General features: G+C 53.1%; 203 protein-coding genes, 2 tRNA genes, 7 other RNA genes, 4 pseudogenes and 1 other annotated feature (2 of these 217 running past the window's edge). Of the genes and pseudogenes, 94 read left to right on the forward strand and 122 right to left on the reverse strand.

Going from position 1 to position 230,686, the window contains the following annotated elements:
- Nucleotides 1–1,308, reverse strand: partial view of a urocanate hydratase gene (gene hutU, locus FN037_RS24490; RefSeq protein ID WP_138358713.1) — the 5' portion only. It extends 369 nt beyond the left edge of the window; only the first 1,308 of its 1,677 coding nucleotides appear in the window; it begins with the start codon at nt 1,306–1,308; its stop codon lies off the left edge, out of view.
- A 495-nt stretch (nt 1,309–1,803) separates the two neighbouring features.
- On the opposite strand from hutU, the gene FN037_RS01490 reads away from it, so the two are divergent.
- Genes FN037_RS01490 through FN037_RS01525 form a run of 8 tightly spaced genes read left to right on the forward strand, consistent with a single transcriptional unit; the run spans nt 1,804 to nt 9,586 of the window.
- The gene (locus FN037_RS01490; protein ID WP_142501414.1) at nt 1,804–2,901 is read left to right on the forward strand and encodes an ABC transporter ATP-binding protein; all 1,098 of its coding nucleotides are present in this window, start codon (nt 1,804–1,806) and stop codon (nt 2,899–2,901) included.
- On the forward strand, nt 2,898–3,542 hold the full coding sequence (locus tag FN037_RS01495; RefSeq protein ID WP_138358709.1) for an ABC transporter permease: 645 nt from the start codon (nt 2,898–2,900) through the stop codon (nt 3,540–3,542). Before FN037_RS01490 ends, FN037_RS01495 begins: the two co-directional genes overlap by 4 nt.
- A gap of 3 nt (nt 3,543–3,545) precedes the next feature.
- Nucleotides 3,546–4,226 (forward strand): ABC transporter permease, encoded by a 681-nt coding sequence (locus FN037_RS01500; RefSeq protein ID WP_142501415.1) that lies wholly within the window; start codon nt 3,546–3,548, stop codon nt 4,224–4,226.
- A gap of 33 nt (nt 4,227–4,259) precedes the next feature.
- Nucleotides 4,260–5,147, forward strand: a complete 888-nt coding sequence (locus FN037_RS01505; protein ID WP_142501416.1) for an ABC transporter substrate-binding protein — start codon at nt 4,260–4,262, stop codon at nt 5,145–5,147.
- Between the two features lie 18 nt (nt 5,148–5,165).
- A complete protein-coding gene (gene hutH, locus FN037_RS01510) occupies nt 5,166–6,725 on the forward strand; it encodes a histidine ammonia-lyase (protein WP_138358703.1) in 1,560 nt (519 codons plus the stop codon).
- Nucleotides 6,718–7,914 (forward strand): CaiB/BaiF CoA transferase family protein, encoded by a 1,197-nt coding sequence (locus FN037_RS01515; RefSeq protein WP_138358701.1) that lies wholly within the window; start codon nt 6,718–6,720, stop codon nt 7,912–7,914. The genes hutH and FN037_RS01515 overlap by 8 nt, the downstream gene beginning before the upstream one ends.
- Before the next feature lie 15 nt (nt 7,915–7,929).
- Nucleotides 7,930–8,826, forward strand: coding sequence for a 3-hydroxyacyl-CoA dehydrogenase family protein (locus FN037_RS01520; protein WP_142501417.1), 897 nt, complete (start codon nt 7,930–7,932; stop codon nt 8,824–8,826).
- A complete protein-coding gene (locus FN037_RS01525) occupies nt 8,819–9,586 on the forward strand; it encodes an enoyl-CoA hydratase/isomerase family protein (protein WP_138358697.1) in 768 nt (255 codons plus the stop codon). The genes FN037_RS01520 and FN037_RS01525 overlap by 8 nt, the downstream gene beginning before the upstream one ends.
- On the opposite strand, the gene FN037_RS01530 is transcribed toward FN037_RS01525, so the two are convergent.
- Both FN037_RS01530 and hutC read right to left on the reverse strand, forming a co-directional pair.
- The gene (locus FN037_RS01530) at nt 9,583–10,152 is read right to left on the reverse strand and encodes a HutD family protein (RefSeq protein WP_138358695.1); all 570 of its coding nucleotides are present in this window, start codon (nt 10,150–10,152) and stop codon (nt 9,583–9,585) included. The two genes, FN037_RS01525 and FN037_RS01530, sit on opposite strands and share 4 nt — an antisense overlap.
- Nucleotides 10,149–10,910: a histidine utilization repressor gene (hutC, locus tag FN037_RS01535; protein ID WP_142501418.1), complete on the reverse strand. Its 762-nt coding sequence runs from the start codon at nt 10,908–10,910 to the stop codon at nt 10,149–10,151. Before hutC ends, FN037_RS01530 begins: the two co-directional genes overlap by 4 nt.
- A gap of 106 nt (nt 10,911–11,016) precedes the next feature.
- Between hutC and FN037_RS01540 the strand changes: the two genes are divergently transcribed.
- Entirely contained in the window at nt 11,017–12,399 is a 1,383-nt protein-coding gene (locus tag FN037_RS01540) for a formimidoylglutamate deiminase (RefSeq protein ID WP_142501419.1), read from the forward strand.
- Nucleotides 12,400–12,949: 550 nt separating this feature from the next.
- Nucleotides 12,950–13,267: a hypothetical protein gene (locus tag FN037_RS01545; protein WP_138358689.1), complete on the forward strand. Its 318-nt coding sequence runs from the start codon at nt 12,950–12,952 to the stop codon at nt 13,265–13,267.
- A 124-nt stretch (nt 13,268–13,391) separates the two neighbouring features.
- Here FN037_RS01545 and FN037_RS01550 read toward each other — a convergent pair whose 3' ends face one another.
- The 3 genes from FN037_RS01550 to FN037_RS01560 all read right to left on the reverse strand — a co-directional run bounded on the left by FN037_RS01550 (nt 13,392) and on the right by FN037_RS01560 (nt 17,601).
- Nucleotides 13,392–13,640 (reverse strand): GlsB/YeaQ/YmgE family stress response membrane protein, encoded by a 249-nt coding sequence (locus FN037_RS01550; RefSeq protein ID WP_138358687.1) that lies wholly within the window; start codon nt 13,638–13,640, stop codon nt 13,392–13,394.
- Nucleotides 13,641–14,137: 497 nt separating this feature from the next.
- Nucleotides 14,138–14,548, reverse strand: a complete 411-nt coding sequence (menI, locus tag FN037_RS01555) for a 1,4-dihydroxy-2-naphthoyl-CoA hydrolase (protein ID WP_142501420.1) — start codon at nt 14,546–14,548, stop codon at nt 14,138–14,140.
- The gene (locus FN037_RS01560; protein WP_142501421.1) at nt 14,545–17,601 is read right to left on the reverse strand and encodes an FAD-binding and (Fe-S)-binding domain-containing protein; all 3,057 of its coding nucleotides are present in this window, start codon (nt 17,599–17,601) and stop codon (nt 14,545–14,547) included. The genes menI and FN037_RS01560 overlap by 4 nt, the downstream gene beginning before the upstream one ends.
- A gap of 203 nt (nt 17,602–17,804) precedes the next feature.
- Here FN037_RS01560 and ydiK point away from each other — a divergent pair, with 203 nt between their 5' ends.
- Both ydiK and rprA read left to right on the forward strand, forming a co-directional pair.
- Entirely contained in the window at nt 17,805–18,926 is a 1,122-nt protein-coding gene (ydiK, locus tag FN037_RS01565) for an AI-2E family transporter YdiK (RefSeq protein ID WP_138358681.1), read from the forward strand.
- A gap of 324 nt (nt 18,927–19,250) precedes the next feature.
- An RNA gene (rprA, locus tag FN037_RS01570) (antisense sRNA RprA) lies at nt 19,251–19,358 on the forward strand.
- Here rprA and FN037_RS01575 read toward each other — a convergent pair.
- The 3 genes from FN037_RS01575 to ppsA all read right to left on the reverse strand — a co-directional run bounded on the left by FN037_RS01575 (nt 19,358) and on the right by ppsA (nt 26,179).
- Entirely contained in the window at nt 19,358–21,727 is a 2,370-nt protein-coding gene (locus tag FN037_RS01575; RefSeq protein WP_142501422.1) for a glycoside hydrolase family 3 N-terminal domain-containing protein, read from the reverse strand. The two genes, rprA and FN037_RS01575, sit on opposite strands and share 1 nt — an antisense overlap.
- Before the next feature lies 1 nt (nt 21,728).
- A complete protein-coding gene (locus FN037_RS01580) occupies nt 21,729–23,129 on the reverse strand; it encodes an MFS transporter (protein WP_142501423.1) in 1,401 nt (466 codons plus the stop codon).
- Between the two features lie 671 nt (nt 23,130–23,800).
- Nucleotides 23,801–26,179 (reverse strand): phosphoenolpyruvate synthase, encoded by a 2,379-nt coding sequence (gene ppsA / locus FN037_RS01585; RefSeq protein ID WP_138360384.1) that lies wholly within the window; start codon nt 26,177–26,179, stop codon nt 23,801–23,803.
- Between the two features lie 464 nt (nt 26,180–26,643).
- On the opposite strand from ppsA, the gene FN037_RS01590 reads away from it, so the two are divergent.
- From FN037_RS01590 to hemP, 3 genes are all read left to right on the forward strand, one after another.
- Nucleotides 26,644–27,477 (forward strand): pyruvate, water dikinase regulatory protein, encoded by an 834-nt coding sequence (locus FN037_RS01590; protein WP_138360383.1) that lies wholly within the window; start codon nt 26,644–26,646, stop codon nt 27,475–27,477.
- Between the two features lie 156 nt (nt 27,478–27,633).
- Entirely contained in the window at nt 27,634–28,680 is a 1,047-nt protein-coding gene (locus FN037_RS01595; RefSeq protein ID WP_138360382.1) for a 3-deoxy-7-phosphoheptulonate synthase, read from the forward strand.
- 159 nt (nt 28,681–28,839) lie between these two features.
- A complete protein-coding gene (hemP, locus tag FN037_RS01600; RefSeq protein ID WP_138360403.1) occupies nt 28,840–29,019 on the forward strand; it encodes a hemin uptake protein HemP in 180 nt (59 codons plus the stop codon).
- Nucleotides 29,020–29,055: 36 nt separating this feature from the next.
- Here hemP and selO read toward each other — a convergent pair whose 3' ends face one another.
- From selO to FN037_RS01620, 4 genes are all read right to left on the reverse strand, one after another.
- Nucleotides 29,056–30,498, reverse strand: coding sequence for a protein adenylyltransferase SelO (selO, locus tag FN037_RS01605; protein ID WP_142501424.1), 1,443 nt, complete (start codon nt 30,496–30,498; stop codon nt 29,056–29,058).
- A 113-nt stretch (nt 30,499–30,611) separates the two neighbouring features.
- The gene (locus FN037_RS01610; protein WP_138360380.1) at nt 30,612–31,076 is read right to left on the reverse strand and encodes an NlpC/P60 family protein; all 465 of its coding nucleotides are present in this window, start codon (nt 31,074–31,076) and stop codon (nt 30,612–30,614) included.
- 81 nt (nt 31,077–31,157) lie between these two features.
- The gene (btuD, locus tag FN037_RS01615) at nt 31,158–31,907 is read right to left on the reverse strand and encodes a vitamin B12 ABC transporter ATP-binding protein BtuD (protein ID WP_142501425.1); all 750 of its coding nucleotides are present in this window, start codon (nt 31,905–31,907) and stop codon (nt 31,158–31,160) included.
- On the reverse strand, nt 31,907–32,458 hold the full coding sequence (locus FN037_RS01620) for a glutathione peroxidase (RefSeq protein ID WP_142501426.1): 552 nt from the start codon (nt 32,456–32,458) through the stop codon (nt 31,907–31,909). The genes btuD and FN037_RS01620 overlap by 1 nt, the downstream gene beginning before the upstream one ends.
- A gap of 347 nt (nt 32,459–32,805) precedes the next feature.
- Here FN037_RS01620 and FN037_RS01625 point away from each other — a divergent pair, with 347 nt between their 5' ends.
- Nucleotides 32,806–33,606, forward strand: coding sequence for a MetQ/NlpA family ABC transporter substrate-binding protein (locus tag FN037_RS01625; RefSeq protein WP_138360377.1), 801 nt, complete (start codon nt 32,806–32,808; stop codon nt 33,604–33,606).
- A gap of 49 nt (nt 33,607–33,655) precedes the next feature.
- Here the strand turns inward: FN037_RS01625 and btuC are convergent, their stop codons facing one another.
- From btuC to FN037_RS01685, 11 genes are all read right to left on the reverse strand, one after another.
- Nucleotides 33,656–34,642: a vitamin B12 ABC transporter permease BtuC gene (btuC, locus tag FN037_RS01630; protein ID WP_138360376.1), complete on the reverse strand. Its 987-nt coding sequence runs from the start codon at nt 34,640–34,642 to the stop codon at nt 33,656–33,658.
- Between the two features lie 96 nt (nt 34,643–34,738).
- Nucleotides 34,739–35,038, reverse strand: coding sequence for an integration host factor subunit alpha (ihfA, locus tag FN037_RS01635; RefSeq protein ID WP_004102960.1), 300 nt, complete (start codon nt 35,036–35,038; stop codon nt 34,739–34,741).
- 4 nt (nt 35,039–35,042) lie between these two features.
- Complete coding sequence (gene pheT, locus FN037_RS01640; RefSeq protein ID WP_142501427.1) at nt 35,043–37,430, reverse strand: phenylalanine--tRNA ligase subunit beta; 2,388 nt, start codon at nt 37,428–37,430, stop codon at nt 35,043–35,045.
- Between the two features lie 15 nt (nt 37,431–37,445).
- Nucleotides 37,446–38,429, reverse strand: a complete 984-nt coding sequence (pheS, locus tag FN037_RS01645) for a phenylalanine--tRNA ligase subunit alpha (RefSeq protein WP_138360374.1) — start codon at nt 38,427–38,429, stop codon at nt 37,446–37,448.
- A gap of 189 nt (nt 38,430–38,618) precedes the next feature.
- Nucleotides 38,619–38,743, reverse strand: a sequence feature (Phe leader region).
- Nucleotides 38,694–38,738 carry a pheST operon leader peptide PheM gene (pheM, locus tag FN037_RS24320; RefSeq protein ID WP_164081233.1) on the reverse strand — a complete coding sequence of 15 codons (45 nt, stop codon included), beginning with the start codon at nt 38,736–38,738 and terminating at the stop codon, nt 38,694–38,696. It overlaps the preceding feature by 45 nt.
- 117 nt (nt 38,744–38,860) lie before the next feature.
- Complete coding sequence (rplT, locus tag FN037_RS01660; protein ID WP_138360372.1) at nt 38,861–39,217, reverse strand: 50S ribosomal protein L20; 357 nt, start codon at nt 39,215–39,217, stop codon at nt 38,861–38,863.
- 50 nt (nt 39,218–39,267) lie between these two features.
- Complete coding sequence (gene rpmI, locus FN037_RS01665) at nt 39,268–39,465, reverse strand: 50S ribosomal protein L35 (RefSeq protein WP_001124225.1); 198 nt, start codon at nt 39,463–39,465, stop codon at nt 39,268–39,270.
- Between the two features lie 99 nt (nt 39,466–39,564).
- Nucleotides 39,565–40,107 (reverse strand): translation initiation factor IF-3, encoded by a 543-nt coding sequence (gene infC / locus FN037_RS01670; RefSeq protein WP_071845866.1) that lies wholly within the window; start codon nt 40,105–40,107, stop codon nt 39,565–39,567.
- A 3-nt stretch (nt 40,108–40,110) separates the two neighbouring features.
- Complete coding sequence (thrS, locus tag FN037_RS01675; RefSeq protein ID WP_138360371.1) at nt 40,111–42,039, reverse strand: threonine--tRNA ligase; 1,929 nt, start codon at nt 42,037–42,039, stop codon at nt 40,111–40,113.
- 565 nt (nt 42,040–42,604) lie between these two features.
- The gene (locus FN037_RS01680) at nt 42,605–42,838 is read right to left on the reverse strand and encodes a hypothetical protein (RefSeq protein WP_138360370.1); all 234 of its coding nucleotides are present in this window, start codon (nt 42,836–42,838) and stop codon (nt 42,605–42,607) included.
- A gap of 270 nt (nt 42,839–43,108) precedes the next feature.
- Entirely contained in the window at nt 43,109–43,867 is a 759-nt protein-coding gene (locus FN037_RS01685; RefSeq protein WP_138360369.1) for a YdiY family protein, read from the reverse strand.
- A gap of 290 nt (nt 43,868–44,157) precedes the next feature.
- On the opposite strand from FN037_RS01685, the gene pfkB reads away from it, so the two are divergent.
- Both pfkB and FN037_RS01695 read left to right on the forward strand, forming a co-directional pair.
- Complete coding sequence (gene pfkB / locus FN037_RS01690; protein WP_138360368.1) at nt 44,158–45,090, forward strand: 6-phosphofructokinase II; 933 nt, start codon at nt 44,158–44,160, stop codon at nt 45,088–45,090.
- A 386-nt stretch (nt 45,091–45,476) separates the two neighbouring features.
- Nucleotides 45,477–46,349: a fructosamine kinase family protein gene (locus FN037_RS01695; RefSeq protein WP_138360367.1), complete on the forward strand. Its 873-nt coding sequence runs from the start codon at nt 45,477–45,479 to the stop codon at nt 46,347–46,349.
- A gap of 202 nt (nt 46,350–46,551) precedes the next feature.
- Here the strand turns inward: FN037_RS01695 and tonB are convergent, their stop codons facing one another.
- Nucleotides 46,552–47,295: a TonB system transport protein TonB gene (gene tonB / locus FN037_RS01700; protein ID WP_142501428.1), complete on the reverse strand. Its 744-nt coding sequence runs from the start codon at nt 47,293–47,295 to the stop codon at nt 46,552–46,554.
- A 209-nt stretch (nt 47,296–47,504) separates the two neighbouring features.
- Here tonB and FN037_RS01705 point away from each other — a divergent pair, with 209 nt between their 5' ends.
- Nucleotides 47,505–47,801 carry a YciI family protein gene (locus tag FN037_RS01705; RefSeq protein ID WP_004103089.1) on the forward strand — a complete coding sequence of 99 codons (297 nt, stop codon included), beginning with the start codon at nt 47,505–47,507 and terminating at the stop codon, nt 47,799–47,801.
- 661 nt (nt 47,802–48,462) lie between these two features.
- Here FN037_RS01705 and FN037_RS01710 read toward each other — a convergent pair.
- Entirely contained in the window at nt 48,463–48,636 is a 174-nt protein-coding gene (locus tag FN037_RS01710; protein WP_138360365.1) for a YciY family protein, read from the reverse strand.
- A gap of 144 nt (nt 48,637–48,780) precedes the next feature.
- On the opposite strand from FN037_RS01710, the gene cls reads away from it, so the two are divergent.
- The gene (cls, locus tag FN037_RS01715) at nt 48,781–50,241 is read left to right on the forward strand and encodes a cardiolipin synthase (RefSeq protein WP_138360364.1); all 1,461 of its coding nucleotides are present in this window, start codon (nt 48,781–48,783) and stop codon (nt 50,239–50,241) included.
- Nucleotides 50,242–50,275: 34 nt separating this feature from the next.
- Nucleotides 50,276–50,605 carry an HI1450 family dsDNA-mimic protein gene (locus FN037_RS01720; RefSeq protein WP_142501429.1) on the forward strand — a complete coding sequence of 110 codons (330 nt, stop codon included), beginning with the start codon at nt 50,276–50,278 and terminating at the stop codon, nt 50,603–50,605.
- A 121-nt stretch (nt 50,606–50,726) separates the two neighbouring features.
- Here the strand turns inward: FN037_RS01720 and FN037_RS01725 are convergent, their stop codons facing one another.
- From FN037_RS01725 to FN037_RS01755, 7 genes are all read right to left on the reverse strand, one after another.
- The gene (locus FN037_RS01725) at nt 50,727–51,551 is read right to left on the reverse strand and encodes an ion transporter (RefSeq protein ID WP_395034199.1); all 825 of its coding nucleotides are present in this window, start codon (nt 51,549–51,551) and stop codon (nt 50,727–50,729) included.
- Nucleotides 51,552–51,609: 58 nt separating this feature from the next.
- Nucleotides 51,610–52,614: a murein tripeptide/oligopeptide ABC transporter ATP-binding protein OppF gene (gene oppF / locus FN037_RS01730; protein ID WP_138360361.1), complete on the reverse strand. Its 1,005-nt coding sequence runs from the start codon at nt 52,612–52,614 to the stop codon at nt 51,610–51,612.
- Entirely contained in the window at nt 52,611–53,624 is a 1,014-nt protein-coding gene (locus FN037_RS01735) for an ABC transporter ATP-binding protein (protein ID WP_138360360.1), read from the reverse strand. The genes oppF and FN037_RS01735 overlap by 4 nt, the downstream gene beginning before the upstream one ends.
- Before the next feature lie 11 nt (nt 53,625–53,635).
- Nucleotides 53,636–54,544 (reverse strand): oligopeptide ABC transporter permease OppC, encoded by a 909-nt coding sequence (gene oppC / locus FN037_RS01740; protein ID WP_138360359.1) that lies wholly within the window; start codon nt 54,542–54,544, stop codon nt 53,636–53,638.
- Between the two features lie 14 nt (nt 54,545–54,558).
- Nucleotides 54,559–55,479 carry an oligopeptide ABC transporter permease OppB gene (gene oppB, locus FN037_RS01745; RefSeq protein ID WP_138360358.1) on the reverse strand — a complete coding sequence of 307 codons (921 nt, stop codon included), beginning with the start codon at nt 55,477–55,479 and terminating at the stop codon, nt 54,559–54,561.
- 90 nt (nt 55,480–55,569) lie between these two features.
- Complete coding sequence (gene oppA / locus FN037_RS01750; RefSeq protein WP_138360357.1) at nt 55,570–57,201, reverse strand: oligopeptide ABC transporter substrate-binding protein OppA; 1,632 nt, start codon at nt 57,199–57,201, stop codon at nt 55,570–55,572.
- 742 nt (nt 57,202–57,943) lie between these two features.
- Nucleotides 57,944–58,591, reverse strand: coding sequence for a YchE family NAAT transporter (locus FN037_RS01755; RefSeq protein ID WP_138360355.1), 648 nt, complete (start codon nt 58,589–58,591; stop codon nt 57,944–57,946).
- Nucleotides 58,592–59,219: 628 nt separating this feature from the next.
- On the opposite strand from FN037_RS01755, the gene adhE reads away from it, so the two are divergent.
- On the forward strand, nt 59,220–61,895 hold the full coding sequence (gene adhE / locus FN037_RS01760; protein WP_138360354.1) for a bifunctional acetaldehyde-CoA/alcohol dehydrogenase: 2,676 nt from the start codon (nt 59,220–59,222) through the stop codon (nt 61,893–61,895).
- A gap of 180 nt (nt 61,896–62,075) precedes the next feature.
- Here the strand turns inward: adhE and tdk are convergent, their stop codons facing one another.
- Complete coding sequence (tdk, locus tag FN037_RS01765; RefSeq protein ID WP_138360353.1) at nt 62,076–62,693, reverse strand: thymidine kinase; 618 nt, start codon at nt 62,691–62,693, stop codon at nt 62,076–62,078.
- Between the two features lie 712 nt (nt 62,694–63,405).
- Between tdk and hns the strand changes: the two genes are divergently transcribed.
- Nucleotides 63,406–63,813: a histone-like nucleoid-structuring protein H-NS gene (gene hns / locus FN037_RS01775; protein ID WP_138360352.1), complete on the forward strand. Its 408-nt coding sequence runs from the start codon at nt 63,406–63,408 to the stop codon at nt 63,811–63,813.
- A gap of 277 nt (nt 63,814–64,090) precedes the next feature.
- Here hns and galU read toward each other — a convergent pair whose 3' ends face one another.
- The 3 genes from galU to rssA form a co-directional block, all read right to left on the reverse strand.
- Nucleotides 64,091–64,993: a UTP--glucose-1-phosphate uridylyltransferase GalU gene (gene galU, locus FN037_RS01780; RefSeq protein ID WP_138360351.1), complete on the reverse strand. Its 903-nt coding sequence runs from the start codon at nt 64,991–64,993 to the stop codon at nt 64,091–64,093.
- Nucleotides 64,994–65,191: 198 nt separating this feature from the next.
- Nucleotides 65,192–66,205, reverse strand: coding sequence for a two-component system response regulator RssB (gene rssB, locus FN037_RS01785; RefSeq protein ID WP_142501430.1), 1,014 nt, complete (start codon nt 66,203–66,205; stop codon nt 65,192–65,194).
- 90 nt (nt 66,206–66,295) lie between these two features.
- Nucleotides 66,296–67,195, reverse strand: coding sequence for a patatin-like phospholipase RssA (rssA, locus tag FN037_RS01790; protein WP_138360349.1), 900 nt, complete (start codon nt 67,193–67,195; stop codon nt 66,296–66,298).
- Between the two features lie 113 nt (nt 67,196–67,308).
- On the opposite strand from rssA, the gene FN037_RS01795 reads away from it, so the two are divergent.
- The 10 genes from FN037_RS01795 (at nt 67,309) to FN037_RS01840 (ending at nt 70,082) form a co-directional block, all read left to right on the forward strand.
- Complete coding sequence (locus tag FN037_RS01795; protein WP_138360402.1) at nt 67,309–67,767, forward strand: YchJ family protein; 459 nt, start codon at nt 67,309–67,311, stop codon at nt 67,765–67,767.
- 42 nt (nt 67,768–67,809) lie between these two features.
- The gene (gene purU / locus FN037_RS01800) at nt 67,810–68,652 is read left to right on the forward strand and encodes a formyltetrahydrofolate deformylase (RefSeq protein WP_138360348.1); all 843 of its coding nucleotides are present in this window, start codon (nt 67,810–67,812) and stop codon (nt 68,650–68,652) included.
- A 170-nt stretch (nt 68,653–68,822) separates the two neighbouring features.
- Nucleotides 68,823–68,964, forward strand: a non-coding RNA gene (locus FN037_RS01805) — RtT sRNA.
- A 28-nt stretch (nt 68,965–68,992) separates the two neighbouring features.
- Nucleotides 68,993–69,077 (forward strand) — tRNA-Tyr (locus FN037_RS01810).
- Nucleotides 69,078–69,123: 46 nt separating this feature from the next.
- Nucleotides 69,124–69,256: non-coding RNA, RtT sRNA (locus FN037_RS01815), on the forward strand.
- 27 nt (nt 69,257–69,283) lie between these two features.
- Nucleotides 69,284–69,368 (forward strand) — tRNA-Tyr (locus FN037_RS01820).
- 46 nt (nt 69,369–69,414) lie between these two features.
- Nucleotides 69,415–69,546, forward strand: a non-coding RNA gene (locus FN037_RS01825) — RtT sRNA.
- Between the two features lie 47 nt (nt 69,547–69,593).
- Nucleotides 69,594–69,725: non-coding RNA, RtT sRNA (locus tag FN037_RS01830), on the forward strand.
- A gap of 47 nt (nt 69,726–69,772) precedes the next feature.
- Nucleotides 69,773–69,903, forward strand: a non-coding RNA gene (locus FN037_RS01835) — RtT sRNA.
- Between the two features lie 47 nt (nt 69,904–69,950).
- Nucleotides 69,951–70,082: non-coding RNA, RtT sRNA (locus FN037_RS01840), on the forward strand.
- Nucleotides 70,083–70,282: 200 nt separating this feature from the next.
- Here FN037_RS01840 and narI read toward each other — a convergent pair.
- The 5 genes from narI to FN037_RS01865 form a co-directional block, all read right to left on the reverse strand.
- A complete protein-coding gene (narI, locus tag FN037_RS01845; protein WP_138360347.1) occupies nt 70,283–70,960 on the reverse strand; it encodes a respiratory nitrate reductase subunit gamma in 678 nt (225 codons plus the stop codon).
- Nucleotides 70,960–71,670 (reverse strand): nitrate reductase molybdenum cofactor assembly chaperone, encoded by a 711-nt coding sequence (gene narJ / locus FN037_RS01850; protein ID WP_138360346.1) that lies wholly within the window; start codon nt 71,668–71,670, stop codon nt 70,960–70,962. Before narJ ends, narI begins: the two co-directional genes overlap by 1 nt.
- A complete protein-coding gene (gene narH / locus FN037_RS01855) occupies nt 71,667–73,202 on the reverse strand; it encodes a nitrate reductase subunit beta (RefSeq protein ID WP_012132185.1) in 1,536 nt (511 codons plus the stop codon). The genes narJ and narH overlap by 4 nt, the downstream gene beginning before the upstream one ends.
- Nucleotides 73,199–76,942, reverse strand: coding sequence for a nitrate reductase subunit alpha (locus FN037_RS01860; RefSeq protein ID WP_142501431.1), 3,744 nt, complete (start codon nt 76,940–76,942; stop codon nt 73,199–73,201). Before FN037_RS01860 ends, narH begins: the two co-directional genes overlap by 4 nt.
- 393 nt (nt 76,943–77,335) lie before the next feature.
- The gene (locus FN037_RS01865; protein WP_142501432.1) at nt 77,336–78,724 is read right to left on the reverse strand and encodes a NarK family nitrate/nitrite MFS transporter; all 1,389 of its coding nucleotides are present in this window, start codon (nt 78,722–78,724) and stop codon (nt 77,336–77,338) included.
- A gap of 310 nt (nt 78,725–79,034) precedes the next feature.
- Here FN037_RS01865 and narX point away from each other — a divergent pair, with 310 nt between their 5' ends.
- On the forward strand, nt 79,035–80,813 hold the full coding sequence (gene narX / locus FN037_RS01870) for a nitrate/nitrite two-component system sensor histidine kinase NarX (RefSeq protein WP_138360343.1): 1,779 nt from the start codon (nt 79,035–79,037) through the stop codon (nt 80,811–80,813).
- 10 nt (nt 80,814–80,823) lie between these two features.
- On the forward strand, nt 80,824–81,474 hold the full coding sequence (gene narL, locus FN037_RS01875; RefSeq protein ID WP_138360342.1) for a two-component system response regulator NarL: 651 nt from the start codon (nt 80,824–80,826) through the stop codon (nt 81,472–81,474).
- On the opposite strand, the gene FN037_RS01880 is transcribed toward narL, so the two are convergent.
- The 7 genes from FN037_RS01880 to nasR form a co-directional block, all read right to left on the reverse strand.
- Nucleotides 81,471–82,850, reverse strand: a complete 1,380-nt coding sequence (locus FN037_RS01880; RefSeq protein WP_185929214.1) for a YchO/YchP family invasin — start codon at nt 82,848–82,850, stop codon at nt 81,471–81,473. The two genes, narL and FN037_RS01880, sit on opposite strands and share 4 nt — an antisense overlap.
- A gap of 187 nt (nt 82,851–83,037) precedes the next feature.
- Nucleotides 83,038–85,638 carry a nitrate reductase gene (locus tag FN037_RS01885; RefSeq protein WP_142501433.1) on the reverse strand — a complete coding sequence of 867 codons (2,601 nt, stop codon included), beginning with the start codon at nt 85,636–85,638 and terminating at the stop codon, nt 83,038–83,040.
- Nucleotides 85,638–89,708 (reverse strand): nitrite reductase large subunit NirB, encoded by a 4,071-nt coding sequence (gene nirB, locus FN037_RS01890; protein ID WP_142501434.1) that lies wholly within the window; start codon nt 89,706–89,708, stop codon nt 85,638–85,640. Before nirB ends, FN037_RS01885 begins: the two co-directional genes overlap by 1 nt.
- A 10-nt stretch (nt 89,709–89,718) precedes the next feature.
- A complete protein-coding gene (locus FN037_RS01895) occupies nt 89,719–90,507 on the reverse strand; it encodes an ABC transporter ATP-binding protein (protein ID WP_138360339.1) in 789 nt (262 codons plus the stop codon).
- A gap of 10 nt (nt 90,508–90,517) precedes the next feature.
- Nucleotides 90,518–91,402 carry a nitrate ABC transporter permease gene (gene ntrB / locus FN037_RS01900; protein WP_138360338.1) on the reverse strand — a complete coding sequence of 295 codons (885 nt, stop codon included), beginning with the start codon at nt 91,400–91,402 and terminating at the stop codon, nt 90,518–90,520.
- A gap of 1 nt (nt 91,403) precedes the next feature.
- Nucleotides 91,404–92,660 (reverse strand): CmpA/NrtA family ABC transporter substrate-binding protein, encoded by a 1,257-nt coding sequence (locus FN037_RS01905; protein ID WP_138360337.1) that lies wholly within the window; start codon nt 92,658–92,660, stop codon nt 91,404–91,406.
- Nucleotides 92,661–92,905: 245 nt separating this feature from the next.
- Nucleotides 92,906–94,102 carry a nitrate regulatory protein NasR gene (nasR, locus tag FN037_RS01910; RefSeq protein ID WP_138360336.1) on the reverse strand — a complete coding sequence of 399 codons (1,197 nt, stop codon included), beginning with the start codon at nt 94,100–94,102 and terminating at the stop codon, nt 92,906–92,908.
- Between the two features lie 67 nt (nt 94,103–94,169).
- Here nasR and FN037_RS01915 point away from each other — a divergent pair, with 67 nt between their 5' ends.
- Both FN037_RS01915 and FN037_RS01920 read left to right on the forward strand, forming a co-directional pair.
- Entirely contained in the window at nt 94,170–94,523 is a 354-nt protein-coding gene (locus tag FN037_RS01915; RefSeq protein ID WP_138360335.1) for a DsrE/DsrF/TusD sulfur relay family protein, read from the forward strand.
- A gap of 238 nt (nt 94,524–94,761) precedes the next feature.
- Nucleotides 94,762–95,004, forward strand: coding sequence for a DUF1883 domain-containing protein (locus tag FN037_RS01920; protein WP_002910387.1), 243 nt, complete (start codon nt 94,762–94,764; stop codon nt 95,002–95,004).
- Between the two features lie 35 nt (nt 95,005–95,039).
- Here the strand turns inward: FN037_RS01920 and FN037_RS01925 are convergent, their stop codons facing one another.
- Together FN037_RS01925 and chaB are read right to left on the reverse strand one after the other, a co-directional pair.
- Nucleotides 95,040–95,720: a gamma-glutamylcyclotransferase gene (locus FN037_RS01925; RefSeq protein ID WP_138360334.1), complete on the reverse strand. Its 681-nt coding sequence runs from the start codon at nt 95,718–95,720 to the stop codon at nt 95,040–95,042.
- Nucleotides 95,721–95,869: 149 nt separating this feature from the next.
- Nucleotides 95,870–96,103, reverse strand: coding sequence for a putative cation transport regulator ChaB (chaB, locus tag FN037_RS01930; RefSeq protein ID WP_142501435.1), 234 nt, complete (start codon nt 96,101–96,103; stop codon nt 95,870–95,872).
- A 265-nt stretch (nt 96,104–96,368) separates the two neighbouring features.
- Between chaB and chaA the strand changes: the two genes are divergently transcribed.
- The gene (gene chaA, locus FN037_RS01935; protein WP_142501436.1) at nt 96,369–97,469 is read left to right on the forward strand and encodes a sodium-potassium/proton antiporter ChaA; all 1,101 of its coding nucleotides are present in this window, start codon (nt 96,369–96,371) and stop codon (nt 97,467–97,469) included.
- Between the two features lie 74 nt (nt 97,470–97,543).
- Here the strand turns inward: chaA and kdsA are convergent, their stop codons facing one another.
- The 6 genes from kdsA to hemA are packed head-to-tail and all read right to left on the reverse strand — an operon-like array spanning nt 97,544 to nt 102,864.
- The gene (kdsA, locus tag FN037_RS01940) at nt 97,544–98,398 is read right to left on the reverse strand and encodes a 3-deoxy-8-phosphooctulonate synthase (protein ID WP_138360331.1); all 855 of its coding nucleotides are present in this window, start codon (nt 98,396–98,398) and stop codon (nt 97,544–97,546) included.
- A 39-nt stretch (nt 98,399–98,437) separates the two neighbouring features.
- Nucleotides 98,438–99,250, reverse strand: a complete 813-nt coding sequence (gene sirB1, locus FN037_RS01945) for an invasion regulator SirB1 (protein ID WP_142501437.1) — start codon at nt 99,248–99,250, stop codon at nt 98,438–98,440.
- A 3-nt stretch (nt 99,251–99,253) separates the two neighbouring features.
- A complete protein-coding gene (gene sirB2, locus FN037_RS01950) occupies nt 99,254–99,646 on the reverse strand; it encodes an invasion regulator SirB2 (protein ID WP_142501438.1) in 393 nt (130 codons plus the stop codon).
- A complete protein-coding gene (gene prmC, locus FN037_RS01955; protein ID WP_142501862.1) occupies nt 99,633–100,481 on the reverse strand; it encodes a peptide chain release factor N(5)-glutamine methyltransferase in 849 nt (282 codons plus the stop codon). Before prmC ends, sirB2 begins: the two co-directional genes overlap by 14 nt.
- Nucleotides 100,481–101,563, reverse strand: a complete 1,083-nt coding sequence (prfA, locus tag FN037_RS01960) for a peptide chain release factor 1 (RefSeq protein ID WP_142501439.1) — start codon at nt 101,561–101,563, stop codon at nt 100,481–100,483. Before prfA ends, prmC begins: the two co-directional genes overlap by 1 nt.
- A 44-nt stretch (nt 101,564–101,607) precedes the next feature.
- On the reverse strand, nt 101,608–102,864 hold the full coding sequence (gene hemA, locus FN037_RS01965; RefSeq protein ID WP_138360327.1) for a glutamyl-tRNA reductase: 1,257 nt from the start codon (nt 102,862–102,864) through the stop codon (nt 101,608–101,610).
- Nucleotides 102,865–103,123: 259 nt separating this feature from the next.
- Between hemA and lolB the strand changes: the two genes are divergently transcribed.
- From lolB to dauA, 4 genes are all read left to right on the forward strand, one after another.
- A complete protein-coding gene (lolB, locus tag FN037_RS01970; RefSeq protein WP_138360326.1) occupies nt 103,124–103,735 on the forward strand; it encodes a lipoprotein insertase outer membrane protein LolB in 612 nt (203 codons plus the stop codon).
- Nucleotides 103,735–104,592: a 4-(cytidine 5'-diphospho)-2-C-methyl-D-erythritol kinase gene (ispE, locus tag FN037_RS01975; protein ID WP_185929227.1), complete on the forward strand. Its 858-nt coding sequence runs from the start codon at nt 103,735–103,737 to the stop codon at nt 104,590–104,592. Before lolB ends, ispE begins: the two co-directional genes overlap by 1 nt.
- Nucleotides 104,593–104,765: 173 nt before the next feature.
- Nucleotides 104,766–105,713: a ribose-phosphate diphosphokinase gene (gene prs / locus FN037_RS01980; RefSeq protein WP_015367113.1), complete on the forward strand. Its 948-nt coding sequence runs from the start codon at nt 104,766–104,768 to the stop codon at nt 105,711–105,713.
- Between the two features lie 277 nt (nt 105,714–105,990).
- Nucleotides 105,991–107,670: a C4-dicarboxylic acid transporter DauA gene (gene dauA / locus FN037_RS01985; protein ID WP_142501441.1), complete on the forward strand. Its 1,680-nt coding sequence runs from the start codon at nt 105,991–105,993 to the stop codon at nt 107,668–107,670.
- 361 nt (nt 107,671–108,031) lie between these two features.
- Here dauA and ychH read toward each other — a convergent pair whose 3' ends face one another.
- Nucleotides 108,032–108,307 (reverse strand): stress-induced protein YchH, encoded by a 276-nt coding sequence (gene ychH, locus FN037_RS01990; protein WP_138360323.1) that lies wholly within the window; start codon nt 108,305–108,307, stop codon nt 108,032–108,034.
- A gap of 272 nt (nt 108,308–108,579) precedes the next feature.
- Between ychH and pth the strand changes: the two genes are divergently transcribed.
- The 4 genes from pth to FN037_RS02010 all read left to right on the forward strand — a co-directional run bounded on the left by pth (nt 108,580) and on the right by FN037_RS02010 (nt 112,261).
- A complete protein-coding gene (pth, locus tag FN037_RS01995; RefSeq protein WP_138360322.1) occupies nt 108,580–109,164 on the forward strand; it encodes an aminoacyl-tRNA hydrolase in 585 nt (194 codons plus the stop codon).
- A gap of 117 nt (nt 109,165–109,281) precedes the next feature.
- Nucleotides 109,282–110,376: a redox-regulated ATPase YchF gene (ychF, locus tag FN037_RS02000; RefSeq protein ID WP_138360321.1), complete on the forward strand. Its 1,095-nt coding sequence runs from the start codon at nt 109,282–109,284 to the stop codon at nt 110,374–110,376.
- Between the two features lie 816 nt (nt 110,377–111,192).
- Complete coding sequence (locus FN037_RS02005; protein WP_138360399.1) at nt 111,193–111,315, forward strand: small membrane protein; 123 nt, start codon at nt 111,193–111,195, stop codon at nt 111,313–111,315.
- Between the two features lie 301 nt (nt 111,316–111,616).
- Nucleotides 111,617–112,261 carry a hypothetical protein gene (locus FN037_RS02010; RefSeq protein ID WP_142501442.1) on the forward strand — a complete coding sequence of 215 codons (645 nt, stop codon included), beginning with the start codon at nt 111,617–111,619 and terminating at the stop codon, nt 112,259–112,261.
- A gap of 831 nt (nt 112,262–113,092) precedes the next feature.
- Here the strand turns inward: FN037_RS02010 and FN037_RS02015 are convergent.
- From FN037_RS02015 to FN037_RS02040, 6 genes are all read right to left on the reverse strand, one after another.
- Nucleotides 113,093–113,719 (reverse strand): transporter, encoded by a 627-nt coding sequence (locus FN037_RS02015; RefSeq protein ID WP_138360319.1) that lies wholly within the window; start codon nt 113,717–113,719, stop codon nt 113,093–113,095.
- A gap of 542 nt (nt 113,720–114,261) precedes the next feature.
- Nucleotides 114,262–115,119 (reverse strand): helix-turn-helix domain-containing protein, encoded by an 858-nt coding sequence (locus FN037_RS02020; RefSeq protein WP_185929215.1) that lies wholly within the window; start codon nt 115,117–115,119, stop codon nt 114,262–114,264.
- A gap of 99 nt (nt 115,120–115,218) precedes the next feature.
- Nucleotides 115,219–116,628 (reverse strand): efflux transporter outer membrane subunit, encoded by a 1,410-nt coding sequence (locus tag FN037_RS02025; protein ID WP_138360317.1) that lies wholly within the window; start codon nt 116,626–116,628, stop codon nt 115,219–115,221.
- A gap of 10 nt (nt 116,629–116,638) precedes the next feature.
- The gene (locus FN037_RS02030; protein ID WP_142501444.1) at nt 116,639–119,749 is read right to left on the reverse strand and encodes an efflux RND transporter permease subunit; all 3,111 of its coding nucleotides are present in this window, start codon (nt 119,747–119,749) and stop codon (nt 116,639–116,641) included.
- A gap of 13 nt (nt 119,750–119,762) precedes the next feature.
- On the reverse strand, nt 119,763–120,920 hold the full coding sequence (locus FN037_RS02035; protein ID WP_142501445.1) for an efflux RND transporter periplasmic adaptor subunit: 1,158 nt from the start codon (nt 120,918–120,920) through the stop codon (nt 119,763–119,765).
- Nucleotides 120,921–121,056: 136 nt separating this feature from the next.
- Nucleotides 121,057–122,031 carry an NmrA family NAD(P)-binding protein gene (locus tag FN037_RS02040; RefSeq protein WP_142501446.1) on the reverse strand — a complete coding sequence of 325 codons (975 nt, stop codon included), beginning with the start codon at nt 122,029–122,031 and terminating at the stop codon, nt 121,057–121,059.
- A 111-nt stretch (nt 122,032–122,142) separates the two neighbouring features.
- On the opposite strand from FN037_RS02040, the gene FN037_RS02045 reads away from it, so the two are divergent.
- Nucleotides 122,143–123,036 (forward strand): LysR family transcriptional regulator, encoded by an 894-nt coding sequence (locus FN037_RS02045; RefSeq protein WP_142501447.1) that lies wholly within the window; start codon nt 122,143–122,145, stop codon nt 123,034–123,036.
- 228 nt (nt 123,037–123,264) lie between these two features.
- Here FN037_RS02045 and ade read toward each other — a convergent pair whose 3' ends face one another.
- The 3 genes from ade to FN037_RS02060 form a co-directional block, all read right to left on the reverse strand.
- Nucleotides 123,265–125,004 (reverse strand): adenine deaminase, encoded by a 1,740-nt coding sequence (gene ade / locus FN037_RS02050; RefSeq protein WP_142501448.1) that lies wholly within the window; start codon nt 125,002–125,004, stop codon nt 123,265–123,267.
- Between the two features lie 67 nt (nt 125,005–125,071).
- On the reverse strand, nt 125,072–126,850 hold the full coding sequence (locus FN037_RS02055; protein ID WP_138360311.1) for an adenine deaminase: 1,779 nt from the start codon (nt 126,848–126,850) through the stop codon (nt 125,072–125,074).
- 14 nt (nt 126,851–126,864) lie between these two features.
- Nucleotides 126,865–128,193 carry an NCS2 family permease gene (locus FN037_RS02060; RefSeq protein ID WP_138360398.1) on the reverse strand — a complete coding sequence of 443 codons (1,329 nt, stop codon included), beginning with the start codon at nt 128,191–128,193 and terminating at the stop codon, nt 126,865–126,867.
- Between the two features lie 692 nt (nt 128,194–128,885).
- On the opposite strand from FN037_RS02060, the gene FN037_RS02065 reads away from it, so the two are divergent.
- From FN037_RS02065 to FN037_RS02075, 3 genes and pseudogenes are all read left to right on the forward strand, one after another.
- Nucleotides 128,886–129,338: a MarR family winged helix-turn-helix transcriptional regulator gene (locus FN037_RS02065; protein WP_171034842.1), complete on the forward strand. Its 453-nt coding sequence runs from the start codon at nt 128,886–128,888 to the stop codon at nt 129,336–129,338.
- Between the two features lie 1,077 nt (nt 129,339–130,415).
- Nucleotides 130,416–131,862 (forward strand): annotated as a pseudogene (locus FN037_RS02070) (sugar porter family MFS transporter).
- Nucleotides 131,852–132,283 (forward strand): PTS sugar transporter subunit IIA, encoded by a 432-nt coding sequence (locus tag FN037_RS02075; protein ID WP_138360309.1) that lies wholly within the window; start codon nt 131,852–131,854, stop codon nt 132,281–132,283. The pseudogene FN037_RS02070 and the gene FN037_RS02075 overlap by 11 nt, the downstream one beginning before the upstream one ends.
- A 172-nt stretch (nt 132,284–132,455) precedes the next feature.
- On the opposite strand, the gene pckA is transcribed toward FN037_RS02075, so the two are convergent.
- The gene (gene pckA / locus FN037_RS02080) at nt 132,456–134,096 is read right to left on the reverse strand and encodes a phosphoenolpyruvate carboxykinase (ATP) (RefSeq protein ID WP_138360308.1); all 1,641 of its coding nucleotides are present in this window, start codon (nt 134,094–134,096) and stop codon (nt 132,456–132,458) included.
- 306 nt (nt 134,097–134,402) lie between these two features.
- Between pckA and FN037_RS02085 the strand changes: the two genes are divergently transcribed.
- Nucleotides 134,403–135,296: a LysR substrate-binding domain-containing protein gene (locus tag FN037_RS02085; protein ID WP_138360307.1), complete on the forward strand. Its 894-nt coding sequence runs from the start codon at nt 134,403–134,405 to the stop codon at nt 135,294–135,296.
- Between the two features lie 86 nt (nt 135,297–135,382).
- Here the strand turns inward: FN037_RS02085 and FN037_RS02090 are convergent, their stop codons facing one another.
- The 11 genes from FN037_RS02090 to hpxU form a co-directional block, all read right to left on the reverse strand.
- Nucleotides 135,383–136,120 (reverse strand): proteasome-type protease, encoded by a 738-nt coding sequence (locus tag FN037_RS02090; RefSeq protein ID WP_138360306.1) that lies wholly within the window; start codon nt 136,118–136,120, stop codon nt 135,383–135,385.
- Nucleotides 136,121–136,138: 18 nt separating this feature from the next.
- Entirely contained in the window at nt 136,139–136,954 is an 816-nt protein-coding gene (locus FN037_RS02095) for a transglutaminase family protein (RefSeq protein WP_138360305.1), read from the reverse strand.
- The gene (locus tag FN037_RS02100; protein ID WP_138360304.1) at nt 136,951–137,880 is read right to left on the reverse strand and encodes an alpha-E domain-containing protein; all 930 of its coding nucleotides are present in this window, start codon (nt 137,878–137,880) and stop codon (nt 136,951–136,953) included. Before FN037_RS02100 ends, FN037_RS02095 begins: the two co-directional genes overlap by 4 nt.
- Nucleotides 137,874–139,313 carry a circularly permuted type 2 ATP-grasp protein gene (locus FN037_RS02105; RefSeq protein WP_138360303.1) on the reverse strand — a complete coding sequence of 480 codons (1,440 nt, stop codon included), beginning with the start codon at nt 139,311–139,313 and terminating at the stop codon, nt 137,874–137,876. The genes FN037_RS02100 and FN037_RS02105 overlap by 7 nt, the downstream gene beginning before the upstream one ends.
- Before the next feature lie 315 nt (nt 139,314–139,628).
- Nucleotides 139,629–140,888: an allantoate amidohydrolase gene (gene hpxK, locus FN037_RS02110; RefSeq protein WP_142501449.1), complete on the reverse strand. Its 1,260-nt coding sequence runs from the start codon at nt 140,886–140,888 to the stop codon at nt 139,629–139,631.
- Nucleotides 140,885–142,126, reverse strand: a complete 1,242-nt coding sequence (locus FN037_RS02115) for a pyridoxal-phosphate-dependent aminotransferase family protein (protein WP_138360301.1) — start codon at nt 142,124–142,126, stop codon at nt 140,885–140,887. The genes hpxK and FN037_RS02115 overlap by 4 nt, the downstream gene beginning before the upstream one ends.
- A 15-nt stretch (nt 142,127–142,141) precedes the next feature.
- Nucleotides 142,142–142,879 carry an amino acid ABC transporter ATP-binding protein gene (locus FN037_RS02120; RefSeq protein ID WP_138360300.1) on the reverse strand — a complete coding sequence of 246 codons (738 nt, stop codon included), beginning with the start codon at nt 142,877–142,879 and terminating at the stop codon, nt 142,142–142,144.
- Nucleotides 142,860–143,516 carry an amino acid ABC transporter permease gene (locus FN037_RS02125; protein ID WP_171034849.1) on the reverse strand — a complete coding sequence of 219 codons (657 nt, stop codon included), beginning with the start codon at nt 143,514–143,516 and terminating at the stop codon, nt 142,860–142,862. The genes FN037_RS02120 and FN037_RS02125 overlap by 20 nt, the downstream gene beginning before the upstream one ends.
- Nucleotides 143,516–144,181, reverse strand: a complete 666-nt coding sequence (locus tag FN037_RS02130; protein WP_138360298.1) for an amino acid ABC transporter permease — start codon at nt 144,179–144,181, stop codon at nt 143,516–143,518. The genes FN037_RS02125 and FN037_RS02130 overlap by 1 nt, the downstream gene beginning before the upstream one ends.
- Before the next feature lie 9 nt (nt 144,182–144,190).
- Nucleotides 144,191–144,976 carry a transporter substrate-binding domain-containing protein gene (locus FN037_RS02135; protein WP_138360297.1) on the reverse strand — a complete coding sequence of 262 codons (786 nt, stop codon included), beginning with the start codon at nt 144,974–144,976 and terminating at the stop codon, nt 144,191–144,193.
- A 215-nt stretch (nt 144,977–145,191) separates the two neighbouring features.
- The gene (gene hpxU / locus FN037_RS02140; RefSeq protein WP_138360296.1) at nt 145,192–146,031 is read right to left on the reverse strand and encodes a MurR/RpiR family transcriptional regulator HpxU; all 840 of its coding nucleotides are present in this window, start codon (nt 146,029–146,031) and stop codon (nt 145,192–145,194) included.
- Between the two features lie 169 nt (nt 146,032–146,200).
- On the opposite strand from hpxU, the gene hpxW reads away from it, so the two are divergent.
- From hpxW to hpxZ, 4 genes are read left to right on the forward strand one after another with little or no spacing between them, the layout of a single operon-like run.
- On the forward strand, nt 146,201–147,784 hold the full coding sequence (gene hpxW / locus FN037_RS02145) for an oxamate amidohydrolase (RefSeq protein ID WP_142501450.1): 1,584 nt from the start codon (nt 146,201–146,203) through the stop codon (nt 147,782–147,784).
- 9 nt (nt 147,785–147,793) lie between these two features.
- The gene (hpxX, locus tag FN037_RS02150; protein WP_138360294.1) at nt 147,794–147,982 is read left to right on the forward strand and encodes an oxalurate catabolism protein HpxX; all 189 of its coding nucleotides are present in this window, start codon (nt 147,794–147,796) and stop codon (nt 147,980–147,982) included.
- Complete coding sequence (locus FN037_RS02155) at nt 147,979–149,376, forward strand: AtzE family amidohydrolase (protein WP_138360293.1); 1,398 nt, start codon at nt 147,979–147,981, stop codon at nt 149,374–149,376. Before hpxX ends, FN037_RS02155 begins: the two co-directional genes overlap by 4 nt.
- The gene (gene hpxZ / locus FN037_RS02160; RefSeq protein WP_171034841.1) at nt 149,373–149,759 is read left to right on the forward strand and encodes an oxalurate catabolism protein HpxZ; all 387 of its coding nucleotides are present in this window, start codon (nt 149,373–149,375) and stop codon (nt 149,757–149,759) included. The genes FN037_RS02155 and hpxZ overlap by 4 nt, the downstream gene beginning before the upstream one ends.
- A 161-nt stretch (nt 149,760–149,920) precedes the next feature.
- Here hpxZ and puuE read toward each other — a convergent pair whose 3' ends face one another.
- The 3 genes and pseudogenes from puuE to FN037_RS02175 form a co-directional block, all read right to left on the reverse strand.
- A complete protein-coding gene (gene puuE / locus FN037_RS02165; RefSeq protein WP_241675621.1) occupies nt 149,921–150,820 on the reverse strand; it encodes an allantoinase PuuE in 900 nt (299 codons plus the stop codon).
- Nucleotides 150,738–151,613 (reverse strand): annotated as a pseudogene (hpxA, locus tag FN037_RS02170) (allantoin racemase). Before hpxA ends, puuE begins: the two are co-directional and overlap by 83 nt.
- The gene (locus FN037_RS02175; RefSeq protein ID WP_142501452.1) at nt 151,613–152,329 is read right to left on the reverse strand and encodes a GntR family transcriptional regulator; all 717 of its coding nucleotides are present in this window, start codon (nt 152,327–152,329) and stop codon (nt 151,613–151,615) included. The pseudogene hpxA and the gene FN037_RS02175 overlap by 1 nt, the downstream one beginning before the upstream one ends.
- A 145-nt stretch (nt 152,330–152,474) precedes the next feature.
- Here FN037_RS02175 and FN037_RS02180 point away from each other — a divergent pair, with 145 nt between their 5' ends.
- Nucleotides 152,475–153,962, forward strand: coding sequence for an NCS1 family nucleobase:cation symporter-1 (locus FN037_RS02180; RefSeq protein WP_142501453.1), 1,488 nt, complete (start codon nt 152,475–152,477; stop codon nt 153,960–153,962).
- 108 nt (nt 153,963–154,070) lie between these two features.
- Entirely contained in the window at nt 154,071–155,390 is a 1,320-nt protein-coding gene (gene guaD / locus FN037_RS02185) for a guanine deaminase (RefSeq protein ID WP_142501864.1), read from the forward strand.
- Between the two features lie 669 nt (nt 155,391–156,059).
- Here the strand turns inward: guaD and uraH are convergent.
- From uraH to FN037_RS02205, 3 genes are read right to left on the reverse strand one after another with little or no spacing between them, the layout of a single operon-like run.
- Nucleotides 156,060–156,386 carry a hydroxyisourate hydrolase gene (uraH, locus tag FN037_RS02195; RefSeq protein ID WP_138360287.1) on the reverse strand — a complete coding sequence of 109 codons (327 nt, stop codon included), beginning with the start codon at nt 156,384–156,386 and terminating at the stop codon, nt 156,060–156,062.
- On the reverse strand, nt 156,383–156,883 hold the full coding sequence (gene uraD, locus FN037_RS02200) for a 2-oxo-4-hydroxy-4-carboxy-5-ureidoimidazoline decarboxylase (protein WP_138360286.1): 501 nt from the start codon (nt 156,881–156,883) through the stop codon (nt 156,383–156,385). The genes uraH and uraD overlap by 4 nt, the downstream gene beginning before the upstream one ends.
- On the reverse strand, nt 156,861–158,243 hold the full coding sequence (locus FN037_RS02205) for a nucleobase:cation symporter-2 family protein (protein ID WP_138360285.1): 1,383 nt from the start codon (nt 158,241–158,243) through the stop codon (nt 156,861–156,863). Before FN037_RS02205 ends, uraD begins: the two co-directional genes overlap by 23 nt.
- A gap of 348 nt (nt 158,244–158,591) precedes the next feature.
- Here FN037_RS02205 and hpxO point away from each other — a divergent pair, with 348 nt between their 5' ends.
- Entirely contained in the window at nt 158,592–159,746 is a 1,155-nt protein-coding gene (gene hpxO / locus FN037_RS02210) for an FAD-dependent urate hydroxylase HpxO (protein WP_138360284.1), read from the forward strand.
- Nucleotides 159,747–159,782: 36 nt separating this feature from the next.
- Here the strand turns inward: hpxO and hpxR are convergent, their stop codons facing one another.
- Nucleotides 159,783–160,706, reverse strand: a complete 924-nt coding sequence (gene hpxR / locus FN037_RS02215; RefSeq protein ID WP_138360283.1) for a LysR family hpxDE operon transcriptional regulator HpxR — start codon at nt 160,704–160,706, stop codon at nt 159,783–159,785.
- A 125-nt stretch (nt 160,707–160,831) separates the two neighbouring features.
- Between hpxR and hpxD the strand changes: the two genes are divergently transcribed.
- Nucleotides 160,832–161,869, forward strand: a complete 1,038-nt coding sequence (gene hpxD, locus FN037_RS02220; RefSeq protein WP_142501455.1) for a molybdenum cofactor-independent xanthine hydroxylase subunit HpxD — start codon at nt 160,832–160,834, stop codon at nt 161,867–161,869.
- A gap of 12 nt (nt 161,870–161,881) precedes the next feature.
- Nucleotides 161,882–162,850 (forward strand): PDR/VanB family oxidoreductase, encoded by a 969-nt coding sequence (locus FN037_RS02225; protein ID WP_142501456.1) that lies wholly within the window; start codon nt 161,882–161,884, stop codon nt 162,848–162,850.
- 265 nt (nt 162,851–163,115) lie between these two features.
- Here FN037_RS02225 and leuO read toward each other — a convergent pair whose 3' ends face one another.
- Together leuO and FN037_RS02240 are read right to left on the reverse strand one after the other, a co-directional pair.
- Complete coding sequence (gene leuO / locus FN037_RS02230; protein WP_142501457.1) at nt 163,116–164,099, reverse strand: transcriptional regulator LeuO; 984 nt, start codon at nt 164,097–164,099, stop codon at nt 163,116–163,118.
- 259 nt (nt 164,100–164,358) lie between these two features.
- Nucleotides 164,359–164,646 (reverse strand): hypothetical protein, encoded by a 288-nt coding sequence (locus tag FN037_RS02240; RefSeq protein ID WP_138360278.1) that lies wholly within the window; start codon nt 164,644–164,646, stop codon nt 164,359–164,361.
- 46 nt (nt 164,647–164,692) lie between these two features.
- Here FN037_RS02240 and FN037_RS02245 point away from each other — a divergent pair, with 46 nt between their 5' ends.
- Nucleotides 164,693–165,028 carry a gamma-glutamylcyclotransferase family protein gene (locus FN037_RS02245; RefSeq protein WP_138360277.1) on the forward strand — a complete coding sequence of 112 codons (336 nt, stop codon included), beginning with the start codon at nt 164,693–164,695 and terminating at the stop codon, nt 165,026–165,028.
- 51 nt (nt 165,029–165,079) lie between these two features.
- Here the strand turns inward: FN037_RS02245 and FN037_RS02250 are convergent, their stop codons facing one another.
- On the reverse strand, nt 165,080–166,108 hold the full coding sequence (locus tag FN037_RS02250; RefSeq protein WP_142501458.1) for an LLM class flavin-dependent oxidoreductase: 1,029 nt from the start codon (nt 166,106–166,108) through the stop codon (nt 165,080–165,082).
- Between the two features lie 570 nt (nt 166,109–166,678).
- Here FN037_RS02250 and FN037_RS02255 point away from each other — a divergent pair.
- Genes FN037_RS02255 through cmoB form a run of 3 tightly spaced genes read left to right on the forward strand, consistent with a single transcriptional unit; the run spans nt 166,679 to nt 168,864 of the window.
- The gene (locus FN037_RS02255; protein ID WP_138360275.1) at nt 166,679–167,074 is read left to right on the forward strand and encodes an MAPEG family protein; all 396 of its coding nucleotides are present in this window, start codon (nt 166,679–166,681) and stop codon (nt 167,072–167,074) included.
- Nucleotides 167,075–167,113: 39 nt separating this feature from the next.
- Nucleotides 167,114–167,857, forward strand: coding sequence for a carboxy-S-adenosyl-L-methionine synthase CmoA (gene cmoA, locus FN037_RS02260; RefSeq protein ID WP_138360274.1), 744 nt, complete (start codon nt 167,114–167,116; stop codon nt 167,855–167,857).
- Nucleotides 167,854–168,864, forward strand: coding sequence for a tRNA 5-methoxyuridine(34)/uridine 5-oxyacetic acid(34) synthase CmoB (gene cmoB, locus FN037_RS02265; protein ID WP_138360273.1), 1,011 nt, complete (start codon nt 167,854–167,856; stop codon nt 168,862–168,864). Before cmoA ends, cmoB begins: the two co-directional genes overlap by 4 nt.
- Before the next feature lie 114 nt (nt 168,865–168,978).
- Here cmoB and cutC read toward each other — a convergent pair whose 3' ends face one another.
- Together cutC and FN037_RS02275 are read right to left on the reverse strand one after the other, a co-directional pair.
- Nucleotides 168,979–169,722 (reverse strand): copper homeostasis protein CutC, encoded by a 744-nt coding sequence (gene cutC / locus FN037_RS02270; protein WP_142501459.1) that lies wholly within the window; start codon nt 169,720–169,722, stop codon nt 168,979–168,981.
- A 76-nt stretch (nt 169,723–169,798) separates the two neighbouring features.
- The gene (locus tag FN037_RS02275; protein ID WP_142501460.1) at nt 169,799–170,368 is read right to left on the reverse strand and encodes a VOC family protein; all 570 of its coding nucleotides are present in this window, start codon (nt 170,366–170,368) and stop codon (nt 169,799–169,801) included.
- A gap of 293 nt (nt 170,369–170,661) precedes the next feature.
- Between FN037_RS02275 and argS the strand changes: the two genes are divergently transcribed.
- Nucleotides 170,662–172,395, forward strand: a complete 1,734-nt coding sequence (argS, locus tag FN037_RS02280; RefSeq protein WP_142501461.1) for an arginine--tRNA ligase — start codon at nt 170,662–170,664, stop codon at nt 172,393–172,395.
- A gap of 254 nt (nt 172,396–172,649) precedes the next feature.
- Nucleotides 172,650–173,078: a universal stress protein UspC gene (uspC, locus tag FN037_RS02285; RefSeq protein ID WP_138360269.1), complete on the forward strand. Its 429-nt coding sequence runs from the start codon at nt 172,650–172,652 to the stop codon at nt 173,076–173,078.
- Nucleotides 173,079–173,105: 27 nt separating this feature from the next.
- Here the strand turns inward: uspC and otsA are convergent, their stop codons facing one another.
- The 5 genes from otsA to FN037_RS02310 all read right to left on the reverse strand — a co-directional run bounded on the left by otsA (nt 173,106) and on the right by FN037_RS02310 (nt 179,020).
- Entirely contained in the window at nt 173,106–174,530 is a 1,425-nt protein-coding gene (otsA, locus tag FN037_RS02290; protein WP_138360268.1) for an alpha,alpha-trehalose-phosphate synthase, read from the reverse strand.
- Complete coding sequence (gene otsB / locus FN037_RS02295; RefSeq protein ID WP_142501462.1) at nt 174,505–175,308, reverse strand: trehalose-phosphatase; 804 nt, start codon at nt 175,306–175,308, stop codon at nt 174,505–174,507. The genes otsA and otsB overlap by 26 nt, the downstream gene beginning before the upstream one ends.
- Nucleotides 175,309–175,467: 159 nt before the next feature.
- Nucleotides 175,468–176,448 (reverse strand): L-arabinose ABC transporter permease AraH, encoded by a 981-nt coding sequence (araH, locus tag FN037_RS02300; protein WP_138360394.1) that lies wholly within the window; start codon nt 176,446–176,448, stop codon nt 175,468–175,470.
- 14 nt (nt 176,449–176,462) lie between these two features.
- Nucleotides 176,463–177,977, reverse strand: a complete 1,515-nt coding sequence (araG, locus tag FN037_RS02305; protein ID WP_138360266.1) for an L-arabinose ABC transporter ATP-binding protein AraG — start codon at nt 177,975–177,977, stop codon at nt 176,463–176,465.
- 62 nt (nt 177,978–178,039) lie between these two features.
- Complete coding sequence (locus FN037_RS02310; RefSeq protein WP_138360265.1) at nt 178,040–179,020, reverse strand: arabinose ABC transporter substrate-binding protein; 981 nt, start codon at nt 179,018–179,020, stop codon at nt 178,040–178,042.
- 735 nt (nt 179,021–179,755) lie between these two features.
- Here FN037_RS02310 and FN037_RS02315 point away from each other — a divergent pair.
- A complete protein-coding gene (locus tag FN037_RS02315; RefSeq protein ID WP_185929228.1) occupies nt 179,756–181,267 on the forward strand; it encodes an MFS transporter in 1,512 nt (503 codons plus the stop codon).
- A gap of 49 nt (nt 181,268–181,316) precedes the next feature.
- Here the strand turns inward: FN037_RS02315 and FN037_RS02320 are convergent, their stop codons facing one another.
- Nucleotides 181,317–181,568, reverse strand: a complete 252-nt coding sequence (locus FN037_RS02320; protein WP_138360263.1) for a DUF2766 family protein — start codon at nt 181,566–181,568, stop codon at nt 181,317–181,319.
- A 78-nt stretch (nt 181,569–181,646) separates the two neighbouring features.
- Complete coding sequence (gene azuC, locus FN037_RS02325) at nt 181,647–181,730, reverse strand: stress response protein AzuC (RefSeq protein ID WP_138360393.1); 84 nt, start codon at nt 181,728–181,730, stop codon at nt 181,647–181,649.
- Between the two features lie 205 nt (nt 181,731–181,935).
- Here azuC and FN037_RS02330 point away from each other — a divergent pair, with 205 nt between their 5' ends.
- A complete protein-coding gene (locus FN037_RS02330) occupies nt 181,936–183,357 on the forward strand; it encodes an MFS transporter (protein WP_138360262.1) in 1,422 nt (473 codons plus the stop codon).
- A gap of 40 nt (nt 183,358–183,397) precedes the next feature.
- Here FN037_RS02330 and FN037_RS02335 read toward each other — a convergent pair whose 3' ends face one another.
- Nucleotides 183,398–184,036, reverse strand: coding sequence for an RpiB/LacA/LacB family sugar-phosphate isomerase (locus FN037_RS02335; RefSeq protein ID WP_142501464.1), 639 nt, complete (start codon nt 184,034–184,036; stop codon nt 183,398–183,400).
- A 417-nt stretch (nt 184,037–184,453) separates the two neighbouring features.
- Between FN037_RS02335 and ftnA the strand changes: the two genes are divergently transcribed.
- A complete protein-coding gene (gene ftnA / locus FN037_RS02345) occupies nt 184,454–184,951 on the forward strand; it encodes a non-heme ferritin (protein WP_138360392.1) in 498 nt (165 codons plus the stop codon).
- 36 nt (nt 184,952–184,987) lie between these two features.
- Here the strand turns inward: ftnA and FN037_RS02350 are convergent, their stop codons facing one another.
- Nucleotides 184,988–185,227, reverse strand: coding sequence for a YecH family metal-binding protein (locus FN037_RS02350; protein ID WP_138360260.1), 240 nt, complete (start codon nt 185,225–185,227; stop codon nt 184,988–184,990).
- 195 nt (nt 185,228–185,422) lie between these two features.
- Here FN037_RS02350 and tyrP point away from each other — a divergent pair, with 195 nt between their 5' ends.
- Entirely contained in the window at nt 185,423–186,634 is a 1,212-nt protein-coding gene (gene tyrP, locus FN037_RS02355) for a tyrosine transporter TyrP (protein ID WP_142501465.1), read from the forward strand.
- Between the two features lie 28 nt (nt 186,635–186,662).
- On the opposite strand, the gene FN037_RS02360 is transcribed toward tyrP, so the two are convergent.
- Entirely contained in the window at nt 186,663–187,331 is a 669-nt protein-coding gene (locus FN037_RS02360) for a YecA family protein (protein WP_142501466.1), read from the reverse strand.
- Nucleotides 187,332–187,522: 191 nt separating this feature from the next.
- Entirely contained in the window at nt 187,523–188,134 is a 612-nt protein-coding gene (gene emtA, locus FN037_RS02365) for a membrane-bound lytic murein transglycosylase EmtA (protein WP_138360257.1), read from the reverse strand.
- A gap of 95 nt (nt 188,135–188,229) precedes the next feature.
- Here emtA and ldcA point away from each other — a divergent pair, with 95 nt between their 5' ends.
- Complete coding sequence (ldcA, locus tag FN037_RS02370) at nt 188,230–189,144, forward strand: muramoyltetrapeptide carboxypeptidase (protein ID WP_142501467.1); 915 nt, start codon at nt 188,230–188,232, stop codon at nt 189,142–189,144.
- Nucleotides 189,145–189,236: 92 nt separating this feature from the next.
- Nucleotides 189,237–190,970: a potassium/proton antiporter gene (locus tag FN037_RS02375; RefSeq protein ID WP_138360255.1), complete on the forward strand. Its 1,734-nt coding sequence runs from the start codon at nt 189,237–189,239 to the stop codon at nt 190,968–190,970.
- 16 nt (nt 190,971–190,986) lie between these two features.
- Here FN037_RS02375 and dadX read toward each other — a convergent pair whose 3' ends face one another.
- Nucleotides 190,987–192,057 carry a catabolic alanine racemase DadX gene (dadX, locus tag FN037_RS02380; RefSeq protein WP_138360254.1) on the reverse strand — a complete coding sequence of 357 codons (1,071 nt, stop codon included), beginning with the start codon at nt 192,055–192,057 and terminating at the stop codon, nt 190,987–190,989.
- A 12-nt stretch (nt 192,058–192,069) separates the two neighbouring features.
- Nucleotides 192,070–193,368 (reverse strand): D-amino acid dehydrogenase, encoded by a 1,299-nt coding sequence (locus FN037_RS02385; RefSeq protein ID WP_138360253.1) that lies wholly within the window; start codon nt 193,366–193,368, stop codon nt 192,070–192,072.
- 321 nt (nt 193,369–193,689) lie between these two features.
- Here FN037_RS02385 and FN037_RS02390 point away from each other — a divergent pair, with 321 nt between their 5' ends.
- Nucleotides 193,690–195,222, forward strand: coding sequence for a SpoVR family protein (locus FN037_RS02390; RefSeq protein WP_138360252.1), 1,533 nt, complete (start codon nt 193,690–193,692; stop codon nt 195,220–195,222).
- Between the two features lie 57 nt (nt 195,223–195,279).
- Here the strand turns inward: FN037_RS02390 and fadR are convergent, their stop codons facing one another.
- Entirely contained in the window at nt 195,280–195,999 is a 720-nt protein-coding gene (gene fadR / locus FN037_RS02395; RefSeq protein WP_142501865.1) for a fatty acid metabolism transcriptional regulator FadR, read from the reverse strand.
- A gap of 243 nt (nt 196,000–196,242) precedes the next feature.
- Between fadR and nhaB the strand changes: the two genes are divergently transcribed.
- From nhaB to FN037_RS02420, 5 genes and pseudogenes are all read left to right on the forward strand, one after another.
- Complete coding sequence (nhaB, locus tag FN037_RS02400) at nt 196,243–197,790, forward strand: sodium/proton antiporter NhaB (protein ID WP_142501866.1); 1,548 nt, start codon at nt 196,243–196,245, stop codon at nt 197,788–197,790.
- A 135-nt stretch (nt 197,791–197,925) separates the two neighbouring features.
- On the forward strand, nt 197,926–198,456 hold the full coding sequence (gene dsbB, locus FN037_RS02405) for a disulfide bond formation protein DsbB (protein ID WP_138360251.1): 531 nt from the start codon (nt 197,926–197,928) through the stop codon (nt 198,454–198,456).
- Nucleotides 198,457–198,568: 112 nt separating this feature from the next.
- A complete protein-coding gene (locus tag FN037_RS02410; RefSeq protein WP_142501468.1) occupies nt 198,569–198,913 on the forward strand; it encodes a DUF1971 domain-containing protein in 345 nt (114 codons plus the stop codon).
- A gap of 130 nt (nt 198,914–199,043) precedes the next feature.
- A pseudogene (locus FN037_RS02415) lies at nt 199,044–199,385 on the forward strand (SOS response-associated peptidase family protein); the annotation flags it as partial.
- 753 nt (nt 199,386–200,138) lie between these two features.
- Entirely contained in the window at nt 200,139–200,519 is a 381-nt protein-coding gene (locus FN037_RS02420; protein ID WP_138360248.1) for an RND transporter, read from the forward strand.
- A gap of 153 nt (nt 200,520–200,672) precedes the next feature.
- Here the strand turns inward: FN037_RS02420 and FN037_RS02425 are convergent, their stop codons facing one another.
- From FN037_RS02425 to FN037_RS02435, 3 genes are all read right to left on the reverse strand, one after another.
- A complete protein-coding gene (locus FN037_RS02425; protein WP_138360247.1) occupies nt 200,673–201,119 on the reverse strand; it encodes a YcgN family cysteine cluster protein in 447 nt (148 codons plus the stop codon).
- Between the two features lie 94 nt (nt 201,120–201,213).
- On the reverse strand, nt 201,214–201,873 hold the full coding sequence (locus FN037_RS02430; protein ID WP_138360246.1) for a fumarylacetoacetate hydrolase family protein: 660 nt from the start codon (nt 201,871–201,873) through the stop codon (nt 201,214–201,216).
- Nucleotides 201,874–201,894: 21 nt separating this feature from the next.
- Nucleotides 201,895–202,176: a YcgL domain-containing protein gene (locus FN037_RS02435; protein WP_138360388.1), complete on the reverse strand. Its 282-nt coding sequence runs from the start codon at nt 202,174–202,176 to the stop codon at nt 201,895–201,897.
- A gap of 126 nt (nt 202,177–202,302) precedes the next feature.
- Between FN037_RS02435 and minC the strand changes: the two genes are divergently transcribed.
- From minC to minE, 3 genes are read left to right on the forward strand one after another with little or no spacing between them, the layout of a single operon-like run.
- Complete coding sequence (minC, locus tag FN037_RS02440; protein WP_138360387.1) at nt 202,303–203,001, forward strand: septum site-determining protein MinC; 699 nt, start codon at nt 202,303–202,305, stop codon at nt 202,999–203,001.
- Between the two features lie 22 nt (nt 203,002–203,023).
- Nucleotides 203,024–203,836: a septum site-determining protein MinD gene (gene minD / locus FN037_RS02445; protein WP_138360245.1), complete on the forward strand. Its 813-nt coding sequence runs from the start codon at nt 203,024–203,026 to the stop codon at nt 203,834–203,836.
- Between the two features lie 3 nt (nt 203,837–203,839).
- The gene (gene minE, locus FN037_RS02450) at nt 203,840–204,109 is read left to right on the forward strand and encodes a cell division topological specificity factor MinE (protein WP_138360244.1); all 270 of its coding nucleotides are present in this window, start codon (nt 203,840–203,842) and stop codon (nt 204,107–204,109) included.
- 72 nt (nt 204,110–204,181) lie between these two features.
- Here the strand turns inward: minE and rnd are convergent, their stop codons facing one another.
- From rnd to FN037_RS02475, 5 genes are all read right to left on the reverse strand, one after another.
- Nucleotides 204,182–205,306: a ribonuclease D gene (rnd, locus tag FN037_RS02455; protein WP_185929229.1), complete on the reverse strand. Its 1,125-nt coding sequence runs from the start codon at nt 205,304–205,306 to the stop codon at nt 204,182–204,184.
- An 81-nt stretch (nt 205,307–205,387) separates the two neighbouring features.
- Entirely contained in the window at nt 205,388–207,073 is a 1,686-nt protein-coding gene (gene fadD / locus FN037_RS02460) for a long-chain-fatty-acid--CoA ligase FadD (protein WP_142501470.1), read from the reverse strand.
- A gap of 207 nt (nt 207,074–207,280) precedes the next feature.
- Nucleotides 207,281–207,868 carry a Slp family lipoprotein gene (locus FN037_RS02465; RefSeq protein ID WP_142501471.1) on the reverse strand — a complete coding sequence of 196 codons (588 nt, stop codon included), beginning with the start codon at nt 207,866–207,868 and terminating at the stop codon, nt 207,281–207,283.
- A 39-nt stretch (nt 207,869–207,907) separates the two neighbouring features.
- Nucleotides 207,908–208,603 carry a tRNA (adenosine(37)-N6)-threonylcarbamoyltransferase complex dimerization subunit type 1 TsaB gene (gene tsaB / locus FN037_RS02470; protein ID WP_138360240.1) on the reverse strand — a complete coding sequence of 232 codons (696 nt, stop codon included), beginning with the start codon at nt 208,601–208,603 and terminating at the stop codon, nt 207,908–207,910.
- Between the two features lie 192 nt (nt 208,604–208,795).
- Entirely contained in the window at nt 208,796–210,706 is a 1,911-nt protein-coding gene (locus tag FN037_RS02475) for an ATP-dependent DNA helicase (protein ID WP_142501472.1), read from the reverse strand.
- 132 nt (nt 210,707–210,838) lie between these two features.
- On the opposite strand from FN037_RS02475, the gene FN037_RS02480 reads away from it, so the two are divergent.
- A complete protein-coding gene (locus FN037_RS02480) occupies nt 210,839–211,183 on the forward strand; it encodes a RidA family protein (protein ID WP_142501473.1) in 345 nt (114 codons plus the stop codon).
- A 117-nt stretch (nt 211,184–211,300) separates the two neighbouring features.
- The gene (locus FN037_RS02485; protein ID WP_142501474.1) at nt 211,301–212,536 is read left to right on the forward strand and encodes an alginate lyase family protein; all 1,236 of its coding nucleotides are present in this window, start codon (nt 211,301–211,303) and stop codon (nt 212,534–212,536) included.
- 20 nt (nt 212,537–212,556) lie between these two features.
- Here the strand turns inward: FN037_RS02485 and FN037_RS02490 are convergent, their stop codons facing one another.
- Nucleotides 212,557–212,736: a YoaH family protein gene (locus FN037_RS02490; RefSeq protein WP_004103292.1), complete on the reverse strand. Its 180-nt coding sequence runs from the start codon at nt 212,734–212,736 to the stop codon at nt 212,557–212,559.
- A gap of 91 nt (nt 212,737–212,827) precedes the next feature.
- Here FN037_RS02490 and pabB point away from each other — a divergent pair, with 91 nt between their 5' ends.
- The 4 genes from pabB (at nt 212,828) to FN037_RS02510 (ending at nt 218,009) form a co-directional block, all read left to right on the forward strand.
- Complete coding sequence (gene pabB / locus FN037_RS02495; RefSeq protein WP_142501475.1) at nt 212,828–214,183, forward strand: aminodeoxychorismate synthase component 1; 1,356 nt, start codon at nt 212,828–212,830, stop codon at nt 214,181–214,183.
- Nucleotides 214,184–214,186: 3 nt separating this feature from the next.
- On the forward strand, nt 214,187–214,765 hold the full coding sequence (locus tag FN037_RS02500; RefSeq protein WP_142501476.1) for a CoA pyrophosphatase: 579 nt from the start codon (nt 214,187–214,189) through the stop codon (nt 214,763–214,765).
- Nucleotides 214,766–214,927: 162 nt separating this feature from the next.
- The gene (gene sdaA / locus FN037_RS02505) at nt 214,928–216,292 is read left to right on the forward strand and encodes an L-serine ammonia-lyase (protein ID WP_142501477.1); all 1,365 of its coding nucleotides are present in this window, start codon (nt 214,928–214,930) and stop codon (nt 216,290–216,292) included.
- A 151-nt stretch (nt 216,293–216,443) separates the two neighbouring features.
- Nucleotides 216,444–218,009 carry an EAL domain-containing protein gene (locus FN037_RS02510; RefSeq protein ID WP_142501478.1) on the forward strand — a complete coding sequence of 522 codons (1,566 nt, stop codon included), beginning with the start codon at nt 216,444–216,446 and terminating at the stop codon, nt 218,007–218,009.
- A 41-nt stretch (nt 218,010–218,050) separates the two neighbouring features.
- Here FN037_RS02510 and yoaE read toward each other — a convergent pair whose 3' ends face one another.
- The gene (yoaE, locus tag FN037_RS02515) at nt 218,051–219,610 is read right to left on the reverse strand and encodes a CNNM family cation transport protein YoaE (RefSeq protein WP_138360227.1); all 1,560 of its coding nucleotides are present in this window, start codon (nt 219,608–219,610) and stop codon (nt 218,051–218,053) included.
- A 446-nt stretch (nt 219,611–220,056) separates the two neighbouring features.
- On the opposite strand from yoaE, the gene manX reads away from it, so the two are divergent.
- From manX to mntP, 5 genes are all read left to right on the forward strand, one after another.
- A complete protein-coding gene (gene manX, locus FN037_RS02520) occupies nt 220,057–221,019 on the forward strand; it encodes a PTS mannose transporter subunit IIAB (RefSeq protein WP_138360226.1) in 963 nt (320 codons plus the stop codon).
- 60 nt (nt 221,020–221,079) lie between these two features.
- Nucleotides 221,080–221,880 (forward strand): PTS mannose transporter subunit IIC, encoded by an 801-nt coding sequence (manY, locus tag FN037_RS02525; protein WP_138360225.1) that lies wholly within the window; start codon nt 221,080–221,082, stop codon nt 221,878–221,880.
- 12 nt (nt 221,881–221,892) lie between these two features.
- A complete protein-coding gene (locus FN037_RS02530; protein ID WP_138360224.1) occupies nt 221,893–222,744 on the forward strand; it encodes a PTS mannose transporter subunit IID in 852 nt (283 codons plus the stop codon).
- Nucleotides 222,745–222,796: 52 nt separating this feature from the next.
- Nucleotides 222,797–223,255 carry a DUF986 family protein gene (locus tag FN037_RS02535; protein ID WP_142501479.1) on the forward strand — a complete coding sequence of 153 codons (459 nt, stop codon included), beginning with the start codon at nt 222,797–222,799 and terminating at the stop codon, nt 223,253–223,255.
- A gap of 421 nt (nt 223,256–223,676) precedes the next feature.
- On the forward strand, nt 223,677–224,243 hold the full coding sequence (mntP, locus tag FN037_RS02540; RefSeq protein ID WP_138360223.1) for a manganese efflux pump MntP: 567 nt from the start codon (nt 223,677–223,679) through the stop codon (nt 224,241–224,243).
- 4 nt (nt 224,244–224,247) lie between these two features.
- Here the strand turns inward: mntP and rlmA are convergent, their stop codons facing one another.
- The 6 genes and pseudogenes from rlmA to mgrB form a co-directional block, all read right to left on the reverse strand.
- Nucleotides 224,248–225,042: a 23S rRNA (guanine(745)-N(1))-methyltransferase gene (gene rlmA / locus FN037_RS02545; protein WP_142501480.1), complete on the reverse strand. Its 795-nt coding sequence runs from the start codon at nt 225,040–225,042 to the stop codon at nt 224,248–224,250.
- Between the two features lie 61 nt (nt 225,043–225,103).
- A complete protein-coding gene (gene ftsI, locus FN037_RS02550; protein ID WP_142501481.1) occupies nt 225,104–226,849 on the reverse strand; it encodes a peptidoglycan glycosyltransferase FtsI in 1,746 nt (581 codons plus the stop codon).
- Between the two features lie 190 nt (nt 226,850–227,039).
- The gene (gene cspE, locus FN037_RS02555) at nt 227,040–227,249 is read right to left on the reverse strand and encodes a transcription antiterminator/RNA stability regulator CspE (protein WP_001062678.1); all 210 of its coding nucleotides are present in this window, start codon (nt 227,247–227,249) and stop codon (nt 227,040–227,042) included.
- A gap of 12 nt (nt 227,250–227,261) precedes the next feature.
- A pseudogene (locus FN037_RS24495) lies at nt 227,262–227,407 on the reverse strand (DUF2627 domain-containing protein).
- 634 nt (nt 227,408–228,041) lie between these two features.
- Nucleotides 228,042–228,332, reverse strand: a complete 291-nt coding sequence (locus FN037_RS02565; protein WP_138360220.1) for a YebO family protein — start codon at nt 228,330–228,332, stop codon at nt 228,042–228,044.
- 74 nt (nt 228,333–228,406) lie between these two features.
- A complete protein-coding gene (mgrB, locus tag FN037_RS02570) occupies nt 228,407–228,550 on the reverse strand; it encodes a PhoP/PhoQ regulator MgrB (protein ID WP_138360219.1) in 144 nt (47 codons plus the stop codon).
- A 159-nt stretch (nt 228,551–228,709) separates the two neighbouring features.
- Here mgrB and FN037_RS02575 point away from each other — a divergent pair, with 159 nt between their 5' ends.
- Nucleotides 228,710–228,949, forward strand: coding sequence for a YobH family protein (locus FN037_RS02575; protein WP_138360218.1), 240 nt, complete (start codon nt 228,710–228,712; stop codon nt 228,947–228,949).
- Between the two features lie 46 nt (nt 228,950–228,995).
- Here the strand turns inward: FN037_RS02575 and kdgR are convergent, their stop codons facing one another.
- On the reverse strand, nt 228,996–229,787 hold the full coding sequence (kdgR, locus tag FN037_RS02580) for a DNA-binding transcriptional regulator KdgR (RefSeq protein WP_138360217.1): 792 nt from the start codon (nt 229,785–229,787) through the stop codon (nt 228,996–228,998).
- A 177-nt stretch (nt 229,788–229,964) separates the two neighbouring features.
- On the opposite strand from kdgR, the gene FN037_RS02585 reads away from it, so the two are divergent.
- A protein-coding gene (locus tag FN037_RS02585) for an MFS transporter (RefSeq protein WP_138360216.1) crosses the window boundary here: on the forward strand, nt 229,965–230,686 show its 5' portion. Its footprint extends 652 nt past the window's final position; 722 of the gene's 1,374 nt are visible here — the first part of the coding sequence; its start codon is at nt 229,965–229,967; its stop codon lies beyond the right edge, outside the window.

Raw genomic sequence — 230,686 nt, forward strand, 5'->3', positions numbered from 1 at the left:
GGAAACGTCACCATTGCGTACCATTTCGTTAAACGCCAGCCCCAGACGGGCGCGCTGTCCCAGACCAACCCAGCAAATACGCGCCGGTAACCCCTGGAAACTGATGCGTTCTTTCGCCATATCCAGCCAGCGATGCAGATGGCTATCATCGGCAATCAGCTCTTTGACTTTTTCATCCGTGCGATAAATATCTTGCGGGTCGCCAGAGAGCGCCACCCAGCGGAACGGGCCGATGCCCCGGCAGAATAAAGGCCGAATATAAGCAGGTACAAAGCCCGGAAAATCAAAAGCATTGCTCACGCCCATCTCTTTCGCCATCTGGCGAATATTATTCCCATAATCGAAAACAGGAATGCCTTGCTGCTGGAAGGCGAGCATCGCTTTAACATGTTCAGCCATCGAGGCTTTTGCCGCCTGAATGACCACAGCCGGTTCAGTGACTGCACGCTCGCGATAGGTTTCCCAGCGCCAGCCTGCGGGCAGATAGCCATTCAGCGGATCGTGGGCGCTGGTCTGGTCAGTGACAATATCCGGACGCACGCCGCGTTTCACCAGTTCGGGTAACACTTCCGCCGCATTGCCATGCAGGGCGACAGAGATCGCCTTCCCGGCAGCGGTATAACGTTTGATGCGATCCAGAGCATCATCAATATCACTGGCTTGTTCATCCACATAGCCAGTACGCAAACGAAAATCGATACGTGACTGCTGGCACTCAATATTCAGCGAGCAGGCTCCCGCGAGGGTTGCCGCCAGCGGCTGTGCGCCGCCCATCCCGCCGAGTCCGGCGGTCAGTACCCAGCGGCCACTCAACGAGCCGTTGTAGTGCTGACGTCCCGCTTCAACAAAGGTTTCATACGTCCCCTGAACGATGCCCTGACTGCCGATATAAATCCACGACCCTGCCGTCATTTGCCCGTACATCGCCAGGCCTTTAGCGTCCAGTTCGTTGAAGTGCTCCCAGTTTGCCCAGTGCGGCACCAGATTTGAGTTGGCGATCAGCACCCGCGGTGCGTTGGTGTGAGTTCTGAAAACGCCTGCAGGCTTACCGGACTGAATCAACAGCGTTTCATCATCATTGAGCTGTTTCAACGTCTCAATGATCTTGTCATAACACTCCCAATTGCGGGCAGCCCGCCCGATACCACCGTACACCACCAGTTCTTTGGGATTTTCCGCGACTTCGGGATCCAGGTTGTTCATCAACATCCGCAATGGCGCCTCGGTCAACCAACTTTTGGCATTCAATGTGGTACCGCGTGGTGCTCTGATTTCAACATCACGATAACGGGAAAATTCACTGCTCATGCGCTTCACCTTTTGTCTTCATTGAATCAGGAAAGATGTCCACTGAAAAACGCGAATGCCTTTTTCAATACTCTTGTATATACATGATAAGCACATATGATGCCAAAGTGGGATTTATTTTTTTATTGATTAAAAACAATTAGATAAACAAATAAAGAATGAGAGGGATAATATAACACCGTAATAATCCGCCATTAAAGCATCAATATAGTGCAAATAAATCAATAATTCGCACCATATAAGTGCAATAAAACAGAAATTTAACATCGCAATACAGCTATAGCGCGCATTTCATACCGCTTATGGTAGAGGATTCATTCTCTATTTTTATAAAAAAATAAAAAAAATTATTGTTATTCAACAAATTAATTAATTAACAAAATGATAACCGAGTGAATGGCACAGGGTTTGCTAGTTGTACATACAAGGATATACATAAATGACTTTACACTGCCGTTTTTACCTGTCGGCAGGAAGAAACCATAAGGCGTGACGATGATTACTTTTAATAATGTGACCAAGCATTACGACGATGGCACGGTAGTGGTGGACGGTCTGAGTCTGGTTGCGCCAGGCGGTAAAATTACTGTCCTGGTGGGACCATCCGGGTGCGGGAAAACCACGTCGCTACGGATGATCAACCGGCTGGTTGAACCCTCTTCCGGCACCATCCTGCTCAATGGTGAAACCACCGCTCAGATGGATGTTGTGCACCTGCGTCGGCGAATTGGTTATGTGATTCAAAACGCCGGGCTGTTCCCGCATAAAAATATCATCGATAACATTGCCACTACCGCGATTCTTAACGGCATGACGAAAAGTAAGGCCAGAGCCAGAGCCGCGGAACTACTGGAAGTGGTGGGTCTGGCGCCGCAACTGGCGAAAAGATACCCGTGGCAATTATCCGGCGGCCAGCAGCAACGTGTCGGCGTGGCGCGAGCGCTGGCTTCTGATCCCGAGTTTATGTTAATGGACGAGCCTTTCAGCGCCGTCGATCCGGTAGTCCGTGAGCAATTACAGGAAGAATTCCTGCGCATCCAGAAAGAAGTGAGTAAGACCATTATCATGGTCACTCACGATATTGATGAAGCCATGAAGCTGGGCGATCGGGTCGCGGTTCTCAAGCCCGGCGGTAAACTGGCACAGCTGGCAACCCCAGGGGAATTACTCAACGCGCCACAAAGTGAATTTGTCGCTGACTTTATTGGCCGCGACCGCGGCTATCGCAAACTGAGCTTCCACAGCTCTGGCCCGCTGTCCGGTATCCGCCCGGAACCTACCGTGGAAATGGGCGCCTCCCATGCTCAGGCGTGCAATATCGCCCCTCAGCGCTGGCTGCTGGTGACCCATAATGGCAAAGCCTGCGGCTGGTTTGACACCTATCAGCCGGTTGGGGCAATTACCCCGGAAACCATCAACCTTGGCGCCACCTTCTTCCCGCAAGGGGGAACGCTGCGTCAATTGCTCGATTCGGCTTTGAGCTCGCCCTGTCATCGCGCCGTTGTGGTTGACGCCCGGCACGCGCCGGTCGGAACACTGGCGCTGGAGCATGTTCTGGATGCCTGTAAGTCAATGACCCAGGAGGCATCATGAGATTTGACTGGTTGTGGGGGCAAAGAGAAAATATTCTTAATTTGTTGATCTGGCACAGCTATTTATCCATTACGCCGATTGTGATTGGCCTGTTGTTGGCCATTCCCGCAGGCTGGGCGGTATATAGCGTGCCAAAAGCAAAAAGCGTTATTCTCAATCTCTTTGGCTTACTTTATACCATTCCGTCCCTGGCCCTGTTTGTGCTGCTACCGGCCATATTAAACACACAAATCCTCGACCCGATAAACGTGGTGGTGGCGCTGACTATTTATAGCTTCGCCCTCCTGGTGCGCACGGTCTGTGACGGTCTGGATTCCGTCTCCACCGACACCCGGCAATCGGCATGCGCTTTGGGTTACAAACCGATACAGCAGTTTTTCCAGATCGATCTGCCGCTGGCCGTACCGGTTATTGGTTCAGGAATGCGCGTTGCGGTCGTGTCCAACGTCAGTATTGTCTCCGTCGCCGCGCTGATTGGCACCCCACAGCTCGGTTCACTGTTCACCCAGGGATTCCAGCTGCAGTTTCTTACCCCAATCATCGCGGGCATCGTGCTGTGTATTGTGCTGGCGTTTGTACTGGATTGCCTGGTGGTCGCGGGCACCCGCGCGTTAAGCCGTTGGCAACCGAAAAGAGGATGATGTATGTCTGAATGGTTTTTCAATCTCAGCCACTGGTACGGCGATGACGGCATCATCCCTTTACTGTTACAGCATATCGCCTATAGCGCAGTGGCGCTGGTTATTGCCATAGCTATCGCTTTCCCGGTTGGTTGTTACACCGGCCACACAGGCAAAGGCGAAGCACTGCTTATCGGCGCCACAAACGCGTTACGTTCCCTGCCCTCGTTTGGCCTGATTATTTTACTGGTGATCCTGATGTCGAGCTGGTTCGAATCGGATATGGCTTTCGTGCTGCCCTGCATTGTCGTGCTGGTGGTGCTGGCGCTGCCGCCAGTGGCATTGGGGGTACATGCCGGGATTCGTTCTGTTGATCCCAGCGTCCACGATGCGGCCAGCGGGATCGGCCTGACGCCATTGCAGGTGTTAATGCAGGTGGAACTGCCCTGCGCCACGCCGCTGATTATTTCAGGTATTCGTAGCGCCACCCTGCAAATCATCTCAACCGCCACAATTGCCGCTTATGTTTCGCTGGGCGGGCTGGGACGGTTGATTATTGATGGCCGGGCGGCAAACGATTTTGCCCAGATGACCGCAGGCGCCGTGCTTGTCGCGCTGCTGGCTCTGCTCATTGATTTTATTTTCTCGCTTTCCGAGAAAATGATCGTCTCGCCGGGACTTTCCCGACGCACCAAAAACATGTGATGTCCTGCCCTTTAACTCCAGAAGGTTAATACGATGAATATCAAAAAACGCTATTTGACGCTGTTCAGTGCCGCCATCTTATCTGTCGCCTCTTCTGTCTGGGCAGCGCCCACGACGAGCACAAAAGTGATTATCGGATCGGCCGATTTCCCTGAGAGCCAACTGCTGGCAACGATTTACGCTGGCGCGCTGGAAGCGAAACATATTCCGGTCGAGAAAAAACTCAATATCGGTAGCCGTGAAGTTTATATCCCGGCATTGCTGGATGGTTCGATCAACGTTATCCCGGAATATAGCGGCGCGCTGCTGAGCTACCTGGATGCCAGCAACCAGGCCCACAGCCCAGAAGATGTGGCAACAGCGCTGGCGGGCAAACTGCCGAAGAACGTGAAGATGCTTAATATCTCAATGGCGCAAGACAGCGATGTGTTGGTCGTAACCCGGAAAACAGCGGACAAATACAACCTGAAAACGATTGATGACCTGAAACCGATCGCTGGCAAACTGGTGCTCGGCGGCCCCGCGGAGTGGAAAACACGTCATGAAGGCGTTCCGGGTCTGCGTGATGTGTACGGGCTGAATTTCAAAAGCTTTAAAGTGCTGGATGTCGCGGGACCGCTGACAATCAACGCGCTGAAAAACAACCAGATTCAGGTGGCTGATTTAACCTCCACCGCGCCAGAAATCCAGAAAGATCACTTTGTTGCGCTGGGCGATCCGAAAAACTTATTTGCCGCGCAGAATATCGTACCGATTGTCGCCAGCAACACGCTGACCCCGGAAATCGAAAGTACGTTGAATAAGATTTCGGCGCAACTGACCACCAAAGACCTGATCGCCATGAATGAACAGCTCGCGGAATTCACCAACATTGATGACGTTGCGCATCAGTGGCTGGTGAAACACGGCCTTAACAAGTAAGTAAGGAATGGTTTGCTGATGACGACACATCTCTCTTCTCCCGCACAACCACGGGATGCCGTGATATTAGGCAGAACCCGTACCACCATCGAAGAGCTGGTACGCATCGCCGACGGAGCACCAGTTATACTGGAGCCTGACGCGCTGGCCCATATGGATAATGTGAGCCGTTTTATCCACAAAGCGATTGCCGATGGTAAGGTGATTTACGGTCTGACGACAGGTGTGGGAGACCTGGTGACCGAACGTCTATCCGCAGATCAAATTGGTCAGATGCAAATGAACATGCTGCGCAGCCATGCCTGCGGCATGGGACCGGATCTTTCAGCGCGAGAGGTCCGCGCCCTGATGGCGGTGATGCTGAAATCCCTGTTACAGGGATATAGCGGCGTCAGCGCCGAGCTGGCGCGCCGCATGTGCCAGATGCTAAACCAGCATGTTACCCCGTGGTCGCCCGCAGGCGGCTCGGTGGGTTATCTGATCGCCACAGCCCATATCGGACTGTCGGTGTTCGGTGAAGGAAAATGCTGGTATCAGGGACAACTGTTGCCGTCCAGTCAGGCTCTGGACAGAGCGGGGATCGCTGCGTATACCCCGGGCCCTCGTGAAGGTCATGCGTTAATCAGCGGAACCTATGAAATTACCGCCCTGGGTTGTCTGGCCATCGGTGATTTTGAACAACTGCTGCCGGTGGCTGATATGGCTGGCGGGATGTGTCTGGAAGCCATGAAAGGCAATACCCGCGGCTATGATGCCCGATTGCACGCCCTGCGCCCGCATGATGGACAACAGGAAACCGCGCGTATTTTGCGTTGTCTGCTGCGTGACAGCGAAATCCTTACGCACTATCGCGATCACAGAGTACAGGATGCGCTTAGTCTGCGCTGCATTCCCCAAATCCACGGCGCGGTGCGCGATCAACTGGCCCACTGCCGACAAATTGTGACCACCGAACTCAACGCCGTGACCGACAACCCGGTATTTTTAATTGAAAACAATGAATTAGTTGTTCTCCCGGGGGGCAATGGCCATGGCGCCCCCCTGGCGCTCGCCCTGGATGCGCTGGCCGTCTCCATTGCTCAAATCAGCACCGCTTCACAGGCACGTTCCGACCGTATTACGAACGTGCATCTCAGCGGTCTGCCCGCTTTCCTGATCGGCGCGAGCGGCCCGAATTCCGGCATGATGATCCCACCCTATGTCGCCGCCGCGCTGGCCGGGGATAACCGCAGTCTTGCCGCGCCTGCCAGCGTACATACCGTCTCTACCTGCGCCGGACAAGAGGATCATATCAGTATGGGCGTCTCATCCGCCCGTAAGGCCGTAAAAGCTGTCGAAAACGCGCGGGATATAGTGGCCATTGAATTGCTGTGCGCCTGCCAGGCCATTGAATTTCATCGGCCGTTACGTGCCTCGGTCGGGACAGAACTGACGCTGTCACAGGTTCGCCAGATAGTGGAATTTCGCCAACGTGATACCGCGCTCTATCCGGATATGCACGCAGTGCGCGATCTGATTGCCAGCGGTGTACTGAGCCACCAGTTACGCGCCCTGTTTGAGGAGAAACACGATGACTGAAGCATTACAAGCGCTGCATGGTATACGGGTGCTCGATTTATCCCGCGTGCTGGCCGGACCGTGGTGCGCTTCACTGCTCAACGATCTCGGCGCGGAAGTGATCAAGATTGAGATGCCTGGCAGTGGTGATGATTCCCGCCACTTCACACCGCATATTGGCGGCGAAAGCAGCTACTTTATGCAACTCAATCATGGCAAAAAAAGCGTCACGCTAAATCTGAAAAACCCACAGGGGCTGGCGATCCTGAAACAACTGGTGGCCAGCGCCGACGTGCTGGTCGAGAACTTTCGCCCCGGCGTTACCGCGCGCCTTGGCATTGATTACCCGACGCTGCAGGCGATAAACCCGCGGCTGGTGTACGTCAGTATTTCCGGTTTTGGCCAACAAGGGCCGCTTGCGCACAAACCCGCCTATGATCATATTATTCAGGCAATTGGCGGCATCATGCAGGTTACCGGCTGGGCGGATGGCGAGCCGACACGCGTAGGCGATGCCATCGGCGATGTGGTCGCCGGTTTGTACGGCAGTTGGGCAGTGCTGGCGGCATTATTGCAGCGCGGTATCAACGGTAAAGGCCAGCACCTGGATGTATCGATGCTTGACACCATGGTTACATTACAAATGGTGTCATTAATCCAGTGGATTGGCGGGCAACCCGCTGCTGGCAGGCTGGGTAACGCTCATCCGATCAGCGCGCCAATGGACAGCTATCGCGCACAGGATGGATATATTGTGATTGCCGTCGCCAACGATAAACTCTTTCGCCAGCTTGCTGAAGCGATGGAATACCCCGCATTAATGGACGATACCCGCTTCGCCAGCGATCCTCAGCGCCTGGCTCATCAGCAGGAATTACGGGAAGTCATCGAATGCTGGCTGGCGACGAAAACCATCAGCCAGGCGCAGGCCATACTGGATATCGCCGGAGTACCGGCTTCCCCGGTACTCCGGCTGGATCAGATCCTCGCCAGCGACTATGCCCGGCAACGCCAACTGGTCAAACAGGTTGAACACCCCCAGGCCGGAAATATTGCGATTGTCCCGCAACCGGTCAAGATGAGCGGCGCCAGCGGGGAACCCGCGTTACTGCCTCCCCTGCTCGGGGAACATACGCATGCCGTTTTGCGCGACATTCTCGGTATGGATGACGCAACCTTAGCGCAACTGCACACGCAGGGCGTAATTTAACCAGCGGAGAGAAATATGCCAGTCATTAAAAACGTGGCGGTCATTGGCGCGGGAACCATGGGGGCGCGTATCGCCGCGGTCATGGCGCGCGCAGGGTATCATGTCCATCTGTGGTCACGCTCGGCGCACACGCTGCAAACGGCGCGCTCGCTAATTGAGTCTCTGGGCGTGACGACCTCGATTCACTACAGTAGCCAGCTGGAAACCTGCCTTGCGGAGGCCGATATCGTTTCAGAAAACATCGCCGAAGATACGTCGCTGAAACAAAGCTTGCTGCAAACCATTGAACAACAGATTTCCGCAGATTGCCTGTTGACCACAAATACGTCCAGCATCTCTATTACCTTGCTGGCATCCGCGCTACGCGACCCTTCGCGGCTGATTGGCATGCACTGGTTTAACCCTGCGGATATTATGCCAATGATTGAGATTGTGCGGGGCGAAAAAACCAGCGAACACATTTGTCAGCGGATACGGGAAATTTGTCAGCATCTTGGCAAAGAGACCATCACCGTCAATCAGGATATTCCTGGGTTTATTATCAACCGATTACAGTACGCCATGCTGCGTGAAGCACTGTATCTGGTTAGCGCGGGTATCGGTTCGATTGAAGATGTAGACCGGGCGGTACAACGCACGCTGGCCCCCCGCTGGGCGGCAATGGGGCCCATGAAGCTCATGGATTTCGCTGGGCTGGATACGGTAGAGAAAGTTGCCGCGCTGCTGTTGCCTGCGCTGGATAACAGCAGCACGCTACCGGACTGGCTAAACGAAACGATCTCCGCCGGTAAGCTGGGCGTCAAAAGCGGCGCGGGGTTTTATTCATGGCCCGGAGAGAGTGCGATGGACGCCATGCGGCAGCGTGATGCGCTGGTGAATAGCCTCGCGTCAAGGAGCGTGGAAAATGAGTGAAATTCTCTGTCGCTATGAAGAGGCGGTTGCTATTGTGACCCTGAACCGCGCGGAAAAATATAACGCCCTCACCGCCGGGATGCTCGACGCCCTGCTGAGCACGCTAAAAACACTCGATCAGCAACCTGAAGTAAGGGCGATAGTGCTATCAGGCGCGCCGCGCGCGTTTTCTGCTGGCGCGGATATCGGCACCCTGGCGGCTGCATCGGCCACCACGCTATGGCGCAGCGGTTTTAGTGAAAAATGGGACCAGATCGCCTGCATCGAAAAACCCCTTATTGCCGCCGTATCCGGCTATGTGCTCGGTGGTGGTCTGGAACTGGCGTTGCTGTGCGATATTATCATTGCCGATGACACCGCGAAATTTGCTTTACCGGAGAGCCAGATCGGCATTATTCCTGGCGCTGGCGGAACTCAGCGGCTGGTTCGCGCGGTAGGAAAATCGCTGGCGATGGAGATGCTGCTGACCGGCAGACGTATTAGCGCAGAAGAGGCGCACCAGGCTGGCTTAATCAGCCAACGGGTCAACGCCGGAGAGTCGGAAATCCACGCGCTGACGGTGGCAAAACAGATTGCCCGCGCAGCGCCGCTGGCGGTGCAGATGATTAAGAAAGCGGTCAATGCCAGCTATGAAATGCCCCTTAGCGCCGGGGTCGCATATGAGCGGGCGCTCTCGGCGTTGATCGCGGATAGCGACGATCGGGCCATCGGGATGACGGCGTTTAAAAACAAGCAAACGCCGCAATTTACCGGGCGCTAAGCGCTTACTGGCAAAGGGCTAAGCGTGACACTCGCCACGCGATTTTTGGCGCTCCTCGCCAGAATCACCGTTGCGGGTGCGTCAATCAGCAGGCTGTCGTAATGGTGCAGACAATGACAGTGTTCGCCGACCCGAATATCCAGCGTATCGCCAGCATTAAACAGCAGCAATGTCCCTGTATGATGTGCCCATTCTCCGCCATCGACCCAACGCACCGCCGCCCGTACCGTGGCGGCATCATAGATAACGTTAAAATCGAGCAACGGGCCACCGCTGATCTGACAGGAAACATCGCTATCGCCACGAAAATCGGTCGCCTGAAATGGCGGAATAAACGCGCTTTGCTGACCGTCGATCGTCAGATACATCCCGCCCCCTTCCAGCACGCTGATATTTCTCAAATAACCGGGAAAGCGGGAAAAAGGCCCATCATTACGGATCGTGGCGAGAGATATTCGCCAGGCATACTGTTCGCAGGAAGGGTAACGCAACACTTCACGGGTGATCCCCTGCCCGTTTTTCCATCGCATCTCAGTATATTGCGCATGGGGCAGATGGCGGATCATTTACGCATACTCCCTTCCAGACGGTAGCGCGATCCTGGGTAGACCAGACGTACGCTGGTAACGATTTTTTTATCCTGCCGTCCGGTCCAGGTACGGCGGTTAACCTGCAGGCACGGCGTGTGCTCATTAATTTCCAGGTAGGCACACTCAACCCGACTGACATTTACCGCTTCAATGATATGCTCCCCTTCCACGATAGGTGCAATCGAGGAAAGATAGGCATTTGGCGTGATACGGGTAAAGTCCTGTTGCAGATAGTCCGGGGCGATCAACGCATTGACCAACCGATCTTCCAGCATGATCGGCACGCCATTTTCGTAATGGCAAATCAAGGAGTGAAACAAACGACTGCCCATGGGGAGATTAAGCAGCAGCGTTTGCTGAGTATCGGCCTGTAACTGGGTCAACTCCAGGACGCGTGCGTGATGGCGATGGCCGCGGCTGGCTATCTCATCGGCGATATTATTTATATCCAGCAGCGCCGACTGCCCGCGCACCTCCGCCACAAACGTTCCGACGCCCTGCATACGGACCAGTAACCCTTCAGCGGTCAATTCCCGCAGCGCCCGGTTGATGGTCATGCGACTGTAGCCGAACTGGCTAACCAGTTCACTCTCGGAAGGCACCCGGTAGTTCACCGGCCAGACACCACTATGGATATTGGTTTTGATCATATTTTTTACCCTTTCATAGAAAGGGGCTGGTTGATCCAGGCATTCCTCACCCACGACAACTTTACACACATCGTTTTGTGCCATAACTGTTTCCTCCCCTGATGACTATTAAAGTTTACTCTATGCACTATTGGATGTATATATATAAACATGTATATACATTTAATCATCATCAAACCGGAGTGGAAATATGGCGGTATATTTTGCGGCGAAAGCGCTTCTGCCGCAGGGCTGGGAAAACAATGTCAAAATAAGCGTCTCCGCCCAGGGCATCATTACCTCAGTGGAGAGCAACACTGTCGCGGATGAGCATAGCATCAGGCTTAACGGCTTGCTCGTGCCGGGTATGCCTAATCTCCACTCTCACGCGTTTCAACGCGCGATGGCCGGCCTTACTGAAGTGGTCGGCAATCCCGCCGATAGCTTCTGGACCTGGCGAGAATTGATGTATCGGCTGGTTGATAAAATCACCCCCCAACAACTCGAAACGATCGCCAGCTATCTGTACATCGAAATGCTAAAAGCAGGTTATACCTCAGTGGCGGAGTTCCACTATCTGCACCATGATCGGGGGGGTAAACCTTACGCGCAGCCAGCGGAACTGGCATTACGCATTTCGCAGGCGGCAAAAACGGCGGGTATCGGTCTGACCCTACTGCCGGTACTCTACTCTTACTCCGGCTTTGGCGACCAACCTGCCTCCGCCGGACAGGCACGCTTTATCAACACTACCGATCGCTATCTGGCGATCTACGATGCCATTACCGCGCAACTTGCCGACGAACCGATGCAGCGCAGCGGCCTGTGCTTTCATTCCCTGCGTGCGGTTACCGAGGAGCAGATGCGTATTGTACTTGCCGCCAGATCGCATAAGCAGCCCGTCCACATTCATATTGCCGAGCAGCAAAAAGAGGTGGACGATTGCGTCGCATGGTCTGGTCTGCGCCCGGTGGAGTGGCTCTACCGCCATATGCCGGTAGATGAGCGCTGGTGTCTTATCCATGCCACCCATCTGACAACCGAGGAAACCCGACAGATTGCGCACTCCGGCGCTGTCGCGGGCCTGTGTCTGACCACGGAAGCCAACCTGGGCGACGGTATTTTCCCGGGGCAGGATTATTTAGCGCATCAAGGCAACTGGGGAATAGGTTCCGACAGCCATATCTCGGTCAATGTCGCTGAGGATTTACGCTGGTTTGAATACGGCCAACGACTGAACCACCGGCGGCGCAATCTTCTTCATACCGCAAACGAACCCTATATCGCCAATGTACTGTATCAGGAGGCGTTAAATGGCGGACGCCAGGCTCTTGGGCAACCCGTCGGACTGATTGCCGCAGGTGAGCGCGCAGATATGCTGGAACTTAACGGTCACGACCCGTTTCTCGCCACCGCCAGCGATCGCGAAATTCTGAATCGCTGGATATTTGCCTGTGCTACCAATCCAATTAAAAATGTCATGACCGGGGGTCGCTGGGTTATTGAAGATGGTCGACATGCTCATGAAGATAAAATTACCGCAGAGTTTATCGCGGTTATGAAACAGCTGACTGGCGTGGCACCCTCCCGGTAGATATTTTCACGCCTTGCGACGAAACCCGTTGTTCGCTTCGCGGAGTGACGCCGCACAGACTGCGGCGTCGACCCGGCTGGATAAATCGCCGATATGCCTGCCCACGATGTTGCCGCGCAGCCCAATAGACGACGGCGGCACACACGATGGCGCGGCACTGCCTGAGATATTCGGCCTGTGGATCTCGCTAACCTTCGTGAGAAAAAAATGCAGAAAGATTTCTATACTGCCATCCGACTCGTGTACAATATTTCGTCAACTTTTTTTCATTTTTGAATGCAATGTCGCAATGCAAATTATCAGGAAGGTATGTAGTACTGGATTATGGATATTGAAACAGACGTTATGTCGATGTGTATGGCTATATTGTTAATTATAAGCGTTTTGCTCGATTAACCTCTTCCTCGCCAAAATTGTGAGCCTCGTCGTCGTCGGCCAGGCCTTCACATTCGTGATAAAATATGAAGATTCATAGGATTCACCCGCCCGGGGATTGCTTGCCAAAAGCCAGGCCTCTAAGCTTCATTCACAAACTTACGAGGTACCTGAAATGAATAAAACGCTTATTGCACTGTTCACCCTTGTTTCGATCACCGCCGCCAGCGCGTTTGCTGCAGATAAAACCGAAGCCCCGACACCGGCAGACGTCAATGCAGGGCATCCGCCATTTGAACTGGCTCAGGGACACGGCCCAATGCCATTTCCCCCTTTTCCACCGAAAAAGCCGGTAATATTCTCCGCAACGGTAGCAACGGATAATCCGGTGGAAACGATCAATAAACTCACGCCGCTTATTCCGGCAAACAAAGCCAAACATTACGAAGTCCGCGTGGAAGTGGTTCCCGTGCCTGATATCCCGGGTGCATAAGCCCATATTTTCGCTGTGGATTTACCTGTGTCGAATAGGCCATCGGTTATCTACAGATATTAAAAAAGCTGCCAGCAAAACTGGCAGCTTTTTATTTTATAGCACACGTTGCGCGCAGGCAGAATTAGCTCTTAATTTTCCGGTAGATAAACAGCACAACCAGTGCGCCGATCACCGCCACGACAAAGCTGCCGAAATTAAAGCCATCGACCTTACCAAATCCGAAGAAGGTACTAATCCAGCCCCCGACAACCGCACCGATGACGCCGAGAATTACAGTAACGATAAATCCGCCGCCGTCTTTCCCCGGCATAATCCACTTGGCCAAAATACCGGCGATAAGACCAAAAATGATCCATGAAATGATACCCATAGCTAACTCCGTCCTCTTGTTACCTTGTAAATCTCTCGTATTTAAGAGCTTAGCATAAATATGAAGAGGGATTAATAAATTTATATTTCACCGACAACACCTTGTCATCTGGAAGATAATGGTCTAAAGACAGCAGAACGAGCGAAATCAAATAAACCGCAAAGGACAAATTATCTACTGATTAATTCCTGATAAGAACATGGGTATATCCGCTGAATAATTCGAGTCGCCGCACAACACGGTTAACCGTTTGAACAGGCAGGCCCGGGAAGGGGAAACGATCGGGGGGAAATTCCCCCTCAGATGGCTGACAAAGTGCGTTTTTCAGCCATTGCCCGGCAGCACTTGCGCGGGCCGACGAAAAAACCAGAACATACGGATATTATTAATTTTGTAGGCCGGATAAGGCGCAGACGCCATCCGGCGGAAATGCAGGCACACTATCTAAACCGGTTTGCCATCAGCCTCAGGGGGAAAGATCCCCCTTCTCAGTCACTTTATATCACCGCCGTTGTCAGTCGCGATGAACAACAGAGGCGCCCCTGCGCATCAGAAATATCGATTTGCCAGACCTGGTGACGGGAGCCAATATGCAGCGCCCGGCACACGCCGCGAACCCTGCCGCTGCGCACCGCGCGAATGTGGTTGGCATTCACCTCCAGACCCACGACTTTCTGTTCACCTTCACAGCACAAATAGCCAGCGACTGAGCCTAGCGTTTCAGCTAATACCACCGATGCGCCGCCGTGCAATAAGCCAAAGGGCTGATGAGTACGCTCATCGACCGGCATGCTGGCCTCAAGGGTATTCTCAGTCAGCGTCTCAAAGCGAATATCCAGCAAGCCGAGCATGTTCCCGTCCCTCATCGCATTCAGCTGTTCCAGGCTGCTCTGACGCCGCCAGATCATCCGATGATCTCCAGCAGCGCCTGCAGCGGATGACGAACGCCACTGCCTTCAATACGCTTCACCTGACTACGACAGGAGTAGCCGGTGGCCAGGCAACGGTTGCGCGGTAATCGCTGCATCGCCTGCTGCCAGGAGAGCGCGTAGATGGCCAGCGAATTAGCATGATTCTTCACTTCATGGCCGTAAGTCCCGGCCATGCCGCAACAGCCGACATTCACGTTCTCCAGCTTCGCGCCGAAACGCGCGAAAATATCCGCCCACTGTTTCGTCGATGCGGGCAGCGCCGTCACTTCGGTACAGTGACCAAACAGATACCACGCCTCGCCGCCTTTATCCTGCGCGATGGTTTCCGTTAACGCCTGCGGCAACCATTCGTGTACCAGCATCACGCGGAAATCGCCTCGCTTATCACCCAGTACCTGGTTGTATTCATCGCGATAGCAGAGCACCAGTGCCGGATCGACGCCCACCATCGGCATACCGAGACGGGCCACACGGTTGAGGAAATCGGCGGTTTTCTGCGCGGTGCGCGCGAATCGCGTCAGGAAGCCTTTAATATGCTGCGCCTTGCCATTCGGAGAAAACGGCAACAACACCGGCTGATAGCCGACCTTTTCGACCAGACGCATGAAATCAGCCACCACCTGCGCATCATAGTAGCTGGTAAACGGATCCTGGACCACCAGCACCCTTTTCGCTTTCTGCTCAGGACTCAGCGCTTCCAGCTGTTCCAGGGTGGTGTTCGCCGAGCGGTGGCCGACCATTTGCTGTTTCAGCGAAGGCGTGGAGAGCAGCGGTAGATCCACCATACCAATATGCTTTTCCGACAGCTTACGCATCCACGGCTGATTAATAAAAAAGTTAAACGTCTTCGGCGCATGCGCCATCAGCGGGGCGTAGGATTCAACCGTCGCCACCAGATGGTCGCGAACCGGGCGCAGATAGCGGCTATGGTAGAGCTGCAGGAAGCGCGAGCGAAACTCCGGCACGTCAATTTTGATCGGGCACTGGGTCGAGCAGGCTTTACAGGCCAGGCAGCCGGACATCGCTTCTTTGACTTCATGGGAGAAATCATACTCCCCTTTACGCGCATGCCAGCTATTGCGGGTACGCGCCACCAGAGTACGCAAACTCGCGCGTTTTTCCGGCAGATCTTTTTCCAGCTGATTAGGGTCGATGCCCCGATCCGCCAGCAGGCGCAGCCACTCGCGCACCAACGTTGCACGGCCTTTCGGCGAATGGATACGATGGTTACTCACCTTCATCGAAGGACACATGGGGCTTTTTGCGTCAAAGTTAAAGCACAGGCCGTTGCCGTTACACTCCATCGCGCCGCGCCATGCACTACGCACCGCAATCGGGATCTGGCGATCGAAAGTCCCGCGTTTAACCGCATCCACTTTCATCATCGGCGCATCAACGCCTTCGGGAGGGCAAATTTTCCCCGGATTCAGCCGGTTATCCGGGTCAAACGCGGCTTTAATTTTACGCAGTTCGCCAAACAGCGCTTCACCAAAGAACGCCGAACTATACTCGGCGCGGAACCCTTTGCCGTGTTCGCCCCACAACAGACCGCCATATTTTGCGGTTAACGCCACGACATCATCGGAGATCCGCTTCATTAGCATCTCTTGCTGCGGGTCGCACATATCCAGCGCCGGGCGCACATGCAGCACCCCGGCATCAACATGACCGAACATACCGTAGCTCAGACCATGTCCGTCCAGCAGCGCGCGAAATTCCACAATATAATCGGCCAGATGTTCCGGCGGCACGCAGGTATCTTCCGCAAAAGGTATCGGTTTAGCGGCCCCTTTGGCATTACCGAGCAGCCCGACCGCTTTTTTACGCATTGCGTAGATACGCTCAATGCCGTCCAGTTCGCTACAAACCTGCCAGCCGATAACGCCAGCCTCGTTACGCGACATCAGTTCATCCAGGCGCTGGCACAGCGTCGCGACTTGATTGTCAATCAGCTCGCCGTCATCACCGGCGAACTCGACAATATTCAGCCCCAGCATCTCTTTATCCGGGACATCGGCGATCAGTTCGCTAACCGAATGCCAGACAATATCCTCCCGCGCCAGATTAAGGACTTTTGAGTCAACGGTTTCCACCGAGAGCGCCTTCGCCTCGACCATAAACGGCGCGTTGCGCAGGGCGGAATTAAATGAATCGTATTTAATATTAACCAGGCGGCGCACCTTCGGCAGGCGCGTAATATCCAGCCGCGCTTCGGTGATAAACGCCAGCGTCCCTTCTGAACCGGTCAAAATGCGCGTCAGGTCAAATTCGCTCATCTCATCATTAAAAACGTGGCGCAGATCGTACCCGGTGAGAAAGCGGTTAAGCTTAGGAAATTTGTCGATAACCAACTGCCGCTGCGTTTTGCAGCGCTGATAGACCGTGCGGTAAATACGCCCGATCGCCGACTGTTCTTCGCCCAGCGTTTCTGCCAGCGCCACGGGAATCGGCTGCGTATCGAGAATGTCGCCGCCCATCAGCACCGAACGCACGCCCAGTACATGGTCGGACGTTTTACCGTAGACCAGCGAACCCTGCCCGGAGGCGTCGGTATTAATCATTCCACCAAGGGTGGCGCGATTACTGGTGGACAACTCCGGGGCGAAAAAGTAGCCATACGGCTTGAGATATTGATTAAGCTGGTCTTTAATAACCCCGGCTTCCACCCGCACCCATCCCTCTTCCGGGTTGATTTCGATAATGCGGTTCATATAGCGGGACATATCGACAATAATGCCGGCATTCAGCGACTGACCGTTAGTCCCGGTCCCGCCGCCTCGCGGGGTAAAAACCAGCGTTTTAAAACGCTCTTCCGCCGCCAGCCTTGCCAGCAGAGCCACATCTGCTGTGGAACGGGGAAATAAAATCGCATCCGGCAACAGTTGATATACACTGTTATCCGTCGCCATCGTCAGCCTGTCGGCGTAACTGGTGGCGGTATCACCGGTAAAACCTTGTTGCTCCAGTACCTGCAAAAAATTCAGCACCAGTTGAACGACACCTGGCGCCTGAGAAATTTGTGGGATCATGACGCTCGACCCTGCCCGACTATGTTGTGTTGTAAGTAATTAAACGTTTGCGTTATGCACTCAACTTTTTATCACATTTTTTTCATATGCGCCCGCCAGAATTAAATGCAAAATCAGGCGCGCAAACTTATTGATATTATTATCAGTACATGGAATTACGCTGCGTCAGCATCCTGACGCGACTGCAAAGGTAAAATTTCACCATGATTAACCCCCATCAGCCCCGCGACATACCGCAAATTCTGTTATCGGTGCTGTTTTTATCCCTGATTATCATTTCCTGCCTGTGGATTGTGCAGCCATTTATCCTGTCGTTTGCCTGGGCCGGTACGGTGGTTATCGCCACCTGGCCGTTGCTCCTGCGCCTGCAACGCCTGCTTTTAGGCAAACGCTCCTTGGCCGTACTGGGGATGACGCTGCTGCTGTTTTTGCTGTTCGTCATCCCCATCGCGTTGCTGGTCAACAGCCTGGTGGATAACAGCACGCCATTAATAAAAGTGATTACCAGCGGCAACTTTACCCCGCCGGATTTGGCATGGTTGAACACTATTCCGCTGGTCGGCGATAAGTTGTATCTCGGCTGGCATAGTCTGCTGGAAATGGGGGGCGCGACGATTATGAGCAAAATTCGTCCCTATATCGGCACCACCACCACCTGGTTTGTCGGGCAGGCGGCGCATATCGGTAAACTCCTGGTTCACTGCGGACTGATGCTGCTATTTAGCGCATTGCTCTACTGGCGCGGCGAACAGGTAGCCTATGGTTTCCGCCACTTTGCCACGCGTCTGGCAGCAAAACGCGGCGATGCGGCGGTGATCCTCGCAGGTCAGGCTATCCGCGCCGTAGCGCTGGGGGTGGTAGTAACCGCGCTGGTCCAGGCGGTCATGGGCGGTATTGGTCTCGCCGTCAGCGGCGTTCCCTACGCCGCGCTGCTCACCGTGGTGATGATTTTCAGTTGCCTGGTGCAACTGGGGCCATTGCTGGTTCTGGTGCCGTCAATTATCTGGCTGTACTGGACGGGCGACACCACCTGGGGAACCGTACTGCTGATATGGAGTTGTGTGGTGGGCACCATGGATAGCTTTATCCGCCCGTTACTGATTCGTATGGGCGCCGATCTGCCGATGATCCTTATTCTTTCCGGCGTTATCGGCGGTCTGGTCGCCTTTGGCATGATAGGCCTGTTTATCGGCCCGGTGCTGCTGGCCGTCTCCTGGCGGCTATACGATGCGTGGGTTAACGAAGCGCCGCCTCCGTCGAAAGATCCCGACCAGGTACTGGAGGAACTCAGCGAACTGAATAACCGCGCATCACTGGATAAGTAAGTGAAAAGGCTGTCGGGAGCGATCACCCATCCCGCGGTTCAGCGCAATGTCAGGAATTCAGGGGGACGAGCGAAACGTCCCCCGACTGTTTATACGCCGGGCATGAGACATCGTCGCGACATATTGCACATGGCACATGCCTCTGCCCAGCCCGGGTAAACAAACATATTTCGTCTTAACCTTAAGAACAACTGATACATCAGACCTAACCGCCCTCTGGTTTCAGCTCGCAGTCCGCATTGACGGCGCAGATTATTAACCCCGATTTAACTATTGGGAGGAATCCGATCGACGCCAAAAGCCGCATTGCCTACTATTTATCCTACGGTTATAGATCAAGACCTTGATTTATAAGCATGGAAATCCCCTGAGTGAAACAATGAATTGCTGTGTGTAGTCTTTGCCCATCTCCCACGATGGGCTTTTTTTTGTCAACTGACTTCACAGCGGCTGATCATGCGCCAGTCTCGCGGCAGTTCGCGAACCTCTCCCTTCACCGTCACGGTTGCCTTCCCGCGAATATCCGCCGATGAAGCACCAATCTGCAGCTCAAACTCGCCGGGCTCGACAATTCGCTTACCGTCACGACGGGTGAAGTTAAGCATATCCACCGGTAACGTGAAATTCAGCGTCGCCGTTTCGCCAGCGTCGAGCGTCACGCGTCGGAACGCTTTTAGTTCCTGTAGTGGACGCACCATCGAGGCCACGTTGTCACGAACGTAGAGCTGAACTACCTCGCTGCCCCGGCGTTCTCCGCAATTACGGACAGCAACCTGAACGACGATGTCACCTGTCACCGCAACTTCCGGCGTCAGCAGACGCGGCGCGGAATAGTCGAACATCGTCCAGCTTTGCCCATACCCAAACGGATAGCGAGAACCAAAGTGAAACGCAAACGGCGTGCCGCCGCTTTTCAGCTTATGATTATAGTAATAGGGCATTGCGCCTGCGCTTTTCGGCACGCTGACCACTAAGCGGCCCTGCGGTTCGGCGCGCCCGGTTAACACATCGGCAATCGCCCAGCCTCCCTCCTGACCTGGCGCCCAGGCCATTATCAACGCCGCGACGCGCTCCTCCAGCCCCTGCAGATTATAAGGTCGCCCGCCGGTCATCACCACAATCACCGGCTTACCGGTGGCGACCAGCGCTTCAAGGAGTTGCTGCTGAACCCCCGGCAGGTTCAGGCTATCAGTATCCGAACCTTCGCCCACGGTGCCGCTCTGGAACAGACCCGCAAGGTCGCCCACACAGGCCACCACCACATCGCTCTCCAGGGCTGCGCTGACCGCATCGGGGATCAGGCGGGTATCCTGTGATACTGGAGACTGCTGCATCGGCCTACCGCCGCTGTCGCCAGGAAATACCGGCGCGCCAGCCATGCGTTGCTCAATGATATGGCACCCTTTGGCATAGCTAACCCGCCCTTCACCAAGATAGTGACGCAGCGCAGTTAACGGCGTTGTCACCTGCGAGACTTCATCCACCATATCGCTGATGATCAGATGCACCGGGAAGCTGTAGCCGCTGAGCAAAGCCAGCGGATCGTCAGCCGTCGGCCCCACTAGCGCGACTTTTGCTTTGCCCTGCAACGGTATCGCCCCGCGGTTTTCCAGCAGCGTCAATGAGCGCGTCGCCACATCCCGGGCGGCCTGGCGGGCGCTGGCCGATTGCAATGTAATGGCAGAAACATCGGTATAAGGGTGTTCAAATAAGCCAAGACGGAACTTCTCCGTCAACGTGCGGGAGACAATTTCATCAATCTTCGCCATAGTGATTAATCCGCGATCCAAAGCCTCCTGCAGATGCCGCGCGCAATCATCTTTCGGCAGCTCCACATCAAGGCCCGCGTTGAATGCCAGCGCTGCCGATTCCGCCGCATCCTGCGCTACGCCGTGGTGCTGATGAAGCAGGCTGATGCCGCCATAGTCGGCGACCACAATGCCATCAAACCCCCACTGTTCGCGCAAAACAGTGGTCAGCAGGAAACGATCGCTGTGGCCCGGTTGGTTATCGATATCGTGATAGGCTGGCATGACCGAGCCCGCATTAGCCAGCTTTACCGCCATCTCAAACGGCAACAGGAAGGTGTCATTGAGTTCGCAGAAACCAAGATGCACCGGGGCATGGTTGCGCGCCCCTTCACTGAATGAATGCCCGACGTAATGTTTCAGCGTCGCCAGCACATCGCGCTTCTCTCCCTGCAATCCATTGACGTAAGCGCAGGCCATCACCCCTACCAGCCAGGGATCTTCGCCAAAGGTTTCTTCGGTACGCCCCCAGCGTACATCGCGCGAAACGTCCAGCACCGGCGCCAGCCCCTGTTTACAGCCGGTGGAACGGGCCTCGTCGCCAATTTCTCGCGCCGCACGCGCTACCAGTTCGGGATCCCAGGTTGATCCATAGTTTAGCGACGATGGAAACAGCGTCGCGTTCTTGCACAACAGTCCAACCAGACACTCTTCATGAAACAGAGCCGGGATCCCCAGCCGGGTCTCTTCCACCAGCATTTTTTGCAAGCGGTTTGCCGCGCGCACAGCGCTGTGCGCGTCGACAATATGCGTACCCAGCGGACGCGTAATTTGCCCGACGCCAGATTTCAGTTTTTCCGCGAGTGAGGTCTGCTCGCTGGCACCGGAAAATTCATCGCTCAAATCACTGCGTTCTTGATGTTCGCCGTTTTCCGCCAGCACCAGCCAGTAGGCATGCATTTGGGCAAATTTTTCTTCGGTCGTCATTCGCGACAGCAAATCCGCCACGCGTTCCGGGACAGGGCGCCGGGCATCCTTGTAAATTACGGTCATATTATTGCTCCTGTAGTGCAGAATTCAGCGCTCTCTGTCCGGACTCTTGCGCACGGAGTTCGCGTTTGCGTGTCAGTTCACGCGCAATCGTGTCCGCCGTGCGGCTATTGAGTTTGTACAACATCAACAGCAGCGCCATGGCGATAAACAGGCTCGATGGCACCAAAGTGAAAAGCGCATTGATGGTATTTAATACCGTGGAGGATTGGTCAAGCGCATTGGGGGCGTAATCAACCATCCCCAGCACCCAACCAACAACAGCGCCCCCTAGCGCCAGGCCAAATTTAATGGCAAACAGTGCAGTGGAAAACACCAGGCCGTCAAGGCGGCGTCCGCTACGATGTTCTTCGTAATCCACGACATCAGAGAACATGGTCCACTGTAGCGGTGTGGTCAGATTTTGCATAAAACCGAAGATGACGTTAAGGCTAAATATTAACCACAGTTGATTCGCGGGAATAAAGAAAATAGCGGCGGCAAAAATAACGTACGTGATAATCGTCCATTGATAGGCGCGCACGCGGTCAAATTTCCCGAGCAGGCGCTCGGATAATAGCGCCCCAAGCAGCGCGGCAATCATCCCGCTCACAATAAAAGTGAACACCATATCCGGGCGCTGCATAACATATTTTACGTAATACATGGTTGCAGAACCACGCGTGACCACGGCGGTTAATAATAGAATATTGAAGATAAAAACTATCCGCCACTGGCTATTTCCTGCCAGTAATTTGAGATCTTTTAATAACGATCCTGAACTATCTCCCGAAGGAGTATAACGCTCACGAGTCAGGAAAAAGCAGCTAAAGAAAAGCACTATGCCAAGAATACCCATCAGACTCATGGCATAAAAATAGCCTTTTTGCGCGTCCCCGTGCCCTAAATATGATACCAGCGGCAGCGCAATCACCGTGACAATCAGACCACCAATAAACGACAGCGCAAAGCGCCACGACTGGAGCGAATGTCGTTCATGCGGGTCCATCGTCAATGCGCCAGGCATGGCGCAATACGGCACATTAATTGCGGAATAGATAAAGCTCAGAATGGCGTAAGTCAGGCAGGCATAAACAATTTTCGCCGTTTCGCCGACATCGGGAACATAGAAAGTAATAATACAGCTTACACCGAACGGAATAGCAAACCACAGCAGCCAGGGACGAAAACGTCCATGACGGGTATGGGTACGGTCCACCAGCGCGCCAATGCAGGGATCGACCACCGCATCAATAACCCTGACAACTAAAAACATCGTGCCCATGATGGCAGCCGGTAAGCCAAATACATCCGTATAGAAATAGGCCAGAAAAAGCGTGGCGGTTTGCCATACCAGCGCGCTGGCCATATCGCCAAGACCATAACCTATTTTATCTTTAGTAGTGAGTACCGAGGAAAGTGTCATTATTATTATCCTGTACACGATAGAAAAGGCATTTCTGTATTTCGTTATCAAGTGTTTCGATAACGTGGTGTCAGTATTAGTAATGAACAACACGGGAACAATTGTCGAAATTAACTGATGGATTACGGTATTTTGTTTTTTTCGTTTTATGTGACTTACCGCAAATAAGCAGGATGAGGGTGTAAAAAATCCCCGCCATTGGACTAATACCGGTCAGTTAAGCGCGCCATCGGCGTTTTATGCTGTTCTGTTTGCTGCTCTATGCAGTTCAATGGCTGATATATATTGCCTTTTTTTTCATGGCATTCAGCACCCGGACAGCCGCTGACTGAGTGCGGGATCATCGCATGGGGGTTGGGCGCATCAGGGAAACCTGGCGAGAACGCAGGTACGCATCCAGGACTGGCCGTCAGATGAAGTCGGAGTGGAACTGACCGCGTAGCGGCAGGTTTTCAGCGCAATGCCGGGTTATGGGGGCGAGCGAAACGCCCCCATGCCGTTCACAGGCTGTGGAGATGACCCATATCCTCGGATGGACAGTGAACAGAACAGTTCACCGACCCAAACCCGGCGAAAACGAAAAATGCGCCATTTTCGCCAAAGCCACCTCTTTAACTGAAAGCCTCTGACCAGTATTACGCCATTGGACGGGAATAGTGTATATCAACAGCTTACTTATTCAGCTCCGCCAGGCCTAGCCAGGTTTGCACGACGGTATCAGGATTCAGGGAAAGGCTATCAATCCCCTCCTCCATCAGCCAGGCAGCGAAGTCTTCGTGATCGGATGGCCCCTGACCGCAAATACCCACGTATTTACCCTGTTTCTTCGCCGCACGAATAGCCATCGACAGCAGCGCTTTTACCGCATCGTTGCGCTCATCAAACAGCTCAGAAACCACGCCGGAATCACGATCCAGACCCAACGCCAGTTGCGTCATGTCGTTGGAACCGATTGAGAAGCCGTCAAAGTATTCGAGGAACTGCTCCGCCAGTAGCGCATTCGATGGGATTTCACACATCATAATGAGCTTCAGGCCATTCTCGCCACGCTTAAGCCCCTGGCGCGCCAGCTCTTCGACCACAGCTTTTGCCTGTGCGACGGTCCGGACAAACGGCACCATGATTTCGACGTTAGTCAGCCCCATGTCGTTACGCACCCGCTTAACCGCCTCACACTCCAGCGCAAAGCAGTCACGGAAGCTTTCGGAAACATAACGACCGGCACCGCGGAAACCCAGCATCGGGTTCTCTTCTTCCGGCTCGTAACGCTCGCCGCCGACCAGATTCGCGTACTCGTTAGATTTAAAGTCAGAAAGACGCACAATCACCCGTTTCGGGAAGAAAGCCGCACCAAGGGTTGAAATCCCCTCCGTCAGGCGACCGACATAGAACTCTCTGGGTGAATCATAACCCTTCATCAACTCGCGGATTTCGCCCTGCAATGCCGGTTCCTGATCGTCAAACTCCAGCAAGGCGCGGGGGTGTACGCCGATCATGCGGTTGATAATAAACTCCAGACGCGCAAGGCCCACGCCTTCGTTTGGCAGGCAGGCAAAATCAAAGGCGCGATCCGGGTTACCGACGTTCATCATGATCTTCAGCGGCAGATCCGGCATGTCGCCAACGCAGGAGCTCTTCACGCTAAAGTCGAGTATTTCGGCATACACGTAGCCGGTATCGCCTTCGGCGCAGGAGACGGTCACGTTCTGATTTTCCTGGATGCGATCGGTCGCATTGCCGCAGCCAACCACCGCCGGGATCCCCAGTTCGCGAGCGATAATCGCCGCATGACAGGTACGCCCGCCGCGGTTAGTCACAATCGCCGCCGCTTTCTTCATGATCGGTTCCCAGTCCGGGTCGGTCATATCAGTGACCAGCACATCGCCGGGCTCAATGCGGTTCATTTCACTGATATCATGAATAACTTTTACCGGCCCGGCACCGATGCGATGACCGATAGCGCGCCCCTCAGAAATAATCTGCCCTTGCGCATGCAGGGTGTAACGCTCCATCACCTGGCCGCGGGAACGGACCGTTTCCGGACGCGCCTGCACGATGAACAACTCACCGGTATGACCATCTTTCGCCCATTCGATATCCATCGGACGGTTGTAGTGCTTCTCGATTTGCACCGCTTGTTTCGCCAGTGCCTGCACTTCGGCGTCGGTCAGGGAGAAAACATCGCGTTGCGCCTGCGGAACATCTTCGATACGCACCTGTTTCCCATGTTCCTGGGTTGCGGCATAAACCATGCGGATCTTTTTCGACCCCATCGTGCGGCGCACGATAGCCGGGCGACCCGCCGCAAGCGTGGGCTTATGAACGTAAAACTCATCCGGGTTTACCGCCCCCTGCACCACCATCTCGCCGAGCCCCCAGGCGGAAGTGATAAACACCACCTGATCAAAACCGGATTCGGTGTCGATGGAGAACATGACGCCGGACGATGCGAGATCGGAACGCACCATCCTCTGCACCCCGGCGGAGAGCGCCACGCCGCGATGATCGTAGCCCTGATGCACGCGGTAGGAAATTGCGCGATCGTTAAACAACGATGCAAATACGTGCTTAACGGCAACCAGAACTGCATCAAAGCCCTGTACGTTAAGAAATGTCTCTTGCTGCCCGGCGAAGGAGGCGTCCGGCATATCTTCCGCCGTCGCGGAAGAGCGCACAGCAAAGGAGGCCTCAGCATTGTCGGCGGACAATCGGGTATACGCGTCGCGAATCGCGTTTTCCAGCTCGCTCTGGAACGGCGTATCGATGATCCACTGACGGATCTGCGCACCGGCGTTCGCTAATGCGGAAACGTCGTCAATGTCGGTTGCATCCAGCAGTTCATAAATACGCTGGTTTACACCACTTTGGTCCAAAAACTGATTAAACGCATCAGCGGTAGTGGCAAACCCGTTCGGTACGGAAACGCCCATACCTGACAGATTTGTAATCATTTCACCAAGGGAGGCATTTTTGCCCCCAACCCTGTCTACATCATTCATGCCGAGTTGGTTATACCAAAGCACCAGCGGTGACGAGCCATTGTTGGACATTGAGACAATCCTTTTGTGATTTAATACCAGTGATATACACGCCCTTTCAGACTGTTTTCCCGTTAACGGCGCATTGAATCCCTGTCGCCGCGTTATCACCGCGCTCGGGGATTCCATCGCTCGCCGCCAGACGACATTCTGAATGGTGTTGTGTATAAATAATTCACGATCAACTACCGGATTTATCCTGACATATTTATGCGACTGAAAAAAACGGTGAATCGTTCAAGCAAATTATTTTTTCATTTTTAGGATTCTTTGCCGGTTATACATAACTCCATGATTCTTTGGGAATCTGGTGAGATTTAATACCAAAGCCAGACCAATAATAAAAATGAACTCACCTTTTCATTAAAAATAAAAATAGCATTTCATTTTTTAAAATTGAGACAAAGAGTGGCACGATATGCTTAAATTTAATATCAACTTTCAAACAATTAATCGTGTTATACCGGATGGTCAAAATGGAAAGTGTTGTCGATCGCCACGTGTTTTATATTTCCGATGGAACCGCCATTACGGCAGAAGTTTTAGGGCATGCGGTCATGTCGCAATTCCCGGTTACCACCAGCAGCGTGACCCTGCCCTTTGTTGAAAATATCAGCCGTGCACGGGCCGTGAAAGAGCAAATTGACGCCATTTTTGAACAAACCGGTATTCGGCCACTGGTTTTCTATTCCATTGTACTTCCGGAAATCCGCGACATCATCGTGCAAAGCGAAGGCTTTTGTCAGGATATTGTCCAGGCGCTGGTGGCACCGTTACAGCAGGAGCTACGCCTTGACCCGACGCCCATCGCCCATCGCACTCATGGCCTGACGCCGGGCAATCTGAACAAATACGACGCGCGTATCGCAGCGATTGATTACACCCTTGCTCACGATGACGGGATCTCGTTGCGTAATCTTGATCAGGCTCAGGTGATCCTTCTTGGCGTCTCACGCTGTGGAAAGACGCCCACCAGTCTGTATCTGGCGATGCAGTATGGTATCCGCGCCGCTAACTATCCATTTATCGCCGATGATATGGACAATCTGATTCTTCCTGCATCGTTAAAGCCGCTGCAGCACAAACTTTTCGGTTTAACAATCAATGCGGAGCGCCTGGCGGCCATCCGCGAGGAGCGGCGGGAAAATAGTCGCTATGCTTCTTTGCGCCAGTGCCGCATGGAGGTCACCGAAGTCGAAGCGCTGTACCGCAAAAACAAAATTCCTTGCCTGAACAGTACCAATTATTCCGTGGAAGAGATCGCCACCAAAATTATGGACATTATGGGTCTAAGTCGTAAAATGTACTAATAGACTAGTACGATATTATAAATTTGTTTATGCTATCACTTGCACCCTATACAGGATCATGCCCTGCTCTTGCAATAAACAGGGATTGCTTTATCGTGATACGCATCACTTCCTGGTATTTTCGCCGAGGAAGAAACAGATTTTTGAGACCCCCGAATGAATAAAACAGACGAATTGCGTACCGCGCGCCTTGAAGGCCTGGTCACGCCCGCGGAACTGGCGCAACGGCACCCTATATCCGCCGCCGTTGCAGCACATGTTTCCGCAACACGCCGCCGAATCGAGAAAATCCTCACCGGTGAAGATCGCCGCCTGCTGGTGGTGATCGGTCCATGTTCCATTCACGATACAGATGCGGCGATGGAATATGCTCGCCGCCTGCAAGGGATGCGCAGACGCTATCAGCCACAACTGGAAATCGTTATGCGCACCTACTTTGAGAAGCCACGTACGGTAGTCGGCTGGAAGGGGCTCATCTCGGACCCTGACCTGAACGGCAGTTACCGGGTTAATCACGGTATTGAGCTGGCACGGAGCCTGCTGTTACAAGTGAACGAGCTGGGCGTACCGACCGCCACCGAGTTTCTCGATATGGTGACCGGGCAGTTTATTGCCGACCTGATAAGTTGGGGCGCGATTGGCGCACGCACCACTGAGAGCCAAATCCACCGTGAAATGGCCTCCGCGCTCTCCTGTCCGGTAGGTTTTAAGAACGGCACCGATGGTAATACACGTATCGCCATTGATGCCATTCGCGCTTCTCGCGCCAGCCATATGTTCCTGTCGCCGGACAAGCAAGGGCAGATGACTATCTACCAGACCAGCGGCAACCCTTACGGTCATATCATTATGCGCGGTGGTAAAAACCCGAATTATCACGCTGATGATATTGCCGCCGCCGGAAGGGCGCTGGCGGAATTCGACCTCCCGGAACAACTGGTCGTCGATTTCAGCCATGGCAACTGCCAGAAGCAGCACCGCCGCCAACTGGAGGTTTGCGCCGATATTTGCCAGCAGATCCGCGCAGGATCGACCGCCATTGCCGGGATCATGGCCGAAAGTTTCCTGCAAGAAGGGACACAGAAGGTGATTCCCGGCCGGCCGTTGACCTGGGGCCAATCAATCACCGACCCTTGTCTGAGCTGGGAAGATAGCGAACGATTGCTTGATGAATTAGCCGACGCAACCGCCAGCCGCCTGTAGCCCTTCCCCCCACCGACACCGCGGTGGGGAGTCCCTCGCATTGATTTCCGGTCTGTCACCGGCCAACTGGCATCACGGGTTAAATAATCCTTGCGATGAAAAACAACATTATTGATAATGATTATCATTGTTGATTTGATTTTGGGTGCTTTGACGCATATGGATAACGCTGCCACAGCAGAAATAACAAAAGACAATACTCCCTATCCTGTCCCCTCTGACAGAGTGATAAGCAGCCTTGAATTATTAGGCCCTGAAGGGCGAGTGGTCATTGAACACAGCGGTCAGCGTTATTTACTCCGCCAGACCCATGCCGGTAAGCTGATCCTGACTAAATAATGATCCCCGCCATTTGCGCGACGGGGATGGCCAAACCTAACTGGAACAGCTCACTTCAAGACGTTTCCCCCATTCCGGCGGACGATGAGTATAATCGTCCGACCGATCGGCAAAAGGCTGAGATAATGCGTTGTGCAGACGCGCCAGTTCACTCATATCCCCTTGTTCCGCCTGCTCAATCGCCCGTTGCGCCAGCCAGTTTCGTAATACGATCGCCGGATTGACGCTCCGCATATGCGCCTGTCGCCACGCATCATCAATCTGCTCATCGCACAGGCGCGAACGGTAACCAGCAAACCAGCTATCAAAGGCGGCACGGTCAATAAATTCATCGCGCAATGGCGAAGCGGCGCTGGCCTGTTCACTCTCGCTCAACATCCGGAACGTTCGCGTGTAGTCGCTGCCTTCACGTTCCATCAGGGAAAACAGGCCATTCAGTAGCTCATTATCCCCTTTCTGTTGGGTTAACAGCCCCAGTTTATCGCGCATACGCTGACCATAAGCCGTCAGTAGTTTGTGCTGGTAACTATCCAGAGCGCAATTCAATGCCTCCGCGTTGATAAACGGTGACAATGATTGCGCCAGCCGCTGTAAATTCCACAGCCCGACAGCAGGCTGATTGTCAAAGCTGTAGCGCCCCTGATAATCAGAGTGGTTACAGATAAAGCCTGGCTGGAAATCATCGAGGAAACCATATGGACCGTAGTCCATTGTCAGCCCCAGAATCGACATATTATCGGTATTCATTACCCCATGCGCGAAGCCGATCGTCTGCCAGCCGGCAATCATTTCCGCCGTCCGCGTGACAACGTCACTGAACCACAAAATATACTTATCCGCTTCGTTCTGCAGATGTGGCCAGTGATGACGGATCACATAGTCCGCCAGTTGTTGGACCTTTTGCGGCTCACGGCGATAGTAAAAATGCTCAAAATGGCCAAAGCGGACATGGCTTTCGGCAAGACGCATCAGCATCGCTCCGCTCTCGACGGTTTCACGGTACACCGGGGTATCGCTGGTCACCATAGCCAGCGCACGCGTGGTGGGGATACCGAGCGCATGCATCGCTTCCGACGCCAGAGCTTCACGAATCGTCGAACGCAGTACTGCCCGCCCGTCGCCCATGCGTGAATAGGGCGTCAACCCAGCCCCCTTGAGATGCCAGTCAAAACGACGGCCATCGGATAGCTGCTGTTCGCCGAGCAGAATGCCGCGCCCATCGCCAAGCTGACCGGCCCACGCGCCGAACTGGTGACCGCTGTAAACCTGCGCCAGCGGCGACATACCGGGCAGCAACGTTTCGCCTCCCCAGACGCCTGCTCCCTGCTGTGGACGGAATAGCGTTTCGGGAATACCCAGCGTTTGCGCCAGCGACGCATTGTGCCAGGCAAGTCGCGCATTCTCTAACGGCGTTGGGGCCAGAGCGGTGTAAAAATCCGGCAGTTCATCATGCCAGTGGGTTGTAAAAGACAGGGTCATGGTTCCTCCTGTCTTCAGTGTAGTGCTTTCAACAAACTATTAACACGGAGCGATTTCAGGGATATTGGCTAAAAAGGCAAGAGCGTCGCCTCCCTCCGGATAATTGTTCGATGCTAGATCCTTCTCGCCTGCCAGAATTTTTTATGCCAGTAGACATTATTTAACGATGAACGCGTCACGCCCTGACTGGTTGACGCGTGGATAAACTGGTTATTGGTATCGTAAATCCCCACGTGCAGACCGCTCTCGCCAGAACCGGTCTTGAAAAAGACCAGGTCACCGGGTTGCAGTTCGCTCTTATCGATTTCCGTGCCGATTTCCGCCTGCTCACGGGTTTCCCGTGGCAGTTGCATCGAGAATTTATCGCGGAAAGTCATCACCACGAATCCCGAACAATCAACGCCGCGAGGCGACATTCCGCCATAGCGGTACGGCGCGCCACGCCAGTTTTGTAACTGCTCGTTCAGGTTGGCGACCACGACAATAGGATCGGCAAGCCGCGGGTCAGGCGGCGGTGCCCGATGGCTGCTACAGCCCGCCAAAAAGAGCGCAACGAACAAAATGAACCAGTAACGCATCTCAGACGAACCCTCTGTTCCCTGTTTAATTACCAGGATAATCTAGCCTGTTTATCAACCTACTGACAAGGTAACGGCGTGCTACTGTGATGCAACGAGCATAAGATGGCCTGCCACCTCCACTCTTCGGAAAGCCATGGCATAGGCAGCGGTTAAGTTTTCTTCGCTCAGTACTTCACACGTCCGGCCACAGGCGATTGTTTTCCCCTGACAGATAAGCCAGGAATGATGGGCATGCCGGAGAGTATGATTGAGGTCGTGGCTGCTCATCACGATAGCGACCCCTGAAGCGCTAAGTTCGCTTAATAGCCGATCGAGCGCAGCCTGCTGCGCCACATCAAGGCTGTTCATTGGCTCATCCAGCAGTAATAATTGCCCGGATGGATTGGCCTGAGGATGGATTTGCAATATTACCGCCGCCAGGCGCACCCGCTGCCATTCTCCGCCAGAAATGTGGTTTACCTGACGCTCAAGTTTATCGCTAAGACCCAGCGTCCCGGCGACATTCTCCAGTAGCGCGTTGTGCATACCGTTCTGCAAATGCAGTGACAGATAATGCCAGACCGGCATCGCGAAGGGCGGCATCTGATGTTGACACAGCCAGGCGCGATGATGCGCCAGAGCCTGTGCCGGCCAGTCGCTTAACGACCGCTCGTTCAGCATGACCCGCCCAGGTCCCGTCGCAAGACCCGCCATTCGCGCTAACAGCGTGCTCTTTCCCGCGCCGTTCGGCCCCACAAGGTGAATAATTTCACCCGGTCGGACATCTGCAGAAAACGGCGCCAGACGCCCCGTTTCCTCAACATCCTGTAACTGCATTAAAAACGGCATTATTTCGCTAATGCCTCTTTAATGGCTGCTGCCAGTTGCGGATCGTCCGGCGTCATATCCGGGGAGAACCGGCCGATGACCTGACCGTCACGGCCAATCAGGAATTTTTCGAAATTCCACAAAATATCATCCACATACAGCGGTGCCCGACCTTTACTGGCCATGCGCTCATAGAAGCCACTGCCTTCAGGCGCCACCGCCTGCGGCGCGGAATCAACCAGCTTCTGATACAAAGGCGCACGATGTTCGCCATTGACATCAATTTTGCTGAACATGGGGAAAGTCACGCCATAGGTCGTGCTACAGAACGTTTTAATCTCCTCCTCACTGCCTGGCTCCTGTCCGAGGAACTGATTACACGGGAAGCCAAGTACGCTAAAACCTTCGCTTTCGAGATCTTTTTGCAGTGCTTCTAACTGCGTATATTGCGGGGTCAGGCCACATTTCGAGGCGACGTTAACGATCAACAACACCTTGCCGGCATAGGGCAGAAGCGTTGTTTTCTCACCATCAATGGTGGTGACTTCAGTATTAAGAATATCGTGTTGCATAGCCTTCCCTCAGTGAATAAAACGGTTTCTGCGTCAGGTGATCCTTATCTACTGTAGCGGATTCAGGCCATGTCATTCTACTTTGAATCGCCCAGGAGTGTCTCTTGATGTAACAAAGCGCGCGACATACATTGGCCGCAACAGCGGCCGAGTAATTCAGTATACAGAGGTAAATGGATATATACCCGTCATACTTCAAGTTGCATGTGCGTTGGCTTTCCTCGTTCACCCCAGTCACGTACTGGAGTACGCTCCCGGGGATTCACTGCGTCGCCGCCTTCCTGCAACTCGAATAATTTAGGGTATAATACTATCTCGCAGTTTGTTAATTTAAGAGAGTTTTATTGATGAAAAAGATATTTAGCGCAGTGTTAATTGCGGCTTCCGTCACGCTGTTATCAGCCTGCTCGCCGGATGAAGATAATAAGATTAAAGTAGCAATTAACACCGGGCCGGATGAAGCTATCTGGAAAGTCGTAGAACATGTGGCTAAAGAAAAATACAACCTTAATGTCGAAGTGATCTCGTTTAATGATTACGTGCTGCCTAACGAAGCCTTAAACAATAAAGACGTCGATGTTAACGCTTTCCAGACGCTACCGTATCTTGACGCGCAGTCAAAAGAACGCGGCTATAAATTTGCTATTGTCGGTAAAACTTTTGTTTTCCCGATTGCGGCTTACTCTAAGAAAATCAAAAATATCAGTGAATTGCCAGATGGTGCGACAATTACTCTGTCAAATGAAGCCACGACGCTGGGACGCAGCCTGTTGCTGCTGCAGGCCCAGGGTTTAATCAAGCTGAAGGAGGGCGTGGGTTACCTGCCGACAACACTGGATATTATCAACAATCCCAAACAACTGAAAATTGTCGAAGTCGATACGCCGCAGTTGACCCGCACGCTGGATGACCCAAACGTTGCGCTGTCGATTATTAATACTAACTTCTCCGCCCAGGCGGGTTTGTCCGCTGCCCGCGATGGTTTATTTATGGAAGGCCCGGACTCTCCGTACGTCAACGCCATCGTTTCCCGTCAGGATAATAAAGACAGCAAGAAGGTTCAGGAACTGAAAAATGCGTTCCAGACCCAGGATGTTGCCGACAAAGCTGCGGAAGTCTACAAAGGCGATGCCATTAAAGGCTGGTAACACGTTTTTCCCCCACAGGCGCAGCGCCTGCGGGGGAAGCGTTGACCTATCATTGCGGACGCGCAGATTTCAATAATAACCAGACAAACACCGGCGCCCCCAGCGTAGCGGTGACCACACCGATAGGTAACTCCGCCGCCGGCAGCGCCAGACGCGCGACAATGTCGGCCACCAGCAGTGCGCTGGCTCCCGCTAACAGACAGGCCGGGAGCAGCACGCGATGATCGCTCAAACCGCATAAACGCAGAATATGCGGAATAACCAGACCGATAAAACCAATTGCCCCGGCCAGCGCCACGCTGACGCCCACCAGCCAGCCCGTGGTGATTACCAGCAGGTTACGCCACAGCGCCAGCGGCAATCCCAACTGGCGAGCAGAAACCTCCCCCAGCGCCAATAAATTCAGCGGCTGCGATTGCAGGCACACCCAGGCCAACACCGGTAATAACGCCAGCATCAACCATAGCTGTTGCCAGTCAACGCCGCCAAAACCGCCCATCATCCAGTACATCAGTTGGCGAAGATCAAACGACGTGGAAAAATAGACCGCCCAGGTCATCAGCGCGCTACAAATAATGCCGAGCGCAACGCCCGCCAGCAGCAGACGACTGGTTGATAAATGCCGCCTGGCGAAGCGCAGTAAAATAAAGGTGATGATCAGCGCCCCCATGATCGCGCACAGCCCCAGAGCCCAGTCGGGCAGCCACCCTTTGCCCAACAAAACGGCTGCAATCAAGCCCACCCCGGCACCGTTGGAAACCCCCAGCAGCCCTGGTTCGGCCAGCGGGTTTTCAAACAACGCCTGCATAACCGCCCCCGAAAGCGCCAGCGCGGCGCCGACCAGCAAAACAGCCAGCGTCCGCGGCAGACGGATCTGCCAGATAAAAAGCTCGCCTTTGGCGCTGAACCATTCGCCAGGGCCTATCCACTGGTCGCCTGCGCACAGGCTGATGATTGACGTTATCAACAACAACAGCGTTAATCCGGCAAGCCATCGCCAGTTATGACGCCGTTGAATTTGAGCAAAAATCAGCATAGATTCCGAAATCCACAACAGGAATGTGATTGATTTTACTGTATTCAGCAAAGAAAAGAAAAAAGGCCGCATAGCGGCCTTTTTGGTTAGTTCAGATTATTTGTCTCTGGGTGACGCATTTTCGACACGGCTTTTTAGCTTCTGACCGGGTCTGAACGTCACAACTCGCCGGGCTGTGATTGGAATATCCTCTCCCGTTTTCGGATTACGACCCGGGCGTTGGTTCTTATCACGCAAATCGAAGTTGCCGAACCCGGAGAGTTTTACCTGCTCACCGTTTTCCAGAGCGCGACGGACCTCTTCGAAAAACAACTCTACCAGCTCTTTAGCATCCCGCTTGCTAAGCCCAAGCTTATCAAACAGATATTCTGACATTTCAGCTTTTGTAAGCGCCATAGGTTCAATCCCTCAATGATGCCTGGAATCGCTCTTTCAATGCCTCTACACATTTGGCGACGGTAGCGGCAATCTCCTCTTCTTCGAGTGTACGGCTGGTATCCTGGAGGATTAGGCTAATCGCAAGACTCTTAAAGCCTTCCGCCACACCTTTACCGCGGTACACGTCAAATAAGTTTACGCCAACTACCTGATTTACGCCAACTTTCTTACACTCGGCTAAAACATCGGCTGCCGGCACATTTTCCGCCACAACAACAGCGATGTCACGACGGTTAGCCGGGAAGCGAGAAATCTCGCGCGCCTGAGGCACCACGCGGTCTGCAAGCTTGTTCCACTCCAGTTCAAATACCAAAGTGCGACCGTTCAGATCCAGTTTACGTTCCAGTTCGGGATGAACAACCCCAATAAAACCAATGCGTTCACCTTTCAGATAAATCGCTGCCGACTGGCCTGGATGCAGTGCCGGATTCGCTTCCGCCCTGAACTGAATGTCGGCCAGTTTACCGGTGAGTTCCAGCACCGCCTCCAGATCGCCTTTCAGATCATAAAAATCAACGGTCTCTTTCGCCAGATTCCAGTGTTCTTCATAGCGGTTGCCGCAAATGACGCCCGCCAGCATCAGATCCTGACGAATACCCAGATATGCCTGGGTATCCGGCACAAAACGCAGACCGGTTTCGAAGATGCGCACACGATTCTGCTGCCGGTTCTGGTTATAGACCACGGTTGACAACAGACCGGTCCACAGTGAAAGACGCATGGCCGACATCTCTATGGAGATCGGGCTTGGTAGAATCAGCGCCTCTTCCCCCGGATGTAACAGTTGCTGAACCTTCGGATCGACAAAGCTATAGGTGATCACTTCCTGATAACCTTTGTCATTAAGCATGGTTTTCACACGTTTCAGCGACAAGCTGGCTTCACGATGGCTACCCATGATTAAACCTGCCTGAATCGGCTTGTCAGGAATGTTATTGTAGCCATACACGCGCGCCACTTCTTCGACCAGGTCTTCTTCAATCTCCATGTCGAAACGCCAGCTCGGCGCAACCGCTTTCCACTCATCCTGACCTTCTGCCACTTCACAGCCAAGACGGCGCAGAATATCACCCACCAGCTCATCCGAAATGTGATGCCCGATCAGACGATCCAGCTTGCTACGGCGCAATGTAATGCGCGCCCGTTCAGGCAGCGTCGCCTCATTTGTAACGTCGATAACCGGACCGGCTTCACCACCGCAAATATCGATCAACAAACGGGTGGCGCGCTCCATTGCTTTGTACTGCAACGCCGGGTCCACACCGCGTTCATAGCGGTGGGAAGCATCCGTATGCAGACCGTGGCGACGCGCACGACCGGTAATAGACAGTGGGCTAAAGAAAGCACATTCCAGCAGAACGTTTTGCGTTTCCCCATTCACACCGGAATGCTCACCGCCGAAGATCCCGCCCATTGCCAGCGCTTTCTGATGGTCAGCAATAACCAGGGTGTCGGTATCCAGCGTCGCCTTGGAACCGTCCAGCAGCACCAGGGTTTCTCCTGCATGCGCCATACGTACGACAATCCCGCCTTCAATGCGATCTTTGTCGAATGCATGCATCGGCTGACCCAGTTCGAGCAGCACATAGTTGGTCACATCAACCACTGCGTCAATAGAGCGGATACCACAACGGCGCAGTTTCTCTTTCATCCACAGCGGCGTCGGCGCGCTGACATTAATACCTTTTACTACGCGGCCCAGATAGCGCGGACATGCATCCGTGGCTTCAACCTGAATGGGCAGAACATCATCAATGGTCGCCGCAACCGGCGTGATTTCTGGCATATTCAGCGGTGCTTTGTTAAGTACCGCCACATCGCGTGCCACGCCGATAATCCCCAGACAGTCCGCGCGGTTCGGCGTCACGCTGATTTCGATGGCGTTATCGTCCAGCTTCAGGTATTCGCGGATGTCGGTCCCCAGCGGCGCATCGGCAGGCAACTCGATGATGCCGCTATGGTCGTCGGAAATCCCCAGTTCGGAGAACGAGCACAGCATTCCTTCTGACGGCTCACCGCGTAGTTTAGCTGCTTTAATTTTGAAATCGCCCGGCAGAACCGCGCCAATGGTCGCAACGGCGACCTTCAGGCCCTGACGGCAGTTTGGCGCGCCGCAAACGATGTCCAGCAGACGTTCGCCACCGATGTTGATTTTCGTTACCCGCAGTTTATCGGCATTGGGGTGCTGCGCGCATTCAACCACCTCCCCCACAACAACGCCATTAAAGCTTCCCGCTACGGGCTCTACGCCATCCACTTCGAGCCCGGCCATGGTTATCTGTTCTGCAAGCGCTGCGCTATCGATAGCCGGGTTCACCCACTCGCGTAACCACAGTTCACTGAATTTCATTGTTCTGTCCTGCCCTTATTTAAACTGTTTGAGGAAACGCAGATCGTTTTCGAAGAATGCGCGTAAGTCGGTTACGCCGTAGCGCAGCATCGTCAACCGCTCCATGCCCATGCCGAAAGCAAAGCCAGAGTAGATTTCTGGATCAATACCGACATTGCGTAGTACATTCGGATGCACCATGCCGCAGCCGAGCACTTCCAGCCATTTACCATTTTTACCCATGACATCCACTTCGGCAGACGGTTCAGTAAACGGGAAATAGGACGGACGAAAACGAATTTGCAGATCTTCTTCAAAGAAGTTACGCAAAAAATCGTGCAGCGTTCCCTTCAGGTTGGTGAAGCTGATATTCGTATCAACGATCAGTCCTTCCATTTGGTGGAACATTGGGGTGTGAGTTTGATCGTAGTCGTTACGATACACGCGGCCAGGCGCAATAATGCGGATCGGCGGCTGTTGGTTAGCCATGGTGCGAATCTGCACGCCTGATGTCTGCGTGCGCAGAAGGCGGGTGGCATCAAACCAGAAAGTGTCGTGGTCAGCGCGTGCCGGATGGTGACCGGGAATGTTTAAGGCATCGAAGTTGTGGTAATCATCTTCAATTTCCGGGCCGGTCGCAACGGTAAAGCCAAGCTCACCGAAGAAACTTTCAATGCGGTCGATGGTACGGGTAACCGGATGCAGACCGCCGTTTTCGATACGACGTCCTGGCAGAGAGATATCGATAGTCTCAGCGGCCAGACGGGCATTGAGCGCCGCGCTTTCGAGCTCAGCTTTACGCGCATTTAGCGCCTGCTGAACCTGCTCTTTGGCTTCGTTGATAACCGCACCGGCTGCCGGACGCTCTTCAGCAGGCAGCTCACGCAGGGTTGTCATCTGAAGGGTTAACTGCCCTTTCTTCCCCAGGTATTCCACGCGGACATTATCCAGCGTAGCAACATCTGATGCCTCGTTAATGGCTGCCTTCGCACTGGCAACCAGCTCTGCGAGATGTGACATGGTTTTCCTCATTGTGTCGGTGCAGACACCGGTTCGTTGGACTAAATTTATCTGTGCTGTACACCATTACTCTGTCGTTCGAGTTGCAGGCAAGCGGCGAAGGAGTGCGCCCCCGGACATTGACATAATAACCACATGATCGGGGTGAACGATCGCCAGCAACGCATTTGCAACCTGGAATACGACGAGTAAAAAAAAGCCTCCACTTGGGAGGCTTCAGGGCGCTGTTTTCCGTTTCTTCTTTCACGCGCTAGCCTCCTGCGTTCAGGTGCTAGAGTAAAAAAAGAAACGGAAAATAGCAGCATTCATGCTTGCGTTACCTTGTCTGGTAAGAAACGTAAGGCCGTATTGAAAGGCTTACGGTTATAAAAGTCAATGTATTGCTACTCCTGAAACGAAAAGAGGGAGACTAGCCCCCTCTTTCAACTGGCTTATGCCAGTGCTGCTTTCGCTTTTTCGACCAGCGCGGAGAACGCTAATTTGTCGAACACGGCGATATCAGCCAGGATCTTACGGTCGATTTCAACAGAGGCTTTTTTCAGGCCGTTGATGAATTTGCTGTAAGAAATACCGTTCTGACGTGCTGCTGCGTTGATACGCGCAATCCACAGTTGACGGAACTGACGCTTACGTTGACGACGGTCACGGTAAGCATACTGACCTGCTTTGATAACAGCCTGGAAGGCAACGCGGTATACGCGAGAACGCGCACCGTAGTAGCCTTTAGCTTGTTTCAAAATTTTCTTGTGACGTGCACGGGCAACTACACCACGTTTTACGCGAGCCATATGTGCTCTCCTGTATCTATTCTAATTAAAAAGTTAAAAGGGTTAACGACTTATGCGTACGGCAGGCACGCGATGACCAGGCCCAGATCGCCTTTGGATACCATGGCTTTCGGACGCAGATGACGTTTACGCTTAGTAGCTTTTTTAGTCAGAATATGACGCAGGTTAGCGTGCTTATGCTTAAAACCACCTTTACCGGTTTTTTTGAAGCGCTTAGCAGCACCGCGTACGGTCTTAATTTTTGGCATTTTAATAACTTCCACTTCGCATTGTTAATTAACGAAACTGAGGCGAACAACGCCCGCGGAACCCACAACAGGCACCACGGGTATTGCTACTTGAAGGCCTTACTGTTTCTTCTTAGGAGCGAGCACCATGATCATCTGGCGGCCTTCGATCTTCGTGGGGAAGGATTCGACTACTGCCAGTTCACTCAGATCGTCACGGACGCGGTTAAGCACTTCCATACCGATCTGTTGGTGGGCCATTTCACGACCACGAAAACGCAGTGTGATTTTGGCCTTATCGCCATCTTCCAGAAAGCGAACCAGGCTGCGGAGTTTTACCTGGTAATCGCCATCATCGGTGCCAGGTCGGAATTTGATTTCCTTAACCTGAATAACTTTTTGCTTTTTCTTCTGTTCCTTGGAAGACTTACTCTTTTCATAAAGGAACTTGCCGTAGTCCATTATACGACAAACTGGCGGTTCGGCGTTAGGGCTGATTTCAACTAAGTCTACTCCAGCCTCTTCAGCCTTTTCGATAGCTTCTCTCAGACTCACAATACCCAGTTGCTCACCTTCCAGACCTGTTAAGCGAACTTCCTGGGCGCGAATCTCGCCATTAATACGATTCGGACGTGCCGTTTGAACTCGTTTTCCGCCTTTAATACCTTATTCCTCCAGTTGTTGAAGACTGCGGCTGCGAATTTCTTGTTGCAGCTTCTCAATCATTTCATTTACGTCCATGCTGCCGAGGTCTTTCCCGCGACGTGTGCGCACGGCCACTTTGCCGGCTTCGACTTCTTTGTCGCCACAGACCAACATATACGGGACACGACGTAAAGTATGCTCGCGGATTTTAAAGCCTATCTTCTCATTTCTCAAGTCCGCTTTTACGCGAATGCCCGCATTTTGTAGTTTACGCGTCAATTCGTTAACGTATTCAGCCTGAGAATCCGTAATATTCATGACCACGACCTGGACTGGCGCAAGCCAGCTTGGGAAGAAGCCCGCAAATTCTTCGGTCAGGATGCCGATAAAACGCTCCAGAGAACCAAGAATAGCGCGGTGAATCATTACAGGAACCTGTCGTTCATTATTTTCACCAACATAAGAGGCGCTTAAACGCTGCGGCAGGGAGAAGTCCAGCTGTACAGTACCGCACTGCCAGGCACGATCGAGGCAATCATACAGCGTAAATTCAATTTTCGGACCATAAAATGCGCCCTCACCCAGTTGATATTCAAACGGGATGTTATTTTCTTCCAGCGCCACCGCCAGATCCGCTTCAGCGCGATCCCATGTTTCATCGCTACCGATACGTTTTTCCGGACGCGTTGACAGTTTGACGACGATCTTATCGAAGCCAAAGGTACTGTACATATCGTAGACCATACGAATACAGGCGTTCACTTCATCACGCACCTGATCTTCCGTACAGAAGATATGCGCATCATCCTGAGTAAAGCCACGTACGCGCATCAGACCATGCAGCGCGCCTGACGGCTCGTTACGATGGCAACTCCCGAATTCAGCCATACGCAATGGCAGATCGCGGTAGGATTTCAGCCCCTGGTTGAAAATCTGTACGTGCCCCGGACAGTTCATCGGCTTGATGCAATATTCACGGTTCTCAGAAGACGTGGTGAACATCGCATCTTTATAGTTGTCCCAGTGGCCGGTTTTTTCCCATAGCACACGGTCCATCATAAACGGGCCTTTAACTTCCTGATACTGGTACTCTTTCAGCTTAGAACGCACGAACGTTTCCAGTTCACGGAAGATAGTCCAGCCGTCATTGTGCCAGAACACCATGCCCGGGGCCTCTTCCTGCATATGATACAGGTCAAGCTGCTTACCGATTTTACGGTGATCACGCTTTGCAGCTTCTTCAAGACGCTGCAGATAGGCGTTCAGCGATTTTTTATCTGCCCAGGCGGTGCCGTAGATACGCTGCAGCATTTTATTGTTGCTGTCGCCGCGCCAGTACGCTCCCGCGGTCTTCATTAATTTGAAATGATGACAGAAACGCATATTCGGCACGTGCGGCCCGCGGCACATGTCGATATATTCTTCGTGATGATACAAACCAGGTTTGTCATCATGCGCAATATTTTCATCAAGAATAGAGACTTTATAGCTCTCACCGCGATTCACAAAGGTTTCACGCGCTTCGTGCCAGCTGACTTTCTTCTTGATGACATCATAGTTTTTCTCGGCGAGCTCGTGCATACGTTTTTCGAGCGCATCGATATCTTCCTGGGTCAGGGTATGGTCCAGATCGACATCATAATAGAAACCATTGTCGACAACCGGACCGATCGCCATCCTGGTATTTGGCCACAGCTGTTTAATCGCATGCCCCAAAAGGTGTGCGCAGGAGTGACGAATAATCTCAAGACCATCTTCATCTTTAGCGGTGATGATAGATAACGTTGCGTCGTTTTCAATGGGATCACAGGCGTCAACCAGCTCGCCGTTGACACGGCCAGCAATCGTGGCTTTCGCCAGACCCGGACCGATATCCAGAGCAACATCCATCGGGCTCACAGCATGATCAAAATGGCGTTGGCTGCCATCAGGAAGCGTAATTACAGGCATTTCATGTCCTTATTTGCAGTGGTGCCCCACACGAAAGAGCACATACAAAACAATATAATCATAATTATCAACAAGTTCAGACCCAGTTCCCGCTTCACTCTGCGAAAGTATGTTTGCGACCGTTTCCCGATTCGCACCCACCTGCAGCCGCTCGTTGATAACACCAACGGTTAGTTTACACATCATTACTGTGTGATTAAAGTCACGTGAGGTCATCCCCGTCATATTTCAAGCTGCGGTGCGTTGGCAATACTCGCCCCATCCCCGGCCCGCGACAGGCAGGGCCCGCGCAAGTGCGGGTCCAAAACGGTTAACCGTTTTGTTCTGAAACTCGAATCATTTAGAGTATCAATAGCTATTATTGATTGAGAAATAAAAATTGCTGGATAATTATGTTAACATTGCGCCATAAAGAGAATAATAGCACACAATCCCAATCGCAAAAAAAATAGCAATAGACACTATAAATATCTGACATTAAAAATGCGAAAAGCCTGCGGCTACATCTTTAACCTGCTTATCGCCAGAAAAAATACGCAAATATAAAACAGATTACCGTCGAATATCAGGACCATTCACCCGCTACAAGCTTATGCACATCAAATGCATCATTCATTGACTGACCGGTTGATTGCGAACCCGGCGCAATATTGGAGCCCGCTTCAACATCGGTGGCTTTAGCGATACCGATTGGCGTATGGTGATTGTCATCCGGTTGGGGCAACGGGGTGGCAGCGAATGCGCCGAAAGATATCATGCACAACATTGTTGCCGCCAGTGCGATTTTGCTATTTCTCATGATAGTTATTCTCTTATTTATTACAGGTAATAACATGGAAAAATCCGCTTCTCCACTGTTGTCCAGTATAGATCCAAATCACATTTTTGTCCGAGGAAATAGTTGTCTTTTTGTGTCAAATTAACTCTGCATTGGTTAGCAAAAAATGATTACGTGGAATGCATACAGGCCCGTTCTTTTTATAAAAGACAAAACAAGAGACCAGAAATAATAACACTATACATTGCTATATGTTAAAACGATCAGGCCGGAAAATCCGGCCTGAAAATACTACATTTTATATCCAAGCGACACTGTCGTGCGCCGGTCAGTATGTTCCGGAGCTGAAGAAGGAGGCTGAGAGTTCCACGTCAGGTTATAGGCCACTTTGAGAGCAAAATGTGCATTGATAGCAACGTTTAATGCGCTTTCTGAGTTCAGCGTCGTATCGTCAGATCCGAATACCGAGACACCCTGCGTAAATTTGGTGTTATCCGTCATCTGCCACGCCCATGTTCCTGATGCGTAGCCCAGCGGCCGGGTTTTGTCATCGCCATCGGTATACTCGTCATAACGTACGCCAGGACCAAATTCAACACGCAAACTATAAATCGGGCCATTCAGAACCTGTCGACCATAACCTGCGGTGAGCACATCACGTTGCTGATAACCGTTATAACGATCCGTCAGCCAGCTTGCCTGACCAAAAAGATAATTCTGGTCAGTCAGATTATAACGACTACGCCCACCAACCGCGTACTTTTCTGAAGAACGCTCATCGTTTGAAGAGGTATTGCTGGCATTCCCCCACAACGACCATGCAGTGGTGCCACCATACCAGGTCAAAGTGGAGTCCGCGGTCATCGAGGAACTTTTCGTATTGCCGGACTGCGCCAGATAGCCGGCATTAACAGTACCTTCGAAAGGTTTTTTGGCTGTGGAAGGGTCATCCATGACAGTAAAAACGGAATCATCGGCGATTGCGCATGCAGACGCAAAAAGCCCTCCCGCCAGCATGACTGCTGCGGGTACTGTCTTTAAAAGCTTCATTTAATTTAAAGTCCGTACACATAAAAGGAGACTCGAAAGGTCCCGGAAACTTTCGCGAGGATCGTTGATTGTCGACCCTAAGAAAGGGAGTAAATTATAAAAAAGCACGATTAACTTAGCAATCAATTACTATTTCATTTTTTGTATAAGACGCTTCTCAAAACAATTTTTCGTTCATAAAGATAAAAACAGCAACGTTTATGCATATCCTTAACATTGACTTCTCTCGCCCCTGTTGACGGCTATGGTTTAAAAACAGTGTGGCAGTCCCGTATTATGGAGGAAATCGGATGACCAAAATCTATACGCTCACGCTCGCCCCCTCTCTCGACAGCGCTACGCAAACACCGCAAATGTATCCTGAAGGCAAGTTACGCTGTAGCGCCCCTGTGTTTGAGCCTGGCGGTGGCGGCATTAATGTCGCGCGGGCGATTACCTTTCTTGGCGGCAGCGCTACCGCGATCTTCCCGGTCGGCGGCGCCACCGGTGAACACCTGACGACACTGCTGATGGGTGAGCATGTCCCGGTGGACACGGTAGAAGCGGCAGACTGGACACGGCAGAATCTTCATGTACATGTCAACGCCAGCGGTGAGCAGTATCGTTTCGTGATGCCGGGCGCAGCATTAACTAAGGAGGAGTTCCATCTGCTTGAGGAAAAAGTTCTCATGCTCACGCCCGGCTCACTGTTAGTCATCAGCGGGAGCCTGCCCCCAGGGATTAGCGTCGATAACCTGCGGCAGTTAGTCAAAAATGCGCAACAGCATGGCTTGCGCTGCATTGTGGATAGCTCCGGTGAGGCGCTCGCCGCGGCCCTTGAAGTCGGCAATATTGAACTGGTAAAACCGAATCAGAAAGAACTTAGCGCCCTTGTGCAACGCGATCTCAGCCAGCCTGATGATGTGCGCAAGGCCGCACAACAGTTAATCGACTCGGGAAAAGCCCATCGGGTCGTCGTTTCACTGGGTCCGCAGGGGGCTTTAGGCGTTGATGCGGACGGCTGCGTCCAGGTCGTACCGCCGCCAATGAAAAGCCAGAGTACCGTCGGCGCCGGGGACAGTATGGTCGGCGCAATGACCTTACGGCTGGCGGAAAACGCCTCGCTCGAAGATATGGTTCGCTTTGGTGTTGCAGCGGGGAGCGCCGCAACAATAAATCAGGGTACCCGACTTTGCTCGCTGGAAAATACGCAAAAAATCTACGACTACCTGCGCGGTCGTTAGTCTCTTGATTCCCGCTGTCACGTCGGCGGGAGTCGCCAAATCATCACGATGGTCTATGCTAAAAAATCCATGGATAACACCGTGCTAAAAGTAAGGAGCACAATTATTACGTATTTCGCCACTGTTCACGGATATAAATAATCATTACATTGGCAGGATAAGTCGTCGTATTTTTCTCCAGACTAACGTTGCCTTATATGAAGATGACGAAAATCTTCACATATCCGGGATCAATGCTTTTGGCCTGCTTTCACGTTTAGCGTGGGTACAAGATCAATAAGTGCGATTAGCGCAACAGAAAACGTTCAGTTGTGCGTCAGTTCGAATTTTACACTCGGATTATGCGCTAACCTTATGAAATGTTGGAAAACATGGGGAGAGACAGCATGTGGCAAGCTATCAGCAATTTGTTACGCGACTGGCACAGCGAAGCAGCTGAAATCGAACTGCGCAGTGAACTACCAGGGGGGGAGATTCACGCAGCCTGGCATTTACGCTTCGGCGGGCGGGATTACTTCGTAAAATGCGACGAACGGGAGCTTTTGCCCATATTTACCGCCGAGGCCGATCAACTCGAGCTCTTGTCGCGCAGTAAAACCGTTAATGTGCCCCAGGTTTTTGCTGTTGGCAGCGATCGGGATTACAGTTTCCTGGTCATGGAATATCTCCCGCCTCGCCCTCTGGATGCGCATAACGCTTTCCTGTTAGGCCAGCAAATTGCACGTTTACATCAATGGAGCGATCAACCCCAGTTTGGCCTGGATTTCGATAACCACCTTTCCACCACTCCCCAACCAAATGCCTGGCAGCGCCGCTGGTCCACCTTCTTCGCCGAGCAGCGTATCGGCTGGCAACTGGAACTGGCTGCCGAAAAAGGCCTACGTTTTGGCAATATTGATAGCCTCGTCAACGCCGTCCAACAGCGGCTGAGTAATCATCAACCTCAGCCATCATTGCTCCACGGTGATTTATGGTCCGGTAACTGCGCGCTCGGGCCAAACGGGCCTTATATTTTCGATCCAGCCTGCTATTGGGGGGATAGAGAGTGCGATCTGGCAATGCTGCCGCTACATCCTGAACAGCCGGCCCAAATTTATGATGGCTACCAATCCGTTTCACCACTGCCGTCCGGGTTCCTTGAACGTCAACCCCTTTATCAGCTCTATACCTTGCTGAATCGCGCGATTCTGTTTGGCGGGCAACATCTGGTGACCGCACAGAAAGCGCTGGATGAGGTATTGATGGAGAAGGCGCCGTAACGCCGCGCCCTGTGTCACACCGGGGGTGAACGGTCAACAAAAAGAGGCCCAGCGTTTGCGGTTGCTGATTGTGTACCTGCTCAATGTGATCTCTCAGCCTGCTTGCCAGACATGTCACCACGTCTCAAGGATCAGCAAATGATTTATTAGTACAGGTTGACAGGCCTCCCTTATTTCCTGAGGGTGGCCTGATTTCACACCATTAATTCATGTCCACGCCTTTGAGACGGAACTGAATGGTCATGGTGATTCCGGTACCCGGTTTACCCGCTTGATAACGCCATTTACGTAAAGCGTTTTTCACTTCACGTTCAAACATATTGGCGGGTTGAGCGGAAAGGATCTGCACGTTATCCACGCGACCATCTGCCGTAACATCAAACTTAACCCTCACCGATCCCTCGATACGCAGTGCCTGAGCGCGCGGAGGGTATACAGGTTTACCCCGGCGTAATGCCTGAGGGCCGGTTGGCGCCGTTACGGTGGGCTTCGCCGCCGCTGTAGACGTACTCGGCGCAGTACGCGCAGGTGCCGTATTTTGGCTCTCAAAGGGCGAGGCCGAACGGGTTTCCGCAGGCTTCACATCACGCTTAGGCTGTTCGACCTTTTTTTCCGGTTTCGGTTTCGGTTTCGGTTTTGGCTTTGGTTTCGGCTTGGGTTTATGGATAACAACCGGCGCCTCTTTAGGCGGTTCCGGCATCACTTCGGGTTCGGGTTCAGGTTCTGGCTCCACAACGGGTTCAACTACCGGCTGGGCGGCCGCGGGCGGCTCCAGATCTGCCGGAGCCACCATCGTAATCTCGATAGGCTGTGATGGCGAAGGCCGTTCAATAACCTGATGTACCGATGTATAAAGCAACGCCGCGACAACACCGCCATGGATAGCCACGGACAGTAGCGTGGGCCACGGAAAGCGACGAGGTAAATCAAAGGTCATTGCGCTCATAATTGTTTCTGTTGAAAAATGATGTTCCGATTTTAAATGCAAATAGTAATCATATTCAACCAGGGTTGCTAACTTGCGTTAAAATTTGCCCGCTTTTCTGAAAAAATCCCCAGAACATGGCATTCTGAGGCATACGCGTATCTTTGCATTGCAGTCAACGCCGGTTTAACTTAACGTAACTCGCCAATTTATTGATAAGGAGCCATGCCGTGCTTTACGTTATCTACGCTGAAGATATTGCCGACTCTCTGGAAAAAAGAACATCGGTACGCCCCGCCCACCTGGCGCGTTTGCAACTGTTACATGATGAGGGGCGTTTGCTGACCGCCGGCCCAATGCCTGCTGTAGACAGTAATGAGCCCGGTGCGGCTGGCTTTACCGGTTCAACCGTGATCGCGGAGTTTGAATCACTGGAGGCGGCGCAATCCTGGGCCAATGACGACCCGTATATCGCCGCCGGTGTTTATCAGAAAGTCTCTGTTAAGCCTTACAAAAAGGTATTTTGATAATCCAGGAAAACAATAACGATCAGAGACCTGGCGCAGATTTCATCTACGCATGCAATTGGAAGGGCGCGTTTAGATACATGTCACACTGCGCCCACTTCTTTTTCTGACGCACATCACCGGGCAAGCATCGTGCCGCATCATGTTGTGATTATGTCACGCGAGTTTAGCACTCTGTCCCGACGGATTGACGACCCGGCCTGTCGACCATGAGGCTGTCTGTCAGCGCAAAAGCGCCAGTCAGAAATTCCCGGCCACTCTAAATCCATTCCTGAGTTTTGCAGCCCGCCCCGCGATTACCCTGGTTATCGTTGCTGGTGCCTTTCCCGGTCAGTTTTATCACGGATTAGTCCTATTAGATGCACCTGACGCGAGATAATTATGGCTTCTCCATAAAATATTCACATTTATGATTTGGAATTAATATCCCTGATTAAGGAGTTTTTATGAAAAAAATTGTGCTGTTAGTTTTTGTGCTTTGCGGAGCGGTGTCGCTTTCCGGGTGTATTCTCCCTCCAGGAGGACCTGGCGGCGGTCACTCCCAAGGACCCGGTCCTCGGTAATACAGTAAGGCCCATTTTCAGTCAGGGCCTTTCTGACCATTATCTGGTCAATAATCTACCGATGCAGGCACCGCAAGCGGTGCCTTTTGTTTCGCCTTTCAAAACTCAGAGAAGGTGAACAGCAAAGAGTGACGCTGCCGTTTAACCAGCTCTTTTCTGATGGCGAGGATACGCATATTCCGGCGCGATTGGCCTTCCAGCCAGCGTGTTTTACGGCGACTCACCTGTCTTAGCATGCGCCAGCGCCCTACTTCCGTTCTACTACGCTTCATTGCTACTACTCTACGAGTGAAAAACAGCCTGCATTATAGACCCATGAATCCGGGTGACCAACGCTTTCGCTGCGTTTTTATTTGCCAGATGGATGCTGATGCGTAAACTCATGACATAAAGTCATTCAAAAGGATTTTTCATCTATGACAACCTTTTACACGGTGGTTAACTGGCTGGTCATACTCGGATACTGGCTACTGATCGCTGGTGTAACATTACGTATATTAATGAAAAGACGCGCAGTCCCGTCAGCAATGGCGTGGCTACTTATCATCTATATTCTACCTCTGGTGGGGATTATTGCTTATCTGTCGTTTGGCGAACTGCATCTGGGCAAGCGCCGGGCCGAACGCGCAAGCGCAATGTGGCCGTCGACGGCGAAATGGTTAAAGGATCTCAAAGCCTGTAAACATATCTTTGCTGATGAGAATAGCCCGGTCGCCGAATCATTATTTAAGCTCTGCGAACACCGCCAGGGAATTGCTGGTGTTAAGGGCAATCAGCTCCAGCTACTCACCGAATCCGATGATGTCATGCAGGCCTTAATTCGCGACATTCAGCTCGCGCGTCACAATATTGAGATGGTGTTCTATATCTGGCAGCCTGGCGGTATGGCCGATAAAGTCGCGGAGTCATTAATGGCGGCGGCAAGACGCGGCGTACACTGCCGGTTAATGCTCGACTCTGCCGGGAGCGTTGCCTTTTTCCGCAGTCCCTGGGCCGCTATGATGCGTAATGCGGGAATCGACGTTGTTGAGGCGCTGAAAGTTAATCTGATGCGTGTCTTTCTGCGTCGTATGGATCTGCGTCAGCATCGCAAGATGGTTATGATCGACAATTATATTGCCTATACCGGCAGTATGAATCTGGTTGATCCACGCTTCTTTAAACAGGACTCCGGCGTCGGCCAGTGGATTGATCTGATGGCGAGAATGGAAGGCCCGGTAGCGACAGCCATGGGAATTGTCTATTCCTGCGACTGGGAAATTGAAACCGGAAAGCGCATTTTACCGCCGCCGCCAGATGTTAATATCATGCCGTTCGAAGAGGCCAGCGGGCATACTATTCACACCATCGCCTCAGGGCCCGGCTTCCCTGAAGACTTGATCCACCAGGCACTGCTCACCGCCGCTTATGCGGCTAAAGAGCACTTGATCATGACAACCCCCTACTTTGTGCCCAGCGACGATCTGCTGCATGCCATCTGCACCGCAGCCCAACGCGGCGTTGATGTCAGCATCATTTTGCCGCGTAAGAACGATTCGTTGCTTGTGGGTTGGGCCAGCCGCGCCTTCTTTACCGAACTGCTGGCTGCCGGCGTGAAAATCTATCAATTTGAAGGCGGCCTGTTGCATACCAAAAGTGTGCTGGTTGACGGCGAGCTCAGTCTGGTTGGAACCGTTAACCTTGATATGCGTAGCCTGTGGCTTAACTTCGAAATTACGCTGGTGATTGATGATGTCGGGTTTGGTGGCGACCTGGCCGCGGTACAGGACGATTATATCTCCCGCTCGCGCCTGCTTGACGCCAGATTGTGGTTAAAACGTCCTCTCTGGCAGCGGATCGCCGAGCGACTGTTTTACTTCTTCAGTCCGTTACTGTAAAACATGCCAATCAGATGTTTATTGGGTAGCAATCATGGATATGGATTTAAACAACCGCCTGACCGAAGACGAAACACTTGAACAGGCTTACGACATCTTCCTTGAGCTGGCTGTCGACAACCTCGATCCGGCAGATGTCATTCTGTTTAATTTACAGTTTGAAGAACGCGGCGGCGCTGAACTGTTTGACCCGGCACCCGACTGGGAAGAACACGTTGATTTTGATCTCAATCCTGACTTTTTTGCTGAAGTGGTTATTGGGCTGGCAGATGAAGATGGTGGCGAGATTAACGATATTTTTGCCCGGGTGCTGCTGTGCCGCGAAAAAAACCACAAGCTTTGCCATATTCTATGGCGCGAATAAACTGGCGCGAATACGTTCTTTCACCAGCCAGTAGCCATATATAATGCGTGGGGGTGAGTGAAACCACCCCCAGCCCTCCACCTGCAGCAGGTCGTTCACGTAGATATGCTGGTTTGCCTGTCTACTTCGGCAGTTCACTTCCGCAGGCGTTACAGTAACGCGCGCTTTTATCGTGCATATTATGCTGGCAATTCGAACACCGACGCTGAGTTCGACGATTCTGAAACGCCAGTGTCATATGCGTTGTAATCAGGCCGGTCGGAATCGCAATAATCGAGTAGCCAATTAAAATAAGTATTGAGGCCAGAATGCGCCCCAGCGGCGTATGCGGCGTAATATCGCCATACCCCACCGTGGTTATTGTCACAATCGCCCAATAAACTGACGCATTTAGTGTAGTAAAACCGTACTGCGGTCCCTCAATCAGGTACATCAGCGCACCAAAAATCACCATTACGATGGCAATAAATGAGTAAAACAGGATCAGTTGATGACGAGCACTAACAATCGCGGCCCAGAAAATATTCAACGACGGCATAAAACGCAGTAGTTTAAGAATACGCAACGCACGAATCGCGCGCATCGCCCGCCACGCAAAAACATATTCAAGACTAATCTCTGGCCATAGCCACATAACGTACAGCGGCAAAATCGTCGCTAAATCAATTATTCCCCAGAAGCTGCAAACATATTTCACTGGATTCGGCCAAGTGATCAGGCGCAGCAGATATTCAAGGGTAAAAACCACAGTAACGATAATCTCAAGCCAGACGAAAATATGCCATTCATCTGACGTCAGATGATATTGCGTCCCCAGTCCGGACTCGATAAATATCACCAGCACGCTAAGCAGTGCAAAAACACCGCATAACCCCTCAAAATGCCGGCCGGAACGCCGATTTTGATCGAAGAGTAGATGATACAGCCGCAGACGAGCGGTACAGATGTTCAACGCCACGTTCACCTCGCAAAAGAAAAGGGCTGACTCACGCCAGCCCCGGAGATTATAGCGGGTCTACCTTCAGGCAGGAAACGGCGTGTCGGAAACTTCCCTCCAGAACCGGTCGCGTTTTTGCGCACTCCGGTCCGGCCAGTGGACAACGCGTACGAAATACGCATCCCGATGGCGGGTTTATCGGCGAGGGCAATTCTCCTTCCAGCAGTTGAATCGTTTTATTCCTTTCGATATCCGGGTCCGGAACCGGCACTGCCGACATTAACGCTTTTGTATAAGGATGCAGTGGATTATGGTACACCTCGTCGTAGGTTCCCAGTTCTACAGCATGCCCCAGATACATGACCAGTACCCGGTCAGAGATATGCTTGACCACCGCCAGATCATGGGCAATAAAAATCAGCGATAATCCCATCTCCCGCTGCAACTGCTGCAACAGGTTCACCACCTGTGCCTGAATCGATACATCCAGCGCCGAAACCGGTTCATCGCAGATAATCAACTTCGGCTCAAGGATCAGGGCACGTGCAATACCGATACGCTGGCACTGGCCACCAGAAAATTCGTGCGGATAGCGGTTAATCAGGTTCGGTAGCAAACCCACTTTCATCATCATCGCTTTAACGCGATCACGAACTTCCTGACGTGGCATTCTGGGATGGTAGGTACGCAACGGCTCGGCAATAATTTCCCCGATCGTCATACGCGGATTCAATGACGCCAGCGGATCCTGGAATATCATCTGAATATCGCTGCGCACAGCACGTAATTCTTCCGCTTTTAATCCCAATAAATCTTTACCCAGCCAGGCGACTTTGCCGCCAGTAGCCTTTACAAGACCAATAATCGCCCGCGCAAAGGTTGATTTCCCACAGCCAGACTCCCCGACGACGCCGAGCGTTTCACCTTCATAAAGGCGCAGGGTGACACCATCGACCGCTTTCAGCGTTTTCGACGGTTGCCAGAACCACTGTTTGCCGTCTTTAATATCAAAATGCACTTTCAGATCGGCAATTTCGAGCAGGACTTTTCTTTGTTCCGTCACGGCGTTCATAGCAAATCCCCCACCGGTTGAAAGCAGGCACGCAAGCGGCCTGGTGCAAACGCCTCCAGAGGCGGAGCGTTATTACAAATCTCCGTCGCATGCGGGCAACGCGGCTGGAACGGGCAGCCCTTCGGTAAACGCAGCAGGTTTGGCGGGTTGCCCGGAATCGTTAACAAGGCATCGCCTTCCGCATCCAGTCGCGGAACCGCATTGAGCAGACCAATAGAGTATGGATGCGACGGGTGATAAAAGACGTCTCGCGCCAGACCATATTCCATAGTTCGTCCGGCATACATCACCAGTACCTTGTCGCAGATCCCGGCAACAACGCCGAGATCGTGGGTAATCATGATGATTGCGGTATTGAACTCGTGCTTAAGCTCATTCAGAAGCGTCATTATTTGCGCCTGTACGGTCACGTCCAGCGCGGTTGTCGGTTCATCCGCAATCAGCAGTTTAGGCCGACACAACAGCGCCATCGCGATCATGACGCGCTGACGCATCCCACCGGAGAATTCATGCGGATACATTTTCATCCGTTTGCGCGCCTCCGGCATTTTTACCGCATCCAGCATTTTCACCGACTCTTCAAATGCTTCGGCTTTGCTCATCGCGTTATGCAGCATCAGGACTTCCATCAACTGTTCGCCGACCCGCATATACGGATTGAGTGATGTCATCGGATCCTGGAAAATCATTGAAATCTGCTTCGCGCGCAGTTTATTCAGTTCGTGCTCAGGAAGATTCAGGATCTGCTCGCCGTTAAAGGTTGCTGAACCGCCGATGCGACCGTTTGCCGCCAGCAGTCCCATCAGCGCAAAAGCCGTTTGCGACTTACCGGAACCAGACTCGCCGACAATGCCTAAGGTTTCCCCAGCTTGCAGCGTAAAGTTGAGGTCGTTGACTGCGGTCACATCGCCATCGGGCGTGCCAAAGGTGACGCGCAGATCTTTCACATCCAGCAGCAGCCCGGAATGTGATGCTGCCTGCGGCGTTTTTGCCGTTTCAATCGTGCTCATGACGGCGCTCCTTAGCGGTCTTTCGGGTCGAGGGCATCACGCAGGCCATCGCCGATAAAGTTAAAACAAAACAACGTTACCACCAGGAAACCGGCAGGAAACAGTAGCAGCCACGGCGAGACTTCCATTGAGTTCGCACCATCGCTGAGCAGAGCGCCCCAGCTACTTAGCGGTTCCTGAGTACCCAGACCGAGGAAGCTTAAAAATGACTCAAACAGAATCATGCTCGGAACCAGCAACGAGGCATACACCACCACCACGCCAAGAACGTTAGGTACAATATGGCGGATCACAATATTGCCCGTTGACACCCCGCCAACCTGCGCGGCTTCAATAAACTCTTTGCGCTTCAGGCTCAGGGTCTGGCCGCGAACGATACGCGCCATATCCAGCCAGGACACCATACCAATGGCGACGAAAATCAGCAGGATATTCTGGCCAAAGAAGGTCACCAGCAAAATAACGAAGAACATAAACGGGAAGGAGTTGAGGATTTCCAGCAGGCGCATCATCACCGAATCCACTTTCCCGCCCAGATAACCGGAAAGCGAACCGTACAGCGTCCCCAGAATTACCGCCACCAGCGCAGCAGCAACGCCGACCATTAATGAAATACGTCCACCGATCGCCACCCGCACCAGCAGGTCGCGGCCGGACGAATCGGTGCCAAAGTAGTGGCCCGATGCGATATCAGGCGCACTGGACATCATGCCCCAGTCGGTATCGTAATAGGAAAATGGCGATACCATCGGCGCAATGATGACAAACAACGCAATGAGCACCAGCACAATCAGGCTGGCGACTGCTGCGCGGTTATGCATAAAGCGGCGGCGAGCATCCTGCCAGAGGCTACGTCCCTCGACTTCCAGTTTTTCACTGAAGTTTTCCAGCGCCTCGCTGTTTTTCTTACTTAACATTATGGCGAACCCCAGCGTCAGTAACGAATTTTCGGATCGATAACGGCATACAGCACATCAACGATCGCGTTAAACAGAATGGTCAATGCGCCAACCAGAATGGTCAGGCTGAGTACCAGCGAGTAATCGCGGTTCAGCGCGCCGTTGACGAACAGTTGACCGATTCCCGGCAGGCCATAAATGGTTTCGATAACCATCGAGCCGGTAATAATGCCGACGAAGGCGGGTCCCATATAAGAAAGCACCGGCAGTAGCGCAGGCTTTAATGCGTGGCGCAAGACGATCGTGCGCATCGGCAAGCCTTTCGCCCGTGCGGTACGAATAAAGTTAGAGTGCAGAACCTCAATCATGGAGCCGCGGGTGATACGTGCGATGCTGGCAATATAGGCCAGTGAAAGCGCGACCATCGGCAGGATCATATATTGTATGGCTCCCCCGTTCCAGCCGCCGCCCGGCAGCCAGTGCAGCGTAATAGCGAATATCATTACCAATAACGGCGCGACTACAAAACTGGGTATCACCACCCCGGTCATCGCGATGCCCATCACAGCAAAATCCCATTTCGTATTTTGCTTCAGGGCGGCAATAACCCCGGCAGTGACGCCAAGCAGAACCGCCAGAGCAAACGCGGCGAAGCCTAACTTAGCCGATACCGGGAAACTGGCAGCGACCAGATCGTTTACCGAATAATCTTTATATTTAAACGAAGGACCGAAATCGCCATGCGCCAGTTGCTTCAGATAATTGAAGTACTGGGTCATGATAGGGTCGTTTAAATGATATTTTGCTTCAATATTCGCCATCACTTCCGGCGGTAACGTGCGTTCACCGGTAAACGGACTACCCGGTGCGAGACGCATCATGAAGAACGAGATTGTAATTAGAATAAAAAGCGTCGGAATCGCTTCAAGACAGCGACGTAAGATAAATTTCAACATTGCCCATACCTTCTGGCGAGTGTGCCTTCAATAGTGCGATCAAATAAGACACCGCGGGGCGGGCAAAAATACCCCCCCCACGTATTGCCATTAGTGCTTCACAATGTACATGTTTCTTGTATACGTATTATCCAGCGGATCTTTGCCGGTATACCCCCCTACCCACGGCTTAACCAGGCGAGCGTTAACGTAATAAAAGACCGGTACGATGACAGAGTCTTTATCCAGCTGTTGCTCAGCCCTGGCATAGAGATCTGCGCGTTGTGCTTCATCGTTGGTTTGCAGGGTTTCAGCAATAATTTTGTCGAAGGCCGGGCTCTTATAGTGTGAGGTATTGTTTGAGCTGTCGCTTAACATGGTATTGAGGAAAGAAGTCGGTTCATTGTAGTCCGCACACCAGCCAGCGCGCGCAACATCAAAGGTTCCCTGGTGGCGATTATCAAGGAAGGTTTTCCATTCCTGATTCTCCAGCTTCACATTTGCGCCAATGTTTTTCTTCCAGATAGACGCCACGGCGATCGCCAGTTTTTTATGCAGATCGGAAGTGTTATAGAGTAAGTTGAACGTCAGCGGTTTACTGGCGGTATAACCGGCTTCAGCCAGTAATTTTTTTGCTTCTTCGTTACGTTTTTCCTGTGACCACTTGAACCACTCCGGCTTAATCAGTTTCATACCGTCAGTGTAAGGAGGCGTGTAGCTATAGGCCGGCAGATCGCCCTGGTTTTTCACTTTGTTGACAATAATGTCGCGATCCAGCGCCAGTTTCAGCGCGGTACGTACGCGAACATCGGTAAACGGCGCTTTCTGGTTGTTAATTTCATAGTAATAGGTGCACAGATAGGGATCGACGTGAACTTCTTTCGGGATCTCTTTTTTCAGTTTCTGGAACAATTCAATCGGCATGTTGTTATAGGTCATATCGATTTCACCGCTGCGATAGCGGTTGACGTCGGTGACTTCTGAAGAGATCGGCAGATAAGTGACCTGATTAATAACGGTTTTGGCGTTATTCCAGTAATTCGTATTACGCACCAGCACAATACGTTCGTTAACCACCCAATCTTTTAATTTATATGCGCCGTTACTGACAATATTGGCCGGTTGAGTCCACTTCTCACCAAATTTATCAATAACGGATTTCGGTACGGGTGAAAGAGACGAGTGAACCAGAAGTTTATAAAAGTATGGTACCGGCTCGCTGAGCGTCACTTGAAAAGTGTGATCGTCCAGCGCTTTTACGCCCAGATCAGTAATCGGTTTTTTGCCGCTGATAATGTCATCAACGTTGGCCACATGACCATACTGCAGATAGCTTGCATAAGGCGAAGCGGTTTTCGGATCGACCAGACGCTGCCAGCTATAAACGAAATCTTGCGCGGTTACCGGTGAACCATCTGACCACTTCGCATCTTTACGTAGATGGAAGGTCCAGACTTTAAAATCCTTATTTTCCCATTTTTCCGCAACGCCTGCGACCGGATGACCATCAAGGTCACTCACCAATAATCCTTCGAATAAATCACGGCTAATATTAGACTCCGGCACACCTTCAATTTTGTGCGGGTCAAGGGACTGAACTTCCGAGCCATTGTTACGCACCAGCGTTTGTTGTTCCGCCAGTTGAACCCCTGCTGGCACATCTGCTGCCATGGCAGCGTTGGCGGTAATTAACGCAGAGAAGACCGCTGCGGCTACCAGGCTTTTTTTCGTGATGATGGTCATTGTGTTATTACTCCACTCATTATAATTACTGGCTATTTAACCAGCCTGTTTTCTCTTTCTGGATTCTGAACAGTGCAGGAGTTTATGCTGCTGTCAGAGAGTACTGCTTGCTATCACCGACTTATTTATTACGGCAGCTCAAATGGCAACCTTAACGTCGATTCTTCCCCTGTCCGGGGTAATGTTAATTTGCAATGATCTATTTAATAAAAATTCTCATTCTCATATCAGTTCAGTTAACGATCACGGCGGAAAGTATCAAAACCCGTTATTGTCCGCCAATGGAATTTGCAAATATGTTACCGAATTCTCTTTTGTCGTCTTCCCGTGGATAAAACCGCCAACTCGTCGGGCAAACAACAGAGATATAAATCGATATTTATCATATAGATACAATAAGATGCTTATTTTTTATACTAAATGTCGCTAAAAAGGATATTTTTTACACAAAGCATTAACAATCGCTCATTATTTAGCACATTCATCTACTTCATTAGCGAAATTACTAATATCATTTCAATTAACTGACGGCAAGTATCAGAGAATGATGTGAAGAAAATAACGCTGTTTAATGTGCGTAACGGGACAGGATTATACGCCAAATAAATATAACTAATTGATAATAAATAAGAATATCAAATCATTGCAAAATAATATCTCAGACCGGCAAATCAGGCTTTGTAATATGTTTTTCACATGATGAGCAAATACTGAACGATGTTCCCGCGCCTGGAGGCGCGAGTTAATTCACCAGTCCGGGAAACAACGCCTTTATCCCGGTGACAATAAATTCGATCCCTAACGCCATCAGCAGCAACCCCATAATACGGGTAATCACGTTAATCCCCGTTTGCCCGAGCAAACGCACCAGCCAGGGCGCCATCCGAAAAATCCCCCAGCAGCACAGCGCAAAAAGCGCAATGGCAATCGAAAACCCCAAAAAATGAGCGATAGTATGATAACGCGTTCCCCAGACAATAGTTGAGCTGATGGCGCCAGGCCCTGCCATCAGAGGCAATGCTAACGGTACTACGCCAATACTCTCGCGAATTGCCGTTTCTGATTTTTCTTGTTTGTTCTGTTTATCCTCACCAAGTTTGCCGCTAATCATAGACATGGCAATAGTGACGACCAGAATCCCACCGGCAATACGAAAGGAATCAATGGAAATGCCGAAGACCTGCAAAATCGCGTCGCCGAGAAACAGCGAGGTCAACAGAATAATGGCCACAGAGAGGTTAGCTGTCAGATTGGTTTTGTTACGTGCCGCCGCCGTCTGGTAACTGGTCATACTAATGAAGACCGGAATAATGCCAACCGGGTTTACCAGCGCAAATAAGCCAATGAAAAATTTAAAATAAGCTGAAAAATCAAACAACGGTTGAATCACAATGAACTCCGCAGCATCATTAAAAATGGCTGTTTCCAGTTACCAGCATGAAATATCCGCGAGAAGATACGCCTTTTAATAGCATAATTCATCTAAATTATGCATAAAGTCACAATAAAGCTCGGACATTGTTTTATTTATATATTTAGCGCGGGCCTGCCTGGCGTAATTCGCGTAGCCATCCTCCGGATACAGATAACGCGTACAGCGCGAAGCGTAGACATTGTACGTGACAATTATTCGCTTACCTTGCGGGGCAAAATGGCAGGCGACATCGTCCTGACGGGATAGATCTTAATACTATTTATTCATTTAATTAGCATAATAAATCATTACTCTTGATCAAAAAGGTCAAAAATCGGCCTGCTGAAAGGTATCAGCTTTGACAATTATTGATTTAGATCACATAAATTGTACCCAGAAGTGAGTAATCTTTGTGACACACAGCAAGGAGGGAAAGCAGCGATACCTGAGAGGAAAAATAACAGCTTTTTTAGTCAATCGGTGGAGCCAGCAGCACAAAATTCTTTTTGTTAACATTAAAATGCAGCCTGTTAACACTCTGTCTATACTGTCGGATTGAGCTACTGATTTACTAAAAAAGTTTAACATTATCAGGAGAGCATTTATGGCTGTTACTAATATCGCTGAACTGAACGCACTCGTCGAGCGCGTGAAAAAAGCCCAGCGTGAATATGCCAGTTTCACTCAAGAACAAGTCGACAAAATCTTCCGTGCCGCCGCTCTGGCCGCAGCTGATGCCCGAATCCCTCTCGCGAAGATGGCCGTTGCCGAATCCGGTATGGGTATCATCGAAGATAAAGTGATTAAAAACCACTTCGCTTCCGAATACATCTATAACGCCTATAAAGATGAAAAAACCTGTGGTGTGCTGTCTGAAGACGACACTTTCGGCACTATCACCATTGCTGAACCAATTGGCATCATCTGCGGTATCGTCCCGACAACTAACCCAACCTCAACCGCTATTTTTAAATCTCTGATCAGCCTGAAAACCCGTAACGCCATCATTTTTTCTCCACATCCGCGCGCCAAAGACGCCACCAACAAGGCGGCTGATATCGTTCTGCAGGCGGCGATCGCTGCGGGCGCGCCAAAAGACCTGATTGGCTGGATCGATCAACCTTCCGTTGAATTGTCTAACGCGCTGATGCACCACCCTGACATCAACCTGATCCTGGCGACAGGCGGCCCTGGCATGGTGAAAGCCGCATACAGTTCCGGTAAACCAGCTATCGGCGTTGGTGCGGGTAACACGCCGGTTGTTATCGATGAAACAGCCGATATCAAACGTGCGGTGGCTTCCGTACTGATGTCCAAAACCTTCGATAACGGCGTAATCTGTGCATCTGAACAGTCCGTTGTTGTTGTTGACTCCGTTTATGATGCCGTTCGCGAACGTTTCGCCAGCCACGGCGGCTATCTGCTGCAGGGCAAAGAGCTGAAAGCCGTTCAGGATGTTATTCTGAAAAATGGCGCGCTGAACGCGGCTATTGTGGGTCAACCGGCCTATAAAATTGCTGAACTGGCAGGCTTCACCGTACCAGAAACCACTAAGATTCTGATCGGCGAAGTGACGGTTGTTGATGACAGCGAACCGTTTGCTCATGAAAAACTGTCTCCGACGCTGGCAATGTATCGCGCGAAAGACTTCGAAGACGCGGTTGATAAAGCTGAAAAACTGGTAGCAATGGGCGGTATCGGCCACACCTCCTGCCTGTACACCGACCAGGACAACCAGCCAGCACGCGTTGCTTACTTCGGTCAAATGATGAAAACCGCGCGTATCCTGATTAACACCCCGGCTTCTCAGGGTGGTATCGGTGACCTGTATAACTTCAAACTCGCACCTTCCCTGACTCTGGGTTGTGGTTCCTGGGGTGGTAACTCCATCTCTGAAAACGTTGGTCCGAAACACCTGATCAACAAGAAAACCGTTGCTAAGCGAGCTGAAAACATGTTGTGGCACAAACTTCCGAAATCTATCTACTTCCGCCGTGGCTCTCTGCCCATCGCGCTGGATGAAGTGATTACCGATGGCCACAAACGTGCGCTCATCGTGACCGACCGTTTCCTGTTCAACAATGGCTATGCTGACCAGATCACCTCCGTGCTGAAAGCGGCTGGCGTTGAAACTGAAGTTTTCTTTGAAGTTGAAGCAGACCCGACGCTGACTATCGTTCGTAAGGGCGCAGAGCTGGCGAACTCCTTCAAACCAGACGTGATCATCGCGCTGGGCGGCGGCTCCCCGATGGATGCGGCGAAAATCATGTGGGTTATGTACGAACATCCAGAAACCCACTTCGAAGAACTGGCGCTGCGCTTTATGGACATCCGTAAACGTATCTACAAGTTCCCGAAAATGGGCGTAAAAGCGAAAATGATCGCCATCACTACCACTTCCGGCACCGGTTCTGAAGTAACGCCGTTTGCTGTTGTTACCGACGATGCGACCGGTCAGAAATATCCGCTGGCGGACTATGCGCTGACGCCGGATATGGCGATTGTCGATGCGAATCTGGTAATGGACATGCCGAAGTCCCTGTGTGCTTTCGGTGGTCTGGATGCCGTCACGCACGCGCTGGAAGCCTACGTTTCCGTACTGGCATCTGAGTTCTCCGATGGCCAGGCGCTGCAGGCACTGAAACTGCTGAAAGAGTATCTGCCGGCTTCTTATCATGAAGGGTCGAAAAACCCGGTAGCGCGCGAACGCGTTCACAGTGCAGCGACTATCGCTGGTATCGCCTTTGCCAACGCCTTCCTGGGTGTATGCCACTCTATGGCGCATAAACTGGGTTCTCAGTTCCATATTCCGCACGGTCTGGCAAACGCCCTGCTGATTTGTAACGTTATCCGTTATAACGCGAACGACAACCCGACCAAGCAGACGGCGTTCAGCCAGTATGACCGTCCTCAGGCTCGCCGTCGCTATGCAGAAATCGCTGACCATCTGGGTCTGAGCGCACCGGGCGACCGTACTGCCGCTAAGATCGAGAAACTGCTGGCATGGCTGGAAAGCGTGAAAGCGGAACTGGGTATTCCTAAGTCTATCCGTGAAGCTGGCGTACAGGAAGCGGACTTCCTGGCACATGTAGACAAGCTGTCTGAAGACGCATTCGATGACCAGTGCACCGGCGCTAACCCGCGTTACCCGCTGATCTCCGAGCTGAAACAGATTCTGCTGGATACCTACTACGGCCGTGAATTCACTGAAGGTGAAGTTGCTGCGAAGAAAGACGCTGCCGCGCCGAAAGCTGACAAGAAAGCGAAGAAATCTGCTTAATTTGAACGCAGCTTGCTTAATTTGAACGCAGCAAAAAAAGCGAATATAAGCCCCATTTTGGGGCTTTTTTATATCTGCCGCGCAAGTCTCTGGCAGACCGTCGCAGCGAGTTATAATGTCCCTTGTGAGGGCCAATAAGGCGCTGCAAACGCGCCAGAGGAAGAATGCGCGGCAAATATATTAGCCTGCGTGTTGTTTGCTCTGCACAAAGGTCAAAGAGCCTTCCTTCAGGGCCTCTTTATAATGCTTACGACAAACGGAGACATACCGTTCATTGCCGCCTATCACAACCTGTTCCCCTTCATTGTAAGGTCGCCCTTCCTGATCGAGACGCAAAACCATACTCGCCTTACGGCCACAGAAACAGATAGTTTTTAATTCAACCAGCTTATCGGCCCACGCCAGTAAATATTGACTGCCAGTAAACAGTTCACCGCGAAAATCAGTACGCAGCCCATAACACAGCACGGGAATATCAAGCTGGTCCACCACTTCAGATAGCGCGAGCACCTGCTCACGCGTCAAAAACTGGCTCTCATCAACTAATACACAATGAACTGGCTGACGGGTATGCTCGTCTGCGATATCCGAGAATAAGTCAGTTTGCGTATTATACAGTCGAGCTGGCGATGAGAGACCAATCCTTGAACTCACCTTTCCGGAGCCAAAACGGTCATCGATCTCCGCCGTATAAACTACCGTACGCATCCCGCGCTCCTGGTAATTGTAAGAGGACTGTAACAGAGCGGTCGACTTACCCGCGTTCATTGCAGAGTAATAGAAATAAAGTTGTGCCATTGGCTGCGTAACCCCAATCAATGTGTTTTATCGCCGCAAAATTGTATCATATATTTTCTTCAACTATCGGCCCTGCAGCGTGCGTATTACGGGGAATGCTCAGTCTGCGAAGACCTGGGTGCAAAATCATTCCAGATATCCCGTGAGAGCTGACAAGGGAAAAAACATCAGCCTCGCCCCAGACGACGCGAGATGCTGAACTGTTAGTGCAAAGCCTACACGCGGGCTGAATTATTGCCCGTCCGCCTGTAATCAGCGGTATGACGGGTAAAAAATATTAAATAACTTATTGAATGGAGTTGGCTGCAATTCGTACACTCTGGCGCCGGACGCTTACGCCGCTATTGTCCGGTTACGCTTCAACGGACATTTTTCTGCCGCTATAACCGCACCGGACAAGGGTTTTATATTAACCATCATCACCGCTACCGGGCTAATACAGGCAAAGATATTTATCCATGCAAAGTATAATTTTTCTCTCTGTGCATCAGAAAAAGCATATGCTCTCAGAGTGTTAGCTTATGTTGTCCGCCGAACTATAAGCGGGAAAGATGTGAACCCACACATAAAATTTAAGTTAAATGAATTAATTTCCGCGACAAATAACAAGTTATTTTGACTTCCTTACATTCTCCCCTATTGCACATCTGAATTTATCGCTCTATTATTAGACCAACAAACCACCCCACAATATAAGTTTGAGATTACTACAATGAGCGAAGCACTTAAAATTTTGAACAACATCCGTACTCTTCGTGCGCAGGCAAGAGAATGCACCCTTGAAACGCTCGAAGAAATGCTGGAAAAATTAGAAGTTGTCGTTAACGAACGTCGTGAAGAAGAAAGCGCGGCTGCGGCAGAAATTGAAGAGCGTACTCGCAAACTGCAACAATATCGTGAAATGCTGATTGCTGACGGTATTGACCCAAATGAACTGCTGAGCAGCATGACTTCCGTTAAATCGGGAACGAAAACCAAACGCGCTGCGCGTCCGGCTAAATATAGCTACGTTGACGAAAATGGCGAAACTAAAACCTGGACTGGTCAGGGGCGTACGCCAGCCGTCATCAAAAAAGCGATGGATGAGCAAGGTAAAACTCTGGACGATTTCCTGCTGTAATAAGCTATCGCATCCCGCACAGAAATCCCGCTTCGGCGGGATTATTTTTATTCCTGCATTAACACCGCTCCCGGTGGCTTAAAAAAACCCTGAAAGGCGTTGCCTGCCCCGCACGATTCAAATCCTGAGACATTAAGGTGCCGTTGCCATTCCCCACGGAATGCGATCAATACCTTCGTCCAGGCAAGTTTTTTCAATAAACCAGACCTGAGCGACGCGGACATAAAAAAACCGGGAAACGAATCTCGCCCCCGGCCCGTCATCCTGTAGTAACCGATTACTTCGCTACTGCTTTTTCCAGCCAGGCTTTAAATTCCGCGCCCAGTGATTTGTGGCGTATGCCATATTCAACAAAAGCCTGCATATAGCCCAATTTATTACCGCAATCATGGCTTTTGCCTTTCATATGATAGGCTTCAACTGTTTCTTTTTCGATCAGCATATCAATGGCGTCTGTCAGTTGAATTTCATCCCCGGCTCCCGGAGGGGTTTTTGCCAGCAGAGGCCAGATATCCGCGCTCAGCACATATCGCCCTACGACCGCAAGATTGGATGGCGCAACGTCTGCTTTAGGCTTCTCAACTACGCCAACCATAGGTACGCTTTCTCCCGGCGCCAGAGACTGGCCTTTACAATCAACAACGCCATATGCGGTGACATCCGCAACCGGTTCAACCATTATCTGGCTGGCGCCCGTCTCATCAAAACGCGCGATCATTTCCGCAAGATTATCGCGGGACAGATCGGATTCATATTCATCCAGGATAACGTCCGGTAAAATAACCGCAACCGGCTCATCACCGACAACCGGGTGCGCGCAAAGCACTGCATGTCCCAAACCTTTAGCCAGCCCCTGACGAACCTGCATAATAGTCACATGCGGCGGACAAATAGATTGCACCTCTTCCAGCAGCTGGCGTTTTACACGTTTTTCGAGCATCGCCTCCAGCTCAAAACTGGTATCAAAATGGTTTTCGATAGAATTTTTTGAAGAGTGCGTAACCAGAACAATTTCAGTAATCCCGGCGGCGATACATTCGTTAACAACATATTGAATTAAAGGCTTATCTACCAACGGCAACATTTCTTTAGGGATAGCCTTGGTAGCAGGCAACATTCTGGTGCCTAATCCCGCAACCGGGATGACAGCTTTTCTCACTTTTGAATTAAAGGCAGCCATTGAAATCTCCTGGACTGTTCATTTTTTAAACTTTCCGTTAATAATTATGCTATCGAGTATATCAGCCTGCTCAGGCAAATCTCGTCCGAAAAGGTTTAGATATCTTCGAATTAGGATTTTTACCTATTAAACACAGTGATAGTACCACCGCAAAAGAATGCGCGATAATCCCACCTGTGTAAAAATAAATACAACTGCTTATACCGCAGACAACATAAGGCGTAAACGCCCGCCAGCCCCCCAAATTTGGCACTGCCATGATGTACAGCGCTGGCTAATTTGGTTGAGATAAGCATTGCCCAATGTCCCTAACGGAACGCCATTACTAATCTGAATCTGGTGTTCCCCTGTATTCAATGTGCCATTCAACCCAGCGGAGACTAAAATTAAATTTTTCAAACCGCTGTGGTAATACCCTACCAGTAATGGGAATTGCCCCGGTAAGTTAGCCTGGCGCAGCAATTGATTAACCTGCTTTAGCAGGTTTCCCATCTCTGGCAGGCGTTGTCCCTGATGTGCAAGCTGCTCCTGCAACAACCCATTGAACAGCGCGCGTAATAATAAGGCGGCGAGGACCCCATTATCGCCGGCACGCGTAACATCCAGACAATAAAACGCCAGATCGTTTTCTGATAATGGCGCAATATCAAGCACTAATCCGGACTTATCAGCCGAAACCAGTTGACGATAATGAATACGGCAACGGGACATCTCCTGTTGAACCGGCGGCTGAAGCTCCTGCAATAGCCTTGACGCGGCTTTGGGATCGCTGACCAGCGCATCCCAGTCTTCAAACAAGCGCTCTTCCTCCTCAACTCGCGAATTAAACATATTCGGATAGAGGCAGGCATAGACTGTTTCTCGCAGACGGTCGAAATCTTTTACCGGCTTTAGCAAAATATCCTGCACGCCAAGACGCAGCGCTTTGGCGATATCCGCCATATTTTCCGTCGCTGAAATCATCAGAATCGGCAACTGCTGACCTTGATTGCGCACATGTTCTACCAGTTGCAGGCCGTTCATGCGCGGCATCGAAATATCACAAATCATCAAATCCGGTGTTGACTCAGACATTTTTTGCAGGGCATCCACGCCATCTTCTGCCTGCACGATAGTCGCACCTAGCGACGTTAACCAACTGTGCATAAGAGAGCGGAAAACGGGCTCGTCTTCAACTATCAGAATCTGTTTTCCCGCCAATGGCTGCGTCATGATCTCTCCCCTGGCTGACGATAACTTAATAGTGGCATGCTATTCGCGCTATCGCCTGTCAGAAATTTATTTAAGTCTTTGCCAAATGCACTACGCGGAAGTGCGCACCAAAGGTAATAGCTCGTCCGTTTTCTTTTCAACCGCCAGATGTCCAGCCGCGATGGCTTCACCGGCCCGATGAAAATCAAGAGTGGAGATTTGCGGGCAAAAGGGTTGTATCAGGATATCAGGCGGATCGCCCGCCATACGGTTTCGCTTAAGACGATTTTCCAGAACCTGAATCGAAGTGGACATAATCTCCATAGCCGTTGGCGCTACCGCCGCCCGACGCGAAGTCATTCGCGCCAGACGGGAACGCAGCCGGGAATGCCACGAGTAATTTTCCCCGGCCTCCGGTCGCGGCACCTCAAGGGATAACAAATCCTGCTGCATCAGATGTGCATCGTGCTGTAAGTCAACGGCAATCACAATATCGGCTCCCATTGCGCGAGCCAGAGACACAGGAACCGGATTAACTACCGCGCCATCCACCAGCCAGTAACCGTTATGCCTCACCGGCGACATCAGACCTGGCATACTGCAAGACGCGCGGATCGCCATATGCAGATCCCCTTCCATAAACCACAATTCACGACCGGTGCTTAAATTGGTTGTGACCGCAGCAAAGCGCCGCTCGCAAGATTCAATTTCCGTGATGGGCATAATCCGCCGATAGTGGCTGAACACCCGTTCTCCGCGCAATAAACCTCCACGCTGCCAGGAGAGGTCCATTAACTTCAGAACGTCCCAGTTGCTAAAGGAACAGACCCATTTCTCCAGCGCCGGAAGTCGATTGCAGGCATAGGCAGCGCCCACCAGCGAGCCGATGGAACAGCCGGCGATAACATCAACATCGATACCCGCCTTTTGTAGTGCGTTAATCACACCAATATGTGACCATCCGCGTGCCGCGCCTGCCCCCAGAGCCAGGCCGATCTTAAGTTTTCTCATTATTACTGAACAATATCCTTCCATTCGAGGCATAGCATCATTGCCGCACCTCAGTTAACATAATGCGCTTTGGCGTTGCTGCGCCGTCTTTCTTAATCTTCATGGAGGCCATTTTGTCGCCATTATGCCCCTGTGGCAGCGCTCTGGAGTATAGCTCATGTTGTCAGCGTTATCTGTCTGGCGCGCAGCATGCGCCAGATCCGTCACAACTGATGCGGTCGCGCTACAGCGCATTTGTCATGAAGGATGCCGAGTATCTGATTAAAACCTGGCACTCTTCTTGTCAGGCACAACAGTTTCGTGCTGACCTTGAAAGCGGTTTTACTCGCACTCTATGGCGAGGCTTAACCGTTTTTGCTAGCGAGGAGGGTCGCAGCCCAGATGAGGGTTTTGTCAGTTTTATCGCGCGTTTTAGCGACGATAGCCACTCCGGCGTTATTATTGAACGATCCAGATTCTTAAAAGAAAACGGACAGTGGTACTATATCGACGGTACACGACCGCTTATCGGCCGTAACGACCTCTGCCCTTGTGGTTCAGGTAAAAAATTTAAAAAATGCTGCGGCCAGTAAGCCAGCAGCAGAAATAGCAAACACTACAGGATTTTCCCCGCGATGCATTCACTACAACGTAAAGTACTACGCACCATTTGCCCTGATCAGAAAGGCCTCATCGCGCGTATCACTAATATCTGCTACAAGCACGAACTGAACATCGTGCAGAACAACGAGTTCGTCGATCATCGAACCGGCCGTTTCTTTATGCGCACCGAGCTCGAAGGCATTTTCAATGATTCCATTCTACTGGCCGATCTCGACAGCGCACTGCCGGATGGCTCAATTCGCGAACTGACCCCGGCTGGTCGTCGCCGAATAGTGATCCTGGTCACCAAAGAGGCGCACTGTCTTGGCGATCTGCTGATGAAAGCCAACTATGGCGGACTGGATGTAGAAATTGCTGCCGTTATCGGCAACCATGACACATTACGTCCGCTGGTGGAACGGTTTGATATCCCTTTCCAGTTGGTAAGCCATGAGGGATTAACCCGTGAAGAACACGATATGCAGATGGGTGACGCCATTGCCGCGTTTGAGCCGGATTATGTTGTGCTGGCGAAATATATGCGCGTCCTGACGCCGGAATTCGTTTCCCGCTTCCCGAATAAGATTATCAATATTCACCATTCATTCCTGCCAGCGTTTATCGGCGCGCGTCCTTACCATCAGGCTTATGAGCGCGGCGTGAAAATTATCGGTGCGACCGCGCACTACGTGAACGATAATCTGGACGAAGGCCCAATCATTATGCAGGACGTGATTCATGTTGATCACACCTACACGGCTGAGGATATGATGCGTGCAGGCCGTGATGTTGAAAAAAATGTGTTAAGCCGGGCATTGTATAAAGTACTGGCCCAGCGCGTATTTGTTTATGGGAATCGCACTATCATTCTGTAAGCATCAACGATATGAATTGATTAGCTTTACTTCGTTACGGATGAAAAGTACGCAAACGGTTCATTTTAAGTAAAGGAATACTTTACAGGGGCGCATCATTTGGTATGATGCGCCCCGCTTCCCAACAGGAAGCAGGCCAGTACAAAGCATTACCCCGTGCCGGGGTTCCCGAGCGTTCATAGGTGAGCTGACTGAAAATCTACGGTCATCGACTTCAAGGTTCGACTCGAGCGATAGTGAGAGAACGTTGCCTACGGCAACGGCCCGAAGGGTGAGGAACTTTAGCTCCGAATAATCCTTCCCTGCTATTGAATGCCTACAGCATATTGAATTACCCCGTGGTGGGGTTCCCGAGCGGCCAAAGGGAGCAGACTGTAAATCTGCCGTCATCGACTTCGAAGGTTCGAATCCTTCCCCCACCACCATTTTTGACCACAGTGATGATGTGGTCACACCGATGAGCGTTAGCAAAGTTTGCACTCGTCGGGAAGGGTGAGAACCTTCGACCAGGGTTCGAGTCGAGCGCAAGCGAGACAACGTTGCCACAGGCAACGGCCCGAAGGGTGAGGAGCTTTAGCTCCGAATAATCCTTCCCTGCTATTGAATACTTGCAGCATATTGAATTACCCCTGGTGGGGTTCCCGAGCGGCCAAAGGGAGCAGACTGTAAATCTGCCGTCATCGACTTCGAAGGTTCGAATCCTTCCCCCACCACCATTATTTCCTGAAAGCACACAAACTACTTTTAATAACCTTGCCCCATATTCTGCCCTCACGGGGAAGGATGAGAAGCTTCGACTAAGGTTCGATTCGAGCGGAAGCGAGAAAGCGTTGCCGCAGGCAACGACCCGAAGGGCGAGGCGCAGCGCGCCGAGTCATCCTTCCCCCACCACCATTACTTGTCTGTTGCACCCCAGCCAAATTAAATTCCTCTACTCCCATATTCTGCCCTCACGGGGAAGGATGAGAACCTTCGACCAGGGTTCGAGTCGAGCGCAAGCGAGACAACGTTGCCACAGGCAACGGCCCGAAGGGCGAGGCGCAACGCGCCGAGTCATCCTTCCCCCACCACCATTACTTGTCTGTTGCACCCCAGCCAAATTAGATTCCTCTACTCCCATATTCTGCCCTCACGGGGAAGGATGAGAAGCTTCGACTAAGGTTCGATTCGAGCGAAGCGAGAAAGCGTTGCCGAAGGCAACGACCCGAAGGGCGAGGCGCAACGCGCCGAGTCATCCTTCCTCCACCACCATTACTTGTCTGTTGCACCCCAGCCAAATCAAATTCCTCTACCCCCATATTCTGCCCTCACGGGGAAGGATGAGAAACTTCGACTAAGGTTCGATTCGAGCGCAAGCGAGAAAGCGTTGCCGCAGGCAACGACCCGAAGGGCGAGGCGCAACGCGCCCAGTCATCCTTCCCCCACCACCATTACTTATCTGTTGTACCCCAGCCAAATTAAATTCCTGTGCTCTATGTTTTGCCCGGTGGCACTCGGTTTACCTGGCCTGGATGATCGCATAACCGCATGATGACGTCCGATCGTAGGCCGGATAAGGCGCAGCCGCCATCCGGCAGACAGGCATAAAAAAACCCTGCCAAAGCAGGGTTTAGCCGCACGCAAAGCCATATCAGCGACGGGCGCGCACGACCTGGTATTTACGCGTCAGGTACTCGACCGGCGCGCTCCAGATGTGAACCAGGCGCGAGAACGGGAACAGCAGGAACAACGTCATCCCCAGCACCAGGTGCAGGCGGAAAATGAACGCTACGCCCTCTAAATGCTCAGACGCGCCGCCGTGGAACGTCACCACAGATTGCGCCCATCCCACCAGTTTCATCATTTCGCTACCGTCCATATGTTGCGCAGAGAACGGAATAGTCAGCAGTCCCAGCGCGCACTGAATCACCAGCAGAGAAAGGATCAAAATATCCGCTCCCGTGGTCGTTGCGCGCACGCGTGGGCTGAACAGACGGCGTTTGAGCAGCAGTACGCCGCCGACCAGCGTCATCACGCCACAGGCGCCGCCTGCAATCATCGCCAATTTTTGCTTTACTTCAATCGGCAGAAACGCTTCGTACATCCAATGCGGTGTCAGCATCCCCAGGAAGTGACCCGCGAAGATCCCCAGAATACCTATGTGGAACAGGTTCGAAGCCAGGTTCATCCCTTTGCGATCCAGCATCTGGCTGGAAGCCGCACGCCAGGTGTACTGACCGTAGTCATAGCGCAGCCAGCTGCCAATCAGGAACACTGATCCGGCAATGTACGGGTAGATATCAAAGAAGAACATATTCAGGAAGTGCATTATTGCTGTCCTCCGGTGGTGATATTCAAATATTGCGGAGCGACAGCCCCGGCAAAACGACGCTGGTGAGCGGAAATCTCCGACTCGCCGCAACCCTGCTCAGCAAAGAATTTCACCTGTTCTTCTTCCCAGACGGCATCCAGTGCTTGCGGGGTATCGTCACGGACTTCATCCGCAATTTTCTCTGCCACTTTGTCGCTGTCGATAACGGTATTAGCCAGCTTCAGCAGCAGATCGAACAGCACCGCATAGCGACTTTCCCGCTGTTGCAGACGTGCGCCCAGCAACGCCAGAATCGGCGCGATGTCCTGCAAGCCGCCAAGCGCGTCGTTTTTCGGCAACTGCGCCAGATACTCCAGATACAGCGGCAGATGGTCAGGCAACTCACGACTGTCGAGTTGCAGGCCGTGCTGATCGTACTGCGCCATCAAATCGACCATTGCCTGGCCGCGATCGCGGGATTCGCCATGAACATGCTCAAACAGCAACAGCGACGTGGCGCGACCGCGATCAAACAGTTCGCTGTAGCTTGCCTGTACATCCAGCATCTCCTGCGCAGTGAGATCGCGCAGGAAAACCGCCAGACTCTGGGCATCTTCTTTATCCAGGTTTTCAGATGACGCGAGTGCATCGAAAAGTTCCTGTTGATGCTGCCATAAGGCAGCATCCGGGTACTCGAGCAGACGCGAAACAATGACGAGTTCAATCATTGGTGCGGCTCCGTTTTGCTGCTCACATCGATGGCATCAATGCGGCGGCTGTTGAACAGGTTGAATTTGGTATCTGAACCGTGGCAACCATCGCCGAACGTGAAACCGCAACCGCTTTTCTCCGGGAACGCCTCACGCGCCAGCTCACGATGGCTGCTCGGGATAACGAAACGATCTTCATAGTTCGCAATTGCCAGGTAACGGTACATTTCCTGCGCCTGCGCTTCGCTCAGACCCACCTCTTCCAGCGCGCGGGTATCCAGTTTACCGTCAACGGTTTCCGCACGTTTGTAGTGACGCATCGCTAGCATACGTTTCAGCGCCAGCAGTACCGGCTGGGTATCGCCTGCAGTCAGCAGGTTCGCCAGGTACTGAACCGGGATACGCAGGCTTTCCACGTCCGGCAGGATGCCATTGCTGCCCAGTTCGCCAGCGTCCGCCGCAGACTGAATCGGCGACAGCGGCGGCACGTACCAGACCATCGGCAGCGTACGGTATTCCGGGTGCAGCGGCAGCGCCAGCTTCCAGTCCATCGCCATTTTGTAAACCGGGGACTGCTGCGCCGCATCGATAACGCTTTGCGGAACGCCGTCTTTCAGCGCTTGTTCAATGACCGCCGGATCGTTCGGGTCGAGGAACACATCCAGTTGGCGCTGATACAGATCTTTCTCGTTCTCCGTGCTGGCTGCGCTTTCAATCGCATCGGCGTCATACAGCAGCACGCCAAGGTAACGGATACGACCCACGCAGGTTTCGGAGCATACGGTCGGTTGACCCGCTTCAATACGCGGATAACAGAAAATACACTTCTCGGACTTCCCACTCTTCCAGTTGAAGTAGATCTTCTTGTACGGACAACCGGTGATGCACATACGCCAGCCGCGGCATTTGTCCTGATCAATCAGGACGATGCCGTCCTCTTCACGCTTATAAATCGCGCCGCTCGGGCAGGTCGCCACGCACGCCGGGTTGAGGCAGTGCTCGCACAGGCGCGGCAGATACATCATGAAGGTGTTTTCGAACTGCCCGTACATCGCCTTCTGCATGTTTTCGAAGTTCTGGTCTTTGGCGCGTTTTTCAAATTCGCCGCCCAGAATTTCTTCCCAGTTCGGACCGCTGGTAATTTTGTTCATCCGCTGACCGGTGATCAGCGAGCGCGGGCGCGCAATCGGCTGATGCTTGCTTTCCGGCGCGGTATGCAGGTTCTGGTAGTCGTAATCAAACGGCTCGTAGTAATCATCAATGCCCGGCAGATGCGGGTTAGCGAAGATTTTACCCAGCAGCATCGCGCGGTTGCCCATGCGAGGTTGCAGTTTGCCGTTAATTTTACGGACCCAGCCGCCTTTCCATTTTTCCTGATTTTCCCAGTCGTTCGGGAAACCGACGCCTGGCTTACTTTCCACGTTATTGAACCAGGCGTATTCCATACCTTCACGGCTGGTCCAGACGTTTTTACAGGTCACTGAACAGGTGTGGCAGCCGATGCATTTATCGAGATTCAGCACCATGCCGACTTGTGAACGAATTTTCATTTTACGCTCTCCTGTACCTGGTCATTGCCTTCGCCATCCAACCAGTTAATGTTCTTCATCTTACGCACCACAACAAACTCATCGCGGTTTGAACCGACCGTACCGTAGTAGTTAAAGCCGTAGGCCAGCTGCGCATAGCCGCCGATCATGTGGGTCGGCTTCGGCGTGATACGGGTTACCGAGTTGTGAATACCGCCGCGCTGCTGGGTAATTTCTGAACCCGGCAGGTTAACGATACGTTCCTGCGCGTGGTACATCATGGTCATCCCGGCCGGAACACGCTGGCTTACCACCGCGCGTGCCGTCAGCGCACCGTTGCTGTTAAAGACCTCGATCCAGTCGTTATCTTCAATACCCAGATCTTTAGCATCGGTTTCGCTCATCCAGACAATCGGCCCACCGCGCGACAGCGTCAGCATCAGCAGGTTGTCGCTGTAGGTGGAGTGGATACCCCACTTCTGGTGCGGCGTCAGGAAGTTGAGCGCTTTTTCCGGGTTGCCGTTAGATTTCTCACCCATCACCGCTTTCACTGAACGCGTGTCGATTGGCGGACGGTAAACCAGCAGGCTTTCGCCAAAGTCACGCATCCATTGATGATCCTGATACAGAGACTGGCGACCAGACAGCGTACGCCACGGAATCAGCTCGTGAACGTTGGTATAACCGGCGTTGTAAGAGACGTGTTCATCTTCCAGGCCAGACCAGGTCGGGCTGGAGATAATCTTACGCGGCTGCGCCTGAATATCGCGGAAGCGAATTTTTTCTTCTTCTTTATTGGTCGCCAGATGCGTATGGTCGCGACCGGTGAACTCACTCAGCGCCGCCCAGGCTTTCACCGCTACGTGGCCGTTAGTTTCCGGCGCCAGCGTGAGGATCATCTCGGCGGCATCAATCGCGGTATTCAGCATCGGCTGGCCTTTTGCCGGGCCTTCAGCTTTGGTGTAATTGAGCTTGCGCAGCAAATCCATTTCGCTCTGAGTGTTCCAGGCGATGCCTTTGCCACCGTTGCCGATTTTCTCCATCAGCGGGCCGATAGAGGTAAAGCGCTCATACGTCGCCGGGTAGTCGCGTTCCACCGGAATGATGTGCGGCGCGGTTTTACCTGGGATCAGGTCGCATTCGCCTTTTTTCCAGTCTTTCACGTCCAGCGGCTGCGCCAGTTCGGCAGCGGAGTCGTGCTGAATCGGCAGCGTCACCACATCGGTTTCTTTGCCAAGGTGTCCCACGCAGACTTCAGAGAATTTCTTCGCGATGCCTTTATAGATTTCCCAGTCGCTTTTCGATTCCCAGGCCGGGTCAACGGCGGCAGACAACGGGTGAATAAACGGATGCATATCCGAAGTATTCATGTCGTCTTTTTCATACCAGGTGGCGGTCGGCAGCACGATGTCGGAGTACAGGCAGGTGCTCGACAGACGGAAATCCAGCGTCACCACCAGGTCCAGTTTGCCGTCAAGACCGTTATCCTGCCATTCCACTTCTTCCGGCTTCACGCCGCCCTGCATACCCAGATCTTTGCCCTGAATACCGTTTTCCGTACCCAGCAGGTACTTCAGCATGTACTCATGCCCTTTACCGGATGAACCCAGCAGGTTCGAGCGCCAGATAAACAGGTTACGCGGGTGGTTTTTCCCGTTTTCCGGCTGCTCCGCCGCAAAACGAATCGAGCCTTCTTTCAGCGATTTCACGGTGTAATCCACCGCCGTCATCCCGGCTTTTTCCGCTTCACGCGCGATGTACAGCGGGTTGGTGCCCAACTGCGGCGCAGACGGCAGCCAGCCCATGCGTTCAGCACGCACGTTGAAGTCGATAAGACTGCCGCTGTAGCGGGATTTATCCGCCATCGGCGACAGCAGTTCCTGCGCGGTAACCGTCTCGTAGCGCCACTGGCTGGAGTGGTTATAGAACCAGGAGGTGCTGTTCATGTGACGCGCCGGACGCTGCCAGTCAAGAGCAAACGCCAGCGGCTGCCAGCCGGTCTGCGGACGCAGTTTTTCCTGGCCGACATAGTGCGCCCAGCCGCCGCCGCTCTGACCGATACAGCCGCAGAACACCAGCATGTTGATAAGCCCACGATAGTTCATATCGAGGTGATACCAGTGGTTCAGACCGGCGCCAACAATGATCATTGAACGACCATGCGTCTTATCGGCGTTATCCGCAAATTCACGGGCGATACGGGTGATTTGCGCACGCGGTACGCCGGTTATCTGCTCTGCCCACGCCGGAGTATAGGCTTTAATGTCGTCGTAGCTGGTTGCGCAGTTTTCGTCGTTCAGACCGCGTTCCAGGCCATAGTTCGCCATCGTCAGATCGTAAACGGTAGTCACCAGCGCGGTGGTTCCGTCCGCCAGTTGCAGGCGTTTCACCGGCAGCTTGTGCAGCAGAACGTTTTGCAGCTCGACTTTGTTGAAGTGTTCAGTACCTTCACCGCCAAAGTACGGGAAGCCCACTTCTGCGATATCGTCCTGGCTACCCAGCAGGCTGAGTTGCAGTTCGGTTTCCTCGCCTGACGTACCGTCACGCTGTTCGAGGTTCCATTTGCCTTTCTCGCCCCAGCGGAAGCCAATAGAACCGTTCGGCGCAACCATATCGCCTCGGGTGTTGATGGCAACGGTTTTCCATTCCGGGTTGTTTTCCTGACCCAGCGCGTCAATAAGATCGGCGGCGCGCAGCATACGGCCAGCGGCATAGTAACCGTCACGTTCTTCAAGCATCACCAGCATCGGCATGTCGGTATAGCGACGGACGTAATCGGTGAAATACTGGCTCGGGTTATCAAGGTGGAATTCACGCAGCATGACGTGGCCCATCGCCAGCGCCATCGCGGCGTCAGTCCCCTGCTTCGGCGCCAGCCACAGGTCGCACAGCTTGGCGATTTCAGCGTAGTCAGGCGTAACGGCAACCGTTTTGGTGCCTTTGTAACGCACTTCAGTAAAGAAGTGGGCATCCGGGGTACGGGTCTGCGGAACGTTAGAGCCCCAGGCGATGATGTAGCTGGAGTTGTACCAGTCAGCGGATTCCGGTACGTCCGTCTGCTCGCCCCAGGTCTGCGGAGACGCAGGCGGCAGGTCGCAGTACCAGTCGTAGAAGCTCAGGCAAGTCCCGCCGATCAGAGACAGGTAACGCGCGCCGGATGCGTAAGAGACCATCGACATCGCCGGAATCGGCGAGAAGCCCGCCACGCGATCGGGACCGTAATTTTTGATGGTATAAACGTTGGATGCCGCAATCAGTTCGTTCACTTCCTGCCAGGAAGAACGAACGAAGCCACCACGACCACGCGCTTGTTTGAAGCTTTTTGCTTTATCGGCGTCTTCGATGATGGAAGCCCAGGCGTCTACCGGATCGCTGTGCAGTTTTTTCGCATCACGCCACATTTTCATCAGGCGCTTACGCATCAGCGGATATTTCAGGCGGTTTGCGCTGTAGAGATACCAGGAGTAGCTCGCGCCGCGCGGGCAGCCGCGAGGTTCATGGTTCGGCATATCCGGGCGGGTGCGCGGGTAGTCTGTCTGCTGGGTTTCCCAGGTGACCAGACCGTTTTTCACATAAATTTTCCAGCTGCAAGAGCCGGTACAGTTTACCCCGTGGGTTGAACGCACGATTTTGTCATGCTGCCAACGCTGGCGGTATCCATCCTCCCAGTCCCGGTTTGTTTCGAGAAGCTGGCCGTGCCCATTGGCAAAGGTTTCGCCCTTCTGTTTGAAGTAGCGAAACCGGTCCAGGAATTTACTCATCGGGTTTCTCCTGTGTGGAGCCTGATGGCTCTCTGATAAATCGACATTGCTGAATTAGCTGCGACGGTAACGCTATGAAGGCGGTTGGGAATTGATAACGATCAAGGCGGAATAGCTTATAAAGATGGTCAAAAATAACCATTACCACCAAAGTAGTATCTATTTATATTTTTTATCTATATGATTAATATGGTTTTTTATTTAAAAACATTGCTATCAATAGAGGTTTATTATTCCTCTGGGTATTAAGTGGTAGATGTCATAGTGGGTAATTTCTATGTGATTTAAGTACGGTATAAAATAATTCAAAACAAATAGTATGTTGTAACTAATTAATACCTCAAAAAAAGAGCGCAAATATTTCTGCGCTCTTGAATGAAAATAGGCAAAAAATTATTTCTGCTTCCGCCCATAAGCGGCCCAGGTAATCACCACGCAGGCAATATAGAACACCAGGAAGACTTTCATCGCTCCGGCCGGAGAACCGGTGAGATCCAGTGAAATACCAAACGCTTTCGGGATAAAGAATCCGCCGATAGCGCCAATCGCCGAGATAAAGCCTAACGCAGCCGCCGTGTCGGTGGCCGCTTCACGCATCGCCTGCGCGTCGCTGCCGCCCTGCTCTTTCACGCGATCCATGGTCATTTTACGGAAGATAACCGAGATCATCTGGAAGGTAGAGGCGCTTCCCAGCCCGGCGGTCAGGAACAGCACCATAAATACCGCGAAGAAGGCAATAAAATTACCACCCTCGCCGTGAGATGGCAGCGTCAGGAATAACAGGCCGCAGAAGATTGCCATCAACACAAAGTTCACCAGCGTCACGCGGGTTCCACCCAGACGGTCGGAGATCGCGCCGCCGCAGGAACGCGCCAGCGCACCAATAAACGGCCCAAAGAAGGCGTAATGAAGGATCTGAACATCAGGAAACTGGGTCTTCGACAACATCGCGAAGCCTGCGGAGAAGCCGATAAATGAACCGAAGGTCGCCAGATAGAGCAGCGCCATAATCCACAGATGCGCACGCTTCAGCACCGGGAGCTGTTCGCGAAGAGAAGCCTTCGACGCCGACAGATCGTTCATAAAGAACCATGCCGCGAGGGTGAAGATAATCAGAAACGGTACCCAAATCCACGCCGCGTTTTCCAGATACAGCGTTGATCCATCCGGTAATTCGCTGCCCCTCCCGCCAAAGATGGCGAAAATCGACAGAGATACCACCAGAGGAGCGACCAGTTGCATCACGCTGACCCCCATATTGCCGAGGCCGCCGTTGATACCCAACGCGCCGCCCTGCTTCTGTTTCGGAAAAAAGAAGCTGATATTGGCCATACTGGAAGCAAAGTTCGCCCCCGCAAAGCCACACAACAGGGAGATAATCACAAATACGCTAAAGGGTGTCGCGGTATCCTGTACCGCGAAGCCCAGCCATACGCAGGGGACGATCATGATCCCGGTACTAAATGCAGTCCAGCGACGGCCGCCGAACAGCGGGACCATAAAAGCATAGGGCACGCGCAGAAGCGCGCCGGACAACGCGGGTAGCGCGGTCAGCATAAATAACTGATCGGTTGAAAACTGAAAACCGACTTTATTCAGATTGACGGCGACGGCGCTGAACAACATCCAGACGCAGAATGCCAGTAAAAGACAGGGAACGGAGATCCACAGATTGCGGCTGGCGACACGATGACCACGCTGCCGCCAGAACTCAGGATCTTCAGGACGCCAGTCGCTAATGACTGGGCTGTTAGTCTTCTCCGGGATTGAAGAGTGACTCATAGACACCTCTGATGATTCATATTAACCCTGGCTACCTTATGGGTTACCGGCGGCGGTAAGTTGATATAAATCAAAGCAAAAGCGGGCGAGAAATTCGCTAAAAAAAGCACATCCTCCCTAATGAGTAGCTATTTCTGCGCAAAAAAGTGTGTTTTATCACACGGCTGCTGTCATTCCACAAATGCGTGCCACCAGGCTATCGAAGACTGACAATTAAGGGGTAATCCTTTTGGGGTATGGGTATACTCCAGAGGATGTCCGAGAATAAGCCACACGCCCGGATGACTGGCCGATCAGGAGCCATTTTGCCATGTTGAAACGTCTTTTTACGCCGCTAACGCTGGTGAATCAGCTCGCGTTGATCGTTTTATTGGTTGCGGTGATAGGTGTTGCCGGAATGGCGATTTCCTCTCGCCTGGTGCACGGCGTTCAGGGCAGCGCGCACGCCATTAATAAAGCCGGTTCGCTACGTATGCAGAGCTATCGCCTGCTGGCGGCGGTACCGTTGCACGCCGATGACCAAAAACTGCTGGATGAAATGACGGCGACGGTCTTCAGTCCGGAACTGCAGTACGCCGCGCGCCATGACGATCAGCAGCAACAGCTTCAGGCTTTACAGCGCTACTGGCAACTGGAGCTGGCGCCGGAAATGCGCCGTGCGCAGCATCAGGCGACGGTAGCGGCGAACGTTGCCGGTTTTGTCAACCGCATAGATCAGTTGGTCACCGCTTTCGATCACACCACCGAAGAGCGGATAAAGCAGGTTGTCTGGACCCAGCGTTTGATGGCTGTCGGCATGGCGCTGCTGCTGGCGTTCACTATCGTCTGGCTACGCGCCCGGTTGTTACGCCCCTGGAAACAGCTGCTGGCGATGGCCCGCGCGGTGAGCCAGCGCGATTTTACCCAGCGTGCGCAAATTGGCGGACGCAACGAAATGGCGACGCTGGGTATGGCGCTGAATAATATGTCGGAAGAACTGGCCGAGAGCTATTCGGTGCTTGAACGGCGGGTACAGGAAAAAACCGCCGGACTTGAACAAAAAAATGAGATCCTCGCATTCCTGTGGCAAGCCAACCGCCGTCTGCATTCGAACGCCCCACTCTGCGAACGTATCTCGCCCGTGCTTAACGGTTTGCAAGGGTTAACCCCGCTGCGCGATATTGAAGTCCGGGTTTACGATCTCGAAGATGAAGATAACCATCAGGAGTTTTCCTGCCACTCCGACATTCAGTGCGATGACCGAGGCTGCTATCTCTGCCCGCGCGACCTGCCGGCGTTGCCCAATGTCGGCACCACATTAAAATGGCGACTGTCGGATGCCCATAATCAATATGGTATTCTGCTGTCTACCCTCCCTACCGGTCTTCACCTGAGCCACGATCAGCAGCAACTGGTCGATACGTTAGTTGAGCAGATCGCCGGGACCCTGGCCCTCGATCGGCATCAGGAGCGCCAGCAGCAGCTTATCGTGATGGAGGAACGTGCGACTATCGCCCGCGAACTGCATGACTCCATCGCCCAATCGCTCTCCTGTATGAAAATGCAGGTCAGTTGCCTGCAGATGCAGGGTGACAGGCTACCGGAAGAGAGTCGCCAGCTTTTGGGGCAAATCCGTAATGAACTGAATACCTCATGGGCACAGCTGCGGGAACTGCTGACAACCTTCCGTCTGCAGTTAACCGACACCGGTCTGCGCCCGGCGCTGGAAGCCAGTTGTCAGGAGTACAGCGCCCATTTCGGCTTTACAGTGCGACTGGATTATCAACTACCGCCGCGTTTTGTGCCCTCGCACCAGGCTATCCACCTGCTGCAAATCGCCCGCGAGGCGCTAAGCAATGCCCTCAAGCATGCCAATGCCACAGAAGTCAGCGTTACGGTAACGCTAAAGGATAATCAGGTCCGACTGGTGGTGGCCGATAACGGCCGCGGGGTACCGGAGAATGCGGAACGCAGCAACCATTACGGCTTAATCATTATGCGCGATCGCGCTCAGAGCCTACGCGGAGACTGTCAGGTGCAGCGTCGGAAAACCGGCGGCACGGAAGTGGTGGTCACCTTTATCCCTGAAAAATCGTTTTCAATCCAATAAGGAGAACGCTATGAGTCAACAGGAACGAGCAACCATCCTTCTCATTGACGATCACCCGATGCTGCGTACCGGCGTCAAACAGCTTATCAGTATGGCACCGGATATTCAGGTGATTGGTGAAGCCAGTAACGGCGAACAGGGTATTGCGATGGCGGAGTCCCTGGACCCGGATTTGATTCTGCTGGATCTCAATATGCCGGGGATGAACGGCCTCGAAACCCTGGACAAGCTGCGCGAAAAAGCGCTTTCCGGTCGCGTGGTGGTATTTAGCGTTTCCAACCATGAAGAAGATGTCGTGACCGCGTTGAAACGCGGCGCCGACGGCTACCTGTTGAAAGATATGGAGCCGGAAGATCTGCTGAAAGCACTGCAACAGGCGGCGGCGGGCGAAATGGTGCTCAGCGAAGCATTAACGCCGGTGCTGGCAGCCAGCCTACGGGCTAATCGCGCCACCTCCGAGCGCGACATTAGCCAGTTAACACCGCGCGAGCGCGACATTCTTAAGCTGATTGCTCAGGGTCTGCCGAACAAAATGATCGCCCGCCGCCTGGATATCACCGAAAGCACCGTCAAGGTGCACGTCAAACATATGCTGAAGAAAATGAAATTAAAATCGCGGGTAGAAGCGGCGGTTTGGGTCCATCAGGAACGCGTGCTCTAGGGCGTCTGCTGCCACGAAACGCCATCTGCAGGTAAGCTCTCCAGTGGCTCCGTCAGCGCCAGGGTGATCTCATTGGATGAGACGCGCTGACCTTTTTTATCCTCTACCACCACGGAAAGATGCCAGAGATTGCCCGCGCCGGCGTCGCTGTTCCAGCGTGGCATAATCACGCTCCAGCCATCCGGACTACTGGCCTCTATCGGCGAAGTCAGACTTAACGCCTGGGTATCTCCCTGCCAGCTCAGAGACTTAATACCGTGCAGGCTACGAATTTGTAGCTTCAGTTGTACCGTCTCTCCCGGCCGAAGATCCCAGGGAGGCGTGGCCAGATAAACCGCCAGGGTTTTGCGCTGACGATACTCCATCACCGGCAGGTTATCCCGTTCCGGAGGATCGTAGCGGCTTCCGCGCAGCGCGCGTCTGACGGCGACTTCATCAGCCGCCAGTTGCTGTTTTAACGGGACGCCAAAGCGATAATTGAGTTTCAACCCCACATCGTTTTGACTGATACCGCTCTCACCTTGCTTATGTTTGGCGGTGACCGTGACCAGCGGAAAAGGCGTGTAATTCAGGCCGACCGACAACGCTATCGGATTATGATATCCGGTTCCCGAATCGAACAGATCGACGTTGTCGCCAAAATATTGTTCCACGCTGACGCTGGTATTAACGTACTGATAAAATGGCAGCCGCGCCTGAGCCGTCACATCGTAGCCGCTCGCCATACGCTGCAGTTGAGTCAGGCGACTTCCCTGCTGCCAGCCACCAAGCGGATGATAGTAATTAGCGGACAAACGCATCGACTCGCCCCAGGCTTCCGCGCCAATACTGCCGCGCGCCAGGTGGTCATCCAGCGCCTGATCGTAGAACGTGTTATAGCCCAACAGCCAGTTGCCCATTCTCCAGCGCTGACCGAGGCCAATATTCCCCACCAGTCCGCTGTCGCGCTGTGTGACCGAGTATTGATTCCAGGTGAGAAAGTCACCGTTATCCTGTAAGGGGACAAACCAGCTTCCCTTGCTGCCGGTAAAATGCCCCTCTTTATCAATCAACAGATCGACACTGGTGTTGCCCCATGGCGAGAGCCAGTCCTCCAGTTGCTGACTGACCTCATCCCCCAGTTTGTCGATGGCGAATACCCGCGCCTGCTCGCCAGCGGTCATCTCTTTATCACTCATACTGGCTTCGCCAAATTTTTTTACCATCTCGGCAAAGTGCTTTGCGTCATCATCCACCTGCGGCGCCAGACCAAGGTCCGGCAACGTATCCGCTGCACTGACGTCCGGCTGGTTATTCTGCTGCGCGCGCGCGACGGTACCTGTCAGCAGCAGGAGAAATGACAAATATGGGGTTATGCGGAACAACAAAGCGATCAAATCGGTTACATCTACTCACGAAGGGTGACAACAAACCGGCAGTCTATCGTCTTTTGTCACCCTACGCAGCTTTCAGGATGATTTCAGGAATATGCTGAATCGCTGATTGCGGGCAGCCTGCGCATGCCGGTAGCCGCCCAACGGAACCGCGCCTCCCCCCAGAGGCTGGAGAGTCATCACGCTCATCTCACGTTCGCGCCAGATTTTCCGCCAGCAACGTCTTCAGCTCCGGAATACAGGAACCGCAATTGGTGCCACATTTCAGTTTGGTGCCCAGTCCGTTAAGCGTATGACAGCCGTCGGCGATAGCTTCATTTATCGTCCGTTCCCCGACGCTAAAACAGCTACAAATAATACGCCCGCGAGGCACGCTATCCCCGCCCTTTCTGCCGCTCAATAACGCATGACGCTGGGCGGCATTTTGCGGCGGCGTACGAAACGCGGCGCTAATCCATTCGGCGTCGATGGACGGTTCATGCCCATCGCTCCACCAGCCGAGCATCAGCTCGCCCTCTTGCCATGCCAGCAGATTCCAGACCTTGCCGCCTTCGGCGACCTGCATCTGCCATCCCTGCTGCCTGCACCAGGCGACAAGCCATTCACGGGCGTGGATATCCCCCGCCAGAGACAGATGCGTAATACCCGCTAAGGCACGTCGTCGCCAGTGTATTGATGCGGGCAGAGGAACCGGCTGGCGAGAAAAAAGCTCCCCTTTCCAGGCCGGGAGCCAGGCGGCTATCGCGACCGCGACCTGTTTGCTCTCCGGTTGGCCGGAATACGGGTCGATAACCGCAAACTGCAGGTTATTCACCCGTCCCTGGCGAGCAAATTGATTATTCCAGTGCATCGGGACAAACAACGATCCGGGACGCTGCCCGTCGCTGATAATCACTTTGGCCACCATCACCCCATGCGGTGACCAGATCCGCGCCAGCTCGCCCTCCAGCAGGTGATAGCGCTGCGCATCCGGCGGCGCGACCTCCACCACCGGTTCAGCAATATGCTGCATCAGTCGCGGCACCGCGCCGGTACGGGTCATGGTGTGCCACTGGTCGCGTATCCGCCCGCTATTGAGGATCAGCGGATAAAATGCGTCGAGCGCCGCCCGGGTTGGCTGCGGGGCGACCGGCACCATCCGCAGTTTACCGTCGCGATGCCAGCCCGAATGCAGGCTCCACTGCGCCGGACTGCGGCTTACCGGCCAGCGCACCGGTGCCAGATCGTCCCACGCCTCGCGGCTCAAATCCGCCAGCCCGCCAATATCAAATGCCCGCTGGCCGTTATTTTCGAAACCTGAGAGCGCCGCATGTTCGCGGAACACCTCGTGAGGATGCCGCCAGGCAAAGGCTGCGCCAAAGCCCAACGCCTGCGCCACGCGGGCAATGATCCACCAGTCGGCTCTTGCCTCTCCCGGCGGTGACAGGAACGCGCGCTGGCGAGAGATCCGCCGCTCCGAGTTGGTCACCGTGCCGTTTTTCTCCCCCCACGCCAGCGCCGGAAAACGGATATGGGCAAACCGTCCGGTATCGGTACCGGCGACCACATCGGAGACGATCACCAGCGGACAGGCCGCCAGCGCTTCGCTGACCGCATGGCTGTCCGGCAGAGAGACCACCGGATTGGTGCCCATGATCCACACGGCTTTCACCTCGCCGCGGCCAATAGCGCTGAACAGCTCCACCGCCGTCAGCCCCGGCGTTTGCGCCAGCCTTTCGCTGCCCCAGAACCGTGCCAGACGCTGTAAATCGTCGGCTGTAAAATTCATATGCGCCGCCAGCATCGTCGCCATCCCGCCCACCTCACGTCCCCCCATCGCATTGGGTTGACCGGTCAGCGAAAATGGTCCGCAGCCCGGACGGCCATATTTCCCGCTTGCCAGGTGAACATTGATAATGGCATTGCATTTATCGCTGCCGCTGGCGGATTGATTAATGCCCATGGTGTAGAGCGTGATGGCGCGCGGCGCGGCGATAAATTCGCGATAAAAAGCGTCAATCTGCTGTCGCGGCAGACCGCAGAACTGCGCCACTTTTTCGCTATCCCACGCCTGCGCAATTTTCAGCGCCTGCCGCGCATCGCTGAAATCGCCGGCAATATCACCGCTGGCGGCAATGGCGTTAAGCAGGCCGACAAACAGCCCCCCGTCGCTGCCGGGCGCCAGCGCCAGATGAATATCAGCGATATCGCAGGTGGCGGTGCGCCGAGGGTCAATCACTACTACCCGCATCTGCGGATTATCGCGTTTAGCCTGTACCAGCCGCTGATAAAGTACCGGATGGGCCCAGGCCGCGTTCGAGCCCACCAGCACCACCAGATCGCTGTTTTCCACATCTTCATAACTGCACGGCACCACATCAGCGCCCAGCGCACGCTTATAACCGGTGACCGCCGAAGACATACACAGCCGCGAATTGGTATCGATGTTCGCCGCGCCGATGAATCCCTTCATCAGCTTATTCGCGGCGTAGTAGTCCTCGGTCAGTAGCTGACCGGAGGCATAGAACGCCACCGCCTGCGGGCCATACTGGTCGATTATCTCCCGCAGGCGCGAACCGGCCGCCGCCAGCGCCTGCGGCCAGGACACCCGTTCGCCGTCCACTTCAGGAGCCAGCAGCCTCCCCGCCAGGCCCACGGTTTCCCCCAGCGCTGCGCCCTTCACGCACAACCGGCCCAGGTTCGCCGGGTGCAGCTCATCGCCGCGCACGGTCACCTTGCCATCCTCATTCAGACTGGCGATAACCCCGCAGCCCACGCCACAGTAGGGGCACGTCGTCCGGGTTTCTGTCATCAGGACGCCTCCGCGCGAACCAGCAACTGCTGGTTGCCAACCCACACCTTACCGTTCTCCACTTTCACCGGCCAGGCGCGGACCGTCTGCTCGCTGCCGTCGCACTGGCGGCCATCGCGCAGACGAATACGCTGTTTATACAGCGGCGAAATGACAATCGGTTCACCGCCCGCGTCACCAAGAATGCCGCGCGACAGCACGTTGGCCTCGCTGCCCGGCTCCCGGTTATCAAGGGCGTAAACCTGATCGCCAAAACGGAACAGCGCAATCTGTCGCTCACCCAGCCGCGCGCCAATCCCCGCCTGCGGCGGAATGGCGTCAAGATCGCAAATGGCCTGCCAGGGACGAGACGGCAACGCCAGTTCGCCTTGTCCGGTCACAGGGGCTAACTGCGGCTGACCGCGCAGAGTTTGCCGCTGCACCGCTTCATCCGGCTCATCGCTATTGACGTAAGAACGGAACAGCGCCAGCCGTTGCGGGTCGTTAAGGGTGGTTTGCCATTCGCACTGGTAGCTCTCCACAACCCGCGCCATCTCCTGCTCCAGCTCTTCGCCGATACCGAGGCTGTCGTCGAGGATAACCTCGCGCAGATAGTCAACTCCGCCTTCAAGATTATCCATCCAGGTACTGGTGCGCTGTAAACGATCGGCAGTGCGAATATAAAACATCAGCAGGCGATCAATACTGCGGATAAGCGTCTGTTCATCAAGGTCGCTGGCGAACAGGTCGGCATGGCGCGGCTTCATCCCGCCATTACCGCAAACGTACAGGTTCCAGCCCTTTTCAGTGGCGATAACGCCGATGTCTTTCCCCTGGGCTTCCGCGCATTCTCGGGTGCAGCCGGAGACCGCCATTTTAATTTTGTGCGGCGCGCGCAGGCCCTTGTAGCGATGCTCAAGGGTTACCGCCAGACCGGTTGAATCCTGTACGCCATAGCGACACCAGGTCGAGCCGACGCAGGATTTCACCGTCCGCAGGGATTTACCATACGCGTGGCCGGTTTCAAAGCCCGCTTCCATCAGTTCACGCCAGATTGCCGGGAGTTGTTCCAGACGCGCGCCGAACAGATCGATACGCTGACCGCCGGTCACTTTACTGTAGAGCTGGTAGCGTTTGGCGATCTGCCCGATCGCAATCAACCCATCCGGCGTGACTTCCCCCGCCGCCATGCGCGGCACTACCGAATAGGTGCCATCTTTCTGGATATTGGCGAAGTAGCGATCGTTCGTATCCTGAAGCGGCAGATGCGCTGGTTTCAGCAGATATTCGTTCCAGCAGGAGGCCAGCACCGAGGCCACCAGCGGTTTACAAATTTCACAGCCGTACCCCTGACCATAGCGGGCAATCAGTTGGTCGAAAGTCCAGATATGGTTGACGCGCACCAGGTGGTAGATTTCCTGGCGTGACCATGGGAAGTGCTCGCAGATATCTTTTTTGACTTCCACACCCTGCTCCGCAAGCTGATACTCCATCACTTGTTTAACCAGCGCGCTACAGCCGCCGCAGCCGGTCGCCGCTTTGGTGCAGCGCTTTATCGCCGCCATATCGCTCGCGCCGTTGCTCACTGCCTGGCAGATATCGCCTTTGCTGACGTTGTGACAGGAACAAATCTGCGCGCTGTCCGGCAGCGCCGCCACGCCGAGCGCTTTTGCCGCGCTGCCCTCCAGCGCCGGAAGGATTAAGCTTTCCGGGCGTGCGGGCAATGCCATACCGTTAAGCATCATCTGTAGCAGCGTGGAATAGTCGCTGGCATCGCCGACCAGCACGCCGCCAAGCAGCGTTTTCCCCTCCTGGCTGACAACAATTTTTTTGTAGATCTGCTCCGGTCCGTGGGACCACTGGTAGCTCTGGCAGCCCGGTGTGCGCCCGTGGGCATCGCCAAAAGAAGCGACATCGACGCCCAGCAGCTTCAGTTTAGTGCTCATGTCAGCCCCGGTGAAGCTGGCCTCTTCACCTGCCAGCACTGCCGCCGCGGTACGTGCCATCTGATAGCCGGGGGCCACCAGGCCATAGATTTTGTTCTCCCACAGGGCACATTCGCCAATCGCCAGCACAGCCGGGTCGGAGGTGCGACACTGATTGTCGATGCAAATCCCGCCGCGCTCGCCCGTCTTCAGATCGCTGTTGCGGGCCAGCGCATCCTGCGGGCGAATACCGGCAGAGAACACCACCATATCGGTCACTAACGAGCCGCCATCGGCAAAGTTCAACTGCAACCCATGCTCATTCTCGACAATTTCCGTCGTCGCCTTGCTGGTATGTACCCCAACGCCCAGATCGCCAATCTTCTCGCGTAGCATCGCCGCGCCGCCGTTATCCAGTTGTACCGCCATCAGATTCGGGGCAAACTCGACAACATGGGTTTCCAGCCCCAGTTGCTTCAGCGCGTTGGCCGCTTCCAGCCCAAGCAGCCCCCCGCCGATGACCACCCCGCGGCGAGAATGCGCGGCGCGAGCGGCGATCTGGTCGAGATCGTCAAGCGTGCGGTAGACAAAGCAGCCAGCAAGATTATTACCCGGCACCGGCGGAACAAACGGATAAGAACCCGTCGCCAGCACCAGCTTATCCCAGTGCGTTTCGTGGCCAGACACATCGCGCACAACGTGCGCCTCGCGGTCAATACTGGCGACCGCCTCGCCCAGACGCAGCTCAATGCCGTGCCGGGTAAAAAAATCGCCTTCGACCAGCGACAGTGATTCCGCGCTGCGTCCGCTAAAGTATTCCGAGAGATGGACCCGGTCATAAGCGGCATAGCGCTCTTCGCAGAACACCACAATCCGGTATTGTTGATGAAGGTTACGGCTGACGCATTGCTCAAGAAAGTGGTGGCCGACCATGCCGTGTCCGACCAGCGCTAAAACAGGTTTTGTCATTGTCGTTTGCCCCGCAGCACGCGGCTGCATCGTTGAAGATGGATTGAAGAGCCACTCTGCCGGCGCGGAAGAGTATTCCCCCAGCAGAGAGGTGAGCGGCGCGGCGCTGGCGCAATCGCCCAGCAACAGGACGCCGCGCAGCTTGCCGTCACGCAGCAACAGGCGACGGTAGTGGCGATCCAGCGGGTCCCAGCTGGTGCAAATTTCATCCTGTTCATCCGCCCGCAGATCGCCGGCGCTGAACAGCTCAATACCGGTGACTTTCAGCCGCGTGCCGCTATCCTGCCAGCTGAAATCCTCGCCGGGAGCGCCGCATAAACGTTCGGCGAGCACCTCGGCCTGACGCAGGCACGGCGCCACCAGTCCCCAGGTCTGACCGTCAATTTCGCAGCATTCGCCAATGGCGCTGATCCCCGGCAGGGCGGTAGCCAACTGACGGTTGACGATAATGCCGCGGCCACAGGCCAGGCCGCTGCGTTCGGCCAGTTGCTTATTCGGCTGGACGCCGGTTGCCAGCACCACCCGCGCAGCAGCAAACGCCCGGCCATCCTCCAGCAACACCTGATGTGCATTAATCGCCGCAATACGGCTTTCCATCACGCAGTGAATTCCGCGCTCCGCGAGCTGTATCTGCAATTGCTCACCGGCAAACGCATCCGTTTGCTGTTCCATCAGCCAGCGTCCGCGATGGAGTAAAGTGACATTGTCACCATGACGTCTCAGCGCCGCAGCGGCCTCCACGCCAAGCACGCCGCCGCCAATCACTACCGCCGGGCCATCGATAGCCAGAATGCCCTCGACGTCCGCCAGGGTACGGAAAGCAAAGACATGCGGGAGCTCAACACCCGGCAAGGGCGGAGTAAACGGCAGCGATCCCGTCGCGAACACCAGTTCATCCCAGAAAAGTTCACCACCGGTGGTTTGTAGCGAGCGGGCGTGAATATCGACCGCGATTACCGATTCGCCGTTACGTACCGTTACGCCATGCTGCCGATACCACTCATCAGGCAGCAGCCGAGTCTGGATAGCCATTTTCTCGCCGCCAAGCACCGGCGACAGCTGAATGCGGTTATAGGCCTGGCACGGCTCATCGCCAATAATGGTGATGCTAAACCGCTGCGCATCGCGCTCCGCCAGCGCCTGCGCCAGTCGGGTCGCCGCCATGCCGTTGCCGATAATCACCAGTCGCCGCGTCATTACCGTCCCCTTATGCCGCTTTCGGCTGTTTTTCATAGAGGAAATGCAGGATCTGCTGGCGCAGGTGGTGATAGCGGCTATCATCCGCCAGCTGAACACGATTACGCGGGCGCGGTAAATTGACGTCCAGGATCTCGCCCACCGTCGCCGCCGGACCATTAGTCATCATCAGCACCCGATCGGAAAGCAGCACCGCTTCGTCAACATCATGAGTAATCATCACGATGGTGGTATTGAGCGACTGTTGAATCTGCATGACCGCATCCTGCAAATGCGCCCGCGTCAGGGCATCGAGCGCGCCAAAGGGTTCATCCAGCAGCAATACCTTCGGTTTCATCGCCAGCGCGCGGGCGATGCCGACGCGCTGCTTCATCCCACCGGAGACTTCACCCGGCCGTTTGTGCAGCGCATGTCCCATCTGCACACGCTCAAGGTTGTGCGCAATCCACTCCCTGCGCTCGGCTTTGTTCATGCTGTGACGGAATACCTGGTCTACCGCCAGCGCGACATTGTCGAAACAGGTCAGCCACGGCAGCAACGAGTGGTTCTGGAACACCACCGCGCGTTCCGGCCCCGGTCCGGCAATTTCGCGGTTATCACATAACAAGCCGCCCTCCGTCGGGTGGGTAATACCGGCAATCAGATTCAGCAGGGTTGATTTACCGCAGCCGGAATGACCTATCAGGCTGATGGTCTCCCCTTCATAGATATCGAAAGAGACGTTTTGCAACGCCAGAAATTCGCCACTGGCGGTATTGAAACGCTGGCTGACGGCCTGGACCTGAATTAATGGTTTCATCTGCGACTCCTTATTTTTCCTGCCAGCTGAAACGCCGGGCGAGCAACATCAGCCCCTGCTCCAGCAGTAATCCGACCACGCCGATAATGATGATGGCGATGATGATGTTTTCTACGTTGAGGTTGTTCCATTCGTTCCAGATCCAGAAGCCGATTCCTAAGCCTCCGGTGAGCATTTCGGCGGCGACAATCACCAGCCAGGCGATCCCGATAGAGAGGCGAACGCCGGTCAGCACCGCGGGCAAAACCGCCGGAAAGAGGATCTTGCGCATCACCGTCCATTCGGAAAGCTGCAGTACCCTGGCCACGTTGAGATAATCCTCGGGAATACGCCGCACGCCCTCGGCGGTGTTAATCACCATCGGCCAGATGGAGCAGATAAAAATGGTCCAGCTGGAAGCCGGTTCCGCTTTCTGGAATAACAGCAGACCGATAGGCAGCCAGGCCAGCGGACTCACCGGACGCAACAGCGCAATCAACGGGTTAAACATGCGGGCGAAGAATAGTGAGCGACCAATCAGGAAGCCCAGCGGAATACCGGCCAGCGCGGCGAGACCAAATCCGACCGCCACGCGCTGCAGCGATGCCAGGACGTTCCAGCCGATGCCCATATCGTTCGGTCCGTCCCGATAAAAGGGGTCGGCGAAAATGGTCATCGCGGAATCGAGAGTGCTGAGCGGCGTGGGAAAACCTTTGCTGTTCATCGCCGCCAGTTGCCATCCCAACAGCAGTAATCCTAGCCCCAGCAGCGGCGGCAGCAGACGCTGGAAGATATCGCTCAGCCAGCGGCTCACCGGCGGCGTGGTTTTGCGAACCTGTACCGGCGGCATGGCGATCACTTCACCGGACGCTTTTTCAGCGCTGGCCTGCGGTTGCGTTTTGTATGCGTGTTTCATCTCATGCCCCCTTATATTGAATCGCGAAACTGCGGGCGTAGCCCTCAGGGTCAATCCCGTTCCAGACCTTACCGTCCAGTAACGTACTGCTACGCAGCAACTGCGTCGGCGTGCTAATACCGCCTACCGCCTGTGCCGCCTCTTTCCAGACGTCAATTCGGTTAATGCGCCGGGCCACCGCCTGATAATCCGGCGCTGATTTCAGCATTCCCCACCGGCGGAACTGGGTTAAAAACCACATACCGTCCGAGAGCCACGGGAAGCTCACCTCTCCCCCGGCGTAGAAGCGCATCGGGTGCGCATCCTGCCAGTGACGGCCAAGTCCGTTGTCGTATTCGCCGAGCATTCGTCCGGTGAGATACTGTTCTTTGGTATTCAGCCATGCGCGCCTGGCAAGAATGCGCGCCGTTTCACGGGTGTTATCCGCAGAGGCCGCGATCCAGCGCTGCGCCTCCATAAGTGCGGCCACCAGCGCGCGGGCACTATTCGGGTTACGTTCAACCCATTCGCTGCGGGTACCGAGAACTTTTTCCGGATGTTCAGGCCAGATATCCTGGGATGTGGCGGCGGTGAAACCGATGCGGTCATTAATGGCGCGCGCGTTCCACGGCTCGCCAACGCAGAAGCCGCTCATATTGCCGATGCGCATGTTCATCACCATTTGCGGCGGTGGCACCACAACGGTGCGTACATCTTCAAACGGATTAATTCCGCCGCTCGCCAGCCAGTAGTAGAGCCACATCGCGTGGGTGCCGGTGGGAAAGGTATGGGCAAAGGTGTAGGTGCCCGGCGCGCTCTGGCCGATCATTTTTTTCAGCCCGCTAAGGTCGGTTATTCCTTTCTCCTGTAACTCGCTGGAGAGGCTAATCCCCTGGCCGTTGCGGTTAAGGGTCATCAGATTCGCCATCGACTGCGGTTTACTGGCGATCCCCAGTTCAAGGCCGTAAAGCATGCCGTAGAGAATGTGCGCCGCATCAAGCTCGCCGGCGATCAGCTTGTCGCGCACCGCCGCCCAACTGGCCTCTTTACTCGGCACGAGCGTAATACCGTACTTTTTATCGAACCCTTTCAGGGAGGCAATGGCTATGGGGGCACAGTCGGTCAACGGAATAAACCCCACCCGCACGGTGGTCTGTTCCGGCTTATCCGAGCCTGCCGCCCATGCCGTCTGCATCATGCCGGGCAGCAGCATCGCACCGCCCAGCGCGGCACCAGCCTGTAATAAACGCCGCCGTGAAATCGTAAATTTTTCGCCCATACCTGCTCCAGAAACGCAAAAAAAAAGCGTCCGGCAGTGCTTACGCACTGCAGGACGCCTTTATCCATGGACATACGAACCGCCATTGGCTCGTTGCCCAAAACCTTTATTCACTCGTTTTGTATAATGCAAACCTGATGCCAGATCCGCACCGCGCTATTTTCCGCGGTTTTCACCGCCGCAATGGTCCGGCGGTCGCTAAAATTGCACCGTTGACTGGCAGCAAATGCCCACGGATTGTGCATCTACTCCTTTTGGGGTAACTGCCATAATGATTTCACCGTCAGCAGCGCGCGGGCGATCTCAACCATGCGTTGGTTCTTATCCATCGCCATTTTACGCAGTGCCTGCCAGGCCTGCTCTTCCTGCATCCCCTGGTGGGCCATCAGTACGCTTTTGGCTTTTTCAATCAGCTTGCGCTCTTCAAGCGCATCTTTCAGAGAGGCAAGCTGGGCGGAGAGCTGTTGCAGCTCATGGGCCTGCTGGCGCACCAGGGGTAAAAGCTGTTTATCCAGTCGATGAGCGTCGCCGATCTCACTATCCAGCCAGTCAGCGGGCGGGATCTGAATATCCTGTTCTTCGCCATTGAGCAGAGCATCGGTGGCGTTAAGCAAATCGACAATCAGCAGTTCTTCCACTCCACGCAACAGTTCCAGGCGCTGCGTCTGGGCGCTAAACCAGCGCAGCGCTGTTTCACCGTCATCCGCCGGAGGCTGACGGGTGCAGGCAATACGCCGTAGCTGCTCAATTTCCAGACTGGCCTGACACTGTTCAATAAACAGGGTGGTTTGCGGCGGATTGGCTAAAACCTGAAAACTGTCGAAACAGGGCTGCTGACCATCAATGCGATCCACCAGTTGCTGACGTAGATCATCGCTAAACTCTCCGCGAGCAAAGCCCAGCGCGCCCAGCGCGCGCTCCTGTCCGGTCAGTTCTTTGCCCTGCATAAAGCTGTAGAGCGCCACCATTCGCCCGGCAATTTGCGGATCGTCAATGCTCTCATTAAGCTGCGGGACGATATTCAGCAAATGGCGAATAATACGGCTGAACTGCTCTGTCGCCTCCTCGGCGGTCATCCCCCGCTCGCGCACGCGTTCGCGCAACGCCGTCAGCCGCGCGAGATGCCACACCGCGCCGGCGATACGCCAGCATAACGCGCTGCTGGCTGAGCGACGGGCCGGCGCCAGCGCCGCATAAAAGAGTATAAGTTGTTCATCAACCAGGGCGGCGCCCGCCCGGCATTCTGCGGCATAAAGTCGGCCATCGGAGCACAACCAGATATTTGACGCGCCGCGCTCGCACTGTAACATATGCACCAGAGCGCTTATCTGACTTGCCAGTGCCCCCTGTTCCGCCAACTGATGCAGTTGCTGTTTCTGTAGTCGACGCGCACGCACACACCAGTCGATCGCCTCCGGCGCATCACCAGCCGTATTATTCATACCCCCTCCCGGGTTAACGCTTTATACTTCAACCTAGCAATAACCGTGCCTTATAGAAGGAGTCCTTATGCAACGCATTGTGATTATCGCTAACGGTGCCGCCTACGGCAGCGAATCCCTGTTTAATAGCCTGCGCCTGGCCATTGCCCTGCGCGAACAGCAGTCCGACCTGGAGCTCAAGCTGTTTTTAATGTCAGATGCGGTCACGGCCGGGCTACGCGGTCAGAAGCCGACGGAAGGCTATAACATCCAGCAGATGCTGGAGATCCTTACCGCGCAAAACGTACCGGTGAAGCTATGCAAAACCTGCGCCGATGGCCGGGGAGTCAGCGCGCTACCGCTGATTGAGGGGGTGGAGATTGGTACGCTTGTGGAACTGGCGCAGTGGACGCTGGCGGCGGATAACGTCTTGACTTTCTAAAAAGTGGCCTTTAAACGGGATTTAATATCAGGCTGGCGGCGTTTATTAATCGAAAACAATGCCAGCTGAAAGCTTTCAGGCACAATGTCATTTTTGTTTAATCGTTACTCCATTTTTTGATCAAAATCAGCATCAGCCCGCCTTCCCTTTGGTGTTATGCATAGAACAAAGTGTGAACAATATCACGCGGGTTAATGGGCTGGCAGGACGCTGTAGACAGAAATGGGGTTGAGAGTAAATGGCAATGGTAAAAGCAAGTTTAACGTTGTTTGGCGGTGATACTTTGGTAGTGCGTTGCTCCGAGCGCTGCCATATTCATCTGATGAGCGCCAAAGTGCCTGGCGACAGTCATGCGGATATTCTGAGTGTGCAGGACAGAGATAGCGCGTATCTGACCGTGCCGTACAGCGGCACCTGGAACGTTCTCATCGACAGCCACAGCCAGTCGCTGGAGCACTCAATCAGCTACGTTCCCGCCTGATAACCTTCGCCCGGGGCAAACCGGGCGATTTATCCTCAAGCCAGCCCAGGCTGGCTGTTTTCCCCCAGCAAATGACGCACCTTCCCGACCAGATCGTCGAGGCACGCATCGTACATGCCGAGTTTACGCAGCTCCTGATCGAGCGCAAACAGATACTGCGCATTGGTGCCAAGCGGACCGCTGGCGCGCGCGATCAGCGGAGCGATCACCTGCGCGCTGGTATCCGCTTCAAACAGCGGGTGGCGCGGATCCATAATAAAGACTAATGCATTAACCTGGCGGCCATCATCAAGATCCAGTTTACACCAGGTCGGCAGATAGCAGCCGGTGATCATCTCTCGCTTCCACAGGAGCGTCAGTTCTTCTTCGAGGGTTTCATCGGGCAGGCGGTAAGCGACGCCGGTGGTGCGTCCGCCCTCTTTCAGCGCCAGCATGCGCCCCGGCTGATTCACGCTACCGCGTCCGGCGGTGAGCCGCAGACAAAACGCACGATGCCAGCCCGGCAATGTACCGGTACAGGATTCACGGTACTCCAGCGCCGGATTCCACATCAGCGAGCCATAGCCAAAGATCCACACCGAGCCATCATCTGGACGACAGGCCAGCGTTGCTGCCAAAGACGCAGCTCGTTGCTCTGCTGACCAGAGAAGCGATTCCTCAATAGCGCCAAACGCTGTTTTACAATCCGCATTGATCAAGAAATCACGAGTTAACACTTTCTACTACCTCCGCCACTGCCCGCTTCCCCGCGATTCTCCGATCCATCCGTGAAGTATTGCCGAATTATTATCCGGCTTTATTTGACAATAAGCAATGGAGGACCCGCGGGCAAGGGCCGGGACAGCAGATAACGTAGCCAAAGCGATTATTTTTTCTTATGCCACTTATCATCATCATCGCCTTTTTGATAAGCATTTTTAACCGCTGCCCAGGCGACTTTGTGCGCCGTTTCTTCACGACTGGCGTTATCTCGTCGCTCTTCTTTATGCTTATACTGTTCCCAGGCGCTGTTAAAAGCCTCTTTATAAATCTCCTGGGCATGCGCAGGCAGGACGTGCCGGACGCTATCGGGTAATTCACGCTTGCAGCTATAGGGCATATTGACCTCCAGAATACGGCTGAACATACAGTCTGGAACAGGGTTTTATGTCTGGCAAGCGGATGGATAAATGCGAAAAACATTTTAGTAATTATCTGAATAATAAATACAAAAAATTACTAACCCCATTTTATGGCGATTTACGCTGCTTATTGGGCAAGAGGGGTAAATTTAAGTAAAAAAGTAAATTATCTCCATCAATGTCTGTTATTTTATGCAGTTACGGTATCTATAATTCTAACACCTGCACACCTGGAGATGGTTCATGACCGACGCACATGAGGCGGTAAAAACCCGCCACAAGGAGACTTCCCTCGTTTTTCCGCTTCTGGCGCTGGCAGTGCTGTTTTTCTGGGGAAGCAACCCGTCACTGCCAGTCGCCATTGCCATTAATATCCTGGCGCTGATCGGGATTTTGAGTAGCGCATTTAGCGTCGTGCGCCACGCCGACGTCCTGGCACACCGGCTGGGTGAACCCTATGGCTCATTAATTTTGAGCCTCTCCGTGGTCATTCTTGAGGTCAGCCTCATTTCTGCATTAATGGCCACCGGCGACACTGCGCCCACGCTGATGCGCGATACGCTTTATTCGATCATTATGATTGTCACCGGCGGTCTGGTCGGTTTTTCATTGTTGCTGGGCGGCAGTAAATTCGCTACCCAGTATATGAATCTGTTTGGCATCAAACAGTATTTGATCGCCCTCTTTCCGCTGGCGATTATCGTGCTGGTGTTCCCGATGGCGCTGCCCGGGGCCAACTTTACCACCGCACAGTCGCTGTTGGTCGCGCTGATTTCCGCCGCCATGTACGGCGTGTTCCTGCTGATTCAGACCAAAACGCACCAGAGTCTGTTTGTTTATGAACATGAGGATGACGGCGACGACGATGATCCGCACCACGGCAAACCCTCGGCACATAGCAGCCAGTGGCATACCGTCTGGCTGCTGATCCACCTGATTGCGGTCATTGCCGTTACTAAAATGAACGCAATTCCGCTGGAGACGCTGCTAACCAGCATGAATGCTCCCGTCGCCTTCACCGGTTTTCTGGTCGCTCTGCTGATTCTCTCCCCGGAAGGCCTGGGCGCGCTGAAAGCGGTACTTAACAATCAGGTACAGAGAGCGATGAATCTGTTTTTCGGTTCGGTGCTGGCGACCATTTCCCTGACGGTTCCGGTCGTGACGCTTATCGCCTTCCTCACCGGCAACGAATTGCGCTTTGGCCTGGGCGCGCCGGAAATGGTGGTGATGGTCGCCTCGCTGGTGCTGTGCAAAATCTCCTTCTCCACCGGACGCACCAATGTACTGAATGGCGCGGCGCATCTGGCGCTGTTCGCCGCTTATCTGATGACCATTTTTGCCTGAGTGTTCCCCGCCTGGCGGGGAATAAAAAAGCCTGCCGGTTTTGCAACGGGCAGGCTTTGGCATTTCAGAAGCAATTACTTGCTGGTGTCCAGCTCAGGGAAGCTTTTAACCAGATCGTCGATGGCTTTCATCTGCTTGAGGAACGGCTCCAGTTTATCCAGCGGCAGCGCGGACGGGCCGTCGCATTTTGCGTGTTCCGGATCCGGATGCGCTTCAATAAACAGCCCGGCGATGCCAACCGCCATGCCCGCGCGCGCCAGTTCAGCCACCTGCGCGCGACGGCCGCCGGAAGCGGCGCCAAACGGATCACGGCATTGCAGAGAGTGAGTGACGTCAAAGATAACCGGTGAGTTGCTGGAGGCTTTTTTCATCACCCCAAATCCCAGCATATCGACAACCAGATTGTCGTAACCGAAGTTCGAACCACGATCGCAAAGAATCACTTTATCGTTGCCGCCTTCAATGAACTTATCAACGATATTCCCCATCTGACCCGGGCTGACAAACTGCGGCTTCTTCACGTTGATAACCGCGCCAGTTTTCGCCATCGCTTCCACCAGGTCAGTCTGGCGAGCAAGGAACGCGGGGAGTTGAATAACGTCAACCACATCAGCCACTGGCTGCGCCTGACTGGCCTCATGAACGTCGGTGATAATTTTCACGCCGAAAGTTTGTTTCAGCTCCTGGAAAATCTTCATTCCTTCTTCCAGACCCGGCCCGCGATAGGAGTGAATGGAAGAACGGTTAGCTTTATCAAAAGAGGCTTTGAATACGTACGGAATACCCAGCTTCTGCGTGACCGTGACATAGTGTTCGCAGATACGCATCGCGAGATCGCGGGATTCCAGCACGTTCATCCCACCAAACAGGACGAATGGCAGGTCATTTGCTACGTTGATATCACCAATGCTAACCACTTTTTGTTTCATAAATTTGCCTTATCAGGGAGTAACCGGAATGGTTTCAGACTAATGCAATGTAATTTGTTTATGTGAAATGTTGTTGATCTGAGCACGGATCATTTCGCTGATGGGATCTTCCGGACACTGTTCAACGAAATAATTAAGATCCTGCAACGCCACATGATCGCAATCCAGTTGCGCGTATATAAGCCCGCGATCGCGAATTTCATACGGGTCTTCCGGGTTGAATTGCAGCAGGGTTTCGCTGGTCCGTAAAGCCAGTTCCATCTGCCGCTCTTCCATCAGCGCCGATTTCAGGGTATCGAGCAGCTTACGAATCACTTCTGCGTTGTCGGCCTCATCAAGGTCTTCGTTAAACAGCTCGGCGATCGGACTGATATTCCCCTTCAGCCACACTTCCAGCGTGTGTTCGTCCAGAGTTTCACCATTAAACGGGTTAACCAGCCACATTTCCTGGCTCTCTTCAGGATCGGCGCGAAGCAGCATCTGCGTCGGAAAAATCACCGGCACCACCGGCAGCGACAGACGCTGAGCAATCCAGAGGAAAATGGCGCCTAACGATACCGCGCTCCCCTGGCGATTATTCAGCACTTTATCCAGCCACAGCGCATCGGACAGCCGGTAAACGCCGTGTGAATCGCTGAATCCCCAGTCGTGATAGAAAAGCTCCAGCAGCCGCGCTATCTGGCGCTCGTGATCCCATGAAGTGGCGATCTCTTCCTGCGCCAGCGCCAGCAGCCGCTCCAGCTCATCCTGTACATAATGCGTCGGAAAATCGTCGCGGATTAATTCAGAAATGAGGACCATGCCATCACATAACGGCGCTTTATTAAATTCGAAATCAGCTAACGACCTCATGACTTACCCCAATAACGGTATTCTTGTGATGGCGAGTTGAATAATGATAAACAACACCACCAGAGCCAGCAGAAAGGCGATAAACCGGCTCTGCTGACTGCGCGGACGACGACGGCCCAGCGCGATAAAACCCAATGCGATATAAATGATAACGCCAAACAGCTTCTCAGTCAGCCATGTCCCGTCGTCGGTGAACGGCAGATAGTGCGTTATTGCCATTAACGCGGCGCCGCTGAGAAACAGCAGCGTATCGCTACAGTGCGGTGTAATGCGTACCCAGCGCTGGTGGCGCAGAGGGTTATCGCTCCAGCTCCACCAGTAGCGCAGGATGAACAGGCTGACCGATACCACCACGCAGGCGATATGCAGATACAGTACCGTGTTAAACAGATTCATATGTCCCCTGATATTGCCCGATCGTCAGGCGCTCGTTGTCGCCATAATCACGGCAGGTAGCAACATGACGATATCCCGCCTCGCGGAAAATGCCGCGCACCGCTTCCCCCTGCATCCAGCCATGTTCCAGCAGCATAACACCGTTGTGCTCAAGGAAACGGCGGCCTTCGCGGATGATATGCGCCAGATCGGCCAGACCTGAATCGGCGGCGACCAGCGCCGTTTTCGGTTCAAAACGCACATCACCCTGTTCAAGATGCGGATCGATTTCGTCGATATAAGGCGGATTGCCGACGATGATGTCGAACCGCTGGCCTTCGAGCGCGCTGAACCAGTTGCTCTGCAACACATTAACATTGGTAATCGCAAGATGAGCGGCATTGCGCGCGGCCAGGGCAACCGCGTCAGGTATAAAGTCAACGGCGGTGACGTCGCAATCCGGACGTTCGCTGGCCAGCGCCAGAGCGATAGCCCCGGTGCCGGTGCCTAAATCGAGGATTCGGCACGGCGTCGACGGTAGCCGCGCGAGCGCCTGTTCAACCAGGCATTCGGTATCCGGACGCGGGATCAGCGTGGCGGGAGAAACAAACAGCGGTAACGACCAGAACTCGCGCTGCCCCACCAGGTGGGCTACCGGCTCGCCCTGCTCGCGACGGCTCAGCAGCGTTTCAAGTTCCGCCGCTTGTTGCCCTGTCAGAACCGTTTCTCCAAATGCGAGAATCCAGGTCCGCGCTTTGCCGGTCACGTGACCGAGCAAAATTTCGGCATCCCGGCGCGGACTTTCACTTTGGCCAAGACGAGCGATAGCCTGGATCAACCACTGCTGAAAAGTCATCATTCCTGCTCGGAAAGCGCGGCCAGCTGGTCGGCCTGATATTCCTGAACGATCGGCTCAATCAGCATATCCAGCTTACCTTCCATTGCCTCATCCAGCCGGTAAAGCGTCAGGTTGATGCGGTGATCGGTAACGCGCCCCTGCGGATAGTTATAGGTGCGGTTACGATCGCTGCGATCGCCACTGCCCAGCAGGTTACGCCGTTCAGAGGCTTCCGCCTGCTGACGTTTAGCCATTTCGGCGGCATGAATACGTGCCCCTAGTACCGATAGTGCTTTAGCTTTGTTTTTGTGCTGGGAGCGTTCATCCTGGCACTCAACGACAATACCGGTCGGCAAGTGGGTAATACGGATAGCCGAGTCGGTGGTGTTAACGTGCTGACCGCCTGCCCCGGAAGAGCGGAAGGTATCAATACGCAGATCCGCCGGGCTGATATCCGGCAGTTCCGCTTCCGGCAGCTCCGGCATCACCGCCACGGTACAGGCGGAAGTATGGATACGCCCCTGAGATTCGGTGGCCGGTACACGCTGCACGCGATGGCCGCCAGACTCGAACTTCAGGCGCCCATAGACGCCGTCGCCGCTGATCTTGGCGATCACTTCTTTAAAACCGCCATGTTCGCCTTCATTAGCGCTCATGATTTCGACGCGCCAGCGGCGAGATTCCGCATAGCGGCTGTACATGCGGAACAGATCGCCGGCGAACAACGCCGCTTCATCGCCGCCGGTTCCGGCGCGGACTTCCACAAATGCGTTACGTTCATCATCGGGATCTTTTGGCAACAGCAGCACCTGCAGTTGCTGTTCCATCTGCTCGCCTTTTTCTTTCGCTTCGCGTAGTTCTTCCTGCGCCATTTCGCGCATTTCCGGATCGTCAAGCATCAGCTGCGCGGCGTCAATATCATCCTGCAACTGACGCCAGTTGGTATAGCAGCGGGCGACGTCGCTGAGCTGTGCATATTCCCGCGACAGCGCGCGGAATTTATCCTGATCGGCAATGGTCGAGGCATCGCCGAGTAACGCCTGAACTTCCTCATGGCGTTCGTAAAGGGCTTCCAGTTTGGCAACAATAGAAGGCTTCATAGGCGTGAATTCACCCTGTCCTGAAAAAAGAGAGATAAGGTGCGCTATTCCAGCCCGAGGCTGTTGCGCAGAATATGCAGGCGTTCATCATCCCCGTCACGGGCAGCCTGCTGAAGAGATTTCGTTGGCGAGTGGATCAGGCGATTAGTCAACTTACGCGCCAGATCCTGCATGATTTCCTGCGCATCGCCGCCCTGACTCAGCGCCGCCAGCGCTTTTGCCGTCAGTTCCTCTCGAACCTGCTCGGCCTGGGCGCGATATTCACGAATCGTCTCGCTGGCGCTCTGAGCGCGCAGCCAGGCCATAAATTCGCTGGTTTCCTGCTCGACAATGGTTTCCGCCTGCACCGCCGCAGCCTGACGCTGGGCCAGGTTATGCTGAATGATATTTTGCAAATCATCCACGCTATAGAGATAGGCGTTGGCCAGTTTACCGACTTCCGGTTCAACATCACGCGGCACGGCAATATCCACCAGCAACATCGGCTGATTGCGGCGCGCCTTCAGCGCCCGCTCCATCATCCCCTTGCCGATGATCGGCAGCGGGCTGGCGGTGGAACTAATGATGATATCGGCGTCTTTCAACCTTTCATCAATATCGCTTAATGCGATCACTTCGGCGCCGACTTCATCAGCCAGCGCCTGAGCACGCTCGCGAGTGCGGTTAGCAATCACCATTTTACGCACCTTATGCTCGCGCAAATGGCGGGCCACCAGTTCAATGGTTTCCCCGGCGCCAACCAGCAACACGGTAACACTTGTGAGTGATTCAAAGATTTGTCGCGCCAGGGTGCAGGCGGCAAACGCCACGGAGACTGCGCTGGCGCCAATATCGGTTTCGGTACGCACGCGTTTGGCCACCGAGAACGATTTCTGGAACATACGCTCCAGTTCGCTGACGTTCAGATGCCCACGGCTGGAATCAGCGAAGGCTTTTTTTACCTGCCCGAGGATCTGCGGTTCGCCCAGCACCAGCGAATCAAGACCGCTGGCGACACGCATCAGATGACTGACCGCATCGTTGTCCTGATGCCAGTAGAGACTTTTGCGCAGATCGTCTTCGTTTAAGCCATGGTAATCGCACAGCCAGCGAATAAGCGCTTGCTGGAGGTTATCCTGCTCTTCAACGCTGAGATAGAGTTCCGTACGGTTACAGGTCGACAGCACCACCCCACCCTGCACCATGGGTTGAGCCAGTAAGCTCTCCAGCGCCTGATCGAGCGTATCCGGCGAAAACGTTACACGTTCTCGCAGCGCTACCGGGGCTGTTTTGTGATTAATACCAAGAGCTAAAAGGGTCATTGTGAGGGAGTAGTACCAGCGTTGCTAAGGTTAGTCTGCAGGCATCATACAGGATGCGCGTAATCAATAAAAGAGAGGCCCCCCTTTTGGAGTAATAGCCATTAACAGTAATTTTTTGATTTCAGACAACTTGAACGTAGACGCTACCGCCCGTCAACGCTAGCATTAAAGGCTATTATTGCAACCCGCTACACAAATCGGCCGCCTCTTTATTCCATTCGCCGCATTTCACTGTAGACATCAAGGATTTGTCATCATTATGAATCGACTGTTCCGTCTGTTGCCGCTGGCAAGCCTCGTTCTGACCGCCTGTACCATTAATGCGCCGCAGGGACCGGGCAAAAGTCCGGACTCTCCGCAGTGGCGTCAGCACCAGCAAGATGTCCGCAACCTCAGCCAGTTCCAGACGCGCGGAGCCTTTGCTTATCTTTCTGATGAGCAAAAGGTGTATGCCCGCTTCTTCTGGCAACAAACCGGCCAGGACCGCTATCGCCTGCTACTGACTAACCCGCTCGGCAGCACCGAGCTCTCGTTAACCGCACAGCCCGGTAGCGTACAAATTATTGATAATAAAGGCCAGACCTACACGGCGACCAATGCGGAAGAGATGCTCGCCCGCCTGACCGGCATGCCGATCCCGCTTAACAGCCTGCGCCAGTGGATTATTGGCCTGCCTGGCGCGGCCACCGATTACGCGCTGGATGACCAGTACCGCCTGCGCAAACTGAGCTACAGGCAAAACGGTAAAACCTGGCGCGTCACCTGGGACAGCTACTCCACCGACACGAAACCTTCGCTACCGACCAATATGGAACTCAACGATGGTCATCAGCGCCTCAAGCTGAAAATGGATAACTGGATTGTGAAATGATGACCCGCTGGCCTTCTCCCGCAAAATTGAACCTGTTTTTATATATTACCGGCCAGCGCGCCGATGGTTATCACAGGCTGCAGACGCTATTTCAGTTTCTTGACTATGGCGATACGCTGACTATTGAACCGCGTGACGATGGCAAACTGCAACTGCTGACGCCGGTTGACGGCGTGCCTGATGAAGAGAATCTGATTATCCGCGCGGCCAGGCTACTGATGCAAACGGCGAAACACGCCGGGAAGCTTCCGGCCGGTAGCGGCGCCGATATCCGTATCGACAAAATTCTGCCGATGGGCGGCGGTCTCGGCGGCGGTTCGTCCAACGCCGCGACCGTGCTGGTAGCGCTCAATCACTTATGGGGTTGCGGCCTGAGCGAAAATCAGTTGGCGGATTTAGGTTTGCAGCTGGGTGCCGATGTGCCGGTATTTGTCCACGGCCATGCGGCTTTTGCCGAAGGCGTCGGTGAAATTCTGACCCCCGCCGATCCCGAAGAGAAGTGGTATCTGGTGGCCCATCCCGGCATCAGTATCCCTACGCCGATCATATTTCGCGATCCTGAACTCCCCCGCAATACACCCCGGCGGTCACTTGAGACGTTATTAAAATGTAAATTCGGTAATGATTGCGAGGTTATCGCAAGAAAACGTTTTCGTGAGGTTGATGCGGCGCTTTCCTGGCTGCTAGAATATGCGCCGTCGCGCCTGACTGGCACCGGTGCCTGTGTGTTTGCTGAATTTAACACGGAATCCGCCGCTCGTCAGGTGCTTGAAAAAGCCCCGGCATGGCTGCATGGCTTTGTGGCGCGAGGTGTTAACATCTCTCCGCTCAAGCAAGCGCTGCTCCAGGCCTGCTGATTTCAGCAACGATGGAGAAAACGCCGGGGAAACTGAGTTACGGTGACAACGTCACCTTGTTCCAGACGTTGCATCGGGCTCTTTAAATACACCGCCTGGATGAAATCGTGCCCACCCGCACTTTTTTTTGGCTCATTTCATCCACCACTGGACGCATGCCTGAGGTTCTTCTCGTGCCTGATATGAAGCTTTTTGCTGGTAACGCCACCCCGGAACTAGCACAACGTATTGCCAACCGTCTGTACACTTCTCTTGGCGACGCCGCTGTAGGTCGTTTTAGCGACGGCGAAGTCAGCGTACAAATCAATGAAAACGTACGCGGTGGTGATATTTTCATCATCCAGTCCACTTGTGCTCCCACCAATGACAACCTGATGGAACTGGTTGTTATGGTCGATGCTCTGCGTCGTGCTTCGGCAGGTCGTATCACCGCCGTTATCCCTTACTTCGGTTACGCTCGTCAGGACCGTCGTGTTCGTTCTGCTCGTGTGCCTATCACCGCAAAAGTGGTTGCCGATTTCCTCTCCAGCGTTGGCGTCGACCGCGTGCTGACCGTTGACCTGCACGCCGAGCAAATTCAGGGCTTCTTTGACGTTCCGGTTGATAACGTATTCGGCAGCCCAATCCTGCTGGAGGATATGCTGCAGCTGAACCTGGATAACCCGATCGTGGTTTCTCCGGACATCGGTGGCGTTGTTCGCGCCCGCGCGATCGCCAAACTGCTGAACGATACCGACATGGCGATCATCGATAAACGTCGTCCGCGCGCTAACGTTTCTCAGGTGATGCACATCATTGGTGACGTTGCAGGCCGTGACTGCGTTATGGTCGATGATATGATTGATACCGGTGGTACGCTGTGTAAAGCGGCGGAAGCGCTGAAAGAGCGTGGTGCAAAACGGGTCTTCGCCTACGCGACGCACCCGATCTTCTCTGGCAACGCCATTCAGAACATCAAAAATTCGGTGATTGACGAATTTGTCGTCTGCGATACTATTCCGCTGACGCCAGAAATCAAAGCGCTGGATAAAGTTCGTACCCTGACGCTGTCTGGTATGTTGGCCGAAGCGATTCGTCGTATCAGCAACGAAGAATCTATTTCTGCTATGTTCGAACATTAATCGAGCCTGGCATAAAAACCCGCTGCGGCGGGTTTTTTTTGTCCCTGAACTTTTATTCCACAAAATCATTTCGGACACAGTAAGGCGGCAACGAAAATGACTGGCAACAGGTGGCTGACGCGCGGGGAGTCATGCGGCGCGTTACGGCCAGCAAGGTCCAGATCAGCCGGCGACCGCCGCCAGTACTGGCTTTCGGAATAATGACGTGGGAATGACTAATGCCTCCTTCACCTGCCATTCAGTTGACAGATGATGCGCTTATGGATCAAACATTATTGTGAACAGATTATTTTCCTCACATGTGATGCCTTTCCGCGCCCTCATCGACGCTTGCTGGAAAGAAAAATATACCGTTTCGCGGTTTACTCGCGATGTCATTGCCGGGATAACCGTTGGGATTATCGCTATTCCGCTGGCAATGGCGCTGGCTATTGGCAGTGGCGTGGCGCCTCAGTACGGTCTTTATACCTCGGCGGTGGCGGGGATCGTCATTGCGTTAACCGGCGGGTCGCGCTTTAGCGTTTCCGGTCCGACCGCCGCTTTCGTGGTCATTCTGTATCCCGTCTCGCAACAGTTCGGCCTTTCAGGGCTGCTGGTGGCGACATTAATGTCGGGGTTGTTCTTGATTTTTTTTGGTCTGGCGCGCTTTGGTCGCCTGATTGAATATATTCCGCTATCGGTCACGCTCGGCTTCACCTCAGGGATCGGTATTACCATTGGTACCATGCAAATTAAAGATTTTCTTGGTTTGCAGATGGCGCATGTACCTGAACATTATTTGCAGAAAGTCGCCGCACTGGTCATGGCGCTGCCGACCATTAATCTGGGTGATGCCGTCATTGGCATTGTCACACTGGGCACGCTGATTATCTGGCCTCGCCTTGGTATCCGGTTGCCAGGACACCTCCCGGCCTTGCTGGCGGGCTGTATGGTTATGGGCGTGGCTAACCTGCTTGGCGACAACGTCGCCACCATTGGCTCGCAGTTCCACTATATTCTCGCCGATGGTAGCCAGGGTAACGGTATTCCTCAGTTACTGCCGCAACTGGTACTGCCGTGGAATATGCCAGGTTCAGACTTCACGCTTAACTGGTCTTCATTACAGGCGCTGCTCCCCGCTGCGTTCTCAATGGCCATGCTCGGGGCGATTGAATCTCTACTCTGCGCCGTGGTGCTGGATGGTATGACAGGCACCAAGCATAAAGCCAACAGCGAACTGATTGGTCAGGGTCTGGGGAACATTGTCGCCCCCTTCTTCGGGGGAATTACTGCCACCGCAGCCATCGCCCGTTCCGCCGCTAACGTCCGTGCTGGCGCGACCTCGCCGATTTCCGCTGTGATCCACGCGCTGCTGGTGATCATGGCGCTGCTGGTCCTCGCGCCCCTGCTCTCCTGGCTACCGCTTTCCGCAATGGCGGCGTTGCTGCTGATGGTGGCATGGAATATGAGTGAAGCGCATAAGGTGATTAACCTGCTGCGCTACGCGCCAAAAGACGACATCATTGTGATGCTGTTGTGTATGTCGCTGACCGTGCTATTTGATATGGTCATCGCCATCAGCATCGGTATTGTGCTGGCCTCCCTGCTGTTTATGCGGCGGATTGCGCGTATGACCCGCCTTGCGCCAGTTAATGTCGAGGTTCCGGATGACGTGCTGGTGCTGCGCGTCATAGGGCCGCTGTTTTTCGCCGCCGCTGAGGGGCTGTTTACCGATCTGGAGACGCGAATCACGGGCAAACGCATCGTGGTGCTGAAATGGGATGCGGTGCCGGTGCTGGATGCCGGCGGGCTGGATGCCTTCCAGCGCTTCGTGAAAAAGCTGCCTGAAGGCTGCGAACTGCGCGTCTCCAACCTCGAATTCCAGCCGCTGCGTACGCTGGCCCGTGCCGGCGTCAAACCGATTCCGGGTCGCCTGAGCTTCTACCCGGACCGTAACGCCGCGCTGGTGGATCTTTAATTACCCGGCGGCAGGCCCCGCGCCTGCCGCACCATCTTGCCGGGCACCTGGCTCTCCTCCATATCTCCTTCGCCAATGCGGTTCCTGCTCTATGGTATAACGAAGCGTCAGCTGATTTACGCATGGTATCTGTGTAGATTACGCACATCCGAATGCCCTGCATCACCGCGCATCTGGATGTCCGCCGATGCAGGCAATAGTGATCCAGGGAGTAAGACACCATGGGTAATCCGTTCAATAGCATCGCCACGAAAGTGCGCTCACAATATGATGACCAATACAGGGGACAATAAGTGGACTGCCTGAACAGGCTACATTAAAACGCACCAGCCGTTATCAACGGCTGGTGAAAGGAATTTACTTAACTGTGGCGATGCTGATCGCGACGGCAGCGTTTATCATAGTGGCGAACCCACCAGTATCTGTCGCTGACCTGCTCATGACCGCCGATACGTGCGCCCGCCAGCCACAGCACCGCGCCAACAAAAATACTCAGGATCGCGCCATGCGCGAAAATCTGCGGCAGGTCAAGCTGTGGAAGCTGGTTTAAAATAGAGTAGCCAACGCCGACAACCATGACGACCAACCCCATCCCCATCAGCACATTACCGAGTAACGAAGCGTTTCTGCGTTTCATATGTCACCTCCGGAACCTTGGGTTGCATGGGAATATCCCCAAATCCTATGGGTATAGTATAGACAATGACCAATCTGCTGATTGCGTGAGCGATCACATAAGCACACCGCGCGCTAACAAAAATTTACAAATAAGCCCCTGAACAATATCAAATTCTAATTATTCAACCGGGTAATTATCCTTATCCGCCGCGCTTCGTTGGCAGAGTTTTGTCAACCGTGCGCGCAGACAGTACACTACGCCACAGAGAACGATCCATGCAGGATAAAAAAGTGACGATAAAACTGATTGTCGGCCTGGCGAACCCCGGCGCTGAGTACGCGGCAACCCGCCATAACGCGGGTGCCTGGTATGTGGATTTACTGGCTGAGCGTCATCGTGCGCCGCTACGTGAAGAGAGCAAATTCTTCGGCTACACCTCGCGGATTACCCTTGCGGGTGAGGATATTCGTTTGCTGGTCCCGACGACCTTTATGAACCTTAGCGGTAAAGCCGTCGCCGCGATGGCGACCTTCTTTCGTATCAACCCGGATGAAATTCTGGTCGCCCACGATGAGCTCGACTTACCCCCCGGCGTTGCTAAGTTCAAACTTGGCGGCGGTCATGGGGGACATAATGGACTGAAGGATATCATCAGCAAGCTGGGTAATAACCCGAACTTTCACCGCTTACGCGTGGGAATCGGTCATCCAGGTGATAAAAATAAAGTCGTCGGTTTCGTCCTGGGCAAACCGCCAGCCGGTGAACAGAAGCTGATTGATGAAGCCGTTGACGAAGCGGCTCGCTGCACTGAAGTGTGGATGAAAGATGGGCTCACCAAAGCGACCAATCGTTTACACGCATTTAAAGCGCAATAACCGGTCGACGTGCGGAATTTTTATCACGCACCGTGTATAATAGGCGTAGTTATTAACTTTTCTGCAATCTGTTCATCGTAACAGATTGATTATCCAAAGATTAAGGTGATTTAAATCATGGGATTCAAATGCGGTATCGTCGGTTTGCCCAACGTCGGCAAATCCACCCTGTTCAATGCGCTCACTAAAGCGGGTATTGAAGCGGCCAACTTCCCCTTCTGTACCATTGAGCCGAACACCGGTGTCGTGCCGATGCCCGATCCGCGTCTGGACAAACTGGCTGAAATCGTCAAACCGCAGCGTATTTTGCCCACGACAATGGAATTCGTTGATATCGCAGGTCTGGTAAAAGGAGCCTCTAAAGGTGAAGGTCTGGGTAACCAGTTTCTGACCAACATCCGCGAAACCGAAGCTATCGGCCATGTGGTGCGCTGCTTTGAAAACGACAACATCATCCACGTAAATAACAAAGTGGACCCGGCTAACGACATCGACGTGATCAACACTGAGCTGGCGCTGTCCGATCTGGACACCTGCGAGCGCGCTATCCACCGGGTGCAGAAAAAAGCGAAAGGCGGCGATAAAGACGCTAAAGCAGAACTGGCGGCGCTGGAAAAATGCCTCCCGCATCTGGAGAACGCCGGTATGCTGCGTGCCCTGAAAGACCTGACCGATGAAGACAAAGCCGCCATCAAATACCTGAGCTTCCTGACGCTGAAGCCAACTATGTATATCGCAAACGTCAACGAAGATGGCTTTGAGAACAATCCCTATCTCGACAAAGTTCGTGAAATTGCCGCCGCCGAAGGTTCCGTGGTGGTTGCGGTGTGTGCGGCCGTTGAGGCCGATATCGCTGAGCTGGACGATGCCGATCGCGATGAATTTATGGCTGAGATGGGTCTGGAAGAACCGGGTTTGAACCGGGTTATCCGTGCCGGTTACGAGCTGCTGAACCTACAGACCTACTTCACCGCCGGCGTGAAAGAAGTTCGCGCATGGACTATCCCGGTTGGCGCAACCGCCCCTCAGGCAGCGGGAAAAATCCATACCGATTTCGAGAAAGGCTTTATCCGCGCGCAGACGATCGCCTTTGAAGACTTTATTACCTATAAAGGCGAACAAGGCGCGAAAGAAGCCGGGAAAATGCGTGCAGAAGGTAAAGATTATATCGTGAAGGATGGCGATATTATGAACTTCTTGTTTAACGTCTAATGAGAATGGCTCGTCTCATGAGGTTTTATCCAATCTCATGAAAACGCCAGAATCGGTAAAATCCACGCTATTGCGTGGATTTTTTATACATTTCCTTCCCTATTGCCGTATCTTCAGCAGCGGCTAGCCTTAAAATACCGCCGATAAATCATTACACCATCATATATCTGGCCGTATAACACCGTATTTTCTCTCTCCCGGATATCGACCGATCGGTTGCAGCCGCGTTTATCATCCGAAGTTCTAACTCCGCTCCGCGGTTATGAGAATTATTCGCCCGCCGGGGGCAAACGCCCGGACATAGCACTTCTGATGCAACCCCCTTCTCTTCCCCGCACAAAATGAATGCAGCAGGAACGAATTAATGTTCGGGAATATGTAAACCAGGATGACTCACTGGCTTGCACAGGTTTATATTACAATCGCAACATTAATTCGTAATGTCATGATTCGCTCCCCGAGAAAAATTAAAACTAATTCCCCCCATAAATACCAATAGCCATAATAATCACCACCGACACGTTATACCGACATACCTCACTTAATAAGTGAATAACGACGACGTCTTAAAAATTCATTGAATGAATTGAGAGAAAAATGATTATTCAGCAAAATAAGCGGTCACAATGACTGATTAACAAAAAGCGCGTTATCCATTCATTGCAATTACTTATCAATACAGTTCACATCCTCACCAGCGAAATTTATTTCATATTTTCATTTTACGACAATAGGATTTTTCTTAATCTTATTATATATTAGTTCATGCCAGCCAGCACTCGCTCTGACATTAACGACACACGTATGAGGTATGAAATGGGAAACCTATTTTTCCTTGGGCTCGCTATTGTACTTTTAATCATTTCAATAGCATCTTTTATGTCATACATCAGAGACAGACGAAGAATCAAAAAAACATTTCAAAGCAGAAGAAGGTAAGACGGATGATTAACGATTTCCGTAAATAAATCAATCTGCATATGATTTACACACAGAACGGCAAAACAATCAAGATATGAATAAAATAAACGTCACTATTCATTCCTGTCATTATCGGATGATAGCAATCCAATATCATTATCACAAAATAAACCCAATTTTTACACCATCAGATGGTAAAAAAGCATTCAATTCAGAATCACGGTTATTATCGTGATGCAGGGTGCAATAAATTTATTTCAGTCGGATAACTTTCGTCACGTACAACCGTAAATAACACTGGTGAAAGGTATAACATATCATGCCCGATATTAGTAAATCTGCACGCAGAATGTCTGCGTTACAGAAAAACATTCTCATTGTGCTTGCCGCTTTAGATCAACGTAAGCATATGCCAGTCGCAACTAAGGATATTGAACGCGTACTTGAACAAGGAGGAGAAAAGCCCGTATACGGTTCGAACTTAAGAGCCGCCTGTAGAAAACTCGAGGAAGCCGGATTTGTTTGCACATTAAGGGCCAGGAATTTACAACTTGCTGTCGAACTGACAGAGACAGGCAAAGCAACTGCATACCCCTTACTTGAGCGAGAAAAACGTGAAGAACAGGCAAAAGCGCGTACGCAGGAATGCCACGTTTTACCCGCGTCTATAGTGACCACTGATATTAACGAAACTGAGATCGAAATTAATGATAAATGTTATTCCGTATACCGTTGTGCTTATGTTATACGACTGAATAAAACAACCTGTTTACAGTTATGGCGGTCAAATGGAAAACCTGTCAAACTAGAAGGCGATGCATTGCAGATCGCTGAATGGTATAAAAAGTGTTATGATGCTGGTATTCAATGTCGAATACAAATAAATGAAGGTGATAAATTAAGTCCCAAAAGCATACAATTGCTCTCAACCAATCATTATCAACGCTGTGGTGATACATTTTAACAAAAACAGAGGTAATAGAATATCTCCTTATTGAAACCTGAAGAACAGGGATGTTTTTGAATGCATAATATATACTGTCAGCGATCCTCACCATTTAAATCATTTAGCATAAAAAAACACAAAAATACCACACTATAAATAAAAGAGACAACAGTTATTCATACAATTAAAAGATAAAGCCCAGGGAATTATATTTATATTTTAATTAATGCAACCTGCAGAATAAAACAACTCACAGATTGTCGGGAACAAATTAGAACGCCGCGCAGCGGCAGCCAATAAGGATGAGGCACCTGAATGGGTCAGGTAACACAGCCAATACATATACAACCTTTTGCATGATGGAAATATTGTACTATTACAAAATATGTACAATATATTTATTACAATAAAAACAGAAATATTTTATTAATCATTACTCAGCACATCGCCACCAGGAAACCTCTTTCGGCATCACGGACAATGACGCTGTCATTCACGAAACGGCGCTCAGTCAATCATGATTCTCGAACACAGCGCAATGGCACATGGCCTCCGCTCACATGCTAATAATATTATATTAGCGCCTCATTGGTGGTTCAATTTGCTGGCACTAAGGTGATTCTCTGGCCGATCCTGCTGATACAGGCGGAGGGTACGCCCGCAAACTTACCCGGCTGAATGTCGTGCAAACCACCAGCCGCAGCTGCTGGTAGCACGAACTGACGGTAAGGATTAAAGTGGAATATTCAGGCAACTCATCGACAAGACGCAGCGCTTTCAAATAAGCCAGCGCATTCTACAGTGAGCATATCTCTGCGCATGGCAATATTTTACACTCGCTCTGCGAACTTATTCTGTCGGACGTTCGTTATACGAATTGTGCTCTGCTTTACGCTGGTAGAAATAATAGCCAATGCTCGACGTCAGGCATAGCACATAGCCAAACGATTCTGCCCCCTCTTCCACCATATTTTTAACTACCCGAACATATTGCTCTCTGAGCACTGTCTCCCACAATAAGTGCATACCAAATAATCGTGAAAAAACCAGTATACACAGTAGCCCGGAGATCATCATTCCATAGTAAGGCATCAGTGGGTAACGAGCGAGATCATCGAGTGCCTGACGGTAATTCCTCGCGGTATACGCAATAATCGCCACAGAGGTGCTCAGCGCAAACCATACCCAGCTACCGTGAGAAATTAAATCAAACAAACCATCCAGTTCACGAATAAGCATCGCAAGGAAAAAACCACCAATCAGGAGATGGCACTCGCGCATGTGCGCGGAATCTTTCACTAATTTGAAATGGATAAACACGATCACTGCCAGTATCGATTCCTGAAGTATTTCTGTCACCGAGACTTCACCGAGCTTGTCCTGTAGCCAACAGACATCAAGCCACAAACCTAAAACGACAGTGCTTGCAAGTATCACAGCAAGGAAAAAGTAAATAATAGAACGAATCAGTAACATAATAATATAAATATGAAAAATGAAGTAAACGTGTCATTGAATAGCTAACATTAGCATGTTAACGAACAGAAAATTTCGCTCAAATGGCTGTTTATCTTTCATTTTGCCTGTCCCGGTAAACTGACGGACAACGGAACTCAGCAGCATTCACGGCAAAATTAGCGTGCCGTGTCGTCAGAAATTCTCCGCCTGTTCCTACAGAGGTCATCGAGGAGGCCAGTCCGGATGCGGATCGCCCGGCGGAGAAAGGGCCAGTGAACGCAAAGGGATAAGAGCATTATCGACGCGCTATGCTTCCAGGGAAGAGGGACGGGGACGCTTTTCCTGTAGCAGACGGAAGGCCCATGCCGGTCGCGTCCCCGGCAGTTAAAATTGCATCCCGCCGCTTATCAGCATGCAGAGGTGATTACCCATAACGAAAAGTCAATCCGCTCCGGGCAGTCAATATAGGCCAGCACTGCGTTGTGTGGTTTAATGAGCAACTGCGTGACTGTCCTTAATACAGTGGCCGTTACACATTATCAGGAATCATCTCGCTACGCTTAATTATCGGTATAATCAATGGGCATAAAATATATGACTTTACGCATGTCGGGACTTCCTCGCACCTGCCCCCTGATCTGCATAAAATCGAGACCGTCTCTTTTAATCAATGGACATGCGGGCAAATAGTGGGTGTACAGGTATTCAGTTACCCTGTGTATCACCTCAGCGCTGACGCGCATATATAATACCGCATATCGTCCCTCATCCAGCACTTTGTAATTTATTCTCTCTTGCCCCTCTCTACTGTCAGGACGTAGCGCCTCCACCGGATGAATATACTGAGTTCCTCGTCGCTCAGAAGCCAACGAATTTATCTCAATAGCAAACCCGAGACTGTCCACATCAGCCTGCAGACGCTTCTGAAATCTCGTGACTTTTGACTGGATATAATGCCCGGAATGGTTAATAATGGCATTTTCGTCTGACATGGATATTTTTAAGCTGCGTATTTTCAATTCCGTATAAATAATCTTGTCCAGACAAAACCTATCGTTTGACTCCGGCCCGGGAAGCTGCTTTCTGAAGTCGGTAACCGGATCCCGCCTTGCCTGTAGAGGAGTACATCCGTACTGCAAGCGAAACGCCCGACAGAAGCTTTGTACCGTCCCGAACCCAAGACCAATCGCTATCTCTGAAACCGTGCGCGACGTAATTTTGAGTTCAGCGAAAGCCAGCGTCAGCCGCCTGCGTCGAATGTATTCGGCAACATTGATATCCATCACTTGACAGAAAACCCGATTAAAATACCATCGGGTATAGCCGGAGCGAGTCTCTATATCCCGCAGTTGAATATCCTCACGAATATTTTCCTCGATCCATACAAGCATACCGATTATTACTTCTCTCGCTGCCATAGACATACCATAAATTAATTAATATCAGTTTTTTCATTCTTCTTGTTTTCTGCAACAGCCCCTCAGCCAATAGCGGGTATGGGCCGGGGGCGATGATATTTACCAGCCGCCGCCGAGTACTTTATATAAAGTAATATCTTGCTGCAGACTAGCCAGTTTTACAGAAATCACATCTTCTTCCGATGAATAAAGTTCCCGTTGCGCCACCAGCACATTAAGATGGCTGTCGACGCCGGCCTGATAGCGTTGCAATGCAAGGCCATAATAACGTTTGTTGGCATCTAAATCCTTTATTCGTGCCGCCACTTCCTTGCTGTAGGTTTCTTTCCCGGCGAGCGCATCCGATACCTCCTCAAAAGCCTGTTGTATTGACTTTTCATAATTCGCAATTTCGATACGTTTTTCCAGTTTGGCCACATCAAGATTGGCCTCGTTTTTCCCACCCGTAAATATCGGGATATTAATTTCTGGCAGGAAACTCCAGCCCGCCGTTCCACCTTCCAGCAAATGGCCAAGACTGTCAGACAACGAGCCCCCCGATGCTGTCAGGCTGATGCTGGGAAAGAATGCCGCCCTTGCGGCGCCAATATTGGCATTTGCGGCTTTAAGAGTATGCTCTGCCGCAATAATGTCCGGCCTTCGGGTCAATAAATCAGAAGGCATACCCGCTTTCACGGAAGGGAAGCCAACGTAATTCTCCAGCGTCATGTTTTGCTTAACCGATGCCGGCAAGGGAACGCCGAGCAGCAGACTCAGGGCATTTTCATCCTGTTTCAGCTGACGGGTGTATTTTTCAACATCCGCTTCAGCCGATCTGACTGACATTTCTGCCTGCATAACATCCTGTTCTGAAACGACACCATTGCCGCCAAGATACTTCCTCTGTGTTAACAGCCAGGTGTTTTTCTGGCTATCGGCAGTCTCTGTCGCGAGGCGAAGCAGATCATGATCAGCCGCCAGAGACATATATCCGGTGGCGACGCTGGCTATCAGGCTAATCCGCGTTGCCTGTTCTGTGGCTGCCGTCGCCAGATACGTTTCCAGCGCATTATCGCGGAGACTGCGTATCCGGCCAAAGAAATCCAGCTCCCAGCTGGTTATTCCGGCCGACAGTTCATATTGCTGATAGGTTGCCGCCCCCGTGCTTCTTGTGGAATAAAGGTTCGCCGGCACACGCTCCGACGTTTTATTCATATTGGCTTCAATCGTCGGAAACAGCGCGGAGCGTTCAATTCTGAACTGGGCCTGCGCGCTTTCGACGTTCAACGCGGCAACCCGCAGATCGCGGTTATTTTCAAGCGCCAGCTGAATTAAATTCACCAGCCGCCGATCGCGGTAGAATTTTTTCCAGTCTGTTGACGAATCCGCATCCCCGGATTGCTGTCCTTCCTGCCACTGCGCCGGAACAGGCATCGCCGGACGATGATATGCCGGCTGTAATGAACAGCCAGACAAAAGAATCAGACTCCAGGCCAGCAGCGAAGGGGCAAACGATGGTTTGATTTTCATGATATCCCCGCTACTTTTGCGAATTAAAACGGCTGAAAAAACGGACCACAATGACATAAAAAAGTGGGACAAAATAAATCGCCAGGAATGTTGCCGACAACATACCGCCCACCACCGCGGTACCGATAGAGTGCTGACTGGCCGCACCTGCCCCGTGCGAGATCGTGAGCGGAAATACCCCCAGCACAAACGCCATTGATGTCATGATAATTGGCCGCAAACGCAAGCGGGCCGCTTCACGCGCCGCGTACACAATATCTTTCCCCTCTTTCTCATGAATATCTTTCGCAAACTCGACGATCAAGATGGCGTTTTTCGCCGCCAGCCCGACCGTCGTTAACAGGCCAACCTGGAAGAACACATCGTTTTCGAGCCCCCTTACCAGCACGCCAATAATTGTCCCCATTACCCCTAGCGGAACAACCAGTAACACTGAAAATGGAATCGACCAGCTTTCATACAATGCCGCCAGGCAGAGGAACACGATTAACACCGAGAAGAGATATAAGGAGACTGTCTGTGAACCGGCCAGTTGCTCTTCATAAGACAGGCCATGCCACATTATTTTGTATCCTCCGGGCAATTTTTTGAATATTTCCTGCACGGCTTTAACCGCATCACCGCTACTGTATCCCGCTGCCGGTGAGCCCATAATATTCACAGCTGAAATACCATTGAACCGTTCAAAGCGCGGAGAATCGAATACCCATTTACCTGAACCAAACGCTGAAAACGGCACCATTGTTCCGGATGAATTTCTGACATACCATTTATCCAGATCTTCCGGAACAACACGCGAACCGGCATTGCCCTGGATATACACCTGTTTAACACGTCCTTCATACATAAACTGGTTTACATAGCTTGAGCCCCAGGCCGCGGATAATGTGTCATTAATATCTTCAATACTGACGCCCAGTGCTCTTGCGCGTTCATCATCAATAATCAGTTTATATTGAGGCTCATCAGCCATACCGTTATGCCGAACCATTGTCAGACGCTTATCCTTCTGCGCGAGACTGATAAACTCCTGCATGGTTTTCATCAGGGCATCATGACCTTTACCGTTCAGATCCTGGAGGTAGAAATCGAACCCGGTCGAGTTCCCCAGTTCCATTACCGCAGGCGGAATGAGCGCAATCGCCACCCCCTCCTTCATGGACGCAAAATGCGCCATGGTCCTATTGGCCAGCGCCTGCAGGCTCTGCGAGTCTTTTTTACGTAAGCTCCAGTCTTTTAGACGGACGAATGCGTTTGCCGTATTTTGTCCACGTCCGGCAAAACTGAAGCCATTCGCCGCAAAAATCGAATCCACAACGTCTTTCTCCTGAGTCAGCAGATAATGCTCGACCTCATCAATCACCTGCTGGGTCCTTTCGGCAGAGGCATTCGAGGGTAATGTGATCTGCAGCATCATCAGAGCCTGATCTTCATCGGGTAAAAACGTCGTGGGTACCCGGGTAAATAGGTATCCCGTTGCCGCCACAAGTGCGAGATAGAAGGCCATGAACAGTGCGCGTTTGTTTAAGACCTTTTCAACGCCATGGGTATATCGCAGCGTCCCCCGGTCAAACATTTTGTTGAAGAAGCCAGAAAATCCCCGGGTTTTCGTTTCCGGATTTACCGGTTTCAGCATTGTTGCGCAGAGTGCCGGCGTAAAAATCAGCGCCACAAGTACCGAAAGGATCATGGCGGAGACAATGGCGACGGAGAATTGCCGATAAATTATCCCTGTTGAACCACTGAAGAACGCCATGGGTAAAAGCACGGCGGATAACACCATTGCGATACCGAACAGTGCGCCCTGAACCTGCTCCATTGATTTAATCGTGGCTTCTTTTGGTGGCAGTCCATCCTCATGCATGACACGCTCAACGTTTTCCACCACCACGATAGCGTCATCCACCAGTAACCCTATGGCGAGCACCATACCAAACATGGTCAGGATGTTAATGGAATAACCGAAAGCATAGAGCACGCCAAATGCGCCAAGCAAAACAACCGGCACCACAAGGGTGGTAATGATTGTTGCCCGCAGGTTTTGCAAGAAAAGCAGCATCACCAGGAAAACCAGAACAATAGCCTCGCAGAGGGTTTTCACCACTTCATGAATGGATGCGCTAACCACCGGAGACGTATCATATGGGAAAACAACATGAACGCCCGCCGGTAAGGAGGATTTGATACCGTCGATCGTTGCCTTCACCGCCCTGACCGTATCCAGTACGTTCGCGCCGCTGGCCAGACGCAGGGCTATCCCTGCAGACGGCTTACCATCATAGGTACCTGAAATGCTGTATGTTTTAGGTCCAAGTGCGACTTTCGCCACATCTTTCAGGCGAACCTGTGAACCGTCCGTGTTCACTTTGAGCAGGATATTCTCAAACTGCTTGACTGTCGTCAGGCGCGTTTTCCCGATAATCGTTGCGCTGAATTTGGCATTGGCAACGGTGGGTAATCCTCCCAGCTTACCAGATGAAACCTGGACGTTTTGTTCCTTGATCGCGGTAGAAACATCGCTCGGAACAAGTGAATACTTATAGAGTTTGGCCGGGTCCAGCCATATACGCATACCATATTCCGATCCCATCACCAGAAAGTCGCCGACGCCGTTGGTACGGGAAATCGGGTCCTGTAATTTCGAGACCAGAATATCACCGAGATCGCCATCGGTCAGTTTTCCATCATCAGAATAGAGTCCGACAACCAGCATATAGTTCATCTGGTATTTGGCGACATCAATACCCTGATCGACCACTTCATCCGGTAACTGAGATTCGGCCAGTGACACTTTATTCTGTACCTGAACCTGGGCAATATCTGGATTCGTTCCCTGATTAAAGGTCACAATAATTGTTGCACTGCCGTCACTGTTACTTTGTGATTCAATATAACGAAGATTATCAATACCACTGAGCTCCTGCTCGATCACCTGGACTACCGTTTTTTGCGTGGTGTCAGCATTTGCCCCCGGATATGTGACGGAAACAGAGATGGCCGGTGGCGCAATATTCGGATACTGATTGACAGGGAGATTCTTAATAGCAAGGGCGCCTGCAATCATAATAATGATTGCAATTACCCACGCAAATATTGGGCGTTCAATAAAGAATTTAGACATCACATTTTCTCATTTATTGAGCCGAAGGATCGGTCATAGACAATGTTTTACTTGCGGTATTATCCTGACGCGGCGTCATTTCAGTCGGAATGACTTTTGTCCCTTGCTTTATCATCTGAATACCCGCTGTCACTACCCGCTCACCGGGACGAACACCTGAGGAAACGATCCATTTATCGCCCAGTGTCCCCTCCGTTTTTATGTGACGTAATTCGACAATATTGTTCGGACCGACAATATAAACGTAGGGATCGCCTTTCGTATCATGTCCGACCGACTCCTGGGGAACCAGCGTACTTTCTTCGCGGATCCCTTGCTGCAGGACTGCATGCACAAACATGCCTGGCAATAGCATCCTGTCCGGATTGGGAAAGGTAGCCCGTAAGATGACAGAACCGGTACTTTCATCAACCCGCACTTCAGAAAAATCCAGGCGACCATCGAGCGGATAAGCCGAACCATCCTCCAGCACTAAACGGACATACGCTTCATGATCGTTAAGGGTTTTTATCTGCCCGCTCTTAATTCTTGCCCTTAGCTCCAGAAGGCTGCGTGACGATTCGCTAATATCAACATAGATTGGATCAAGCTGAGTTATGGTGGTCAGGTAATCTGATTGCCCGTTAGTCACCAGCGCGCCTTCGGTTACCAGCGAGCGGTCGATCCTGCCGGAGATGGGAGCCCGGACTTTCGTGTAATCCAGGTTTATCTGCGCGGTTTCAAGATCCGCTTTGGCCTGCGCAGCGCTGGATACCGCATCATCATAATCCTGTTTGCTGATAGCATTGGTTGCAACCAGCGCGCGATACCGGCGTTCCAGGGCGTCAGCGCTCGTCAGGGTTGCTTTCGCTTTATCATAGGCTGCCTTATACGTTGCAGGATCTATCTGATAAAGCTGCTCCCCGGCTTTGACTTCCGTCCCTTCTTCAAACATCCGCCGAAGAATAATACCGCTAACCTGAGGCCTGACTTCCGCCGTTCTGACGGCGGTCGTCCGCCCCGGCAGACGGGACGAAATCACCACGGGCTGAGTTTTAAGTGTAAAGACATCCACCTGGGGAACAGCCTGCTGAGATGCGGAATTTTTATTACCGCCATCGCAAGCAGTCATTAAAAAGATAACAGGAAAGATCACACCCAGAATTTTTCCGGCGGACTGGATAACAGGCATAGAAAACCACCACTGTTGTAGATGAAAGAGTCTGTCCTGGAGAAAATCTCCAGGGGGAAAAAGGCCGGCATGAATATTCGCCGGCAAACCTTCCCCCATTGGACGTGAGGAAGTAACAGGAAAGCAAAATGTGTGGTCAGACGATATCTTTCCAGTTGGTAATCCCTTTCTCCCATATGTAACTGTAATTACCGATGATTTCTTCCGCTGTTTTCGGATATGACGATGTCAGTTTATAAAAATCATCGGAGCGAATATCCATCAACCCTTCAGCAATACTGGCTTCATTAGTTACCATATCGTTACCACACCACGGAACTGGAGATAATGAGAAATCTTGATCGGTATCGCGAGGGATTCCCATTTCATCAAGATATTTATAAAATTCATCCTTACCAACAGGGCAATATTCAATGTTAATACCAGAAGCCTTGCTGACAATAGCGCAGAGATCGCGCTGCGAGACCGACTGACGCCCGGTAATATTATAAGCCTTATTATTTTCACCCGCGCCCAGCAGCAGTGCGGTGGCGGCTTTTGCGCAGTCATCTTTTGCGATAAATGTTCCCTTGCCTTCGCCCGCGGTAGTATACCATTTATTTCCTGACATCAGTGCCAGCATCACGGATGTTGTCAGATAGTTTTCCATGTAAAGATTATTGCGCATTATATTATATTTAAATTCTTTTTTCTTACTCAGAAATTTAATATAAGCTTCGGTTGCGGTATGATCCGGAGTAACATAGACGTGCTGATAACGCGGATCGGAAGCACCAACAAAAGAGCAATATGTGATATGTTGAACACCGGCGCTTAACGCTGAGTCAATCACATTACAGTGTTGTTTGACGCGTTTTTCTCCGATCAATATTCCTGAAATCATAAACATCCGGTCGGCACCGGCAAAAGCGCTAAGCATCTGCTTCGGGTTGTCATAATTGGCAGCACGAATTTCAACCCCTTTCTTAACCCATTGAGCAACTTTATCTGCCGGAATTCGTTGTGGGTCTGGACAAGTAAATATCAGCTCTTGCGGGCTTACTCTACTCAACATATTCTCGGCGATACGTCCCCCCAGCTTCCCGTCACACCCCGTTACAAGATATTTCATACCATCCTCACCACTTGAATTAATCTTGTTTTTACTTTACCTGATAGATTTTGAAGTGTTTAATGGAAACAATTAATAGGCTATGAAAGATTTTTATTACGGTGTAATGCTATGAAAATCATACAATTAAGATGTTTTGTCATCCTGTGTGAGACCCTCAGTTTTTCACAAACCGGCGAAATCCTGCATTTGACGCAACCCGCGATATCCCATCAAATCAAAAAACTTGAAAGCCTGTTACGCTTTCAGCTTTTCGTCAGAACTAACCATAAAGTTGAATTAACGAAAGCCGGTAAGCATTTTTACTATAACGCCAAAGAGTTCCTTTCGCGCTTACAAATCGGGATTAATGAGGCATCTTTAATCAACCGGGGAAAACACAGCGTCATAAAAATTGGTTATGAAGGACATAATGTTGAAGTAGATAATCTATCGCGAATGATTAACGGATTTACGGCATTAAATGCCGACGTCCAAATAATGGTATTAAAAACAAATCATAAAGAAAGAAAAAACGCATTACTCTCAGGCGCCTGTGACATAATAATGACGGTAAAAGATGATATTGAAAATACGGATGGTGTGATATATAAAGAGATAATGAATGAGGGTATCACCTGCCTGATTAACCGTAACAGCAAGTTGGCGTCAAAAACACTGATCGATTTCGAGGATATTCGTCAGGAAACCATCATACTTCTCGATTCTAATCATGGTCCTAAAGAGTGGAATGTTGTTCAGCAGCGTCTGATTTCAACGTTACCAGATAGTCAGTATATTTTCTCGGATTCAATCGTCTCCGGTGAAATTTACATTAAGTCCAATATGGGCGTGGCAATTATTCCGGCATTTTGTAATACCAATGAAGACGATCTTGTTTGCCTGCCATTCAATATTAATGAAACGTTCTCTTATGGCGTTGCTTATCTTAAAAGCAGCGTAAACCCTGCCATTATTGAACTTGCAAAATTTATCCATCAAAATTTCGTCTCATATTCCTCTTAGGACCGCACCATTACGAAAATTTCACGTAACAGTGAATGTGCAGACCTTTCCGCCGGGCGGCGGGTAACGCCTTACCCGGTCGGGAAAATCACAATGTTATCCCATTATGCATTTGCGGAAAGATCGCATACTCGACGCGCTGTCGGGCAATTCGGCAAGCGCGTACTTTGTCAACAATCGGAAACGGCCTGCAGGCCGTTTATTAAATAGCCACATGATGAACAGCGTTTACTCAGGCAAGCAAACCTCAACCCTGGCAAAACGGGTAACGTCAAAAAGCCCGGTGGACGTCAGTTTTAAGGCAGGAATAACCGGCAGAGTCATAAAAACCAGCGTCATAAGTGGCTGTATATCCTCATTGATGCCGAATGTTTTCTTAGCCAGACAGAGCATATGCTCCATCCGGGCGGCAACCTCTACCGCACTTTTCTCAGACATTAATCCGCCCACAGGAAGCGGCAAGTGCGCCAGAACCTTTCCCGCCTGACACAACGTAAACCCTCCGCCCATCTTTTTTATATCCTCAATCGCGGCCAGCATATCGGCATCGTTATCGCCGACCACAACCAGGTTATGTGAGTCATGCGCGACTGTCATGGCGATAGCGCCGTTTTTCAGGCCATAATTCGCCAGTATACCCAAACCGATATTGCCTGATGCATGATGGCGCTCAATCACGGCAAGCTTGTTCAGGCCCGGATTGAGTTTTGGATCGAAACATCCGTTGTCATCCGGCACCACGGTCAGCGTTAGTGAATCAGTCAGTACGCTCCCGGGCTTGACGCCAATCGCCCTCACCTGTTGACTGGTCAGAGGCAATGTCAGCTCATCCATGCCAATCGGCGCCAGGCGCACCGTATTGAGGACGGTCTCGGCAACATAATCCGGCAATTCAACTAACAGCTTACCGTTTTGCGCGATTTCCTCTCCCTCAATCAACACATGTCGGGCGGCGAATTCCGTCAGATTGTCCACGATCAGTAAATCGGCATCGTATCCCGGCGCAATAGCGCCCTTACCTGTCAGTCGATAACATTCGGCTGCATTCAACGTCGCTAATGTGACAGCCAGCAATGGATCAACCCCCGCTTTTACTGCCAGCCTCAAACTTTTATTAATATGTCCGGTCGCCAGGATATCCGCCGGCTCTCTGTCATCGGTACACAAAACGCAGCGTCTGGCGTTTGCCGGCGTCAGTCCGGGTACAAGCAAGAGCAGATCTTTGCAGGCAGAGCCTTCACGAATCAGAACATACATGCCCAGACGCAGCCTGTCCTGCATTTCCTCCAGTGAACTGCACTCATGGTCCGTCATCACGCCGCCCATTGCATAGGCAGTCAGTTCCCGCCCTTTCACTCCGGGGCTGTGACCATCAATAACACGATTATAGCGCTGCGCCATCGTCAGTTTATTGATGACCTTTTCTGCATTATTAATTACCCCCGGATAATCCATCACTTCTCCCAGACCGTGAACGCCGGGGTCAGTGATTAATATCTCCAGATCATGCGCCAACAATTCAGCGCCGGATTCCTCAAACGGCGTGGCGGGAACGCATGAGGGCAACATCATCCTGACATTCAAAGGCAGGTTTCGTGAGGCATCCAGCATGTAACGGATACCCTCTAATCCGCAGACATTAGCGATCTCGTGCGGATCAGCAATAATCGTGGTTGTACCATGAGGCAAGATACAGCGGGCGAACTGTGAAGGGATCAACGACGAAGACTCAATATGCACATGTCCGTCTATCAGACCTGGCAGAATATACCCCCCTTTTGCATCCAGTGTTTTTCGGGCGTGATATTCGCCAATGCCGATTATCTTGCCCATACCAATCGCCAGCGGACCATCGCACAGGCTTTGGGTAAAAACATCGACTATCTTACAATTGATAATGAGTAAATCTACCGGCGCTCGTCCCGCAGCCATATCAATCAATGCGGCTAAATCATTCTGCTTACCCATTTATTATCCCCTTTAAGAATAATTGCGTCATACTGCACCGGATGAAAGGTGCAGTATTGTGTCAAGCTTATTCGGCAGCCTCGAGTATCGGATCAAAGGGTTTCAGTGTTGCATAATCAATCGCGCCAACATCAGTCATGGCGTAATCCGGAATAGAGGTGATTTGCAGGCAGGACATATAAAATATGGGATCGGGCAAATCGCAACCTAACTCGCGGGCGATATTCAGCAGTCGGGCTTCTTCATCGGCCATTGCCTGCGGATCCAAATCTGAAACGATGCCGCAGATCGGCAAGGGCAGGAAACCCAGTATTTGCCCGTCGCGAACAATGACCTGACCTCCCCCCTGTTCTGCAAGGTGGTTGATAGCCAATGCCATATCGTCAGAATTGGTCCCGATGCAGACCACGTTGTTATCATCCGGCGCACACGAACTCGCCATCGCACCGGCTTTCAGTTTCCAGCCGGATACCAACGCTATGGGTCTGTTCTGCGTTTTACCAAAACGTTCTACAACTGCGGCGTACAAAACATCCTGCTGCAAATCGGGTAAGACAACGCCAGCATCAACATTCAGAATGACATCCCGACGCGTCCGGACAAAAGGCACGTCAAACGCGACTTCCATAGAAAGGGCTTTAACCTTGTCCGCTTGCAGTGAGGTATACAGCTTCATCTCTTCCGCACTAACAGCCGGCAATTTTATGCTTTGCAAAAGCGTTGCACTGCGTTTCGGCGGGGACAAATCCCATACCATCTTACCGTTAACCACCGTCAGCTTGCCTTTAGCAATCACGGTCTCAATGTCAAACAATCGCAAATCATTGACGAGCAGAATATCGGCAATACGTCCTGGAGAAATAGAACCAACCAGATGATCGATACGATACGCCTCAGCACTGTTAATCGACCCCATCTGTATTGCTGTCAAGGGGTCAACCCCAGCGGCAATGGCCATTCGAACCAGTTTATCCATATGACCATTCGCCAGAATGTCAGAGGCCGTCACATCATCGGTACAGAAACTGATACGACGCGCCAGACGCGGATTCAGGTGCGTCACCACTTTCATGTTTTCATGAAGAAAATGCGAGATCGAGGATTCGCGAATCAGCATGTACATCCCTTTTCGGATCTTTTCCAGCGCCTCTTCATGTGTGTAACTCTCGTGGTCCAGCCTCAGACCTGCGCTCAGAATAGCATTCAGGCGCTTACCGCGACACATCGGCGCGCAGCCAAAGACAGGCAACCGGTTTTCACCGGCCAGTTCAATGGCCTTAAGAACATCAGGATCCTGATTTTCAACAAATTCAGAGACCGTTTCCCAGACGCCATACACTTCTGGCCATTTTTGGACTTCCGCGTGCGTTTCTCCGGTAATGTTAAAACCGACATTGGACTTTGGCAGCGTGTAAGGCATTGTGTACGGCAGCCCCCAGAAGACCTTTAAAGGCCCCTGCTGGATTTCATTCAGCACTTCGCGCACACCATCCAGCCCCGCGGTAATCAGGTACTGATCCAGCCCGGATACAATACTGGTCGTGCCATGAGGAATAACGGCTTTAGCAAAGCTGGTCATTGACAGTTTGCTGCACTCAATATGTAAATGACCATCGATCAGGCCGGGAACCAGATACTTATTTGTGGCATCAATTCGCTGAGTATTCGGCCCAATATAGTCCCCGACATCGCCAGTTGCGACAATACGAGATCGATATATCGCCACATCAGCAGGATAAATTTCTGATGAGGTGACATTCACAAGCAAACCGCCACAGATTACGATATCCGCCGGAATTTTACCTGCGCCGGCGTCAATCAAGTCAGCTAAATTTTCTTTAATCATAACAACGTCTCCATTTACAGAAAGACATAACGGACAAGGAACAGCACGGTCATAATCGCAGTACATAACGAGATTTCACGCCAACGGCCTGCTCCCAGCTTCATTGCCGCATAAGCAATAAAACCCGTCGCAATGCCCTCGGTAATCGTGAATGAAAAAGGCATCATCACCGTTGCAACAAATGCCGGCACGGCTTCAGTAAGATCCTCCCACTGCACGCGCACCAGTTCCGCCACCATTAACACCCCGACGTAAATGAGTGCGCCGGCGGTGGCATATGCCGGTACCATTTTTGCCAACGGGGAAAAAAACATTGCCAGCAAAAATAATACCCCGACACCAACGGCCATCAGCCCGCTTCGCCCCCCCACGGCAACACCGGACGCGCTTTCAATGTAAGCGGTGACCGCGGACGTTCCCATAAAGGCCCCGCCCATGGAACAGACACTGTCGATATAGAGTGATTTTTGTTGATTTGGATACCGCCCTTGCCGATCGGCCAGACCCGCTTTATCGGTAACGGCAATTAGCGTTCCGGATGACTCAAAAAGGTTGATAAGCATGACTGAAATGATGATACCCACTAACGAAATATCGAGCGCACCAGCCAAATCAAGCTGGCCAAAAACCGGGGAAATATCAGGCGGTAAACTGGCGATCCCCTGATACGTTACATCACCAAGCAACCAACCGATGAGAGTGATTACGACGAAAGAGATAAGGATGGCGGCATGAAGTCCACGGTATGCGAATATGCATATCAGGAGAAAACCCAGTGCGCTCAGTGCGAAAGGAATAGATTTAACATCGCCAATGGTCACCATTGTATCCGGATTGGCAACAATAATACCGGCGTTATGCAAGCCTATCAGTGCAATGAGTAATCCGCAGCCACTACCGATGCCAATACGTAGTGAAAGAGGTATATTAGCAACCATCCAGTAACGAACGCGAAATAGCGATAAAAGAAAAAAACCGCTGGCGCCAAGAAAAATAATAGCCATTCCTGTTTGCCATGAAAGCCCCATGCCTCCGGCGAGCACAAACGCGAAATAAGCGTTGATCCCCATCCCCGGCGCAAGCGCTATCGGTAACTTCGCAATTAGCCCCATCAAAATGCAACCAATAGCCGTAATCATACAGGTTGTGACAAATACCGCCTGCTCGTTCATCCCGGCATGTGACAAAATTTGCGGGTTCACGAAAATCACATAAACCATCGTTAGAAACGTTGTGAAACTGGCTATCAGTTCGGTTTTAACACAGGTACCTTTTTCTTTAAGGGAAAACCAGCGATCCAGAAAAGAACGTGGATCCGATCTCTTAGTGGCTGTTTCGGACATATTATTTACTCCGTATAACGAGCAAACTAAAGCTGATGGACAAGAGCGCCAAAGGCTCACAGATAGATACTGTGTGGCTGGTTACACACCTACCGTTGAAGTTAACATCGCGTGATAACAGTAGGTCGACCACTTTTAGCACCCTTACCTTTCGGAATATTTTGATTTTAATCAAAAGTTAGTTAGTCTAACTATTATTAATAGTAAAAATGATAGAACAGGCCGCATTTTCACGCCCCTACTTCGTGGATCGGACGATCTCAGTTTTACGTACCGTCATAGTTTGACTCTCGGTTTATTTTTCCCTGTCACGCTGTGTCCCCTCTGAATAATTATCGACAACGTCGAAAAGTTGCATTTATCTTATTGAATTATTTTATAAAATAATCCTGGCGGTATGCTGAAAGGATTTGCGTGGATTCCCCAGTGACGACGAGCGGCGTTCAGGCGCCCTCGCCAGGGCATCCGTAATCTGAACGATGAGGGAGATAGCCTGAGCGTCCTCACAACGCCTTGTCATCGACAACTTACCCGTTCCTGAATGGGATTTATTTTTTGTGCGACTTTTTTTATTTTTTAATTTGAGTACCACCGCCCACATGGTAGGATAAAACGCTATATATTATGGATATTACTTTAATCTGTTGCTAATGGCCTTATAAAATGACGAAGCATGCAATAAGATGAAAAAAATGACTGAATTAAAACCTGATGCACCGGAATCAATCGACTTCATAAAAACAGAGCAGGCGTTGTTACGGCTAAGCCGGTCGTTACTTGACTTCTGGCGTCGTTATGATCAACAAACCCCGATAGGAAATATTAGCTGGAATGAATATTACTATATTAATGCGCTGCGCGATGGGCCATTGAGTTTAAAAGAACTGGCACAAAAAGTTTCGGTAAAAACATCCTCGGCCAGTGCCATGGTCAGTAAACTGGAACAACGTAACATGATTTGCCGTTTTAAAAGCCAGCAAGATCGGCGAATAATTCATTTGCAACTGACGACTGAAGCAAAAGCGCAATTAGCGCTGGAATGGAATGTTTACCAGGAATTCCTTTGCAATTTGCAACAACGCATGCCAGAGGATGAATTTACGGCTCTCTGCAATTTACTGATAAAAAACGCCAGATACTTCTAATTCATATGGCCTGTTTTCTGCGCGCCGTCGGCGCTCGCGGCGCACAGGCAAACACTTTGCGTGGTGAACGCCCTTCAGGGCGATTCATAAGCAGCGCCAGCCAATTATCCCCACATATTACATGTCCACTCTGATGTTTTATATTGCGCCCTCCAGGCTGGTCATACCCTTTACGCCTGATGGAATAACGGATTAAGCTGACAATACCAGGCGTAACACGGTGGACATTTTATTCTCCTCAGAGTCTGGCCCGCAGAGTTACTTACAACATGCATAATGATGGACCGGGCATTCGGGTCAGACAACACTCAGACACTAAAAAGGATGACGCGAATAACCACATAAACGGCGTGAAAAAAACGTCGCCTGATGACAGGCTGGCATGGACGCATTCCCTCACCGCTCCCTTCTCCAGGATGTCTCAAAAATCGAACAAAAATTAAAATAAATACAACAATGGAATATAAATTTCATAATGGAGTACATTCTCAAATGTGACACGTATCATAATTTTAACATTTCGTTTAACTATTGCGGAATTTTAGCGTTGGCTGAAATGAAAAAAATCACTTTGCATATCAATTAATTATAAAAAAACCCCTTTTGGCAGGATAAAGATAACATATTCTTTGTGCGCCAAAATCGAAATGAAATTTTCAAAATGTGATCTATTTGCATTTACATTTCATTAATAGTGGCAATAATATCCCTGATTACATGCACGCTGGGCACCTTACTGGTGAAGCAGAAATCCTTACCCCCCGGAGGATGTGATGAAGAAAGTGAGCGCAGGCGTTATAGGTACAACGGATACGGTTTTTTGTTATCCCCACATCTGTTGGTATCAGGAATCTGCCGGGGATAGTGTAAACACCAACCCACCGGAGAACATCGCACATACTGATGATTTATTATTGATCAATACAAAACCTCTTTGACCGGTTTTATTTAGCGTCTTGCCGTAAGCGCTAAATAGTAGCACCAGGAACAAAAAATCGTTTCATAACAGTCATACGCAACGTGACTGGGATGACGCATTTTTATCTCGCGCCGTTAATCAAAACAAAAGGTATAAAAATGTCTCTTATTATGAATCTGAACCTACAACAGAGAAAGCGACTACACCAAATAACCTTAGTGGCAACATTTGGTGGCCTTCTATTCGGTTATGACACTGGCGTCATTAATGGTGCATTTTCCTCACTGAAGCAATATATGGCATTAACCCCGACGACTGAAGGTCTGGTAATGAGCGTGTTGCTGATCGGTGCCGCATTAGGCAGCGTTTTCGGAGGGAAATTCGCAGATTTCTTTGGCAGAAGAAAGTACTTACTCTTTTTATCACTGTTTTTTTTCATCGGCGCGCTGATGTCCGCCTTTGCGCCCGATATTACCGTGCTCCTTATTTCTCGCTTTATTCTTGGTTACGCTGTTGGCGGCGCCTCGGTAACCGCCCCAACATTTATCTCCGAAGTCGCGCCAACAGAGATGCGCGGTAGACTGACCGGGTTAAATGAAGTCGCAATTGTTGTCGGTCAACTCGCCGCCTTTGCCATAAACGCCATTATAGGCGTCGTCTGGGGGCATCTCCCTGATGTCTGGCGATATATGTTAATGGTCCAGGCCATTCCGGCTATCTGTCTCTTTGTTGGCATGTTGCGTTCACCGGAAAGCCCTCGTTGGTTAATCAGCAAAAAACGCGAGGAAGAAGCGCTGGAAATACTGAAACAAATTCGTCCCCTTGAACGTGCGGTGAAGGAATTCAATGATATCAAAACATTAATAAAGGCTGAGGAAGACAACAAGCTGACTTCGCAAAACGCCTTTGTGACCATCATTCATACGCCATGGATTTTTAAACTTCTGCTGATCGGCGTGGTGTGGTCTGCCATACAGCAGACTACCGGGGTCAACGTCATTATGTACTATGGTACAGAGATCCTGAGCACCGCAGGATTCTCAGAGAGAACCTCATTAATCTGCAACGTGCTTAATGGCGTGTTCTCCGTGGGGGGAATGTTATTTGGCGTGCTATTTCTCGTTGACCGGTTTAAGCGTAAAACCATTATTATTTATGGTTTTGCTATCATGGCCACGCTGCACCTTATCATTGCCGGCGTCGACTACACCCTTGTTGGCGATATCAAAGCGACGGCCATCTGGCTGCTTGGCGCACTGTTTGTTGGTGTAATGCAGGGCACCCTCGGATTTATCACCTGGGTGGTATTAGCTGAACTGTTCCCGCTCAGATTTCGCGGGCTGTCAATGGGCATTTCGGTATTTTTCATGTGGGTTATGAATGCCATCGTCAGCTACCTGTTCCCATTGTTACAAGCCAAACTTGGTTTAGGGCCGGTATTCCTGATTTTTGCCGCGATTAACTACCTGGCCATTATCTTTGTAGTAACAGCTCTGCCCGAAACATCAAATAAATCGCTCGAGCAACTCGAAGAAGAGCTGTCCACCAATAAATACGATGCACAAATCAACACTGCGACGAAGGAAAGCGGGTTATGATCGATAATATTACGCAAGATAATCTACATCTGTCGTGCCAGGCGAAAAACAAAGCGGAAGTGCTGGCAATGATCGGTGCTGATTTCAAGGCCAAAGGTTACGTCAGTGATGATTGCGTGGCTTTTCTTGGTGAAAGAGAGCGTCAGGTCTCCACCTTTTTAGGTAATGGCATTACGCTACCGCATCTGCCTAAATCAGCAACCAACATCATTGTTAAAACCGGCATCGAAATCTATCAGTTTCCGGATGGCGTGATCTGGGACAGAAATAACGTAATGTTTATTGCGATTGGCGTTATCGCCAAAGAGAGTGAACATATTGATGTTTTGAGAGATATTGCCTCGATCTTTAGTGATGAGATCATCGCAAAGGCGCTCTCCTTGATATCGAATAAGCAGGACTTCCTGAAAATTCTGCAGCAGCACTGATCGCTCGGGGCAGGAATGGCCACAGATCCTGCCCCTGTTACCGCGTCTATTTTGCCGACGCACGCCGACACCGCCCTCGCAGACGGGCAAAATGGTGTGATAACGGTTTTTTATTAAGAAAAACCCGGACGCTGTCCGGGTGACGCTCTGACGCTTCCGACGATAATATTAATTACGCCGCAACGACTGATTTTGCAGGCGTCGGGCCCGCTAACGCTAACCGAGCTCCGGCTTCGGTATCCGTATATTGTTTAAAGTTGTCAATAAACAACTGTGCCAGACTCTCCGCTTTCTCCTGCCACTTATCGGCAGATGACCAACCGCTACGCGGATCAAGCAGCGCGCTATCCACGCCCGCAATGGCCTGAGGAATAGACAAGTCAAATACCGGCACGGTCTCTGCGCGCATCTCTCCGGTGGTGCCGTTTAAAATTGCGCTAATGATATTGCGTGTATCACGCAAGGAAAGACGTTTGCCTTCACCGTTCCAGCCCGTGTTAACCAGCCAGGCTTCAGCGCCCACCTCTGCCATTTTCGCCGCCAGGACGCTGGCATACTGTGTCGGATGCAGCAGCAGAAACGCGGCGCCATAACAGGCTGAAAACGTTGGCGTCGGTTGTGTAATACCGCGTTCAGTTCCGGCCAGTTTAGAGGTAAATCCTGACAGGAAGTGGTACTGCATCTGTTCCGTCGTCAGGCGAGAAACCGGCGGCAGTACGCCAAACGCATCGGCGGCAAGGAAAATCACCTTCGACGGATGGCCTGCACGCGATACCGGCTTAACGATGTTCTCAATATGCGATAAAGGATAAGAGACGCGTGTGTTTTCGGTTTTGCTGCCATCGGCGTAATCGACGCTGCCGTCCGCTCTGACTACCACATTTTCCAGCAGCGCATTGCGGCGAATCGCGCGATAGATCTCCGGCTCGGCCTGCGGCTCAAGATTAATGGTCTTGGCATAGCAACCGCCTTCAAAGTTGAACACGCCCTCATCATCCCAGCCATGCTCATCATCGCCGATAAGCTGTCGCTGCGGGTCGGTGGAAAGCGTGGTCTTGCCGGTCCCGGAAAGGCCGAAGAACAGCGCGACATCGCCCGCTTCACCGCGGTTCGCCGAGCAGTGCATCGACGCGATCCCCTGCTGCGGCAACAGATAGTTCATCACCGAAAACAGCCCTTTCTTCATTTCGCCGCCGTACCAGGTGCCGCCAATCAACTGAATATTTTCACTCAAATTGAAAGCCACAAAGTTCTCGGAGTTAAGCCCTTGTTCCTGCCATTTATCGTTGGTACAGCCCGCACCGTTGAGAACAACGAAATCCGGCGTAAATTCAGCCAGTTCCTCTGCGTTCGGCGCAATAAACATATTTTTAACGAAGTGCGCCTGCCACGCCACCTCGGTCACGAAACGCACCCCCAGGCGAGTCGCCGGACTGGCGCCGCACCAGGCATCAACAATATACAATTTTTTGCCGCTAAGCTGTCCGGCAACCCGTGCCTTGAGATCGGTCCAAATCTCAGTCGTTAACGGTTTATTATCATTCCGCCCCAGACCAGCATCAGACCACCACACGGTGTCACGCGTCACGTCATCTCTGACAATATATTTGTCACGCGGCGAACGCCCGGTAAAAATGCCGGTATCAACCGCGACCGCGCCGCACCCGGTCATCACGCCGCGCGCCTCACCGGTTAACTCCGCGCTGGTTTCATGCGCAATCAGCAAGTCGTAATCCGGGTTATAAAACAGCTCGCTGCTATTCTGAATGCCAAGCTCAAGAAGAGCCGCTTTTACTGATTCAATATGTGACATGGAACTCCTGACAAACAATTGGCTGGATAAGATGCATTTGCTTATTCAACCTGTTATTTACCACCGCCAGACTATTTTTAATAAACAATCCGCATTGCATTAAATAAACAGGCCAAACAGGGCCGGCGATTTAAAATCGTGCTCGCGTAGGGGGGCGCCTGTACTTAAGAAATATCGTTTAAAGAATAAGTCATAAGCTAAACTCCGGTAAAAATGTTAACACCTGTAGTTATTGATGTTAATTGCATAGTTTCTATGCGTTATGCTAAAATTGCATAGCCTTAAATGATATGTTGAGGAATAGCGGTGCTGGCGAATCTTGAAGTAAAATGGCTTTACGATGTGATTGCCCTGGAAGAGTCCAGAAGCTTTACCCTGGCGGCAAAAAGTCGAAATATTTCACAATCTTCCTTCAGTCGGCGCATTCAGGCGCTGGAAGCCTCGCTGGGCTTTAGTATCTTTGACCGCTCGGCAAACCCGTTACAGTTGACCAACCGCGGCAAAATTTTTGTCGGCTATGCGCGAAATATGCTTGATGATATGGATTTTCAAATCAGCCGTATTAAGGGATTAAGCAACACAACCCAAAAAATAAGAATCGATGCAGCACCTTCGCTTTCTGTTTTATTACTCCCCGAGATTATCGCCGGTTATACCGACAGAAAGAATAAAACATTTCATGTTGAATCGATTAACGTCAACGATGCGGTGTTCAATCTTAAAGAAGGGAAAAGCGATTTTATTCTGTCGTTTTATAACGAAGAGTTGATGAACTATCCGTTTATCAACCACAAAATTTTCGACTCCGCGCTGCATCTCGTTTCGCCCTGCGATAAAAATGGCCGGCCGCTTTTTTATTTACACCGCGGCGTGCTGCCGCTGATGAAATACGCCAACGACAGCTACATGGGACGGCAGGTTAACCAGGTTATTGACCGCAAACCTGAGATCACCTTTTCTCTGACTTTCGTTTCATCCATGAGCGAGCTGTTAAAACGCATGATCCTTAACGGAGACGGGGTTGGCTGGCTCCCGCAATACTCCATAAAGCGCGAACTTGAAGAAGGCCGCCTGGCGATTATGGATAAGAGCCTGTCGTTGCCGATCGGCGCCTATATCTATCGTTCCGGTTCACGACTCAACCAGTCCGCCGAACGCTTCTGGCACCATATAAAGTCCCGCAGCACTGCCACCGCGTAATTCATCCGCATTCAGCAAAAGCGCGAACCCTCAGGCAAAGCGAACGCGGGCCTGACACGCATCTGGCGGAAGCCGGCCAAGGCATATCAGTCACCGCCCGGCGTGAACGGCGGCAGTTTCTGAAACGTACCCAGCAGCCCCTCGGACCAGGCTTTACGAATAGTATTGAAATAAGGATCGCTGTCCGTTATTCGATGCTGTCCGGCGCTGCTCAGGCTGCCGCTACGGTATAGCAGCGTATCCAGCGGCAGCCCAACCGAAAGATTACTGCGCAATGTTGAATCGATTGAAATCAGCGCGCAGCACATCGCCTGCTCCAGCGGCGTATCCATCGTCAGTACCCGGTCAATAATCGGCTTGCCGTATTTACTCTCGCCAATCTGGAAATAGGGCGTATCGCGCGTCGCCTCGATAAAGTTACCTTCCGGATAGATATGAAAAAGACGGTGCGTTTCCCCGGCAATCTGTCCACCGAGCAGCAGATTGCAGTTGAAATTGGTATTGCCGCAGTTTTGCTGATTGCTGCTGTCACGCTGAATCACCTCCTGTAACGTTTTGCCGATTAACATCGCCGCATCGTATAACGAAGTGACCTGCATCAGGTTCGGCTCCTGCTGAGTGCGAATGCGCGCATTGAGCAGGCTAATCACGCTCTGCGTGGTGGCCAGGTTGCCCGCAGATTGCAGCACCATGACGCGCTCGCCATCCTGATGGAAAACGTGCAGTTTTTTAAATGTTGCAATATGGTCCACTCCCGCATTAGTGCGGGAGTCTGAGGCAAATACCAGTCCATCTGACAAACACATGGCCACACAGTAGGTCATCGTTCTTTGTTCCTGCCGTTATTGCTGCTGCGCCTGTTGCGAATGCTCGCGCACTTCAGCATTAGTTAACATCACTTCACCCCCGCCCCCAAGACGGGTACCGCGTACCGGACACGCATCAAGATAATCCAGCCCGGTCGCCAACCGCAAATGTTGATTCATATTGCGGGTATTATTGGTGATATCAAAAGAGTGCCAGCGATCGTTCAACCACACTTCCGCCCAGGCATGCATGGCGACGTGCCTGGCGTTGTCGCTATAGACATAGCCGCTCACATAGCGCGCCGGGATCTCCAGCGCGCGACAGCAGGCGAGGAATACATGGGTGTGATCCTGACAAACCCCTTTCGCCCGCGCAAACGCATCGGCAGCGGAATCCTGGACCTGTGTCGCCCCTGGCGAATAAGGCATTCTGAGCAGCAGTTCCGTCATTAAGCGGTTAAGACTCTCTTCCTGAGCATCCGGCAGGAACCAACGGCGGGCAAATTCGCGAATCTGGTCATCAGCACGGGTGAGCGGCGTACTGCGTAAAAAGACCAGCGGCGACAGCAGCTCCTGTTGTTCGGCGCCCATCTCCTCGCCCTCTTCCGCGATATCGACGATCCCGCTGGCGCGAATAACAATCTCTTTATGCGGATTATCCAGCGTCAGCACATGCAGGATGTTGCCCCACGCATCGGTGGTGGCAACCGTGGAGCCGTCCGGCAGCGTTAATGTCCAGGAGGTGATCTTTTGCCGCCCGTTACTGCGCGGCGTCAGGCGCAGATACTGGGTCGAAAACTTCACTTCTTCATCGTAGCCGTAGCGGGTCAGGTGATCGATAACCAGTTTCATAACGCCTCCAGATAAGTTTGTCTGATGCTGTCAGAAAGCGCGTTAATCCGCGCCAGCAGCCCATTGAGCGTAACCTGTAAATCGGCCTGCGCCAGATCGTCGCGAGTGCTGAAGCGCAAATCGACGTTGAGTTTATGCGCCAGGCGCAGCGGCAGGTATGAACGATCGTTGGCAATCTGTTCCAGTTGCCCGACCAGGTCGGAAATACTGGCTCTCAGCGATCTCGGCACATCATTACGTAAAATCAGCAGTTCCATCACCGTCTCACGGGTTAGCGGCTGACGGTAAATACTGTTGTAGGCCTCGCGGGCGCTGACCGCGTTGAGCAGGGTATCCAGCCGGTAATACTCACGCACCGGGTCCGGGTCGCTATTCAGTTGCTGATCCTTAATCAACAGGAGTTGTGCGGTGGCGGACGCCCGCTCAATCAGCGTACCGATACCGATAAAGCTTAATGCGTCGTTACGCAGCAGGGTGCCGAGGATCGCCCCGCGAAACAGATGTACCCGCTCTTTTACCCATTCGAAAAAAGCGTCGTTACCCAGTTCGCCGATCCCCTGCTGGCGCAGTTTGCGCAGCTCAATACGCGTGGCGTTGATACTTTCCCACACTTCCGCCGACAGACTACCGCGCACCGCATGGGCATTATTCCACGCCATTTCGACGCAGCTAAAAATGCTGTACGGATTGTTCCCGTCAAGGGCGAAAAAATTAAGCAGATTGCTCATGGTGAAACGCGCGTGTCGCGCCTGAAATAACTCGTGGGTCAGCGACAAGTTTAGCGGTAAGGCCAAATCCCGCGACTGCTGGCTATGGCGGGGGATCATCGACAGCTTCCAGGTCACATCCAGTACCCGGGCATAGCTTTCCGCGCGCTCAAGATAACGCGCCATCCAGAAGAGTTCACTCGCTGTGCGGCTTAGCATGATGCATCATCCTCCATTACCCAGGTATCCTTAGTACCGCCGCCCTGCGACGAGTTCACTACCAGCGAACCTTCGGTTAGCGCCACGCGCGTGAGTCCGCCAGGCACCAGGCGGATCTCCTGGCCGGAGAGAACAAAAGGACGTAAATCAATGTGGCGTGGCGCCAGACCATCCTCGATAAACGTTGGACAAGTCGACAACGCCAGGGTGTCCTGGCCAATATAGTTGGCCGGGTTCGCCAGCAGACGCTGGCGAAACACTTCGCGCTCCTCTTTGGTTGAACGCGGGCCGACCAGCATGCCATAGCCCCCGGCGCCGTGAACCTCCTTCACCACCATCCGTTCAAGGTTGCTCAGCACGTAGCGAAGATCGTCCTCTTTGCGGCACTGCCAGGTGGGAATGTTACTCAGGATCGGCTGTTCGCCCAGATAGAAGCGGATCATCTCCGGCACGTAGGGATAGATCGATTTATCATCGGCGACGCCGGTTCCGATGGCGTTGGCCAGCACCACGCCCCCGGCGCGATACACCGACAACAGCCCGGGAACGCCTAACATGGAATCGGCGCGAAAGGCCAGCGGATCGAGATACGCATCGTCAATACGCCGGTAAATCACATCCACGCGCCGCGGTCCCTCGGTGGTACGCATATACACCGCCCCGGTTTTAATAAACAGATCGGCGCTTTCCACCAGCTCGACGCCCATCTGCTGAGCCAGAAAACTGTGCTCAAAATAGGCGCTGTTAAAGCGTCCCGGCGTCATCACCACCACGCACGGATCATCCACCGGCGAACTTTCGCGCAGGGTCTGCAGCAAATAGCTGGGATAACGCTCTACCGGCGCAATATGATGCTGTTCGAACATTTCGGGATACAGCCGCATCATCATCTTGCGGTTTTCCAGCATATAGGAGACGCCGGAAGGCGTTCGCAAATTGTCCTCCAGCACGTAATACTGGCCGTCGCTGTTGCGTACCATATCCACCCCGGTGATATGGGCATAGGTGTTATTGGGTAAATTAATCCCCTGCATACAGGGCTGATACTGTTCGTTGGCCAGCACCTGTTCCGCCGGAATCAGCCCCGCGCGCAGGATATTCTGGTCGTGATAGATATCGTAAAGGAAAGCATTCAGGGCTTTCACCCGCTGGCGAATGCCAAGGTCGATCCGCTGCCACTCGGTGGCGGGAATAATGCGCGGCACGCTGTCAAAAGGGATCAGTCGTTCAGTGCCCTCATCCTCACCGTAGACGTTAAAAGTGATGCCGATTCGGTGAAAGAGTAGCTCAGCCTGCTCTTTTTTCTGCCGGATAGAGAATTGATCGGTGTTGCGAAACCATTGCCACCAGGCGTTATAGTGCTGGCGCTGCTCTCCCTGTGCGGTAAGCATCTCATCATAATAATGCCCGTCTGGAAGCGTTATTTTTATCATGACCGTCTCCTCCGGTTATACTCATTTTGAGGTAATTCCGCTAAGAGATAAGCATTAATTATGCCAGGTAACGCAGCGTATCGCCGCGGCGCAATGCCGTTACACCTTTTTGCATATTTGAATAAATAATAACCAGACGCTTTGCTTATTTATGGCATGTTCCTTGCCTGAAATGCACCACAATAGTGCAAACTGACTCGCGCGATGCTAACCCCGCGGGGTAGCGGACGATCCCCCCAACGCCGCGAATGCCGGGACGCCCCCGGAAAAGGGCGTTATCCCGACAATACCCGCCGCCAGCACTTGCGGGATAACCTATTTCGCCGCCAGTTCCGACACCGCGAGGAAATAAGCCTCGATCGCCAGCGCCACATCGTCGACGGTAACTGACTCGGCAGGATGATGGCTGACGCCACCTTTGCAGCGAACAAACAGCATTGCCGACGGCCAGCGTTCGGCAATGGCGATGGCATCATGCCCGGCGCCGCTCGGCAGCGTCAGCGACCGCCCCTGAACCCTGCGCACCGCCGCGCTTAATACCTGCTGTAATCCGCTATCGCAGGCGGTCGCGGCAATACGGTAAAACTCTTCCGCGCGGAATCGCAACTGACGACGGGCGGCGATCTCCTCCCCCCGCATCAGCAGCGTGGTCAGGAGCGCATCCAGCGGCCGATCGTTCGGCCCGCGAATATCGAGGGTCAGCGTCACTTCGCCGGGAATAACGTTGACCGCGCCAGGCGCACAGCGCAGCGTACCCACCGTGGCAACAAGGTTCTCCCCGTACTCGCGGGTCATGGTCTCTGTCAGCACCATCCACTCTGCCGCCGCCGCCAGCGCATCTTTACGGTGGTTCATCGGCACCGTCCCCGCGTGCCCCGCCTCGCCGGTAAAGCAGCAGTTCAGGCGACGCGCGCCGTTGATCGCCTCCACCACGCCCAGCGCCAGCCCCTCCTGCTCCAGACACGGGCCCTGTTCGATATGCAGTTCCAGATAGGCGGCAATCTCCTCCACGCTGCGGGCGGCAAGATGAATGCGCGACGGATCCAGCCCGGCCAGCACCATTGCCTGCCCCACGCTGACGCCGTCGGCATCGGTCTGCGCCAGCCAGCCATCTGGCCAGGTACCGGTCAGCCCGCGACTGCCGAGCAGCGTGATACCAAAACGCGTCCCCTCTTCATCGCCAAAACCGACAATTTCTATCGCCTTCGTCAGACGCCGTCCCTGCTGATGCAGGCGATGCACCACTTCAATCGCCGTCAGCACGCCGAGCATCCCGTCGTAACGACCGGCATTGCGCACGGTGTCAAGATGCGATCCCAGCAAAATGGCGGGGGCGCCTTCCCGCTCTCCCTCGTAGCGCCCGCAAATATTGCCGACGCTGTCCTGCCAGACGATCATACCGGCCTGGGCCATCCACAACCCCACCTGCTGATTAGCCTGTAGATGCTGCGGCGACAGATATACCCGGGTCAGGGCGTCCGCTGTTTCGCTGATCGCGGCCAGCTCATCGGCGCGGGCCATCACCCGCGCAGCGACCTGCTGCATCTCCGCCTGCTGGCGTGTTGTTTGACTCATTGCGCGCTCTCGGTGCGATAGTGATCCCATGCCGCCTGCATCGCCGCACCCTGGACGGTCGGAAATTTAAGATAGTTCAGCACTGACTCCAGCGCGCTAAGCGTGGTCATCACGCAGTCTTTACGCGCGTTGTAGCCCATGGTGCCGATACGCCACACCTTGCCGTGCAGCGGGCCAAACGAGGTGCCGATTTCAATGCCGAAATCTTCCAGCATCAGTTTTCGCGCCTGGTCGCCGTTAATCCCCGGCGGGATCACCACGCCAAGCACGTTGTTCATCTTATGTTTCAGGTCACCGAACGTCTCCAGCCCCATCGCCTGAATACCTTTTACCAGCGCATCCCCGTGCAGCTTATGGCGGGCAATGCCGTTATCCAGCCCTTCCTGGAGGATCAGCCGCGCGCATTCACGGGCGGCAAACAGCGCCGAGGTGGCTTCAGTATGGTGATTGAGACGCTCCGGCCCCCAGTAATCCATAATCATGCCGAGGTCGAAGTAGTTGGAGTAGACCATCTCATCGACGCCATCGAGGTGAGCATCGGTACGGATCCCCTCTTCAACGCACTTGCGGCGGCGAATCGCCTCTTCCATCCGCGCGCTAAGGGTAATGGGCGAAGTTCCGGACGGGCCGCCGAGGCATTTTTGCATGCCCGCCGACACCGCATCCAGTTGCCAGGCGTCGGTTTCCAGCGGGTTGCCGCCCAGCGAAGCGGTCGCATCGGTATAAAACAGCACATCGTAGCGGCGACAGATTTCCCCCAGTTCCGCCAGCGGTTGCAGCATGGTAGTAGAAGTATCGCCCTGCACCGTCAGCAGCAGCCGCGGGCGCACGCTTTTGATGGCGTCTTCAATCCGGTCCGGGGTAAAGACCTCTCCCCACGGCACTTCAATGGTGTGTACCTCCGCCCGGCAGCGGCGGGCGATTTCGCACAGCAGATGACCGAAGCGGCCAAAGACCGGCACCAGCACTTTGTCCCCTGGCCTAATCGCCGAAAGCAGAATCGCTTCAATCCCCGCCCGCGAGGTACCGTCGACCAGCATCGTCCAGCGGTTTTCCGTACGGAAGACACCGCGATACAGCGCCATCACCTCATTCATGTAATGGGTCATCGCCGGGTCATACTGGCCAATAAGCTGGCTCGACATGGCGCGCAGCACGCGGGGATCGGCGTTGATCGGGCCCGGTCCCATTAGCAGCCGCGACGGAGGGTTGATTTGCGAAAACTGAGTGATATCCATCGGAAAATCCTTTAATTAGTTGAGACCGCGCACGGATGAAATAAACTGCTTCAGTTCACTGGTCTGCGGATTGGCGAACAGCGTTTTACTGTCACCCTGCTCCCAGACGCGCCCCTGATGCATAAACACCACGCGGTCGCCCACTTCGCGGGCAAAATTCATTTCATGGGTCACGAGGATCAGCGTCATACCTTCCGCCGCCAGTTGCTCCAGCACTTTGAGCACTTCGCCAACCAGTTCCGGGTCCAGCGCCGAGGTGATCTCGTCGCAGAGTAAAACTTTTGGCGACATCGCCAACGCGCGGGCAATCGCCACGCGCTGCTGCTGGCCGCCGGAAAGATTGGCCGGATAGTAATCAATCCGGTCGCCAAGCCCCACTTTTTCCAGCATCTGCCGGGCCAGTTCGCGGCACTCGGCGGCGCTCTTTTTCAGCACCCGGCGCGGGGCCAGCATCACGTTTTCCAGCGCCGTCATATGCGGGAATAGATTAAAGCTCTGGAACACCATGCCGATAGAGCGGCTGATTTCCCGCGCCTGGGAATCGCGATCGGTAATGGTCATCCCGCCGAGCTTAATGCTGCCTTCCTGATAGCCTTCAAGGCCGTTAATACAGCGCAGCAGCGTACTCTTACCTGACCCGCTGCGGCCGATAATCGAGATAACTTCACCCATATCGATATCCAGATCGACACCCTTGAGCACATGGTTATCGCCGTAATACTTCTGCATTTGATTAATGGTGATGAGAGGCATTGAACTTGTTCTCCAGATAACGACTGTAGCGGGACAGCGGATAACACAGAATGAAGTAACCCAGCGCCACCAGCGCAAAGACTTTAAACGGCTGGTAGGTCACGTTGGTCAGCATGGTGCCCGCTTTCGTGAGTTCGACGAAGCCGATAATCGACGCCAGCGCCGTACCCTTGATAACCTGAACGGCAAACCCTACCGTCGGGGCGATGGCAATACGCAGCGCCTGCGGCGCGACCACCCGATACAACGTCTGAGCAAAGCTCAGCCCCAGACAGCGCGACGCTTCCCACTGCCCTTTTGGCAGCGCGCGAATACTGCCGTGCCAGATATCGAGCAAAAAGGCGCTGGTATACAGCGTCAGCGCCAGCGACGCCGCGGTCCACGCCGACACATCAATACCAAACAGCGCCACGCCGAAAAAGGCGAGAAACAGTTGCATCAGCAGCGGCGTACCCTGAAACAGTTCGATATAGCCACGAATCAGGCGTTGCACCTGCCGCCCGCCGGTCAGGCGCAGCAGCAATAGCGGCAACGTCACCAGCGCGCCTCCGACAAAGGCCACCAGCGACAGCAGTACCGTCCAGCGCCCGGCAAGCAGCAGATTGCGGACAATGTCCCAATCGGTAAAGGTGGTCATCATGCCTGCACCCCCAGCCATTTACGCCCTGCCGCCATCAGTAACTGACGCATCGATATCGACAACACTAAATAGATCCCCGTGGTCACCAGATAGACCTCAAAGCTGAGAAAAGTGCGCGACTGAATCAGGTTGGCGGCAAAGGTCAGTTCCTCATAAGAGACCTGCGACACCACCGATGATCCGAGCATCACGATAATGCACTGGCTCACCAGCGCCGGATAAATGCGCTGTAACGCAGGCGGCAAAATCACCTGCATAAAGGTCTGCGTCCGGGTGAGTCCCAGTACCCGACCGGCTTCCCACTGCCCTTTCGGCGTCACCTGAATACCGGCGCGCACGATCTCAGTGCTGTAGGCGCCGAGATTCACCACCATCGCCAGCAGCGCGGCCTCGCCCGCCGTCATCTTTAGCCCCAGATTCGGTAAACCGAAGACGATAAAAAACAGCTGTACCACAAACGGCGTATTGCGGATCAGTTCAACATACCCGCCCCACATCCGACTAAACCAACTGGCACGCCCGCTGCGAATGGCGGCGCCGAAGATGCCCAGCGTCAGGCCGCCGATCGTCGCCAGAACCGTGAGTTGAATGGTCACCCACAGTCCCGCCAGTAGCTCCGGCCAGTGCGGCCAGAGCGCAGAGAAATGAAGTTGCTCCGTCATGCCCGGCCCTTATGCGCCGAGGCTGGCGGGCAGCGGCGCTTTCATCCACTTCTCGGACAGACCATTCAGCGTGCCGTCTTTAATACCCTGTTCAATCAGCGTATTCACCTTCGCCTTCAGCGCCGGTTCATTCTTTTTCAGGCCGATAAAGCACGGCGAATCCTTCAGCATAAAGCTCACGACCGGCGCTTTAGTGGGATTCTGGCGGGAAATGGCCGCCACCACCAGGTTGCCGGTCGCCACATACTGTACCTGGCCGGAAAGCCAGGCTGACAGCGTGGTATTGTTATCTTCGTAGCGTTTAATCTGCGCATCTTTCGGCGCCACGCTGGTCAGTACCATGTCCTCCACCGCGCCGCGGGTCACGCCAACGCTTTTACCGCTCAGCGCCGCCGGATCCTTCAGCTCCTCGCCTTTCGGGCCAAACACACCAAGGAAAAACGGCGCATAGGCGCGGCTGAAATCGATCACCTTCTCCCGTTCCGCATTTTTGCCGAGACTGGAAATCACCAGATCAACCTTATCGGTTTGCAGATACGGCACGCGGTTGGCACTGGTGACCGGCACCAGTTGCAGCTTGAGCTTCATCTCTTTGGCGAGATAGCGCGCCATATCAATGTCATAGCCCTGCGGCTGAAGGTCGGTGCCTACCGAGCCAAACGGCGGGAAATCCTGCGGCACCGCAATGCGGATAACGCCGCGCTTTTCAATATCCTGTAGCTGGTCAGCCCGCGCGGCTGACAGATTGGTTAACAGACAGGCGACCCCGGCCAGTGCGATCAACAGTTTTTTCATCGTATTTACCCGTTACGTTAGCATGAAACAAAAGATTCTTTAAATTAACTTTTGCAACTAATGTGCCAGGTAAATATCACGATAATGCAATCAGCCACTTCACAGTTAAAAGACGATAAAACAAGAAAAAAATCGACATAAAGTGGAAACAATACTGCGTTTCCTCTTTATGTCGATTGCACCAAAATAATGCAAAGCACCACGCTGGCGCCCCATTATCGCTGTTCGAGCTCATCCAGGTGCTGGTAAAGGTTGGCGATCTCGTGAATACGCGGACGGCCTTTATCGAGGATTTCGTGCAGGAAAGCATTCGCCAGCAGATTGATCAGGCTATTTACCGAGGCGTAGCTATCATAGGCCGAGACGCTATCCAGCGGCGCGCAAAGCTGCCACCGCGCCAGCGGAAACAGGCCATGCGCCTGCGGTTCGCACATTAACAATACCGGAATGCCGCGGCTCTGAAGCTGCTGCAACAGCGGACGAATAATGCGCGGACGGCGGCGAAACGCCATCACCACCACCAGGTCTTCAGCGGTTAAATCCACCAGCTCTTCGCTTAAACTTTGCCCTGGCTGCGGCAACACCTGAATCTGTCCGCGGGCCTGTAAAAGCTGCTGACGAAGATGCAGCGCCGCCGGCCAGGAGTTGCGCATACCGACGATAAAAATGCGTCGCGCGGCGACCAGCGCCTGAATCGCCCCGGCGAATTGCTGAACATCCAGGGCATTGACCCATTGCGTCAGGTTCGCCATCTCCTGTTTATAGTGGCGCGCCAGCAGCGTGTTACCCTGTACCGCATCGCGATTATCGGTGAGCGGCATTCCGCTCTGGCGCAAGGTACGCAGCTCATCGCGCATATCTTTATATTTCTCATAGCCCAGGCGCTTGAACAACCGGCTGACGGTCGCTTTCGATACGCAGCTCAGGCGCGCCAGTTCCGCGCTGTTGTAACTAATCAGATCATCGAAATGGTCGAAAATAAAATCCGCCACCCGCTGTTCCTGCGGCGATAAAGACGCGTACTGCGCTTTCAGTCGTTCATCAAGCTGTTGCATAAGACCTCTGTAACTTTCGTTTCACCGCACTATAGCGTTAACCGCTTTCATAATGCATGCCAGTTCCGCAAAAAATACGCATCGCAGACCACGGTTGAAACGTTATGTTCAGACATGGAACAGCTTTTGCAACCCCCATACGGACAATCCGCTTATTTGAGGACAACTCATGCAAAGTCATGTTGCCGCCCACGGGATGGCGGTCGCCCCCCATCATCTGGCCAGCCAGAGCGCGCTGGCGGTGCTGCGCGAAGGCGGGAGCGCGATAGAAGCCATGGTCGCCGCCGCCGCCACGATCGCCGTGGTGTACCCACATATGAATGGCCTCGGCGGCGATGGTTTCTGGCTTATCGTCCCGCCCGATGGCGACCCCATTGCCATTGATGCCAGCGGCGCTGCAGGTTCGCTGGCGACGCCCCAGGCCTATGCCGGGCTGGCGCAGATCCCCCACCGCGGCCCAAAGGCGGCGCTGACCGTAGCGGGCACCGTCAGCGGCTGGGATGAAGCGCTGAAAATTTCCCGTGATTTAACCGGTAAAGAACTGCCGCTGACGCGCCTGCTGGAAGATGCTATCGGCTACGCGGCGGACGGTATCCCGGTCACCGTCTCACAGGCCAGCGCCACAGCCGACAAACTCCACGAGCTACGTGAACAACCCGGTTTTGCCGAAACCTGGCTGGTGAATGGCCAGCCGCCGCAAGCCGGTAGCCGCTTTTTGCAACCGGCGCTGGCCAACACCTTGCGCCGGTTGACGGAGGAAGGCTTAGACAGTTTCTATCGCGGACCGCTGGCGGAGCATCTGGCGCGCGGTATGGAAAAGTACGGAATGCCCGTCACCTTAAGCGACCTGCGACACCATCGCGCACGGCGCGTGCAACCGCTCAGGCTTGAACATCAGCACGGCGAACTGTGGAATCTCGCGCCGCCCACTCAGGGACTGGTTTCACTGGCGATCCTCGGCATAACCGATCGGCTGGCCATGACCGACGCCGACGAGGCCATGACCGTCCACCGCCTTGTTGAAGCCACCAAGCTGGCTTTTGGCCTGCGCGATGCGCATATCACCGACCCGCGCCATCTGAATGTCGATATCCAAAGTCTGCTGAACCCCTCAGAGCTTCAGCCGCTGGCTGACACCATCAACGACCAGCAGGCCGCACCGTGGGGGACGGGTAAAGGTCCGGGCGATACGGTGTGGATGGGGGTAATCGATAAAAGCGGCCTTGCGGTCTCCTTTATCCAGAGTCTCTATCACGAGTTCGGCAGCGGCGTGGTGCTACCGGAAAGCGGCATTGTCTGGCAGAACCGCGGGGCGTCGTTCAGCCTCGATCCGGCTCACCTGCTGGCTCTCGCACCCGGTAAACAGCCGTTTCACACGCTCAATCCCGCCGCCGCACGACTTAACGATGGCCGGGTGATGGTTTACGGCTCAATGGGCGGAGACGGCCAGCCGCAGACCCAGGCCGCTATCTTCACCCGCTACGTGATGCAAAATGCGCCGCTACAGGAGAGCATCAGCCGACCGCGCTGGCTACTGGGGCGAACCTGGGGGCAGACCTCCGACTCACTCAAGCTGGAAGGCCGCTTCAGTACCGAAAGTATCGCCCGTCTGCGTGAACTGGGGCACGACGTTGAAATACTGACCGATTTTAGTGAAGTCATGGGCCACGCAGGGGCCGTTGTTCGCCATCCCAATGGCCTGATTGAAGGAGCCAGCGATCCGCGTAGCAACGGCTCCGCCGCCGGATATTAGGAGTCAATAATGAATATACCGCAAGCCGAATGGGACGTTTATCTTGCACAAATGGAACAATTGCTGGCGCTGGAGCTGGACGAGACCCGACGCGCTGAACTCAGATTGCAGTTTAGCCGCATTGCCGCCATGGCCGGTCCGCTGCTGGCCTTTCCCCTCGACGAACGCGTCGAAATCGCCGGAGTGTATAAAGCATGAAGCTACATGAATTAACTATCCACGACATACAGCGCGCACTGGCAAGCGGCGATCTCAGCGCCAGAGAGATTGCCCGCCATACTCTGGAGAGCATTGCGCGCGTTAACCCGCGGATCAACGCCTGGACCCACGTCAGCGAAAAGCGCATGTTCGCCGAGGCGGAGAATATTGACACCCTGCGACGGGAAAAAAAGCCCCTGCCCGCGCTGGCAGGCATTCCCTATGCGGTGAAAAATCTGTTCGATGTCGCCGGTCACACCACCCTTGCCGGCGCCCGGCTGTTTAGCGACCGATCTCCGGCCGTCGCCGATAGCTGGGCGGTGCGTCAGTTGCACAGCGCTGGCGCGCTGCTGTCCGGGATGCTGAATATGGACGCCTACGCTTACGGGTTTACGACGGAAAACAGCCATTATGGCGCAACGCATAACCCGCACGATCTTGCCAAAATCGCCGGGGGATCGTCCGGGGGATCGGCGGCGGCAGTAGCCGCGGGGCTGGTGCATTTCACGCTGGGCAGCGATACCAACGGTTCCATTCGCGTCCCGGCTTCGTTATGCGGGATCTTTGGTCTGAAACCGACATTTGGCCGTTTGTCGCGCTCCGGTAGCCATCCCTTCGTCGCCAGCCTCGACCATATTGGCCCGTTTGCCCGCTGCGTTGGCGATCTCTCCGCGGTTTATGACGCGCTACAGGGGCGCGATCCTGCCGATGGTTTTCAGGCGGACAAAGCCAGCGAACGTACCGCTAATCTTTTAACTCGCGGCATGGAGGGGTTACGCTGCGCCACGCTCGGCGGTTATTTTTCGACCTGGTGCGATAACGATGCGCGCGCGGCGGTCGCCCGCGTCGCTCAGGCGCTTGCAGCGCATGATGAGCTGAACTTCCCGGAGGCCGAACTGGCCCGTTCGGCGGCATTTATTATCAGCGCTTCAGAAGGCGGTAATCAGTATCTGCCCGAACTCCGCCGCCAGCCCGAACGTTTTGAGCCGAACTCCCGCGAACGCCTGCTGGCCGGGGCGATGATCCCGTCGGCATGGTATATTCAGGCCCAGCGCTTTCGCCGCCATGCGCAGCAGGCGTTTAAAACCCTGTTTACCCACGCCGATGTGCTGATCGCGCCAGCTACGCCATGCTGCGCCACCCCCATTGGCGCCCAATTGATGGAAATAAACGGCCAGGCGTTACCGATCCGCGCCAGTATGGGGATACTCACTCAGCCCGTCTCCTTCCTCGGACTGCCGGTGGTCACGGTGCCGCTACGCACCCCGAACGGGCAGCCGATCGGCGTGCAGTTAATTGCCGCCCCGTTTAATGAACAAGCCTGCCTGCGCGTGGCGCGGGTACTGGAAGAGATGGGCATCACCGATGCCCGCCCTGCGGAGATTGCAGCATGATGACACAAGACCATATTAACCGGCCGCTGATTCTCGCCGAGGTCACCGCGGCGTTTTACCGCTATGAGGAGGCGCTGGTAAGCAATGATGTCGAGGTGCTGGACGAGCTGTTCTGGCACGATAAACGCACGGTGCGTCTGGGAGCCGGAGAGAATCTGTACGGCATCGACGAAATCCGCGCTTTTCGCGCCGCCCGGCCTGCCGCCGGGTTGCAGCGCGAGCTGCGCCACACCACCATCACCACCTTCGGCGAAGATTACGCGGTATGCAGCACCGAATTCACCCGTGAGGGGAGCGAACGCATTGGTCGCCAGCAGCAAACCTGGGTACGTTTCCCCTTTGGCTGGCGCATCGTCGCCGCCCATGTCAGTCTGATGAGCTAGGTCTTTTGTCCCTCCGGTGACGCAGCCGGACCGGCTAAACGCCCGCCTCCGGGAGTCGCCCTCTCGTGCCAGCCCTCTCCCGAAAAGAGAGAGGGTCTCCAGCGTAGCCAGAGTTTATCTGTGGACTTTCCGGGCAGGAGGACACACGCATCCGCAGGCCATTACGCACCGAACGGATGCACCTCGCGCCAGTGATCGGCAATCTGCTGACGGGTACAGACCCATACCCGTTCATGCTGCTGAATATAGTCGAGAAAACGCTGCAATGCGCGGAAACGGCCCGGACGCCCCAGCAGGCGGCAATGCATGCCAACGGACATCATTTTCGGCGCCTGTTCTCCCTCTGCATACAGCACATCGAAGCTATCTTTCAGATAAGTGTAAAACTGCTCGGCGGTATTAAACCCCTGGGCGGTGGCGAAGCGCATGTCATTGGCATCAAGGGTATATGGCACAATCAGATGGGGTTTACGCGTGCCGTCGCTGCACGTCACCTCGCTCCAGAACGGCAGATCATCACCATAATAGTCGCTGTCATAATCAAAGCCACCGTGCTCAACCACCAGTTGCCGGGTGTTCGGGCTATCGCGCCCGGTATACCAGCCGGTGGGGGGCTTGCCGAACAGCGCGGTTAATACCTGAACCGCCTTGTTCAGGTGCGCCCGTTCCTGCTCAATGGACATATTCTGATAGTGAATCCAGCGCCAGCCGTGGCTGACCACGTCATAGTTCGCCGCCTTAATCGCCGAAACCACATCGGGATGACGCGCCAGCGCCATAGCGACGCCAAATACGGTCAGGGGCAATCCGCGCTTGCTGAACTCCCGATGAATGCGCCAGAAACCGGCGCGGCTGCCATATTCATATAACGAGTCCATCGACATGTGGCGATCGGGGTAACTGGCGGCGCCAATAATATCGGACAGGAATTGTTCGGAACCGGCATCGCCATGCAGCACGTGGTTTTCCGACCCCTCTTCATAGTTCAGCACAAACTGCACGGCTATCCGCGCGTTTTGCGGCCACCGCGCATGCGGCGGATGCTCGCCGTAGCCGCGCAGGTCGCGAGGATAATCATCTGCCAAAAATACCATCGCCTACTCCTTCAATTTAAAATGGGTTTAGCGCCTGAAATTTGCCGCTTAACGCCTTGGGTTCCGGAAATGCCAGATCGCCCTGTTTGCTGGTGGACAGCCCTAACGCCACCAGCGACTCAACCATTTTGACCGCCGCGCTGACGCCATCGATGACCGGCACCCGCAGCTCATGGGTCAGTTCCTGCGCCAGCGTCGCCATTCCGCCGCAGCCCAGTACGATAGCCCCGCAACCATCTTCTTTCAGCGCCTGGATACAGCGCGCGCGCACCTTCTCCTGCGCCATGCCGCTGCCGTCTTCCAGCGCCAGCACCGGTAAATCAATGGCGTGCAGAGCGGCGCAGTGGTGCTGAAAGCCATATTGTTGCAACAAATGGCGCGCAATAATTAAAGTTCGCGGTAGCGTGGTCACGATAGAAAACCGGGTGGCGACCAGCGTTGCCATATGCATCGCCGCTTCCGCAATCCCCACCACCGGCCCTTGCGCCAGTTCACGCGCCGCCAGCAGGCCGGGATCGCCAAAACAGGCAATCACATGGCCATCCACGCCCTGGCGACGGCCAACGGCAATCTGCTCCAGCACGCCGACGGCGGCAATGGCTTCGTCAAAGTGTCCCTCTATTGACGGCACGCCCTCGCGAGGGCAGACCGCCAGAATCTCGGTTCCCGGCGCGGCGACCGCTCTGGCTGCGGCGCCAATGGTTTCTGTCATCCCGGGACTGGTATTGGGATTAATAACTTGTATACAAACAGGCGGCATTATTGTTCCTTATAGGCGGCGAACAGCCGGGCAAAATCAGGTAAGGTGACACCAGATCGCTCAAAGCAAAGGCTGGCGACGATATGCTCAAAATGGTGCGTTAACGCGTCGCTCAGAGGCTGTAGCGCTTTGTCGCGCAGCAGTTGAATAAGCTGTTCATGATCGTCACAGCGACAGCCCTGACGCCACGGCGATCCCCATGCCGCAATCACTAATGAAGAGCGCTGGCTCAGACGGGTCACCATCTCAGTGAGCACCTGATTGCCGGAAATCGCCTGCATCTGAATATGGAACTCTGCGGAGTAGCGGATCGCCGCCGGGCCATCATAATTTTCGTGCGCCAGCTGCTCCTGACGGGTAATCGCTTCCAGCGCGGCGAGGTGCGGCGGCTGGCAGCGAGCCAGCACATCCGGCAAATTGGCCACTTCCAGCAGCGCCCGGGTACGGAAGATCTCCCGCGCCTCTTCAACCGTCGGACTGGCCACCTGTGCACCACGTTTGGGCGTTAACGTGACCATTTGCACAGTCGCGAGTCGTTGCAGCACCTTTCTGATCCCGGTGCGGCTCACGCCAAACACCTCTGCCAGCGCCTCTTCGGGCAGTTTGCTTCCCGGCGGCAACTGATGTTCGACAATCGCGGTCATCAACGCCTGATAGATTGATTCGTCTTTGTCATGCAGAGCTGGCGCGGTCTGCAGACGATGTTGATTACTCATTAACCACTCCGGTTTTAATCATTCGAACGCCAAATCGTATACATATAACGAAATTATTGCATACAAGATTATCTTTTTTGGCCTGATTCCTGCAACCGCCTCAGCGATCCATCTAACAGGGTTTTCATTGACAGGAGCAGGTTTCATGCCAAACACACACAATACCCATCAGGTTAAGGCCGCTGATCCCCACGCCGGCTACAGCCCACGCCTTAGCAATGAGGATCTGGCGCCGACGCGCGACCAGAACTGGAGCTGGTACAACATTTTCTCTTTCTGGATGTCCGATGTGCACAGCATGGGCGGATACGTGGTCGCCGCAAGCTTCTTTACTCTCGGACTGGCGAGCTGGCAGGTGCTACTGTGCCTGCTGGTGGGGATTTGTATTGTCCAGTTATGCGCGAATCTGGTGGCGAAGCCCAGCCAGATGGCCGGCGTCCCCTACGCCGTTATCTGTCGTCAGGCATTTGGCGTCTTCGGGGCCAATATTCCGGCGGTGATCCGCGGCCTGATCGCTTTTGCGTGGTACGGCATTCAGACTTACCTCGCCGCTAACGCGCTGATGCTGGTACTGCTGAAATTCAGGCCGTCGCTGTCGACGCTGACCGAAGCCAGTTTCCTTGGCCTGTCGCATCTGGGCTGGCTCTGCTTCGCCACCATGTGGCTACTGCAGGCGATGGTGTTCTGGCATGGGATGAACGCCATTAAGCGCTTTATTGATATTGCCGGTCCGGCGGTATACGTGGTGATGCTGGCGTTAGCAGGCTGGATTGTATACAAAACCGGTTTAGACGGGATCTCCTTTACCCTTGCCAGTAAATCGCTCAGCGCCGGGGAACAAACCTGGCAGATGATCACCGCCACCGCGCTGGTGGTCTCCTACTTCTCCGGTCCGCTGCTCAACTTTGGCGATTTCGCGCGCTACGGTAAAAGCATGGGCGAGATTCGCCGCGGCAACCGCTGGGGCCTGCCATTTAACTTCCTGCTGTTCTCTGTGGTTACCGTGGTGATTGTCTCCGGTACCCAGTCGCTGTTTGGCCGCATGATTACCGACCCGATTGAGACGGTAAGCCGCGTCGGCAACGATCTGGCGGTGGCGATTGGCCTGCTGACCATGATCACCGCCACCATTGGTATCAATATCGTGGCGAACTTTGTCTCCCCGGCGTTCGATTTTTCTAACTGCTCGCCGCAGAAAATCAGCTTCCGCACCGGGGGAATGATCGCCGCCGTCGGTTCAATCCTGCTGACGCCGTGGAACCTGTTTAATTCACCGGAACTTATCCACTACACCCTTGATGTGCTGGGCGCCTTTATCGGCCCGCTGTTCGGCATCCTGATTGTTGACTTCTATTTAATTAAACGCGGGCAGGTGTCGGTCAACGATTTGTTCGACGACACGCCAAAAGGCCAATACTGGTACCGCAACGGCGTTAACCCGAAAGCCATCGCCGCGCTGGTGCCCTCCGTCGCCATCGGCCTGATCATCAGTTTTATTCCGGCCCTGCATGAGGTAGCGAACTTTAGCTGGTTTATCGGCGTACTGCTGAGCGGCGCGGCCTATCGCTGGATTGCCCGCGACGAACGCGTCGGCGCCGCAGCCAGATTCAGCGCCATTGCCCAGAAAGAGTGATGACTCTCCACCGCCGCGGCCCCTGTCGCGGCGATTCGCCGCCCACGCAAACTGGCATCAATTTTGCCTGACTCATCTATCCTTTTGCTAACCCACAAGGCAGCTATGATGATTAACTACGAGACCGCAATTCGCGGCGCATTTTTTGATATCGCCGCGGTTGCCGATAGCGCCGATGATATTGCCCGCCATGCGCGCTATCTGGAAGACGGGATATTGTTTCTTCGGGATGGGCGCATTCAGGCGCTGCTGCCGTGGCAGGCGGGTGAACAGCACCTGCGGCCGCAGGAAGGCTACCGCGATCTGCGCGGTAAACTGTTGCTACCCGGCTTTGTCGATGCGCACGTACACTACCCGCAAACCGAGATGATTGGCGCGTTTGGCGAACAACTGCTGGAGTGGCTCACCACTTATACCTTTCCGGTGGAGAGCCAGTTTGCCAATGCCGACTATGCCGCGGAGATCGCCCAATTTTTCGTTAACCAGCTGCTGAGCCACGGCACCACCACCGCGCTGGTATTTTGCACCGTGCACCCTGAATCGGTGGATGCGCTGTTTAACGAAGCGCTGCGGCTGAATATGCGCCTGCTCGCCGGGAAAGTGATGATGGACCGCCACGCGCCGAACTATCTTAGCGAAAGCGCGGAGCAAAGTTACCAACAAACTCGAGAGCTTATTGCGCGCTGGCACCGGCGGGGCCGCCTCGGCTACGCTATTACGCCACGCTTCGCGCCGACCTCGACGCCTGAGCTGCTGGCGGCGGTGCAACAATTGCGGGAAGAGTTTCCTGATACCTGGCTGCATACGCATCTGAGCGAAAACCTCAATGAAGTGGCATGGGTAAAAAGCCTGTGGCCAGAGCATGAGCATTATCTTGATGTCTACCATCACTATCGACTCACCGGCGAACGCAGCGTGTTTGCCCACGGTATTCATCTTGCGGATGCCGAGTGGCAATGTCTGCACGAAACCGGTTCAGCGCTGGCCTTTTGCCCGACGTCAAACCTGTTTCTCGGCAGCGGGCTGTTTCGTTTAGCCACCTGCTGGCAGAAAAAGGTACGGATGGGCATCGGCAGCGATGTCGGGGCTGGCACAACGTTCAGTATGCTGCGTACTCTGGGCGAGGCTTACAAAGTTGGCCAGTTGCAAAGCTATCGTCTGCGCGCCAGCGAAGCGTTTTACCATGCCACCCTCGGCGGCGCGCATGCTCTGCGTCTTGATGAGAAAATTGGTAATTTTCAGCCGGGCAAAGAGGCCGATTTTGTGGTTATTGACCGGGCGGTCACGCCGCTGCAGCGCTTACGCAGCGAACGGTGCAACGATATCTACGAGCAGTTGTTCGTCCTGATGACCCTGGGAGATGAACGAAATATCAGCGAGACATGGGTGAACGGCGAACGCGTATGGGGAGATGCGGCTGCGGAGTAACACTTTTTCCGGGAGCATCGCGGTGCTCTGACGGTGCAGTGTCCGGCTGGCTGAGCGGTTCTGTCAATCGGTGGTTCTGGCGAAAATGGCATTTTTCGTTTTCACCTGGTTTGGCTTAGTGGCCTGTTCCGTTCACTATAAATACGCGGATATTCGTTATATCCACAGCGTGTGAACGGGCAGGGGGACGTTTCGCCCGTCCCCCTGCACCCCCGGCATGGCGCTGAAAACCTGCCGCTGCGCGGTCCGCTCCACTCCGGCTTCATCTGGCGGACCGGGCGGGACTCGACGCTACTCGTCCCATCCCTGGGACTCGCCCTTCCAGGGCCAGCGCAAGCGCTGTTCAAAATTGCTCCCGGCAATTTTGTCCCTGTCTCGACCCGCCCTCTGGCCGCCGTCCTGGCGGCCAGTCCTGGATGCGCGCCTGCGTTCCCGCCAGGTTTCCTTGATGCGCCCAACCCCCATGCGGTGAGTCCGTTATTCGTCAGGGGCTTTTCAGAGGCTGAAAATCATAAAAAAGTTATATCTTTTATATTTCAGCCCGTATCAGCTCAGTAACCGAATCAGATTTTCGTTTAAACCACCGATAATGCGATTGCCACAGGCAAATAAAACAGAAAACAACACCGATGATTTGCTTAAGTGCACGGCATTACTGGGGGACTGAAATCAGCTGCCGCGATAGGTTGACCAACCGCCAGGAGCAATTAAAAACGGCAAATGATAGTGATCGCCTGCCGCCTCACGAATAGCAAAATCAATCTGCGCATTCAGATATAGCGTATCGCGCCCGCTGGCGGCAAACCACTCGCCAATCTCCGCCGTCAGCCGGTAGCGCCCTGTCGCCAGCGACCCACCGCTCAGTTCACCAATACGACCATTATCATCAGTAATACCGCTGGCTATCCGCGCCCCTTCCCGTTCCAGCACAACTTTCACCCCCTGTGCCGGCAGGCCCGTGGAGATATCCAGAATATGGGTGCTTAACGTACTCATTCGCCAATGACTCCTTGCAGTCTTAATAAGGTGATTTCGCGCAACTGCGCTAACGCTTCCTGTACCTCTTCGCTATCACTGTTATGCAAACGCCGCGACAGCGCCTGTAAAATCGCCTCCCCGCTGCGCCCTTTCGCGCGAATCAAAAATACCCGCCCGAATCGGGCTTCATAGCGGGCGTTACCCGCCAGAAGCGCCTGCGTCAGGCGGGCGTCGCGGTCATCAACGTCCCCCTGCTCCTGACGCGATAACGCCGCGTGCGCCTGTTGCCCGACGGGTTTCTCGCCGATACGCGGATGCGCGCTCAGCGCCTGAGTTAACTCCGCTTCGCCCCACTCAGCCATCAGCTGCCGCGCGGCGGTGAGCAACTCGTGGCGGTTACGCCAGGGACGGCCGTCAACCAGCGCCGCCGTCCAGCCGGGAACGGCAACGCAGGGCGCCAGCAGTGAGGCCGCTTCTTCCCCGCTAAGCTGGTTAAAGTGATTCAGCGCGATCATCGTTGCTCCTTGTTGTCGCCCCCACGGCCTGTTTCTCTTGCGGAATAATCAGGTTCAGCACAATGGCCACCAGACCGCCGCTGGTCGCCGCGGAACCGAACAGGTTACCCACAATCGACGGAAAATGGGACAGCGACGCGGGAACGGCCTCAATCCCCAGACCAAACCCAAAGGCCAGGCCGACAATCAGCATATCGCGGCGGGTCAATGGATTCTGGGTAATGATGCGGATCCCCGCCGCGACGACGCAGCCAAACATCACCATCGTCGCGCCGCCGAGCACCGGGGCCGGGATCTGGCGCAGAACATCGCCAAACGGCGGAAACAGGCCGAGCAGAATCAAAATTACGCCGATATAACGTCCGACATAGCGGCTGGCGACACCAGTCATCTGAATCACGCCGTTATTTTGCGCAAAAGTAGTATTAGGGAACGCGCACAGCATCGCTGCCACCATACAGCTGATCCCGTCGGCAAGAATACCGCCTTTCAGTCGCGAACGAAAAGCGCCGTCATCAATAGACTGCTTAGAGATAAGGCAGTTGGCAGTTAAGTCGCCGACTGCTTCAAGAATGCAGACCAGCGACACCAGCGCAACGGGTAAAAAGATGGCGCTGTTAAACTGAAAACCAAACGGAAACAGTTGCGGCATACGGAACCAGACATCGCCAATACCTTTAAGCTGAAATGTGCCGCTAAGCGCCGCCGCCAGGCAGCCCACGGCGATCCCCACCACCACCGAAGAGAGACGCAGCCAGCGGTTTTTCGCGCAACTCAGCAAAACAATCGTCCCCAGCGTGGCCGCTCCGAGGGCGATATTGCCCATACTGGCGAACGCTTTTGTCTGTTCACCGCCGCACCAGTTAATCACGCTGACTTTAATCAGGCTCATACCGATCAGCGCAATCACGCTACCGGTAATAATTGGCGTAAAAATCCGCTTCAGCGGTTCAATAAAGCGGCTGACAACGCAGGGAACCAACGCGGCAACGAAATTCACGCCAAACAGCATAGCCATAATATCCTGCGGCGTTCCCCCCTGCCCCTTGACCCACATCCCCCCCGCAATCGCCACACCGAGAAACGCGAAGCTGGTGCCCTGCATACAGATCATCCCGGCGCCGATTCCCCAGACCCGGTTAGATTGTAAAAAGGTGCCAATACCGGATGCCAGCAGAGACATACTGATTAACCAGGGCAGCCACTCCCCCAGCCCCAGAGAGGTGCCGATAATCAACGGCGGCGTGATGATACCCACCAGCCCGGCCAGCACGTGCTGTAAGGCGCTAAAAAATGCCGGAAGCGGCAGAATCCGCTGATCCAGGCCATACAGTAAGCCACCGTTCTTTTCATCTGACATGGTCGTTCCACCCTGTTACCAATAAGCGTACTGTGTCGGGTGCACAAAACAGGCCAAAATCGCTCACATCTGAGCAACATTTGCTTCTTTTTTATATTTTTCAACCAAATAGAATGTTTCCGCGCCGCCCCATCGTCCACTAGGCGGCCATAACGCCAGTGAAACATTAGATTCTTAATGGCCAGTAAAGAAATTATTGATTCATAAAAAGGCAATAAAAACGCTTTTATGCACCAATTTAAAGCATCCGCACCGTTACCGAAAGCACCAGCCCGTGAAATGCGCGCCTGTGACATTGTGGTACGCAAATTGCTCAAGCCTGTAACGACGTATGTAAAGGAGAAGTAAATGAAAGCATTAGTTATCGGCGGCGGAATTGGCGGCCTGAGCGCGGCGGTTGCATTGAAAAACGCAGGTATCGACTGCGACGTTTTTGAGGCAGTAAAAGAAATTAAGCCGGTCGGCGCGGCGATCTCCATCTGGCCTAATGGCGTTAAGTGTATGAAACATTTAGGCATGGGCGATATTATTGAGAGCTACGGCGGCCCGATGCATTTTCTGGCTTACAAGGATTATCAGCGAGGGGAGATCCTTACTCAATTCAGCCTCTCCCCTCTGGTGGCGCGAACCGGGGGCCGCCCCTGCCCGGTTTCCCGCGCCGAATTACAACGTGAAATGCTCAATTTCTGGGGACGCGATAGCGTGCAGTTTGGTAAACGCGTCACCCGCTGCGAAGAAAATGCTGACGGCGTTCGCGTCTGGTTTACCGATGGTTCAACGGCGCAGGGGGATTTTCTGATTGCCGCCGACGGTAGCCATTCGGCGCTGCGTCCGTATGTGCTCGGCTATACCCCCGAGCGCCGCTATGCAGGCTACGTGAACTGGAACGGTCTGGTGGAAATTGATGAAGCGATTGCCCCCGGCAATCAATGGACCACCTTTGTCGGTGAGGGGAAACGCGTCTCGCTGATGCCGGTTTCCAGTGGACGATTTTACTTTTTCTTTGATGTTCCGCTACCGGCGGGGCTTGCCGAGGATCGCAGCACCCTGCGGGCGGATCTTAGCCGTTACTTCAGCGGTTGGGCGCCCCAGGTGCAGAAACTGATTGCCTCCCTTGACCCGCAAACCACCAACCGGATTGAAATCCATGATATCGAGCCGTTTGATAAGCTGGTGCGCGGCAAGGTGGCGCTGCTGGGCGACGCCGGGCACAGCACCACGCCGGATATCGGCCAGGGCGGCTGCGCGGCGATGGAAGATGCGGTGGTACTGGGAGATCTGTTCCGCCAGAGCCACGACATTGCCAATGTGTTGCAGCAGTACAACGTACTGCGCTGTGACCGGGTTCGCGATCTGGTGCTGAAGGCACGTAAACGTTGTGATGTAACGCACGGTAAGGATATGGCGCTGACGGAAGCCTGGTATCAGGAGCTGAAAACCGAGACCGGGGAGCGAATTATCAACGGCCTGTGCGAAACCATTCAGGGCGGTCCGCTGGGGTAAGCGTTGTAAGTCCGCCGGTTAAGTACGAGTACGGTGTTACGATCGCTCCATCGCCCCGGCCTGCATCTCCTCAATAACCACCGTCAGTTTCTGGATGGCCATTTGCGCCGGGCGGGAAAGCTGACGCGAGGGGGCTGTGCATAAGGCCAGGGTCAACGGCCGCAGCAGCGTATTACGCAGCGGGACAAACGCCAGTTGCCCGCTTTTTACCTCATCGAAAACGTCCAGGCGACTGAGGATCGTCACGCCACTGCCTTTAAGCACCAGCGATTTTATCAGCCGGATATCGTTGCAGTTGATGCTGTTCGCCGGAGAAAAATCGTAGTGGCGATAGAGCATCGCCACGCGTTCGTGCACAATCAGCGGCGCGCCGGGGACGATATGTCGTGCTTCACTCAACTCCCCCAATGACAGCCTCGCGCTCTGTGCCAGAGGATGGGCAGGCGACATGATCACGCCCATCGCCAGTTCAGCAAAAGCCAGCACGCTCAGCCCCGCCTGGCCTTCCGGATCAAGAATCAAACCAAAATCGAGATCCGCCTGGCGCACCTTCTGGCTGACCGTGTGACTATCCGCCACCTGCAGATTCAGCTCCAGCCACGGCCAGTGGGCAATAATATCCGCCAGCGCGGTGGCAAAGCATCCCTCCGCCAGCGCCTGAACCATCCCGACGCTGACGGTGCCCCGCTTAAGCCCCTGAAGCTCATCAAACTTTTGTCGCGTCAGACGGAACTCCTTTTGCCAGCGCAACAGATTATCGTATAGCAGTTCCCCGGCGGTCGTCATACGCAACCCTTCCGGCAGGCGCTCAAACAGCGCGGTGCCAAATGCGTCTTCCGCCTGCAAAATTTGCCGGTTAATGGCCGAAGCGGAAATGTGCAGTTTTTCCGCCGCTCGCCGCAGACTCCCGCAGCGGGCCACTTCGGCAAAGTAGATAGCAAAACGCGAAAATGGGCTCATCTTTTACCTGTTCTCTTTTTTGCAACGGATTGCTGAATTAATGCTGATGGATGTCAACACCCTAATATGGCAACAATAAACTCACAACAATTAAACAAATGTTTTTGTGAGCAGGAAGAGAAGCCATGAACAGACAGCACCCCACGCCCCCCGCCCATTGCACTTTTGAGCCTGAGGACTGGCTACGGCTGGCAAAATGCTGGCACCCGGTGGCCCGCGCCTGCGATGTCGGGCCTGCGCCAGTGAAGGCCACGCTGCTTGATGAGCAGTTGGTTATTTATCGCATTAAAGATCAGGTGGTTGTCGCTCGCGATGTTTGCCCTCATCGTGGCGTGCCGCTGACGCTGGGATTTCACGATGAAGAAGGGATCGTCTGTCCCTATCACGGTCTGCGCTTCGGCGAAGGAGGCCGCTGTAATCGCATCCCTTCCAGCCCCAATCAGCCAGTGCCGGCAAAGCTCAATCTCACCAGTTTTGCGGTGGAAGAGCGTTATGGCCTGATCTGGACCTGCCTGGCGTTCGACCCGGACAATCCAATGCCGCTGCCGGTGATGCCGCACTGGCACGACGATGGCTTTCAGCAAATCAACTGTCCGGCATTTGACGTCAACGGTTTTGCCGGTCGCCAGGTCGAGGGATTCCTCGATGTCGCCCATTTTGCATGGATCCATACCGATACCTTCGCCGACCCGGATAACCAGGTCGTACCGGACTACAATCCGCAGGAGACCGAATTTGGTTTTATTGCCGATTACTGGAGTTCCGTCGGCAACTATCCTGCCAGTGCCGGATTTCGTGCGCCTGAGGGCTTTCAGTGGCTGCGCCATTTCGAAATGCATCTGCCGTTTACCGCCACCCTGACGATTCATTTTCCCGGTGACGCCAGGCTGGTAATTATGAACGCCGCCTCGCCGGTTTCATCGCGGATAACCCGGATGTTCGCGCCTATCGCGCGCAATTACGACCTCCATGTGCCGGTGGAAGAGGTTCACGCGTTTAATCTGCGCGTCTTTGAGGAAGATCGCCTGATGGTGGAGACTCAGCGTCCGGAAAGATTACCGCTGGATTTAACACTCGAAGCGCATATTCCCGCCGATCGCAGCTCCATCGCCTATCGACGCGGGCTGAAGAAAATGGGCTTCGGCGACTTTTTCCTCGTGTAAGTGGAGAAAATAATGAGTGATGTAATCGAGGTTATCGTTGACGGCCTCTGGCGCCAGGGGAGCCAGAGCCTCGCCGTCCGGCTGGTGGCGCAGAGCGGCCAGCCGCTTCCGGCGTGGCAGCCCGGCGCGCATATTGATGTTCACCTGCCCTGCGGGATGATTCGCCAGTATTCGCTCACCGGTCCTGAGACTGTTGACGATGGCTACCTGATTTGCGTGGCGCTGGAGAACGCCTCTCGCGGCGGCTCTCGTTACATTCACCAGCAGTTACGTCCCGGCCAGACGCTGCTGATTTCTCGCCCGCGAAATCTGTTTCCTTTATGCCCTGCGCAACGGGTGACGCTGCTGGCCGCCGGGATCGGTATTACGCCGCTGTATGCGATGGCGCTCAAACTGGACGCGCAAGGGGTGCCTTTTACGCTGCACTATTATCTGAAAAGCCGCGCACAGGGGGCCTTTGTGCGCGAACTGCAGCAACGCTTCAGCGCCGACAGGGTAATCATTCACTGCTCCAGCGACGGGGACAGCGCACGGCATAATCTGGCCCCGGCGCTGATTGATGCGGATAGCGGACAGGCTCTTTATCTCTGCGGGCCGACGGGATTTATGGCCACCGCGCGCCAGGTCGCGCTGGATAAAGGCTGGTCAGAAAGCCAAATCCATAGTGAAGCATTTCAGCCCACCGCCACGGCATCCACTGCGCAGGAGGGGGACGCCTTTATCGTGACCCTTGCTTCGTCGGGCGAACAGTGGCCAGTGCCTGCAGACAAAACCATTGCTCAGGTACTACAGGAGAATGGCGTCGCGGTTCCGCTCTCCTGCGAAATGGGGATTTGCGGTGCCTGCCTGACGCCGGTCATCGAAGGGATTGTCGACCATCGCGATACCGTGCAGTCAGAGGCGGAAAAATCCGCCAGCGCGCAGCAGATTGCCCTGTGTTGTTCCCGCAGTCGATCGGCGACTTTATGCATTGATTTATGACGACTGCCTTAGCCAACGAAAAGTCATGCCTCGCCCGTAACGTCGATATCCTTCGCTCCGCTCTCCGGTCAGACGGGCTGGCGACATTGACGTTCCGCCGTTCTCGCCGACGGGCGATCGCCAGGGTTACGTTGACAAACTACCGGTAAAATCCGCGGCGCTGAGGAGCGGAGCGTCTTGCGTTATCGGGCGCCAGGCATGACATGCCGCCCGGTTTGCCGCATGCCCTACCGCAGCGCGGCCCGGAACGGGCCGCATCATTGTGTCATTGCCAGTAGGCATCGTCCGCCTTTGGCCTATCCTGGCGCTGGCAGATTTCTATCAGTTGCTCCGCCATCCAGCGGTGACATTTTTCCTGTCCCGCCGTTTCATGCCATGAGAGGTAACAGGTTCGATTGTTCATGTCTAAAGGCAGCGGCAGCAGTTCCAGCGCAAATTGCCCGGCAAACTCTCTGGCCAGCCACTCCGGGGCGATAGCCACCATGTCGGTTCGCGAGACAATATTCAGCACGCTCACCATGGCGTTACCGTGAAAAGCGATGCAGGCCTGTTGTTCCGCGGAGCTATACCAGGGATAGCTAAAAGAAGCATAGCGATCCAGTGCCACCGCGGCATGCTGCTCTTGATAAATACCCTGTTCAGTCAACGGCGCTGCGATGCGCGGATGCTTGCGCCGGGCAACTAATACCATCTCATCGTTAAACAACGGAACGCTGGTAAATTCCGGGTGATTAAATTTGTTGTAGTCGATAACAAACTCAACTTCCTGGTAGCGCAACTGGTTGATAACCTGCTGACTCAGTGAAGATTTAAATGTTAATTTGACCCGCGGCGCTGTCTGGCTAATTTTATTGAATATCAACGGGGTCAAAGCGTTATCCAGAGGGCTACAAACGCAAAGATTATAAATATGCTCATAGTCCTGCGGATCAAAAAGCGTATCCGGCAACTCGTTTTGCACCAGCTGTAGCGCGCGACGAACCGAACTGCAAAGCTGAAAAGCGCGATCTGTGGGTTTGATCCCTCGGCCATTGCGGACAAACAGCTCATCCTTAAACAACTTTTTCAGGCGGGAAACCGCGCTGCTGACCGCGGGTTGCGACATTCCCAGCACATGCGCAGCTTTGGTTAAGCTTTGTTCCCGCATCACAATATCAAAGATAGTCAGAAGATTAAGATCCACTTTCCGCAATACGGGTTGCAGATCTTTCGGTTCTGCGGTTGGTTTAAATATTATATTGTCGTTCATGTTGGCAACTCCACCAGCACATTAATCAGCGATTCTGCTTCGTAACACTGAGACCTTTTGCCAAAGAAAAAAGATGGGCAGATAAATCACCATCGGCAACAGTAGCCATGTGTTATCTGTTTCCAGCAGCACGCTTAAATGTATGAAACTTATTAGCAAAATAGAAAAAAGCAAAACAATATGCAGTGTATTGTGTTTCCTGGAAAAAATGGCGTAACGATACAGCATTATATTTCCCTTCGTTCACTCCTGGAACGAGTTATAATACCACACAAAAAACAATGAAATTTCTGAAAAACACGCGAATTAATCCTAATAAGTAAATTCTTACTGCAATATCAAGGAAGGCGACAGCAACCTGGATTATGGCAAGTACAAATCCATCGCCAACAATATACAGGCGATGATATAAATAAGAGGCGCACCAACCGCAGTCAGCCCGCCGATATAAACAAAACGTTGCCAGAAGATAACCAAAAGTACGCTTTATCTTACCGCCAATCCACGGACGTCTTGCCAGACCTGTTTTTACCTCGTATTTTGGCACTTCCTTTGCCCATCAGGGCGTTCATCGCTTGCGTTAACGAGGAATAATGGAACGCTTATTTGTCTACGGTACGCTCCGCCCGGGCCAGTGTAATGCTCATATTCTGGAAGATATAGGTGGAGAATGGTTGCCAGGTTATGTGACCGGCACGTTTTATGAACGCGGCTGGGGGGCGGCGGCGGATTTTCCGGGAGTCGTTCTTGATAAAAACGGCGCGCGTATTTCGGGTTATCTGTTCCTGTCCGCGCACCTTACCGCGCACTGGCCCATGCTGGATGAATTTGAAGATGGCTACGATCGCGTTGCCACTGAAGTGACCCTCGATGAGGGTCAGCAGGTGACCGCGTGGATCTATCAGCTACAGCCGAAAAATAATCCGTAAATATGTCTGCCCCGCATCACGTAAAGCTGCGGGGCGTTATCCATTTCACAGTTACTCGTCGCGCCAGCCCATTGCCGGTGCGACATGTTGCAGAATGGACTCAATCACATGGATATTATAATCCACCCCCAACTGATTCGGTACGGTGAGCAATAACGTATCCGCTTCGGCAATCGCTTCATCCTGTTTCAACTGTGCGATCAGCTTATCCGGCTCTGCGGCATAGCTGCGCCCAAAAATCGCTCTTGTATTTTGATCAAGGAAACCAACCGAATCGCTACTCTCGCCGCCTGAGCCGAAATACATGCGATCGCGATCGTCCATCAGGGCAAAAATGCTGCGGCTGACCGAAACGCGAGGCGTACGCGTGTGTCCAGCCGCCGCCCAGGCCTCGCGATAAGCCCGGATCTGTTTTGCCTGCTGAATATGAAAAGGCTCGCCGGTTTCATCATCTTTCAGCGTCGAACTTTGCAGATTCATCCCCAGTCTCGCCGCCCATATTGCCGTGGCGTTCGAACCGGCTCCCCACCAGATACGCTCGCGCAAACCTTCTGAATAGGGTTCGGGGCGCAACAGGCCCGGCGGGTTGGGGAACATTGGCTGCGGATTAGGCTTCGCAAAACCCTCCCCTCGCAGGGCGTCAAGCAGAACTTCAGTATGGCGGCGCGCCATATCAGACGCGTTTTCCCCTTCCGCGGGGACGTAACCAAAATAGCGCCAGCCATCCATCACCTGCTCCGGCGAGCCACGGCTGATCCCTAACTGTAAACGCCCGCCGGAGATTAAATCCGCCGCGCCCGCATCTTCGACCATATACAGCGGATTTTCATAGCGCATATCAATAACGCCCGTACCCATTTCAATACGCCGTGTTTTCGCCCCTATCGCGGCCAGCAAAGGAAATGGAGAACTGAGCTGACGGGCAAAATGATGCACCCGAAAATAAGCGCCATCCGCGCCCAATTCTTCAGCGGCGACGGCCAGATCGATGGATTGCAATAGCGCATCCGCGGCGGAACGCGTTGCGGAGTGCGGCGACGGTGTCCAGTGGCCAAATGACAAAAAACCGATTTTTTTCATAACGTAGGTATACTCTAAATAATTAGAGTTGCAGGAAGGCGGCAAGAGAGCAAATCCCCAGGAACATAGATAGCTATGTGACTGGGGTGAGCGAGCGCAGCCAACACACATGCAACTTGAAGTATGACGAGTATATCCTGATTTTCAGGGGAAAGCCGGGGAACAACACCGCACCCAGGCCTTTTATATACAGCGGGTATAACGAATTCCACCGTATTTATCGTGAGCGGAACAGACCACTGACAAAAACACACATACGCTTTTTCGCCAGCCGGAAGCAGAGCGCCATATGGGCAAACACCCCGCGTAACAATCTCAACACGCTGCTTAACTGATCCTCATTCTATTTTTGTCGGATTATTCGCTTACTCTACGCATTATCTGCGGAGAATAAATACGGTTTGTTTAACCGAATACATCAAATATATTGTTGAAGTCAGTGATTAACGCGTAAATAATCCCCGCATTATCCTGGTGGAAAAAGGGATACGCTATCAATTACGCAGTAAGCCGCTTTTTTCTGCTATCCTAATCGGCGCTACCGGACAGAATGAAAAGGGAGTTTTTAGTATGATCAGCGCGCTATATGCGGTTTTAGGTGCGTTATTGCTCATTAAGTTTTCTTATGATGTCGTGCGCTTGCGAATGCAATATCACGTCAGCTACGGCGATGGCGGTTTCAGCGAACTGCAGGTGGCTATCCGTGTACACGGGAACGCGGTTGAATATGTCCCCATCGGTCTGGTTCTGCTGCTGTTTATGGAAATGAACGGCGCACAGACCTGGATGATTCATCTCTGCGGTATTTTACTGATCGCCGGGCGTCTGATGCACGCTTATGGATTTCATCATCGTCTTTATCGCTGGCGTCGCTCCGGTATGAGCGCGACCTGGTGTTCGTTATTGCTGATGGTCATCGCGAATATCTGGTATATGCCCTGGGAGTTGGTTTTCTCCGTCCGTTAGCGCACAATACGCCGTTTTCGATTTTTCGGGTTTAAGGTTATGTCTCATCGCGATACGCTCTTTTCCGCGCCGATTGCCAGTCTCGGCGACTGGACCTTTGATGAACGGGTTGCTGAAGTCTTCCCGGATATGATTCAGCGCTCTGTTCCCGGCTATTCTAATATTATTTCGATGATCGGCATGCTGGCTGAGCGTTTCGTTCAGCCGGATACCCAGGTCTACGATCTTGGCTGTTCGCTTGGCGCGGCGACGCTGTCCATCCGCCGCAATATTGCGCATTCCGGGTGCAAAATTATCGCCATTGATAACTCTCCGGCGATGATTGAACGCTGCCGTCTCCATATTGACGCCTATAAAGCGCCGACGCCGGTCGAGGTGATCGAAGGCGATATTCGTCACGTCGCCATAACAAACGCCTCACTGGTGGTACTCAATTTCACGATTCAATTTCTTGAGCCGGGCGAACGCCAGGCCATTCTTGATAAAGTTTATCAGGGGCTGAACCCTGGCGGCGCGCTGGTGCTGTCGGAAAAATTCAGCTTTGAAGATGATAACGTCGGCGAACTGCTCTTCAACATGCATCATGATTTCAAACGCGCCAACGGCTACAGCGAACTGGAAATCAGCCAGAAACGCAGCATGCTGGAAAACGTGATGCTGACCGACTCCGTGGAAACCCATAAAGCGCGTCTGCGCAAAGCCGGTTTCGAACATGCCGAACTCTGGTTCCAGTGCTTTAACTTCGGATCGTTAATTGCCGTCAAATCCGGAGAACAGGGATGATTGACTTCAGTAATTTTTATCAATTGATTGCCAAAGGTCCCCTCTCGCACTGGCTGGAGACCCTTCCCGCGCAGGTAGCCGCCTGGCAACGTGACGCGCTGCACGGGAAATATCGTGAATGGGAACGCGCCGTCGAATTTTTGCCTGAATTTGCGCCCTGGCGTCTGGATTTATTGCACAGCGTTACCGCCGAGAGCGAAACGCCGCTCGGCGACGGCCAGCGTCTGCGCATTGAAAATCTGCTGAAAAATCTGATGCCCTGGCGTAAAGGGCCCTATTCCCTCTACGGCGTGCATATTGATACCGAGTGGCGTTCTGACTGGAAGTGGGAGCGCGTGCTACCGCATCTTTCCGATCTTACCGGGCGTACCATCCTTGACGTCGGTTGCGGCAGCGGATATCACATGTGGCGAATGATCGGCGCTGGCGCCCGGCTGGCGGTCGGTATCGACCCGACGCAACTGTTCCTCTGCCAGTTTGAAGCGGTGCGTAAGCTGCTGGGCAACGACCCGCGCGCACATCTGTTGCCGCTGGGGATTGAGCAACTTCCGGCGCTGAATGCCTTTGATACCGTGTTTTCGATGGGGGTGCTGTACCATCGCCGTTCCCCGCTCGATCATCTGTGGCAGCTAAAAGATCAGCTGGTTCCCGGCGGCGAGCTGGTGCTGGAGACGCTGGTGGTGGAAGGCGACGAAAATCGCGTTCTGGTGCCCGGCGACCGCTATGCGCAAATGCGTAACGTCTACTTTATTCCTTCTGCGAACGCCTTAAAACAGTGGCTGGAGAAGTGCGGGTTTATTGACGTGCGAATTGTTGATGCGTGCATAACCACCACTGATGAACAGCGCCGCACCCCGTGGATGACTACCGAATCGCTGGCCGACTTCCTTGACCCGAACGATAGCAGCAAAACCCTTGAAGGTTATCCCGCCCCGCTGCGGGCCGTGCTCATTGCAACAAAGCCGGAAACCCAGCAATCTTTAGCGGCGAAAAAAGCAGGACGATAATCTTCCGCCTGGACAAGCCCCATATTGTGCACAAAAAAAGGCCCCTGTTTAATGGGCAGGGGCCTGGTACGGGCAATCATCATATTGGGCGACATGATGTGCAGTAAAAACGGGCTAATCTCTCCGCGCGAGAATCGTATTCTTCATTTTCGCTACCGCTTCGCCGTTCACGGCGTAACGTAAATATTCTGCGGCGTCAGTGCCGGTTGACATCGATAATCCAGGATGGCGAAAACGCATCGGGGACGGTAACCACTGACCTGCCGAACTGTGCACTTCTTTTACCCCTGCCTGGATAAACAGCGGTAAGTTGGCGGCACGCACGCCTGCCCCTGCCATAATGATTGGAGTACGGGTTAGGGTAATAAGTTCCCTGATAAGTGAAATTCCTTTTTCAGCCGTCGCCTGCTGGCCCGATGTCAGGATTCGCTTAACGCCGAGTTCGAATAGTTCAGCACAGGCCTGGCGCGGGTTTGCACACATATCAAATGCCCGGTGAAAGGTCACGGCCAGCGGGCCTGCCGCCGTCATAATTTTTTCCATTCGTGCGCGATCGACCTGGCCGTCAGCATCCAGAATACCGATCGCCAGTCCGGGAAAACCCAGTTCCTTCACGGCGGCGATATCGTCAAGCATGGCGGCGAACTCGCCAGCGCTATAACAAAAATCACCGCCGCGCGGACGAATAATGGGATGCACGGGGATCGTCACCCTTTCACGCACCGATTTCAGTACGCCCAGCGACGGCGTCAGCCCTCCCTCCTGCGGCGCGGCGCACAGCTCGATGCGATCGGCGCCGTGATGCTGGGCCTCCAGCGCGCACGCCATGCTGTAACAACAGACTTCCAGTAAAGTCATTCTTTTCTCCGTTGACATAACAGACGCCATAGCGTGTCACGATTTATCCGCGCCGACACCGCACGACTTCACACTGTCACCCTTCAGCCTGCTCACTGGCGACAATTTGTTCAATCGACCACGGATGAAATTTAATCGTCACATTGCCATCCGTGATCGCCAGAGTCGGGTTGGGTAAGCGCTCGCGTTCCCCTTTTGGCGAGCTGGTTTTGACAAAAATACCCGGCTGGCTAAGACCTTCATCGGAAAGCAGCGCCAGCGCCCGGGCGTTCAGCGTGTCAGGTTCGCCCGGCAGGACGATTTCAATATGCTCCCAGCCCTCATGGGGATAACGCTTTTCACCCGGCCACGGCAGTTCCACAATATGCAGGCGCCAGTGTGCGACGCAAATCGGCTCATCCAGTTTGAATAAGCAGATAGGGCGACCATTAATAATATTTTCCGACAGCAGCGTGCCGCATTGTTCAAACCCGCTACGCCAGCGCTCCGCCGTGGTATTCTGATGGCAGCGCAGAGAAATATGGTCAGCATCATGCAGCGCCATATCCAGACCAAGCCGACTGGCAAGCGCATTTAACGCCTCGGTGAAATGCACCAGGTCCGCGGAAATATCGTTCAGTTTATCAATCTGCTGCCAGTTCGCCATTGTAAGCCTCGGTTCGTACCAAAAAGCGCTAATCTATCGCGTTTCGCCGGGCAGACCAACCGGCAATCTGCAGTCATCATCAGTGGACGGTTATTCGTTAAGCATGCCCGGTGTAAGGTAAGCTTACGTTGTATTGACACGCAAAATGGCGGCGAAAATAAAAATAAAGTCTTCGTCAACGCCCGCGCGCAATGCTGACGCACAGGCGTAAATACAGTATACTTCCGCCCTTATTTGTCCACATTCCAGCGCCGCCCCGTCAGGGCGATAGCGTGTAAACGTAAGGTATTTCGGTGAATATTCAGGCTCTTCTCTCAGAAAAAGTCAGCCAGGCCCTGATCGCAGCAGGTGCGCCTGCCGATTGCGAACCTCAGGTCCGCCAGTCAGCAAAAGTCCAGTTCGGTGACTATCAGGCCAACGGCGTGATGGCCATTGCTAAAAAACTGGGCATGGCGCCGCGACAACTTGCAGAGCAGGTTCTGTCTCATCTCGACCTGAACGGGATTGCCAGCAAAGTTGAAATCGCCGGTCCGGGCTTTATCAATATTTTCCTCGACCCGGCATTCCTGGCGGAAAACGTCAGCAGCGCGCTGAAATCTGAGCGCCTGGGCGTTTCGCAGCCGCAGGCGCAGACCGTGGTTATTGACTACTCCGCGCCAAACGTTGCAAAAGAGATGCACGTCGGGCATCTGCGTTCCACCATCATCGGCGATGCCGCCGTGCGAACGCTGGAGTTTCTTGGCCATAACGTCATCCGTGCTAACCACGTGGGCGACTGGGGTACCCAGTTCGGCATGCTCATCGCCTACCTGGAAAAACAACAGCAGGAAAATGCCGGTGACATGGCGCTGGCGGATCTCGAAGGTTTCTATCGCGAAGCGAAAAAACACTACGATGAAGATGAAGCCTTCGCCGAGCGCGCACGCAGCTATGTGGTTAAGCTGCAGAGCGGTGACGACTATTTCCGCGACATGTGGCGCAAACTGGTGGACATTACCATGTCGCAAAACCAGCTCACCTATAACCGCCTGAACGTCACTCTCACCCGTGACGATGTGATGGGTGAAAGCCTGTATAACCCGATGCTGCCGGAGATCGTTGCCGATCTGAAAGCCAAAGGTCTGGCCGTTGAAAGCGAAGGTGCTACCGTTGTTTTCCTTGATGAGTATAAAAACAAGGAAGGCGAACCGATGGGCGTCATCATCCAGAAAAAAGATGGCGGCTATCTCTACACCACCACCGATATCGCTTGTGCGAAATACCGTTACGAAAAACTGCATGCCGATCGGGTGCTGTACTATATCGACTCTCGCCAGCATCAGCACCTGATGCAGGCATGGACCATCGTCCGTAAAGCGGGTTACGTACCAGATTCCGTCCCGCTGGAACACCATATGTTCGGTATGATGCTCGGCAAAGACGGCAAACCGTTTAAAACCCGCGCGGGCGGTACCGTGAAGCTTGCCGATCTGCTGGACGAAGCGCTGGAACGCGCCCGTCGCCTGGTTGCCGAGAAAAACCCGGATATGCCTGCCGACGAGCTGGAAAAACTGGCTAACGCCGTCGGGATTGGCGCAGTAAAATACGCTGACTTGTCCAAAAACCGCACCACCGACTACATCTTCGACTGGGATAATATGCTGGCATTTGAGGGCAACACCGCGCCTTATATGCAATATGCCTATACCCGGGTGCTTTCCGTATTCCGCAAAGCGGAAATCGATGAAAGCGCGCTGGCGGCTGCGCCGGTCCTCATTACCGAAGATCGTGAAGCCCAGTTGGCTGCGCGCCTGCTGCAATTTGAAGAAACCCTGTCAGTTGTCGCGCGTGAAGGAACGCCGCACGTCATGTGTTCTTATCTGTACGATCTGGCGGGCCTGTTCTCCGGCTTCTACGAGCACTGCCCGATCCTGAGCGCTGAAAGCGAAGAGACGCGCAACAGCCGCCTGAAGCTGGCTCTGCTGACCGCGAAAACCCTCAAACTGGGGCTCGATACGCTGGGTATTGAAACCGTAGAACGGATGTAATTCTCGACAAAATAGCGCTAAATGCCGATGATTTAACCCGATCATCGGCATTTTTATCGTCTCGTGTTTGCCGGTTAGTCTCCTCTTGCATCCGTCCCTGATTCCGGATGCGCACCAGGAACGCCGTTAAAAACAAAATCGTTATCCCGCCATACGTTTCCCCCCTATTTTCAGTCGCGAATACCCCTTGCGAAAACAGAGTAATCGGAGTAAAGACAATAAAAAGGGTTATTTGCGTATCTCAGGGAGGTTCAATGCCCTACTCACATCTGCTGGTCGCCGTTGCCCCAACCCCGGAAAGCCGGATGCTTCTTCAGAAAGCGGTTTCCATCGCCCGTCCCGTCAATGCAAAAGTCAGCCTGATTACGCTGGCGACGGACCCGGAACTGTATAATCAATTCGCGGCGCCAATGATGGAAAACTTACGCGAATTGATGCAGGAGGAAACGCGCGGATTTCTGGCGGAGCTCGCCCGCCACGCTGATTATCCAATTGCGAATATGACCATCGCCAGCGGCGAACTTGGCCATCATGTGAAAGATTTCTGCCAGCAGTATCACGTTGATCTGGTTATTTGCGGTAACCACAACCAGAGTCTGTTTTCTCGTGCGACCTGCTCGGCGAAGAGTATTGTCGGCTGTAGTGGCGTTGATGTGCTGCTGGTTTGTCTCGAAAAACGTTAGCGCCAGCGCGGCGCTAACGTTTTCGTCTCAGGCAAGTTTAGGGAAAGTCGCGACCTTACGTTCTAAATGGCTTTTCTCACTCCCCGGCTCAACCGCCTTTAGATCGGTAATAAACCTCTCCTGCCAGCGCTGAATATCATTATCCTTGATGACCGCCAGCATTGCCGAATGGCGAGCAATACGCTCAGCCAGCGGCATGGTTAGCGCCCGATCCAGCGCCGCCGCCACCTCATCACGATCGTAAGGGTTGACGATCAATGCCGTTGGTAGCTCATTCGCCGCGCCGGCAAACTGCGACAGAACCAGCACGCCCGGATTTTGCGGATCCTGCGCGGCAACATACTCTTTTGCCACCAGATTCATCCCATCGCGCAGCGGTGTGACCAGGCCGACATCCGAGTAGCGGAAGATTTTCATCAGCAGCTTGCGTTCAAAATGTTGGTTCAGGTAGTAAAGCGGCGTCCAGCCCAGTTGGCCGTATCGACCATTGATGCGGCCGGCCGCGTTTTCCAGCTGGTGACGAATATCCTGATACGCCTGAACATCGCCACGCGAGGTCGGCGCAATCTGGGTATAGCGGATCTTACCGTGATGCTGCGGATAGTTTTCCAGCAGCGCTTCATAGGCGAGAAAACGTTCAGGCAAACCTTTTGAGTAATCCAGTCGTTCAACGGAAAAAATATTCTGTACGCTCTTAAGTTCGCTTTTCAACTGCGCCAGTTTTGGCGGTAACGGCCCTTTTGCGTTACGCGCGATTTCGTCGGGATCGATACCTATCGGGTAAACTTCGCTGCGGAAGGGTTTACCCCAGGCAACGTGATTTTTCCCGCTGCGCGTGGTCACCCGGGTCTGCGTTGATACGCAGTCGAGAAACGCCAGCCGGTCGTTCTCGGTCTGAAACCCCAACAGATCGTAATCACAGAGCTGTTCAAGCAGTTCCGCATTTGGGGGTAAGGCATTGAAAATTTCCGGCGTCGGGAACGGGATATGCAAAAAGAAGCCGATGCGATTGTTCACGCCGCGTTGACGCAACTCAGCAGCCAGCGGCAGCAGGTGGTAATCGTGGACCCATACGATGTCATCAGGTTCAATCAGCGGCAGCAGCTTGTCTGCCAGGCTGGCATTCACGCGTTGGTATCCTTCCCAGGCATCACGCTGAAAATCCACCAGATCGAGGCGGTAATGGAATGCGGGCCACAACACGGCGTTAGAAAAGCGATTGTAGTATTCATCATGGTCTTGCTCGCTGAGGTTGAATGACGCCCAGGTAATATTCCCCCGCGTCACTTTTTTCAACGGCTGCTGGTCATCGCCAATTTCCCCGCTCCAGCCAAACCATAATCCTCCGGCTGCTTTTAACGCCCCCATAATCCCTACCGCCAGACCTCCGGCGCTGGCCTTTTTATCATCTGGAGGGGCAATACGATTAGATACTACGACTAAGCGACCCATGATCATTTCTCCTGTCGGTTAGCGCATCTGGTTGTTGCCCATGATTCGCGATATCACTTATCCAAAGATGTACTGCGGTCACATCCGGCAAGCGCCAACGCGCCTGCGTTTCGCCGCTGCCGACTTTGACCGATACACCACCCAATCGATTGACGACGGCAAAGCCTGCTTCATCGGTTAAGTCATCACCGACAAAAACCGGCTTGCGCCCTTTGAAGGGCGTTTCCTGCATAAACGCGGCGATCGCCTCCCCTTTATCCACGCCATGCGGTTTGATCTCTATCACGCATTTACCTGGCTGTAACGCCAGAATCGGATAGCGTTGCACCACCTCTTGCGCCAACGCCAGCACCGCCTGCTGCTGCTGTGGCGCCTGCCGGTAATGCACCGCAAAAGCCATTCCTTTGCATTCCAGTTCGCAGCCGGGCAGCGCCGCCACTGCCGCGGTCAGCTGCGCAGAGAGCCTGTCGAGAAGCGCATCAGGTAAGGCGACAATATGCGTTTTACCATTGATATCACGGCGCTCAGCCCCGTGGACACCGGCAAGCGGCAGCCGGTAAGGACGGGTAAGTGCATCCAGCTCAACCATTGAGCGCCCTGAAATCAATGCCACCGCGCCGTTGTGCTGCTGCGTAAGCCGTTGCAGCGTCTGAAGAACGTCAGCAGGAATAACGACCTGATCGGGATGGGGTTTGATACCGGCAAGGGTACCGTCGAGGTCAAAGAAATACGCGTAGTTTCCGGTTAACGCAGGCGGTACAGAAATCTGGTCATCCACCCTGTGTCCTCCTTATCATGGTCAGCGACATGCTGAGTAGTAACGAAAGTTAGCCATGTAAGTATAGACAGTGTGACGAGCCTCGCCATTTTTGCTTATCATCGCCGGCGCAGCGGGCGCCAGCGATGATTCAGGATTACACTAAAAGATTGGGAATAATCAAGCGATACGCTTCGCTTTCTGTTTGTAGCGGTCGAAGATGACTGCCGCCAGCAAAATCAACCCGCGTACCACATACTGCGAGAATGGCGAAATATTCAGCAAATTCATCGCATTCTCTACCGTGCCCAGGATCAGAATCCCGGCAACCACATAGGAGATTTTACCGATCCCGCCTTTCAGCGATACGCCCCCCAGCACGCAGGCCGAAATCACAATCATCTCATAGCCAATCGACGTCATCGGCTGACCGCTGGTCATGCGCGATGCCAGAATGATGCCCGCAGCAGCCGAAACCAGCCCAGAGAGGACAAAAATAATAATCTTGGTGCGAACAACCGGGACTCCCGCCAGGCGCGCCGCTTCTTCGTTACCGCCAATCGCCAGCGTATTGCGGCCGAAGGTGGTTTTATTCAGCAGCAGGCCAAAAATAATCAGGCAGGCAACGGTCAGCCAGATAGGCGCAGGCAAACCAAACCAGTTGGCATAACCAAGGGCAAAGAAGCGCTCGTCTTCAATCCCAACGGCTTTACCGTCAGAAATAATATAGGCCAGACCGCGAACGATCTGCATCGTGGCCAGAGTGGTGATCAGCGCGTTAATCTTTAAACGGGCAATGACAAAACCATTTATCAGACCGCACAACGCGCCCAGCAGCAGGCCGGCGGCAATACCAATCCACATGCTTTCGGTGAGGTTAATCACCACCGCCGTGGTCACCCCGGCACAGGCGATAACCGAGGCTATCGACAGGTCAAAATCACCGGATGACAGGCAAAACAGCATTCCACAGGCCACCATCCCGGACATAGAAATGGCCAGTCCCAGGCCTTTCATATTAATAAATGAGGCAAAATTAGGCACAAAAATCACGCAGGCGATAAACAGCACCGCAAAAACGACCAGCATGCCGAACTGATCCCAGACGCGGGAAAAACTGAAAGCCGTGCGGCCGGAACCTGAAGTGGTAATTGATGACATCATAAACTCCTTACTCAGGCGACGGCCTGGCTCACTTTTGGCATTGCAAGGCTTAATGCCTGCTGTTCGTTGGCATGTTCATGCAGCAGCTCTCCGGCGATTTCACCTTCGCGCATCACGACGATACGGTCTGCCACGCCAAGGACTTCAGGTAAGTCGCTGGACGCAAATACCACCGCGACGCCAGAGTCTGCTAATGAATAGATGACGTTGTAAATCTCATGCTTAGCGCCCACATCAATACCCCGGGTCGGCTCATCAAGCAGGATGACTTTCATCTCCTCCGATAACCAACGTCCGAGAATCGCCTTCTGCTGGTTGCCGCCGGAGAGGTTCATAATCAGTTGTTCCGGACCTGGCGTTTTAATATTGAGCGACTTGATATGCTGATCGGCGTTTTCCGCTTCCCAGGCCGTATTGATGATGCAGCCCGCGAGAATATGCTTACGCCTGGCGCTGATATTGATATTCTCGCGTACCGAGTGGACCGGAATAATCCCTTCCGCTTTGCGGTCTTCCGGGCACAGCATCATACCGGCCTGAATCGCCTGCGCAGGTTTGCGAATATCAATGGCCTGGCCGTCGATATACACCTGACCGCCGGTAATTCTGCTGCCACCAAATATGCCTTTCATCAGCTCACTGCGCCCGGCCCCCACCAGACCAAACAGGCCGACGATTTCGCCGCTGCGGACCGACAGACTGACTGGCTGTCGTACTCCCGGCGCTTTCACCTGCTCCAGACGCAAACGCTCTTGACCATATTCACGCGGCCGCCAACCGTAAATATCCCCCAAATCACGCCCGACCATCGCCTGAACCAGAGCGTCGTGGTTAACTTCCTGCATATTGTCGAAGGTGCGCACGTAGCGGCCATCTTTGAATACCGTAATGGCATCGCTTAGCGCGAAAATCTCAGCTATACGGTGGGAGACGTAAATAATAACCCGCCCTTCCTGACGCAGTTCGCGAATCACCCGGAACAGGTTTTCGATTTCCCGGGCTGAAAGCGAACTCGTCGGTTCGTCAAAGGCGATGATTTTGGCGTTACGCGCCAGCGCCTTGGCAATCTCCACCATTTGCCACTGGCCAATGGAGAGATATTTCAGCGGCGTTTCCGGGTCGATATCGAGTCCCAGATGCTCAAGTTGCAAACGCGCCTCATAGTTGAGCAGCGAACGGTTGACGATCCCGCCTTTGTGCGGAAGCTGTCCGAGGTAGATATTTTCCGCCACGGTCATTTCCGGGATCAGATGCAGTTCCTGATAGATAATCGCCACGCCGGCGTTCAATGCCTCGGTGGTATTATTAAATACCATCTGCTGGCCTCTGATTTGCAGACTGCCGGCAGTCGGTATGTAGTTACCGCTGAGAATTTTCAGCAGCGTGGATTTCCCGGCGCCGTTTTCTCCCATCAAAGCGTGAATCTGTCCGGCATAGCAGTCAAAGCTAATATCGGACAGCGCTTTAACGCCCGGGAAGGTCATGGTAATGCCGTGAAATGAGAGATAAGGGGTTGACTGTTGCATAACGACTCCGCTTTTCTGGACTGGGCCTCCCGTTGATGACGAGGGGCCCGATCAATCAGGCCTTATAGCCCCTTTTTCGCCAGCTCTTCTTTATAGTTGTCGCGGGTAATCAACACCACGTCGGTCACGGCGGTGAATTTCGGCGGTTCAACGCCTTTCGTCACCCAGTTGTAAAGCATCTCGCTGGTTTTATAGCCGTGGATATCCGGGCTCGGCAACAGAGAGCCATAGAAACCGGTTGCCTGCGCCTTAGACAACTCATTCACCGCATCCACCCCGTTAATGCCGATACCAATGACGTCAGATGCTTTAAAACCCTGGCCTTCGGTGGCGCGCACGCCGCCCAGCACGGTATTGTCATTCATGCCGACAATCAGCCAGTGTTTTACTTCAGGATGTTGAACCAGCATGGAGTTACCGGCATCAAAAGCGCCGGGGATATCGTTAGATTTGGTTGGCACACGATAGATCTGCTTTTCCGGGAAACCGGCGGCTTTCAGCGCATCCATTGAGCCGGTGGTACGACGGCGGGCGGTATCGAGTTCATCAGCCGTGATCGCCATCACCGCCGTATCCTTCACATCCCAACCCCGTTTCTGCATCTCTTTATACAGCTCCTGTCCCTGACGTGCGCCAATTTCGCTGGCGGCCATCATTACCAGTGGCACGCTGTCCATCGGTTTACCCTTAGCATTGACAAACTGGTCATCGACGGTAATGACTTTCATATCATAGCCGCGTGCCTTAGCGACAATCGCAGGCCCAAGTTTCGGGTCCGGCGTACAGATCACGAAACCTTTCGCTCCGCTGGCCGCCAGACTATCAATGGCGTTCAGGGTTTTCTCGCCGTCGGGTACGGCAATCTTAATCACATCGAAACCTAAATCTTTACCGGCCTTATCGGCAAATTTCCACTCGGTTTGAAACCATGGCTCTTCGGGTTGTTTCACCAGAAAACCCAGCTTAAGCGTCTCAGCCATAGCTGATTGTGACATAACTGCGGCGAGACCAATCGCCGCCAGGGCTTTAGTAAATATGTGCATGGTAAACTCCAGCTTTTATTCGCTCTTATGTAGGGAAAAATCGGAATTAATTTTTAAATCAGACGAAAAACAAGGCATTAGAAAAATCTCGATCATGACTGCCATTGTTAAAACAGTATTAACCGGAAATTATTTCTCCATACGAGAGCGCAATCACATCGCGGAATTACAGTAATTGCGTACATAAAAACAGCGAAAAAAGCCATAAAAAAAGCGCCAATTATCATACAATTGACGCTCATAATAGCAGTATCATCTATATCACCAGCAGGCTTATCCTTGTGGGTACATTGAGTATGTCCCGTATGACTGAGTATACGAGGCACCTTCCCCAGCAAACAGACTGCACGGTACGCACAAATTCAGACGGAAGGCGAATCAATTTAGTTCGCTGAATACCGCGCGCAGCCAGTGCCGCACCTGCATATTCTGTGTCGACGCTTTAGCGTAAAACAGACGCATTATCACCATCACTATCGTTACTCATCGCCATCGTTTTAAAAACATTTTTCGCTAATAACCCGCTTTTAAATTCAAAAAATGAATTAAAAATTTTTAACCAGATCACATTAATGTGCAACAGACAGGTTATGAAAACTATTGGTGATCTCGATCACATTTAAAACCATAATCTAATAATATAAAAACAGCGTTTCAAAAATTAAAAACTTGGAGTTTATTTTAATGGCAAGATACACGGCTTCAGCCTCTGAAGGGCTGCAGGGAAGACCGATTTTGTTACGCCATCAGTTAGCCTACGGCGGCGGAAATTTACTGGGAAGCGGCGCACTGGCGATCAGCGGCGCGTGGCTACTCTATTTTTATACAACATTTTGTGGGCTGACGCTGATCGAAGCCTCTTTTATTTTCTCCGTCGCCAGCATTATCGACGCGATCAGTAACCCGCTAATGGGGTATCTCACCGATAACTTTGGCAAAACGCGCCTCGGTAAACGCTTTGGCCGTCGTCGTTTCTTTTTATTAATCGGTATCCCGCTGATGATGTTTTATCCACTGTTATGGATAGACGGACTCGGCTTTTGGTACTACCTGTGCACCTACGTGGCCTTTGAAATTATATACACGTCAATTATGGTCCCATACGAAACGCTGGCGACCGAGATGACCGACGATTTCTCGTTGCGGTCGAAACTCACAGGTTACAAAGCGATTTTCGGTAAACTGGCTAACTTTCTGGCGGCATTTATTCCCGGTCAGTACATCCTGCTTTACGGCAAAGAATCCGCTACGCCGTTCTTCCTGACCGGCCTGACCTACGGCGTCATTCTCATTATCGCGATCTCCTGCTTATGGTATTGCAGTTGGGAGCGACCGCGCGAAGAGGAAAACCGCCGCGAAGAGAGAAAAGGATTACTCAATACTCTCCTTATGCTGGCGAAAGATATTCGCTCGACATTTTATCTGCGCGTATTCCGTAAACACCTCGGTATGTATCTGTGTGGGTTTGGCGCCGAATGGCTGTTTGCCTCTATCTTTACCTACTTTGTTATTTTCGTTCTGCAACACGATCCGGCGATGGTCGCCGGTCTTAACAGCCTGAACTCTATTCTGCAACTGATCTCTACCGCGCTGTTTATCGGCCTGTGCGTGAAAAAAGGGTTCAGTAAACCCTACATTCTGGCATTGGGCGTGGTTATCTTTTCCGTGATGCTTTATACGTCGTTATGGTTCTTCCATTTGCCTGCTCACCTGGCCACCATCCTGATGTTTGGTATCACCGTACTGTTCGGCCTGGGGACCGGTGGCGTGTATTACATTCCGTGGACCGTATACACTTTTTTAGCCGATGTTGATGAGATCTATACCGGCCGCCGTCGTGAAGGTATTTATGCAGGGGCAATGACCTTTTCTGGCAAAATTTTACGCTCAATTATCGTCTTCACCATGGGCGCTATACTCAGCTTTTATGGCTTCCAGTCAAAAGCGCATACGCAACCGGAAAGCGCAGTAACCGCTATTGCGGTGGTGTTCTGTGTGGGAGTGATTCTGCTGGCTCTGGCGGCAATTGTCTTTAGTAAGCAGATGAAGCTCGATCGTAAAGCACATATGTTGGTTCTGCAGGAGGTTGCGCGCATTAAAGCGGGGGGAAAAATTGCTGATATCGCACCGGATGTTCGCCTTGTTGTTGAAGATTTAGTTGGCCATCGCTATGAAGAGTGCTGGGGTAACAACAAACTGTTCAGAAATACCGGGGAGACGCCGACCCGCGCCGCGGTTTCCCACTAACCCAATGATATTGCTCCCGCTATCCTGACGATAGCGGGACGACAGACGTTTAGTGCGCGTCTTCCTGCGGGGTAAACTTCAGTTCAATCAGGGCAATGGCTTTTTGCACTGCCCGCAGCGTCACCGGATCGGCAGAGGCGGGATGACTGGCAAAATCGATAGCTTTTAACTGGGTGGTCATTTTTTCACGCACCTCAACAGGGGCAATAATATCAATGACATCAAGAATTTGTTTGATAACTAACTGGCAGGCGACCACGTCGGAAACCAGTTCGTCATGTTCGGTGAGCGGTTGAGACATTTTTTACTCCTTTTTTCAGGAGCATAATAGTAACCTAAATCTTGAGAGATAAAAAAACCTGCCGCAGCAGGTTTTTTATCAGAACATACCGCCAGGAGGTACGTCTTTGAAGGTATTGCAGTAGTTTCTGAAAATGTTTTTCAGGATTTTGCGCAGTTTCATGAGTGACTCCACTTTTTGTTATGCCGATGTTAATCTCTATGTGGTTATAATATGATCTGCATCACATTAAATCAATAGAAATGTGCGCTAAATCACACTTTACCATCAAAATAAATTTAAGAATTAAAAAAAACAAACAAAATCGGATAGTTATAGCAACCATGCCCTGTCGTGGTTCACCCCTTTCTCTTGCAGTGACACAACAATGAGCGCAGATATTTCCTCCAGCGACGACCGTTCCTTTTCCGCCCCGGCATTATTGGTGGCTGGCGCATTTTTTATGGAATACCTGGACGGTACGGTTATCGCTACCGCCCTGCCTGACATGGCGAAAGATTTTGGTGTTGCTGCGGTCGACCTGAACATCGGCATCAGCGCGTATCTTATCACTCTCGCCGTCCTGATACCCGCCAGCGGCTGGATAGCGGACCGCTTTGGCGCGCGCAAAGTCTTTACCCTTGCGCTGGCAATCTTCACCCTGTCGTCCGTTTTTTGCGGGTTGTCAACCAATGTCGATACCTTCGTGGCAATGCGAATTCTTCAGGGAACAGGCGGTGCGCTGATGGTCCCTGTTGGCCGACTGGCCGTTCTGCGTAGCACGCCCAAGCATCAGCTGATTAAAGCCATTGCCACCCTGACCTGGCCCGCGCTGGTCGCCCCCATTATTGGCCCGGCACTGGGCGGATTCATCACGAATTACACCAGTTGGCACTGGATCTTCTTTATTAATGTGCCGATCGGACTCATCGCTATCGCCCTGTCGTTACGCATCATCCCAAATATTCGCGATGAGGAAAGGCGCCCCTTCGATCTTCCAGGCTTCGTTGCTACTGCCGTCGCTATGGTGTGCCTGGTCGCCGCGATGGAGGTTCTCGGCGATCGCCAGCCATTGAGCTGGCAACTGCTGGCGCTGTTGCTACCAGGGTTTGGCTGTATGCTCTTCTCCTTGCGGCATTTTCGCCGGGCAGAGTGCCCAATGGTGCGCCTTGATGCGCTGCAAATTCCCACCTTCCGGGTCACCATGTACGGCGGCTCCCTGTTCAGGGCCTCAATTAGCGCGGTCCCCTTTCTGTTACCCCTGCTGTTTCAGGTCGGATTTGGCATGGACCCGTTCCACTCCGGGCTGCTGGTGCTGGCAGTATTCGTCGGCAACTTAACCATCAAACCGGCGACGACACCACTGATTCGCAGGCTCGGTTTTCGGCGCCTGCTGCTAATCAATGGTGCATTAAACGTACTCTCGTTACTTGCGTGCGCCTTTTTAACCCCACAAACGCCGGTTTGGCTGATCTTTATGATTCTCTATCTCGGGGGCGTCTTTCGCTCAATCCAGTTTACCGGTGTCAGCACGCTCGCTTTTGCCGATGTGCCGTCAGCCCAGATGAGCTATGCCAATACCCTGTTCAGCACGGCTTCACAGCTGGCTGCCGGGCTCGGAATTACCCTCGGAGCAATCGGTATTCGTATTGGGGAAAAATTCAGTGAATGGTTCAGTCTTGCAAATCAGCCGGGGATCAGCTTTCGCCTGTCATTTATCTTTATTGCGCTGATTTGCCTGTTGGGAATGATCGATAGTTTGCATTTGACAAGAGAGGCGGGCAGCAGTGTGTCGAACAAAAAAAAATGAACGGGCCAGCCACGCTGGCCCATGTTAAGTTGACTGAAGATCAGCCGACAATCTGACGAACAAACGCTTCGATCTCTTTATCCTGGCAGTTTTCAAAGAAGCACTGCTGGAAGCGCGGACCGGAAACAGCGGTTTTCACCAGTTCGGGATCGATCGCGCGCAGTGTATCCAGATAGTTATCTTTCACAACAGCGGCTTTAACGGTGTTCAGTATTCCGGCATTGCGAACCTGCGGTTCTTTACGTTCAGGCGGATAACCTTCACCTTTACGGCCAGTAAACGCTTTCTCAAAGATAAAGCGAACGTTCAATTCGGCTCCCCAGCCAAAACCTTTTGCAAACGGCAGAGAAAGCGCATTCCCGTTGTTGATCTGCGCAAAAAGGAAAGCATCAGCCGGATCGATACAGTAGCCGCAAACCACTCCCGGATGAATATTCAACGACATCATGGCCCCCTGGCCGGTACCGCAGCCGGTAACTACAAAATCTACCGCTTTCGAGTTCAGCAAAATGCTGGCCATAATACCCAAATGAATATAAGTCAGGTGGTGGTCGTTTTCATCGCTCATACCGACGTTGTAAACCGGGAAGCCTTTTTCCTCAGCAACGGTGTTTAACTCATTGAGGATAATGGCGTTTTTGTTCGCCTGGCTATTTTCCATCATCAGTGCGATTTTCATGCTTTACTCTCCTGAATGCTGTGCGGGTTCGCCCGCGATAGTTCGTTAGCGTTGCCCTTAACGATAGCACCACATAAACATACTTTCAAATTTTATGAAAAGTTGTTTTATAAATTGCATATCCCCTCACACTTTTCATTCTCCCCCCTGCACAGCCTGACTCTCCCCGTTGCTGCTCAAACCATTTCCGACACGTTGTCTGCGGGTGCCCGTTTTTAGCACGAGATCTGCGGTGATAATGAATAACGTCAAATATTAAATTAAAACCATTCTCATTATTTATTAAAGTGCCAATGCGTGTTATTCCCATTTGCATTATTAATAAATCATTTTATTAATTTACTTTTTGCAAATAAATTAATAACAAATTATAGTGACGACAAAATATGCTTTTATTTTATTTGCGGAGAAAACCTGATGCTAAAAACAGAAATGATCGACAAGCTCAATGCACAGATGAACCTTGAACTTTACTCCTCTCTGCTTTATCAGCAAATGAGTGCATGGTGCAGCTACCACAGTTTTGAAGGCGCCGCGGCATTTCTGCGTCGCCACGCGCAGGAAGAGATGACCCATATGCAGCGCCTGTTCGATTATCTGACGGATACCGGTAGCCTGCCCTGCATCGCAGCTATCGAATCACCGGCGGCGGAATATGCTTCACTGGACGAACTCTTCCGCGCCACCTATAAACACGAACAGTTAATTACGCAGAAAATTAACGAACTGGCGCATGCGGCGATGACCGGTCAGGATTATCCGACCTTTAATTTCCTGCAATGGTACGTTGCAGAGCAACATGAAGAAGAGAAACTGTTTAAATCTGTTATTGATAAACTGACCCTCGCAGGAAAAAGCGGCGAAGGTCTGTACTTTATTGATAAAGAACTGGCAACGCTCGATACGCAGAATTAAGCAAAATAATGGCGACGTGTAACAAACGTCGCCGTATTAATGATGGCAAATTTTACTTTCATGGGTATTAAACCCATTTTCTCTGGCAATAAACTTACCCTTTTTCTGCAAAAACGCCACCAGTTCCGCCGCACTCAGCCCCTCAGCCGAACAGGTATGGAATCGCGCCTCCGTGCCGAAACGCGCGGTAATCGCCGCCTCCAGGCTGGCGGCAGTATAAGGCTCACCTGACGCGAGCATCATTTGTAAAACTTCGTGGCCATGAATTGATTGCATAATGCCTCCCGTAAAACACAAAGCATAAACTCGTCGGGATAAGCGATTCTTGCGCCAGCGCAGCTTTAACGCAAAATCGCGACATCCGTAAACCAATCATTACACCCCCTGTACCACTGGTTTGACGAACACGCGGATTTCACATACCCTGCGCGGCATAATCAATTGTGTATTCCGTTATGGATAGATGAAAGCGTGAAGAATCGCACTCTTGGCAGTATTTTAATCGTCGCCGGGACCACTATCGGCGCCGGAATGTTAGCGATGCCATTAGCATCGGCAGGCGTCGGTTTCGCCGTTACGTTAGGTTTGCTCATCACGCTTTGGGCGTTGATGTGCTACACCGCGTTATTGTTGCTGGAGGTTTACCAGCATGTACCGGCTGACATGGGGCTGGGCTCTCTCGCGGCCCGCTATCTGGGGCGTTATGGGCAATGGGTAACCGGTTTTTGCATGCTGTTCTTATTGTACGCCCTGACCGCCGCCTATATAAGCGGGGCTGGCGAACTACTGGCCGCGAGTCTCAATCAGTGGCTGAACTGGCCCCTGTCGCCTGCTGTCGGCGTTGCGCTGTTTACCGGCATCGGCGGGACGGTGGTGTGTATCGGAACATCGCTGGTCGACCTTTTTAACCGTTTTTTATTCAGCGCCAAAATTATCTTCCTTGCGGTTATGCTGGCGCTTCTCCTGCCGCACATTCATCAGATGAACCTGTTGACTCTGCCCTTACAACAAGGGCTGGCGCTATCGGCAATACCGGTGATGTTCACTTCTTTTGGCTTTCACGGCAGCATACCCAGTATCGTCAGCTACCTTAACGGGGATGTTCGAAAGCTGCGTCGGGTATTTATTATCGGTAGCTTTATTCCGCTGGTCGCCTATATTTTCTGGCAACTGGCGACCCTTGGCAGTATTGATTCGACCACCTTTACCCACCTGCTGGCAAAAAATGCCGGGCTTAACGGACTGTTAGAAACAATCCGCGGAGTGGTGGTTTCATCGCACGTTGAAGTGGCCGTCCATCTGTTTGCCGATCTGGCGCTGGCTACCTCATTCCTCGGCGTAGCGCTTGGGTTATTCGACTACCTGGCCGATCTGTTTCAACGTAACAACAGCGTCAGCGGACGTATACAGAGCGGTGCAATCACCTTTCTGCCGCCTCTGGCCTTCGCCCTGTTCTACCCGCGCGGGTTCGTAATGGCTTTAGGTTATGCCGGTGTCGCGCTGGCGGTACTGGCGCTCATGCTCCCTGCATTGCTGGCCATCAAGAGCCGTAGACAGCATCCTGATGCCGCGTGGCGAGTGGCCGGAGGGACCCCGGCTCTGTGGCTGGTTCTGCTGTGCGGGATCGGTATCGTGGGCATTCAGTTCGCTATTGCCACGGGGTTGCTGCCTGCGGTGGGGTAATCTTCAGGGGCCTGTGCGGCCCCTGATTTTATTTCGCTAAGCAGCACTGTTTGTATTTCTTGTTGCTGCCGCAGGAACAAGGATCGTTGCGCCCGATCTTCGCCTCATTTCTGACCGGCTGTTGACCCGCTATGGGCTGAGCATGCTCGGTCCAGTAGTTATAGAGCGCCAGAGCCGCCGGACGAATTCGCTCTACGCTGGCGACAAACTCGTCAGCAGATAAGTTATCAAGCGCCTCAAAGTGCGCCTCGGAGCCATGCAAAGCGATAGCATCCAGTTCGGCCTGCAACGGTGCCGGTAAGGCGGACCAGTCGCTCAGGCCCACACCGCGCATATAGCCGAAGCACCACTCCTCGACGATAGTCAGTTCCTGCCCTTGCTCTTCACGGCTGCCAAACATCGGCTCAAACTGATCGGGGTAATCGCTTAGACGCTCCGCAATATCGCTCATCTGCCGCAGCGTCAGATCCACAAATCGGTCCCGTTCCCGGTCGTTAGCCCAGCGCGGTACGTTATCCGCCCCTCCCCAGATAGCCAGCAGGCACTGCGCGGGTTCGATCTCCGTCGGCCCGGAGAGAATCGCCGTCAGCAATCCATCAAGTTCGGCAACATCAAGGATGGTGCCTTCTTCAGCATATTTCGACAGGATCTCGTCCAGCCATTCAATTTCGCTTTCATTCAGGGGTCCGCTGTTCATAACCAGGCTCATGCTCGTAGAAAAATGGCGCTTACAGTAGCGGAAATAGCGCGAGAAAACTACCTGACATGGCGCATTCGGCGACAGTGCCTCTTTTCCGGCAAACGGACTGAAAGGGAAAAAGGCCTCAGTCTGACGATAAGGAAGGAAAAATTCCTCCCCGCAATACAGCCTGCGGGGAGAATGCGGGATTACATGGCATCCAACGCTTTCTGTAATTTCCAGATATAACGCGGGGCCTGTGGTGCCGGATGTTTTTTCACAACGTGCTCAAAGAAGTCATCCGCATCCATCTCATTAATTTCGTCAATCGCATCCTGCCGACTCGACGAGAATGTCCGCAGCAGCGCCCCCGCGCCATTGGCATAGGCGACCACCAGCGCATAGCGCATCACCTGCGGATCTTTAATCCCCGCCAGCGGACCGGTTTCAAGAATGCTCAGATACGCGGCCCCCATGGAGATATTGCGCTCAGGATTTTTCAGCTCGCTCACTGAAGGAACGCCGCTCCAGCCCATCCGCCGGTACACATCACGACCTGATGTCGATGGTTTCAGTTGCATCAGGCCAACCGCGCCAGATTGACTGATAACCGTCGGGTTACCGCCGGACTCAATGGCGATAATCGCGGTGATCAACTGCGGATCCACTCCCCACGCCGCACCGGCTTTTTCACTGACAGGCATCCACTGCATGGCTCGCTTAACCGGGATTTCCGGGTTCCACGGCGGATTACGATAATCTTGTTTTGAGCTACAACCGGCCAGCAAGACCAGTAAAAACATACACCATCTCAATTTCACACATCGATCCTTATTGGCTGAAGTTTGCCGCGCGGTGATGACAATAAACGCGCCAGGCGGCATGATAACCCTTTCATTCTTAGCAAGGAATTGTCATGTCCCAGTTTTACCTCATCGCCCCCTCCGGTTATTGCAGCAACCAGCAGGCGGCTAACCGCGGCGTACAACGTCTGCAGGAGGCTGGACATCAGGTCATGCATCTGGAGGTAATCCCCCGCCGGGAACGGCGTTTCGCCGGAACGGAACATCAACGACTCGCCGATATCAACCATCTTGCAACGCTGGACGGTAAAAACCGTATTGTGCTGGCGGTTCGCGGCGGCTATGGCGCGACTCGCCTGCTGCCGCACATTGACTGGCAGGCGCTGATCGCCCGCCAGCAGCGGGATCCGCTGCTCATTTGCGGCCACAGCGATTTTACCGCCATTCAGATGGGCCTACTGGCAAAAGGAGACGTCATCACTTTTAGCGGACCGATGCTGGCTGGCAATTTTGGCGCGGAGACGCTAAACGAATTTACCCGGCACCATTTCTGGCAGGCGTTGCGTAGCCCGGCGTTTACCCTGGAATGGCACGGTGATGGGCCAGACTGCCGCGCCGAAGGCACCCTGTGGGGCGGCAACCTGGCCATGCTGACATCGCTTATTGGTACGCCGTGGATGCCGCAGATTAGCGACGGAATTCTGGTGGTCGAAGATATTAACGAACATCCCTTCCGGGTCGAAAGAATGCTATTGCAGTTGCTTAATAGCGGTATTCTGGCGCGCCAGCTGGCGATTATTTTAGGCAGCTTCAGTCAGGGGAATGCTAACGACTATGATGCCGGATATGACCTGCCGGTGGTATACGATTACCTTCGCGCACAGCTTAACATTCCCGTTATTTCGGGGCTGGAATTTGGTCATGAGCAGCGCACCGTCACGTTGCCGCTGGGCGCCAGAGGACAACTGGTCAACAACACATCCATCACAACATTGCGCATCAGCGGTCACCCGGTTCTGACGGAATAAAAATTCCTCTAACGCATATCCTGATTAGCGTGAGATTGTTAAAATGGTGTAGTTTTTAATTCATATTCATGCCGGTAAGGAGTACGTCAACATTGGACGCCGCTGCGGTCATCAATTTGTTTATCCTGGGTTCTGTTTTAGTAACCAGTAGCATCTTATTAAGTTCTTTTTCCTCACGCCTCGGCATCCCCATTCTGGTTATCTTTTTGGCCATCGGGATGCTGGCGGGCGTTGATGGTATCGGCGGTATTCCTTTTGACAACTATCCATTCGCTTATATGGTGAGCAACCTGGCGCTGGCGATCATTCTGCTGGATGGCGGGATGAGAACCCAGGCCAGCTCCTTTCGCGTTGCGCTGTGGCCTGCGCTTTCACTCGCCACGGTGGGCGTTCTGATTACTTCCATTCTCACCGGTGCGATGGCGGCCTGGTTATTTCATCTCAATCTTATTGAAGGCATGCTGATCGGCGCAATCGTTGGCTCCACCGATGCGGCTGCGGTGTTTTCATTGCTCGGCGGTAAGGGCCTGAACGAACGCGTCGGCTCCACGCTGGAAATTGAATCCGGCAGCAACGATCCGATGGCGGTGTTCCTGACCATTACGCTTATTGAGATGATCGAACAGCATCAGACTGGCCTGAGCTGGCTGTTCGTGGTCCATCTCGTGCAGCAGTTTGGATTAGGTATCGCCATTGGTCTGGCAGGCGGTTATCTGCTGCTGCAGATGATCAACCGCATCGTACTGCCAACTGGTCTTTATCCCTTGCTGGCGCTGAGCGGCGGGATCATGATTTTTGCCGCAACCACATCGCTGAATGGCAGCGGCATCCTTGCGGTTTATCTGTGCGGCTTCCTGCTTGGTAACAGGCCGATTCGCAACCGCCACGGCATCCTGCAGAACTTTGACGGTCTGGCATGGCTGGCGCAGATTGCCATGTTCCTGGTACTCGGTCTGCTGGTGACGCCATCCGATTTATGGCCCATCGCTATCCCGGCGCTCATTCTGTCGATGTGGATGATATTCATCGCCCGCCCGCTATCGGTATTTGCCGGTCTGTTACCCTTTCGCGGCTTTAATCTCCGCGAACGGATGTTTATCAGTTGGGTCGGTCTGCGTGGCGCGGTGCCAATTATTCTCGCCGTCTTTCCGATGATGGCCGGTCTGGAAAACGCGCGGTTATTCTTTAATGTGGCCTTCTTCGTTGTCCTGGTCTCGCTGCTTTTGCAGGGCACGTCGCTATCGTGGGCGGCAAAAAAAGCCAAAGTCGTCGTGCCGCTGGTGGGGTATCCCATTTCCCGGGTGGGGCTGGATATTCATCCGAAGAACCCGTGGGAGCAGTTTGTTTACCAGCTTAGCGCCGAGAAATGGTGCGTCGGCGCGGCGCTACGCGACCTGCATATGCCACCTGAAACGCGTATTGCCGCGCTGTTTCGCGATAATGTTCTGCTGCACCCGACGGGCAGCACGCGGCTGCTGGAAGGGGATATTCTCTGCGTTATTGGCCGCGAACGCGATTTGCCGGCGCTGGGGAAATTGTTCAGTCAGTCGCCGCCCGTGTCGCTTGATCAGCGCTTCTTCGGTGATTTCATCCTTGATGCGGATGCAAAATTCGCCGATGTGGCACAAATTTACGGTATCGACGGCGGCGAAGAGTTCCGCGAGCATCAGCATTCACTCGGGGATGTCATTCAGCAGTTGTTAGGCGCCGCCCCGGTTGTCGGTGACCAGGTGGAGTTTGCCGGAATGGTGTGGACGGTGGCAGAAAAAGAAGAAGATCACGTACTCAGAGTCGGTGTCCGTATGGCGGAAGGTGAGACGGAGTGATCCGCCTCACCTTCCGTTACGCTGTCACAACCGGAACGCGCGGCGCCAGAGCGCACATTAATTCATAGCCGACGGTGCCGCAGGCGGCGGCAACGTCGTCAATTTTAATCTCTTTGCCCCACAGCTCAACCGGCGCGCCAATCCCCGCCTGTGGGCAAGGGGTTAAATCGACCACCAGCATATCCATTGAGATGCGCCCTACCGTGGTGGTACGCACACCGTCAACCAGTACCGGCGTGCCGGTCGGCGCCAGGCGAGGATAGCCATCCGCATAGCCACAGGCGACGATTCCGATTCTCTGTTCTTGCGTCGCTTTCCAGATCCCGCCATAGCCTACCGCGTCTCCGGCCTTCAGATTCTGCACGGCAATAATCTCGCTGCTTAGGGTCATCACGGGTTTCAACCCGGTATTGGCCACATCCTGCCACAGGCCGGAAGGTGAAGCGCCATACAACACGATACCCGGTCTTACCCAATTATAATGGGTTTCCGGGTGCCATAACGTGGCGGCGGAATTTGCCAGCGAGCGCGGGCAATCGAGACCTTCCGCCGCCTGTTCGATACGGCGCATCGGTTCCACAATGCCTTCCGCTTTTTCCGCTTCAGCAAAGTGCGACATTAACGTCATGTCACTGACGTTATCGAGTGCCCGCAGTTGCTGCCAGACAATCGGCAGACGTTCCGGCATAAAGCCCAGCCGATTCATCCCGCTGTTCACCTTAACGTAGATATCAAGCGGCGCATGCAGTTTCGCCTGCTGAAGCGCCTTGATTTGCCAGTTGCTGTGTACGCTGGTTGTCAGACGATATTTATCAAACAACACCAGTTCATCGGCATGGAAGAAGCCTTCCAGCATCAGTATCGGCCCTTTCCAGCCCAGCTCGCGCAGCAGGATCGCCTCTTCCAGATTCAGCATCGCAAACCCCTCAGCGGCGCTCAGCGCGCCCCAGACTCTCGCCAGACCGTGGCCATAAGCATTTGCTTTGACCACCGCCCACAGGCGCGAGCCGGGCGCGGCGCGGCGAACAATTTGCAGATTTTGCCGCAAAGCTGAGAGATCAATACTGGCCTTTACAGGACGGGACATAAAAACTCCTTGTTAATTATGAACACCGTGCAAATGTCGGGCACGAGCCGGGGAAAACCCACGCTGATAGCGAGTGACCGCAAGATCGTCATACGGAATCGCCGGGGTTCGTCCGGAGATCAAATCGCTAAGCAGTTGCCCTGAGCCACAAGCCATGGTCCACCCTAACGTGCCATGCCCGGTGTTGAGCCACAGATTTTTATACGCCGTACGGCCTACCACCGGCGTACCATCCGGCGTCATCGGCCGCAATCCGGTCCAGAAGGTCGCTTGCTCAATATGACCGCCGCGGGGGAACAGATCGCGTACCACCATCTCCAGAGTCTCACGCCGCGACGGCAGCAGTGTTTTATTAAAACCGACAATCTCCGCCATGCCCCCGACGCGAATACGCTTATCGAAGCGGGTTATGGCGATTTTGTAAGTTTCATCCAGAATAGTCGATACTGGCGCGCCGTCTTCTTCCGCCAGCGGAATCGTGAGTGAATAGCCCTTCAGCGGATAAACCGGAATATCCACCCGCCCTTTCAGCATAGCCGTTGAATATGAACCTAATGCCATAACGTATGCATCAGCTTTGATGATTTCAGACCCGCATTTCACACCGGAGATCTGCTCCCCTTCATATAACAACGCATCCGCTGCCGTATTAAATCTGAAGGTCACCCCCGCCTGCTCCGCCATCGCCGCCAGACGCGTGGTAAACAGCTGGCAGTCGCCGGTTTCATCGTTGGGTAAACGTAAACCGCCGGTCAGCTTATGACTGACCTCGGCGAGCCCGGGTTCAACCTCCCGCAGATGCTGCGCTTCCATCAGTTGATAAGGCACACCCGCCTCTTGCAGCACGGCAATATCACGGGTGGCGTTTTCAAACTGTTTAGCCGTGCGAAAAAGCTGCAGAGTCCCGCCCTGGCGGCCTTCATACTGGATACCGGTACTTTCACGCAGCGCTTTCAGGCAATCGCGGCTGTATTCGGCCAGACGCACCATGCGTCCTTTATTCTCCATGTAGTGACGGGTATCGCAGTTGCGCAGCATCTGCCACATCCATCTCAACTGGAACTGCGTCCCGTCAAAACCAATCGCCAGCGGCGCATGACGCTGGAATAGCCATTTGATTGCTTTCAGCGGCACGCCAGGCGCTGCCCACGGCGCAGCATAGCCCGGAGAGATCTGTCCGGCATTTGCAGCGCTTGTCTCCTCAGCGGCTCCCGGCTGACGGTCAATTACCGTCACCTGATGTCCTGCCTGGCTTAAATACCAGGCGCTTGCGACCCCAACGACCCCACTTCCCAGTATAACGACGCGCATATCGGCTCCGTAATCGTTAAAGAACAATCATCTAATTACAAATTGATAACCCAGATGAAAATATTATTCAACATACGCTTTATTTATGATGACCCGCTTCACAGGATTCACCGCCAGTAGTGGCCCCACTGATTTACAATCTCCTGCTACGCTCCCTTTTTCTTCAGAATAAAATTCTGATTAAAGCGCAAAATAACGCCTTTAAGATTGTGAAATCGCGAAGAAAAGAAATTGCTCATCAACGCAGTTTACGGCACCGTGTTCTATGCTTGTTTAGAGGTTTTCCGTACAGAGAGAACCACCAACAATGAGGGCGCGCTAATGGCTACGATTGATTCCATGAACAAGGACGCAACCCGTTTAAGCGATGGACCCGACTGGACTTTTGAACTGCTGGAGACTTATCTGGCAGAAGTCGACCGGGTGGCGAAACTGTACCGTCTTGATACCTATCCGCACCAAATTGAAGTGATTACTTCCGAGCAGATGATGGATGCGTACTCCAGCGTCGGGATGCCTATCAACTACCCGCACTGGTCATTTGGTAAAAAATTCATTGAAACCGAACAAGCTTATAAGCACGGTCAACAGGGCCTGGCCTATGAGATTGTGATTAATTCCAACCCCTGCATCGCCTATTTAATGGAAGAGAACACCATTACCATGCAGGCGCTGGTGATGGCTCATGCCTGCTACGGGCATAACTCCTTCTTCAAAAACAACTATCTGTTCCGCAGCTGGACAGATGCCAGCTCAATCATTGATTATCTGATCTTCGCACGTAAATACATCACCGAATGTGAAGAGCGCTACGGCGTTGATGAAGTCGAGAAACTGCTCGACTCCTGCCATGCCTTAATGAACTATGGTGTCGACCGTTACAAACGCCCACAAAAAATTTCCTTACAAGAGGAGAAAGCACGGCAAAAAAGTCGCGAAGAGTATCTGCAAAGCCAGGTGAATATGCTGTGGCGTACTTTACCGAAGCGCGAAGAGGAAAAAATCGTAGAAGCCAAACGCCGGTATCCTTCGGAACCGCAGGAAAATTTGCTCTACTTTATGGAGAAAAACGCGCCGTTACTGGAGCCCTGGCAGCGTGAAATCCTGCGCATCGTGCGTAAGGTCAGTCAGTACTTTTATCCGCAGAAGCAGACTCAGGTCATGAACGAAGGCTGGGCAACTTTCTGGCACTACACCATCCTCAATCATCTTTACGATGAAGGAAAAGTGACGGAGCGCTTTATGCTTGAGTTCCTCCACAGCCATACCAATGTCGTGTTCCAGCCGCCCTACAATAGCCAGTGGTATAGCGGCATTAACCCGTACGCACTGGGCTTCGCCATGTTCCAGGATATTAAACGTATTTGCCAGTCGCCGACGGAAGAGGACAGATACTGGTTCCCGGATATTGCCGGTTCTGACTGGCTTGAAACGCTGCATTTCGCCATGCGGGATTTTAAGGATGAGAGCTTTATCAGCCAGTTCCTGTCGCCGAAAGTCATGCGCGATTTCCGCTTCTTTACCGTGCTCGATGACGATCACAACAACTATCTGGAGATATCCGCTATTCATAACGAAGAGGGATACCGTGAGATCCGCTCGAAACTTTCAGCACAGTACAATCTGAGCAATCTTGAGCCCAATATTCAGGTCTGGAATGTTGACCTGCGCGGTGACCGCTCCTTAACCCTGCGCTACGTGCCGCATAACCGCGTACCGTTAGATAAAGGCCGCCGTGAAGTTCTTAAGCATGTTCACCGCCTGTGGGGATTTGATGTTCTTCTGGAGCAGCAAAACGCCGATGGCAGCGTTGAATTGCTGGATCGCGTTCCTCCGCGGCAAAATGCGCTGTAATGATTGAAAGCAAAACGCCCGGCAGTCACGCCGGGCATTTTTTATCATTCACCGGGTTTAGCGCATATTGATAGCTAAATCGCCTGGCAGGCTTTTTTGCATACGGTGCCAAATCTCACCGCTGTCGCGCCCATAGCGGCGCACAATCTCATAAACCTGCTCGTAAAGGCCCTCTTCACAAACTTTCGCCAGTTGATGATAGAAGCCCAACGCCAGACTACGCGCTTCCGGACTGGAGAAATAGTGGCGACCAATGCGCGTATACAACCCTTTCATACCATTGAGGATCAGGCCGTAGATCGGGTTACCGGACGCAAAAGCCAGACCGCGGAAAATGTTGTAATCCAGCTCGGCAAAGGCATCCGCATGATCTTTCACCTCATGCGCGCTCGCCAGCACGTCCAGCGCCTTGTCCGGATGCTGGCGGAATGCGGTGCGAATAAATATAGTCGAAATATTCGTCCTCACCGACAGCAGGTTATCAATGAGCTGCGGTACGCTGTCATGATCGAGACGCGCCAGGGTTTCGAGAATATTCAGGCCCGATGTTTCCCAGAAATTATTCACCTTCGTGGGTTTCCCGTGCTGAATAGTTAACCAGCCATCGCGGGCCAGGCGTTGCAACACTTCACGTAAGGTTGTACGGGTCACACCAATCAGTTCAGAAAGCTCACGTTCAGCGGGAAGAATTGAACCAGGAGGAAAGCGGTTATTCCAGATACTCTCAATGATGTACTCTTCAGCGAAACCCGCAGGGCTTTGCGCCTTAATGACCATAATAATATTTCCATTACACAGCGTTGCAATTTTACTCATCATACCAGAGCACCCTTGAGGCAGATAGCGCCAGAGAGCAATTAAAAAGGGATCGCTGTTTCATTTTAGACTTTTCATTTCACGCTTTTTCTTGTTGAAGAAGGTGATATAAAGCGGATTACAAGTTTTTTACCCAACTGGCAATCTTGCGCATAGTCACGTATAAAAGTGTGTTGAATTTTTGACGGAGAAAGAATGGCTGTCATGGAAATGTCTTATGGCCGCGCCCTTTGGCGCAATTTTCTGGGCCAGTCTCCGGACTGGTATAAGCTCGCGCTTATTATTTTCTTAATTATTAATCCCTTAGTCTTTCACCTCAACCCGTTTATCGCCGGATGGCTGCTGGTGGTTGAATTCATCTTTACCCTGGCAATGGCGCTTAAGTGTTATCCGCTGCTGCCGGGGGGACTGCTGGCGATTGAAGCTGTCTTTATTGGTATGACAACCCCCGACCATATCCGGGAAGAAGTTGCCGCTAACCTGGAAGTCCTGTTGCTGCTGATGTTCATGGTGGCGGGGATTTACTTCATGAAACAGCTGCTGTTGTTCATCTTCACTCGCCTGCTGTTGGGTATACGCAGTAAAATGTTGCTGTCGTTGGCATTCTGTATTGCGTCCGCCTTCCTCTCCGCCTTTCTGGACGCGCTGACCGTCGTGGCGGTGGTCATTAGCGTCGCCGTCGGTTTTTATGGTATCTATCACCAGGTTGCTTCAGCGCGCCCGGATGATCACGATCTCCTTGATGATAACCATATCGAACAGCACTACCGCGATGTGCTGGAACAGTTTCGCGGTTTCTTACGCAGCCTGATGATGCATGCGGGGGTCGGTACGGCGCTCGGCGGCGTGATGACGATGGTCGGTGAGCCGCAAAACCTGATTATCGCTAAAGCCGCTGGCTGGCACTTTAGTGAATTTTTCTTACGCATGTTACCCGTCACGCTGCCTGTGCTGGCCTGCGGCCTGGCAACCTGTCTGCTGCTGGAAAAATTCCACCTTTTTGGCTATGGCGAACCGCTGCCGCCAACCGTGCGCAAAGTGCTGCAGGATTTTGACGATCGTAGCCGTCAGAGCCGTAGCCGCCAGGATCGCCTGCGGCTTATCGCGCAGGGCATTATCGGCGTCTGGCTGATCGTCGCGCTGGCGCTGCACCTTGCGGAAGTCGGTCTGATTGGCCTGTCGGTGATTATTCTGGCCACCACTTTCTCCGGGATCACGGATGAACATGCGATCGGCAAAGCGTTTACCGAAGCTCTGCCATTTACCGCTCTGCTTACCGTCTTTTTTGCCGTGGTCGCGGTGATTATCGATCAACATCTGTTCGCCCCGGTGATTGAATTTGTCCTGCAAGCGTCGCCGCATGCTCAGCTTTCGCTGTTTTATCTGTTTAACGGCCTGCTGTCATCGATTTCCGACAACGTTTTTGTCGGCACGGTCTACATCAATGAGGTGAAGGCGGCTCTGGCACAGGGCACCATTGGCCTACCGCAGTTTGAGATGCTGGCGGTGGCGATCAACACCGGCACCAACCTGCCATCGGTGGCGACACCGAACGGCCAGGCGGCGTTCTTGTTCCTGCTCACATCCGCCCTGGCGCCATTGATACGTCTCTCATACGGCCGGATGGTATGGATGGCGCTGCCGTACACCCTTGTCCTGACGCTGGTTGGTCTGGCGTGCGTCGAGTTTACCTTAATGCCGGCCACGCAGTGGATGCTCGACCACGGCTGGCTGGTTACGCCCCAGTTATAAAAATAGCGCGGCGCGTACCCGGCGCACTCACCGGGTACGCAGGATTTGTTTACGGAATATTTTCAGACGAGTTGATGGCGTCGGTGCGGTTTTCGTTTACACTGCCATGATTTAGCATGTTCCAGGGAAATGATTATGTTGCGATATCTAAACCAGTGCTCAAGGGGACGCGGTGCCTGGCTCCTGATGGCGCTAACCGCGTTTATTCTTGAATTGGTTGCATTGTGGTTCCAGCACGTGATGTTGCTGCAGCCATGCGTGCTGTGCATTTACGAACGCTGCGCGCTTTTCGGCGTGATGGGAGCCGGTATTGTCGGCGCGATCGCCCCGAAATCCCCGCTGCGCTATGTAGCAATCGTTATCTGGCTTTACAGCGCCTTCCGTGGGCTGCAGTTGTCGTGGGAGCATACCATGATTCAGCTCCACCCTTCCCCTTTCCAGACCTGCGATTTTGCCGCACGCTTTCCCGGCTGGTTACCGCTGGATAAATGGCTGCCTCAGATTTTCGTTGCAACCGGTGACTGCGCCGTACGCCAATGGGAGTTCCTGACCCTGGAGATGCCGCAATGGCTGGTCGGGATTTTCGCCGCCTATCTGATTGTTGGCGTGCTGGTGCTTATTGCTCAGCCATTTAAACCGAAAAGACGCGATCTTTTTGGACGCTAAGAGTGATTGCGGGTAAAGCGCTCCTTCGGGAGCGTTTTTTTTGCGTATTGACGTCGGCCCCTAAAAGTTGCACATTAAATACAACTTATTTATCTTCACTCAGGAGCACATGATGTCTCATCTGCGAATTCCCGCTGACTGGAAAATAAAACGTTCCACGCCGTTTTTCACCAAACGGAATGTTCCCGCTGCCCTGTTGACTCACCACAACACCGCCGCCGGTGTTTTTGGCCAGCTTTGTGTGATGGAAGGCACTGTCATCTACTACGGTTTTGCTGATGAACAGGCGACTGAACCGGAAGTGAAAGTGGTGATAAACGCCGGTCAGTTTGCCACCAGTCCACCGCAGTACTGGCACCGTATCGAGCTAAGCGACGATGCGCAGTTCAATATTAACTTTTGGGTCGCAGACGATGCCGATGGCGAAAGCGGGCTGTTCCACGGGAAGAAAGAGTAATTCGCGCCTTACTGCGGCCGATTTCACATTCTCTGTTTTAGTGCGCGATATCTGTGGTGCTTTTATTTTCCATCCATGCCCACCGCCTTTCCCATATCCTGTCGTTTCAGTTTGAAGACTGGAGGTGATCATGTGCGCACGTTTTGCCCAGTCACAGGCACGCAACGCATACCTGGCTTATCTGGCTGAAGAGGGCGAGTGCGATATTGCTTATGATCCTGACCCCATTGGCCGGTATAACGTCTCACCCGGTACCAAAGTTTTGTTGCTGAGCGAACGTGATAAGCAACTTCACCTCGATTCGGTTCACTGGGGATATGCGCTGACGTAGTGGGATAAGCCTCCACTCATTAATGCTCGCCTGGAAACCGCAGCGACAAGCAGGATGTTTATCCCTCTCTGGCAGCACGGCCGGGCTATTTGCTTTGCCGATGGTTGGTTTGAGTGGAAACGTGAAAGCAGAAAGCACGAAATTCCAATTTCTCACTTGAGGAATTCTCTTGCGATAAGGTTTGAGCAAATACACTTAAGGCCATAAGGGCCATTGCCTTTCAATCCCATAGCATCAGCAGACCACGCGACCACCATTGTTTGACAGGACGACCACCGGCCGCCCTTGCAAATCTGGCCGGAATGCCAATATCCCGTACTCCACTTTGCGCGCGCTATCGACACCCGTCACCTGTCCCGACCTCAACCATGTTATCTGTCGTTAGCGATTGCTCGCTCAGTCGTTCTTGCCACGGCTACCAGCCGGGAAGCTGACGATTCCATAAATTATCCATTTTGTTACCGGATTGTTGGATTATGATTTACATACCTCACACCCTTGAGGATCGTGGTTAACCACGGAATGATGATGTGTTGCATATCTCTTGTCAGATTTGACGCCGCCATATTCCTGGCGGTTTTTTTTCCTCATCATCAAACAGGCAGCCGTTGATAACATGTATTGCTGTCAACAACGGATAAAAAGCGGGCCTTCCGCGAATCAGGCGGAAGAAAATTATGCCTTCCGTTTTATGAGTCTGATGTGTGAAGCCATCACCTGCAACTGCGTAATCGTGTTGTCAAGGAGCATGTTAACCGTCTGAAAATGCGAAAGCCCATTTTCGATCCGTTAGTGACAGTGGCCCCCTCCGACATGTTGAATTACAAATTCAAACACATTTACAACAGCCCGTGCATGATAGTTATCCTGTACAGTCAACTGAGGGTGACAGCGATGGGTAAAGTTAAATTTGTTTTGTTGTTGGCTACGCTGTCCTCTGTATCGTTCTCCTCGGCAGCGTCATATTGCGAATCTAATAATATAGGCGGGCAGTTGTGCTTTCATGATGATGGAACGACATCCAGCAGTATTCCAAATGGGGTCAACGGGTTCGATACTTACTCAAGCGACGGAAAATGGTCAAGCACTATGCCAGATCTGGCGGGTACGAAAGAAGATATTGAAGGCTCGACGCTACCAAACGATGACGATGTAACCCACTCTTCGTCCAGTGAATCCGACAGCACGCTTATGGGCAAGGACTGGAATTCTGCAGCAAACATCCAGTCAGATGGCGCCGCGACATCCAGTGCGGCCATAGTAAATGCGCCATAACCGACTGCAGGTGTCATAATCCATCTTCGTCCGTTCATACACCCGGCGCCCTCGACGCGGCTAAACCAGCGGGATGATCATTGTTTGAGGATAAAACCAATAGGCTACCCCACACCATTTCTGTGCAGGAAAAATAGCGTATAAATCATGACATCAACTGGCCCAATCCGGCTTATTGAGGATATGATCCTGCCAGTCAACCACGCTGGACTCTTTTACCGCGATATGGCGAACGGAAATCCGCTCACCGTGCATAGCGGCCTTCGAACCCGTCAATAGCGGATGCCAGGAGGGTAACGGCTTTCCTTCCGCCAGCAGACGATACGCGCAGGTCATCGGCAGCCATTCAAACGTTGGCAAATTGTCGCGCGTTAACTTAATGCAATCCGGCTCATATTCGAAACGGCGCGCATAGTTACGACACTGGCAGGTTTTAATATTGAGCTGACGGCAAGCGACGTTAGTGAAATAAATCTCGTCGGTATCCTCATCCATCAGCTTATGCAGGCAGCACTGTCCACAGCCATCGCAGAGTGATTCCCACTCCGCATCGCTCATTTCATCCAGTGTTTTTTGTTGCCAGAAAGGTTGGTCGCTCATTAGGATGTCCGTCATTGCAATTCAGGGTGCACCTTATAACCACTCTGGCACGCCGTTGCAAGTTTTGCCGCCCTGAAAAGGCGGCAAACGGACGTTACAACACACGAGTGGTCAACGATAATCCATTAAAACCAATCTCCAGTTCGTCGCCGCCGTTCAGCGGGCCAACACCTTCCGGCGTGCCAGTCAGCACCACGTCACCGGCTTTCAGCGTGAAGAAACGCGACATATACGCAATCAACGGCGCGATTTTGTGGATCATATCAGCCGTTGTGCCGTGCTGACGCACTTCACCATTTACCTTCAGGCTCAGCGGCGTATTCTGCACATCGCCATGAAATTCCGCCACCGGAATAAACCCGGAAATTGGACAGGCGTTATCAAAGCCTTTCGCTTTTTCCCAGGGCTGACCAGCCTTTTTCATTTTTCCCTGCAAATCGCGAAGGGTCAAATCAAGGGCCACGCCATAGCCTGCGATAGCCTTCAACACGTGCTCTTCCGTCGCCTGCCGTAAGGTGCCGCCAATCAGCACCGCCAGCTCGACTTCATGATGCACCGACCCCAGACCTTCTGGAAGCACTAACGGCTGGCGAATGTCGCACAGCGCCGTCTCAGGTTTAATAAACAGCACCGGCTCTTCCGGCGTCGCACTGCCCATCTCTTTGATATGTTTAGCATAGTTGCTACCTACGCAAACCACTTTGCTTACCGGATAATCCAGTAACGCGCCCTGCCAGTTATGATGTTGGTACATTATTTATTTGCCCTCAGTGGGTTAATCAGATTTATTCCCCTGTTCCGCCAGGTGTTTCTTGAGTAAATTTTCAGGTGGAGGAGGAAGTTGCAGGTAGTAGCCCTGATCGGTCAGCGCCTGCTTCACGTTCTCTAAATCGGCTTGAATCAGTTTTTTCCGTCCATCGAGCGGCAGAATCATTGCCAGTTTAGGCATACCGAAGCTACGCATTAATTCGTCGGGAACGCGGGAAAAATCGTCCTTTTTTTCGACATATAAATAGGTTTGCTCACGTTTAGTACTTCGATAGATCACACAAAACATAGTTTTACTCGGAATTAGACCTATGGTCACTTGCCTCAATATATGAGTGACTATAACATGCCTTTTAGTCTTCGGAATATCACCGCACTTCGCCGGTTGATAAACAGCAAATTGAGTAAGGCCAGGATGTCAAATACGCCAATCGAACTTAAGGGAAGTAGCTTCACCTTATCCGTTGTTCATTTGCACGATGCAAGTCCCGAGGTTATTCGTCAGGCGTTAGAAGAAAAAATCGCCCAGGCCCCCGCCTTTTTACGTCATGCTCCGGTGGTTGTGAATATTAGCGGCATTGAAGAGGCCGTCGACTGGCGCGCGCTGCATGAAGCTATTGCGAGCACGGGTTTGCGTATCATGGGCGTAAGCGGATGTAAGCTCCCTCGCCTGAAAGCAGACATTGACCGTGCGGGCATTCCTTTATTAACTGAAGGGAAAGAACATATTCCCCGTCAGGCGGTTGCTGAACCGCCAGCGCCGCCGCCAGTTGTTAATCAGATCACAAAAACGCGTTTGATAGATCAGCCGGTACGTTCCGGACAGCGTATTTATGCACCACACTGTGATCTCATTGTGACAAACCATGTGAGTGCCGGCGCGGAACTTATCGCTGATGGTAATATCCATGTATATGGCATGATGCGGGGACGCGCGCTTGCTGGCGCGGGCGGCGACAGAGACGTCCAGATATTTTGTACCCACCTCTCGGCGGAACTGGTGTCCATCGCGGGGGAATACTGGCTGAGTGATAACATTCCGGCCGAATTTTATGGCAAAGCGGCGCGCCTGCGTTTAGGCGATAGCGCTTTGACAATTCAATCGTTGAATTAATCCCTTTTAACAAGGAATTTCTATGGCACGCATTATTGTTGTGACTTCGGGTAAAGGAGGCGTTGGCAAGACCACCTCCAGCGCGGCCATCGCTACTGGTTTGGCCCAGAAGGGAAAAAAAACGGTCGTCATCGACTTCGATATCGGTCTGCGTAACCTTGACCTGATCATGGGCTGTGAGCGTCGCGTCGTTTATGACTTCGTCAACGTCATCCAGGGAGACGCCACCTTAAATCAGGCGCTTATCAAAGACAAGCGTACGGAGAACCTCTATATCCTTCCAGCCTCGCAGACCCGTGATAAAGAGGCTCTGACCCGCGAAGGCGTAGACAAGGTTCTCGAAGAACTGAAAAAGATGGGTTTTGATTTTATCATCTGCGACTCTCCGGCTGGTATCGAAACCGGCGCGCTGATGGCGCTGTATTTCGCGGATGAAGCCGTTATCACCACCAACCCGGAAGTCTCCTCCGTCCGCGACTCCGACCGTATCCTTGGCATTCTTGCCTCGAAATCCCGCCGGGCGGAAAAAGGTGAAGATCCGATCAAAGAGCATCTGCTGCTGACCCGCTATAATCCGGGTCGAGTGAACAAGGGCGATATGCTCAGCATGGAGGACGTGCTGGAAATTCTGCGCATCAACCTGGTGGGCGTCATTCCTGAAGATCAGTCCGTATTGCGCGCATCCAACCAGGGTGAACCGGTGATTCTGGATGAGACTTCGGACGCGGGTAAAGCCTACGCCGATACCGTTGAACGTCTGCTCGGAGAAGAACGTCCTTTCCGCTTCGTAGAAGAAGAGAAGAAAGGTTTCCTCAAACGCCTGTTCGGAGGATAAATTATGGCATTACTCGACTTTTTTCTCTCGCGGAAAAAGAACACGGCCAACATTGCGAAAGAACGCCTGCAAATCATTGTCGCGGAACGTCGTCGCAGCGATGCGGAACCGCATTATCTGCCGCAGTTGCGCAAAGACATTCTGGAAGTGATTTGTAAGTATGTGCAGATCGACCCGGAAATGGTCAGCGTACAGCTGGAGCAGAAAGACGGCGATATCTCGATTCTGGAGTTGAACGTCACCCTGCCGGAAACCGAAGAGTCGAAATCCTGACCCTGCGAGGTGGTAAAAAACCGGCAACGCTATGCGATGCCGGTTATTTCCCTCCCTGTGCGCTCACCCGCGTTAAATCTCTGAACGCGGATACTCGCTTAATAGCGCCTTCAGGCGATCGGCCATCAATTCACCGCGCCAGCCGGAAATCAGTTCTGGCTCCCCGTTGCCGTTTTTTAACCCCCAGTGCCCGTTCAACAACTGATTAATCTGCCTTCTCGATGCCAGCAGTTCCGCACTTATGCCCTTCTCCACGCTCACCGTCTGTACCAGCGCTTTAATCGCTTTAAACACCTTGCGATACCCCGGCATATCAACCAGGTTCTGTAGCGGCTCTGGCAACGCCTCTTCCGGCAGCGCCTGCGCTTTTTCGACGAGGCTTATCAACGTCTTACCGTGGAAGCGAATTTCGCTGCCCGATAACCCCAGGCTATCAAGCTCCCCCAGGCTGCCAGGCATATAGCGCGCGACGTTCCACAGATGTTCCTCTCGAATGACAAAGTTGACCGCCAGGTCACGCTCGCGCGCTTTACGTAAACGCCAGTCGGCCAGCAGTTGCAGACACCCCAACTGGCGAGTGCGCAGTTGCCAGGCATTGCCGATATCGCGCCACGCCTGCGCCGGATCCTGAACCTCCTGACGACGCTGCTGCATTAACTGGCATTCATCCAACGCGGCGGATAGCCAGCCGGCGCCTTCAGTTTCAGCCATTAACTTGTTGGCGATAGGTAGCAGGTACCAGACATCCGCAGCAGCATAAATGCACTGGCGTTCCGTTAACGGACGGGCCAGCCAGTCGGTCCGTGATTCGCTTTTGTCCAGCGCCACGCCGCTATACTCTTCGACCATCGATGCAAATCCCCATGACATCGGACGTCCGCAAAACGCGGCCAGAATTTGCGTGTCGATTAGCGGTTGCGGCATCAAATGAAAAGCATTAAGAAACACTTCCAGATCTTCACTGCCGGCATGCAGATATTTAGTCACGTTTTTATTCAGCAGCAGTTCACGCATCGGCGCCCAGTCTGTAATGACCAGTGGGTCAATCAAGGAAACCTGTTCGCCATCAAACAGCTGAAGCAGACCGAGTTGGGGATAATAGGTACGAGTACGGACAAATTCCGTATCCAGCGCAATGGCCGAAACCGCGCTTGCCGCTTCACAGATGGCGCGAAGGCCATCATCGGTGGTGATCATCTGATAGTTCAAATCGTACTCTCTTAACTTGCGCCCATAAAAAACGCCGGCTTAGCCGGCGTCTGGCGATTCACTCTTAGCTCAGGCTTTATTGTCTACTTTAGCGCGGGCTTCGTCACGCAGTTCTCGCCGTAAAATTTTACCGACATTGGATTTTGGCAGTTCATCGCGAAACTCGACCAGCTTCGGAACCTTGTAGCCGGTCAACTGACGACGGCAAAAGGTAATAAGCATCTCTTCCGTCAGCGCCGGGGCTTTCTTAACCACGAAAATTTTGACGGTTTCACCGCTGCTACCTGACGGCACGCCCACCGCAGCGACTTCCTGCACGCCGGGGTGTTGCATGACCACATCTTCAATTTCATTAGGATAGACGTTGAACCCGGATACGAGGATCATATCTTTCTTACGATCGACGATGCGCAGAAACCCCTCTTCATCCATTATCGCGATATCGCCGGTATGCAGCCAGCCATCCTTAATGATTTCAGCCGTCTCATCCGGGCGTTGCCAGTAGCCCAACATCACCTGCGGCCCTTTCACACACAGCTCGCCCGGCTCGCCCGGCGGCACGTCATTATCGTCGTCATCCACCAGTTTCGCTTCAGTGGAGGGCACCGGCAGACCAATACTGCCGCTGTGATAATCAATATCGTGCGGGTTAACGCTCACCAGCGGCGCGCACTCCGTCAGGCCATAGCCTTCCAGAAGATATTGCCCGGTCAGCTTCACCCAGCGCTCAGCAACCACCTGCTGTACCGGCATCCCGCCACCGGCGGAAAGATGCAGAGAGGAGAAGTCGAGTTCCTGAAATGCTTTGTTATTAAGCAGAGCGTTAAACAGGGTATTTACCCCGGTCATGGCGGTGAAGGGGTATTTCGCCAGCTCTTTGACCATACCTGGAATATCGCGCGGATTAGTAATCAGCAGATTCCGCCCACCCAGTTCAATAAACAGCAGACAGTTCATGGTCAGCGCAAAGATGTGATACAGCGGCAGCGCGGTGACCACCAGCTCTTTCCCGCGATGCAGCAGCGGCCCGTAGGTGGCATTCACCTGCTCAAGGTTCGCCAGCATATTGCGGTGAGTCAGCATTGCCCCTTTCGCCACGCCGGTTGTCCCGCCGGTATACTGGAGGAAAGCGAGATCCTGTGAAACAATTTCCGGTTTGATGTACTGCATTCGGTAGCCGTGCTGCAACGCACGACGAAATGAAATCGCGTCCGGCAGATGGTATTTGGGCACCAGCCGCTTAATGTACTTCACCACAAAGTTCACCAGCGTCCCTTTTGCCGTAGAGAGCTGATCGCCCATACGCGTTAAAATTACGTGCTTCACCTGGGTTTTATCGACCACCTTCTCCAGGGTGTGTGCAAAGTTAGAGACAATCACAATGGCCGCCGCCCCGCTGTCATTAAGCTGGTGCTCCAGTTCACGCGGCGTGTATAGCGGGTTGACGTTTACCACGATCATCCCTGCGCGCAGGATACCAAACAGCGCCACCGGATATTGCAATAAGTTAGGCATCATCAGGGCAACACGGTCGCCTTTTTGTAAACCTAATCCCTCCTGAAGATAAGCGGCGAACGCCCGGCTGCGCTCCTCCAGCTTCCGGTAGGTCATCACCTCACCCATATTGATAAATGCCGGTTGGTCAGCATAACGGGTTACGGATTGTTCAAACAGTTCAACCAGGGATTGATAGCGGTCAGGGTTTATCTCCGCGGGAACATCTGCGGGATAACGGTTTAGCCAAACCTTTTTCACTGCATCACCTCTGAAATAGCTATTCGTCGTCATCACAGCCCCTGATTGAAAACATTCTGTTAACATTATATTAACTCAGCGTACCAGTTTATTAATCAGCCGTTTTACAGGTTGCGAAGCGCGTCACTATTTATTTTTCTTATTTGACTGAAAACGAAGAAACAGCGGACCAGCCGCTGTTTCTTTTAACTTATAAAAACTACAAAATCATTCAGTTACAATGTTTCTCACTTCTGCCGGGCCCGGATTATACCAGCCCCAGCCCCAACCACCGTATCCGTAACCCCAGGGTCGTGGGCCGAACAGCCACGGGTCAAATGGCTGCGGCGGCATCACCACCTGCTGCACGACGTTCCAGCGCTTATAGCCGGTCGCATTCATCAGCATGAATTTATATGGCGTACTGCCCACTTTACCATTCACGACACCGGTGATCGGGCCAACGACGGTCACCAGTTGACCACGAAAATCTACCGGATCGAGAAACCCGTTCACATCGGCAAAAATGCGCCCGCGCGAAGGTTCCCCCAGTTCCGGACGCGCAGCGTTGTCCAGCTTGACAGTCGCGATCTCTAAACGGGTTTTACCCTGCTGATTCTGCACGCTGACAACTTTACCGCCAAAACGCGCTTCCTGGCCAACATACAGCTGCGGCGCGTTCATCACCCGAATTAAATCCTGCTGTGGCGTCGGGCTGGTGCCTTTAATGGCATCCGGTACCGAAGCGCACCCACTCAGCGCGGCGACAACCGCTGCCGCCACTAACCAACGCACTGCGGTTTTTTGATCCGCCATGATGCAACTCCTTCTTCTCAGGCCTGGTGTTACTGAGATTCATTCGCGGCCTGGAAGTTTCTTCCAGGCCACTTCATTACGCAAATAAACTGGTTCCGCGTGTTCAACCGCCACGGTTTTACCCGCCGTAAACAGGTAACAAGCCAGCGGCAGCATATCCTGAGCTTCAGGAAGCTGAATCTCCCCGTCAACCAGCGTCAAACCGGAGCCCTTAGCCATCTCCGGCCACGCCTGCCAGCCAGTTCCGACTGTCGCCCACTCACCTTCCAGCCGCTGTAGCCGCTCGCTCACCGCTTCAGGCTTGAGCACCGACTCACTCGCTTCGCCGTGCCAGACGCCCTGCGCGTCGCGCTGATATTCTGCCCAGTAGACTTCCCCCATTCTGGCGTCAATCGCCGCCAGAACGCGCGTTGCGCCGGTTTTGCGCCATGCCCCCTGGGCCATAGTCGCCAGCGAAGAGACGCCAATCATCGGCAACTCAGCGCCCAGCGCCAGCCCCTGCGCGATACCGATACCGATACGCACGCCGGTAAAACTGCCCGGCCCGCGGCCAAAGGCCAGCGCATTAAGCCCGGTCAGTAGGATGCCGCTTTCAGTGAGGAGATCCTGCACCAGCGGCAGGATTCGTTGCGTATGTTCACGGGGACAGATTTCAAAATGAGCACTAAGGGTGCCATCATTCCACAGCGCCGCGGAGCAAGCTTCCGTGGCGGTATCGATAGCCAGAATTCGCATGGATCGTCACGCTCTCGTTATATACCCTTCGTATTTCCAGCAACATTTTGCCAGGGCTATGTGCATTCATCCCCGTCACATCGTTATCTATGTTCCGGGGAACCACACCCTTGCCGCCGCAAAGCCACTCGAAATGCATTGGGTATAGCAGATTCACAAAATGGCGCGCAGCTTACCACATATTGCGCCAGATTACCTCGCTGGCGGCAGCGCAAGAAAACGTATCGCCCGGCGGATATCGCGAGTCCGCGGCGCGGGCGGTAAGCTGGCGAGAAACACCGCGCCATAGGGGCGCATCACCAGACGGTTATCGCAGATCACCAGCACCCCGCGATCGTCAATGTCGCGGATCAGGCGCCCCACCCCCTGTTTTAGCGTAATCACCGCATCCGGTAGCTGGACCTCATCGAAAGGATCGCCGCCGCGCAGACGACAATCTTCCATGCGCGCTTTGAGGAGCGGATCGTCCGGCGAGGTGAACGGCAGTTTGTCGATAATCACCAGCGAGAGGGTATCGCCGCGCACGTCCACCCCTTCCCAGAAGCTGCTGGTCGCCACCAGCAACGCATTCCCGGCGCTCACGAACTGCTGCAAAAGCTGGCCCTTACTGGTTTCCCCTTGTAACAGCACCGGCAGGGTCATGGTCGCGCGGAAGTGTTCCGCCAGATCGCGCATCATGGCGTGCGAGGTACACAGCATAAAACAGCGCCCGTCATTGGCTTCAATCAGCGGTTTAAGCATTGCCGCCAGATGCCGCGCTGCGCCGGGCTTGTTCGGCAAAGGTAAATTACGCGGCACGCAGAGCAGCGCCTGATGGGCATAGTCAAAGGGGCTGGGCAGCAGCAGCGTTTGCGCTTCGCTAATCCCCAGACGATCGGTGAAATGGTGCAAATCGTCGTTTACCGACAGCGTCGCCGAGGTAAAGATCCAGCTCCCGGACTTTTGCGTCATAACGTCTTTAAATTTATCCGCCACCGTGAGCGGGGTCAGCGCCAGGGTGAAGTGACGGGAAGTGCATTCATACCAGTAGCTAAAACCCGGCTGGTTGGTCTCTTTCAGCCGTTTGAGGCGGCCACGGTAAATCGTTGCCCGTTCGAAAGCGGCATCCAGCAACGCTGAGCGCCCCAGCGACAGCTTTGCCACGTCGTAGCACAGCTCCAGCGCATCATCGAGGAGCAGCAACGCGCGCTGAATATTGTTATCCGCCAGCAGATCGCGCAAATTGCCGCGATAGCCTGGCTCCCCGAGCTGCAGGCGAAAATCCTGCGTGCTCTGGGCAAGACGGTCAGCGCATTTCTGCAACTGCCGGGTATCTTTTAACTCGGTGCGATAAGCAATAGTGATATCTTTCGCCAGATCCAGCAACTGGCGGCTGGAGAGCGACTGGCCAAAGTACTGGCTGGCGATATCCGGCAACTGATGCGCTTCATCGAAGATCATCACTTCCGCCTCCGGAATAAGCTCGGCAAAGCCGCTCTCTTTCACCACCATATCGGCAAGAAACAGATGGTGGTTAACGACCACCACGTCGGCATCCATCGCCTTTTTACGCGCTTTCACCACAAAGCACTCTTTATATAGCGGGCAGTCGCTACCGAGGCAATTATCGTTGGTGCTGGTCACCAGCGGCCAGGCCAGCGAGTCTTCGGCAACGCTCACGCAGGTGCTGATATCGCCATCCACGGTTTGATTCGACCACGAGCGCAGCAGAATCACATCGCTGAGGGTTTGTACCGGCAGATCCCCTCCGGCAAGCGCCTGTTGCTCAAGACGCTCAAGGCAGAGGTAGTTGGAACGCCCTTTCAGCAAGGCCAGTTTGCCGGTGAACTTCAGCGCGTTGGCGACGGTGGGCAAATCCCGGCTGTAGAGCTGATCCTGCAATGCTTTCGAGCCGGTGGAGATAATGACTTTCTTGTTGGCCCGTAGCGCAGGCGCCAGATAAGCGTAGGTTTTGCCGGTCCCGGTGCCCGCCTCAACCACCAGCGGGCGGGTTTCTTCAATCGCGCTGGCGACGGCGAAAGCCATCTGGCGCTGCGGTTCGCGTGGTTTAAATCCCGCAATCGCGCTGGCCAACTGGCCGTCTGCTGCAAAATCGTCGATCACATTACCCCCTGGTTATTTGGACAGTGATTATGTCAGGGTGGCGTGGTTTTCGCCAGCACGGGTAGTGACGCAGGAGAAACATTGTGGCAGTCTTGCCGCAGCTTAATGAACCGGAACAACGAGGAAATGAACATGACTATTACGCGTATCGATGCCGAAGCCCGCTGGTCTGATGTTGTTATTCACAACCAGACGCTGTACTACACCGGCGTACCATCAAACCTTGACGCCGACGCCTGCGCGCAAACCGCCGACACACTGGTGCAGATTGACGCGGTGCTGGAAAAACAGGGCAGCGACAAGTCGCGTATTCTTGATGCCACCATTTTTCTCGCCGACGGCGACGATTTTGCGGCCATGAACCAGGCCTGGGATGCCTGGGTCGTCGCAGGGCATGCGCCAGTTCGCTGTACAGTACAGGCGAAGCTGATGAACCCGCGTTATAAAGTCGAGATTAAGATTATCGCGGCGGTGTAAGCGTTCCGGAGCTATCAGGGGCGGGGCAAACGCCGCGCCCGGTATTATGTAAATACACAACAGACACCCTTCTGTTACTTTGTTATGTTGTCGCATATTTGCAGCAGGGTTATCACGATGAACTCGATACTTCGCCGAGGTTTATTATGTGTTGCGCTGTGCTGTTCCAGCCTTAGCGCCATACTGTATGCCGCAGAACCGTATACGCTTGATGAAAAGGATTTGGCCTTTAGCCGTCAGCGGATCGCCGCCAACGATCCGCTATTTATCCAGGCGCAAGCGGCGCTGCTGAAAAAAGCCGATCTGGCGCTCAGGCACCCACTGTTCTCAGTGATGGACAAAACGCTGGTCGCCGCCAGCGGCAATAAGCACGACTATTACAGCTTCCCGCCATACTGGTGGCCGAACCCTGACACCAAAGACGGTCTGCCGTATATCCGCAAAGATGGGCAAATCAATCCGGACGCCAGTAACAACGCCACCGACAAAAACCGGCTGGTGAAGATGAGCAACGATGTGTCAACGCTGGCGCTGGCATGGTACTTCTCCCGGGACAATCGTTACGCGCAAAAGGCGGTTGAGCAACTGAAGACCTGGTTTCTCGCGCCAAAGACGCGTATGACCCCCAACCTGCAATACGCGCAGGCCATTCCCGGTATTAATACCGGACGCGGCATCGGTATTATTGATAGCCGCGCCCTGGTCGAGGTGGTTGACGCTATCGCCGTGCTGCAATCGTCCGACGCGCTCAACGAGAAGGATGTGACCGCGTTGAAGCAGTGGTTTGCTAAGTTTTACTACTGGATGACCACCAGCCAGAATGGCATTGAAGAGGGGAACAGGCATAACAACCACGGCACCTGGTTCGACATGCAGGCGGTCGCCTTTGCGCTGTTCTGCGGGAAAACGGACGAAGCCAAAAAGCGCCTTGAGCTTACCCGGTTACAGCGGATTACCGGACAGTTTGACGCGGAAGGCCGCCAGATGGCCGAACTGGAGCGCACTCGCTCGTGGCACTACAGTAATTTCAACCTTGAGGCCTACAATCGCCTGGGGCATCTGGGTGAGAGAGTGGGCATCAATATCTGGAACGTCACCCGTGACGATCATAGCCTGCGTAAAGGCTATCAGTACGTCGCCGGGTTTATTAACAGCGACACACCGTGGCCCTGGAAAGATCTCGATAAAATGGATGATAAAAAAGCGCTGCGCAATATCGCTACCGCCGCGCACGTCTGGCCTGACGATCCGCTATTTCGCGAAAAAGCGCAGTGGTTACGGGCAAAATACCCCGACGATATCACCACGCTCATCGCCCCGCTGTCGCCAGTATCAGCGTTCGAGGAGCATTAGCGGAGCGCTACACAATTAACTTACTCGTCTTCATCCTCAAAGCGCGCCACAATCCGATCGCCGGTATGCGAGGCGCGCAGTTCGTCTGCCACTAAAGCGATAGCCTGGCCGCTGCTCATCCCCTGCGACATCAACTCCTGAATTCGTTCGACTGCTTTCTGCTGTTGCTCATGGCTCAGCGAAGGTAAACCTGCAAACATCACGCACTCCTGCTACATTGTGGGGCGTAATTATTTCACGCCGTCCTGCTGGATACCAGCGGGCGGTAACGATCAGGATAAGAAGAAGACGATGTTGTCCCCCGCGATTATCTCCCTGCCCTGGCGTCCGGATGCCGCTGAACACTATTTTGCCCCATTAAGTTCGCAGCCCTGGGCAATGCTGCTGCACTCCGGTTTTGCCGAACATGCGCATAGCCGGTTCGACATTATCGTCGCCCAACCGCGCGCAACGCTGGTTACTCACGGCCAAACTACCGCGATGGTCGAGGGGGAAGCCGTCTCGACGTCAATGGCCGATCCGCTGGCATTGCTGAATCAGCAACTGACGCATTATCACCTGCAACCGTCGGCTCACCCGCATCTGCCGTTTCTCGGCGGCGCGCTGGGGCTGTTCGGCTACGATCTTGGCCGCCGCTTTGAAACCCTGCCGTCTCAAGCGGAGGCGGATATCTCCCTGCCCGATATGGCGGTCGGGATCTATGACTGGGCGCTGATTGTCGATCATCAGCGCCAGGAAGTCTCGCTGTTCAGTTATGACGACCCGCAAACCCGTCTGGCGTGGCTGGAAGCTCAAACCGCCGTCACCGCCGCACCTTTTGAACTGACATCTGAATGGTGCTCAAATATGAGCCGCGAAGAATACGGCGAAAAGTTTCGCCAGATTCAGGCTTATCTGCACAGCGGCGACTGCTATCAGGTTAACCTGGCGCAGCGGTTTACCGCACACTATCGCGGAGATGAGTGGCAGGCTTTCTGTCAGCTTAACCACGCCAATCGCGCCCCCTTCAGCGCCTTTATCCGTCTGCATGAAGGCGCCATATTAAGCCTGTCGCCAGAGCGTTTTATACAACTGCAACAAGGTGAAATACAGACCCGGCCAATTAAGGGCACCCTGCCAAGACTTAGCGACCCTGAGCAGGACGACCAACAGGCGCGAAAGCTGGCGAATTCGCCAAAAGACCGCGCGGAAAATTTGATGATCGTCGATTTAATGCGTAACGATATTGGCCGGGTTGCCGTACCCGGCAGCGTTCACGTCCCTGAGCTGTTTGTGGTTGAGCCATTCCCGGCCATACATCATCTGGTCAGCACCATTACTGCCAGACTCCCTTCCCATCTACACGCCGCTGATTTACTACGCGCGGCCTTTCCCGGCGGTTCCATAACCGGCGCACCGAAGGTCAGAGCGATGGCGATCATTGATGAGCTGGAGCCGCAACGGCGTAACGCCTGGTGCGGGAGCATCGGATACCTCAGCTTCTGCGGCAATATGGATACCAGTATTACCATCCGTACGCTGACGGCCTGCCACGGACAGATCCACTGCTCCGCAGGCGGCGGTATTGTCGCCGATAGCGAAGAAGCGGCAGAATATCAGGAAACGTTTGATAAAGTTAACCGTATCCTGCATCAACTGGAGAGCTAGAACATGGCGGACAGCGCCCTCGGACTTGACGACTTTCTTTCCCGTTTCCAGCTTCTGCGGCCGCATCCTTCGCGTCACGCGCTCAATCCGCGTCAGGCGGCGGTGCTGGTGCCGATTGTCCGTCGTCCACAGCCGGGGTTACTGCTGACCCAGCGTTCACCATGGTTGCGTAAACATGCCGGTCAGGTGGCCTTCCCCGGCGGCGCGGTGGATAACAGCGATGCTACGCTGATTGCCGCCGCGCTGCGCGAGGCGCAGGAAGAGGTGGCGATCCCGCCAGAGTCGGTTGACGTTATCGGCGTTCTGCCGCCGGTCGATAGCGTGACGGGTTTTCAGGTCACACCGGTGGTAGGTATTATTCCATCCAATCTGCACTACCACGCCAGCCAGGATGAAGTGGCGGCGGTTTTCGAAATGCCGCTTGCGGAGGCGCTGCGTCTGGGCCGCTACCATCCGCTGGATATCTATCGTCGCGGCAATGCCCATCGTGTCTGGTTATCGTGGTATCAGCACTATTTTGTCTGGGGAATGACCGCCGGTATCATTCGCGAGCTGGCGCTACAGATAGGTTCCCGACCTTAGCTATACTTAAATGCAAACGGGGCGGTCAGTATTAGTAAATCCGCAGTTATCCATTAGTTTAATTCATGTGAATACTTCAGCTGATAGCACGGTTCCCTCTTACACTATGCGCAATTATTACATCGTTACCGTACCTGCGGTAACCCTGTCAGGAGTGTTAGCGTGATTAGTCTATTCGACATGTTCAAGGTGGGGATCGGTCCCTCATCTTCCCATACTGTAGGCCCGATGAAAGCCGGGAAACAGTTCGTCGATGACCTGGTCGAAAAAGGATTGCTTAATGCGGTGACGCGCGTGGCGGTTGATGTCTACGGCTCACTGTCATTAACCGGCAAAGGCCACCATACGGATGTCGCCATTATCATGGGACTGGCGGGCAATCAGCCCGATACGGTCGATATTGACGCGATTCCGGCATTTATCCGCGACGTTGAAGCGCGCGGTCGCCTGCTGCTGGCGCAAGGGCAGCATGAAGTCGACTTTCCCCATGATGACGGCATGCGCTTTCGTAGCGACAACCTGCCGCTACATGAAAACGGCATGACCATCCACGCCTGGGCTGGCGACCGGGAAATCTACAGTAAAACCTATTATTCCATCGGCGGTGGTTTTATCGTTGATGAGGAACATTTCGGCAAAGAGAACGTTAATGAGCTCGCCGTTCCATATCCGTTTAAATCCGCGCAGGAGATGCTGGGCTTCTGTAAAGAGACCGGGATGTCGCTCTCCGGCATGGTGATGCAAAACGAGCTGGCGCTGCACAGCAAAAAAGAGATTGAAGACTATTTTGCGCATATCTGGCAGACCATGCGCGCCTGTATCGATCGCGGGATGAATACCGAAGGCGTCCTGCCTGGCCCACTACGGGTCCCGCGCCGTGCTTCGGCGCTGCGCCGGATGCTGGTGGCCAGCGATAAACTCTCCAGCGATCCAATGAACGTGGTGGATTGGGTAAATATGTTCGCACTGGCGGTCAATGAAGAGAACGCCGCTGGCGGAAGGGTGGTGACAGCACCAACCAACGGCGCCTGCGGTATCGTTCCGGCGGTGCTGGCCTACTATGATCACTTTATCGAGTCCGTAAGCCCGGATATCTATATTCGCTACTTTCTGGCCGCGGGCGCAATTGGCGCGCTGTACAAGATGAACGCCTCCATTTCCGGCGCGGAGGTCGGTTGCCAGGGCGAGGTCGGCGTTGCCTGTTCAATGGCGGCGGCGGGCCTGGCAGAGATTCTTGGCGCCAGTCCGGAGCAGGTTTGCATCGCGGCGGAAATTGGTATGGAGCACAATCTTGGTCTGACCTGTGACCCGGTAGCCGGACAGGTTCAGGTACCCTGCATCGAACGCAACGCGATTGCCTCCGTTAAAGCGATCAATGCCAGCCGAATGGCAATGCGCCGGACCAGCGAACCCCGCGTCTCACTCGATAAAGTTATTGAGACCATGTATGAGACCGGTAAAGATATGAACGCCAAATATCGGGAAACGTCGCGCGGCGGCCTGGCGATTAAAGTTCAGTGCGATTAATCATTGCGCCATCGAGTGCGCCAGCCGGCGCATTCTTCTTTTTTCCCCTCTATATTCTTCTTTTTCCTCTCTATATTACCTGCGCCCGGCTACACTTGCTCTATAACGACTGTTACTCTGATCAATATTTTTCGTCGACAGGGCGTCATGCATGCAGACTGCACAAAAGTTTATAACAGCATATCGCAGAAGACGCATCCTGGTTTGCTTACTGGTCGCGCTATTCTCACTGACAACAACGTTAGTGATACGATTTATTTCGCAGCGTAGCTTAAATCAGCAAGAAGTCCAGACCGCCACCGACAAAATGGTAGTGGCGATGGACAACATTTTACGCCCTCTTGAGGCACAGCACACGACGCTACTGCAATTGATAAACACGCCCTGTCAGGATGCGAAACTGACGCTACGCAAACTGGCAGCTACGCTGCAAACGGTGCGATCCATCGCGCTGGTCCAGTCGAAAATACTCTACTGTTCAAGTATTTTCGGCCAACGTCATATCCCGATAAATCAACTACAGCCAGCGTTGCCAACCGCGCACCCTTTACTCACCTTCAGTAACGACGCCTCGCTGCTTAAAGGTTCTCCGGTTCTTATCCAGTGGTATCCCGACTCGCGCAACGGTACCGATGGCGTAATGCTGGTGATCAATATTGAGCTATTGGGTAAGTTAATTTTCAACGTGAAATCGCCGCTGATCAGCGGTATTGGCCTTAAAGTCGGTGAAAAAAGCTTAATTAGCGGCACAGGGCTAATTAATCAGGATGCATTATCGGGAGAGCGCATCATCTACCGTCAACGATCAACAGCATTTCCTTTTACGATTAATGTCAGCGGTCCCGGCGCCTCGGCGGTTGCCCTTCATGAACTGCCCGGCGAGCTCCCCCTGGCGCTGATCATCAGCCTGCTAATGACCGGTATTGCCTGGCTGGCTACCGCGGGAAGAATGAGCTTTTCTCGTGAAATTAATCTCGGTATTACTGCGCAAGAGTTTGCGCTCTGGTGCCAACCCCTGCAGGACCTGCGTACCCGTCAGTGCTGTGGCGTTGAAATACTGCTGAGATGGAATAATCCGCGCAAAGGCGCTATCTCACCGGATGTATTTATTCCGATCGCTGAAGCCCATAACCTGATTGTTCCGCTTACGCGTTATGTCATCGCCCACACGGCGAGCAATCTGGCCCTTTTCCCTCAGGACAAACATTTTCACATCGGCATTAACGTCGCCGCCCGCCATTTCGCCAACGGTGAGCTGCTGCGCGATTTACAGCATTACTGGTTTAGCATCCATCCACCGCAGCAACTGGTGGTGGAGCTCACCGAACGTGACATGCTGCAGGAAGGCGATCAGCACATGGCCGAGCACCTGCACAATGCGGGCGCGCTCCTGGCTGTTGATGACTTCGGTACCGGGAACAGTTCCCTCTCATGGCTGGAAAAGCTGCGCCCTGATGTGTTGAAAATTGATAAATCATTCACTAGCGCGATTGGTATTGATAGCGTCAACGCGACGGTAACCGACATGATCATCGCCCTGGCCCATCGACTCAATATCGTGACGGTTGCGGAAGGCGTAGAGACCCGCGAGCAGGAAGCGTATCTGCGGGATAATGGTGTCAATTTACTGCAGGGATTTTATTACGCCCGCCCGATGCCGATAGATGAATTTCCACAATGGCTGGCGAGCGCAAAACGTCGCAACATATCGTCGTAGAGCGCATCTGTCGGCCTCACGATGAGACCGACAGATGAAGGTTACTCTTCTTCGTCGCTGTACTGATGCACTTTGACAACACGCACCAGATCGACCCGATAGTCATTAGCCTCCACAATCGTGAACTGTAAAGGCGGCAGTTCAAGCTCATCGCCGGGACGAGGAATATGCCCATTAACGGCAATCACCAGGCCGGCAACCGTCGCGATATCTTCGTCCTCATCGACCAAATCATCTACGCCAAGAGCCTGTTGTAGCGCATGCAGATCAGTTGACCCTTTCACCAGCCAGCCGTCACCATCAAGGATAATTTCTGGCGTTTCGTCAGCATCCGGAAACTCGCCGGCAATCGCCTCCAGCACGTCCAGCGGCGTCACCAGCCCCTGCACAACGCCAAATTCATTGGTCACGATCACAAAGCTACCGCGGGCACGGCGCAGAACCCCCAATAGATTGATCGGGTCAAGCGTTTCCGGAACCACAATCGCCGGAGAGGCCGAAGCCAGAGCGGCAACGTTTTCACCGGCTTCCAGCGCCACCAGCATCTCTTTCGCCCGCACAATACCAATGATTTCATCCAGTTCGCCACGGCACACCGGGAACAGGCTGTGTGGTGACGAGAGCAACTGGCGACGAATTTCGTCTTCGCTTTGCTCGGCGTTCACCCAGCTAATTTCACCACGGGGCGTCATAATGCTGCGCAACGAACGCTGCGCCAGCGTCAACACGCCATTAATCATATAGCGCTCTTCTTCAGCAAATGCCCCTTCCGGTACCGGCACCACGGCGGCACTATCGCTATCGTGTACCGCGGCATGCTGTTTACGCCCGCCCATCAGACGCAGGATCGCGTCTGCAGTACGGGCGCGCAATGGCAACGTTGACTGATGGCGGATAAAGTTACGCCGCGCGATCTGATTAAAGAACTCAATGGTTATCGAGAAACCAATCGCGGCGTACAGATACCCTTTTGGTATGTGGAAACCAAAACCTTCCGCCACCAGGCTCAGGCCAATCATCAGCAGGAAACTCAGACAAAGCACGACCACCGTCGGATGCTGATTGACAAAATTCGTCAACGGCTTCGACGCCAACAGCATCATCGCCATTGCAATGACCACCGCCGCCATCATTACCGGTAGATGGTTTACCATCCCGACGGCAGTGATCACCGCATCGAGCGAGAACACAGCATCGAGGACGACAATTTGCAATACAACCACCCAAAAACTGGCATACCCTTTACCATGCCCCCCATCATGCTGGCGGTTTTCCAGCCGTTCATGCAGTTCGGTGGTAGCCTTAAACAACAAGAATATCCCGCCGAGCAACATGATCAGATCGCGCCCGGAAAACGAGAAATCGGCAACGCTGAACAGCGGTTTGGTCAGCGTCACCATCCATGAAATGACGGACAGCAGACCCAGGCGCATAAACAACGCCAGCGTAAGGCCAATCAGGCGCGCTTTATCACGCTGCTTAGGCGGCAGCTTGTCAGCAAGGATGGCGATAAATACCAGGTTGTCGATACCTAACACGATTTCGAGGACGACCAGCGTCAGTAAGCCGGCCCAGATAGAGGGATCCATTAAGAATTCCATGAGCAACTCCAGTTAAAGACAGGCGTAGTCATCCCTGTTTCATATTCAGACGGGATAGTTGTTGCTGGTAAAGAAACGTAGCAGGTGGAAGAGGCAGCCAGGTGCCTGAAGGTGAAAAGGCGTCGGTGACGGTCCATATAGCGGGCTATGCCCTATACTCCTGAGTAGTTAAACGAAAGATAAACATAGCAAAACAACGTGGCTGATTGGCAAAAATTTACCTGAATTTGCAATAGTCAGGCCATTTTTTTGCGCCAAAAAATAATTGTCGGTAGATGCATAATTAACGGAGCTTCATCACATTATTTATTTTTTCACTATCTAAAATAATTCGCTGTAGTAATTACTTTATATCTCACACCCTTACTGAATCGATTTTGTCCGCAAGAGTGATTCAGGATGTATCACTACAGATGATGCATTCACGATTATAAAGGAGGTAGCAAGTGACGATTGCTATTGTAATAGGCACACATGGTTGGGCTGCAGAACAGCTGTTGAAAACAGCAGAAATGCTGCTGGGCGAACAGGAAAACGTTGGCTGGATCGATTTCGTTCCCGGGGAGAACGCAGAAACGTTAATCGAAAAGTACAACGCTCAACTGGCAACGCTGAATACGGCAGAAGGCGTGTTATTTCTCGTCGATACATGGGGAGGCAGCCCGTTTAACGCCGCCAGCCGCATTGTCGTCGATAAAGAACATTATGAGGTCATCGCGGGTGTCAACATCCCGATGCTGGTAGAAACGCTGATGGCGCGTGACGATAACCCGTCGTTTGATGAACTGGTCGCCCTGGCGGTGGAAACCGGTCGCGAAGGTGTAAAAGCGCTGAAGGCCAAGCCGGCAGAGAAGGCCGCGCCGGCGCAGGCCGCAGCGCCAAAAGCGGCCGCACCGGTGAAACCAATGGGTCCGGACGACTATATGGTGATTGGGCTTGCGCGTATCGATGACCGTTTAATTCACGGTCAGGTCGCCACGCGCTGGACCAAAGAAACGAATGTGACCCGCATTATCGTCGTCAGCGATGAAGTTGCGGCGGACACCGTGCGTAAGACGTTGCTGACTCAAGTTGCACCTCCGGGCGTGACCGCCCACGTTGTAGACGTTGCGAAGATGATTCGCGTCTATAACAACCCGAAATACGCAGGCGAGCGCATTATGCTGCTATTTACCAACCCAACGGATGTTGAGCGCGTTGTTGAAGGCGGCGTGAAAATCACCAGCGTTAATATTGGCGGTATGGCTTTCCGTCAGGGCAAAACGCAGGTGAACAACGCCATTTCGGTCGATGAGAAAGATATTGAAGCATTCAAAAAGCTGAATGCGCGCGGTATCGAACTGGAAGCCCGCAAAGTTTCCACCGACCAGAAACTGAAAATGATGGATCTGATCAGCAAGGTGAAATAAGCCATCTTGCGGACAACAGCCCAATTTTCAACTTAACACTTAATCAACAGGAGAAGTACAATGGAGATTACCTTTCTTCAGATTGTGCTGGTGTTCATCGTCGCGTGTATTGCGGGTATGGAGTCGGTACTTGATGAATTTCAGTTTCACCGTCCTCTGGTGGCCTGTACGCTGATTGGCGCCGTTCTCGGAGATATGAAAACCGGTATCATTATCGGGGGTACCCTGGAAATGATCGCCCTGGGCTGGATGAATATCGGTGCCGCCGTTGCGCCGGATGCTGCCCTCGCCTCCATCATCTCTACCGTGCTGGTTATCGCTGGCCATCAAAGCATTGGCGCCGGTATCGCGCTGGCTATCCCGCTGGCCGCGGCAGGCCAGGTTCTGACAATTATCGTTCGTACCATCACCGTTGCCTTCCAGCACGCTGCGGATAAAGCCGCAGAAAACGGCAACCTGACGGCGATTTCCTGGATTCACGTGTCATCCCTGTTCCTGCAGGCCATGCGTATCGCCATTCCCGCCGTTATTGTGGCGATATCCGTCGGTACCAGCGAAGTACAGGGCATGTTGAACGCGATTCCGGAAGTGGTTACCGGGGGGCTGAACATTGCGGGTGGCATGATCGTGGTAGTTGGTTACGCGATGGTCATCAATATGATGCGTGCGGGCTACCTGATGCCGTTCTTCTATCTGGGCTTTGTTACCGCTGCCTTCACCAATTTCAACCTCGTTGCTCTGGGTGTGATCGGTACGGTGATGGCTATCCTCTACATCCAGCTGAGCCCGAAATATAACCGCGTCGCGGGTGCGCCAGCGCAGGCGGCTGGTACTAACGATCTCGATAACGAACTGGACTAACAGGTGAGCGAAATGGTTGATATGACTAAAACTACCAGCGAGAAAAAACTCACTCATAGTGATATTCGTGGCGTGTTCATTCGTTCTAACCTGTTTCAGGGTTCATGGAACTTCGAACGTATGCAGGCCCTGGGCTTCTGCTTCTCTATGGTGCCGGCGATTCGTCGACTCTACCCGGAGAACAACGATGCGCGTAAACAGGCGATTAAACGTCACCTTGAGTTCTTCAATACCCACCCATACGTTGCGGCGCCGGTTCTTGGCGTCACGCTGGCCATGGAAGAACAGCGTGCCAACGGCGCGGAAATCGATGATGCCGCCATCAACGGTATCAAAGTCGGTCTGATGGGGCCGCTGGCCGGCGTCGGCGACCCTATCTTCTGGGGGACCGTCCGCCCGGTATTCGCCGCGCTCGGCGCAGGTATCGCGATGAGCGGCAGCCTGCTCGGCCCTCTGCTGTTCTTCATCCTGTTTAACGCAGTGCGTCTGCTGACGCGTTACTACGGCGTAGCCTATGGTTACCGTAAAGGTATCAATATCGTTAAAGACATGGGCGGCGGCTTCCTGCAAAAACTGACCGAAGGCGCGTCCATTCTCGGCCTGTTTGTTATGGGGGCGCTGGTTAACAAGTGGACACACGTGAATATTCCACTGGTGGTGTCCACCATCACCGGACAAGATGGTCAGACGCGCGTGACCACTGTGCAGACTATCCTTGACCAGTTGATGCCCGGACTGGTGCCGCTGCTGTTGACTTTCGCCTGTATGTGGCTGTTGAGGAAGAAAGTGAACGCCCTGTGGATCATCGTTGGCTTCTTCGTCATTGGTATCGTGGGTTACGCTATCGGCCTGCTGGGTCAGTAATCATCGTGTTGTGCGCCGGGGGCTTGCCCCCGGTTTTTTATTTGGAGGATCGATGACAATCACGGATTGGGTGCTAATCCTGTTTATTCTCGCCTTGCTCGTCTTTGCGGTTTACGACCAGTTCATTACGCCGCATCGTCATGGCCCGGTTCTGCTGACTATCCCCCTGCTCCGTCGCAATCGCGTTGATGGCATTATTTTTGTCGGCCTCATCGCCATACTGATTTATAACAATATTGCCAACCAGGGAGCGCTTATCACCTCCTGGCTATTATCTGCCCTGGCATTAATGGGGGTATATCTTTTCGCGATCCGCATACCCAAAATCATCTTCAAAAAAGAGGGTTTTTTCTTCGCCAATATCTGGATTGAATATAAGCGAATTAAAGCGATGAATTTATCGGAAGATGGTGTACTGGTCATGCAATTAGAGCAACGGCGCTTGCTTATTCGTGTACGAAATATCGACGATCTGGAAATGATATACAAGCTTCTTATTTCAATTCAATAAGTTAAAATATAGCCATCGCTATGTTTTTTGCCTTTTTTAACGAATGAAATATAGCCACTGCTATATTTCATTCAGTTTCTTTAACGATATTCATTAACGAATTATTCACTTTAAAAAAGAAATGAAAATCGTTATCATTTGGTTAGCAAAATAACCTGCTTCTGTTATTGTTTTATATTCTAAAATTATGTTAAGGTTGCGCCCGTCGTTGGGGAGTAGCCAGTTTCCTGCCCGTCAGGAAATGTACGTGTCAACATACTCGTTGCAAAACGTGGCACGTGCGGGTTGAAGAAGATATTCAACCAGGCGAGACCATAGACGCATCACTGCTGTATGTGGCGTTTCATCATCAGGAAACGCGACATATATTTACTGGGGGCGGCGATGTGTCATATGGATTATCCCCGGTCAGGACGCTCTTATGAATGTATCCGCTACAATTCTTCTTGCCTTCGGCATGTCGATGGACGCCTTCGCGGCTTCTATCGGTAAAGGTGCGACCCTCCATAAACCTAAATTTTCCGAAGCCCTGCGTACGGGACTTATCTTTGGCGCTATCGAAACGCTTACCCCTCTGGTTGGCTGGGGACTGGGAATGATCGCCAGCCAGTTCATTCTGGAATGGAATCACTGGATTGCCTTTGTATTGCTGGTGTTTCTTGGCGGACGCATGCTTATCGAAGGATTCCGCAGCAGCGATATCCCGGAGTGTGACGTTCCCCGCCGCCATAGTTTCTGGCTGCTGGTCACCACCGCCTTCGCTACCAGTCTGGACGCAATGGCCGTCGGCGTAGGTCTGGCGTTTCTGCAAGTCAACATTATCGCTACCGCACTGGCCATCGGCTGCGCCACGCTGATAATGTCAACACTCGGTATTATGGTAGGACGTTTTATCGGCCCGCTGCTCGGCAAACGGGCTGAAATACTCGGCGGTATCGTACTGATTGGTATTGGCGTTCAAATACTTTGGGGACATTTCATCGGCTGATGACTCAGACGTCGCGCTGCCAGCAGTGAATAGCAAAATCGGTCTGGCAGTCAAATGATAGCTGCTGGCGCAGCATTTCACGAACCTCTGGCTTCGCCCGCCACGCGAACGGCGTCATCTGTAGTAACGCTTCCGCCTCATGGCCGCTCAGCTGCATCGGATAGGCCAGCCGCTGCTGATGACGTAACGTGAACCCTGGCATCGCTTCAGAATTCTGCTCATGCAAGCGCACATCGTCGTATATCACGCCTTTCAGCTCAAGCAAATGGCGAGGCCCTGGCGTGGCGGTAATCACCCAGCCTCCAGGCCTGACCACACGCGCCAGCTCCTGGGCATTACAGGGCGCATAAATTCGCACAATCGCATCAAGGCTTTCATTCTCAAATGGCAGACGCTGGCTGGAGGCAACGCAAAAATTAGCCTGCGGATAACGCTTTGCCGCCGCGCGGACCGCAGGTTTTGATACATCCAGCCCCCAGCAATGACTGGCGATAGCCGCAAAAGCGTGTGTGTAGTACCCTTCACCGCAGCCGATATCCAGTAAATCTGTCGGCGCGAACGTCTGCAAATATGCGCAGATAGCCTCGCGCAGCGGCTGATAATGCCCGGCATCAAGAAAGGCTCGCCGGGCCTGCATCATCTCAGCGCTGTCGCCCGGATCGCGGGAGCGCTTAAACTGCACCGGCAGTAAATTAACGTATCCCTCCTTCGCCAGATCAAACTGATGCCGCTGCGGGCAGATATAGCTATTATCGCGGCGAGTAAGCGCCGCGTGGCAAAGCGGGCAACTGTAAGACATAACAACTCCGGTGTTGCAGAAAGGGCGAAAGTGTAGCGCTATTCTTCCCCACAGACCACCGTTACAACGCAGGCGACTGCACCTTATCATTATGCATCACGATGAGGTTCTCTGAGCCCTGCGGCATCCCGTCCGGGATGACGTTTTCCAGACGCAGAACATCGCCCATAATCTGGCTGAATACCGGCGCCGAAACCGCCCCGCCGTAATACGATCCATTGCTTGGGTTATTCATCACCACCACCAGCGCAAATTTCGGGTTACTGGCAGGAGCAACGCCCGCAGTGTAGGCAATATACTTATCGATATATTTCCCATCCGGGCCGATTTTTTTTGCGGTTCCGGTTTTTACCGCAACCCGGTAGTCGCGTACCGCGGCTTTGACGCCACCACCGCCCGGTAAAGCGACACTTTCCATCATGTGTTCGACCTCGTGTACGATTTTCTCAGGCATCACCCTGGTCCCCATTACCGGCGGGTCGATGCGGGTAATCGATAGCGGCCGCTTGATACCGAAACTGCCGATCGTGGCGTAAACATGTGCCAACTGTAGAGGTGTCACCATCAGACCATACCCAAAGGCGAAGGTTGCCCGGTCCAGTTGCCCCCAATAGCGGCGATTAGGCATCAGCCCCGCACTTTCGCCGGTCAGCCCTAATCCGGTCGATTCACCGAAGCCAAATGCCTTATATGTATCAATAAGATGCTGTACCGGCATAGCCAGAGATAAATGCGAAACGCCGGTATCGCTGGATTTTTGCAGAATACCGGTGAGGCTCAGTTCAGGATAGTAACCTACGTCACGAATACGGTGACCATCAATAACAAAGGGGTGGGTATCCACGACGCTATCCGGTTGAACGATCCCCTGCTGCAGAGCGGTCATCACCACCAGCGGTTTCACCGTTGAGCCGGGCTCAAACGTGTCGCTGATGGCACGATTGCGGAAATCATCCAGTTTCGCGTCATCGCGATTATTGGGATTGAAATCCGGGTAGCTGGCCATCGACAGGATCTCGCCGGTATCGATTTTAATCAATACCGCCGCGCCGGATTCCGCTTTGTTCCAGCGTACGGCATTATCCAGGGCATCTTCGGTTACCGTTTGCAGACGCTCATCAATACTTAACTGCAAATTGTGGGCAGGAACAGCAGGCACTTCCGTAATATTTTCGATAACGTTGCCGTGGCGATCCTTACGTACCAGCCGACGCCCAGGCTGACCGGTTAACTGGGCATTAAAACTCTTCTCAACCCCTTCAATTCCCTGATTATCAATATTGGTAAAGCCCAGCAGGTTAGCGGCGACATGGCCCGCCGGGTAGAAACGACGCGATTCATCGCGCAGGTTGATCCCCGGTAGGTGAAGTTTATCAATCCATTCCGCCTGTTCAGGATTTATCTGGCGCGCCAGATAGAGAAAGCGCGCATGAGGATGCGCGGCGATGCGACGGGCCAGTTCACTAAGGTTAAGATGTAAAGCTTCAGCCATCGCCTGCCAGCGCGGGCTATACCCTACTCCTCCTTTTTCAAGGGTCGTTTGCGGATCGATCCAGATAGCGCTCACCGGAACGCTGACCGCCAGTGGCCGCCCCTCGCGGTCACTGATCATTCCACGTGGCACATCAATGGGCTCTTCACGCAAAGAACGCATATCTTCTTGTTTCACCAGATTGTCAGGGGAGACAATCTGCAGCCAGCCGACCCGGGCGAGCAGCAGCCCAAGACATGCGAGAATAGCAACGCACAACAACCCAAACCGAAGAGGGGTAAAATTGGCGGCTGATTTATTTTTGTTCTTTTGCACCTTAGCTCCAGCATTATTTTGCAACCACCTGATTTAACAGAAAATATACAAAACAGACTGCTAAACAGTGCTAATAAAGGTGTTGTTTTGCAACAAAGCGCAACGGAGGAGGCGAAAATGAAATGTTTTGCAATAAAAACTAAAAAGCCTCGCAAACGCAAGGCTTTCTCACAAGATTCATTGGTCTTAATCAGATAGCAGTTACGTTAACTGCAGCTGGACCTTTCTGGCCGTCCTGAATTTCGAACTCAACGTTCTGGCCTTCAGCCAGCGTTTTGAAACCGTTACCCTGGATAGCGGAGAAGTGTACGAACACATCTTTGCTGCCATCAGCCGGAGTAATGAAACCAAAACCTTTAGACTCGTTGAACCACTTAACTTGACCTTTAATCTTTGCCATTTGCAAAATTCCTTAGACTGTTTTCTTCGCCCTTAGGCACTTACATAGATAAAACTGACACATCACTGCATGAGGCACTAATATTAAGGTTCGGCAGAGAAGCGGTATTCAACGACAACGTGTTTACTCAGGACTTCTTTACTGAAAATGCCACACATAAACAGAACTGTACCTCGTTTGACCCGAAATGTGTTATCACATACTACGTAAATAATGGCAAGCCATTTTTAGACGGCTCACGATCGCTCGCACATAATATAAGGTAATCATTTGATCGCCTGCACATTTATGCGCCTTAGCTCGCCTCTCCATCGACTTCACGCCGCCCTGCCATCCGTCAGAAAACAGGGCCTGTATCGTTAACTTTTTTACTATAGCTCAACAACTTCACTCCGATCATCCTGCCGAGGACACCCACGATCAGGCTTAAAAAACAACCGGACAACTGCATAACGATGCACCAAATTGCTCATATCTATAGCTGGAAATTTGCGAAACACCCTGGTCATCCGTAATAATGAAATACGCTAACTAAAAGCACTGAAATAGTGTTGCGATATTAAATGTTAATAATGAAGTATTGATGACAAGGTTTTACTATCAGGCACAAGATGAGTCTGGTTATTCCTTTTATTTTTTTGCCGAAGCAACGTGCTGAAACATAAGGATGAAAAGAGAATGGCCGCCCCTTTACCGCACGGCAAGAGGGATAAAGAGAACAGATAAGAATAAGTTATAGGAAGGGGTGATATGCAGGCACACACCACGCTGATGCACGCCTGCTCAGCAAAACTACCTCTCAGCGACCAGGCGGATAAGGTCGTCGTCACCTTTGCGCGTCTCTGCGGAGGAAGATTCAGCCACGCTCTCTTTCTCCGGTTCATTGGCCTCGCAGAGACGGCGAAGCAACGCGGTCTGCCGTTTTTGCTGATCCAGCAACGCTTGCAGCAGCTCAATTTGCTCATTGGCGCGCGAACTGGCGCGATTAACAAAAAACCATAACAACAGGCCGACGAGTAACAGCACAATGGAAAGTACCATCGATGCCAGACTTACGACGCCAGAATTTAGTAATTCACTCATTTCACCACCTCAAAGAGAAGGCGTACATTCTACCACTCACATGGCAGAAGAAAATCAGTCAGATTAAAATTGTCTTACCAGGGGATAAACTTGTTGATAGTGCAGATGCCGTTGAAGAATTGCACATCCTGATCGCACATTACGTTAAGCATCTGAGTCCATAGCAGCAGACAGCCCGCTATGATGACTATCAGCAAAACCCACCGTAATTTTTTCACTCCACTCTCCGCGTCAGTATCAGATGTCGCCAGGATAACATGACCTTCTTAAACCGCGGCTAACTGTAAGACGAAAGGCACGTTTAGGAATCATGGACTTGTTTCAGCGCGTGTTCATGAGAGAATAAACGCCGGGATAATATAAATCTTGAGGCAATAATGCGATTGTTCATTCGTACCATTATGGTACTGGCTATCCTGTGGATTGCCGTGTTATTAAGCGGTTATGGTGTTTTAATGGGTAGCAGTAAAAATGTCGGCGGATTAGGGTTACAGTGCAAATATCTTACCGCCCGCGGCATCAGTACCGCACAATATGTTCATTCCAGCAGCGGTATTATCGGCATTACCGATTGCCCTATTCTGCGAAAAAGCGCCATAGTTGTTGACAACGGTTAGTCATGATCCGGGCTACAGCGTAGCCCGAATGACAAGCGAGACGAGGTCAGAACGGATAATCGTTGTAGCCCATCTGTTCAGAAATCTTACGCGCCGCCGTATGCAGCATCGCCACATACTCGTTCAGGCGTTCTTCAGAAAAACGCAGCGTCGGGAAAGAGATACTCAGCCCGGCGATGACCACGCCGAAACGGTCGAAGACCGGTACGCCGATGCAGCGCAACCCTTCTTCCTGCTCTTCGTTATCTTCGCCATACCCCTGTTCACGAACTTTATCCAGAACCGCCAGTAACGCGTCGGTGCTGGCGATGGTTCGCTCCGTGCTGCGCTTGTACTCTACGCCCTGCAGAATCTGCTCGACTTCCGCGCGGTCGCGCCATGCCAGCAGCACTTTACCGATTGCCGTGCTGTACAACGGATTACGACGACCAATACGCGAGTACATGCGCAAATTGTACATTGAGTCGATTTTATGGATATAGACAATACTGTCTTCATCAAGCGCGCCCAGATGGATAGTCTCTTTCGTCAGACGAGAAAGCTCACGCATCTGAATGTCTGCGCTGCGCACCAGATCGACATTCTGCAATGCCCGCGCCCCCAGTTCAAAGAGCTTCAGGGTCAGAGAATATTTCTCCGATTCACCTTCCTGCGCCACATAACCCAACGATTTCATGGTCTGCAAAAAGCGATAAACGGTGCTTTTTGACATCATAACGCGCTGGGACAGTTCAGTAATGCCGATTTCACGCTCTTCACCAAGCGCCTGCAAAATGCCAAAAACCTTCAATACCGAAGAGACAGAATCTGGCTGTTTATCCAAATCCGCAACTGCCATTTATCACCTCATCGCAACTGTTTTATAAAAATCAGAACCAGTTTTTATTATAAATTCGCATCCCGATACCCGCAATCGTTCTTCTGCGTCTTCGTTACAAATCTGCGACATACCGCTGAATAATCAATGCTAAAATCATTATCCAGTAAATAGTTTCTATAAAGACATACATTTCGCATGAATAATAACATCCCAGATGGCCTGCCTTTACCACAGCGTTACGGCGCCATTCTGACCATCATATTAGGTTTAACCATGGCGGTGCTGGATGGCGCAATCGCCAACGTTGCACTTCCGACAATCGCCAGCGATTTGAATGCCTCGCCAGCGTCCTCAATCTGGATAGTTAACGCCTATCAAATCGCCATTGTAATCGCGTTACTGCCGCTGTCGTTCCTCGGCGATATGGTCGGCTACCGGCGTATCTATAAAATCGGACTGGTGGTTTTCACTTTTACCTCACTGACCTGCGCGCTCTCACGTAGTCTGGAGATGCTTACGCTGGCGCGTGTCGCGCAGGGCCTCGGCGGTGCTGCGTTAATGAGCGTCAATACCGCGCTGATACGTCTGATTTACCCTCAACGCTTCCTCGGTCGCGGAATGGGGATCAACTCTTTCGTTGTGGCGGTCTCTTCGGCGCTGGGGCCAACAATTGCGGCAGCCATTCTCGCAATAGCTTCATGGCAGTGGCTGTTTCTGATTAACGTACCTCTGGGTATTATTTCGCTGATTCTCGCACTGCGTTTTCTGCCAGCGAATGCCGGGCGAAGTAAAATAACCCGCTTCGACCTGCCAAGCGCGATCATGAATGCGCTCACTTTTGGCTTGCTGATCACCGCTCTCGGCGGATTCGCCCAGGGCCAATCCACCCAACGGGTTTTGCTGGAACTCGCTGTAAT

This window comes from Klebsiella sp. 2680 (genome assembly GCF_900198535.1).
Lineage (GTDB): Bacteria > Pseudomonadota > Gammaproteobacteria > Enterobacterales > Enterobacteriaceae > Klebsiella > Klebsiella indica.

Bases quoted from the DNA above. Each gene is read 5' to 3' on its own strand.
- FN037_RS02130 (WP_138360298.1), bottom strand. From the start codon at position 144,181: ATGACGGAGCAACTTCATTTCTCTGCGCTCTGGCCGCACTGGCCGGAG.
- FN037_RS01540 (WP_142501419.1), top strand. From the start codon at position 11,017: ATGGCGGTATATTTTGCGGCGAAAGCGCTTCTGCCGCAGGGCTGGGAA.
- FN037_RS01505 (WP_142501416.1), top strand. From the start codon at position 4,260: ATGAATATCAAAAAACGCTATTTGACGCTGTTCAGTGCCGCCATCTTA.
- FN037_RS01530 (WP_138358695.1), bottom strand. From the start codon at position 10,152: ATGATCCGCCATCTGCCCCATGCGCAATATACTGAGATGCGATGGAAA.
- ftnA (WP_138360392.1), top strand. From the start codon at position 184,454: ATGCTAAAAACAGAAATGATCGACAAGCTCAATGCACAGATGAACCTT.
- FN037_RS01695 (WP_138360367.1), top strand. From the start codon at position 45,477: ATGTGGCAAGCTATCAGCAATTTGTTACGCGACTGGCACAGCGAAGCA.
- FN037_RS02115 (WP_138360301.1), bottom strand. From the start codon at position 142,126: ATGGATATCACTCAGTTTTCGCAAATCAACCCTCCGTCGCGGCTGCTA.
- FN037_RS01595 (WP_138360382.1), top strand. From the start codon at position 27,634: ATGAATAAAACAGACGAATTGCGTACCGCGCGCCTTGAAGGCCTGGTC.
- pfkB (WP_138360368.1), top strand. From the start codon at position 44,158: ATGACCAAAATCTATACGCTCACGCTCGCCCCCTCTCTCGACAGCGCT.
- FN037_RS01920 (WP_002910387.1), top strand. From the start codon at position 94,762: ATGGCAATGGTAAAAGCAAGTTTAACGTTGTTTGGCGGTGATACTTTG.
- kdgR (WP_138360217.1), bottom strand. From the start codon at position 229,787: ATGGCAGTTGCGGATTTGGATAAACAGCCAGATTCTGTCTCTTCGGTA.
- oppB (WP_138360358.1), bottom strand. From the start codon at position 55,479: ATGTTGAAATTTATCTTACGTCGCTGTCTTGAAGCGATTCCGACGCTT.
- narH (WP_012132185.1), bottom strand. From the start codon at position 73,202: ATGAAAATTCGTTCACAAGTCGGCATGGTGCTGAATCTCGATAAATGC.
- minD (WP_138360245.1), top strand. From the start codon at position 203,024: ATGGCACGCATTATTGTTGTGACTTCGGGTAAAGGAGGCGTTGGCAAG.
- FN037_RS01560 (WP_142501421.1), bottom strand. From the start codon at position 17,601: ATGATCCCACAAATTTCTCAGGCGCCAGGTGTCGTTCAACTGGTGCTG.
- ihfA (WP_004102960.1), bottom strand. From the start codon at position 35,038: ATGGCGCTTACAAAAGCTGAAATGTCAGAATATCTGTTTGATAAGCTT.
- hns (WP_138360352.1), top strand. From the start codon at position 63,406: ATGAGCGAAGCACTTAAAATTTTGAACAACATCCGTACTCTTCGTGCG.
- FN037_RS01720 (WP_142501429.1), top strand. From the start codon at position 50,276: ATGGATATGGATTTAAACAACCGCCTGACCGAAGACGAAACACTTGAA.
- FN037_RS02535 (WP_142501479.1), top strand. From the start codon at position 222,797: ATGACAATCACGGATTGGGTGCTAATCCTGTTTATTCTCGCCTTGCTC.
- FN037_RS02350 (WP_138360260.1), bottom strand. From the start codon at position 185,227: ATGCAATCAATTCATGGCCACGAAGTTTTACAAATGATGCTCGCGTCA.
- fadR (WP_142501865.1), bottom strand. From the start codon at position 195,999: ATGGTCATTAAGGCGCAAAGCCCTGCGGGTTTCGCTGAAGAGTACATC.
- FN037_RS02335 (WP_142501464.1), bottom strand. From the start codon at position 184,036: ATGAAAATCGCACTGATGATGGAAAATAGCCAGGCGAACAAAAACGCC.
- FN037_RS01545 (WP_138358689.1), top strand. From the start codon at position 12,950: ATGAATAAAACGCTTATTGCACTGTTCACCCTTGTTTCGATCACCGCC.
- FN037_RS01735 (WP_138360360.1), bottom strand. From the start codon at position 53,624: ATGAGCACGATTGAAACGGCAAAAACGCCGCAGGCAGCATCACATTCC.
- FN037_RS01525 (WP_138358697.1), top strand. From the start codon at position 8,819: ATGAGTGAAATTCTCTGTCGCTATGAAGAGGCGGTTGCTATTGTGACC.
- oppF (WP_138360361.1), bottom strand. From the start codon at position 52,614: ATGAACGCCGTGACGGAACAAAGAAAAGTCCTGCTCGAAATTGCCGAT.
- FN037_RS01575 (WP_142501422.1), bottom strand. From the start codon at position 21,727: ATGACCGTAATTTACAAGGATGCCCGGCGCCCTGTCCCGGAACGCGTG.
- dadX (WP_138360254.1), bottom strand. From the start codon at position 192,057: ATGTCCCGTCCTGTAAAGGCCAGTATTGATCTCTCAGCTTTGCGGCAA.
- hpxK (WP_142501449.1), bottom strand. From the start codon at position 140,888: ATGAGTCAAACAACACGCCAGCAGGCGGAGATGCAGCAGGTCGCTGCG.
- ntrB (WP_138360338.1), bottom strand. From the start codon at position 91,402: ATGAAACACGCATACAAAACGCAACCGCAGGCCAGCGCTGAAAAAGCG.
- manY (WP_138360225.1), top strand. From the start codon at position 221,080: ATGGAGATTACCTTTCTTCAGATTGTGCTGGTGTTCATCGTCGCGTGT.
- FN037_RS02385 (WP_138360253.1), bottom strand. From the start codon at position 193,368: ATGCGCGTCGTTATACTGGGAAGTGGGGTCGTTGGGGTCGCAAGCGCC.
- FN037_RS01515 (WP_138358701.1), top strand. From the start codon at position 6,718: ATGACTGAAGCATTACAAGCGCTGCATGGTATACGGGTGCTCGATTTA.
- ychH (WP_138360323.1), bottom strand. From the start codon at position 108,307: ATGAAACGCAGAAACGCTTCGTTACTCGGTAATGTGCTGATGGGGATG.
- rpmI (WP_001124225.1), bottom strand. From the start codon at position 39,465: ATGCCAAAAATTAAGACCGTACGCGGTGCTGCTAAGCGCTTCAAAAAA.
- FN037_RS02320 (WP_138360263.1), bottom strand. From the start codon at position 181,568: ATGTCTCAACCGCTCACCGAACATGACGAACTGGTTTCCGACGTGGTC.
- leuO (WP_142501457.1), bottom strand. From the start codon at position 164,099: ATGAACGACAATATAATATTTAAACCAACCGCAGAACCGAAAGATCTG.
- FN037_RS01490 (WP_142501414.1), top strand. From the start codon at position 1,804: ATGATTACTTTTAATAATGTGACCAAGCATTACGACGATGGCACGGTA.
- yoaE (WP_138360227.1), bottom strand. From the start codon at position 219,610: ATGGAATTCTTAATGGATCCCTCTATCTGGGCCGGCTTACTGACGCTG.
- FN037_RS02040 (WP_142501446.1), bottom strand. From the start codon at position 122,031: ATGAAATATCTTGTAACGGGGTGTGACGGGAAGCTGGGGGGACGTATC.
- hemA (WP_138360327.1), bottom strand. From the start codon at position 102,864: ATGACCCTTTTAGCTCTTGGTATTAATCACAAAACAGCCCCGGTAGCG.
- FN037_RS02330 (WP_138360262.1), top strand. From the start codon at position 181,936: ATGAGCGCAGATATTTCCTCCAGCGACGACCGTTCCTTTTCCGCCCCG.
- hpxZ (WP_171034841.1), top strand. From the start codon at position 149,373: ATGATGACACAAGACCATATTAACCGGCCGCTGATTCTCGCCGAGGTC.
- FN037_RS01610 (WP_138360380.1), bottom strand. From the start codon at position 31,076: ATGCGTTACTGGTTCATTTTGTTCGTTGCGCTCTTTTTGGCGGGCTGT.
- pheS (WP_138360374.1), bottom strand. From the start codon at position 38,429: ATGTCACATCTCGCAGAGCTGGTTGCCAGTGCGAAGGCAGCCATTAAC.
- FN037_RS02005 (WP_138360399.1), top strand. From the start codon at position 111,193: ATGGGAAACCTATTTTTCCTTGGGCTCGCTATTGTACTTTTAATCATT.
- FN037_RS02045 (WP_142501447.1), top strand. From the start codon at position 122,143: ATGAAAATCATACAATTAAGATGTTTTGTCATCCTGTGTGAGACCCTC.
- FN037_RS02430 (WP_138360246.1), bottom strand. From the start codon at position 201,873: ATGTACCAACATCATAACTGGCAGGGCGCGTTACTGGATTATCCGGTA.
- ppsA (WP_138360384.1), bottom strand. From the start codon at position 26,179: ATGTCCAACAATGGCTCGTCACCGCTGGTGCTTTGGTATAACCAACTC.
- ydiK (WP_138358681.1), top strand. From the start codon at position 17,805: ATGATTAACCCCCATCAGCCCCGCGACATACCGCAAATTCTGTTATCG.
- menI (WP_142501420.1), bottom strand. From the start codon at position 14,548: ATGATCTGGCGGCGTCAGAGCAGCCTGGAACAGCTGAATGCGATGAGG.
- FN037_RS02435 (WP_138360388.1), bottom strand. From the start codon at position 202,176: ATGTTTTGTGTGATCTATCGAAGTACTAAACGTGAGCAAACCTATTTA.
- tdk (WP_138360353.1), bottom strand. From the start codon at position 62,693: ATGGCACAACTTTATTTCTATTACTCTGCAATGAACGCGGGTAAGTCG.
- dsbB (WP_138360251.1), top strand. From the start codon at position 197,926: ATGTTGCGATATCTAAACCAGTGCTCAAGGGGACGCGGTGCCTGGCTC.
- hemP (WP_138360403.1), top strand. From the start codon at position 28,840: ATGGATAACGCTGCCACAGCAGAAATAACAAAAGACAATACTCCCTAT.
- rssA (WP_138360349.1), bottom strand. From the start codon at position 67,195: ATGAGAAAACTTAAGATCGGCCTGGCTCTGGGGGCAGGCGCGGCACGC.
- FN037_RS01685 (WP_138360369.1), bottom strand. From the start codon at position 43,867: ATGAAGCTTTTAAAGACAGTACCCGCAGCAGTCATGCTGGCGGGAGGG.
- otsA (WP_138360268.1), bottom strand. From the start codon at position 174,530: ATGGGTCGCTTAGTCGTAGTATCTAATCGTATTGCCCCTCCAGATGAT.
- hpxW (WP_142501450.1), top strand. From the start codon at position 146,201: ATGCAAAGTCATGTTGCCGCCCACGGGATGGCGGTCGCCCCCCATCAT.
- FN037_RS02205 (WP_138360285.1), bottom strand. From the start codon at position 158,243: ATGTCAGATGAAAAGAACGGTGGCTTACTGTATGGCCTGGATCAGCGG.
- hpxX (WP_138360294.1), top strand. From the start codon at position 147,794: ATGAATATACCGCAAGCCGAATGGGACGTTTATCTTGCACAAATGGAA.
- FN037_RS02125 (WP_171034849.1), bottom strand. From the start codon at position 143,516: ATGACCACCTTTACCGATTGGGACATTGTCCGCAATCTGCTGCTTGCC.
- purU (WP_138360348.1), top strand. From the start codon at position 67,810: ATGCATTCACTACAACGTAAAGTACTACGCACCATTTGCCCTGATCAG.
- ldcA (WP_142501467.1), top strand. From the start codon at position 188,230: ATGTCCCAGTTTTACCTCATCGCCCCCTCCGGTTATTGCAGCAACCAG.
- tonB (WP_142501428.1), bottom strand. From the start codon at position 47,295: ATGAGCGCAATGACCTTTGATTTACCTCGTCGCTTTCCGTGGCCCACG.
- FN037_RS01580 (WP_142501423.1), bottom strand. From the start codon at position 23,129: ATGACACTTTCCTCGGTACTCACTACTAAAGATAAAATAGGTTATGGT.
- hutC (WP_142501418.1), bottom strand. From the start codon at position 10,910: ATGGCACAAAACGATGTGTGTAAAGTTGTCGTGGGTGAGGAATGCCTG.
- nhaB (WP_142501866.1), top strand. From the start codon at position 196,243: ATGGAAATGTCTTATGGCCGCGCCCTTTGGCGCAATTTTCTGGGCCAG.
- FN037_RS02500 (WP_142501476.1), top strand. From the start codon at position 214,187: ATGGCGGACAGCGCCCTCGGACTTGACGACTTTCTTTCCCGTTTCCAG.
- narI (WP_138360347.1), bottom strand. From the start codon at position 70,960: ATGCACTTCCTGAATATGTTCTTCTTTGATATCTACCCGTACATTGCC.
- FN037_RS02100 (WP_138360304.1), bottom strand. From the start codon at position 137,880: ATGCTAAGCCGCACAGCGAGTGAACTCTTCTGGATGGCGCGTTATCTT.
- FN037_RS02490 (WP_004103292.1), bottom strand. From the start codon at position 212,736: ATGTTTGCAGGTTTACCTTCGCTGAGCCATGAGCAACAGCAGAAAGCA.
- pheT (WP_142501427.1), bottom strand. From the start codon at position 37,430: ATGAAATTCAGTGAACTGTGGTTACGCGAGTGGGTGAACCCGGCTATC.
- FN037_RS01680 (WP_138360370.1), bottom strand. From the start codon at position 42,838: ATGAGAAATAGCAAAATCGCACTGGCGGCAACAATGTTGTGCATGATA.
- FN037_RS02035 (WP_142501445.1), bottom strand. From the start codon at position 120,920: ATGCCTGTTATCCAGTCCGCCGGAAAAATTCTGGGTGTGATCTTTCCT.
- FN037_RS02155 (WP_138360293.1), top strand. From the start codon at position 147,979: ATGAAGCTACATGAATTAACTATCCACGACATACAGCGCGCACTGGCA.
- cspE (WP_001062678.1), bottom strand. From the start codon at position 227,249: ATGGCAAAGATTAAAGGTCAAGTTAAGTGGTTCAACGAGTCTAAAGGT.
- guaD (WP_142501864.1), top strand. From the start codon at position 154,071: ATGATTAACTACGAGACCGCAATTCGCGGCGCATTTTTTGATATCGCC.
- nasR (WP_138360336.1), bottom strand. From the start codon at position 94,102: ATGAATAATACGGCTGGTGATGCGCCGGAGGCGATCGACTGGTGTGTG.
- FN037_RS02250 (WP_142501458.1), bottom strand. From the start codon at position 166,108: ATGAAAAAAATCGGTTTTTTGTCATTTGGCCACTGGACACCGTCGCCG.
- FN037_RS02015 (WP_138360319.1), bottom strand. From the start codon at position 113,719: ATGTTACTGATTCGTTCTATTATTTACTTTTTCCTTGCTGTGATACTT.
- FN037_RS01620 (WP_142501426.1), bottom strand. From the start codon at position 32,458: ATGCAACACGATATTCTTAATACTGAAGTCACCACCATTGATGGTGAG.
- nirB (WP_142501434.1), bottom strand. From the start codon at position 89,708: ATGACGCGGCGACTGGTGATTATCGGCAACGGCATGGCGGCGACCCGA.
- rplT (WP_138360372.1), bottom strand. From the start codon at position 39,217: ATGGCTCGCGTAAAACGTGGTGTAGTTGCCCGTGCACGTCACAAGAAA.
- oppA (WP_138360357.1), bottom strand. From the start codon at position 57,201: ATGACCATCATCACGAAAAAAAGCCTGGTAGCCGCAGCGGTCTTCTCT.
- pabB (WP_142501475.1), top strand. From the start codon at position 212,828: ATGTTGTCCCCCGCGATTATCTCCCTGCCCTGGCGTCCGGATGCCGCT.
- hpxO (WP_138360284.1), top strand. From the start codon at position 158,592: ATGAAAGCATTAGTTATCGGCGGCGGAATTGGCGGCCTGAGCGCGGCG.
- FN037_RS02360 (WP_142501466.1), bottom strand. From the start codon at position 187,331: ATGAACAGCGGACCCCTGAATGAAAGCGAAATTGAATGGCTGGACGAG.
- FN037_RS01905 (WP_138360337.1), bottom strand. From the start codon at position 92,660: ATGGGCGAAAAATTTACGATTTCACGGCGGCGTTTATTACAGGCTGGT.
- lolB (WP_138360326.1), top strand. From the start codon at position 103,124: ATGAATCGACTGTTCCGTCTGTTGCCGCTGGCAAGCCTCGTTCTGACC.
- narL (WP_138360342.1), top strand. From the start codon at position 80,824: ATGAGTCAACAGGAACGAGCAACCATCCTTCTCATTGACGATCACCCG.
- FN037_RS02575 (WP_138360218.1), top strand. From the start codon at position 228,710: ATGCGATTGTTCATTCGTACCATTATGGTACTGGCTATCCTGTGGATT.
- FN037_RS02030 (WP_142501444.1), bottom strand. From the start codon at position 119,749: ATGTCTAAATTCTTTATTGAACGCCCAATATTTGCGTGGGTAATTGCA.
- galU (WP_138360351.1), bottom strand. From the start codon at position 64,993: ATGGCTGCCTTTAATTCAAAAGTGAGAAAAGCTGTCATCCCGGTTGCG.
- FN037_RS01885 (WP_142501433.1), bottom strand. From the start codon at position 85,638: ATGACAGAAACCCGGACGACGTGCCCCTACTGTGGCGTGGGCTGCGGG.
- FN037_RS01500 (WP_142501415.1), top strand. From the start codon at position 3,546: ATGTCTGAATGGTTTTTCAATCTCAGCCACTGGTACGGCGATGACGGC.
- FN037_RS01710 (WP_138360365.1), bottom strand. From the start codon at position 48,636: ATGAAGCGTAGTAGAACGGAAGTAGGGCGCTGGCGCATGCTAAGACAG.
- narJ (WP_138360346.1), bottom strand. From the start codon at position 71,670: ATGATTGAACTCGTCATTGTTTCGCGTCTGCTCGAGTACCCGGATGCT.
- FN037_RS02310 (WP_138360265.1), bottom strand. From the start codon at position 179,020: ATGCACATATTTACTAAAGCCCTGGCGGCGATTGGTCTCGCCGCAGTT.
- FN037_RS02480 (WP_142501473.1), top strand. From the start codon at position 210,839: ATGACTATTACGCGTATCGATGCCGAAGCCCGCTGGTCTGATGTTGTT.
- FN037_RS02060 (WP_138360398.1), bottom strand. From the start codon at position 128,193: ATGTCCGAAACAGCCACTAAGAGATCGGATCCACGTTCTTTTCTGGAT.
- tsaB (WP_138360240.1), bottom strand. From the start codon at position 208,603: ATGCGAATTCTGGCTATCGATACCGCCACGGAAGCTTGCTCCGCGGCG.
- chaA (WP_142501436.1), top strand. From the start codon at position 96,369: ATGACCGACGCACATGAGGCGGTAAAAACCCGCCACAAGGAGACTTCC.
- araG (WP_138360266.1), bottom strand. From the start codon at position 177,977: ATGCAACAGTCAACCCCTTATCTCTCATTTCACGGCATTACCATGACC.
- FN037_RS01625 (WP_138360377.1), top strand. From the start codon at position 32,806: ATGAAAAAGATATTTAGCGCAGTGTTAATTGCGGCTTCCGTCACGCTG.
- FN037_RS02075 (WP_138360309.1), top strand. From the start codon at position 131,852: ATGATCGATAATATTACGCAAGATAATCTACATCTGTCGTGCCAGGCG.
- FN037_RS02275 (WP_142501460.1), bottom strand. From the start codon at position 170,368: ATGGCGAACTGGCAGCAGATTGATAAACTGAACGATATTTCCGCGGAC.
- FN037_RS02390 (WP_138360252.1), top strand. From the start codon at position 193,690: ATGGCTACGATTGATTCCATGAACAAGGACGCAACCCGTTTAAGCGAT.
- thrS (WP_138360371.1), bottom strand. From the start codon at position 42,039: ATGCCTGTAATTACGCTTCCTGATGGCAGCCAACGCCATTTTGATCAT.
- ispE (WP_185929227.1), top strand. From the start codon at position 103,735: ATGACCCGCTGGCCTTCTCCCGCAAAATTGAACCTGTTTTTATATATT.
- FN037_RS02120 (WP_138360300.1), bottom strand. From the start codon at position 142,879: ATGCCTCTCATCACCATTAATCAAATGCAGAAGTATTACGGCGATAAC.
- FN037_RS02180 (WP_142501453.1), top strand. From the start codon at position 152,475: ATGCCAAACACACACAATACCCATCAGGTTAAGGCCGCTGATCCCCAC.
- prfA (WP_142501439.1), bottom strand. From the start codon at position 101,563: ATGAAGCCTTCTATTGTTGCCAAACTGGAAGCCCTTTACGAACGCCAT.
- FN037_RS02565 (WP_138360220.1), bottom strand. From the start codon at position 228,332: ATGAGTGAATTACTAAATTCTGGCGTCGTAAGTCTGGCATCGATGGTA.
- FN037_RS02530 (WP_138360224.1), top strand. From the start codon at position 221,893: ATGGTTGATATGACTAAAACTACCAGCGAGAAAAAACTCACTCATAGT.
- selO (WP_142501424.1), bottom strand. From the start codon at position 30,498: ATGACCCTGTCTTTTACAACCCACTGGCATGATGAACTGCCGGATTTT.
- pckA (WP_138360308.1), bottom strand. From the start codon at position 134,096: ATGTCACATATTGAATCAGTAAAAGCGGCTCTTCTTGAGCTTGGCATT.
- FN037_RS01915 (WP_138360335.1), top strand. From the start codon at position 94,170: ATGCAACGCATTGTGATTATCGCTAACGGTGCCGCCTACGGCAGCGAA.
- hpxD (WP_142501455.1), top strand. From the start codon at position 160,832: ATGAACAGACAGCACCCCACGCCCCCCGCCCATTGCACTTTTGAGCCT.
- minE (WP_138360244.1), top strand. From the start codon at position 203,840: ATGGCATTACTCGACTTTTTTCTCTCGCGGAAAAAGAACACGGCCAAC.
- prmC (WP_142501862.1), bottom strand. From the start codon at position 100,481: ATGACTTTTCAGCAGTGGTTGATCCAGGCTATCGCTCGTCTTGGCCAA.
- mntP (WP_138360223.1), top strand. From the start codon at position 223,677: ATGAATGTATCCGCTACAATTCTTCTTGCCTTCGGCATGTCGATGGAC.
- hpxU (WP_138360296.1), bottom strand. From the start codon at position 146,031: ATGCAACAGCTTGATGAACGACTGAAAGCGCAGTACGCGTCTTTATCG.
- FN037_RS01860 (WP_142501431.1), bottom strand. From the start codon at position 76,942: ATGAGTAAATTCCTGGACCGGTTTCGCTACTTCAAACAGAAGGGCGAA.
- rlmA (WP_142501480.1), bottom strand. From the start codon at position 225,042: ATGTCTTACAGTTGCCCGCTTTGCCACGCGGCGCTTACTCGCCGCGAT.
- hutH (WP_138358703.1), top strand. From the start codon at position 5,166: ATGACGACACATCTCTCTTCTCCCGCACAACCACGGGATGCCGTGATA.
- FN037_RS02420 (WP_138360248.1), top strand. From the start codon at position 200,139: ATGGGTAAAGTTAAATTTGTTTTGTTGTTGGCTACGCTGTCCTCTGTA.
- FN037_RS02055 (WP_138360311.1), bottom strand. From the start codon at position 126,850: ATGATTAAAGAAAATTTAGCTGACTTGATTGACGCCGGCGCAGGTAAA.
- kdsA (WP_138360331.1), bottom strand. From the start codon at position 98,398: ATGAAACAAAAAGTGGTTAGCATTGGTGATATCAACGTAGCAAATGAC.
- rssB (WP_142501430.1), bottom strand. From the start codon at position 66,205: ATGACGCAGCCATTGGCGGGAAAACAGATTCTGATAGTTGAAGACGAG.
- adhE (WP_138360354.1), top strand. From the start codon at position 59,220: ATGGCTGTTACTAATATCGCTGAACTGAACGCACTCGTCGAGCGCGTG.
- uspC (WP_138360269.1), top strand. From the start codon at position 172,650: ATGCCCTACTCACATCTGCTGGTCGCCGTTGCCCCAACCCCGGAAAGC.
- FN037_RS02025 (WP_138360317.1), bottom strand. From the start codon at position 116,628: ATGAAAATCAAACCATCGTTTGCCCCTTCGCTGCTGGCCTGGAGTCTG.
- cutC (WP_142501459.1), bottom strand. From the start codon at position 169,722: ATGACTTTACTGGAAGTCTGTTGTTACAGCATGGCGTGCGCGCTGGAG.
- FN037_RS02010 (WP_142501442.1), top strand. From the start codon at position 111,617: ATGCCCGATATTAGTAAATCTGCACGCAGAATGTCTGCGTTACAGAAA.
- btuC (WP_138360376.1), bottom strand. From the start codon at position 34,642: ATGCTGATTTTTGCTCAAATTCAACGGCGTCATAACTGGCGATGGCTT.
- narX (WP_138360343.1), top strand. From the start codon at position 79,035: ATGTTGAAACGTCTTTTTACGCCGCTAACGCTGGTGAATCAGCTCGCG.
- FN037_RS02095 (WP_138360305.1), bottom strand. From the start codon at position 136,954: ATGAAACTGGTTATCGATCACCTGACCCGCTACGGCTACGATGAAGAA.
- FN037_RS02090 (WP_138360306.1), bottom strand. From the start codon at position 136,120: ATGACCTACTGTGTGGCCATGTGTTTGTCAGATGGACTGGTATTTGCC.
- FN037_RS02510 (WP_142501478.1), top strand. From the start codon at position 216,444: ATGCAGACTGCACAAAAGTTTATAACAGCATATCGCAGAAGACGCATC.
- FN037_RS02465 (WP_142501471.1), bottom strand. From the start codon at position 207,868: ATGGCGGATCAAAAAACCGCAGTGCGTTGGTTAGTGGCGGCAGCGGTT.
- FN037_RS02175 (WP_142501452.1), bottom strand. From the start codon at position 152,329: ATGAGTAATCAACATCGTCTGCAGACCGCGCCAGCTCTGCATGACAAA.
- hpxR (WP_138360283.1), bottom strand. From the start codon at position 160,706: ATGAGCCCATTTTCGCGTTTTGCTATCTACTTTGCCGAAGTGGCCCGC.
- FN037_RS02425 (WP_138360247.1), bottom strand. From the start codon at position 201,119: ATGAGCGACCAACCTTTCTGGCAACAAAAAACACTGGATGAAATGAGC.
- minC (WP_138360387.1), top strand. From the start codon at position 202,303: ATGTCAAATACGCCAATCGAACTTAAGGGAAGTAGCTTCACCTTATCC.
- FN037_RS02485 (WP_142501474.1), top strand. From the start codon at position 211,301: ATGAACTCGATACTTCGCCGAGGTTTATTATGTGTTGCGCTGTGCTGT.
- ychF (WP_138360321.1), top strand. From the start codon at position 109,282: ATGGGATTCAAATGCGGTATCGTCGGTTTGCCCAACGTCGGCAAATCC.
- FN037_RS02135 (WP_138360297.1), bottom strand. From the start codon at position 144,976: ATGAAAAAACTGTTGATCGCACTGGCCGGGGTCGCCTGTCTGTTAACC.
- FN037_RS01865 (WP_142501432.1), bottom strand. From the start codon at position 78,724: ATGAGTCACTCTTCAATCCCGGAGAAGACTAACAGCCCAGTCATTAGC.
- FN037_RS02245 (WP_138360277.1), top strand. From the start codon at position 164,693: ATGGAACGCTTATTTGTCTACGGTACGCTCCGCCCGGGCCAGTGTAAT.
- uraD (WP_138360286.1), bottom strand. From the start codon at position 156,883: ATGATCGCGCTGAATCACTTTAACCAGCTTAGCGGGGAAGAAGCGGCC.
- cmoB (WP_138360273.1), top strand. From the start codon at position 167,854: ATGATTGACTTCAGTAATTTTTATCAATTGATTGCCAAAGGTCCCCTC.
- FN037_RS02020 (WP_185929215.1), bottom strand. From the start codon at position 115,119: ATGGCAGCGAGAGAAGTAATAATCGGTATGCTTGTATGGATCGAGGAA.
- azuC (WP_138360393.1), bottom strand. From the start codon at position 181,730: ATGAAACTGCGCAAAATCCTGAAAAACATTTTCAGAAACTACTGCAAT.
- btuD (WP_142501425.1), bottom strand. From the start codon at position 31,907: ATGCCGTTTTTAATGCAGTTACAGGATGTTGAGGAAACGGGGCGTCTG.
- cmoA (WP_138360274.1), top strand. From the start codon at position 167,114: ATGTCTCATCGCGATACGCTCTTTTCCGCGCCGATTGCCAGTCTCGGC.
- sirB2 (WP_142501438.1), bottom strand. From the start codon at position 99,646: ATGAATCTGTTTAACACGGTACTGTATCTGCATATCGCCTGCGTGGTG.
- FN037_RS02410 (WP_142501468.1), top strand. From the start codon at position 198,569: ATGTCTCATCTGCGAATTCCCGCTGACTGGAAAATAAAACGTTCCACG.
- chaB (WP_142501435.1), bottom strand. From the start codon at position 96,103: ATGCCCTATAGCTGCAAGCGTGAATTACCCGATAGCGTCCGGCACGTC.
- ade (WP_142501448.1), bottom strand. From the start codon at position 125,004: ATGGGTAAGCAGAATGATTTAGCCGCATTGATTGATATGGCTGCGGGA.
- FN037_RS02105 (WP_138360303.1), bottom strand. From the start codon at position 139,313: ATGATAAAAATAACGCTTCCAGACGGGCATTATTATGATGAGATGCTT.
- FN037_RS02255 (WP_138360275.1), top strand. From the start codon at position 166,679: ATGATCAGCGCGCTATATGCGGTTTTAGGTGCGTTATTGCTCATTAAG.
- FN037_RS01895 (WP_138360339.1), bottom strand. From the start codon at position 90,507: ATGAAACCATTAATTCAGGTCCAGGCCGTCAGCCAGCGTTTCAATACC.
- FN037_RS01495 (WP_138358709.1), top strand. From the start codon at position 2,898: ATGAGATTTGACTGGTTGTGGGGGCAAAGAGAAAATATTCTTAATTTG.
- rnd (WP_185929229.1), bottom strand. From the start codon at position 205,306: ATGATCACCACCGATGATGGCCTTCGCGCCATCTGTGAAGCGGCAAGC.
- araH (WP_138360394.1), bottom strand. From the start codon at position 176,448: ATGTCATCAATTACCACTTCAGGTTCCGGCCGCACGGCTTTCAGTTTT.
- sirB1 (WP_142501437.1), bottom strand. From the start codon at position 99,250: ATGAGGTCGTTAGCTGATTTCGAATTTAATAAAGCGCCGTTATGTGAT.
- cls (WP_138360364.1), top strand. From the start codon at position 48,781: ATGACAACCTTTTACACGGTGGTTAACTGGCTGGTCATACTCGGATAC.
- uraH (WP_138360287.1), bottom strand. From the start codon at position 156,386: ATGAGTACGTTAAGCACCCATATTCTGGATATCTCCACGGGCCTGCCG.
- FN037_RS01590 (WP_138360383.1), top strand. From the start codon at position 26,644: ATGGAAAGTGTTGTCGATCGCCACGTGTTTTATATTTCCGATGGAACC.
- FN037_RS01550 (WP_138358687.1), bottom strand. From the start codon at position 13,640: ATGGGTATCATTTCATGGATCATTTTTGGTCTTATCGCCGGTATTTTG.
- FN037_RS02225 (WP_142501456.1), top strand. From the start codon at position 161,882: ATGAGTGATGTAATCGAGGTTATCGTTGACGGCCTCTGGCGCCAGGGG.
- FN037_RS02065 (WP_171034842.1), top strand. From the start codon at position 128,886: ATGACTGAATTAAAACCTGATGCACCGGAATCAATCGACTTCATAAAA.
- FN037_RS01520 (WP_142501417.1), top strand. From the start codon at position 7,930: ATGCCAGTCATTAAAAACGTGGCGGTCATTGGCGCGGGAACCATGGGG.